The organism is Candidatus Omnitrophota bacterium, from assembly GCA_028716565.1.
Classification (GTDB): domain Bacteria; phylum Omnitrophota; class Gorgyraeia; order Pluralincolimonadales; family Pluralincolimonadaceae; genus Pluralincolimonas.
In genome coordinates, this window is sequence record JAQUPL010000001.1 from 459,356 (window position 1) to 625,636 (window position 166,281).

163 protein-coding genes and 3 tRNA genes (1 of these 166 running past the window's edge) are annotated in these 166,281 nt (G+C 51.4%); 8 read left to right on the forward strand and 158 right to left on the reverse strand.

Going from position 1 to position 166,281, the window contains the following annotated elements; all coding sequences use genetic code 11:
* The 86 genes from PHO67_02370 to PHO67_02795 form a co-directional block, all read right to left on the reverse strand.
* A protein-coding gene (locus PHO67_02370) for a hypothetical protein (protein MDD5545993.1) crosses the window boundary here: on the reverse strand, window positions 1–702 show its 5' portion. 72 nt of this gene lie to the left of the window's left edge; 702 of the gene's 774 nt are visible here — the first part of the coding sequence; the start codon lies at window positions 700–702; its stop codon lies off the left edge, out of view.
* Between the two features lie 2 nt (window positions 703–704).
* Window positions 705–1,622 (reverse strand): methionyl-tRNA formyltransferase, encoded by a 918-nt coding sequence (locus tag PHO67_02375; GenBank protein MDD5545994.1) that lies wholly within the window; start codon window positions 1,620–1,622, stop codon window positions 705–707.
* Window positions 1,623–1,624: 2 nt separating this feature from the next.
* Window positions 1,625–2,290 carry a PIG-L family deacetylase gene (locus PHO67_02380; GenBank protein MDD5545995.1) on the reverse strand — a complete coding sequence of 222 codons (666 nt, stop codon included), beginning with the start codon at window positions 2,288–2,290 and terminating at the stop codon, window positions 1,625–1,627.
* Window positions 2,287–3,075, reverse strand: a complete 789-nt coding sequence (locus tag PHO67_02385) for a GNAT family N-acetyltransferase (protein MDD5545996.1) — start codon at window positions 3,073–3,075, stop codon at window positions 2,287–2,289. Before PHO67_02385 ends, PHO67_02380 begins: the two co-directional genes overlap by 4 nt.
* Entirely contained in the window at window positions 3,047–4,051 is a 1,005-nt protein-coding gene (locus PHO67_02390; GenBank protein MDD5545997.1) for a hypothetical protein, read from the reverse strand. Before PHO67_02390 ends, PHO67_02385 begins: the two co-directional genes overlap by 29 nt.
* Window positions 4,048–5,121, reverse strand: a complete 1,074-nt coding sequence (locus PHO67_02395; GenBank protein ID MDD5545998.1) for an N-acetylneuraminate synthase family protein — start codon at window positions 5,119–5,121, stop codon at window positions 4,048–4,050. The genes PHO67_02390 and PHO67_02395 overlap by 4 nt, the downstream gene beginning before the upstream one ends.
* Complete coding sequence (locus PHO67_02400; GenBank protein MDD5545999.1) at window positions 5,114–6,139, reverse strand: class I SAM-dependent methyltransferase; 1,026 nt, start codon at window positions 6,137–6,139, stop codon at window positions 5,114–5,116. The genes PHO67_02395 and PHO67_02400 overlap by 8 nt, the downstream gene beginning before the upstream one ends.
* Window positions 6,140–6,161: 22 nt before the next feature.
* The gene (locus PHO67_02405) at window positions 6,162–7,274 is read right to left on the reverse strand and encodes an N-acetyl sugar amidotransferase (GenBank protein ID MDD5546000.1); all 1,113 of its coding nucleotides are present in this window, start codon (window positions 7,272–7,274) and stop codon (window positions 6,162–6,164) included.
* 17 nt (window positions 7,275–7,291) lie between these two features.
* Window positions 7,292–8,038: an imidazole glycerol phosphate synthase cyclase subunit gene (locus tag PHO67_02410; GenBank protein ID MDD5546001.1), complete on the reverse strand. Its 747-nt coding sequence runs from the start codon at window positions 8,036–8,038 to the stop codon at window positions 7,292–7,294.
* Window positions 8,031–8,648: an imidazole glycerol phosphate synthase subunit HisH gene (gene hisH, locus PHO67_02415; protein ID MDD5546002.1), complete on the reverse strand. Its 618-nt coding sequence runs from the start codon at window positions 8,646–8,648 to the stop codon at window positions 8,031–8,033. Before hisH ends, PHO67_02410 begins: the two co-directional genes overlap by 8 nt.
* Entirely contained in the window at window positions 8,645–10,333 is a 1,689-nt protein-coding gene (gene asnB / locus PHO67_02420; protein ID MDD5546003.1) for an asparagine synthase (glutamine-hydrolyzing), read from the reverse strand. The genes hisH and asnB (PHO67_02420) overlap by 4 nt, the downstream gene beginning before the upstream one ends.
* 3 nt (window positions 10,334–10,336) lie before the next feature.
* Complete coding sequence (locus PHO67_02425) at window positions 10,337–11,662, reverse strand: UDP binding domain-containing protein (protein MDD5546004.1); 1,326 nt, start codon at window positions 11,660–11,662, stop codon at window positions 10,337–10,339.
* A 1-nt stretch (window position 11,663) separates the two neighbouring features.
* The gene (locus PHO67_02430; protein ID MDD5546005.1) at window positions 11,664–12,803 is read right to left on the reverse strand and encodes a DegT/DnrJ/EryC1/StrS family aminotransferase; all 1,140 of its coding nucleotides are present in this window, start codon (window positions 12,801–12,803) and stop codon (window positions 11,664–11,666) included.
* Window positions 12,796–13,662: an SPASM domain-containing protein gene (locus PHO67_02435; GenBank protein ID MDD5546006.1), complete on the reverse strand. Its 867-nt coding sequence runs from the start codon at window positions 13,660–13,662 to the stop codon at window positions 12,796–12,798. Before PHO67_02435 ends, PHO67_02430 begins: the two co-directional genes overlap by 8 nt.
* Complete coding sequence (locus PHO67_02440) at window positions 13,659–16,259, reverse strand: NTP transferase domain-containing protein (protein ID MDD5546007.1); 2,601 nt, start codon at window positions 16,257–16,259, stop codon at window positions 13,659–13,661. The genes PHO67_02435 and PHO67_02440 overlap by 4 nt, the downstream gene beginning before the upstream one ends.
* Window positions 16,256–17,701 (reverse strand): radical SAM protein, encoded by a 1,446-nt coding sequence (locus PHO67_02445; GenBank protein MDD5546008.1) that lies wholly within the window; start codon window positions 17,699–17,701, stop codon window positions 16,256–16,258. Before PHO67_02445 ends, PHO67_02440 begins: the two co-directional genes overlap by 4 nt.
* Window positions 17,702–17,703: 2 nt before the next feature.
* The gene (locus PHO67_02450) at window positions 17,704–18,708 is read right to left on the reverse strand and encodes a DUF115 domain-containing protein (protein ID MDD5546009.1); all 1,005 of its coding nucleotides are present in this window, start codon (window positions 18,706–18,708) and stop codon (window positions 17,704–17,706) included.
* A complete protein-coding gene (locus PHO67_02455) occupies window positions 18,692–18,877 on the reverse strand; it encodes a hypothetical protein (protein MDD5546010.1) in 186 nt (61 codons plus the stop codon). The genes PHO67_02450 and PHO67_02455 overlap by 17 nt, the downstream gene beginning before the upstream one ends.
* Window positions 18,870–19,604 carry an acylneuraminate cytidylyltransferase family protein gene (locus PHO67_02460; protein ID MDD5546011.1) on the reverse strand — a complete coding sequence of 245 codons (735 nt, stop codon included), beginning with the start codon at window positions 19,602–19,604 and terminating at the stop codon, window positions 18,870–18,872. Before PHO67_02460 ends, PHO67_02455 begins: the two co-directional genes overlap by 8 nt.
* Complete coding sequence (locus tag PHO67_02465) at window positions 19,598–20,968, reverse strand: DegT/DnrJ/EryC1/StrS family aminotransferase (GenBank protein ID MDD5546012.1); 1,371 nt, start codon at window positions 20,966–20,968, stop codon at window positions 19,598–19,600. Before PHO67_02465 ends, PHO67_02460 begins: the two co-directional genes overlap by 7 nt.
* Before the next feature lie 4 nt (window positions 20,969–20,972).
* On the reverse strand, window positions 20,973–21,785 hold the full coding sequence (locus tag PHO67_02470) for a methyltransferase domain-containing protein (GenBank protein MDD5546013.1): 813 nt from the start codon (window positions 21,783–21,785) through the stop codon (window positions 20,973–20,975).
* Between the two features lie 43 nt (window positions 21,786–21,828).
* The gene (locus PHO67_02475) at window positions 21,829–22,821 is read right to left on the reverse strand and encodes a Gfo/Idh/MocA family oxidoreductase (protein MDD5546014.1); all 993 of its coding nucleotides are present in this window, start codon (window positions 22,819–22,821) and stop codon (window positions 21,829–21,831) included.
* Window positions 22,822–22,851: 30 nt separating this feature from the next.
* Entirely contained in the window at window positions 22,852–23,517 is a 666-nt protein-coding gene (locus PHO67_02480) for a PIG-L family deacetylase (GenBank protein ID MDD5546015.1), read from the reverse strand.
* Between the two features lie 13 nt (window positions 23,518–23,530).
* Window positions 23,531–24,685 (reverse strand): UDP-N-acetylglucosamine 2-epimerase, encoded by a 1,155-nt coding sequence (neuC, locus tag PHO67_02485; GenBank protein MDD5546016.1) that lies wholly within the window; start codon window positions 24,683–24,685, stop codon window positions 23,531–23,533.
* A complete protein-coding gene (locus tag PHO67_02490; protein MDD5546017.1) occupies window positions 24,678–25,469 on the reverse strand; it encodes a methyltransferase domain-containing protein in 792 nt (263 codons plus the stop codon). Before PHO67_02490 ends, neuC begins: the two co-directional genes overlap by 8 nt.
* Window positions 25,466–26,470, reverse strand: coding sequence for an N-acetylneuraminate synthase (gene neuB / locus PHO67_02495; protein MDD5546018.1), 1,005 nt, complete (start codon window positions 26,468–26,470; stop codon window positions 25,466–25,468). The genes PHO67_02490 and neuB overlap by 4 nt, the downstream gene beginning before the upstream one ends.
* Window positions 26,463–27,110, reverse strand: a complete 648-nt coding sequence (locus tag PHO67_02500; protein ID MDD5546019.1) for an acetyltransferase — start codon at window positions 27,108–27,110, stop codon at window positions 26,463–26,465. The genes neuB and PHO67_02500 overlap by 8 nt, the downstream gene beginning before the upstream one ends.
* 6 nt (window positions 27,111–27,116) lie before the next feature.
* Window positions 27,117–28,178 carry a nucleotidyltransferase family protein gene (locus tag PHO67_02505; GenBank protein ID MDD5546020.1) on the reverse strand — a complete coding sequence of 354 codons (1,062 nt, stop codon included), beginning with the start codon at window positions 28,176–28,178 and terminating at the stop codon, window positions 27,117–27,119.
* A 1-nt stretch (window position 28,179) separates the two neighbouring features.
* On the reverse strand, window positions 28,180–29,346 hold the full coding sequence (locus tag PHO67_02510; GenBank protein MDD5546021.1) for a LegC family aminotransferase: 1,167 nt from the start codon (window positions 29,344–29,346) through the stop codon (window positions 28,180–28,182).
* Between the two features lie 13 nt (window positions 29,347–29,359).
* On the reverse strand, window positions 29,360–30,340 hold the full coding sequence (locus PHO67_02515) for an NAD-dependent 4,6-dehydratase LegB (protein ID MDD5546022.1): 981 nt from the start codon (window positions 30,338–30,340) through the stop codon (window positions 29,360–29,362).
* A 91-nt stretch (window positions 30,341–30,431) separates the two neighbouring features.
* Window positions 30,432–30,941 carry a UpxY family transcription antiterminator gene (locus tag PHO67_02520; GenBank protein MDD5546023.1) on the reverse strand — a complete coding sequence of 170 codons (510 nt, stop codon included), beginning with the start codon at window positions 30,939–30,941 and terminating at the stop codon, window positions 30,432–30,434.
* Window positions 30,942–30,944: 3 nt separating this feature from the next.
* Window positions 30,945–31,565 (reverse strand): winged helix-turn-helix transcriptional regulator, encoded by a 621-nt coding sequence (locus PHO67_02525; GenBank protein MDD5546024.1) that lies wholly within the window; start codon window positions 31,563–31,565, stop codon window positions 30,945–30,947.
* Between the two features lie 116 nt (window positions 31,566–31,681).
* Window positions 31,682–32,461 carry a methyltransferase domain-containing protein gene (locus tag PHO67_02530; GenBank protein MDD5546025.1) on the reverse strand — a complete coding sequence of 260 codons (780 nt, stop codon included), beginning with the start codon at window positions 32,459–32,461 and terminating at the stop codon, window positions 31,682–31,684.
* A 122-nt stretch (window positions 32,462–32,583) separates the two neighbouring features.
* Window positions 32,584–34,080 carry a radical SAM protein gene (locus PHO67_02535; GenBank protein ID MDD5546026.1) on the reverse strand — a complete coding sequence of 499 codons (1,497 nt, stop codon included), beginning with the start codon at window positions 34,078–34,080 and terminating at the stop codon, window positions 32,584–32,586.
* Window positions 34,077–34,715: a methyltransferase domain-containing protein gene (locus PHO67_02540; GenBank protein ID MDD5546027.1), complete on the reverse strand. Its 639-nt coding sequence runs from the start codon at window positions 34,713–34,715 to the stop codon at window positions 34,077–34,079. Before PHO67_02540 ends, PHO67_02535 begins: the two co-directional genes overlap by 4 nt.
* Before the next feature lie 2 nt (window positions 34,716–34,717).
* Entirely contained in the window at window positions 34,718–35,992 is a 1,275-nt protein-coding gene (locus tag PHO67_02545; GenBank protein MDD5546028.1) for an O-antigen ligase family protein, read from the reverse strand.
* Window positions 35,979–37,841 carry an asparagine synthase (glutamine-hydrolyzing) gene (gene asnB, locus PHO67_02550; protein ID MDD5546029.1) on the reverse strand — a complete coding sequence of 621 codons (1,863 nt, stop codon included), beginning with the start codon at window positions 37,839–37,841 and terminating at the stop codon, window positions 35,979–35,981. Before asnB (PHO67_02550) ends, PHO67_02545 begins: the two co-directional genes overlap by 14 nt.
* A 7-nt stretch (window positions 37,842–37,848) precedes the next feature.
* Window positions 37,849–38,727 (reverse strand): glycosyltransferase family 2 protein, encoded by an 879-nt coding sequence (locus tag PHO67_02555; GenBank protein MDD5546030.1) that lies wholly within the window; start codon window positions 38,725–38,727, stop codon window positions 37,849–37,851.
* Window positions 38,728–38,747: 20 nt separating this feature from the next.
* Entirely contained in the window at window positions 38,748–39,674 is a 927-nt protein-coding gene (locus PHO67_02560; GenBank protein ID MDD5546031.1) for an SDR family oxidoreductase, read from the reverse strand.
* Window positions 39,671–40,792 (reverse strand): DegT/DnrJ/EryC1/StrS family aminotransferase, encoded by a 1,122-nt coding sequence (locus tag PHO67_02565; protein ID MDD5546032.1) that lies wholly within the window; start codon window positions 40,790–40,792, stop codon window positions 39,671–39,673. The genes PHO67_02560 and PHO67_02565 overlap by 4 nt, the downstream gene beginning before the upstream one ends.
* A gap of 1 nt (window position 40,793) precedes the next feature.
* Window positions 40,794–41,738, reverse strand: a complete 945-nt coding sequence (locus PHO67_02570; GenBank protein ID MDD5546033.1) for an SDR family oxidoreductase — start codon at window positions 41,736–41,738, stop codon at window positions 40,794–40,796.
* Between the two features lie 4 nt (window positions 41,739–41,742).
* Window positions 41,743–43,053: a nucleotide sugar dehydrogenase gene (locus PHO67_02575; GenBank protein ID MDD5546034.1), complete on the reverse strand. Its 1,311-nt coding sequence runs from the start codon at window positions 43,051–43,053 to the stop codon at window positions 41,743–41,745.
* An 8-nt stretch (window positions 43,054–43,061) separates the two neighbouring features.
* A complete protein-coding gene (gene rfbD, locus PHO67_02580; GenBank protein MDD5546035.1) occupies window positions 43,062–43,961 on the reverse strand; it encodes a dTDP-4-dehydrorhamnose reductase in 900 nt (299 codons plus the stop codon).
* Window positions 43,958–44,962, reverse strand: coding sequence for a dTDP-glucose 4,6-dehydratase (gene rfbB, locus PHO67_02585; protein MDD5546036.1), 1,005 nt, complete (start codon window positions 44,960–44,962; stop codon window positions 43,958–43,960). The genes rfbD and rfbB overlap by 4 nt, the downstream gene beginning before the upstream one ends.
* A complete protein-coding gene (locus PHO67_02590; GenBank protein ID MDD5546037.1) occupies window positions 44,950–45,696 on the reverse strand; it encodes a sugar phosphate nucleotidyltransferase in 747 nt (248 codons plus the stop codon). The genes rfbB and PHO67_02590 overlap by 13 nt, the downstream gene beginning before the upstream one ends.
* A gap of 5 nt (window positions 45,697–45,701) precedes the next feature.
* Window positions 45,702–46,148, reverse strand: coding sequence for a dTDP-4-dehydrorhamnose 3,5-epimerase family protein (locus PHO67_02595; GenBank protein ID MDD5546038.1), 447 nt, complete (start codon window positions 46,146–46,148; stop codon window positions 45,702–45,704).
* Complete coding sequence (locus PHO67_02600) at window positions 46,148–47,449, reverse strand: UDP-glucose/GDP-mannose dehydrogenase family protein (protein MDD5546039.1); 1,302 nt, start codon at window positions 47,447–47,449, stop codon at window positions 46,148–46,150. The genes PHO67_02595 and PHO67_02600 overlap by 1 nt, the downstream gene beginning before the upstream one ends.
* A gap of 14 nt (window positions 47,450–47,463) precedes the next feature.
* Window positions 47,464–49,722, reverse strand: coding sequence for an OstA-like protein (locus PHO67_02605; GenBank protein ID MDD5546040.1), 2,259 nt, complete (start codon window positions 49,720–49,722; stop codon window positions 47,464–47,466).
* Window positions 49,723–49,734: 12 nt separating this feature from the next.
* On the reverse strand, window positions 49,735–50,715 hold the full coding sequence (locus tag PHO67_02610; protein ID MDD5546041.1) for an ROK family protein: 981 nt from the start codon (window positions 50,713–50,715) through the stop codon (window positions 49,735–49,737).
* A gap of 62 nt (window positions 50,716–50,777) precedes the next feature.
* Window positions 50,778–52,223, reverse strand: coding sequence for a sensor domain-containing diguanylate cyclase (locus PHO67_02615; GenBank protein ID MDD5546042.1), 1,446 nt, complete (start codon window positions 52,221–52,223; stop codon window positions 50,778–50,780).
* Entirely contained in the window at window positions 52,211–53,707 is a 1,497-nt protein-coding gene (locus PHO67_02620) for a sensor domain-containing diguanylate cyclase (GenBank protein MDD5546043.1), read from the reverse strand. The genes PHO67_02615 and PHO67_02620 overlap by 13 nt, the downstream gene beginning before the upstream one ends.
* A 1-nt stretch (window position 53,708) precedes the next feature.
* Window positions 53,709–54,812, reverse strand: coding sequence for a sn-glycerol-3-phosphate ABC transporter ATP-binding protein UgpC (ugpC, locus tag PHO67_02625; GenBank protein MDD5546044.1), 1,104 nt, complete (start codon window positions 54,810–54,812; stop codon window positions 53,709–53,711).
* A 54-nt stretch (window positions 54,813–54,866) separates the two neighbouring features.
* Entirely contained in the window at window positions 54,867–55,703 is an 837-nt protein-coding gene (gene accD, locus PHO67_02630) for an acetyl-CoA carboxylase, carboxyltransferase subunit beta (protein ID MDD5546045.1), read from the reverse strand.
* 3 nt (window positions 55,704–55,706) lie between these two features.
* Window positions 55,707–56,993 (reverse strand): DUF1015 domain-containing protein, encoded by a 1,287-nt coding sequence (locus PHO67_02635; GenBank protein MDD5546046.1) that lies wholly within the window; start codon window positions 56,991–56,993, stop codon window positions 55,707–55,709.
* Window positions 56,994–57,015: 22 nt separating this feature from the next.
* Window positions 57,016–58,176 (reverse strand): molecular chaperone DnaJ, encoded by a 1,161-nt coding sequence (dnaJ, locus tag PHO67_02640; protein MDD5546047.1) that lies wholly within the window; start codon window positions 58,174–58,176, stop codon window positions 57,016–57,018.
* A gap of 128 nt (window positions 58,177–58,304) precedes the next feature.
* The gene (gene dnaK, locus PHO67_02645; GenBank protein MDD5546048.1) at window positions 58,305–60,266 is read right to left on the reverse strand and encodes a molecular chaperone DnaK; all 1,962 of its coding nucleotides are present in this window, start codon (window positions 60,264–60,266) and stop codon (window positions 58,305–58,307) included.
* 1 nt (window position 60,267) lies between these two features.
* A complete protein-coding gene (grpE, locus tag PHO67_02650; protein MDD5546049.1) occupies window positions 60,268–60,798 on the reverse strand; it encodes a nucleotide exchange factor GrpE in 531 nt (176 codons plus the stop codon).
* Between the two features lie 13 nt (window positions 60,799–60,811).
* Window positions 60,812–61,858: a heat-inducible transcriptional repressor HrcA gene (gene hrcA / locus PHO67_02655; protein MDD5546050.1), complete on the reverse strand. Its 1,047-nt coding sequence runs from the start codon at window positions 61,856–61,858 to the stop codon at window positions 60,812–60,814.
* Between the two features lie 40 nt (window positions 61,859–61,898).
* Window positions 61,899–63,161 carry a GTPase HflX gene (hflX, locus tag PHO67_02660; GenBank protein ID MDD5546051.1) on the reverse strand — a complete coding sequence of 421 codons (1,263 nt, stop codon included), beginning with the start codon at window positions 63,159–63,161 and terminating at the stop codon, window positions 61,899–61,901.
* Window positions 63,143–64,060, reverse strand: a complete 918-nt coding sequence (gene miaA, locus PHO67_02665; protein ID MDD5546052.1) for a tRNA (adenosine(37)-N6)-dimethylallyltransferase MiaA — start codon at window positions 64,058–64,060, stop codon at window positions 63,143–63,145. The genes hflX and miaA overlap by 19 nt, the downstream gene beginning before the upstream one ends.
* A 3-nt stretch (window positions 64,061–64,063) precedes the next feature.
* Window positions 64,064–66,202: a MiaB/RimO family radical SAM methylthiotransferase gene (locus PHO67_02670; GenBank protein MDD5546053.1), complete on the reverse strand. Its 2,139-nt coding sequence runs from the start codon at window positions 66,200–66,202 to the stop codon at window positions 64,064–64,066.
* Between the two features lie 32 nt (window positions 66,203–66,234).
* Window positions 66,235–66,987 (reverse strand): class I SAM-dependent methyltransferase, encoded by a 753-nt coding sequence (locus PHO67_02675; protein MDD5546054.1) that lies wholly within the window; start codon window positions 66,985–66,987, stop codon window positions 66,235–66,237.
* A 27-nt stretch (window positions 66,988–67,014) separates the two neighbouring features.
* Window positions 67,015–67,386, reverse strand: coding sequence for an EamA family transporter (locus PHO67_02680; protein MDD5546055.1), 372 nt, complete (start codon window positions 67,384–67,386; stop codon window positions 67,015–67,017).
* Window positions 67,383–67,739, reverse strand: a complete 357-nt coding sequence (locus tag PHO67_02685) for an EamA family transporter (protein MDD5546056.1) — start codon at window positions 67,737–67,739, stop codon at window positions 67,383–67,385. Before PHO67_02685 ends, PHO67_02680 begins: the two co-directional genes overlap by 4 nt.
* The gene (locus PHO67_02690; protein MDD5546057.1) at window positions 67,736–68,899 is read right to left on the reverse strand and encodes a GNAT family N-acetyltransferase; all 1,164 of its coding nucleotides are present in this window, start codon (window positions 68,897–68,899) and stop codon (window positions 67,736–67,738) included. The genes PHO67_02685 and PHO67_02690 overlap by 4 nt, the downstream gene beginning before the upstream one ends.
* Window positions 68,896–69,558, reverse strand: a complete 663-nt coding sequence (locus tag PHO67_02695; GenBank protein MDD5546058.1) for an isoprenylcysteine carboxylmethyltransferase family protein — start codon at window positions 69,556–69,558, stop codon at window positions 68,896–68,898. The genes PHO67_02690 and PHO67_02695 overlap by 4 nt, the downstream gene beginning before the upstream one ends.
* A gap of 30 nt (window positions 69,559–69,588) precedes the next feature.
* Window positions 69,589–70,512, reverse strand: a complete 924-nt coding sequence (locus tag PHO67_02700; protein ID MDD5546059.1) for a hypothetical protein — start codon at window positions 70,510–70,512, stop codon at window positions 69,589–69,591.
* Window positions 70,493–71,911: an aminotransferase class III-fold pyridoxal phosphate-dependent enzyme gene (locus tag PHO67_02705; protein MDD5546060.1), complete on the reverse strand. Its 1,419-nt coding sequence runs from the start codon at window positions 71,909–71,911 to the stop codon at window positions 70,493–70,495. Before PHO67_02705 ends, PHO67_02700 begins: the two co-directional genes overlap by 20 nt.
* Window positions 71,859–72,575 carry an MtnX-like HAD-IB family phosphatase gene (locus tag PHO67_02710; protein MDD5546061.1) on the reverse strand — a complete coding sequence of 239 codons (717 nt, stop codon included), beginning with the start codon at window positions 72,573–72,575 and terminating at the stop codon, window positions 71,859–71,861. The genes PHO67_02705 and PHO67_02710 overlap by 53 nt, the downstream gene beginning before the upstream one ends.
* The gene (locus PHO67_02715; protein ID MDD5546062.1) at window positions 72,575–73,462 is read right to left on the reverse strand and encodes an alpha/beta fold hydrolase; all 888 of its coding nucleotides are present in this window, start codon (window positions 73,460–73,462) and stop codon (window positions 72,575–72,577) included. The genes PHO67_02710 and PHO67_02715 overlap by 1 nt, the downstream gene beginning before the upstream one ends.
* Before the next feature lie 36 nt (window positions 73,463–73,498).
* Window positions 73,499–74,440, reverse strand: coding sequence for an RsmB/NOP family class I SAM-dependent RNA methyltransferase (locus tag PHO67_02720; protein ID MDD5546063.1), 942 nt, complete (start codon window positions 74,438–74,440; stop codon window positions 73,499–73,501).
* On the reverse strand, window positions 74,437–75,186 hold the full coding sequence (gene rlmB, locus PHO67_02725; protein MDD5546064.1) for a 23S rRNA (guanosine(2251)-2'-O)-methyltransferase RlmB: 750 nt from the start codon (window positions 75,184–75,186) through the stop codon (window positions 74,437–74,439). The genes PHO67_02720 and rlmB overlap by 4 nt, the downstream gene beginning before the upstream one ends.
* Complete coding sequence (locus tag PHO67_02730) at window positions 75,173–75,658, reverse strand: phage holin family protein (protein MDD5546065.1); 486 nt, start codon at window positions 75,656–75,658, stop codon at window positions 75,173–75,175. The genes rlmB and PHO67_02730 overlap by 14 nt, the downstream gene beginning before the upstream one ends.
* 9 nt (window positions 75,659–75,667) lie before the next feature.
* On the reverse strand, window positions 75,668–77,020 hold the full coding sequence (locus PHO67_02735) for a PP2C family protein-serine/threonine phosphatase (GenBank protein MDD5546066.1): 1,353 nt from the start codon (window positions 77,018–77,020) through the stop codon (window positions 75,668–75,670).
* A gap of 4 nt (window positions 77,021–77,024) precedes the next feature.
* Window positions 77,025–77,783, reverse strand: coding sequence for a hypothetical protein (locus PHO67_02740; protein MDD5546067.1), 759 nt, complete (start codon window positions 77,781–77,783; stop codon window positions 77,025–77,027).
* The gene (locus tag PHO67_02745; GenBank protein ID MDD5546068.1) at window positions 77,780–78,430 is read right to left on the reverse strand and encodes a hypothetical protein; all 651 of its coding nucleotides are present in this window, start codon (window positions 78,428–78,430) and stop codon (window positions 77,780–77,782) included. The genes PHO67_02740 and PHO67_02745 overlap by 4 nt, the downstream gene beginning before the upstream one ends.
* Complete coding sequence (locus PHO67_02750; GenBank protein MDD5546069.1) at window positions 78,427–79,875, reverse strand: amidophosphoribosyltransferase; 1,449 nt, start codon at window positions 79,873–79,875, stop codon at window positions 78,427–78,429. The genes PHO67_02745 and PHO67_02750 overlap by 4 nt, the downstream gene beginning before the upstream one ends.
* Before the next feature lie 75 nt (window positions 79,876–79,950).
* A complete protein-coding gene (locus PHO67_02755) occupies window positions 79,951–81,465 on the reverse strand; it encodes a DUF1846 domain-containing protein (GenBank protein ID MDD5546070.1) in 1,515 nt (504 codons plus the stop codon).
* Between the two features lie 13 nt (window positions 81,466–81,478).
* Window positions 81,479–82,243, reverse strand: coding sequence for an undecaprenyl-diphosphate phosphatase (locus PHO67_02760; protein MDD5546071.1), 765 nt, complete (start codon window positions 82,241–82,243; stop codon window positions 81,479–81,481).
* A gap of 18 nt (window positions 82,244–82,261) precedes the next feature.
* Window positions 82,262–82,588, reverse strand: coding sequence for a DUF4870 domain-containing protein (locus tag PHO67_02765; protein MDD5546072.1), 327 nt, complete (start codon window positions 82,586–82,588; stop codon window positions 82,262–82,264).
* 20 nt (window positions 82,589–82,608) lie between these two features.
* On the reverse strand, window positions 82,609–83,829 hold the full coding sequence (locus PHO67_02770; GenBank protein ID MDD5546073.1) for an FAD-dependent oxidoreductase: 1,221 nt from the start codon (window positions 83,827–83,829) through the stop codon (window positions 82,609–82,611).
* Between the two features lie 12 nt (window positions 83,830–83,841).
* On the reverse strand, window positions 83,842–84,000 hold the full coding sequence (locus tag PHO67_02775) for a rubredoxin (GenBank protein MDD5546074.1): 159 nt from the start codon (window positions 83,998–84,000) through the stop codon (window positions 83,842–83,844).
* A gap of 3 nt (window positions 84,001–84,003) precedes the next feature.
* Window positions 84,004–85,200, reverse strand: coding sequence for a flavodoxin domain-containing protein (locus tag PHO67_02780; protein ID MDD5546075.1), 1,197 nt, complete (start codon window positions 85,198–85,200; stop codon window positions 84,004–84,006).
* Between the two features lies 1 nt (window position 85,201).
* Window positions 85,202–85,729: a ferritin family protein gene (locus PHO67_02785; protein ID MDD5546076.1), complete on the reverse strand. Its 528-nt coding sequence runs from the start codon at window positions 85,727–85,729 to the stop codon at window positions 85,202–85,204.
* Between the two features lie 52 nt (window positions 85,730–85,781).
* The gene (locus tag PHO67_02790; GenBank protein MDD5546077.1) at window positions 85,782–86,063 is read right to left on the reverse strand and encodes a ferredoxin family protein; all 282 of its coding nucleotides are present in this window, start codon (window positions 86,061–86,063) and stop codon (window positions 85,782–85,784) included.
* A gap of 27 nt (window positions 86,064–86,090) precedes the next feature.
* A complete protein-coding gene (locus PHO67_02795) occupies window positions 86,091–87,386 on the reverse strand; it encodes a glucoamylase family protein (GenBank protein MDD5546078.1) in 1,296 nt (431 codons plus the stop codon).
* 117 nt (window positions 87,387–87,503) lie between these two features.
* On the opposite strand from PHO67_02795, the gene PHO67_02800 reads away from it, so the two are divergent.
* The 3 genes from PHO67_02800 to PHO67_02810 are packed head-to-tail and all read left to right on the forward strand — an operon-like array spanning window position 87,504 to window position 90,340.
* Complete coding sequence (locus PHO67_02800; GenBank protein ID MDD5546079.1) at window positions 87,504–88,160, forward strand: ComF family protein; 657 nt, start codon at window positions 87,504–87,506, stop codon at window positions 88,158–88,160.
* Window positions 88,161–89,252 carry an LPS export ABC transporter permease LptF gene (lptF, locus tag PHO67_02805; protein MDD5546080.1) on the forward strand — a complete coding sequence of 364 codons (1,092 nt, stop codon included), beginning with the start codon at window positions 88,161–88,163 and terminating at the stop codon, window positions 89,250–89,252.
* On the forward strand, window positions 89,249–90,340 hold the full coding sequence (locus tag PHO67_02810) for an LptF/LptG family permease (protein ID MDD5546081.1): 1,092 nt from the start codon (window positions 89,249–89,251) through the stop codon (window positions 90,338–90,340). Before lptF ends, PHO67_02810 begins: the two co-directional genes overlap by 4 nt.
* Here PHO67_02810 and fba read toward each other — a convergent pair.
* The 17 genes from fba to PHO67_02895 all read right to left on the reverse strand — a co-directional run bounded on the left by fba (window position 90,337) and on the right by PHO67_02895 (window position 104,068).
* Window positions 90,337–91,263 carry a class II fructose-1,6-bisphosphate aldolase gene (gene fba, locus PHO67_02815; protein ID MDD5546082.1) on the reverse strand — a complete coding sequence of 309 codons (927 nt, stop codon included), beginning with the start codon at window positions 91,261–91,263 and terminating at the stop codon, window positions 90,337–90,339. The genes PHO67_02810 and fba overlap by 4 nt on opposite strands.
* Before the next feature lie 27 nt (window positions 91,264–91,290).
* Window positions 91,291–92,547, reverse strand: a complete 1,257-nt coding sequence (gene ahcY, locus PHO67_02820) for an adenosylhomocysteinase (protein MDD5546083.1) — start codon at window positions 92,545–92,547, stop codon at window positions 91,291–91,293.
* Entirely contained in the window at window positions 92,544–93,698 is a 1,155-nt protein-coding gene (gene metK, locus PHO67_02825) for a methionine adenosyltransferase (GenBank protein ID MDD5546084.1), read from the reverse strand. Before metK ends, ahcY begins: the two co-directional genes overlap by 4 nt.
* Before the next feature lie 19 nt (window positions 93,699–93,717).
* Entirely contained in the window at window positions 93,718–94,458 is a 741-nt protein-coding gene (locus PHO67_02830; protein MDD5546085.1) for a nucleotidyltransferase family protein, read from the reverse strand.
* Complete coding sequence (locus PHO67_02835) at window positions 94,455–95,528, reverse strand: bifunctional phosphoglucose/phosphomannose isomerase (protein ID MDD5546086.1); 1,074 nt, start codon at window positions 95,526–95,528, stop codon at window positions 94,455–94,457. Before PHO67_02835 ends, PHO67_02830 begins: the two co-directional genes overlap by 4 nt.
* A gap of 11 nt (window positions 95,529–95,539) precedes the next feature.
* On the reverse strand, window positions 95,540–97,276 hold the full coding sequence (gene ptsP, locus PHO67_02840; GenBank protein MDD5546087.1) for a phosphoenolpyruvate--protein phosphotransferase: 1,737 nt from the start codon (window positions 97,274–97,276) through the stop codon (window positions 95,540–95,542).
* Window positions 97,266–97,535 carry an HPr family phosphocarrier protein gene (locus PHO67_02845; GenBank protein ID MDD5546088.1) on the reverse strand — a complete coding sequence of 90 codons (270 nt, stop codon included), beginning with the start codon at window positions 97,533–97,535 and terminating at the stop codon, window positions 97,266–97,268. Before PHO67_02845 ends, ptsP begins: the two co-directional genes overlap by 11 nt.
* Window position 97,536: 1 nt before the next feature.
* Window positions 97,537–99,537 carry a DUF1926 domain-containing protein gene (locus tag PHO67_02850; GenBank protein ID MDD5546089.1) on the reverse strand — a complete coding sequence of 667 codons (2,001 nt, stop codon included), beginning with the start codon at window positions 99,535–99,537 and terminating at the stop codon, window positions 97,537–97,539.
* Window positions 99,537–100,802 (reverse strand): YvcK family protein, encoded by a 1,266-nt coding sequence (locus tag PHO67_02855; protein MDD5546090.1) that lies wholly within the window; start codon window positions 100,800–100,802, stop codon window positions 99,537–99,539. The genes PHO67_02850 and PHO67_02855 overlap by 1 nt, the downstream gene beginning before the upstream one ends.
* A gap of 74 nt (window positions 100,803–100,876) precedes the next feature.
* On the reverse strand, window positions 100,877–101,341 hold the full coding sequence (locus PHO67_02860) for a PTS sugar transporter subunit IIA (protein ID MDD5546091.1): 465 nt from the start codon (window positions 101,339–101,341) through the stop codon (window positions 100,877–100,879).
* A 29-nt stretch (window positions 101,342–101,370) separates the two neighbouring features.
* Window positions 101,371–101,446, reverse strand: a tRNA-Gly gene (locus PHO67_02865).
* 24 nt (window positions 101,447–101,470) lie between these two features.
* Window positions 101,471–101,555, reverse strand: a tRNA-Leu gene (locus PHO67_02870).
* Between the two features lie 19 nt (window positions 101,556–101,574).
* Window positions 101,575–101,650: transfer RNA gene (locus PHO67_02875), tRNA-Lys, on the reverse strand.
* A gap of 126 nt (window positions 101,651–101,776) precedes the next feature.
* On the reverse strand, window positions 101,777–102,541 hold the full coding sequence (locus tag PHO67_02880; GenBank protein MDD5546092.1) for a hypothetical protein: 765 nt from the start codon (window positions 102,539–102,541) through the stop codon (window positions 101,777–101,779).
* A complete protein-coding gene (locus PHO67_02885) occupies window positions 102,498–103,571 on the reverse strand; it encodes a hypothetical protein (protein ID MDD5546093.1) in 1,074 nt (357 codons plus the stop codon). The genes PHO67_02880 and PHO67_02885 overlap by 44 nt, the downstream gene beginning before the upstream one ends.
* A gap of 9 nt (window positions 103,572–103,580) precedes the next feature.
* Window positions 103,581–103,862 (reverse strand): hypothetical protein, encoded by a 282-nt coding sequence (locus PHO67_02890; protein MDD5546094.1) that lies wholly within the window; start codon window positions 103,860–103,862, stop codon window positions 103,581–103,583.
* Entirely contained in the window at window positions 103,859–104,068 is a 210-nt protein-coding gene (locus PHO67_02895; GenBank protein ID MDD5546095.1) for a hypothetical protein, read from the reverse strand. Before PHO67_02895 ends, PHO67_02890 begins: the two co-directional genes overlap by 4 nt.
* A gap of 50 nt (window positions 104,069–104,118) precedes the next feature.
* On the opposite strand from PHO67_02895, the gene PHO67_02900 reads away from it, so the two are divergent.
* Entirely contained in the window at window positions 104,119–104,976 is an 858-nt protein-coding gene (locus PHO67_02900; protein MDD5546096.1) for an exosortase/archaeosortase family protein, read from the forward strand.
* The gene (locus PHO67_02905) at window positions 104,973–105,632 is read left to right on the forward strand and encodes an EpsI family protein (GenBank protein ID MDD5546097.1); all 660 of its coding nucleotides are present in this window, start codon (window positions 104,973–104,975) and stop codon (window positions 105,630–105,632) included. Before PHO67_02900 ends, PHO67_02905 begins: the two co-directional genes overlap by 4 nt.
* Before the next feature lie 50 nt (window positions 105,633–105,682).
* Here the strand turns inward: PHO67_02905 and PHO67_02910 are convergent, their stop codons facing one another.
* Genes PHO67_02910 through PHO67_02925 form a run of 4 tightly spaced genes read right to left on the reverse strand, consistent with a single transcriptional unit; the run spans window position 105,683 to window position 108,353 of the window.
* The gene (locus PHO67_02910) at window positions 105,683–106,321 is read right to left on the reverse strand and encodes a PEP-CTERM sorting domain-containing protein (GenBank protein ID MDD5546098.1); all 639 of its coding nucleotides are present in this window, start codon (window positions 106,319–106,321) and stop codon (window positions 105,683–105,685) included.
* 38 nt (window positions 106,322–106,359) lie between these two features.
* Window positions 106,360–107,067, reverse strand: coding sequence for a PEP-CTERM sorting domain-containing protein (locus PHO67_02915; protein MDD5546099.1), 708 nt, complete (start codon window positions 107,065–107,067; stop codon window positions 106,360–106,362).
* A 12-nt stretch (window positions 107,068–107,079) separates the two neighbouring features.
* On the reverse strand, window positions 107,080–107,805 hold the full coding sequence (locus PHO67_02920) for a PEP-CTERM sorting domain-containing protein (GenBank protein MDD5546100.1): 726 nt from the start codon (window positions 107,803–107,805) through the stop codon (window positions 107,080–107,082).
* Complete coding sequence (locus PHO67_02925; protein ID MDD5546101.1) at window positions 107,802–108,353, reverse strand: hypothetical protein; 552 nt, start codon at window positions 108,351–108,353, stop codon at window positions 107,802–107,804. The genes PHO67_02920 and PHO67_02925 overlap by 4 nt, the downstream gene beginning before the upstream one ends.
* 294 nt (window positions 108,354–108,647) lie before the next feature.
* On the opposite strand from PHO67_02925, the gene PHO67_02930 reads away from it, so the two are divergent.
* A complete protein-coding gene (locus tag PHO67_02930) occupies window positions 108,648–110,582 on the forward strand; it encodes a beta-galactosidase (GenBank protein MDD5546102.1) in 1,935 nt (644 codons plus the stop codon).
* Window positions 110,583–110,591: 9 nt separating this feature from the next.
* Here PHO67_02930 and wecB read toward each other — a convergent pair whose 3' ends face one another.
* From wecB to PHO67_03120, 38 genes are all read right to left on the reverse strand, one after another.
* The gene (gene wecB / locus PHO67_02935) at window positions 110,592–111,770 is read right to left on the reverse strand and encodes a UDP-N-acetylglucosamine 2-epimerase (non-hydrolyzing) (protein MDD5546103.1); all 1,179 of its coding nucleotides are present in this window, start codon (window positions 111,768–111,770) and stop codon (window positions 110,592–110,594) included.
* Window positions 111,767–112,525, reverse strand: a complete 759-nt coding sequence (locus PHO67_02940; GenBank protein ID MDD5546104.1) for a WecB/TagA/CpsF family glycosyltransferase — start codon at window positions 112,523–112,525, stop codon at window positions 111,767–111,769. Before PHO67_02940 ends, wecB begins: the two co-directional genes overlap by 4 nt.
* Window positions 112,482–113,585: a hypothetical protein gene (locus PHO67_02945; GenBank protein ID MDD5546105.1), complete on the reverse strand. Its 1,104-nt coding sequence runs from the start codon at window positions 113,583–113,585 to the stop codon at window positions 112,482–112,484. The genes PHO67_02940 and PHO67_02945 overlap by 44 nt, the downstream gene beginning before the upstream one ends.
* Window positions 113,586–113,601: 16 nt before the next feature.
* The gene (locus tag PHO67_02950; protein ID MDD5546106.1) at window positions 113,602–114,543 is read right to left on the reverse strand and encodes a glycosyltransferase family 2 protein; all 942 of its coding nucleotides are present in this window, start codon (window positions 114,541–114,543) and stop codon (window positions 113,602–113,604) included.
* A complete protein-coding gene (locus tag PHO67_02955; protein MDD5546107.1) occupies window positions 114,528–115,400 on the reverse strand; it encodes a glycosyltransferase in 873 nt (290 codons plus the stop codon). The genes PHO67_02950 and PHO67_02955 overlap by 16 nt, the downstream gene beginning before the upstream one ends.
* Before the next feature lie 4 nt (window positions 115,401–115,404).
* A complete protein-coding gene (locus PHO67_02960; protein MDD5546108.1) occupies window positions 115,405–116,415 on the reverse strand; it encodes a glycosyltransferase family 4 protein in 1,011 nt (336 codons plus the stop codon).
* Window positions 116,416–116,419: 4 nt separating this feature from the next.
* The gene (locus tag PHO67_02965; GenBank protein MDD5546109.1) at window positions 116,420–117,604 is read right to left on the reverse strand and encodes a glycosyltransferase family 4 protein; all 1,185 of its coding nucleotides are present in this window, start codon (window positions 117,602–117,604) and stop codon (window positions 116,420–116,422) included.
* Window positions 117,601–119,064 (reverse strand): O-antigen ligase family protein, encoded by a 1,464-nt coding sequence (locus PHO67_02970; protein ID MDD5546110.1) that lies wholly within the window; start codon window positions 119,062–119,064, stop codon window positions 117,601–117,603. The genes PHO67_02965 and PHO67_02970 overlap by 4 nt, the downstream gene beginning before the upstream one ends.
* 39 nt (window positions 119,065–119,103) lie before the next feature.
* On the reverse strand, window positions 119,104–120,417 hold the full coding sequence (locus PHO67_02975; GenBank protein MDD5546111.1) for an MOP flippase family protein: 1,314 nt from the start codon (window positions 120,415–120,417) through the stop codon (window positions 119,104–119,106).
* On the reverse strand, window positions 120,417–121,970 hold the full coding sequence (locus tag PHO67_02980) for a Wzz/FepE/Etk N-terminal domain-containing protein (GenBank protein MDD5546112.1): 1,554 nt from the start codon (window positions 121,968–121,970) through the stop codon (window positions 120,417–120,419). The genes PHO67_02975 and PHO67_02980 overlap by 1 nt, the downstream gene beginning before the upstream one ends.
* Before the next feature lie 64 nt (window positions 121,971–122,034).
* Window positions 122,035–122,409, reverse strand: a complete 375-nt coding sequence (locus PHO67_02985) for a four helix bundle protein (protein MDD5546113.1) — start codon at window positions 122,407–122,409, stop codon at window positions 122,035–122,037.
* Between the two features lie 152 nt (window positions 122,410–122,561).
* Window positions 122,562–123,134, reverse strand: a complete 573-nt coding sequence (locus PHO67_02990) for a zeta toxin family protein (GenBank protein ID MDD5546114.1) — start codon at window positions 123,132–123,134, stop codon at window positions 122,562–122,564.
* Between the two features lie 125 nt (window positions 123,135–123,259).
* Window positions 123,260–124,579 (reverse strand): sugar transferase, encoded by a 1,320-nt coding sequence (locus tag PHO67_02995; GenBank protein MDD5546115.1) that lies wholly within the window; start codon window positions 124,577–124,579, stop codon window positions 123,260–123,262.
* Entirely contained in the window at window positions 124,579–125,616 is a 1,038-nt protein-coding gene (locus PHO67_03000; GenBank protein MDD5546116.1) for a beta-galactosidase, read from the reverse strand. Before PHO67_03000 ends, PHO67_02995 begins: the two co-directional genes overlap by 1 nt.
* Window positions 125,613–126,422 carry a glycosyltransferase family 2 protein gene (locus PHO67_03005; protein MDD5546117.1) on the reverse strand — a complete coding sequence of 270 codons (810 nt, stop codon included), beginning with the start codon at window positions 126,420–126,422 and terminating at the stop codon, window positions 125,613–125,615. Before PHO67_03005 ends, PHO67_03000 begins: the two co-directional genes overlap by 4 nt.
* Window positions 126,419–127,567 carry a glycosyltransferase family 9 protein gene (locus PHO67_03010; GenBank protein MDD5546118.1) on the reverse strand — a complete coding sequence of 383 codons (1,149 nt, stop codon included), beginning with the start codon at window positions 127,565–127,567 and terminating at the stop codon, window positions 126,419–126,421. Before PHO67_03010 ends, PHO67_03005 begins: the two co-directional genes overlap by 4 nt.
* Entirely contained in the window at window positions 127,554–128,468 is a 915-nt protein-coding gene (locus tag PHO67_03015) for a glycosyltransferase family 2 protein (protein ID MDD5546119.1), read from the reverse strand. The genes PHO67_03010 and PHO67_03015 overlap by 14 nt, the downstream gene beginning before the upstream one ends.
* Entirely contained in the window at window positions 128,461–129,006 is a 546-nt protein-coding gene (locus PHO67_03020; GenBank protein ID MDD5546120.1) for a hypothetical protein, read from the reverse strand. The genes PHO67_03015 and PHO67_03020 overlap by 8 nt, the downstream gene beginning before the upstream one ends.
* The gene (locus tag PHO67_03025; protein ID MDD5546121.1) at window positions 129,003–129,590 is read right to left on the reverse strand and encodes a hypothetical protein; all 588 of its coding nucleotides are present in this window, start codon (window positions 129,588–129,590) and stop codon (window positions 129,003–129,005) included. The genes PHO67_03020 and PHO67_03025 overlap by 4 nt, the downstream gene beginning before the upstream one ends.
* The gene (locus tag PHO67_03030; GenBank protein ID MDD5546122.1) at window positions 129,587–130,327 is read right to left on the reverse strand and encodes a class I SAM-dependent methyltransferase; all 741 of its coding nucleotides are present in this window, start codon (window positions 130,325–130,327) and stop codon (window positions 129,587–129,589) included. Before PHO67_03030 ends, PHO67_03025 begins: the two co-directional genes overlap by 4 nt.
* Entirely contained in the window at window positions 130,324–131,562 is a 1,239-nt protein-coding gene (locus PHO67_03035; GenBank protein MDD5546123.1) for a flippase, read from the reverse strand. Before PHO67_03035 ends, PHO67_03030 begins: the two co-directional genes overlap by 4 nt.
* A complete protein-coding gene (locus tag PHO67_03040) occupies window positions 131,555–133,024 on the reverse strand; it encodes an O-antigen ligase family protein (protein MDD5546124.1) in 1,470 nt (489 codons plus the stop codon). The genes PHO67_03035 and PHO67_03040 overlap by 8 nt, the downstream gene beginning before the upstream one ends.
* Window positions 133,017–134,585 (reverse strand): Wzz/FepE/Etk N-terminal domain-containing protein, encoded by a 1,569-nt coding sequence (locus PHO67_03045; protein ID MDD5546125.1) that lies wholly within the window; start codon window positions 134,583–134,585, stop codon window positions 133,017–133,019. The genes PHO67_03040 and PHO67_03045 overlap by 8 nt, the downstream gene beginning before the upstream one ends.
* Window positions 134,586–134,597: 12 nt before the next feature.
* Window positions 134,598–135,548, reverse strand: coding sequence for a glycosyltransferase family 2 protein (locus PHO67_03050; GenBank protein ID MDD5546126.1), 951 nt, complete (start codon window positions 135,546–135,548; stop codon window positions 134,598–134,600).
* Window positions 135,549–135,556: 8 nt separating this feature from the next.
* Entirely contained in the window at window positions 135,557–136,264 is a 708-nt protein-coding gene (locus tag PHO67_03055) for a polysaccharide export protein (protein ID MDD5546127.1), read from the reverse strand.
* Window positions 136,264–137,670 carry a sugar transferase gene (locus tag PHO67_03060; GenBank protein MDD5546128.1) on the reverse strand — a complete coding sequence of 469 codons (1,407 nt, stop codon included), beginning with the start codon at window positions 137,668–137,670 and terminating at the stop codon, window positions 136,264–136,266. Before PHO67_03060 ends, PHO67_03055 begins: the two co-directional genes overlap by 1 nt.
* Window positions 137,670–138,797: an outer membrane beta-barrel protein gene (locus PHO67_03065; GenBank protein MDD5546129.1), complete on the reverse strand. Its 1,128-nt coding sequence runs from the start codon at window positions 138,795–138,797 to the stop codon at window positions 137,670–137,672. The genes PHO67_03060 and PHO67_03065 overlap by 1 nt, the downstream gene beginning before the upstream one ends.
* An 80-nt stretch (window positions 138,798–138,877) precedes the next feature.
* Complete coding sequence (locus PHO67_03070; protein ID MDD5546130.1) at window positions 138,878–140,092, reverse strand: MFS transporter; 1,215 nt, start codon at window positions 140,090–140,092, stop codon at window positions 138,878–138,880.
* Entirely contained in the window at window positions 140,085–142,052 is a 1,968-nt protein-coding gene (locus PHO67_03075) for an ABC transporter permease (protein ID MDD5546131.1), read from the reverse strand. The genes PHO67_03070 and PHO67_03075 overlap by 8 nt, the downstream gene beginning before the upstream one ends.
* Entirely contained in the window at window positions 142,049–143,026 is a 978-nt protein-coding gene (locus PHO67_03080; GenBank protein ID MDD5546132.1) for an efflux RND transporter periplasmic adaptor subunit, read from the reverse strand. Before PHO67_03080 ends, PHO67_03075 begins: the two co-directional genes overlap by 4 nt.
* Window positions 143,010–144,332, reverse strand: coding sequence for a TolC family protein (locus tag PHO67_03085; protein MDD5546133.1), 1,323 nt, complete (start codon window positions 144,330–144,332; stop codon window positions 143,010–143,012). The genes PHO67_03080 and PHO67_03085 overlap by 17 nt, the downstream gene beginning before the upstream one ends.
* A gap of 4 nt (window positions 144,333–144,336) precedes the next feature.
* Window positions 144,337–144,576, reverse strand: coding sequence for an AbrB/MazE/SpoVT family DNA-binding domain-containing protein (locus tag PHO67_03090; protein MDD5546134.1), 240 nt, complete (start codon window positions 144,574–144,576; stop codon window positions 144,337–144,339).
* 189 nt (window positions 144,577–144,765) lie between these two features.
* Window positions 144,766–145,080 carry a hypothetical protein gene (locus PHO67_03095; protein ID MDD5546135.1) on the reverse strand — a complete coding sequence of 105 codons (315 nt, stop codon included), beginning with the start codon at window positions 145,078–145,080 and terminating at the stop codon, window positions 144,766–144,768.
* Window positions 145,081–145,123: 43 nt separating this feature from the next.
* Window positions 145,124–146,779, reverse strand: coding sequence for a hydroxylamine reductase (gene hcp, locus PHO67_03100; protein MDD5546136.1), 1,656 nt, complete (start codon window positions 146,777–146,779; stop codon window positions 145,124–145,126).
* Window positions 146,769–147,191 carry an Rrf2 family transcriptional regulator gene (locus PHO67_03105; GenBank protein ID MDD5546137.1) on the reverse strand — a complete coding sequence of 141 codons (423 nt, stop codon included), beginning with the start codon at window positions 147,189–147,191 and terminating at the stop codon, window positions 146,769–146,771. Before PHO67_03105 ends, hcp begins: the two co-directional genes overlap by 11 nt.
* Window positions 147,192–147,303: 112 nt before the next feature.
* Entirely contained in the window at window positions 147,304–148,020 is a 717-nt protein-coding gene (locus tag PHO67_03110) for a hypothetical protein (GenBank protein MDD5546138.1), read from the reverse strand.
* A 79-nt stretch (window positions 148,021–148,099) separates the two neighbouring features.
* Window positions 148,100–148,999 (reverse strand): hypothetical protein, encoded by a 900-nt coding sequence (locus PHO67_03115; protein MDD5546139.1) that lies wholly within the window; start codon window positions 148,997–148,999, stop codon window positions 148,100–148,102.
* Window positions 148,999–151,968 carry a DUF726 domain-containing protein gene (locus PHO67_03120; GenBank protein MDD5546140.1) on the reverse strand — a complete coding sequence of 990 codons (2,970 nt, stop codon included), beginning with the start codon at window positions 151,966–151,968 and terminating at the stop codon, window positions 148,999–149,001. Before PHO67_03120 ends, PHO67_03115 begins: the two co-directional genes overlap by 1 nt.
* 224 nt (window positions 151,969–152,192) lie before the next feature.
* Here PHO67_03120 and PHO67_03125 point away from each other — a divergent pair, with 224 nt between their 5' ends.
* Window positions 152,193–152,846, forward strand: coding sequence for a transposase (locus PHO67_03125; protein MDD5546141.1), 654 nt, complete (start codon window positions 152,193–152,195; stop codon window positions 152,844–152,846).
* Window positions 152,847–152,870: 24 nt separating this feature from the next.
* Here PHO67_03125 and PHO67_03130 read toward each other — a convergent pair whose 3' ends face one another.
* The 13 genes from PHO67_03130 to PHO67_03190 all read right to left on the reverse strand — a co-directional run bounded on the left by PHO67_03130 (window position 152,871) and on the right by PHO67_03190 (window position 164,600).
* On the reverse strand, window positions 152,871–153,503 hold the full coding sequence (locus PHO67_03130; GenBank protein MDD5546142.1) for a carbohydrate binding domain-containing protein: 633 nt from the start codon (window positions 153,501–153,503) through the stop codon (window positions 152,871–152,873).
* A 74-nt stretch (window positions 153,504–153,577) separates the two neighbouring features.
* Window positions 153,578–154,612, reverse strand: a complete 1,035-nt coding sequence (gene hydE, locus PHO67_03135) for a [FeFe] hydrogenase H-cluster radical SAM maturase HydE (GenBank protein ID MDD5546143.1) — start codon at window positions 154,610–154,612, stop codon at window positions 153,578–153,580.
* Window positions 154,605–155,987: a [FeFe] hydrogenase H-cluster radical SAM maturase HydG gene (gene hydG, locus PHO67_03140; GenBank protein ID MDD5546144.1), complete on the reverse strand. Its 1,383-nt coding sequence runs from the start codon at window positions 155,985–155,987 to the stop codon at window positions 154,605–154,607. Before hydG ends, hydE begins: the two co-directional genes overlap by 8 nt.
* Window positions 155,984–157,273 carry a [FeFe] hydrogenase H-cluster maturation GTPase HydF gene (hydF, locus tag PHO67_03145; GenBank protein ID MDD5546145.1) on the reverse strand — a complete coding sequence of 430 codons (1,290 nt, stop codon included), beginning with the start codon at window positions 157,271–157,273 and terminating at the stop codon, window positions 155,984–155,986. The genes hydG and hydF overlap by 4 nt, the downstream gene beginning before the upstream one ends.
* Window positions 157,270–157,524, reverse strand: coding sequence for an iron-only hydrogenase system regulator (locus tag PHO67_03150; GenBank protein ID MDD5546146.1), 255 nt, complete (start codon window positions 157,522–157,524; stop codon window positions 157,270–157,272). The genes hydF and PHO67_03150 overlap by 4 nt, the downstream gene beginning before the upstream one ends.
* A 209-nt stretch (window positions 157,525–157,733) precedes the next feature.
* A complete protein-coding gene (locus tag PHO67_03155; GenBank protein ID MDD5546147.1) occupies window positions 157,734–159,485 on the reverse strand; it encodes an NADH-dependent [FeFe] hydrogenase, group A6 in 1,752 nt (583 codons plus the stop codon).
* 2 nt (window positions 159,486–159,487) lie between these two features.
* Entirely contained in the window at window positions 159,488–161,227 is a 1,740-nt protein-coding gene (locus tag PHO67_03160; GenBank protein MDD5546148.1) for an NADH-ubiquinone oxidoreductase-F iron-sulfur binding region domain-containing protein, read from the reverse strand.
* A complete protein-coding gene (locus tag PHO67_03165) occupies window positions 161,220–161,582 on the reverse strand; it encodes a (2Fe-2S) ferredoxin domain-containing protein (GenBank protein ID MDD5546149.1) in 363 nt (120 codons plus the stop codon). The genes PHO67_03160 and PHO67_03165 overlap by 8 nt, the downstream gene beginning before the upstream one ends.
* The gene (locus tag PHO67_03170; GenBank protein ID MDD5546150.1) at window positions 161,579–162,064 is read right to left on the reverse strand and encodes an NAD(P)H-dependent oxidoreductase subunit E; all 486 of its coding nucleotides are present in this window, start codon (window positions 162,062–162,064) and stop codon (window positions 161,579–161,581) included. Before PHO67_03170 ends, PHO67_03165 begins: the two co-directional genes overlap by 4 nt.
* A gap of 120 nt (window positions 162,065–162,184) precedes the next feature.
* On the reverse strand, window positions 162,185–162,670 hold the full coding sequence (locus PHO67_03175) for a hypothetical protein (protein MDD5546151.1): 486 nt from the start codon (window positions 162,668–162,670) through the stop codon (window positions 162,185–162,187).
* A 2-nt stretch (window positions 162,671–162,672) separates the two neighbouring features.
* Window positions 162,673–163,377: a cytochrome c biogenesis protein CcdA gene (locus tag PHO67_03180; GenBank protein MDD5546152.1), complete on the reverse strand. Its 705-nt coding sequence runs from the start codon at window positions 163,375–163,377 to the stop codon at window positions 162,673–162,675.
* A gap of 12 nt (window positions 163,378–163,389) precedes the next feature.
* Window positions 163,390–163,929 carry a hypothetical protein gene (locus PHO67_03185; GenBank protein MDD5546153.1) on the reverse strand — a complete coding sequence of 180 codons (540 nt, stop codon included), beginning with the start codon at window positions 163,927–163,929 and terminating at the stop codon, window positions 163,390–163,392.
* 5 nt (window positions 163,930–163,934) lie between these two features.
* Window positions 163,935–164,600 carry a TIGR00730 family Rossman fold protein gene (locus PHO67_03190; GenBank protein MDD5546154.1) on the reverse strand — a complete coding sequence of 222 codons (666 nt, stop codon included), beginning with the start codon at window positions 164,598–164,600 and terminating at the stop codon, window positions 163,935–163,937.
* Window positions 164,601–164,695: 95 nt separating this feature from the next.
* Between PHO67_03190 and PHO67_03195 the strand changes: the two genes are divergently transcribed.
* Window positions 164,696–166,174: a glucose-6-phosphate isomerase gene (locus PHO67_03195; GenBank protein MDD5546155.1), complete on the forward strand. Its 1,479-nt coding sequence runs from the start codon at window positions 164,696–164,698 to the stop codon at window positions 166,172–166,174.
* Window positions 166,175–166,281 lie beyond the last annotated feature (107 nt).

Below are 166,281 nucleotides of genomic sequence, written 5' to 3' on the forward strand. Positions count from 1 at the left end.
CTTGATGATGTCGCCGGTATCGAATAATTTGTTCACCGGGTAAAGCCGCCCGTATATCCTCCTCATGACCTCAAGGTCCGCCTCGGTATCGAGGGCAAGATGGATATCCGGCCGGTTAAATTTTGCCGGGGCCGGATACCGGTACGACGAAAATAACTCCGGGTGGCTTTTAATGAAATAATTTGTGTGCTCGAAATTATTGCTGTCCGAATTGTAAGGGGCGCGGCACGCCGTCTCATGCGCCCTGGATAACGCGGAAAATCCGGCCACCTGCATATCTATGCCTACGGGATAAGAGTCCTCCAGGCAATTCGATACCAGGTCATACGCATTCTTGAAGAAGAAATCGACGCCTTCATCTATTAACGAAGGAGAGATGCATGAGCAATCGCCGGTGACCAAAACAAGCGCCTTCGCGGCTGCGACCGTCCCCGCTCCCACTACCCTTCCCAGGACATCCGTTTCGCTGCCCCGGTAGCATCCGGCCCCGAACCTTTTCGCGATCGGCAGCAGCCGGTCGTCGCTGTCTTTTTCGGTCGTCGCTACCACCACCCCTTTGACATTTTTACACGCCGAAAGCCTTTCTATGACCGCCCCCAAAGCGGGAAGCCCCGGGTACAGGTCAAGCGCCATCTTTCCGGGAAGGCGCGTAGACCCCATCCTGGCCTCTATCACGGCGTATACCTCTTTCGCGGTTTTCATGGTCAAATAAACCTGTCGCCTTTTGCGAAATCACGGGCCGGCCTTCCGCCCTCAGCTGCCACATCGCTTATCCATATAGCCCTATCCCCGGCAGACACCAAAAACGAGCGTTTATTGCCCTTCTTTCGCACCGACAGTATTTCACCGGCATCTCCGGCCGCCCTCCGGGAGCCGCCGATCTTCGCGCTCCAAACAAAATACTTTACGCCCTTGCTATATGTGAACGCGCCGGGATAAGGACGGGTCAGGGCCCGTATCCAGTTGTAAACATCGATAGCCGGGGCGTTCCAGTTGATGCGCCCGTCTTCCGGCCGCCGCTTCGGCCAAAACTTACGGTTCCCGGAAACATTCTTTATCCTGCGCGCGCGCCCCGCCTCGATCTCAGGCAGGTGCCTGCTGATCAAACGGCACACCGCCGACGCGGCCTTGTCGTATACCGTAGCGCAAGTGTCCTTAATACTTATCGGAAAACTCATTTGGGCAATTATATCCCCGGTGTCCGCCTGAGGGTCGCAGTAGAACATGGTAACACCGGTCTTCTTCTCTCCGTTTATTATCGCCCAGTTCACGGGCGCGCGGCCCCTGTATTTTGGCAGCAATGAAGAATGGAAACCTATCGCGCCTTTGCCGGGGATCTTCAATATCTCCGCGCAGACCAATCTTTGCCAGCCGCATATCACTATCAATTCCGGTCCCATCTTTTTAATGCGCGAGATATTCGCAGGATCGTTGAGGTCCTTTACCCTGTACAGCGGTATGCCGTGTTTCCTGGCGACCGCAGAGAAATCCGAGAACCCCGAGGTCCTGCCGGCATATTTCCGGGAGAGGGTAAATATGGCCGCAACATCGCCGCCGTCTTTTATCACCTGCCTCAGGCATTTCATTCCAATCTCGACGCAACCTATAAAAACTATCCTCATCCCTATTTTCGCACTTCCCTTATAAGCCTGAACGGCTCGGCATATTTAATGCCCGCCGAGATCCCCCAGTAATTCGCGTAAGCCTTTATGGCTTCGGGGCTCCTGGGATGCGGGTACGGCCTGGCTTCGCTTTCGTACCGCGACATCGCCGCCGTCTTCACCCCGATCTCGCCGGCGATATCGAGAAATATATTAGGTATGAACAGGTCCTCTTTTTCCATGGAGTTCCATTCGGTAGTGGAAGCCACATTATACGTGAAAAGCCTTTTTATCTTCTGCCCGGGGATGGGCCTAGCGGCGGTTATCGACGCCTCGTATACTATCCGGTGGTCCTTGTTCAGGTCCGCGGCGTGGTGGGTATACAGGCTGTCCGCATCCAGCCGCGATATATATTTTTCTATGCACCCGATGATATCTGAAAGCGCGATGGTATCGAACTTCTGGTTCGGGAAATCCTCGAAAAAGACTTTCTTGGTTCCGACCTTCTTATTCGCCTCAAGGGCGTTCTTCCTGAGCGCCGCAGCCTGCCGCGGCGAATACCTGCCCTTTGCGCCGTCCGTCAGGATCACGACGTATGAATCGATGCCGCATTTCTTTTGCTTGGCGATCAGGCCTCCGCATCCCAATATCTCGTCATCGGGGTGCGCCGCGATTATCAAGTTTTTCATCGGCTCCACCTGTGTAATATGGTCCTGGTTTTTTCGATCACGGAAAACCCGTTCCTGATGTAAAAATTCATAGCCGCAATATTCCCGATCTGCGTTTCAGTCACCATTTCAAAACGCCTAAAATGCCTGATAACATGCCGTATCAACGCGGTGCCCACGCCTGCGCCCGCGAACTTTGCCGCTACCGCCACATAGGCCAAAAAGACCTTTTTCTTCCGCGCATCCTTATGGCACAGGATTACTCCCGCAGCTTCACCGCCGATTCGCGCGGCGAAGAGAGACCGCGTTGCGGAAGGTTTGAAATTTTTTAAATAACTGATCCAAAGCAGGTCTGCTTTTTCTTTCCGTATATGCCGATCGGTATGGAAACGGTCGCATGTGAATACCGAGCCCAGTCTGGAATACGGCAGGCCCTCATTCGTTTCCAGCTTTTCTATCTTACAACCAAGCGCTCCTCTCTTGGCGTGCGCAGCCATAGACCTCCCGGCGCAGCATTCCCTATCCTGATATTTAAGGGTTACTTCGGTATTAATGTATTTAAAACCGGCAGAATACAAAAAATCTAATACCTTTATTCCGGTCGCCGTGTCGATCTTGGCGGTAATAAATGTATCCTTAAAGGATCTCCTGAACTTTTCGTCAAGCTCGGAGGACGGCGTCAATTCCAGCCTGCCGGCATCCAGCAGAAAAGAAGGCCTTCCGAAAAAACCGGTGTCCCACGACAAAAATTTCAGGCGGATCTTCGCGCCGGCCGCCTTAAGCGTGATGTCTTTCATATATTTCATCCACTGCCTCCCTGATAGAGTCTGTCCTCGGGAAAATGCCCGGGTCCACGGCAACGCTGCGGCGCAGCGCCTCTTTTACCATTACGGGATCGATCGTCCGGAATCCCATATAACGGGCGTATCTTTTCTTATCAAAATATTCGCACCTCGTGACTTGATGTTCATACACCGCCGTCAGTAAAGCCGGCGTACGCGTACAGACCAGTTCATACGCGGTAAGCCCCCCCGCGGAGATAGCAAGGTCGCAATTCATATATTCCTGGAACATGCTCGCAATATTCTGTTTTAATTCATACTTTAGCGCCAGGTCACCGAGCCTGCGCTTCAGCGTTTCCCTGTATCTATAACCCGAGCCCAGGATAATATGCAATTCCAGCGAGGTATCGAGGCCTGCCAGCGCCTCTACCGCCTTTTTTGTGAGGTCAAATTCATCGGCTCCGCCTAGCGTTATCAATACAGTCCTGACCGTCTCTTTATCCTTCCTTTCGCGTATACGATCGAATTGAAAGTCGGCCGGCAGGATCACATACTGCGGCCCAAGGAGGAAACGCGCCCTGCCTGCCGCGCGCCCTCTAAAGGTCTCCTCAGCCGATACATCCCAGTTCACGACCAGGTCGAAATCGTCCGGCACGGCGCCGTCAAAGCACACACACGCCTTTATCGCTTCAGGCGTTATCCCGCGGTAATCAGCCAGCGGCCTTTCAGTGATCTCAAAGAAGGCCGCGTCGATACCGTTCTTCTTTATATACCTGTTTATGTTGTCCACCTCTTCTTCGATGCCGCTGTCCGGGTCGATCACGCTCAGGTTCTTTAACGCGTGTTTTTCTGCCAGCGCTAGGCCCAGGTCATACCCCCTGATGATAAAATGCGCTCTCCAGCCCTCCTTCTCAAAATACCTGGACAGGTGTATCAGGGAGACCAGGTCACCCGTGCCGATACAGGTTTTAGCGTCTGCCCTGAATACTATGTTCTTCATCTCAAAATGTCCGCCCAGGTAAGAGGTTCGCCTGACGGAATATCCCTTTTAGCGGTGACCCTGTGATCCTCGAATAAGCTCATATATTCCGGCGCAAGCCCATGCGCCTTTTTGCCGGGCCTGAGGACGGCGATGTGCGAGGGCTTTATTGCCTTCCCTTTCTTAATGTCCCTGCGCGCAAAAAGGCTCATGAAGGCAAAATCCCTCAGGTAACGTTCATGGGGAAATGTCACCTTGGCCGTCGTGCCGTACAAAAGTTTATCGATAGTGAAATTTTTACGCTTATGCGCGGTTTCTGCCGACCTGACATCCTTTACCATCTTTTCAATCTCATCCGGTTCCAACGCAAAGAAATGGTCAGGACCCGCCATTTTTCTGTCCAGGGTAATGTGTTTTTCTATGATAGAAGCGCCGAGATAGACCGCCTGTACCGCGGCGTCGGAGACCTCTGCGGTGTGGTCGGAGAATCCGACCGCGATGCCCGAAAAAGCCAGCTTCAAGGTCTCTATCACCCCAAGGTTGCAGTCCTTGAGCGGCGTCGGATACTTCAACGAGCAATGTAAGAGCGCTATTTTATCATGATAACGTTTAACGGTAAAAACTGCCTTTTCAACCTCGCCCAGGCTCGCTCCGCCCGTGGAGATGATTACCGGAAGCCCGGTCTGCGCGCACTGTTGGAGCAACGGCAGGTTTGTAATCGAATACGAAGCGATCTTGATCCGTTTCAGTCCCTTCTCAACCATTGTCCTGAGCCCGCGCGCGTCGAAAACAGAGGCGAGGAAATCTATCTTCTTCCCTGCGCAATGGCGCATGAGCCGCGTAATCCACGCTTCGGGCATTTCAAACCGCTTTGCCGCATCGAAGATATCGTAAGAATATGCCCCTTTGGCGTCTTTCCAGTCCAGTTTGCCCGCCGTCTCCGGATAAAGATATTTCGCTTTGAAATGCTGGAACTTCGCGGCATTACAGCCCGCGGCTGCGGCGGCGTCGATCATCTCCAGGCAGTTATCGAGAGAGCCGTTATGGTTGATGCCTATTTCCGCTATTACATAGACCGGCCTGTCAGGCACTCCTTAACCTTCCCACCATATTGATATTCCTTGCCAGGTGGTTCTTGTAGATCAGTTCCGGTGTAAGAAAATCCAGGGCATCGGCATTATCGCCGAAATAGGGGTCCTTGTAGCTAAGGTAATTCTTGATCACCCCGATCTCCGTGATTATCGTTTCGTGCTCCAGGACCTCAAACCCCGCTTTTTCAAAAAGCATGGAAAGGGTCTCCCTGCTAAAGAACTGGATATGAGAATGCCCCGCAAAAACGCCTGCTTTTTCATGCATGATCCGGTTGACAAGCGCATCCATGCAAGGGACTGAAATAAAAATTATGCCTTTTGGTTTTAATATCTTCTTTACCTCCAGCACTGTCTCTAAGGGCTCCCTCAAGTGCTCAAGGGTGTTCAATAAAAAGATGCAATCAAACCTACGCTTGATCTCTTGCTTAAGCGGGAAAAAATCGCCTATATAATCTATTTCTTTTTCCGTTAAAAATTTATGGCAGCGCCGGTTAGGTTCGACGCCAAAAGCGTAGTATCCCCTCTTTTTTGCTTCGCCAAGTAATGTGCCCGGCCCGCAGCCCACATCGCAAATACCTATATCACTTTTTTCCTTACTGTCGAAATAAAACTCGGCGATATCCAGGCTGTACCTTGCCTCCAGGGCCTGCATCTTTATCTGCTCCGCGCTTTCCAAAACAGCCTCCCAGGAATCCTCGGCGCTCCAGAGTTTCTTGTATTCATCATTATTCAGGATCCGGTTTACATATACCAACCCGCAGCTCTTGCACTTTACATGAGGGAACCCATACTTTACAAAAACCGCATCGTGGTCTCCTGACTTGCACAACGGACAGGCTCTCTTCTCGGCGAACTTATCATAAATAAGCCCGGTACCGGGATCGGTCCATTGGTCATCATGGGTCTCCCTGTAAGCGAGGTGGTCATCGCGCTTGGTCAACAGGTTGAACTTGCGAGTGCCATAGACTATACTGGCATCAAACTCATTCCTTCTTTTTACTCGTTCCTCAAAATTCATTTTTCACTCCCGTGTTTGCATGTCAGCGTAAGGGGTATCGCAATTGCCACTTCCCGCCCTCTTTCTTCCAGATCTCGGGATTCCTGTGCTTATCCACTATCTCATGGAAATCTTTTTCTGTAAGATCCAGGTATTCCAGCATATCCTTGAAATAATACGCCGGGAATTCATCGTCGTATTTTTTTGCCAATTCCAGGCCCTGCTCCCTGGTGAGCTGCTTATTCTGGATCATCCTGCTGGCATCCCTCACCGCCCTGCCGAAACCGAACTTTATGAACTGCATGTAATAGTAAAGGTTGTCGGACTTGTCATCGAGGCTGTCGAAATCGGTGTAGGTCCCTTCCGACCTTCCGGTGGGGCATGTCTTGAAGTCGAATTTTTCCTTTATGTACAGGAAGTTCTCGTAACTGCTCCATTTGAAGAAATAACCGAAGTAAAGCGCCTTTACTCCCACCTTCCTGACTTCCTCCAGGCCGGGATAGAGGTAAGGATTGAGGTCCTTCGCCGTGATTTTGTCGTCTACCCAGTTCCTGGGATCGTCGCCTATCTGGTGCTCTATGACCTCGGTAAAGTCCCGCAGTTTCTTCGACTCCTCTTTCAGGACCTTCCCCCCGTATTCGCTCTCCCCGTGTTCGGCGTAAAAGACCAGCGGCACCTTGTAATTCACCGCGGCCTGGACGGGTATCGTATTGACGCCGGCGTCCCATGCTACCTTATGGTTGCCGCGTTCTATAAAGAACCTGCGCGACAGCCGACGGTGTATGCGCTGGTTGGGGCGGAAGAAAAGATGGTCGAAACCAAGTTGGACCATCATCTCGCGGTTGTAGTTTCCCACATCAGTAGGCAGCTGCGGGGAGAATGTCGTCATGAGCGGGTTCATCCCGAACTCATATTTCAACTTGTATGCCACGGCGCTGCTGTCCTTTCCGCCGCTCCACGGTACGATACAGTCCCATGACCCGTTTTCGGACCGATATTGCCCCAGGAGGTCGAGGAATTCCTTTTTTCTGGCCTGCCAATCTATGCCTTCCCATTTATTCTCGGCATTCCTGCACGCGTTGCAAATACCTTCCTTGTCAAAAGATATCCTCGGCCTGGTGGAAGGCATGAGGCACCGTTTACAATAAATGACCATTTTAAATCCTCTCCCGTTTATGTCCTGACATCGATACCCGAGTCCTTCAGGAAATTTTTCGCGCTCTTTATGCTCGTTTCCGTAAAATGGTATATATTCGTGGTGCAGACAGCCGACGCGTGGCCGTCCTTAAAGCCGTCCACAAAATCCTGCCATTTCCCCGCGCCTCCGCATACGAGGACCGGTATCCCTACCTCATCGGCGACCATCCTGTTAAGCCCGTTATCGTATCCTTCCAAAGAACCGTCCTTATCTATGGAAGATATAAATATCTCTCCCGCGCCGAGGCCTTCGGCCCTTTTTGCCCATTCCGCCGGGTCCAGCCCGGATTTCTTCCTGCCAAAATCCGTGAAAACTTCGTATTTACCCCGTTCGTCTTTCTTCGCGTCGATGGAGAGGACGACGCATTGCGAGCCGTACAGCTTTGCAGCCTCGCTGATGAACTCCGGCCGTTCCACCGCCGCAGTATTGATGACCACTTTATCCGCACCCAAACCAAGCAGCGTCTTAAAGTCCTCAATGCACCTTACCCCGCCTCCGGCCGCAAGAGGGACAAAGCATTTTTCGGCGAAGCGGCCCACGACATCATAAAAATTCTTCCTCTCTCCGGTGCCTGGACGGGTCACGTCCAGGACGACGATCTCATCGACCGACCAGGAATCTACGAAATTCAGGGTATAACGGTAATCCGGGCAGAAATCTTTAGTCCGGAAAAGGACCCCGTTATTGAACGTCAGGACGGTTATCAGCCTGTTCTTAAGCATGCCGGGCCCCGGCCAAAAAATTCTCAAGCATCTTTAACCCGTGGAGCTGGCTCTTCTCCGGATGGAATTGTGTCGCGTATATGTTTCCGCGGTTAAGTACGGCGGCGAACCGGTTTCCATATTCGCATTCTCCGATGACATCATCCGGATTGGCGCACCGGATATGATAACTGTGCACATAATAAAAAAGTGCGTCCTGCGGGATCCCGTCGAAAAGCATGTTCGCCTTCCGCTGGATAAGGCCGTTCCACCCGACATGGGGGATCCGGACGCCCGGCGCATCTATCTTTACCACCGACGCATCGATCCATCCGAGGCCTTTATGGTGGCCGAATTCAAAACTCTCTTTTGCCATCAGTTGCGACCCCAGGCATATACCAAGGACGGGTTTATGTTCCCTAAGGACCATCCTGTCAAGCGCATCTGCGAGCCCCAACCGGCGCAGGTTCCCGATGCCGTCCCCGAACGCGCCGACTCCGGGTATTATGATCTTTTCGCACTTTTCCAGCCCGGCGGGATCGGCGGTGATAAGAGGCTCATAATTCAGTTTCCTGACCGCGCCTGCGACCGAACGGAGGTTGCCCAGGCCGTAATCGACGATGGCTATCATCGGGGACCTGCCGGAGGCACGGTCTCGACATTGAAGACCTTGACCCATTCGTTGAAGACATGCTTCCTGTATTCGCTCCTGTCATACTTGCCGTTCTTTCCCCATCCGAACCAGCGGTTCACCGGCGCGCTGAAACCCCTTTTATCGACACGCGCTGCTATTTCGGCCGGGATGAACTTCTTCGCTACCCTCTTCAGTATCCATTTGGTGACACCATCCTTGATCTTATACTTGGACGGCATGCTGAATGCGAACTGGATAAGCCGGTAGTCCAAAAACGGCGCGCGGTTCTCGACATGAAAAGCCATGTTGATCCTGTCGGCGAACTGCAGGAGCTCTTGCATGCTCGTATAGAAATCCGCGAGCCCCATGGCGTGGATATGGTCGTTATTTATCCTCCCGAAGAAATCCCCTATCGTCTCCTCAAGGTACTTCACGACTTCCTGGTTATATTTGTTCTCACAGCGGTTCACGATCCTGGCGTACCTCTCCACCGTGGAACCGTAATAACGGTCTATGAGGTAAGAATACTGTCTGAGGGCCTCCAGCTGCTTTATGCTCTCATCGTGGTTCAAAAGGTGGTAGCGGTGATACCCGGAAAATATCTCATCCGCCCCGTCCCCGGAAAGGACGACCTTTATATCCCTGCTGGCGCGCTCAAGGAGCATCCAGAGGCTGAAGCTGGTCCAGGTGCACGGCGTATCAAGATGGTATACGATCTTTCGGTTCGTTCGGCGGAAATCCTCCTGCGTGGGCCTGACCACCACCAGCCTCTTCTTGATCTTTTTCGCGACAAGCTGGGCATAATGCAATTCGTCATAGTCCTTGGCTATGGGATAATGGCACGTGTAGATGTAATCCGGCTTGGCAATGCAGGCGATCAGCGCGCTGTCCACGCCGCCGCTCACGAATGTCCCGAAACGGTGCACGCAATTCTTCGTCCTCAAAAGTATGGAATCGACAAGAAGGTCTGTCAACCGCGACTCTATCTTCTTAAGGTCATCCGGCATCTCCGTCAGGTTGTCCCATATCTTCCAATATGAGTGTTTCGTCACGTTAAGCGCCCTGTCGATCTTCAGGTAGTCGCCAGGCATCAAGCAGTAGATGTCTTTGAACAGGGTCTTCTCGCCGGTGTTGAACTCGAACGCCTCATACGAAAGGCACTCGCGGTTGTAGATGGGCTTCACCAGTTTAAGCAGCGCTTTGATCTCGCTCGCAAAAGCGAAAAAATCACCGCTGCGTACATAATACAACGGTTTTTCTCCCGCCCTGTCCCGGACGATATACATCTCTTTATCCCGGCCGTCATAGATAGCGAACGCATACATACCGTTATAATCACGGAACGAAGAAGTTTTTTGTTTCAGGTAATGGCAAAGCACAGTCTCCGCATCCGATTGGGTCTTGAACTCATACTCTCCGCGGTATGAACGCCGTATATCTTCGTGGTTATAGATCTCGCCGTTATATACGATGACAGCCGAGCCGTCCGGCGCCTCATAGGGTATATCGTGCCTTTCCTTGTCGATGATGCTCAGCCTCACCATCCCCAGCGCCAGGCCCTTACGGGAATAGATCCCGGACTGGTCCGGGCCGCGGTGGCTGATCTCCTTCAGCATATCATGCACGATCTGCCGCGGGTCATGTTCGGGGTTGTTCGATATGTAGCCGGCTATTCCGCACATAGTCTATTTTGAAAGGTCCAGCGACCCGTCTCCCACCTGGTGGTAACGTATGGGATCCCCAAAACGGAGGTGTTCCCATATCCCGTAATTATCGATGATCAGCTTCACTTTCTTTTTGGCATTCCTCACCTTTTGCGGGGCTATGCATTTGTACTGGTTGTGGTCGGAGGCGACCACCACGACATCCGCGGAGAATACCTTGGACGGGAACGATCTCACCGTGACGCCTTTTATGTACCTGCGTATCTCATCCCCGGTGCAGTACGGGTCGCATATGGAGACCTTCAACCCGTTTTTTATGAGATAGTCCGCCAACGTAACCGATGGGGAAAGGGTCAGGTCTTTCTGGTTGCCTTTATAAGTTATGCCCAGTATCTCCACGCTCTTATAACCGTGCCGGATGATATAGTCCGCATAACTGAGCACTGACGAAATGCCTATATCCTGGAACTCCTTAAGCAGGGTAAGGTTCCCCGGCTTGTCGCTGCCTTCTATGAGATAGTCTGTCGAGAACGTCATCTTTTCCCCGCCGGTGCCGATGTTCAATTCGCAATCGGCGAGCGAGATATTGCCGAAAAGGGCTTTCGACATCTTCTTCATATTCACGAACGGATACCCCATCGCGAGCTGGCGCAGGAAATCTATGGCCATCGCCTGGATGACGTTCATGGAATTTGCGTAGATCTCGGCATCTTTTATGCTGTCGAGCATTATTACGGGCAGGCCGAGATGTTCAAGGAGCCTGCGTATCGCCTCCGAACCCTTCGGGCAGCACCCCGCAACGGGCATCTTGTCCTTTTTACCGATAAATGCCTCCACGCTCCAGTCTGTCCGGAAAAAGACCCCCACATGATAATCCTTTGATACAGTTATCCTCTCCTTACGGAGCTTGTCTATGAAGTTCTTCTGGATGTTCCCGGGGATGAAAGCCGATTCGAATATCACCAGGGGGACCGTACCGCTCTTTTTTATATTGCGGGCGAAGATCACCGCCATCCTGGACGCAATGGTGTCCTTCCCCGTGTTCTTGCGGCTCTCCGGCATCGCGATGATATGCAGGCGGGAATCTTTGAACATCTCCTCCGCGCTCTTCGCCACCTGGATGGACGGATAATCCAGTTTCGGCAGGAACCCGTTAAGCGACCAGGTCGCCTTTTGGTTGTTGTCGGGATACCTGCCCCCCGTGAAGGCCTTAAGCTGCCCGGCATTCAGGTCATAGACCTTGACCTTGAACCCGCTCGTCTGCAGCTTGAATATCGTGGTGTATCCCAGATAGCCAAGGCCCCAGACGGAAACCGTCTTGTTCTTCATGATATTTTCGAATATCATCTTACCCTCCGCTCTTAAGGACATCGTTAATGGTCTCGATCACGTAATCAACGTCCGGATCAGACATTCCGGGATACATAGGTATGGATACTATCTCCTCGTAAGCGCGGTCCGCCGCGGGAAAGTCCGAATGGATGAGATCCTTATAGAAAGGATGCTTATGCAGCGGGATAAAATGCACGCTCGTGCCGATATTGCGCGCCCTGAGCTGCTTAATGAATTCGTCCCTGGGGATGATATCCTTGCCGATGCGCATGGTAAAGAGGTGGTAAATGTGGTAGTGTTCCGGCTTGTCCTCGGAAAAACGGGCGCGCGGATCAAGGCCGGCCCGGTAGAGCGATGCGATGCGCCTCCGCCTCTCGTTCATCCGGTCCAGTTTTTTAAACTGCTCAAGGCCTATGGCGGCATGGATGCTGTCCATGTTATATTTATAGCCGATCTCCTCTATCTCGTAGAACCAATTGCCTTTTTGGGAATAACGGTTGAAGGCTTCCTTGTTGATGCCAAAATAACTTAATTTCCGCATCTTCTCTATCATTTTCTTGTCCCGGGAAACCGCCATGCCCCCTTCGCCGCATGCCAGGTTCTTGGTAGCGTAGAAACTGAAGACGGAGACATCCCCGAAGCTGCCGATCTTCCTGCCTTTATATTGCGTGCCGATGGCGTGCGCGGCATCCTCTATGACCGTCAGGCCATGCTCTTTGGCCGCGGAAAGTATCGCATCCATCTCGCACGGATAGCCCGCAAAATGGACCGGCATGATTGCCTTGGTCCGCGGATTGATAAGGGACTTCATCTTTTCGACGTCGATATTAAGGGATGACTCATAGACATCGCATAATACGGGTGTTGCTCCGGTCCATAAGACCACGTGGCCCGTAGCGGCAAATGTCCATGTCGGGACTATCACCTCATCCCCTTTACCGATACCGCAGGCCAATAAGGCCAGGTAGAGGCCCGCCGTGCAGGAATTCAGGGCTACGGCATTGGCCTGGCCTCCGAGATATCCCGTCACGGCATTTTCAAATTCCGTCACACGCGGCCCGGTAGTCAAATACCCGCTCCGGATGACTTCGGCCACCGCCTCGATCTCTTCGGTCCCCATAAACGGCTTTGCCAGCGGCAAAAATTCATTACGCATTTTGTACGGTCTCCCCTGTTCCCTGGTTGCCGATCTCCGGATACCAGGAATCGCATCCTTTACACACTTCATCGATCAATTCCATCGTTTCGTGCTGCCTCCGCAGGTCCTTATAAGACCGGCAATTCCATATCGCTTTGATGGGCGAGGTATTGGCGTCCCCCAGCGGCGAACTGTTCCAATCGTGGTTGCATCTTCCCACTTTACCGTCAAAAAATATAAGCATCTCATAGAACGGCATCACGCACCCCACACGCCCGCTCCTCTTCACGCCAAGGGAGCCGAACGTGCCGTTACGGGAATGTTCCTCATATATACGTATGCGGTCTACCTTGCCATTCCATATGTTTTTGAAGATCTCCGCGTTCCGGGGCGGCGTCTCCGGTGTTTTTACCATTGAGACCTGGGTTTTAACGCGGCCTTTATTCATTTTTAAGAACTGCAGTATTGCGGCCTCGACCTTGTCGTATTTCGCCGGCGCGCGCGTCTTGTTGTATACTTCCGGGATATCGAGGCTGAATGAGATAAAATTTATCGCCTCGATGACCGCCTTTGACTTCGGCCCGTCTAAGAGCGTCGCGTTGGTCGCCATCTGGACTTCCTTGAATTTACCCTTCACATACCCGCATATCTCGATGAAATCCGGGTGCAACAAGCTCTCCCCGCGCCTGTGGAGCACGAGGATCGTATCCGGATACGCTGATATCTCATCGATCAGCCTTTTAAAGAATGAGAGGTCCATGAAACCGCGGAGGTCGTCCACGTACCTGCGCGGGCAATAGGAGCAGCGCAGGTTGCACGAAGCCGCCAACTCGATCTCTATCCTCCGGGGGAAATCCCCCGCATCATATTTCTTCATGCCATAAGCCCGATCGTTTTGTTCCTTACGGTTTCCAGCACCTCTTTTGAAGTGAAGGCGAGCGGGTCGACCAATTCGCTCACGATAGCGTTAGCCCTTTTCAGGTCGCCGGGTTGGTCGATAGTCAACCTTATCCCATGCAAAAATTCCGGGTTGAGCCCGGCGTCGATGAATTTTGCCGAAAATTCCTGCGGATGCGACGTTATGTATTTTGTCACGTGCTCCAGGTCTTCTTTTTCCCTGGTCCTCATCGCCGCCTTCTCCAGGGCTTCCGCGGTTACCGCCTCCGAATAGAAACCGGACGCGCATGTGCTGCGCTCCAATGAAGCATAATCCAGTTTTTCTGCGATGAGCGCCTTCAGCAGCGTATTGACTAAAGCGGTATCCACGAAAGGGGTATCCGCGCACACGCGGACGACGTATCCGGCGTTCACCGATCCGGCTGCCCGTATGTACCTTTCTAAGACATTGTCCAGGCTGCCCCTGAAGACGGGTATTTTACCGGACCTGCAATGGTCATAGACGGTATCATCGGAGGTATCTTCCGAAGTGGCGACGAGCACATTGTCTACCGCGCAGGTTTTGCAGCGCCTGTATACGTATTCAACCAGGGGCACCCCCCCCAGGAGGGACATTACCTTGCCCGGGAACCGGCTGGAGCTCATCCTGGCCTGGATGATTATCGCGCTCGACCGGCCTTTATCATCCCCTATCCCGTTTTTATCTATATATCTCTTCGCCGCGAAGTCCAGTATTTCCCGCGAATTGCCCGTCTTGAGGCTCATCTCCATCACATCCTGTATAAATCTTCCCAGCCTTTTATCCGCATTGAAGTCGCCGAAATGGTTGAACAGCCGCCGCCATTTAGAGAAATCCCCGATCGAACTGTCGCCTTTGCTCGCCCGGATGATGGCATCTTCCATTCCGTCAAGCGTCTTGAAAATGAACTTCTGGCCGGGATCGCCGTAAAACGGGTGCTTCGTCCACCCGGAACAATCCCAATGCAGCACCCTGTTCCCGTGCGCCCCCGCTACGATGCCCGCGGAATTCAGGCCGAAACAGACCGACAAATCGGTAAGTGCCGCGGCAGTCGCAGGGGATAACCGGTTATCCAGGAAAAAGACCCTGTCCGTTCCCATGAGCGACCGGAATCTGCGCACTATATCTTTACCGCCGGGCAGAGCCGAGAGGCTGTCGATATCGCCGTTCTTGCTCTTCACGACCGCTCCCCATGACGGGTTCTTTTCAAGAAGGCCCAGGAGAAGCAGGTAGAAGCGCGAAAGCGACAAAGGCGTTTGATGGACATTATGCGCGGCGCTTGAGTCGAATACGGCAAATGTGAATTCGAGGTCTTTCAGCCGGCCCGTTATCCCGCCCGGATCGGCTGCATCTCTGCATATCCACATCCCGGAAGGAAGCCAATAATCACATACCCCCTCCTTCACGGGAAGGAAATCGTCGAATATCCTGCCCCATTCAAAAAATACGTTGTACGGGAAAAGGTGCGACGGGGTCATCCGGAACGGATAATTGGACCAGTGGAACCCGAGCATTATGCCCCCTGCCGATCCCATGGCCGCCGCCTGCGCTTCCTGTTTCCAGGACGTGTCCTGGTGTTGGATAAGTATCTTCACCTTAAATTTATTAAAATACGCCGCATAGCACGCATTCCAAAAAGCATATTCAAAATCGAACATTCTCAACCAAAACGGCCGGCCATCCGGCTTTACCAGGTCTTTTATAAGCGCGGCTATCGCAGGGGTGCCTATATCCGACGCTACCGCCCCCAAATGCGCGTCGGCCCACAACTCGCCCCTCTCCTCTATCTCCCCGGTTATTTCATCATTGACAGGGGTATCTCCCCTGTCCAGGTAATAAACGATGCCGAAAAGCGATTTATCCACGTTATTTTTCCAGAATGCTAGATCGATGGCACTTTTTTGGTCGTATTCTATCCAGACCGACGGCCTTATATCGGTAATATTGGACCTGGGAGCGACAGGCATTACTCTTGCCTTCACTGCGCTCTTTACCAGGCTTAATATCGTCCTGGCGCGCTGCGCATACTCAAACATCCCGCCGGATTCCTTGATTGCAAAACCTCTTTCTTCGTAAAGGCGGCGCAGCATTTCGTTCATAGGATGCCGTTCAAATCTTAAGATATGGTCTTTATCCCTCATAAGCGCTGCTTTCGACCTGGCAATGACCGCAAATACTATTTTGCCGCGCAAGGACTCCGATATATAACACTTGATCGCGTTCTTCAACCTTAAAGGCCTGCCGTCGGCATAGGTTTTAACGGCCCTGTCGCCGCACAGGAGCATATCCTCGTTCACCTCATATGCAAGCGTCTCTCCGTCCGGGCTTTCCTTTTCCAGGGACAGGCTGACGGGAAATACGTTAAGGCCGACCCTGAACCGTTCTGCCAAAGCAAGGATAAAGCGGGCCGGGGCGGAGACCGAACGATCTCCGTAATATATTACGCGGCCGGAAAAAGGCCGCGATAAGCCTGCCGCGACCACATCCGGGGCGCCCAATTTTTCCAGCCACAAGGTCTTGGGACCTTTTTTTTGTGCTGTTGCGCTGCCTGCGGTCATCTCGCGGTCCGGCCCCTCGTTTTTAAATACGTCTCTTCATAATCCTCGATGCGTTTCAAGTCGCCCTTGACCATCAACTCCCGCAATCCAAGCAGTTCGACCGTATTGAAATTTTTTGAGATATTGCAGGTGATATCCTTGGCGTCGCCCAGGCTCAGCAGGAAAAGCTGCAGGTCCCCGCCATATTGTTTAAGTATCAGGTCTTTATACGAGTAATACCATTCCGATCCCGGGTACGGCGTCGCAAAAAAAGGATTCGACCGTATCCCTAATTTTTTCCAGGCAAGGACGTCAGCCTTGATGCTTTCAAAGGATTCATCCGGGAAACCTATGATCTGGTTCGGGATGGGCCGTATCCCCGCATCCATAGTCATCGTAACCGCCCTTGAGTTTATCCTGCTGTTTGAACCTTTGCCGGCGGACAAAAGGACCTCGTCCGAAAAAGACTCTAACCCGTAATCAAGGTGGGAGCAGCCGAGGCCCTTAAGTTTCCTGAGGATATTTTCGTTTACCATCGCGGCATGCGCGGTAGCGCCCCAGTGTATGCCGCGGCAGGATTTAAGCCATCTCCGCGAAAACTCATCGAACCAGTCTTTGTTCCTGCACAACGCGACAAAATTTTCATCATAAAATGAGACGAAGTCTATCCCGAACCTTTTTTTGGCCGATCTTACCAGGTCGACGACGTATTCCGGGCTGTGGTGCCTTACCTTACGGCGGCCGGTTATTAAGACATCGCGCCTGCCGTTCGACTCAACGGTAGACAGCTCACCACTCAACCCTAAATGAAAACAGTATTTGCACCTGAACGGGCAGCCGTAACTCGCCATGACACCGATATGGCGTTTGGCAAGCATCGATTCTTCGCTCAAAAGCAGGCTGCTGTTCTGGAAATAGATATCTAAAGGAAAAATATCCCATGCCGGGAACGGCAGGGAATCGACGTCCTCCAAAAGCTCCCTCTCGCGGTTCAATACCAGGTCGCCGTCCGGGCTGCGATAGATTATCCCTTTTACCCGCGACCAATCGTCCTCTCCCGCGTCGACCGACTTCAGTATCTCCATCAGCGTAATATACGCCTCCCCGACGATACCTATGTCCACCTCCGGAAGGAATCCCATGACCTCATGCGGTATCGGGGTGATGAATCCCCCTCCGGCGACGATAAGGGAGTTTTTAGCCGCCTTACGCGCGATAGAAACGGTTTTCTTGATAAAGCCGTAAGTCGTGACCAGTCCCCCGGTGGCAACCACGTCCCACCTATCCGCCCGCAATACCGCGTAGATCTCTTTATCCGACGGCCTCCAGGCATTGGCATCAAAGACCTGGACCTTGTGCCCTTCGCGCATAGCCAATGCCGCCAGCTGGGCCAGCCCGTAAGGAACATGTGCGGGCTTTCCGCTTTCGCGTATTACAGGATTAATGAACAGGACCTTGGCCATTTTCAGGACTTTCTCTTTGCGAACATATTTAAGACCTCGGACAAGCCGGAAAATATTACGCCCTTGCCGAACAGGATGCCGCCTTCGGTGCAATTGTACGTCCTGCAATTCGCCACTTTCGCCATCTCCAGGAAACTTTGCGTATACCAATAATAGGCGGGATCGGTAAAACAGGATTGTTTAAGGTGAGGGTTATGCACCTTTATCAATCCGCGCTCCGGCTCTCCCGGGAATAACTCTTTAAGCACGTCGTAATACTGCGTTTTATCTACGGTAGTGCCGGGAGGATACGAGAGGTCCATGCCCACCACGACCACCTCGGGGCTTGCCAATACGGCGTGCGAAAATACCCACGCCGACGTGCCGCAGTTGCCTCCCGTGACCATACAAGGCGTCTTGGTTATCTTATGTATCTTCCTCGAATAGCTTCCGGGATCGTCAAAATCGTCGTAAAGCGGGTTCCACCAGTAAAGCTGCATTCCGGCTTCAAGGCAGCGCCTGGTGATCTCCGGGCTCACGCTGGTCGAGATGATCACTTTTATCCCGGGTCCGTGGAGGTTTACCAGACGTATCATTTCATCGTTACGCTCGATCTCGTCCTTGTTCAGCGCCGGATCGAGGTCCTGCCTCCTGAAGTAGTCATCATCGGGCCTCTTGGAGAGGTGCGTATCCCCGAACCAGCGGATGATACGGTGCGGATGCGGGTCCACCGTAATGACATAATCCGGGACGATGCCGTTACGCAAACAGTGCCCCAGCGTCCCGTCCACGGCCACGATGTGCCCTTTAAAATTGCTCTCCTTAATGGCCTTCAGCGATCTCCTGCTATGCAGGCTCGGGCCGGCAGAGATGACCAGCGCCGGTTTTGGAGGGACGGGACCGATATCCCTGATGGTCTGTTTTATATACGCGGAGTTTAACTTCGCGTGCTTAAGGCCGATCTCCCCGGTCTTCCTTAAAGTGGCCATGGAGATCAGTTCCAATTCTTTCTTATTTAGCTTTTTCATCCGCGTCCCAGATGAACTTGTTCGATTTCATCACAAATGCTATGCTCCCCCCGAGCTTTTCCGTCGCCTTCTCCTCGAAAATACCGGTATGGCTGCGGGCAGGTTTTTTGCCGCTCTTAGATTTTTTGGTTTTTATCTTATAATTCCCGCTCAAGAACCTGTTATTCATCGATAACGACCTCCTTTTTATCAAGCAAGAACTCGGCGAATATCAGGTCGATAGGCTCATCGATATCGACCGATGAAAGATCTGACATCACATGCGCCCCGGTATTTTTCGAGATAATGACCCCTTCCTCGAAAAGGGCCTGCCTCCTTGTAGCGTAAGCAGCGCCGTTAGGGATAACTAGTTTTGGCAGGGACTGGAAGACGCCTCTTTCCCCTTCCATCTTTCCTCCCAGTAGGAGCTCGGCGCGGCCCCCGTCCTTGACCCCGAACATCCACTCCGGCCTTTCTTTCACCTGTCTCGACGTAAATGCCGACATCATCCCCTCATCCTTGAGCAGCAGGTCGACGCAGGCATCTATGTCGCAAGCGCGGCAAAACGGCGTGGTCGGCTGCATGGTCACCGCAATATCTATTTTTTTAGATTCCTGCGATTCCACGAATTCAACGGCATGCTTTGTGACCCACTCCGAAGGACAATCTTCCGCAAGGTTTTGAGGCCTCACGAAAGGCGCTTCAGCGCCGCATTCCAAGGCTATCTTCTTGATCTCCGGGTGGTCGGTGGAGACGATCACCCTCCTAAGGCAGTTACTTCCCAAGGCGGCCCTGATCATATAGGAGACTAAAGGCTTTCCTCCTAAAAGCGCGATGTTCTTTAGCGGTATCCTCTTCGACCCTCCGCGCGCGTGGATCACCCCGATAATGTTAAGCCCGTTGTCTTTTTTTACCATTTGTACCCCAGGTCTGTTTTTACGGATCTTCCCCTTAATTCCGCTAAATTACCGAAAATCTTCTTGAACGCGGCGACCACATCCCTCATGTCATCCCTCCCGTTAGGGCGGTTGATATGATAGAACCATATGAATTTTTCTTTTATCAGGTCTTCCGCAACGGGACAATCGCCTCTCTTGTATTCCCTTTTGGCCTTGTACAAATGGCATGACCATGGGCAATGGCCCTTACCGAAGGCGATCTTCCTCAGGAAAATAGGATTATCATACATGGTCTTTAAATATCCGGATCCCGCAGGTATCCCCTCGGCTTTCAGGGCCGCCAACACCTTGGCCCTTTCTACGCCGGTCTTTGCCTTGTCATAGATCAGGGGGAAGACATGGGGTATCACCCCCTCCTGAAGCTCTACGGCGCTCAAGCCCGGCAGGCCTTTTAATCCCTTGCTCAAGGAGCGGTAATTACGCAACCTTTCGGAGTTGTTCCTGTCCAATTTTTTAAGCTGGGCTATCCCCACGGCTGCGGTTAATTCCGTCATCCTGAAATTCATCCCGACAATATTGCTCAATGACCCTTCGTCCCAAGAGATATCCGGCACCGATTCGCCGTGGTTGCGTATAAGGCGCGCCTTCCTGGCCAGCCCGGGATCATTTGTTATTACCATCCCTCCCTCGCCGGTCGTGATATTTTTCGTCTCCTGGAAACTGAAAACGCCGAGATCGCCGATAGTCCCGACAAACCTGTTCTTATATTTTGTCCCGGGCGCCTGGGCGCAATCCTCGATGATCGCCAGGCGGTGCTTCCTGGCAATGCGCAAAATGGCGTCCATATCGGCCGGGTTCCCCAATAGGTGCACCGCCAGGATCGCTTTTGTCCTTTTAGTTACCGCCTTCTCGACACACCTGGGATCAAGGCAAAAGTTTTTCGGGTCCACATCTACAAATACCGGTATGGAATTAAACATAAGGATGCTCAAGGCTGTGGCATTGAAAGACAGGCACGTGGTAATGACCTCATCCCCGGGCCCGATCCCGGCGGCCCCTAACGCGGTAGAAAGGCCTGAAGTGGCGGAGTTGACGGAGACGGCATACTTGACCTTGAGTTTCCCGGCGAAATCGGCCTCGAACCTCCTGACCATCTTACCCCCTAGGAAAGAAAAATACTGGCCCCGGTAATTGAGCGCGTCTTTTGACGGCATGACAAGCAGCTTCCCTATGTCCCGGGTCGGGCTGCCCATGAAACGGGAGAGCTCTTTATTCTTCATCACCTCCCTGACATAACGCCATTCGTCCCCGTCGATCACCACGGAATTATGGAATGGCTTCTTGCGCACGGGCTTGCCGCCGGTTAACGCTAAACAAGACATGACCTTATTGACCTGCCTTCCTGGCGATTATGACCAGCCTGTCGGCTTTGCGGATGTCCAGTGACGTAAGCCGCAAAAATAACCAATTATATATCCTGGATACGAACCCGGTTAAGGCGGGTATCAGCCCCAGGCCGTAAGGCAACAGGTCCGCGCTGTTGATCCCCATGACCTTGACGACCCGGAAACCCGTCTTTCCCAGGCAATATCTTAAAGAATCCGCCGTGGGGATCCCCTGTACGTAATCCCCGTAACGCTCAAAACACGAATATTTATTATAGTAGCGCGACTTGCCCTGATGGCATTTAATGGCCAAAAATCCGTCCTTTTCCAGCATACCGTTTATTTTTTCCAGGCTCTCTCTCAGGTCGGTGAAATAGTAGCAGCTTTCCAATACCGAGATCAAAGAATATTTTCTCCGCATCAATTCCCCGGGGATATCGTCCGGGAAACTGCCCGTATATACTTTCAGACCCTGTTCCCGCGCGCATTCGGCCGCCTTTTCCTGCGGCTCCAGCCCGTACGCGTCGAAGCCGAGTCCTTCCAATACATGGCAAAACCCGCCGGTAAAAGTACCTATATCAAGCGCGGCGCCTTTGTCCCTGACTGTCTTCCCGATAAGGACGGCCGCCAGGTCCGGTCTCTGCTTTCTTGGGTCCGCGCAACAGATATCCGCCCCGGTCTCCCCAGCGCGCGAAAGATATTCCCCGCATTCATTCCCGTCTGCGCGCGGATAGGGATATAAGGTGCCGCATTCATCGCATATCCTGATATCCCTTTTCTGCCCGTCGCGCAGTCCCTGGTCCTTTTTATACAACGCGGCGCTCCGGTGATGGCAGAACGGGCAGTCGTAAAGCATGTTAGAACTTTATTGAAACCGGCCTTGACCCGTTACTTGCGGAAGCCAACAGAGCCTGGCTCATGCTGAGGGCAATCAACCCGTCCTCGCCGGAACAGTTGACCGACCGTTTCCTGTGCATCAGGACTTTAGCGATATCGTCAACCGCTTCGATAAAGCGGTCTTTACGGGGCAACGGCCTTGCCGGGGCCGGCGTCAACTCCATATATCCCGAGTACCTGCGGCTCTTCCTGAAGACCGATAGATCCAGTTTTCCGCCGTTCTCCGTGATCTTCACTCTCCCTTTGTCGCCGATTATGTCGACTTCGAAGACGAGGTTTTCCCGTTTGTTCAATACGTTGATCGTGCAGGGGATCTTCCCGTTAAAGATCATCCAACCCGAGACACCGGGATCTTGCTTACCCGGATCGAAAGAGACGCCGGAGACGGTTTCAGGATCCGCGGATATAAGGAAACGGACAATATCAAAAAGGTGCGTCCCGATATTGAATACCTGCGCGGGATATAAACAGTTCACTGCGGTCACTTTCCCGATCCTGCCGCCATCTATGGCCTTTTTGGCGGCCAAATAACCGGATTCCCACCTTCTCGTATGATTTACCGCGAGCAGGATCCCTTTTTTACGGCACAAGTTTACCATTTCCCGGGCTTCCCGTAACGAAGAGGCAACCGGTTTTTCGCAAAATACCGCTTTTACCCCGGAACGCGACAGTTCTTTCAATATAGGATAATGGGTAGCGGTAGGCGTGCATATGGAGACGATCTCCGGCGAGGTTTTCCTCATCAGCTCACTTACGCTGCCGAAGACAGGGACCTTCTTGTGCCGTTCCTTAAAAAGCCTTACGGTCCCGGGATCGATCTCCACCGCGCCCGCAAGCCTTGTATATCCCGATTTTTCATAAGCGGCGACATGGCTCCAAACCCCTTTCCTGAGAGGATCGAGGCTGAACCGGAAACCTATGTTCCCTAAACCGATAACCGCGCTTGTGTACATTGTTTTGCTTTAACGCCCTTTTCTCTGGTCCTACCAGACCTCTTTTAGTATCATGAACGCCTCTGCGTATTTAAACCCGGCAGAAGCTCCCCGGAACAGGGCCAGCGCCTCGATATTCTTCTCGCTCCTCGGGAAAGGGTGTCTCTTCATTTCTCCCTTGTAAATACGCATGATCCCTATTTTTTTCTTCAGGTAACCGGAGATATCCGAAAAACTGTTCGGGACGAAACTCTTCCCCCTTAAAGGCAGGCGGGATTCGGTCTCGGAAAGCACTTCATACATCAGGACCTTTTTCACCGAGGGCGCGCGGAATGATTTCACCGCGCTTTGCACGGCATCAAAAGCTACCTGGTGGTCGGAATGCGCGTCGCAGTGGTACGGCGCATAGACCCAGGACGGGGCAAGGTGCGCGATCGCGCCATGCACCGCTTTTACAAGCTCGGAACGCGCAACCGTGTCAAGTCTGGTGGTCGGGAAATCAAGTTTTATCACCTTCGAAAAACCGTATCTCTTCGCGACAGCGGTGATCTCGCGCTGGCGGGAATTCACCCTGCTCTTGGGATAACCGGCTGCCTCGGAAACATTGGTCAGGATCAGCCAGGATACTTTATCATTTTTAGCCCGGTGCTTTAAGAGCGTCCCGCCGCAGCCTAAAGTTTCGTCATCGGGATGGGGCGATACGACTAAAATGTTCATGGTCTGCCTCTCATTAATAGGTCATCTTTTTTTGCAACAGGCGTTTTCCCTGCGCTGCCTTTTCGAGCTCATCGGCGATCTTTTCGGCGGCCCTGCCGCTGCCGTAAGGATTGCGGCAGTTCCTTACCTTCCTTAAGAAGGCCTTGTCGGAAACGGCCTTGCGCAACGCTTCCAGGATAGCCCTCTTTTTGTAGGGCACATCGATCACGTTCTCCGCCCTGAGCCTCCCCTGCTGGCGGCTGCCGATATTTATACACGCAACTTTAAAGACCGGCGTTTCCATGATGCCGCTGCTGGAATTTCCCGCTACCGCAGAGGCGATCCTTAATATCCCGAAATAATTCTTCCACCCCAGGCTTTTCCTTATCCTGAAGTGCGGCACCCGGGCATACTCCTTTATCGCCTTGATCATCCGGTCGCCGCCCGCGTCGTTGCAAGGATAGGTAATTACCGTCTGGCGGCCGAATTCTTTCAGCGCCTCCAGGCTCTCCTTGATCTGTCCGTAGGCAAGAGCGCTTTCGGTGGTCACGGGATGCTGGGTGAATACTATCACCTGCTTGCCGGGATCGATCTTGAGTTCACGGGCCAGTTCCTGCGGCCCGGCGTATTCGCCCGATAAATAATTGTCGATGGCGGTCGAACCGACATTAAAAACCCTCCACTTTTCCTCCCCCAGGCCCAATACCCTAAGGTATGAATCCTGGTTAGAAACGAAGTGCAGGTGCGAAAGCTTGGTGATGCTGTGCCTTACCGAATCATCGAGATTTCCGCCCTGGGAAAGATCACCGCCGAAAAGATGAGCGATCGGAATGTTAGAGTAAAAAGCCGCTATCGCCATCGCGTATGTCTCGTAGCGGTCCCCGGCCAAGACAAGGATATCCGGACGCATCGCGCCAAGCAGCCGCGCGCCTTTCTTTACCAATTCGGCGAAGACGGGAAGCACGTTATCAGGCGTGCCTGGCTGGGATAGATAAACATTTTTGGCCTTAAGCCTGTCCGGATATTCGATCTCGGAGTGGGTATTTCCGAACCTTTCCGATAAATGGCTGCCCGAGATGATCAGCCTGACATCAAAATTCCGTCTCGATAAGAGTTCTTTGACCAAAGGCCGCAAGAGACCGTATTCGGCGCGGTTTCCTGTAAAAAGCGCGATTTTTTTCTTATGCATGCTTATTCCCGCGGACCACTACCATCTCCTTGGAAATATCCCATGAGCCAAGACGGACCGAATCAATTTTTTCCCTGCTGGGATCGATGCCGGTCTTCTCGCGGGTTTCCTCAAAAAGCAGCGTGGCAGTATAATAACGGATAAATTCGCTTTTATCCGGGAACTTCAATTTGCAGGGAATGATCTCCTTTTCCGCCGCCCCGAAAATATTTTTCACAGCCGGATAGAATTCCTTTTCGAGGCGTGAACTCCTCAAGGCCGCCTTTTCATCCATTGCGTAATCCAAGCCAAAAACCTTCTTATTGAACTCATACAGCTCTTTGGCGTTATTTTCCGTAGGGCCGATGAGAAAAACTTCACCGCCGGGTTTCAAGACTCCCTTGATGTCATTAATGACCGCTTCCGCGTCATCCGCGTAATAGATGGAGAAAGCGGCGATCACACGATCAAAGGTATTTTCAAGGAAAGGAAGCCTGTTGTTCATGTCCCACTGCAGAAGCAGCGGCGTAAAACCGGCGGCCGCTTTCCGGGCCTGTAAAAGCAGTTCTCTTGACTTGTCGACACCGACTATCCCTCCCCCGCCATTAAGTTTTTTTAAATAGGCCGGGAATAAGTTCCCGTTCCCGCAGCCGATGTCAAGGATCAAGCCGCCTTTCGCGCCCGGCAAACGGGTCTCCAGCCAATCCTCGAGGCTAAAGCTGGAGAAACGCTTGTGTGCTTCTATCCTGGCGCTTAAATTTTTCTGGCTTTCGTTATAGCCGAGGCCTTGTGCCGTTTTCGTCATAAGGTCACCAGCTCATCTTTTTTGAAATTCTTATTAGCCGGCCTGCCAAGCAGCTTTTCATAGATCACCGGACTCAAGCCGTTGCCGGGCCTTTTTACCGTTATGTTATGGACGGTAAACCTGTCTCCCTTCGCTATGTCCGCGGCAGCTACGATGCTTTTCCTGGCAATCTTCCTGTTATTTAATTCGGAGGGCGCAGGTCTTTTGACCCCGTCGCCGAGGGCCGTTTCTATATTGCGGACCGCCTTGACCATGGCCCTGAATTCATCCGGTTCAAGGGATGCCTTATGGTCGGGACCGGGCAGGTCCCTGTCCAAAGTAAAATGCTTTTCGATCACAGCCGCGCCTAATGCGGCTGCGGCGATAGACACCTCGATGCCCTGCGTATGGTCTGAATAACCCACCTGCACCCGTAGCCTGTTCTTGAGCGTAAGCATGGCGCGCAAATTTACTTCATCCATGGGAGCGGGATATTCGGTGGTGCAATGCAGTACGGTGATATCCTCAGGCCTTGTCCCGGAACCGGTAAGGATCCCCATGGCAAAACGCACTTCTTTCAGGTCGGACATCCCCGTGGAAAGGATGACCTTTCTTTTAAGCCTCCCGATCTTCCTTAGATACGGCAGGTTGTTTATCTCCCCGGAAGGCACCTTGAATATCTTCAGTCCGAGGCCCGCCAGGAAATCCACGCTCTTCAGGTCGAACGGCGAAGAAAGAAAGATCACCTTCTTCTTCCGGCAACGCCGCAGTAATTCCTTATGGGCGTCGGGGCCAAGCTCCAGCTTTTTTATCATCTCCAGCTGGCTCCCGGTATTGCCCGTGGCTGCCTTCTGGTAAGCGGCCTTAGGCGCGTACGTGGAGACCAGGGATTCCGCGCTGAATGTCTGGAATTTGACTGCGTCTGCGCCTGCATCTGCCGCGGCATCCACCATCCTCATCGCGACCTTTAGCGAACCGTTGTGGTTGACCCCGGCTTCGGCAATAATGAATATTTTATGCATTTTGTTTCATTTCTTTGCAAGGGTTGCCGTAAGCGACCACGCCTTTGCGTATGTCGCCGGTGACGACACTGCCCGCGCCTACTACCGTCATTTCCCCTATCTTTACATTCTGGATCACAATGCTTCCCGTGCCGATATGGGAATGGCTGCCAATGCTTACGCCGCCGCTTAGCAACGCCCCGGGTGAAAGATGCACAAAATCGCCGATCTTGCAGTCATGTTCTACGATAGCACCCGTATTAAGTATGCAGTTGTCGCCTATACGGGAGCCTGCGTTAACGATCACCCCGGGAGCGATAAAATTGCCCTGCCCAAGGACAGAGCGGGAAGATACCAGCGCATACGGGCTGACCAGGTTTGGGAATACGAACCCGGATCTCCTCGCGAGGTTATAGAGTTTAACGCGCAAACGGGTATCACCGACGCTTCCTGCTGAAATAAAACAGTGTTTTACGCCTTTTCCGGAGAATCGCGGCAGGTCGGTATCGGAGCCGCTTACCGGCACCCCGAAGACCTTCTCCCCGATGCGCTGCTTTACGTCAATTATCCCGGCGACTTCATATTCTTTAGCGGACAGCAGCAGGTCCAAGACTACCTTGCAATGCCCTCCGGCGCCTATTAGCAATATTTTTTTCTTCATATCAAGTTAAGCCTCGAACTTCTTCAGCATCTCCTGCAAGGCCTCAAACTGCCCCATATCCAGCCACGATTTTTCAGAGACCGGATAGACCCCTATCTTTTCCTTCTTCTCGATATAGTCCCCGATAAGGTCGGTTATATTGTAAAACCGGTTCTTGGGGATATCACCAAGGACCGAGGCGTCCAAAAGATACATGCCTGTATTTACCAGGAAGTCATATTCGGGTTTTTCCCTGATGTCCCTGAGGGCCCCGCCTATCCCGATATCGCAGACGCCGTAAGGGATCGTAAAATTCTTCATCGAGCTCACGAGGGTGATCTTGTTCTTCTTCTCGTTGTGGAACCTCAGTATATCGGTGTAATCCGCCTCGATGAGTATGTCGCAATTGCTCACGAAAAAAGTCTTCTTTATCCTGTTCTTCAGCAAGTGGAGGCTTCCTGCGGTGCCCAGGGGTTTGCTTTCAAGGATATAGTTAATCTTGTATTTATGCTCGAAATCACTGAAATACGCCTTGATCATGTTCGATTTGTAATTCAGCGAAAGGTAGAAATCGTCGCAGCCGTAATCAAAGAACCTGTCGATGATGATCTCTATGATCGGTTTATCGCCGATAGGCATCAACGGCTTAGGCAGGACTTTGGTGAACGGATGGAGGCGCACCCCTTCTCCTCCCGCCATGACCACTACCGGGAGCTTCAGTGACTTGTGGTTCTTCGGTTTGGCCTCAAAAAGGTCCACCCATGAGATGGAGGCGACGACCCTTCTAGTCCCGTCGACCACCGGCAAGCATTCGACTTGGCGCTGGATCATCAGGTCCTTCGCGCCTTCCCTGGAAAAACCCTCCTTCAGGACCAGGGGACGGCAGTTCATCGCTTTCTCAAGGCTTTCGCCGAGGCCTTTCCCCTTCAGGATCCATCTCCGGATATCGCCGTCGGTGATCGTACCCGCGATCTTCTTCCGGTCATCCACGACGATAAGCGTCTTCTCCCCCATGGCATCCATCTGCTTCAATGCCTGCTTGATGCTGCATTTGGGACTTACCAAGACTTTCTTCAATCTTTCCGTCATATCAGTCACCCCTCCCTAGGCCCCGGATAGCTGAGGTTACCCGCCTTATCTGTCTCAAATCGAGGTTTGTGCTGCACGGCAGGTTTAGTACGCGCCTCCAATACCGCGGCGCCTTTTCGATTTTATATGCCTGGTTCCTGAGATACGGCCTCTGGAGGTGGTTCAGGTACCATACCGGCCTTGTCTGTATGCCCTTCGCCAGCAGGTGCCTCATCGTCTTGTCCCTGTCCGCGCCGAATAGCTCCTTTTCGATGACCAGCGAATAGAACCAGTAATTCGGCGCCGTGCCTTCCGGGACCCCCAACATCCCGGCCCCTTTGACCCCCTTTAGCAGTTTTTTATATACCGCGTAATTGTCCTTCTTCACCCTTATGAAACCTTTCAACCGTTCGAGCTGCGCCAGGCCGACAGCGGCCTGTAAATTGGTCAGGCGGAAATTGTAGCCGACCTCATTATGGAGATGTTTTACAGGGTCATCCTTGGCTTGTTCCGTCAGGTACTTTCCTTTTTTCGCCAACAGCCCGTTATCGGTCACGATCATCCCTCCGCCGCCGGTGGTTATTATCTTGTTCCCGTTAAACGAATATACGCCGATGTCGGAAACTGTCCCCGTGAACCTGCCCTTATAAGCGCCGGAGGTGTAATATGCCCCCAGGCTTTCGGTCGCGTCCTCGATGACCTTAAGGCGGTACTTCCTGGCGATCTTCATTAGTTCTTCCATGTCGCAGGGGTTCCCAAAGATATGGACCGGGATAATCGCCTTGACCACCCTTCCGGTCTTTTTGTTCCTTAACCCTGCTTTAGTGGCCGTGCATTCCTTAGCGCAAAATTCCCGGACTTTTACGCAATCGATATTCAAATAATCGTCGCAGTCCATAAAGACCGGTTCCGCGCCGAGGTATTTGACGACATTGACCGGCGCGATAAATGTAAGCGTCGGCACGATCACCTCATCGTCCCTGCCGGCTCCGCAAAGGGCAAGCGCGATATGAAGGCCCGCTGTGCCGTTTACGCAGGCGACCGCATGTTTGGCTTTTACGTAGCGGCAGACGGCGTCCTCGAAATCCTTTACAAAACCTCCGGAAGAAGATACCCAGTTGGTCTCGACGCACTTCTTGAGGTACTGCAGTTCCCTGCCGCTCAGGTTTGGGACGGAAAGTGGGATCATTTTTTAAGGGTCACTATACGTTATAGATTCCGGATTTATAGATATCTTTATTTTCCTTAAACCACGCTATCGTCTTCAAAAGGCCTTTTTCCAGGCTGTATTTCGGCGACCAGCCCAACAAGCGCCGGGCCTTGGCATTGTCGGCCAACAACCGTTCGACTTCGCTTTTTTCCGGTCTTTTCCTTTCAAGGGCCGAATCGATCGTTACGTCGCGGTGAAGGGACAGCGAGATCAGCCGCGCCAAGTCCCCTATTGAGATTTCCGAGTTGCTGCCGAGATTGATGACCTCGCCTACGGCTCTCCGGCATTCTCCCGCACGGATGAACCCGTCAACCGTGTCTTCCACGTATGTCAAGTCGCGGGTCGGGGCCAGGGCACCGAGCTTTATCTTCTTGCCGCCGTAAAGTATCTGCGTGATGATAGTCGGGATCACCGCGCGCGCCGATTGCCTCGGGCCGTAGGTATTGAACGGCCGGACGACCGCGACCGGAAGGTCGAACGAACGGTAAAATGACAAGGCCAGGAGGTCGGCCGCGGATTTAGTCGCCGCATATGGCGATTGGGGGTTTATTGGGTGGTTTTCCGTGATCGGGACAAACTGCGCCGTCCCGTAGATCTCGCTTGTGGACGTGTGGACTACCTTTTTTACGTCCGAATCCTTCGCGGCCTGTAAAATATTCAAAGACCCCCTGATATTGGTCTCGACGTATGCCTCCGGGGAATGGTATGAATAAGGTATCCCGATCAGGGCGGCAAGATGGAAAACAGTCTCGACATCGCGCATTGCATCCCGGACAATGTCGGCATCCCGTATATCGCCGGAGATTATCTCTATGCGGTTTTTACACCGTGAGGACTCCAGCCACCCCCAGGAATTCCTCGAATTGTAATGGACGAATGCTTTTACTTTATACCCGGAAGCGGATAATTTTTCGGTTAAATGGCTCCCGATAAAACCCCCGGCGCCCGTCACCAAAACTTTTTTCTTGGTCATCTCTTTGCTTTCTGAGGACAGAGCTTCGCCCCTTTGGTTACATCCCTGTAACTTTTTCTCATGTTTTTGTTTTTTAAAAATTGCCCTGCTTTTACAGCCTCTCTACCACGTTGTTGTCGACCTCGGCAGCCAGAGACCTGCCGAGAAGGTCCACCGAGATGATCAGCGTCCCCTTCTTGTCATTGAACTTCTCGAATATTCCGATAGCGCCCCTTAACGGCCCGTCGACCACGACGATCCGCTCGCCGACGTTCAGGTAAGGATGCGGCAACGGGTCGATCCCCGACTCCACTATCTTTCTTACGTTATCGATCTGCTCTACGGGGATGGCCAGGGGGGCCACTTTAGTCCCTAAAATATTGACTACGCCCTCCGTCTTCTTGACCTCAAGCCAATCCGTTGCCGTAGGAGCGCACTCGACAAAAAGATATCCCGGGAAAAGCGGCCTCGCCACTTTTATCTTCCTGTCTTTCCTCCTGCTCCATTTGAGGATAGTCGGATAGAAGGTCTTTATCGATCTCTTGTTCAGGAGGTAACTAACCTTGAACTCGTAGTTCGACCGCGTCCTTACCGCATACCAATTCTGGGCTATAGCTATCATATTTTATAAACCATGTACCGGTATTTTAGCCAACTCCTCGTCTGCGCTTATTCTCTTGAGGATCTCGTCTTTGTAACGCATGGAAGTTATTATTATTGCGTCGGGCTTAAGGTCCCTGATCGTTTCCGCCCCGCCTATCGTGAAATTGAATTTCTTCGTGCCTTGCTTCGCCTTATCGTCGTCGACTATCCCCAAAAGCTCAATATTGGCCTCGTTTGATATCACAAACGCCACTTCCATGACGTCTCCGGCGCCGTAGAAAACCACCCGTTTTACGCCCTGTTTAGATATAAAGTCGAGCTTCTCGCTTAGATTTTTCTTGAGATTTATGTAATAGTGGACCGTGTATTCAAGGAAATGGTAGGTGAGCCTGGTTTTTTCGGAAAAACCTTCGGGGGTGAGAAAATATGATATACGCTTGTGGTTTATGCCTTTGACCTTGATGTAGCCCTTTTTTGCCATTTTTTTTAGGCAGGCATTCGTCACGCCCAGGGCTACGCCTAACCGCTCGGAAAGCTTCCTCTGGGAAGCGGTAGAATCCCTCGAAATCTCCTCAAGCAGCTGGAGATTCCTCATGTCCTCATTGGGCTTCAGGAAATTACTGTTCTTTTCCATATCTGGCATAGGGCAATTGACTTGCGGATAACGTTCTAAGAATGAACGATACTAGTTTACGCTATAACTTATGTGCTGTCAATAGGAAAAAATGGGGGGATTTTCTTGGTGGGAACCGGTACCGGTTATGCCTTGGATGCAACTATGTATGATACCAATTTTGCCAATTCCTGGCTTGGAATATCCTTGTACCTTTTGCAGATCTCGATGCCTTTTAACTCATTTAAAGCTGTCTTATCGGCCTCGGATTCCTCGTGGTCGAGCTTAAATCCCGCCTTTTTGAAGATCTCAACATACTCAAAATGCCTTAAACGGTTTTGGTAATCCAGGCGGTCCAGCGATAAGATGATCTTATGGATATTCTCGCTGAACTTAAGGTAGTTAAGCTTCGGGATGCCACTGTCGTTATGCGCCCAGTGGTCGGAATTGTCGATAATATGGCACATCTTGCCGCTATCCTTCAGTATCCGGTTAAAAACCCTGGCTATGCCCGGGATCGCCTCCTCCGGTATATGCTCCAGGGTCGCCCGCGATATTATAATATCGACGGACTTGTCCGGCAGGCCGGCGTCCTCGATATCGCACGGCGCAATATATTGCATATTAAAACTTTCCAGCATCTTCTCCAAGGTAAGGCCTTTATCTATCGCCAGTTTTCTTTCAATTTCAGGGATAGGGATCTTCAGCCCGGCGGAGATCGTCTCCCTGTAGCCCCGGAGGCCTTCTACGGTCTTTATCATCATCCTTTTGGTGATCAGCCTTTGTATGTCTATTAATATTATCTTCCTGCACCCTGAGAGGTAAAAAATGACGGGGATCGCCGGCATCCAGCCCGGTCCGGTTTCCAGCAAAGTCTTACCCTCTGTATTACAGCCGACGGAACGCAATAATTCGACTTGCCGCATCCCCTGCTCTACCGCTTCCGGGGCAACACGGCCGGGAAATAGATCTCCCTTTAACTTCCGGATTTGCCTTGAAAACGGCAGGAAGCCCGATAAAGTATTCTTCAAAAACCTTAATTGCCATTTCATCTTTTTTTACGGGAGGCGAGCATTTCAAACTGATGGCGGATATAGAAAAACGCGTTCTTGGCAACGAGCGAGATTAGCGCTTGCCCGCCGCGCATGAGGCGCCGGAAATCTTCCGTTGTATCCATGGACCTCAGGTTCGCCAGCCATATGCGGGGGGAACCGTAATATTCCAAAAAAGCGCGCTTGTACCAATATTTCATTCCCTCGATCCCGAAATTCGGGTTTATGTATACGGGGTTATCGAAATCGATGGATAAGAAATCGCTCCATTTGGCATCCTGGCGCAAACCGCCGTCCGCCTTGCAACGTTCATACAGGGCTGTCCCCGGATACGGCACCGGCAGGTAAAACATCGCCATCTCCGCGTTTAACGTCTTGGCATAACGGATAGTGTTGCGGACCATCTCTTCCGTCTCGCCGGGCAGGCAGATAATAAAGCTGGTAACATACTTGAAGCCGGCCTTACGTATCCATTCCACGCCGCGGGTCTGTTTCTCGACGGTAGTGTTCTTTTGGACGATATCGAGCGACGCCTGGTTCCCTGATTCTATGCCCAGGACGATCTTCCTCCCTCCCGCCTTGTACATGGCGTCCAAAAGCTCCGGGTCGACGGTGTCGGCGCGCGTGTTGCATATCCATTTCAGGCCCAGTTTTGCCTTTATCATGAGATCCATTAATTTCATTATATAAGCCCTGTTCATCGTAAATGTGGAATCCTGGAAATATATTCCGCGCGCGCCTTTCTCGTCTTTAAGGACCCTCAATTCCTCAATAACGCGTTCCGGCGTATAGCGCCGCGCTTTCTTACCCGAGATTATAGACGCGCCGCAATAAGTGCAGCAATAAGGACAGCCGCGCTGCGTTATGAACGGGTAACTGGGTAATGTCACATATTGGGACGGATGCGGGACATATCGTTTTAGATCAATGTCGCTGTAAAGCCCCGGGGGCAGGCTATCGAGGTCGTCTATGAAGCCGCGAGGCGGATTAACAGCTATCCTCTTCCCGTCCCTATAAACCAGGCCCTTGATGCCCGAACGGTTGTTATCCCCCCCGGCCAAGGATAGCACCAACTCCTCTAAAGTATTCTCTCCCTCCTGGAGGATTATGAAGTCTATCTCAGGACACTGCTGCATGCTTAATTCCGGCATCGTCGTCACATGGATATTGCCCATGACAAGCTTGCAATCCGGCAGGACCTTCTTTACGAATGCACCTGTCGCGAAAGCATAATCGGCCGTGGGGGTGTATACCGGCAATGCGACTACATCGTACCGGGCGCTGCGGAGGCGGGCGGCAAGGGACGCCTCGTGAAGGTCCTCCAGGATGGTATCGAGGAACTCGACATCGTAGCCGCGATATTTAAGCCGGGTATATATCGAGATCATTCCCATAGGCGGCAGGTAGCCTTTTTGGCTTTTAACGCTGCCCCAGGCGGCTTTTGACGGGTATAACGGCTCCATCAATAAGATCTTAAGTTTTTTTGGGTTCATTTTTTCCATGCTACATAGAGCGCGTTCAAATACCATTGCGTCCAAAAATATTTCTTTTTAATATTTACGAAACCGGCGGCTTTAAGCCTCCCGGTGATCTCTGCGGCGGTAAGGTAATACTCCTCATCGCCGGACATCCCCCTCTCCGAATCCACATCGTGGTGCGTGCCGAAAATTTTATCGTACAGCATTACGACCTTGTGCACCAGGATCTCGGCCAGCGGGTCACCCATCGTGACGATAATATTGCCCCTATCCTTCAGGCAACGGTACGCCTCCCGCAACTCAACATCCCTTAAAGGCCTGGGTATGTGGTTCAGGTTCGCGATAAAAGTGGCCGAATCGAAGCTGCGGTCGTCAAAAGGGAAATGGGAAGTGTCTTTTATGACATTCTCTTCCGAAAGCCCCTCATACCGGTATACATCTATGCCCTTCCCGTTCCCCTTCAAGTATTCCGCGATGAACTTATTGTGCCTGCCGCATCCTACATCAAGGCAATATCCGAGAACCTCTTTCCTTGCGTAAGAGAACCTTTCCGAAGCGAGCGAGGATAACCCCCATTTGTCTTCCTCGAATAGAGTGACCGCGCGCAGCGGAAAAGTCATGAAGTCCACGATCTCCCTGAAAGACGGCATCGTTATACCTTTATTTTAGGCCTGACAATATACGCGTATGCACCGTTCATACCCAAAAGGAACCAAAGGTAGCGCATCGGCAAAATATCAATGCTGAACCCCACCAGCAAGAAAGCTATTATCCCCGCCGCTATTATCCTTGTGTCGCCGGACTTCATGGCCAGCCCCATGTGGGAACCCAATAAAACCAATATGGCCAGCAGGCCCGCTATCCCCGTTTCCGCGGCCCAGCCAAAATACGTGGAGTGAGGGTCTTTAGTCCTCCATAAAGGGTCGTCCGGGTCGAATATAGACTCTCTCGCCTTATCCCAATCGAAGTAATCCGCCAGATTGCGGTTATACCTGCCCGGCCCCACCCCGAAAATCGGGTGGTCTTTCCACATCTTTAACCCGGCCTCCGACTGCAGGTAATATTCCGTGTTTTTCGTGGTCATCTTAAGCGGGTTAAGCTGCACCGGAAAGACCCAGATCACTACCGTCGCTAAAGCCAGCGCGGAATATAAAAGGGTGAAAAGGCTTGCGGAGATCTTTAATAGCGCGTATTTCCTGACAGGCGTTAACATGAACAAACCCGCCGTAGCCAGCAAAAATACTCCCGACGCGGTCCTGCTTTTCGTCAGGGCGGCCGCCAATATGTGCAGGCACAGCAACGCAAGGTATATCCCGGCCTTTTTGCCGTCCTTTATCCTCTTTTTCATAAGCAAAAGTATGACGGCTGTGCCTGTTATCAAATACGCGGCGAGCATGTTCGGGTTGCTGAATGTAGAGGTAATCCTCAAATCAAAATGGACCGCGCCTGGGAAAAATATCAATTCAGACTGCGGATTAAGTGTAGGCACGAGCGAATTAGGCGCGCCTGTGGCGCAGGCAGCGGCATACCCCATCAATCCCAATACGCATACGGACGCGCTTGTCCACGCCCACACACGTAAATAATAGTACCAGTCGATTTCGTCCCTGACCGAAATAACGATCGCGATATACATGACGCACAGGTATGCTATCCCCGAATATTCTATGAAATCTACCAGCCGCGGTTTAGCCAGGAAAAGCGAGACCGCAAATGTCGTTAATAAGAAAACCAGGGAATAGAGGTTTGGGATCCCGCGTTTCAGAGATATTCCCCGTTTGACGGCCTGGTAAACGACCCAGAGGAACAAAAAGATGAACACTATTTCCGTATACTGTATCTTGCGCTGGAAATACGGGAGCGAGGGCATCTTTACGAAAGGCATCAGCGCGATAAAAAGGCTTAACAGGATCTTAGTTATTACCACGGGAGTTCCTCCACATGGAGAAAACTAATAAATTATACAGCTTGTAAGCGTTGTCTTCCTTCCCTGACGCATGACTTGCATATAATGACCTTACGTAATCCGCGTCGAATTTTACCTCCGAGAGGCGGCATAATTTATCCGTTTCGTCGAATAACAGGTCCCTGAAACCGCGCTCCTCTTTTAACCATTTTCTTAGCGGCATATTAAACCCTTCCTTCTTACGGGAAGTGACGCAGGCGGGCAGGTCTTCGGCCAGTATCTTCCGCAACAATTTTTTGCTCTGGTGCCCGAAAACTTTTTCTATGAAAATATGGTCCAGGAGGGGGACCCTTGCCTCTACGGAATTGGCCATGCACATCCTGTCTACCTTCGTCAGCATGTCGCTCGGCAGGTATGTATTCAGGTCGAGATATTTGTATTTACTGACGCCTTTTAGCCTGTCCGACCTTTCGAAATACGGCCGGTAAAAATCATCGAGTTCGGACAGGGTTTTTTCGCTCGCGACTTCCGGCGATGCCAATTGCCGGATATCCCGGTCATCGAATATCCGCCTCCAATAAAGGTGCGAGTAGGACGGTTCCCGGTCCGCGAACTTCACGAACCGCCTCAACTTTTCGTCGATTCCTACTTTCTTGCCCGATACGGGTAACAGGCCGGCTACCCCTGAAGCGGCATTCTTGATAAAACCGGGGAGCATCCTGTAATACGGGGCTATGGCATCCGCGATATAAGTGTCGTAACCGCCGAAGACCTCATCGCCTCCCTCACCTGTCAGGACGACTTTAACGCGCTTATTGGCCATTTTGGCGAGGAAATGGACCCCCACCATCGAAGAATCGGCAAACGGCTCATCGAGCCCGGAGACGATCTCGGGAAATTCTCTGAGGAATCTCCCGCCGTCTATAATATCTACAAAATGCTCGGCGCCGTAGCGCTCGCTTACTATGCGGGAAAACCTGGTCTCATCATGCGAAGGTTCGGAAAACCCTACGGAGAAGGCGGGGATGTTATCCTGGTAACGCGAAAAATGGCGCAATACAATACTGGAATCTATGCCTCCGCTGAGGAAGATGCCAATCGGGACATCGCCTATCAGGTGCGCCTTTACCGATTCATCTATTGCGGAATCAACCTCATCCTCTTTCTGCTGTTTTCCGCCTGGACGCGCCAACGCCGATGACCCGGCATCCCAGTAGCGGCGCTCCTCTATTTTTCCTTCTTTATATACCAGATAATGGGCGGGCTGGAGGCATTTTACGCCTTCATAGATGGTGCGGGGTTGCACTACGTAGTTAAAGCTAAGATACATATAGAGGCTCTGCGGGTCTACCTTCAGGCCCAATCCCCGGCAGGCCTCCAAAGAACGTATTTCTGAGGAAAAATATATCCCGTCATCTACCGGCATATAGACGAGAGGTTTTATGCCGAACCTGTCCCTGGCCAGTACCAGGCATTTTAAGCGGTCGTCCCATATACTTATGGCGAACATGCCCCTGATCTGGCCTAAGAAATCTACTCCCCATTCCTCGTAAGCATGCGCGATTACTTCAACGTCGCTTTTTGTGTAAAATTTATGCCCTTTGCTTCTCAATCTTTCCGCGAGATCGTAAAAATTATATATCTCGGCATTTGCCGTCACCCAAATATCTTTATTTTCGTTATGGATCGGCTGGCTTCCGCCGCTCAGGTCCACTATGCTTAACCTCCTGACGGCCAGCCCCGCCCCGTCCTTCAGGAAATAACCTTCTTCGTCCGGACCCCGGCGGATCATCGGCCCGTTCATGGACATGAGCCTATCCCGGGCGTCAAAATCCAGCTTCTTAACGGCGAACCCGCATATACCGCACATAAAATCCCTATTTATATTTCTCTAAGCGGAGGGAGGCGATCTGGTCGCAAATAATGCCCAAAAGCACGCTTAGGATGCCGGATATGACTATTATTAACGCGCCTATGGATAAGCCCTGTTTTACCGTCACGAATTTGTAAGCGCCGTAACCGGCGCCTATAGTGAACAGGAATATGCCGATGGAAAAAAATATCCTTATCGGGTCGAAAAGCGCTATCAGCCTCAATATTAATACGATAATACGGCTGCCGTCCCTAAACTGCTTTACGTGGCTTACGCCCTGCCGCTTCCTTGCCATGATCCTGCAGAATTCGATAGAGAGCCCGCTCTTTATGAAAACGATCGTCGACGTGACCGAGAACGAAAATTGGTCGGACAACAAACCCAGGTATTTTTCGATGACGCTTTTCCTCGTGACCCTGAAACCGCAGTTGACGTCCTTGATCTCCGTATCGGCGATAAAATTCGTGACCCATTTCAAAACGAATTTCCCGAGGCTCCGGCTTTCCGCCAGTTCGCGCGCGTTCATCCTTTCGCCGATGACCATGTCGTTACCTTCGTTCAATTTTTCGACCATTTTCTTTATATCGCCGGGGTTATGCTGGCCGTCGCCGTCTAAAAAGACCAGGACCTCGTTGCGGGCATTCCTTATGCCGGTCTTCAGCGAAGCCCCGTAACCGAGGTTCTTTTTGTGCCTGATGACCCGCGCGCCCGAATCTCCCGCTATGAGCCCGCTGTTGTCGGTAGAGGCGTCGTCCACGACGATGACCTCGTCGATATCAACCTCTCCTTTTGACGCTGTGATCTCGCTTAAGACCCCTTTCAGGGCCTTCTCTTCGTTGTAGACGGGGATGATCACAGATATTTTGCCCGGATTTTTGTTCATTATGGCAGATCCTTTCGCCGTCAGGAAAACCTGAAGAAATTAACCGTCTCTTTGAGGCCTTTTTCCAGGGAAATCCTGGGAGTCCATTTAAGTTCTTTTCTCGCCTTCCTTATATTGGGCCGGCGCACCTTCGGGTCGTCTACAGGGAGGGGCTTATACGTTATCCTGCTCCTGCTCCCGGTAAGGGATATGATCCTTTTGGCCAGGTCGAGAAGGGTCTCCTCGTTGGGGTTTCCGATGTTTACCGGATCGTTCAGGCCGGAGAGCATCAGCGCGTATAACCCCCTTACGAGGTCGTCTACGTAACAAAAACTCCTTGTCTGTCTGCCTTTTCCGTATACGGTGATCGGCTTATTTTCAAGGGCCTGCGTTATGAAATTCGGTATCGCGCGGCCGTCGTTCCTGCGCATCCGCGGGCCATAGGTATTGAATATGCGGACTATCTTCGTATCGACTTTATGCACCCTGTGGTAGGCCATCGTTATGGCCTCGGCGAAGCGTTTCGCCTCGTCGTAGACGCCCCTCGGACCTATCGGGTTTACGTTGCCCCAATATGATTCCGGCTGCGGATTTACCAGCGGGTCACCGTATACTTCGCTCGTCGAGGCGAGCAGGAATTTCGCCTTTTTGGCTTTCGCGAGGCCCAATGCGTTATGGGTACCGAGGCTTCCGACTTTCAGGGTCTGGATAGGATACATAAGGTAGTCGACAGGGCTCGCGGGAGAGGCGAAATGGAGCACGTAGTCGACCGGTCCGCTGACATTTATTTTTACGGAGACGTTATGGTTTACGAATTTGAAATTTTTGTTGCCGAGGAGATGGGAGATATTCTCCTTTTTGCCGGTTATGAGGTTATCCATGCAGATGACATTATGCCCTTTACCTGTAAGAAAATCACAAAGGTGCGAACCTATGAAACCGGCGCCGCCTGTTATGAGTATCCTCAACTCTTTCCCTCCAGAAAATCTATCACACCCCGCGCGACGAAACGGGCTTCTTCATCTTCCAGTTCCGGGAAGACGGGAAGGGCCAATACCTCTTGACACGCCTCTTCGCTCACCGGGAATTCGCCTTCCTTCCACCCGAGCCGGCCGTAGACAGGCTGCATATGGAGCGGTACCGGGTAATATACCGCTGTAGCGATACCTTTCGCGTTAAGCGACTCCCTCAATCCGTCCCTTCCTTTTACCCTTATGTTATATATATTATATACGTGCTTCCGGCCTTTTTTCTCTGCGGGGACCGTTAATTTTCCTGCCTTGCTTAAATTTTCGAACATTTTATTATAAAGCCGCGCGTTTTTGCGGCGGGATTCGTTCCATTCGTCGAGATGTCGCAATTTTATCCTCAATATCGCCGCCTGGAGCTCATCCAACCTGCTGTTGCGGCCTTCTGTCTCGTGGCGATACCTGTCGGATTGCCCGTGGGCACGCAGCATTTTTACCTTGTCGGCGAGCGTCTTATCATTAGTCGTGACCATCCCTCCGTCGCCGAAACATCCGAGGTTCTTGCTCGGGAAAAAACTGAAACACCCGATATCACCGAAAGTTCCGGCCCTTTTCGATCCGAACCCGGCGCCTATCGCCTGCGCGCAGTCCTCGATGACCCTAATGCCGCGTTTTTTGGCGATGCTCATCACCGCGTCCATATCGCAGGTCTGTCCGAAGAGATGCACCGGGATTATCGCTTTGGTCTCAGCGGTAATGGCCTTTTCTATGAGGCCCGCATCGATGTTGAAAGTGTCCGGTTCTATATCGACGAGGACGGGTTTCGCGCCGTTAAGGCAAATAGCCTCTGTGGTGGCGATAAAGGTAAAGGGGGTCGTGATAACCTCGTCGCCGTCCCCGATACCCAGAGCTTTGATGGCAAGCTCCAGCGCATCGGTGCCGTTTGCGACGCCGACGGCGTATTTTGTCCCGCAATATTCCGCGGCTTCTCCTTCGAATCCGGCCACATTTTCCCCGAGGATATAAATACCTTTCTCGAGGACGGACTTCACGGCCGGGTCTACCTCGCCCTGTAATTTCCTGTACTGCCTGGTTAGATCCACCAATGGGACTTTCATTTCAGATTTTTCCGTTCACCGACCTGAAATACTCCACGGTCTTCCTTAACCCAAGGACAAAATCCACTTTGGGATCGAATTTTAAAAGTTTCTTCATCTTCGCCACGTCCGCCAGGGTGTGTTTGACGTCGCCGGGGCGCGGAGGCATGAACTTGGGCTTTATATCCTTACCGATGATCTCGTTCAGGAACTTGACCAATTCGAGGAGGTTATATGCCTTTCCGCACGCGACATTGAATACTTCGCCGGACGCTCCTTCGCGAATCGCCGCGGTAAGGTTTGCCTCTACGACATTGTCTACATAAGTGAAATCCCGGCTCTGTTTCCCGTCCCCGTCAACCGGAGGCTGCTCGCCTTTAAGTATGCAGACAATGAACTTGGGTATGACAACGGCATATTCGGATTCAAGCGATTGCCGCGGGCCGAAGACGTTGAAATACCGCAAGGCTACGGTCTCGAGGCCGTATGACTTCGCGAATACCCTGCAGTAATGTTCGCCGGCGAGCTTGGTGGCCGCGTAAGGGGATATAGGCTGGGGTATCTGGTCTTCGCTCTGCGGGAGTTTAAGCGCATCACCGTAGACCGAGCTGGAAGACGCAAAGACGACCCTTTTTACCTTGTTCTCCCGGGAAGCGAACAGGACGTTAAGGGTGCCCTTGACGTTAACGTCGTCATATAATTGCGGGTTCTGCAGGGACTTTGGCACGGAACGCAGCGCGGCCTGATGTATGACATAATCGCATCCCTTGAGTGCTTTTTTCAACAGGGCGGTATCGCGTATGTCCCCTTCGACCAATTCTATCTTGCCGGATACCTTCCCGAGGTTCTCCTTTTTTCCCGATGAGAAATCGTCGAGGACTTTGACATCTTCGCGGCGGCGCACCAGCTCATCGACGATATTGGAACCGATGAATCCCGCGCCACCGGTGACTAGATACCTGGCCATGAGGTTAAAGCCTTTCTATTTTATCGCGGTTCGTCTTGATGTTCCTTAACGCGTTGCGAGCATCGAGGATGAACCTGGAATTTTTGACTATGAAGTCATAGTCTACGTTCGAATGGTCGGTGACTATGACCGCGCAGTCCTTGTCCTTAAGCTCCGCAGCGGTCAGTTTTACCGACCTCATCTTGTGCCCGTTGACTTCGGAAGCGGGCACTAACGGGTCGTAATACGAGATGGCGGCTCCGCGCTCCCTGAGCTTCTCTATCACCTCGTATGCCGGGGATTCCCTCGTATCGGTGACATCTTTTTTGTAGGAAAGGCCGAGGATGAGTACCTTTGCGCCCTTGACCGCCTTCCTGAACCTGTTGTTGAGCGAACGCGATACCCTTTCGGCCACGTATTCCGGCATGTCGGCGTTCACCTTTGAGGCGAGGTCGATGAACCTCGGCTCGAATCCCTGTATCCTTGCCTTCCACGCCAGGTATATCGGGTCTATCGGGATGCAGTGCCCGCCCAAACCCGGGCCCGGGTAGAACGGCATATACCCGAACGGCTTTGTCTTCGCGGCCTCGATGATCTCCCATACGTCCACCTTGAGGCTGTCGCACATGAGCGCGAGTTCGTTCACGAGCCCGATGTTGACCGACCTGAAGGTATTCTCGAGGAGCTTGACCATCTCCGCCACTTTCACCGACGAGACGGTAATGACCTTCCCGACTATCTGGGAATACAAAAACTCTATATTCTCCCTGCATATCTTCGTCATGCCGCTTACTACTTTAGGTATATTATGCGTCATATAAGTAGGATTGCCCGGGTCGATCCTCTCCGGCGAGAAACCGAGGCAGAAATCCTTTCCCACTTTAAGGCCGGTCGCCTCCAATATAGGGAGTATCACTTCCTCGGTCGTCCCGGGATAAGTGGTGGATTCGAGGACTATCACCTGCCCTTGTTTCAAATTCTTGGCGATCGCTTCTGCCGCGGAGACGATGAAAGACATATCGGGGTCTTTAGTTTTCCTTAACGGCGTCGGGACGCAGATTATTATGGCGTCGACCTCTTTAAGCCTTGAATAATCGCGAGTTGCCCTGAGCGCCCCCCTCTTCACCAGGGGCTTTATCTCGTCACTCGGGATATCCAATATATAGGAATTTCCCCGGTTGATGGAATCGACCTTCCTCTTGTCGAGGTCGACCCCGAGCGCGCCGAAACCCTTCTTGGCGAACTCCACCGCCAGGGGCAATCCCACATAACCAAGGCCTATAACAGCGATCCTGGCCTTCCTTTGTTTTATCTTTATTTTAAACCTCGCGACCATCGGTTCCCCTATCTCTTTTTACCGGTTTTTATGTATTCTTTTAACGCTTCCCTGTAATGCCTTAATTTATATCCTAACGCCTTGCCCGCCTTTGTATTATCGAGGGCCGATAATTTTGGCCTCGGGGCCGGGCCTCCGGCATCCTTTGCGGTTATGGATACGATCTCGGCTTCCAGCCCGCACAAGGCAGCTATCTCCTTCGCCAATTCGTAACGCGAACAGACCCCTTCGTTGGAAATATTATATATGCCGGACGGGGCTTTGCCCTTCCTGATGCGCTCCGAAAGGTCAAAAACCGCCTTCGCCAGGTCCGCAGTATAAGTGGGGTTCCCGTATTTCTCCCCGACCGCCCTTATCCTTTCGCCCTTTTTGGCCGATCCGACGACAAAATCTACAAAATTCTTTCCGCACGGGCCGAACATCCAGCTCGAACGCACTATGGCGTACCTGCTGATATTTGACCTTACGTAATCATCGGCCGCCAGTTTCGAATCCCCGTAGACGCTTAACGGATTGGGCTTATCCTCTTCCGTGTAGGCCGAACCCTTATCCCCATCGAAGACGTAATCCGTGCTGATCTGGATCAATAACGCCCCGGCCTCTTCCGCCGCGTCAGCTACGTTTTTGGCCCCTTCGGTATTTGTCTTGAAGGCCTCTTCGGGATTGAGTTCGCAGAAATCGACATCCGCCAATGCGGCCGCGTTTATCACAAGGCCGGGCTTGAACTTCCGGATGACCCGGGCTGCGCCGTCCCTGTCCGTAATATCCGCCGCCAGCAGTTGTGAGGCGCGGCACTGTTTCGCTTCGCGTTTGCCGCGCGTTAAACCGGCGACATCGCCCGCGGCCGAAAATTCCCTGCAAAGATCGCAACCTAGCATGCCGGTCGCGCCGGTAATCAGTGTCTTCAAGCTCTACCCTTATACTGCTTCTTGTAATATTTCTTGTAGGCGCCCCTGTGCTTTATCTTCATCCACCAATCGCGGTTCTCTTCATACCATTTTACGGTCTTATCAAGCGCTTCGTTGAAGGTATGGTTGGGTTTCCAACCCATATCCCTTAATTTCGAATCGTCGAGCGAATATCTCCTGTCGTGCCCCAGGCGGTCCCTGACATATTCTATCATAGACCTGTCCCCGCCCATCGCCCTGATGATATCGTGCACCATATCTATGTTCATCATCTCGTATCCGCCGGCGATATTGTATACCTCTCCCGCTGCTCCTTTATTCAATACGAAATATATCCCGTCGCAATTATCCTCGACGTAGAGCCAGTCGCGGACGTTCTTGCCGTCGCCGTAAAGGGGCACCTTCTCCCCCTCAATGAGGTTTGTTATGCTCAGGGCGACGAATTTCTCCGGGTATTGGTAAGGCCCGAAGTTATTCGAACTCCTGGTTATGACCACGGGCAGGCCGAACGTGACGAAATAGGCGCGGCACATATGCTCTGCGGCGGCCTTGCTCGCAGAATAGGGGCTGTTCGGCGCAAGGGAGCTCCCTTCATCGAAAGAACCGTTCTCTATCGAACCGTAGACCTCGTCGGTCGAGATCTGGATGAATTTCGATACGCCGTTCATCCTGGCTTTCTCCAGCAGGACGTTCGTCCCGAGGACATTCGACATTATGAACTCGTCCGCCCCGTGGATCGACCTGTCGACATGGCTCTCGGCCGCGAAGTTCACGACGTAATCGCAGCCCTTGATCGCCTTCTCCACGGCCTTATGGTCGCAGATATCGCCCTTGATGAAGGTATAGTTCTCGTTCTTTTCTATATCTTTAAGGTTCTCGAGATTGCCGGCATAGCTCAGTTTGTCGAGATTGACTATCTCGCAGCTCATATTCTTATAGAGGACGTACCTTATGAAATTAGAGCCGATGAAACCGGCGCCGCCTGTTACTAGTATTCGCATATCTTCTTTACCCCCTTGCACAATTCCTTCTCGACCAGGCTGCCGGCGCGGAACAGCGACTCGAAGGTCCCGCAGTCTGTCCACCACCCGTCGAGGACGTCAAAGGTCATTTTCCCGGACTTTATATACTCGTTATTTACGTCGGTTATCTCGAGCTCGCCCCTCTTCGAGGGTTTAAGCGGCCTTATGATGTCGAAGACTTTCGGGTCATACATATATATGCCGGTAACGGCGAGGTCGGATTTCGGGTTTTTCGGTTTCTCTTCGATGTTTATTATCTTCTTTCCCTTGATCTCGGCCACGCCGAAGCGCCCCGGGTCCTGCACTTTCTTCAAGAGCACCTTCGCCCCGGACGGCTGCCGCCTGAAATCCTGCACATATTTCTTGATGCTCTTCTCGATGAGGTTGTCACCCAGGATAACGATGATCTTATCGCCGTGGGCGAAGTGTTCCGCGAGGCCGAGCGCTTCCGCGATGCCTCCTTCGCCGCGCTGGTACGTATAATTTATGTGTTTGAGGCCGAATTCCGAGCCGTTCCCCAAAAGCCTCAGGAAGTCGCCGGCGTTATTGCCGCCGGTCACTATGAGGATGTCTTCTATCCCCGCGTCGACAAGCGTCCGGATCGGATAATATATCATGGGCTTGCAATATACCGGCAAAAGGTGTTTGTTGGTTATGCGGGTCAACGGGTCGAGCCTCTTACCCAGCCCCCCGGCCAGTATCACTCCTCGCAGGGCCATTATTTCCTCCAATCGTAAGGTATATCGTTATCGTACGCGTCTATCCTGAGTTCGTCCGGCTCCTTCGGGTTATACGCCATCGTCGGTATGTTGACGATCATCGATTCAATATCGGCCACGCACTTGAAACCGTGGTAGACGCCCTTGGGTATCTTGACGAGGAACGGGTCCTCGAGCGACAGGATGAACTCGTTCACCTCGCCCTTGGTCTTCGACCCGTCCCTGGCGTCATAGAGCCCGAGGCGTATCTTGCCCTGCAAGCAAACGAAATGGTCGTCCTGTTTCTTATGGAAATGCCAGGCCTTTACCACCCCCGGGAAGGCGGTCGTGAAATACGCCTGCCCGAACTTTTCGAAGATCTCATCGTCGCAGCGCATGATCTCCATGAGCTTGCCGCGGTCGTCCGGTATTATTTTCAGTTTTTTTATCTTTACGCCGTCTATCATCAGGATGCCCTCCCTACGCAAGTATACCTGAAACCTAGTTCCTTCATCTTTTTGGGATCATATAAGTTCCTGCCGTCGATGACGACCGGATGCTTGAGGAGTTTCTTGACTTTTTTAAGGTCGAGCTCCTTGAATTCGTTCCATTCCGTCACTATCACGACGCAATCGGCGCCCTTTACCGCGTCATAGGGCCCCTTACAGAACTTTATTTTTTCGAGTTCAGGCAGGCGCTTCGCCTTATCCATTGCCTGCGGGTCGTACGCTCTTATTGCGGCACCCTCGCTTATAAGCTTTTCTATTATTCTGACCGAAGGCGCAAACCTCAAGTCGTCGGTATTGGGTTTGAAAGCAAGCCCGAGGATCGCTATCGACTTGCCCTTGATGTTCCATAATGCCCTCTCTATCTTCCCTATGAAGAGCATCTTCTGTTTTTCGTTAACCCTCTTTACCGCTTTAAGCAGATCAAAATCGTATCCGACCTTCTCGGATATATGGATGAAGGCCTCTATGTCCTTCGGGAAACAAAAACCGCCGAAACCTATGCCGGCGTTCAAGAACGCCCTGCCTATCCTTTTATCGAAACCCATGCCCCTGGCGACTTCCTCGACGTCGGCGCCAGACTTCTCGCAGACATTCGCCACGGCGTTGATGAACGATATCTTCGTCGCCAAAAAAGAGTTCGACGCGTGCTTTATCATCTCCGCGCTGTTGATGTTGGTCACGATTATCTCGGCGCCCAACGGCCCGTACAGCTCAAGGAGCATATCCTTCGCCTTCTTGCTCTCGACCCCTATTATTATCCTGTCGGGATGCATGAAATCCTCTATAGCCGACCCTTCCCTTAAAAATTCCGGGTTAGAGGCCACGTCGAACCTGACGCCCTTGCGAGCGTTAGCCTCGAGCACCCGTTTTATCCACTGGCCGGTCTCGACCGGGGTGGTCGACTTCTCTACGACGAGGTGGTACGAGGTCATATAGCGGGCAATACCCTCGGCGACAGCTTCGATATGCGTCAGGTCGGCTTCGCCGTTATCTTTCGGCGGGGTCCCTACCGCGATAAATATGATCCCGCTCTTCCCAACAGCGTCCTTGAGGTTAGTAGAGAACTCGATCCTCTTTTCCTTGCGGTTCCTCTTTAGGAGGTCCTCGAGGCCTGGTTCATAAATCGGCACCATGCCGCGGTTAAGTTTCGATATCTTGTCCTTGTCTATATCGACGCATATGACGTCGTTCCCCAGGTCGGCAAGGCACGCGGCCGTCACCAGACCGACATATCCTGCCCCTATCACGGTTATTCTCATATCCTCACCTGTCGTTAACCCGGAGGCAAAGTGGAGCCGAACCTCGGCGGGTTGTAATTCTGTTGGAATTCGAAGGGCATCTCCGGGAAAGCCTTGAGCCGCAGCGCGAACATGAAAGTATACCCGTGGTCCTCCGATATGTTGCATATAATGTCCCCGACCCAGCAATGCAGGTCGCGGCTGATCCTGTATTCCTGCTCGGCCACTTTGTTGATGAACTTCTTGGCGGCATCGGCCCCTGAGCCGAACCTCTTGAAATCGATCCGCTCGTAAGCGGTGATCTTCCATTTATCGGTAAGGTTGAACATCAACTGCCCTTCCAACTGGCTGTAGACCTCATCCTGCCACCTGTATCCGGCGCCCCAGCTCCATTTCTTCCGGGTCAGGTCCGTGTATACCGTGCCCCTGAGGTCCGGGTTGTCGAGGTTGTATTCCGGGTCCCCGACGATGTTGAAAGTGAACGAATTGAATTTTGAGGTATGCTGGTCATACGAGGTAGTGGAAAGTATCCTCATCCAGTTATACGGCTTGGATTCGAACAAGAAGTCGTAATCCCCGACACGGCCCTTTTTCTTCTCCCCGGCCCTGAAATTGTAATTGGTGCTCACTATCAGCCTCGCGAGATCGACCGTCTGCATCGTCTTCCCGACCATCCTCTTCGTCTGGAGTTTATTCTCAAGGGACGGGGTGATGACATTCCTGAAATCAAGGGCGTCTATCGAATCGAACTGCGCCAGGTTAGCCGGACGGAACGTGGGCCTGTGGGCATAATAGTAACTGACCGTAGGGGAGAAGACATGCCTGATGTTGTTTATCTCCATATTAAACGCGTTCGATTTGACGTCATAAGTTTTATAGAAACGCGTATTGAGGTCGATCCCCGTAAAAAAATTACCGCGGATAAAATTGCTATTATCCCCCTGCATGTCCTTGCTGTAATACGTCTGTTCAGTGCCCGCAAAAGGCCTTATGCCGAGCCAACCCAAAATATTCGACTGGTATGAAAGCTGGTTAGTGGTATCTACCCTGTTTACGCTGGCAACGCCGTTGACCGGCGCGGGTTCCAGCTTATTGATGTTGGCGGCCGCAGCCTGGCCGTCGTAATAAAAATTCGTCTGGCCGATCTTCAGGCTGCGTGTCTGGAACTGCACCTGAGGCAGGTATTCGACCACGGAATCGAAGCGGTTTACGCGCGGCTGCACGAAAAGGCTCGTGGTGTAATACGGGTCTGTCCTTATGAGCGAGGCATAGTTGTTGTTGACCATGTCCTTCTGGAAATCCCTAAGGTAATAATCCTTCATGACGTTGGCGTCGGACAACTTATTGTATTCCACGATGCCGCTTGTAGCCGTGTCCGGCTGCCATTTATGCCTCAGCTGCGCCCTATAGCGGTTGAGGTCCTTATCCTGCTCATCGGCGGCACGCGTGCTCCAGGTCCGCTGGCTGCGCTCGTCAAAATAATTGAACCTCACGACGCCGCTCCCGAAGTCATCGGTATCGTAATTGGTCGAGAAGCCGTAGGCAAAATCCCTTAGTTCCCTGTAATCTATGTTTATCCGGCCTTTCACCTTTTCGTTAAGGTAGTATTTCCAGGAAGTGAGAAGGTAATATCCCCAGTCATTATCATGGCCCGCCATGACCGAGACCGGGGAACGGAAGTCCTTTAACGGTATGCTCAGGTAAGGGAAATAAAATACCGGCACATCCCCCACAAGGACCAGGATATTCTTCGCGGTTACCCTGTCGTTAAGATAGACGTTCAATTGCTTGGTCTGGACCCTGTAATGCGGCTTCTCCCTGTCGCAGGTAGTGATGAAACCCTGTCTGATGTAATAATGGTTCTCGTCCTGTTTCTCGGCTTTTTGTCCGGCGCCGTAATAAGTGGGCTCTATAAAAACGCGGGGGTTGACTATCGTCCCGACCTTCGTCTCGACGTTATATACCATCTGTTCGCCTTTTAGGAAGCTCCCTTCCTGTGTCAGTTTTACGTCTCCCTCGGCCAGGACCTCTTTGGTATCTGTATGAAAAATGGCTTTTTTGCAGGTCAGTTTCGCGTCCTGGTAGGTGATGACGACATTGCCGTTCGCGACCGCAGTCATGTCCGTTTCGGAATATTCTACCGTGTCGCCGTTTATCACGACCGGCTCTTTGGTGTTCTTGTCGACTTTGACAGTGGGAAATTTCGGCGTCGCCACGTCTAAACCGGAAGCCATCCCGGGCAAGATGAAGGTTATTATTACGGCAAAAGCAATTATTGAAAACTTACGGCTCAATTGTCTCTCCGGTTATTTGCGGCGGCCCCGGGTCCCGGGATAGAAGAAAAGCGCCGCGGCGCCGATAATGCCGGCGTCATTTCCGAGTTTCGCCTTGAGGATCTTGACGGCTTTACCGGGAACGGGTAAAGCCCTTTCGTTCACCGTTTTCCTGATGGACTTGAACAAAAACTCTCCTGCGTCAGCGACCCCGCCGCCGATTATTATACTCTCGGGATTCAGGAGATTTACTATGCCTGCCAGCGTAACGCCTATCCTTTCACCTACCGTATCCCAAAAATTTATCGAAAGCCTGTCGCCTTTTAGCGCTGCTTTACTTATGACCTCCGGCGTCAAGGCCGAGAGATTCCCGTTTACCAGTTTTTTTATGATCGTCGGGCTGCCGCGGCGTATCTTCGCTTTAAGCTCATCGACGATATATCTGTTGCCGACGTAGCGCTCCAGGCATCCGTAACTTCCGCAGCCGCACGGCAACCCCTCTTCCTTGAGCGGCATATGTCCTACTTCACCGGCGGAAAAAGAGGAGCCCCGGTAAAGGTCTCCGCCAATTATTATCCCGCCGCCGACGCCTGTCCCCAAAGTGATGCAGACAAGGTTCTCCGCGCCCCTGCCTGCGCCGAACCTGCATTCGCCGAGCGCCATCAGGTTGACGTCGTTATCTACAAGGACGGGAAGGCCAAGCTTAGACTCAAGCATCCTCTTGAGGGGCGTATCCTTCCAGCCCGGGACATTTGTCAGGTAATATACGTGCCCGCGCCTGAAATCCACGAGTCCCGGGACGCCGATGCCCACGCCGAGCACTTTTTTCGGGGAAAGGCGCGCCTTCGCCATCACGGCCCTGACCTCGGCGACAATGGCGGCTACCAGGCCTGCCCTTGTGCCGTATGCGGTTGTGGACAATTTTGCCCTGTGGGAGACCCTTCCCTTAGTGTCTACCAGGGCCAGCTTGGTATAGGTGCCTCCGAGGTCTATTCCGACAGCGAATTTAGTCATTAAGTAAGTAATCTTAACTCAAAAACGGCCATTTTTCAATATAATTCAGCCCAAATCCCGGCCTAAGGCCATAATAAGGCCTTATTCCTGCCCGCTTCTTTCGCCTTGTAAAGGGCCTGGTCAGCCCGGTCTATGAGCGTCGCCACGTCCTCACCGGTCTCCGGGAAAGTCGCCACGCCTATGCTTATCGTCATCGATATCGTCTCGTCATAAGCCCTGAATTTATGCTTTTCCACGGACATCCTTATCCTGTCGGCGACATTGAGCGCAGAATTCTTGTCGGTATCAGGCAGCGCTATCACGAACTCCTCACCGCCGTATCTTCCGATGAGGTCGACCTGCCGCACGTATTCCTTCATTATCCTGGATATCTCCTTGAGGACGATATCCCCTACGAGGTGTCCGTAAGTATCGTTGCACTGCTTGAAATGGTCAAGGTCGATCATGAGGAGCGAAAGCTTGAGGTTGTGCCTCTTGGAGCGCGCCACCTCTTCGTTCAGCCTCTCTATAAAATGCCGCCTCACGTATATCCCGGTCAGGCCGTCGGTTATCGCGAGCTCCTGGACCTTCTCGTACAGGTTTGCCTTCTTGAGCTCCAGCGCAAGCTGTTTTGCGAGAATAGAGAAACTCTCGGCATGTTCCTCATCAATTCCCCGTATCGCGAGGATCCCTAACGGCTCCCCTTCCGAAAGCAACGGCAGCGCGATAAAGGACCTGCCCGCGTCGCCGAGGTAAGGGGCAAAAGGATGGCCCTTATCGATGGGCGCTTTGAGCGATATTATCTCCTTGCCGGCGGAAACCATTTCCGCAAGGAGATGGTCGAACTTGTCGGGCGGCCCGCTGCGGATCTCGCCTGAAGAGAGCTTTCCGGTAGAGGGATTATGTATCTCGTAAGTCACCCGGGCCGTAGATCTCTTGTGGGATTCTTCAAGCAATATGACCCTAGCGGTAACGAATCTGGAGATCTTGCTGATCGCCTCCCTGAATATCCTGAGCATATCTCCCGTATCCAGGGACGCGCTCATCTTCTTGGTAACCTCATAAAGATCGAGGATATCATGGACCTGGTTCTGCAGCGAGGCATTCAGGTCCTTCAGCGACTTAAGCTCCGCGGTGAACTCGTCAAACGATTTTTTCCCGTCGGAAAGCGATGAATTTTTTGAGGCGAAATACCCGGCGTATTTATTATTGAAATAAGAGGGGATGAGCGGGACGGTATTCAAGAACACTATCGAGGCAAAATAGGGCAACTCGAATCCCCTGTTAAATAACATCAAGACTAAAGTGAATGCGGTGACGCAGCCGGTTATCATATATGATACGGCCAACCCGAACTCAAAGGCCGCGGCTATTACCGCTATAAGGGAGAAATTAAGCGTGAAGATATATATGTGCGCCGGCCTGCCGATGCAGTAAAGCGGAGGTATAAGAGCCAGTATGAAGAATACGGGCAGGACCCCTCTTTTGGAAAGGCCCCATCTTTTCGGGGAGATATTCAGGCGAGGCATACCTTGTTGCCTCCGTTCTTTTTGGCCTCATAAAGGGCCGCGTCAGCAGACCTGATGATCTCATCCCTCGATACCGCATCTTCGGGCACCCCGGCGCAGCCGATCGAAACCGTGACATGAGTCTCAACCTGCCTCAGGATGAACTTCTCGCCTTCTATCTTTTTCCGTACCTCCTCGCCGAGCCTCTGCGCCGCGGCCTTGTCCTTTCCGAAGAGAACGATGACGAATTCTTCTCCGCCGTACCTGGCCGCGATATCGCCGGGCTCCAGGGAACCTTTGAGCAGGCCTCCGATCGACTTAAGGACTATATCCCCTGCGATATGGCCGTATTTGTCGTTATAGCCCTTGAACCCGTCTATATCGAACATAAGCAGCGAGAGCGGTTGTTTTATCCGGACCGCTTTTACAATATCCTCCGCCATCCTCTCCTTGAAATATCTCTGGCAGTAGAGCCCGGTCAACCCGTCGCTTATTGCGAGCTCTTCTATGCGGTGGTAGAGTTTCGAGTTTTCCAGCGCGATAGCTGCAAGGTCGGAGATGATAGTGAGCAGCCTCAGGTCATCGGATATGTAAGCCTCGGCCTCCCTGCTTTCGACCCGCAGGATGCCGATGACCTTCTTCTCGGAAATAAGCGGGGCGGCTATCAGGGACTTGAAACCCCTCCTGAACTCGACGGGTATCAGGTCGAGGTTGAACCTGAAATCCTTATCCGCGTCTGATACCATGAGCGGCTGCCTCTGCTTCAAGACCCAGATATCGAAGATATCGCCCTTTTTCGATTTAACGGATACCGCCCCTTCCTTGCCCCTGACAGCTTTAAGGGCCAGCTCGCGGGCTTCCTCATCGACCAAAAAGAGGATGCAGGCATCCGCCTTCTCGACCAGATCGCAAACGTTGTCTATGACTATGTTAACCACCGAATCAAGGGATAATGTCGAACTGAGCTTGCTTGTCAGTTCCTTGAGCGTAGCGTACCTTACGACTTTTTCCTTGAGGGCGTCATTCGCCCCTTTCGTATAGGCATATTCGGCCTCGATCGCGTTCTTCTCCTCCTCAAGGGTATCGATCTGCCTGTCTATGGAAAGGGCACGCGTGACCATGCTGTTCTTAAAGATAGTGACAAAGAGCCCGACGGCGAAAAAAATTAATATCTGCATGTTCATATTCGGAGTGTGGATGTTATTACCGGCGGAGATCCCGGCTGCGGCGGTCGCATTAACGACAGTGGTTATGTTGGTATTGGTGACGAGCGATACGAAAAGCGTGATTACCGAGGAGAGCGCTATGAATATCCAGAGGCCCCATTCGCCGAAAGCGACCCATGCCAGAAGGATGATGACATTAAGGAGTATGATAAGGGAGCTGATCAGCCCGTAGACCCAATATTGGACCGGGAACCGGTGGCAGGCCGAGATTATCAGAGAGGAAACGAGGAGAAAACCTGCTATCGCAAGTATTCCTGAAACCAGCTTTTCCTTTTTCAAACTAGACTATCGCTTTCTCAGTGTCCTTATCGAAGAAATGGATCTTGCCCATGTCGAGGACGAGGTCGATGTCGTGGTTGACCTCGGGCTTGTCGTGTCCTCCGACGCGCGCAATGAAAGCCTGTTGTGGAGTCGCCATGTGGAGATAGACCTCGGAACCCATCGGCTCTACGACGTCCACCCTGGCCGTAACGGTGTTTTCGGGAGGAGCTTCCTGGACGAAGAGTTTATCGTAAATATCTTCCGGCCTTATGCCGAATACGATTTCCTTGCCCTGGTACGGCCCTATCTTGGTTATCATATCGTCGACGACCTTGACCTTGAATGTCCCCTCGTCGAAGTAAAATTTCCCGTCGTCTTTTATGATCTTCCCGTTGAGGAAATTCATCGGCGGGCTTCCTATAAAACCGGCGACGAATTTGTTTACGGGTTTGTCGTATAAGGATATCGGGTCGGCGACCTGGTGGACGATCCCGTCTTTCATGACGACGATGCGGTTGCCCATCGTCATGGCCTCGACCTGGTCGTGGGTGACGTATATCATCGTCGATTGCAGCCTGGTATGCAATTTGTTTATCTCGGTCCTCATCTGCACGCGCATCTTCGCGTCGAGGTTGCTTAAAGGCTCGTCAAACAAAAAGACGAGCGGTTTTCTTACTATCGCCCGTCCTACCGCGACCCTCTGCCGCTCGCCGCCGGAAAGCTCTTTCGGCCTCCTGTTCAGGTACCTGGCTATGCCGAGCATCTGCGCCGCTTCTTTTACGCGCTGGTCGATCTCGGCCTTGGAATATTTGCGCAGGCGCAGGCCGAACGCCATATTATCATAAACGGTCATATGCGGGTACAAGGCGTAGTTCTGGAAGACCATCGCAATGTCGCGGTCTTTGGCCGGGACATCGTTGACCAGCTTATCGCCGATATATATCTCGCCTTCGGATATCTCCTCGAGGCCCGCTATCATCCTTAAAGTGGTGGATTTGCCGCAGCCGGAAGGGCCTACGAATACGACGAATTCCTTGTTCTCGATGCCTAGGGTCACATCAGAGACAGCTTTTGTATTCCCGGAATAGATCTTCGAGACATGCCTGAGACTTACCTGAGCCATTTGAACCTCCTTGAGGTAGATTTAAGTCAATGATACTACGGAAGTTAACTACTGTCAAGTCAAGTAATCTATGACCTGGGCAATGCCGGATTTAAGGTTCTTCCTGTGGATAATCATGTCCAAAAGTCCGTGCTCCAGGAGGAATTCAGAACGCTGGAAGCCGGGCGGCAGTTTCTGCCTGATCGTCTGCTCTATTACGCGCGGGCCGGTAAAGCCTATCAGCGCCTTGGGCTCCGCCATTATTATATCGCCCAGCGACGCGAAGCTCGCCATGACGCCCGCCATCGTGGGGTTGGTCAGGATAGAAATATACGGTACGCCTGCCTCATGAAGCTTCGCTATAGCGGCAGACGTTTTTGCCATCTGCATAAGGGAGAAGAGGCCTTCATACATCCGCGCGCCCCCGCCCGAACCGGAGACGATGACAAGGGGCAACCTCAGGTTTGTGGCCAGTTCGGTCGCCCTGGCTATCTTCTCTCCCACTACCGAACCCATCGAACCCATTATGAAACGTGAATCCGTGACGACAAATATTACCCTTTTGCCCTCTATCATGCCCCTGCCGCTGATGCAGGCCTCGGAAAGGCCGGTATCGGCCGCGTCCTGCTTCAATTTTTCCTCGTACGTCCTCGGCCCTTTGAACTGGAGCGGATCCATAGACCTTAAACCGGCGTCGCGTTCCTCGAAACTGCCGGCGTCCAGGAGCATCACTATCCTCTCCTGTGCGGTAAGGACGAAATGGTAGCTGCACCTGGGACATACCTTCATGTTCTCCTCAAGGGCCTTGTTGTAGATTATCTCGCCGCATTCCTCGCACTTGGTCCAGAGGCCTTCGGGTATATCCTTTTTCTTGGCGACTTTTACTATTGTGTATTTCGATCTTCCGAACATATTTTAGGTTATCTTGTTTATTACCAGACCCGAAGGGGGTTTGGGATAGAAATACGTGGTCTTGTGGGGCATCCTCTCCTGCCGCTTGACTATATTTTTTATCTCATCGAGCGCGGGAGGGCTTAGGAAGAACGCCGCCCTGCCTTTGCCCGGGGCCGCCCATTCCAACGCGGCCCTTGGGTCGCGCGTGAACGATATCCTTCTCTCGGCCTCTTTCCCCCTAATGCCCAACGCCTTATCAAAGACGAGACGGTGCAAAACCACGACGTCCAGGTTCTTCCAATAATCGGAGTTCGCGGATTTGATCAGGCCGCCTGCATCCCTGCGCTTAAGCGACAGGCAGAGATAATCCCTGCCGCCCAGGTAGACGCCTATGGTATGCTTCCTGTCCGCCTTCATCATGGCGAACATCTTCTCTTTGCCGTCCAGGTGTATTATATCAAAAAACTTTTTGATTTTATCGATATTTTTTCGGAACGAGCCTGCAGGGAGCCCCTCGACCATGCGGTGGGTCGGGAGGATCGTAAGCCCTGAGGGGTCTGAGGTCGCAAAATACATCATCACATAATCCAGGGCGGCAGGGCCGGCTGCCTTGCCGTGACTGCGCATGTAGTCCCTGTATTCGAGGGAGACTTCGTAGCGGTGGTGGCCGTCGGCTATAAGCGCGCGCTTGCTCTTCACCGACCTTTGCAGCTTTCTTATCGCCGCCGCCTCGGACATAAGCCAGATCCTGTTCCTCGTCCCCTCGAACCTGACATCGACCGCGGGCCTGTTCTTTTTTATGAAATCCCTCAGGATGTTCATCACCTTTTTATTCTCGTCGATCACTATGGAGAATATCGGGCTGAGGTTTGCGCCGGTCTCCTTCATGAGGTTTAGCCTGTCGAGTTTCGGGCCCCTGAAAGTCCGCTCATGCGGCAGGAATCCCTTCGTGCGGTCTTCTTCCAGCCTCGCCAGGGATATAAAACCAAGGCGGTGCCTTTTCCTGCCGCCATCCGCATATTCCTGGTCGTATATATAGACCGATTCCCTGGGGTCCCTGACGAGGATGCCTTTATCTATCCACTCCTCCAGAAAGTCCCCGGCTCTCGCGTATCTGTTATTTCTATTATTATCCTTCGGAAAGGTCTTGCCCAGGTCGAGCCTGATGAAGTTGTAAGGATGGTTTTTATAATACGACGCCTGTTGTTCCTTGTTTATGACGTCGTATGGCGGAGTAATGGCCTTGGAGAGAATGCCCACGGTTTTAGGATCGTACCTGTAGCCTCTGAAGGGTTTGATTATTGTCATTTTCTGGAGATTATATCACAAATCACCTGAAAAAACTCTTTAATTTTCTTATGAAAGAGGCGGATTTAGGGAAAGTGTTTTCCCCGGATGCGCGGCCGAATTCCTGGAGCATGCGCTTCTGGGAGTCGCTTGTTACGGTCGGAGTCTCGACGATGACGCGGACGTGCTCGTCGCCGCGTACGCCGGTATGGATGTCTTTTATGCCCTTATCCCTCAGCCTGAATATCTTGCCGCTCTGCGTGCCGGCCGGGACTTTCATCCGGACTTTGCCGTCTAGGGTCGGGACCTCGACCTCTGTCCCGAGCGCCGCATCAACCATGGATATCGGGACCTCGCAAAGGATGTCGCTGCCGTGGCGTTCGAAGATCTCGTGGGGCCTGACATAGATGAGGACATAGAGGTCGCCGCGCTGTCCGCCGCGCTGTCCTACTTCTCCTTCGCCGGCGACTCGCAGCCTCATTCCGTTCTCGATGCCGGCCGGGATCTTCACGGTTATCTTCCTGTCGACGACTATCCTGCCGGCGCCCCTGCATTTAGGACAGGGCTTTGTTATGATGGACCCTTCTCCGCCGCACTTATCGCATGCCCGCGAGAAGATCATGAACCCCTGGGACGATTGCACCTGCCCCGCGCCGCCGCATTTCGAACAAGTCGTCCTCGACGAACCGGGAGCCGTGCCCTCGCCCCTGCAGCCAGGGCACACTTCATGCCGCGGTATGACAAAATCTTTCGCCGCGCCGGTTGCGGCCTCGTTAAAACTTATCTCCATGTCGAACTGGAGGTCGGATCCGCGTCGCCTGCCGGCTGCGCGCCCGCGCCTGCCGCCGAAGATCCCCCCGCCGAATATCCCTCCGAGCAGGTCCTCGAGGTCGACGCCTCCCATACCCATGTCTTCAAACACGCTGGAAAAATCCGCGCCGCGGAAGATATCTTCGGAGGTGTAGCGCGAATCTATGCCGGAATGGCCGAACTGGTCGTACTGCGAGCGTTTCTGCGGGTCGGAGAGAACAGCATACGCTTCGGAGAGTTCCTTGAACTTCTCTTCCGCCACATGCTTGTCGGTCGGGTTCCTGTCCGGATGATATTTGAGCGCCAGCCTGCGGTAGGCGGTCTTTATCTCGTCGGCTGAGGCGCTCTTCTGTACGCCCAGTATTTCATAATAATCGCGTTTGTCTGCCATAATATAGATAAACTAGATCCCCTGAAATTTAAGTTTCGTTTGGCCTTATTTATTACTCGCAATAACCGTTACTCTACTGCGTCATAAACCGGCTCTGCGCGATACATTAAATTTCAGGGTAACCTGTGTATTTACTTTTTCCTTTTATCTTTATCCTCGTCCTCGGCGCGGAAATCGGCGTCGATGATGTCGTCCTTCTTGCCGCCCGGGCCGCCTTCTTCAGGGCCTGTCTCAGGGCCGCCTGTCGGGCCGCCCTGCGGCTCTTCCGGTCCGGCCTGCGGGCCTTCTTGGCCCCCGCTGGGGCCGCCTGGCTGTCCCTTCTGCTGGCTCGACTTGTATATTTCTTCCGCCAGTTTATATGATGCCTGCTGTAGGCTCTCCATCAATTTCTTGATGCGGTCGACGTTCTTGTCTTTAATCGCCTGCTTCAGGTCGTTAAGTCCGGTCTCGATGTTCGCCCTGTCCTGCTGGCTTACTTTATCGCCGTAATCCTTCAGTGATTTCTCGGTGGTGTAGACGAGGTTATCGGCCTGGTTGACGACCTCGACCTCTTCCTTCTTCTTTGTATCTTCGGAAGCAAACTTCTCGGCTTCCTTGACCATCCTGTCGATCTCTTCTTTCGAGAGCTTCTTCGGAGCCGTGATCTTTATCGACTGTTCTTTACCGGTGCCGACGTCTTTCGCGTTGACGTGCACGATGCCGTTAGCGTCGATATCGAACGTTACCTCGATCTTCGGCATGCCCCTTGGAGCGGGCGGTATGCCGACCAGGTCGAAACGCCCCAGCTCGACGTTATCATTAGCCATCGGACGCTCGCCCTGCAATACGCGGATCGTGACGGACGGCTGATTATCCTGCGCCGTGGAGAATGTCTGGCTCTGGCGCGTAGGTATGGTCGTGTTCCTTTCGATCAATTTCGTCATTACTGAACCTAAAGTCTCGATGCCCAGTGAAAGCGGCGTGACATCAAGCAGCTGTATGTCTTTTATCTCGCCCTTTAACGCGGCGGCCTGTATCGCGGCGCCCAAAGCGACGCACTCCATCGGGTCGACCCCGCGCTCTATCTTTTTTCCGACATAATCCTCGACAAACTTCTGGATTATCGGCATCCTCGTTGGTCCGCCGACAAGTATGACCCTGGAGATGTCGTTCATCGTAAGTTTAGCGTCTTTTACCGCGTTCTCCATCGGGGCGCGGCACCTGTCTACTATCGGTGAGATCAGGTCCTCGAGCTTCGCGCGGGTTATCGTGTGGGTGAAATGTTTCGGCCCTGACGCGTCGGCCGTGATGAACGGCAGGTTGATGTCGGTCTGCACGGTGCTCGAAAGCTCCACTTTGGCTTTTTCCGCAGCCTCGCGCAATCTCTGTATCGCCATCTTGTCGTTCTTTAAGTCGATGCCTGTCTCGCGTTTGAACGCACCTACGAGATAATCTATCAGTGCGTTATCCATGTCGGTCCCGCCCAACTGCGTGTCGCCGTTGGTGGACAAGACCTCGAAACCGCTCGCCTTCTGCTCCTTGTCATACCACATCTCCATGATGGTGACGTCGAGCGTGCCGCCGCCGAGGTCGAAGACCATTATTTTCATCTCTTTTTCGGCCTTGTCGATGCCGTATGCCAGGCATGCGGCCGTCGGCTCGTTTATTATGCGCAATACTTTCAGGCCCGCGATCTCTCCGGCGTCTTTCGTCGCCTGGCGCTGGTTATCGTTAAAATACGCGGGGCATGTGATCACCGCTTCGCTTACGCTGTCGCCCAGGTACGCCTCGGCATCCTGCTTTATTTTCTGCAGTATGAACGCGGATATCTGCTGCGGCGTATAATCCTTGCCGTAAACGCTGAATTTAAAGTCGGTACCCATCTTGCGCTTTGCGGCCTGTATCGTCCCTTCCGGGTTTATAGCGGCCTGACGGCGCGCCGGCTCGCCTACGAGCCTCTGCCCGTCCTTGGTGAATGCCACATAAGACGGGAATGCTTTTCCGCTCGCCACTCCCGCGCCTTCTGCCGACGGGATTATCGCCGGACGGTCGCCTTCCATCACCGCTGCGGCGGAGTTCGATGTACCTAAGTCTATTCCTATCGCCTTTGCCATTTTATATTTCCTCCTTATTCTCTTCTTGTTTTTGTTCTTCTTTCTCGTTCGAAACCTTGACCGCCGCCGGCCTCAATACCTTGCCGTTCAGTTCATATCCTTTTCTCATCACCTCGAGCACCGTGTTCGCCGGATGGGTAACATCTTCTACATGCTCTATCGCCTCGTGCTTCTCCGGGTCGAAAGGCTGGCCCACGGGGTCTATCGTCTTCAATCCGCTGTCCTTTAATATCTCCTCAAAATCGTGCCTGACCATCTCGATGCCCTGGAGCAGCACCTTCGCGTCATTGGTGTTCTTTGCCGAATCTATCGCGCGCTCGAAATCGTCCATCACCCTCAAGAGTTCCGTGATGAGCCCCTCGTTCGCGAACTTCAGGAAATCGAGTTTCTCCTTATCCTGCCTCTTTCTGCGGTTATCGTAATCCGCCTGCATCCGCAGCATCTTATCGAGGCACTCGTCGGCCTTCGACGCCTTTTCCTTCAGGGCGTTCAGTTCGCTTTCATGGATATGGACTTTCTTATCTTCCGCCAAATGAAGCTCCTTATTATTCGCTTAATCTCGCCAGAAGCCGGCTGAAGGAATTACTGACGTATTCGACCGCGGGGACAGCCCTTGAATAATCCATGCGGGTAGGCCCTATCACGCCGATGCTTCCTATGTTCTGGTTCCCGACCTTGTAATTTGAGATCACGATACTGCAATCCCTGATATCCTCGAAAAGATTTTCCGCGCCTATGTGGATGCTCGCCCTCTCCTCGTTGAGGCCTTGCTCCATTATGCCCAGGATCTCCTCTTCCCCTTCGAGGGCCTTGAGCAACCCCATCACCTTTTCGGCTTCCCTGAATTCGGGCTGCTCGATTATGTGATGCGCGCCTTCAAGCAGGAACCTCTCCTCGCTCTCGTCAAGTATACGGGACATGTTCAGCAGTTCGGACGCTTCCTTGAAGAGATACTGGAACGGGTCGCTCTCGCCGAGGACTTTCCTTAACATATGGCTGCCGATCTCGTTCAATTGCAGGCCGTCCAATTCTTCGTTGAGGAACCTGGACACTTTGGAAAGTTCCGATTCTTCGATGGCTTCATGCACTTCAAATATGGAATGTTTCACCAGCCCCTGGGCGGTAAACAAAAGCGCGTATATCTTTGTCTTTGTGGCCGGGATAAGCTCGATCCTCTTGAATGTCCTCCTCTTGGCGCACGGGAAACTTACCAGTGAGGCCTGGCCGGTAAGCTGCGATATGATCTTGGCGGACCTCTTTATCAGGTCCTCAAGTTCATCCGCCTCCTGGCTCAATACGCCTTCGACGAATTCCTTTTCATTAGAAGTCAATTGCTTCGGCTCCATTATAGAGTCGACATAATACCTGTATCCCCTGTCGGTGGGCATCCTGCCGGCAGAAGTATGCGGATGCGTGATGTATCCGGCCTCCTCGAGTTCGGCCATGATATTTCTTATCGTAGCCGGGCTGAGGCGCTCCCTGAACTTCCTGGAAACGGCTAAAGAACCGACCGGTATAGCGGTGGAAACGTACGAATCCACCACTATCTCCAGAATTTTGTTTCTCCTTGAAATTGCGTCACTTACGACCATATCGAACTCCTAATTAGCACTCTTTTGGGATGAGTGCTAACTAAAGTTTATCACAATAACCTTTTTTGTCAAGTAAATTTTTTAGGCGGGCAGGCATGTCGGCTTCAAGATAGACATAGTCTCCCTTGAATTCCCTCTTTATTATGCTCGCTTCCCTGTAGACCTGGTTCAGCAGCTTGGCTTCGGACTGAGGGATCGCGGCCTTGACATATATAAGCGAGGCGAAAAGGATCATCGATATCCTTTGGACCAATTCCCCGAGGTTCTCTTTGCGGAGGGCCGAGACCGGGATGGCATTCTCGAAATCTTTCCTGAGCCGTTCCACGAGGCTTTTATCCGGGACCTTGTCTACCTTGTTAAGGACTGTCACGACGGGTTTATCATGTATGCCCAGCTCTTCCATGACCTCATAAACCGCCTGGCTCAGTTCGCTGGCTATCGGGCTGGATGCGTCAAGGACATGGATGAGCACATCGGCCTCCACCACCTCCTCGAGCGTCGCCTTGAACGCCTCTATGAGATGGTGCGGCAGGTCATGCAGGAACCCGACCGTATCGACAAATACGACTTTCTGGTTGTTCGGTAATATGAACCTGCGCGCCGTAGGGTCGAGAGTCGAGAAGAGCCTGTCCTGCGCTATGACGTCGGAATCGGTAAGCGCGTTTAGCAATGTCGATTTGCCCGCATTAGTATAGCCGATCAGCGAGACTATCGAGAGGTCGCTCTCGTGCCGTTTGCGCCTCAACCCCTCCCTGCGCGCGTGGATCTTCCCAAGCTCGTCCTTAAGCTTTACGATCCGCTCCCTTATCTTGCGGCGGTCCATCTCTAGTTTCTGTTCTCCGGGACCCCTCGTCCCGATACCGCCGCCGAGGCGAGAAAGCATTATCCCTTTGCCTTTAAGGCGCGGGAGGAGGTATTGCAGTTGGGCCAGTTCTACCTGCACCTTTCCTTCGATAGAATGCGCCCTGTGCGCGAATATGTCGAGGATAAGCTGGGTCCTGTCGATGACCTTTATGTTCATTATATCTTCGAGGTTCTGCTGCTGGGTCGAGGAGAGGTCGTCACCGAATATGACGACGTCCGCGCCTTTATCCTTGCAGATGAGGCCGATCTCCCCGGCCTTTCCCTTGCCTATATACTGGCCGGCCATCGGGGCTTCTTTGAAACACTCGACAAGGTCGACGACTTGGAGGCCCGCGGACCTGACGAGCTCCCTGAGCTCGAAATTGACGTCGTCAAGCTTCCAGGTGTTTTTGTATTTCCTGTCGAAAAATTCGACCGTGACTAAGAGAGCCTTTTCCATATCTCCCGCGCCGTCTCCCCTGTATCAAAATTATCGTCAAGCGTTATCCACTCTATCCTCTTGTCGCGCCTGAACCACGTGAGCTGGCGTTTCGCGAAATGCCGCGTGTCCCTCTTCACTAATCTTTTCGCCTCTTCCAGGCCGTATTCCCCGTCGAGATATCCTAAAACTTCCTTATATCCTAGCGCCTGCGAGGCGGTAAGGCTCAACTTCCCTTCGAGCAGGCTTCTCGTCTCGTTCACCAGGCCTTCGGCGAACATAAGTTCTACGCGTTCGTCTATCTTCCTATATAAGGCCGCGCGTTCCATATCAAGGCCGAAGATCCTCACTTCATATTTATCGCCTAATCCTGCAGTATTTTTCCTTAACTGCGATATCGGGGCCTTTGCCTTCTCGTAGACCTCGAGCGCCCTTATTATCCTGCGCAGGTCGTTCGCGTGTATCTTTCCGGCGCCCTCTTTATCGGCTTCCTGCAGCCGGCGGTACAAAACCTCTATCCCGAATTCCCCGGCCTCCTGCTCCAGCCGCTCTCTCAATTCCCTGTCTGTCTGGGGCGCCTCGAATATGCCGTCTATGAGCACCTTGACGTATAGTCCGCTGCCGCCGACCAATAGCGGCGTCTTGCGCCTTGCTGTTATTTCTTCGATAGCTTTTACGGCTAGGGCGCGGAACCTGGCGACGGAAAATTCCTCCGACGGCTCGACGATATCTATCAGGTGATGGGGTATCGAATTGAGGAGGCATTTCGCGGGCTTTGAGGTGCCGACGTTCATTCCCTTGTAGACCTGCATCGAATCGCAGGATACTATCTCGCATTCGATGAGCTTAGCGAGTTCAAAGGATATTCCGGTCTTGCCTATAGCGGTCGGGCCTACCAGGAATATCAGCCTATCAGCCATATGTTACGGGAGGACCTTTGTCGGGAGCCCTTCGGCGCGAAGTTTTTTCGCGAGTTCTTCCGCTTCTTCCCTCGAGTTCAGTTTTCCGACCCTCACTTTATTGGATTCCTCATCCTGCAATTTTACTATCGAGGCATCGTAACCCTTCTTGACAAGTTCGTCGCAGAGCTTGAGCGCGTTCGCCTTCTTGTTGAACGAGCCGACCTGGACGGTAAAATACAGGGTCTCTTCGCGCAGGGCCTGCGCGGACATCTGCGCCTCAAAGCTGGACGGGAAATCCGACCTCACTTTCTGGTAATGGTTCCTTGCGTCCTTCCATCTGCCTTCTTTCTGTTCGCATTTGGCGATCCTGAAATAGGCAGTGGCCGCTCCCTGCGACCTGGGATACCTGGCGATGTATTTTTCGTATCCGGCCATGGCGCCCTTGTAATCTCCGCCAAGGTAATAACTGTCGGCTATACCCAGCTGCGCGAGCGGGGCCAAGCCGCTCTTAGGGAACATCTCTATCAGCGAATTGAAATTCTTCCTGGCGAGGTCGTACCGGCCCAATTTGTTCAGGCTCGTGCCTATCATGTAGAAGACCTTGTCTTTCTCCTTGGACATCTCAAGGGCCTTTATGCCTTCGCGCACGGTATTCTCGTAGTCGCCGCTCACGAAATATCCTTCTATGGCCGCTGTTGTTTCTGCCTTGGCGGAGTTAGAAAATATCCCCCCTGCCAGGACCATGAATAACATAGCGCCGCCGACCAGCGTATGCCCAAAAACGGAGCTGACCTTTACCGTCTTTAACCTGCCTATCAGTTCGGACGTCCCGACCAGGGCGACTTTTATGTTCTGCCTGTTCTTTCCTGTCACTTTATGTTTTTCCTTTCTGCACACTTTTTCAACGAGGACTTCTGTTTGCCCGCCTATGAACTCATTATCCTTCAGGCCTGATATCTTATCCCGCAGCTTCAGCAGGTCCTGGTTGCGCTCTTCCTTGACTTTTTTCGGCACGTCATCCTCGAGCCCGCCCGCCTTTGCCGGCGGCCGCGGGGAATACTTGAATATGAACGCGGAATTGAACGCTATATCCTCCAAGAGTTTTTTTGTCATAATGAAATCTTCGTCCGATTCCCCGGGATATCCCACTATGACATCGGTGGTTATCGCGCAATCCGGGACATACCTGCGGAGCATCTCGACTTTCTTCAGGTAATCGGCGGCAGTATAGCCCCTGTTCATCGACTTTAAGATTTTATCAGAACCGGACTGCAAAGGCAAATGGAGATGCTCGCATACTTTCGGGAGGTCGCGCATCGCCTTAAATAGGTCCTCTCCTGCATCTTTAGGATGACTCGTGAGAAAGCGAATCCTCTCAATGCCATTGATGTCGTTAATGCGCTCCAATAATCTAATAAAATCAAAATCCGGCGGGTCCTGCCTGCCGAGCACCTCGTCCCCGCTGCTTCGTGCGGCGGGGCCAAGGGCTCCGTCGGCAGCCACCCGCTGAAACTTTGACCTATATGAGTTTACATTTTGACCAAGCAGCGTAACTTCCTTATATCCTTTGTCAGCCAGCGATTTTATTTCCTCAATAATACTTTCCGCCGGCCTTCCCACCTCCCTGCCCCTCACATACGGCACGATGCAGTACGAACAGAAATTATTACAGCCCTCCATAATAGTCACGAGGGCGGATATGCCTTTCGTATGGTACGCGATATTAGCGACATACGGTCGGGCCTCCTTATCGGTCGCGATGATGGCCTCCCTGCGGTTCACGAGAATGCTTTCGACCGTCGCGGGGATATCGTAAATATTAGCCGGCCCGGCTATAAAATCGACTATAGGCAGCGTTTCCATGATCTTCCTGCCCCGCGCCTTTGCCATGCAACCTACTACGCCGATCACCATCCCGGGCCTCTTCTTCTTCAAGGCCTTAAGTTCGCCGATATTGCTTATCGCGCGGTCCTCGGCGTGCTTGCGAACGCTGCAGGTATTAAATATCGCGACATCCGTCTTTTCGGGCGAATCCTCAAGCGCCCAGCCCTTCTCCATGAATATGCCCGCTATCTCTTCCGAATCCCGTAAGTTCATCTGGCAGCCGAACGTCTTTATGTACAACCTGGGCTTGGTTTTCGATGATTCTTCGGATTTCATACGGTTATAATAATTTTCCCCTCCGCCGCTCATTAACGGACCGGCTTCGTCGCTATGACCGTCCCGAACGCCCTCTGGCGCGGGACTCTCTTTATGCTAACCGGGCCAAAACCGGCCTTCCTGCAAAGCCCTGCCCATTGTTCAAGGCCCACGCAGTATTCGCCGTCGTTCAATATGTGCTTCTTTCCGTTATCGTACATCTGGGCAAATGCCTTCACGCCTACGTCTTCCAGGGCCGGGACCCATTCCTGCACCAGGACGTCGACGATCCGCTTCAGCCTCTTAACATCGCTATGGCTGCCGGTCGTATCCATATCGACCTCGCCGACCATCAAGCGGCCGCCCGGCTTAAGGACCTTGAAAATCTTTTTCAGAGCCGGCAGCTTATCCTTAACATGGTGAAGCACGACGGAAGAGACGGCCAGGTCGAAAGCCCCCTCATCGAAACCCAATGACTCCGCGCCCATCTCCTTCAGGCGTACCCTGCCGCCCAATCCCAGTTTATTGATCTTATCCTCGAAAATTGTCATCATCTCTTTTGACAGGTCGATGCCGGTCACGTCGCAATCCGCCTTCTGCAGGAACTTCAGGCTCAATAGCCCTGTCCCGCAGCCGATATCCAGTATCCTGTCCCCGTCCCTGACCGAAGAATTTTTCACCATCAGACCAAGCAGTTCGCGGTGAAAACTGATCTTGCCGAGCGTATTGTCGTATTCGTTGGACCAACGGTTAAACCAGTCCTTTGTAGTTTTATTTGTGCTTTTTATTCCGCGTCTCTTACCCATCTCCTTATTGCCTCCGTTATTATCAGCCTAACTTATGGTGAGGAAAACTATGCCGAGCACGACCAAAAACGTGCCCAGGAGCTTCATCTTGTCTATTTTTTCATTCAGGAATATGTGCGCAGAGAAGAGGATCAGGATATATTGCACGCTTCCGAGCGGATATACCAGGCTCAGGTCGCCCTCGGCAAGCGCCATCAGCCATACGACAATGCTTGCGGCCATAACGGCCAACCCGGCCCATATCGACGGCTTCGCGAAAACATCGCCTAAAAAGCGGATGTGGCCATCGACCTTCTTGAGGTCATGCGCTTCCACCGTATTGGTGGTCTTTTTAAAAAGGAGGTGGCCGACCGCCGCGAGGATCTCCGACAATAATACCAGCAATATTATCTTGATCATGGCTGCAGGCCTTTCTCCGCCGGTTTCTTGCTCTGCGAAACAAAATATACCCCCAGCACTATACAGGCGATGCCGATCCATCTTATCAGGTCCACATGCTCATGCAAAAAGAATATCGCCGCTAACGGCACGAGGATATACGAGGAGCTTCCAACCGGCATCGCTATGCTCAAGTCGACCTTGTATAAGATTACGATCCAGATAAAAAAATTCAGCACATAAATAAGGATCCCGGCCCACACCAATAATGAGGAGTCGTTCAAGCCTTTCTTCATCACCAACTGGGCTATGGTATCTACGACATCGTTCGATATGATCAGCAGGAATATCTTCAGGTTCAGGTGGCTCTTCATGACGGCCTCTTCTCCTTCGCCTTCCTCAGGTCCGGGTCAAAGTTCTCAAATTTCAGGAATTGGCACATCAGGTTGAAGAATGGCCTCAGCATCCTGTTCCGGAACTTAATATAAAGATAAACGTGCCTGAAATCGAAATCGAGCCTTCTCTTCGGCTCATAGCCGGTAGCGCCTATCTCGTATTTCTTTACGCCGTGGCTTATGCACCAATCCAGAGAATCCCGGAACGCTATGAAATAAAGGTAGTATTCGTGCGCGACCGAGTAGTCAAAACCTACATAATAATCGATCATTATTTCTTTCGAGACCAGGCAGAACTGGAACGCGACAAGTTTCCCTTTTATCCTCCACAGGAAAAATTTCACGCGGCCCGGCATGTTCACGGATACGTTCCTGAAGAAATCAATGGTCAGCAGCTCGAATCCCATATCGTGTTTCGCGACCATATCGAGATAAAGCCTGTAGATATCCCGCAATACTCCCTCTTCGAGCTTCTCCGCGATCTCCAGTTCGACCGGGGCGAGGTTACCTGCTTTCCTGAATTTCCTCTTCAGGTCATAGCGGGTAGCCCCGCTTAAGCTCTTCATGTATTCCTCGAAATCCTTGAAACGGACATCGAGCTCGGCAAACGGAAGGCTGTCAAACCTTGAAAATCCGCGTTCCCGGAGCGGATCCAGCTCGTTCGAATAACTCTTATCGAAATCCTTAAACGCCAGTATCGCGGCGCCGTTCTTCGCCGCTATCTCTTCCATGGCCCCGAGGATCGCGTCCATGACCGCATCCGTATCCCCGGTTATTCCCATCCTCCCCAGCCCGATCGGCATTCCACAAATAAGGGTCTTGATACTCAATATACCCGGCATGCGTTTTTTTACGGAATTTATCATACGCTTAAGCGGCCCCACGATGCTGGTATCCAGCGGGTATCTCATTAAAAAACAGGTAGCGGCCCCCACAGGAGCCTCGCCGTCATAGACCATCAGATAATAAAAGGTGAACTGCTCGAGGCCGGATCCGTCCAGGGTCCTGTAAAAATCATAGCTTTCAAGGACATCCGGGAAGACCTTATTCCAATCCCCGGCGGGTATCTCGGATATCTTTCTTACGATATTAGTTTTTAACGGCGGCCCATCGCGGTGTTTTGAAGCCGTCAAATTCATCTCTTCCGCCTGTTAAACCATTTTACGATCTCGCCGGATATGTCCGCCATCACAAGGAGGACGACGACGGCCATCAGCCGTATCTTGCCGGCATCGACCGGTTCCCCCTCCACCATGAATTTTCCTTTCAGGTAGAACGCTATGACAACGATCGCGATCCACAGCACCGGCTTGTATTCCTGGCTGCGGAAAAAACGCTCGGAACTGAAACCCCATTTCTCCCCTTCCCTGTACGGGAAGACCGTCGGGAACAGCGCAGGGACCTTCTTTTTGTATGCGGCGTATTCCTTGAACTTCCTTCCCAGCATCCCTTCTTCCTCTTTTATCGTTCCCGAATATACGATCGCCATGACGGCCAGAAGCGCCGTCCCTATGTAATAAACCCTCAAAAAGATGATAAAACCGACTATAAGAAGCATCGTTCCCAGGTAGAGAGGATGGCGCACGAAGGCGTACGGGCCGGAAGTCGTGAGCTTCTCCGATTTTATCGCGTATCCGTTCGCCCATAACCGGATAAGTTCCCCGGCGGCTATGAACCAGATGCCGTATTTCAGCGACCTGTCGTCGCAATTCGCGAAGACGGCGACAAATACCGCGAACGGGTATAGAACGGCGAAACGTAATTTAAACCACCTCTTGAGCCTTTCCCTGATGTCCATATAGTCCTTTCTCCAAATGAAATGATTATATCACGTATGAAGAAGCAGTTCGAGGATCCTGATATTCGTTTCCTGGTTGACCGAATTTATCTCTGAGGGGCTTTTCCCCTTCGCGCTGTGATCCCGGGGATGGTCCATGCGGCTGATGATCGTCTTGGTCCTGCCCTTGGCCTCCGGGGCCGAATAATCGCCCGTTATATCGACTCCCGCGATATCGCAGTTCTCTTTTATCAGTCTCAATAAGGCCAGCAATCCGGGTAATTCGAGCATCCCCGGCTCCCAGTTGGTCAGCGAATAGGCCGGCTTAAGGCAATCTTTATCGATACTGACGTATACCTTCTTTACCTTCAACCCCTGTAATACCTTCAGGAAGAGGCCGCTTGGATCTTCCCGCTTGAGCTCATGCCAGCAGATCGTGCTTATCGGAAATCCCCTCATCACCTCTATAGAGCTGTTGTCGGGCACGCGCCTGAAGAAGACCCTCGTGGGCCCGTGCTCATAAGGATAGATGCGCAACCTGTCGCCTCCCAACGACCCCAGGTTCGCCGTGCAGATCGACGGGCCGGATATGTCATTCGATGAGACGCCCATCAAGACCACGTTCTCTATCGTCTTTCTCCTGAGGATATCGGTTACCCATGAGCCGCATCCCAGCCGGGGAGGCATAATGTCCCAATCCGGGTGGTGGTCGAATACGATGACGCTCAGGGGTTCTTCAAATTGCCCGATAAGGAGGCTGGAGACATGGTGGAAGTCCCCTGATCCGAGGAAGGTTATGCTGTCTTTTTCGGCGGGTTTGAGCGCGGACCGTATTTTTTGCGCGGCCCGCCTGCCCGCCCAAAGACGGCACTCGGGACCGATCTTTTTCAGGTCTATGACAGAAGGGTTGAAAGTATCGAGGAGTCGTCTTTGCCCTGTTACGCTATCGTCAAAATTAAGAATCCGTACCGGCAATGCCTTTCTTTAGCGCCTCCTCGAATAGGTCAACGGCCAAGTCGATCTCGCTCTCCTTGATATAGAAAGAAGGCGCGATCGTAAAAACGTTCTTGTAATAACCGCCCACATCGAGGATAAGCCCCCTCTTCTTAGAGCCGGTCTTCAGGTTCCCGCTAAGGCCGATGTTCATTATAGCGTCGGTGAGCTGCCTGTCCGGCGTAAATCCGTCCTTATGGCAGATCTCGACCCTTAACGCGAGCCCAAGGCCGGATACGTCGCCTATCTGCGGATATTTTTTCATCAAATTTTTAAGGCGGGATACAAAGTACTCGCCTTTCTTTGGGACGGAAACGGCGAAGTTCTCCTCGTCTATTATCTTGAGCGTTTCCAGGGCAACTGCCGTCCCGAGCGAATTAGAGGAAAAAGTCGAGTGCGTCATCCCGGCGGGGAAGACGGCCGGAGAGATCAGCTCTTCTTTGGCCCATATGCCCGAAAGCGGGTTCAGGCCGTTAGTCAGCGCCTTCCCGAATACCACTATATCCGGCGTCACGTTGAAGTGCTCGAGCGCCCAGAATTTGCCGGTCCTGAAGAAGCCCATCTGGACCTCGTCATCGACCAGCAATATCTTATACCTGTCGAGTATCTCCTTCAGTCCGGAAAAATAATCCGTCGGCGGGATTATGTAGCCGCCGGTCCCCTGGACCGCCTCAATATAGAACGCGGCGAATTCGCACTTATTAGTCTTGTTGTTGACGACCGAATAATATTCGGATTCGAAGAGCCGCTCGAACTGTTTCAGGCAGTAGAGGTCGCAATAATCGCGCTTCTTGTCGTATGGGCACCTGAAACAATAGGGATAGGGTATGAAACAGGCCCTGTCCGAGAAGTGGCCGTATTTCTCCCTGTACCGGTAACTCGAGGTAATGGATGAGGCGGCCAGCGTACGGCCGTGATAGCCTCCCATAAAGGCGAAGACGAGCGATTTGCCGCCGGAAGAGTTCCTGACCACTTTAAGCGAATCCTCTATGGCCGCGGAACCGCCGACGTTGAAATGGACCCTTCCTTTAGTCTCGTAGGTCCGCTCCATCCTCTGCGCCAGTTTAGCCGCCACTAGTATCTTTTCTTCGTGTAAATACTGGCAGGCGAGCTGGGGCAGTTTATCGAGCTGTTTCTTGAGGGCCGCGTTCAGCCGCTTGTTCTTGTAACCGAAGTTGGCGGCCGAATACCACATCTGGAGGTCGAGATACTCGGTCCCCTGCTTGTCATACAGGTAGATGCCCTCGGAACGGTCGAAGATATTCAACCTGTCCGAATAATGGACAGTATCTCCCCATGAACAATACCTGGCCTCTAAGTCCAGGAGTTTATTTTCTCTTGAGCGCGAAGAGCTCTTGCCCAGCTTCTGTTTCGACAACATTACCCGCCTCCTGGAACCAGCTATAAACATCTCTTAAGTTCTTGAACGGTATGAATTCTTTTTTGGTTTTCGTGAAATGCTCCTGAAGGCTCCCTTTTGCGAAAACGATATCGGAATGTTCGGCCGGGCAGATATCGGAAAGGCCGTCCCCGATATATATATTGGTCCTTCCGCGCCCGCGCAATTTAAAGATGTGCGTCTTCTTGCAGTTCGCGCAATGGGAGCAGGATTTGTCGGTATGCGGGAAAGTCGGGATTAGTTTATTTTTCGAGAAACGCAGCCTGTTTGAATACAGTTTTATGCCGCGCACGCCGTTCTTGCTCAGGATGCGCTCTATGAAGAAAGAAAAGCTGTCGCTTAATATCGCCGTCTCTGCGCCCTTGCGTTTCAGGTACCCGAACAACTCCTGGAAATTATCATCGAGCCGGACCTTATCGAGATAACGGGACAGCTTTGGTTTCGTCGCCCTGACCGAGCGCATCTGCCACTTAAGGCATTCCCTTGAGCCGATCTCCCCTTTCTGCCACGCGTTCTCAAAGACCACCCAATCCCTGTTGATCGAGAATTTCTCTATGATATCATCCAGCACGTCGAAAGCGGTCATGGTATTATCGAAATCGAAATAGACGTTGCATTTGGAAAAATCGAGCGGCATCTTTACCATTATTTCGCGTCTCCGTTGTGTATTTTTTCGAAAAACTCCTCCACCCTGGCTGTCACGGTCTTGCGCTCCTGGTCAGCCGTTATGCAATGGTAGGAATCATACAGCATCACTATCTCTTTTGTCTTCGAACCGACCCCGTCATAAATGAACTGGGAATTTTTTACGCTCGATATATCATCGTCTTTGGCCTGTATCAACTGGACCGGTACGGTTATATCCTTAAGCCTTGCGGTTACATGCCTGACGAGCGCTTTAAGCTGGCAGAGCAGAACGACAGGGAAATAGGGATAACCGTATTCCGCTATCTTGCTGGTATCGCTGATCACCGCGGTTGAATAGTAGTTATGCAGGCGTTTCTGCATCTCTTTGTTCTTCACCCCGTACGGCGGGTCCTCCTTATGATAGAAGAAATTCCTCAATGGGGTATGGGTAGCCAGGGGGAAAAAGAAATTATACCACGGCGTGTTCCAGCCGTCATAGAAGAGCGTCGGGGAAAGGCACGATACGCCTTTTATCTTTTCGGGAAATTCATCGGCTAGCACAAGCGCCAGCAAAGCTCCCATAGACAACCCTGAGACCGCTATGAACTCATGGTCATCCTTGACCTTCATATAGGCTTCCTTGACCGACTGGTAGAAATCTTCCCATGTCATATCTTTCAAGACATCGAGCGGCGCGCCATGGTTCTTCAGGCGCGGGCATACGACGGTATATCCCTTCCTGTTCAGGGATATCCCCAGGCTCTTCATCTCATTCGGGGTGCCGGTCAAGCCGTGGATAAGGATAACCGCGCGGCCGTTCTGCCCCTTTAAAAATATCCCATCGCCCAAATCGCGGAACTCGGCCTTACCGGCCCGTCCCTGGTCGAGCGAAAATATCAACGCCATAAAATTAATGCGCCTTTCTATATTTGGACTATTTTACTATTTTTTCCTTAATTTTACCAGAAAAAAACCCTCCATATACTCGTTCGGGAGTATCCTAAGGGCCAGGCCAAGGTCCCTTAAAAACCTCTTTCCTTCCCACGACGTAAGGCCGCGGACCTTGTTCGGCAGCGGTATGTCCACAGGCACGGCATGCAGGCGCTCAAATTTATTCAAGACCCAGTCTACCACCTCTTCGTTCTCCTCCGGAGAGAACGTGCAGGTCGAATAAACCAATTCCCCGCCCGGCTTTAACGCGGAGATCCCGGAATATATCAGGACTTTCTGAGTATGCTCGAGGTCGGCCACCCTCTTCCGGTTCCACGGCTTGAATGTCTTCGGGTCGCGCAAATAGAAGAGCGCCTCCCCGGAGCACGGGGCGTCGACCAGGACCTTGTCGAAATATCCTGGATATTCCTTGCCTATCCCCATCCCGTCCGCAAGAAGGGCCCTGGCGTTATCGGCGCCTTGGATCTTCAGCGTGGCCAAGAGCTTCTGGTACCTTATCTCCAATTTCTCGACGGCGACGAGTTCCGCTTCCCCGCCGCTAAGCGAGGCTATCTGGGTCGTCTTCGCTCCGGGCGCGGCGCACAGGTCGAGTATCTTTTCGCCCCTGCGCGGGTCGAGGAGCAGCGGCGGTATCATGCTCGACACATTCTGCATATATACCCTGCCTTCGGTGTACAGAGAGCTCCTATGGAGGGCTTTCGGCTCCGACCGCAGGATGAAACTCCCTTTCGGCCAATGGAGTTCCCGGTACCTTATGCCTTCCCTGTCCATGTCCTCTTTAAGTTCCGCCAGTCCTGTTTTAAGGTAATTTACCCTGAAGGTCTGTTCTTTTTTGTGGAGGAACGATTCGAATACTTTAGGGAAGGTCCCGGGGTATATTTTTTTGAGCTTCTCTATGAACTCCGCCGGCAGCTCGTAGAACACGGCTTTCACTTCTGTTTCTTCCCCGCCTCTCTCTGCCTGGCTATCTCGTAACAAAATATTGCCGCCGAGATCGCGACATTAAAAGAGAGCGCCGCGCCGGGCATCGGCAGGGTCACCTTGAGTTCGATATGTTTCGAGACGCCGTGGTGTATGCCCTTGCCTTCGGAACCGAGGACGAGGCAAAGCGGGAACGGGAAAGAGGCCTTATTGAGGTCCTCGCCGCCCCCGACCACCGCGCCGGCCGCCCAATATCCCGCCTCCTTGGCGTGTATAAGGGCGTTCGAGAGGTTGTTTATCCTGCAGACCCGGACATAATTCTCCCCGCCCGAAGCGACGTTCAGGACCGTCTCGTTCACGTCGCACGAGTCCCGCTCCGGGATGACTATCGCGAAACTCCCGAAACACGCGGAGGTCCTTATGATGGCGCCGAGGTTCTGCGGGTCAGTGATCCCGTCGAGCATGATGAAAGTCGGCTTGATGCCGTCTTCCCTCTTCAGGAGCCCTTCAAAGGACGAATATTCGAAAGGATCAGCCTCGGCAATTATCCCCTGGAGGCGCTCGCTGTGCTTCATCTTGAATAATTCCTTCTCGGCTACCCGCTTTATCGGGGTGCGGTGGAGCTTCGCCGCCTCGAATATCTCCGCGTCGTCGAAATTTTCGGATATCATCACCATCCTCAGGCTCTTCGGGTTCGCCCTCATGCGTTCGAGGATGGAGTTCCTCCCGTAAAGCAGTACCGGGTTATTTCTTCCCATCTTCTTCCTCCTCGTCTTTATCCTCGACCTTCGCCTCGACGTCAATCACATCGCTGTCATTATGGTTTTGACGATGTGATGGTGGCGGGTCTCCGCTACCATCACGGTAACGATAGACTTTGAATCTCCCCTGCGGGCTTACGAAGAGGCTAAGGAAAAAACTTATCGCGCTGAAACACAGCGCTCCCCAGAAAGCGGCCCAGAAATCAACGATGACGAAACCCTCGACTATCTTCGAGACGAGATAGAAGAAAAAACCGTTCAGGAAAAGCGTGAATATCCCGAGCGAGAGGATGGTCAAAGGCAGTGTGAGAGCGAAGACTATCGGCCTCAGCGTGGCGTTTATGAGGCCGAGGACGAGCGCGGCCATCACCGTGGCCAAACTGCCCTCTGAGTGTATCCCGGGCACGATACTTATGACCAGTATCATCGCCGCTATATTTATAAGCCATCTCAAAAGAAAACCCTTCACCGATGCCTCCTATTTTATCTGTATGGAGAGCAGGAAGATGTCGTCTGCCTGCGCCCCTTCCTGGTATCTCCCGACTTCGGCAAGCAGGTCCTCGTTAAAGGCGGCAACATCGAGCGCGCCTTTACCCCTGACAAATTGCTCGAAGCGCGCATAGCCGAACTCTTCGCCGGCCTTATTCTTCGCCTCGATCAACCCGTCCGTGAAAAGGAATATCCTGTCGCCTCTCTCAAAATTTATCTTTACCTGGTATACGTCGCTAGTCTCCATTCCTATCCCCATCAGGAACGTCTGCGATTCCATGAGGACGATCTTCTTGTCGGCCTTCTGGAATAATATCTGCGGCGGATGGCCGTAATTCGAATATACCAGTTTCTTGTCCGAAAAATCTATCACCCCGCAGAACGCGCTGAGGAATATCCCTATCTTCCCGAAGTCGGATTTTATGAAATTGTCGAGCTTCTTCAGTATCTCGCCGGGCAGCAGGTTATCGCGGACGAGCCCCTCGATCTCGGTATGTATCCTGTTCACGAGCAGGGCGGCCGAGACGCCGTGGCCGGTCATATCCGCTATCATGAAAAGGAGGCGGTTCTTGTCCAGGAAATGGAACTTGGCGTAATCGCCTCCCATGTAAAGCATCGGCCTGTAGTCCACCGCGACGTCAACGAGGCTGGTCTTTATCGATTTGGGCATGAGGCCGCTGTGTATCCTGTTGGCGAGTTCGAGTTCCTCGACCATTATCCTGCTCTTCTCCTCGATCTCTTTCTTGAGGACGAAATCCTTCTGCCTCATTATGCCCTCGTTCCTTTTGACGACCATGCATACAAAGGACGCCACGATAAGCAATGTCACGTTTATGCCGAAGATGTCCGTATGCACGTAATCGACGTAATTAATGCGTATATTGCTCATGCTGTATACGCCCATAAAAATTATCAGCGTATAGGCGCCGAGCATGCCCGTCTCGATCATGTTCCACGGCAAAAGCAGCGCGCTTACGAAGAACGCTATCAGGACGAGGGTTATCCCGAGGTTCGTGATGACGTCGGGGTGCGCCGCGGCGGCCAGGATGGAGATGGAGATTATTATTATGCTGAAAAAGAAACCCCTGATTTTTTGCGCCGTGAGTCTTTTCGCGAACTTCCCGGTCGTGAGCAGGACGAGGGAAAAGAACGCGCCGCCCAGGATCCCGGGCATGTCCCTGGTGCTGAGGAGCCTCCTGAATAAGAACCACGCGACGACAACCTCTATCGTGAATGCGCTCAGCGCTATATAGCAAAAGAGGTTCACGCGTTGGGCGAAGATATTCTTAAGTTCGCCCCTGTATTCTTCCCTGAGCCTATCGGGTATGATCGCGCCGGCCATCTATTCAGTCACCAATAGGGGTCATTTCTACTATCGGAGAATCCAGCGAGCTTTCAAGCCCCTGGAATTTCAGCCATTCGTAAGGCGGTTCGCATGAATACCATTCGTAATTCCTGGTTATGAACATCTTCACGGGATTAAAGAGGCCTATCTCGGGGTCGACGGTTATCTTATACGCTTCGCGCGTCTTGCCGTTAACGGTCACTTCCTCCCTGGCTACCACCCTGAGTGTTACGCGGTAAAGTTCGGTATCGTCGCCGAGGAGATAGGAGGTCTTCTTCTTTTGCCCCGCCTCCAGGAACATCTTTATATAATCATCCATTACCATGCCGTTTATTATATCGCCGTCGTATTTGAGCGTCTTTTTCTTTACTTTGCCGGTAAGCAGGTCCTTTACCTCGCATTCGACCGCTTTTTTGTCAGGGTAAAACCTATGCGCCGATTCGCGGATCGGTTTACCTGACTCGGAGAAGACCTTTTCGTCCATGCTGAGCGGGGTAAGGCGTTCTTTGTTCTTTATATAACGCATCTCGCGCGTGCGGGATGTTATGCCGTCAGAGCCGTGATACCGGCCTTTTATCTCTTCCGTCATAAGATAATTATCCTTCTCTCCCTTCACCGGCGTCACCGTTATGTTGGACTCCCAGAGTTTTTCACCCTTCACATCCACGCACTTATAACGGAAGGTTTCCGCTTTCCTTCCTTCGGCGTACAGCGCCGAGGCGACCGCCAGCATAAATATGACCGCTAAAATTTTTTTCATTCGGTTATCTCCGCCTCAAGTTTTGTAATAAGGTCTTTTATCTCTTTGACCGTACCGGCCGGAAGTAGTTTCGCTATCTCGATGTCATTCTTCAGGCCCTTCAGCGTGGCGACTACCCGTCTCACGGCGGCGGCCTTGCGCCTCTGCCTCGCCTCCTGAGGGTCAAGCTCTTCCCTCTGCCTGATGAGCGCGGTGAGGTCCTTCCTTACGTCGCGGACGTCCTTGCCTTTCTCGAAGACGTTCTTTTTCAGCGCTTCGTACCCGTCCTCGTCGATCTCCTTCTTGTTCTTGGCGAGGCGCAGGAGGTTTACCGCCTCATAACCGGGAAGGCTCGCGGCCTCGGACGGGCCTGCCGACTCTTTCTTCTGCAGGTATTGCGGCTCTTCTTTTTCGAGGAAATAATATGACCTCAAAAGTTTCATCGCGGTCTCTTTCCTCACCCCGATCTCCCTCGAGGCATACGCCTCAAACGTCAGGTATCCCCAGTCCCGGTAAAGTTTGTCTTTCCAGACGGAATAGAGCGACTGGCCCAGCTCTATCCAGGATGTCTTAAAATTAATGACATTCCGCAGGACCGTGTAGCGGATCGAGCCCTCATCCAGCCCCTCCATCTTCCGCTCTATATTCTCTATCGCTTTTGTCTTCACTTGACGGCTACCGCGTCCTCTTTCCGTTCCTTTTTTACGGTTTTTTGTCCGGGGCACTCGCCGGTCCAGCAATAAACGCAAAGCCTCTCCTTCGGCAGGCCGATCGCCTTTACCATATCCGCGAGTAGCTGGTAGCGCAGCGTCGTCACGCCGAGGTCCTTCCTTATCCATTCGACCATGTTCCTGTATTTTTCGGAACCATGGTCGACGTATTCAGATACATTTTCGGCGTCATGGCCTTCCAGCGCCTTTATCGCCTTGCGCGCGGCGAGTTCCTGTATGCTGCGCGTCGAGAGGCAGAACTTGCACGGGAACATGAGCGGCGGGCACGCGGGCCTGACGTGCACTTCCTTCGCGCCGTTATCCCAAAGCTTGTTGACCGTGAAATTCTTGAGCTGTGTCCCCCTGACTATCGAATCCTCGCACAGGACTATCCTGTTTCCGGTTATGATCTCTTTTATCGGGATGAGTTTCATCCTCGCTATGAGGTCGCGCGTCCTCTGTGACGGCGGCGTATAACTTCTGCCGTATCCGGGCGAATATTTCACAAGCGGGCGCCTGTATGGCTTCTTAGATTCCATAGCGTATCCGAGGGCGTGGGCAGAGCCGGAATCCGGCACTCCCGCGACTACATCCACCTCTATGTCTATGTCGCGTTTGGCCAGGTGCCTGCCGCACTTTTCCCTTACTATCTCGGTATTTATGCCTTCATAATCCGACGCGGGAAAACCCGAGTATATCCACAGGAACGAACAGATCTGGTTCGCCTTCCCTCCGGGCTTACTTTGGACCATCCCCTCGTCGTTCAGCAGGACGATCTCGCCGGGCTCGAGGAATTTTACCGTCTGGAATTCAAGGTTGGGGAAAGCGGTCGTCTCCGAGGCCACCGCCCACGCGTCCATCCGTTTTCCTACCGCAAGCGGCGTATATCCGGACCTGTCCCTCGCCGCGTATATTCCGTCCTTGTTCAATATCAGCAGAGAACACGAGCCTTCTATCATCTCAGACATCTTCTCTATGCCGCCGATGATGCTCTCGCCCTGCACGATGAGTTTCGCGATCAGTTCGGTGGTATTGACCGAGCCTTTCGTGAACTCGCTGAAAGATATCCCCTTATCGAGGAGGCCGTTCATGAGCTCCTCGGTATTTTCTATAAGGCCGCACGTCACTATGCAGAGCGGGCCGAACTTCGAGTTAAGGTAGACCGGCTGCTCATCGAACGAGCTTATGACGCCTATCCCCTTGTTGCCCTTCATCCTCTTGCAGTCGTCGAAGAATTTCGACTTGAACTGGCTCTGGCTTACGCTGTGTATCTGCCGCGTGAAATTCTCCCCGAGGACCGCCATCCCTCCGTATTCGGTGCCCATATGCGTATGGTAGTCGGTCCCGTAAAAAAGTATCTCCGCGCAGTCCCCCTTTGACACTACGCCGAACAATCCGCTCATCACCCACCCCCATTTTTTCTCAAAACGGCTTTTTTAACAGCTTTTATTATATCATCATCCTTGAGGTTACATCTCTTAAGACTCAAACAGGCTCTTTGTCGCGAAATTCGGTTCGCTTGTCAGGTTCACTCCCAGCTTGCGGAGCCCCGCCTCATCGCCGGATGTCGGCATGTGCGTGAGATGGACCTCGCAGCCCTTCAGCTCTTTCAGTTTCTCCATCGCTTCCTGCGCGGCCGGGTTGGTGGTCGCGCTTATGCTGAGCGCTATAAGCGCCTCCTCGACATCGAGACTTACCGTTTTTGAGGAGAGTATCTCCTTCTTCAGGTTCTTTATCGAATCGATTATGCTCGGCGAGAGCAGGTGTATCTTATCAGGAATGTCCGCGAGCCTCTTGATGGCGTTGAGGACGAGGCTCGATGTCGCGTGCATCAGCTGCGAGTTCTTTCCCGTGATCACCGTCCCGTCGTCCAATTCAAGGGCTGCGCCGCAGAATATCCCGTCGTTGCCCTTGTTCTTCTTCTGGCCTTCTTCTGCGGCCCGGCGGGCGGGTTCAACGACTTTCCTGTCCTCTATCTTCACCCCGACCTCGCCCATAAGCAGCTCGGCGCGCTGGACCGTATCTTTGTCGACAAATCCCATCGCGTATTCGCACGAATACCTGAAATACCTGCGTATGATCTCCTGCTTCGCGGCCTCTTTAACGGCTTCATCATCCACGATGCCGAATCCGGCGCGGTTGACTCCCATGTCTGTCGGCGACTTGTAGGCCTCGCCCTCTCCCATTATCTTCTGCAATATCCTCTTTATCACCGGGAAGACCTCGACGTCGCGGTTATAATTGATCGACGTCTCGCCGTGGGCCTCGAGGTGGAAAGGGTCTATCATGTTAAAATCCTTCAGGTCGGCGGTCGCCGCCTCATACGCTACATTAACGGGATGCTTGAGAGGTATACTCCATATCGGGAACGTTTCGAATTTCGCGTAGCCGGCATTGACCCCGTGCTTGTGCTCGTGGTAGAGCTGCGAGAGGCAGGTCGCGAGCTTTCCGCTGCCCGGGCCCGGGCCCGTGATTATCACGAGCGGGTTCTTCGTCTTTATGAATTCATTCGCGCCGTAACCTTCGTCGCTGACGATGAGGTCGACGTCGGTCGGATATCCCTTCGTGAAGCGGTGCGTATATACTTTTATGCCGCGCCGTTCGAGCTTGTTCTTGAATATCGTCGCCGCGGGCTGGTTATCGAAACGGGTTATCACGACCGCGTTGACCTCGATGCCCCAGTCCCTGAAGTCGTCTATCAGTTTCATCGCGTCGACATCGTAGGTGATGCCGAAGTCGGCCCTGACCTTCTTCCTTTCGATATCGCCCGCGTAGATGCAGAGCAGTATGTCGGCCCTGTCCTTAAGTTTTTGGAAGAGGCGCATCTTTACGTTCGGGTCGAATCCCGGCAGGACCCTCGACGCATGATAATCGAAAAGGAGTTTGCCGCCGAATTCCAAATAAAGCTTGTTGTTGAACTTCGCGACCCTTTCAAGGATCGCGGCTGTCTGTTCACGAAGATACTTCTCGTTGTCAAAGGCCGGCTTTTTCATTTAAGGAGACCCCCTATCTCCTGGCAAAGATGAACAAGAATATCACAAGGCTGAACACCAACCTGTATATGACGAATGCCGTAAAAGAATGCCTCTTCAGGTAATTTAAAAGAAAACGGATCGACAGGAATCCCGTTGCCGCCGACACTATAAAACCGGCGAAAAGCGACAAGCCGTTCTCGCCTGAGGCGAGGGCGCCGATATCCTTCAGTTTTAACACGGTCGCGCCGAGGATGATGGGCGCCGAAAGCAAAAATGAGAACCTGGCCGCCGCCTCCCTGTCGAACTTTAACCCTATGCCCGTGGCCATGGTCACGCCTGACCGCGATACGCCGGGGACTATGGCAAGCGCCTGCGAGATGCCGATCAAGAGCGAATCAAGAAAGTTCAGCGACTTCAGCGTCCTCGTCTTCCGGCTGTACCTGTCGATAAAGTAAAATATTACCGCGAAGATTCCCATGGCGCACGCTATCAGCGCAGGCGACCTGAAGACCGTCTCGGCTTTTTCCTCGAGCAGCTTGCCTATCACCGCTCCCGGGACGCTGGCGACGGCGATATACCAGAGGAACCGTCCCCTGATTATGCCGAACCAGTCCCTCCAGAAATACGCCAACACCGCAACGAGCGTTCCCGCATGCAGCGCGACGTCAAAGGCGAGGCTGTGCTCCTGCCACCCGAACAGCCACGGGACGACGATCAGGTGCGCGGAACTGCTGACCGGCAAAAATTCTCCCACACCCTGGACGATACCAAGTACGATAGATTGGACTATGCCCATATTTTTAGTATTACCATATCACTTGTTGATTATATTTTCCGCCATATTGCCGATCCCTGGCAGCTTGAACATCTCGCCCGAGTAGGCCTTGATGATGCAGATGATCCAGACCGCCAAGCCTAATATTCCCAGGAACAACGGGCCTATGACGGTGATAACCAGCAATATCGATATGATCGTCAAACCGCCGAAAAAGATCAGCGACTGCATGGCATGGAACTTCACGAACTTGTTATCCTTCTCGACAGCGAAGATTATCAGCCCGGATATCCAGCCAAATACATACGCCAGTGCCGCCGCGAGGTTCGCGTCTATCCCCAGGGAACTTTTGCCGACATCTGCCATTTTACCCCTCCTTGCCCGTTTTAGGCGGGCCTTTTTTGGAACGCCTCCGTTAACGCCGCCTCTCCGCCCAATAAAGCGTCCTTATTGCCCGAAACCGCTATCCCGTCCTTTATTATCCGCGTGAGCCCGGCGACGCCGTCTTTCTCGCCCAATACTATCGCGCCGACGAGCCTCCCGTCCTTGATGACGCATTTCCTGTAGATGCCTTTGCCGGCGTCTTTCCTGAAGACCGTCTCATATCCCTCTCCTTCGGGGTTGACGGTCCCTATCGAGGTAAGGTCGATGCCCATCACCTTAAGCGTCGCCTGGAAAGTCGTTCCCTTGTATTCGAACGGCTTGTCTATGATGTTCGAGGCCACCGCGAGCCCCTGGTCTATCGCCGCCGGGATTATGCCGTAGACTATCCCGTTGAATTCGGCGCAGTCGCCGGCCGCATATATGTTATCGCAGCTTGTCCTCATGAACTTATCTACCAGTATCCCTTTTTCGATGCTGATGCCGCAGTTCTTCGCCAATTCGGTATTCGAGCGGACGCCGGCCGAGACGATGAAGAGGTCCGCCTCGAGCTTTCCTATCTCCTTGGAGAGGAGGCAGGTCTTCGCGCCTTCGGTCACGATGCGGTCGCACGTGACCTGCAATATGACCTCGATGCTGGATTTTTCGATCCTGGATTTCAGTATCCCGCCGCCCTCATCGTCCAGCTGGCGAGGGAGGAGCCTTGAATTATGTTCGACGACCGTTACCTTGAGCCCCCGGTCGGTCAGGGCCTTAGCCGTCTCGAGGCCGAGCAGGCCTCCGCCAATGACCGCTGCCCTTTTCTTCCCGCGGGCGAATGAGCGTATCCTGAGGACATCGGCGATATTCCTGTAAGTGAAAACATTCCGTGACTTGATCCCTTCTATCGGAGGGACAAAAGGCGATGCGCCGGTCGTAAGGAGAACCTTGTCGTAATCGTTCCACCCGTCCTTTTCGGTCTTTAATTTCTTAGAGGGGAGCCCTATATCGAGGACTTTATTTTTTAGGGAGACTTCTATGCCGCGCTTCTTGTACCATTCGTCGTTATACGGGAAGAGCCGGTTCAGGTCCGTCGTCTCCGCGAGGAGCCTGTCCAAAAGAGGGCGGGGATAATAATTGTATTCTTCGTCGGTGAAAATAATTATCTTTGCGCCGGGGGAATTTTCGGAGATGGATCTAGCGGCGGTGATGCCGCATACCCCGTTTCCTACGATGGCTATCTTCATAGTTTGGGACGGTTATACCTTTTCGAACATATCCTTCGGTGCGCCGCACTCGGGGCAAACCCAATTATCGGGAAGTTTATCAAAAGGCGTCCCTGCGGAGATACTTGCGGTAGGATCGCCTATAGCCGGATCGTATATGTACCCGCATACCGTACAACGATATTTGTCCATTGTTTATGCCTTTCCGGTTATCTTCTTCGCCAATTCAACGCCCATTTCATAACATCTCTTCAGTTCATTTTCGTCCGGGACGTATTTGACCGCGATCGACGGCAGGGCCTGCTCTATCCCCGTCTCTTTAAGTGCCTGCTCCAGCGAAGGTACTGCGCCTCCGGCCCAACCGTAGGAACCGAACGCAGCCCCTATCCTGCCCTTCGGCTTCAGGCCGTTCAGGAATTCGAGGAACCCGGCCATGGTGGAGAGCATCCCGTTGTCGTGCGTGGATGAACCGAACACGAAGCATTTGGCGTCGAGCATCTGGTTATTCACCTCGCTCCTGTCGGAGCGCGTGATATCGAAGAGTTTCACCTCGATGCCGCCGTCGGTTAGGCCCTCGGTTATCTTCCTGGCCATCATATCGGTCGAGCCCCACATCGTCTCGAAGATGACGACCGCTTTCGGTTTCGTCTCGTTCTTCGTCCATGAAACATAGGAATTGATTATCTTCATCGGGTCACGCCGCCATATGATCCCGTGGCTCGGCGCTATCATCTTTATGGATATGCCCATCTTGAGGATCTCGTCTATCTTCCTGGCGATCATGCCGCCGAGCGGCCAGAGGATATTCGCGTAATACTTCGCGGCCTCGTCCATCAGCGCGCACTGGTCCGTCTCGTCGTCAAACCTCTCCGAGGTCGCGTAATGCTGGCCGAAGGCGTCGTTCGGCAGGAGCAGCTCCTCCTCGGCGCAGTAGGTGAACATGCTGTCCGGCCAGTGGATCATCGGCGCCTCTATGAAAGTGAGGTTCCTCTTGCCGATATTTAACTTATCCCCTGTCTTGACGGCCTGGAGGCCCCAATCCGTGTAATACATCCTCGCGAGGCCTTCCTTGCTTTTCGCCGTGCCGAACAGTTTGGCCTTGGGGCAAAGTTTCATCAGTTCCGGCAGCCCGCCGGAATGGTCCGGCTCGATATGGTTGACCACGATATAGTCTATCTTTTCGACCGGCACGATCTCGCGTATCCGCCCGATCTGCTCGCCGGCAAAAGAACCGGGAACGCCGTCGATAAGCGTCACCTTCTCATCGATAATAAGATATGAATTGTAGGTCGTGCCCCTTTTTGTCGAATAAGTATTCCCGTGGAAGGTCCTTATGTTCCAATCGACTACGCCTACCCAGTATACGCCTTTTTTTATCTCGACGGGTCTCATTTCAACCGGCCTCCATCACCCTTCCTTCCTGTTTCACGAACCAGCTTGCCGAATCCGAAAGAAGCGAGTACGCCTCTTCGAGCAGCTCATAGTGGTGCTCCTCTTCCTTTTTCAATCTGTCAAAAAAAAGCTTTGCTATGCGTATATTTGTCTCCTTGGATTGTTTGTCATAATAATCATAGCTCTTCGTCTCTTTCTCCATAGATATCGTTATCGCCTCGAGGTTCGAAGGATCCGCTTTTAACTTCTTTTTTTCCGACGCGGAAAGCGGCCTGAAGACAAGAACTAATTTTTTCTTCGCGTCACGGGATATCGTCTTCTCGAAATCGCCCCAGTCCTTCTCCCCTTTCAGGCCCTGCTCTATCACCTTGATGCGTTCGATATGGACGAGTTCCTGGTCGGCGAGCGAGACGAGAAGTTTTTTCGCTACGGGGTTTTTCGCGGTTTTGCTCGACTTAAGGTAAAATTTGCGGCCGTCCTCTTCCATCTTTATCGCGGCCTGCAGTATCTTCAGGTCTTTCTTCGGCATGGTAGTCTCCTTTTGCGGGGTTTTAATACTTTATTGATAAAACAGTCTGGGATTAACCGAGCCTGTAAAGGATGCCGAAACCGCCCTGCGGATAGTTCCAATCGACGTTCATGAACTCATCGCAGATGACGCGGCAGGTGCCGCATTCGAGGCAGCCGTCGACATTGACTTCGGCTATGCCCTTGTCGTTAATCTTCCAGCAGTCCGAAGGGCATCCTATCGAGCACTGCTTCCTGGCGCATTTAAGACAGAGCTCCTTGTCCTTCACCTTTATATGAGGTTCCGGCCCGAGCTTAAACCTGTTCACGAACAGTTTATCTTCAATGCGGGTCATTTTATTCGTCCTTTGGAAAATATTATCTCACAATCGGGGTAAGGCTTCAAGGTTTTTGTTGCCGAGTTTGCAAAGTTCCATCCAGGACTTGATGCAGCCGTTGCGCATGAAATAATCCCAGACCAGGCCTGTCCTGTAGTCCTCGATCATAAGCACCGAGACGCCCTGGTCTATGCCTATATAGTTCCCGCTCCACCAGTTCTTGTCGAGATTAAAGCCTGCCTTGAACCCATACCTGCCGTAGACTTTGTCGCCGTATTTATTATACAATGCCCTAACCGATTTGATCGCCGTATCCGGTATCAACGGTATGGAAGCGACCATGCCGTACGGGTTTATCGTGCCGTCGTGGGTGATATTATCGGCAGGCAGGGCGCCGTATCCCTTATATCCTCCCGGGCCGTCGCCGGCGGTAAGACCCCAGCCGTTCTCCCCGTATCCTTTATATTTCTTGGAATTATCTATGCAGAATTTCCTGTTCGCCAGCGCCGCGTCTATCGAGTTCTGCCAATAACTGAACCCCTCCTCGTTGATATTACGGAAATCTACCCATGCCTGCGCGAACTGATAGGTAAAAAGGCTCCCGAAATATGAATAGATGATCCTGTGCCCTCCGTATTCGCCCCTCGGGCGCCTCCATTTCTTCCACGTCTCAGGCGGGATAGGATACGTGGGCGAACCTATGGCGAGTATATAAGCGATAAGGCCCTCGTTATACCAGTCCCAGTACGCGCTCAGGAAGCCTTTCTTCGGGTCCCATCCCATAGACATCAGCTGCTTCTGGTTCATCATCCACTGCCAGTCGGTGCGGTAATACAGGTAAGTCGCGAGCCGTTCCAATTCCGTCCCCTTGAAATACTGCGCGGCGAGCAAGGCCCCGGCGAGGAAGAGCGCCGTATCTATTGACGAAACCTCGGAATTCCACACCCGCCGGCCGGTCTTCATGTCGACGAAATGGTAATAGAAGCCGCGCTCGCTTTTCAGCGTATTCTTGAAAGTCCTGAGCGTCCTGAAAGCGCGCTTGTAGGCCTCGTCGTATGTTATCCATCCCCTGCTCTGCCCGATGCAGATAGCGGCAAGCCCGAATCCCGTAGCGGCTATGCTTGACGGGGCGCCGGGTTGGGAGTTATCGGCGATGAGCCCGGTCTCGGGATCGGCCTTCTCCCAGAAATAGAGGAACGTGTCATGTTCCACCTTATCCAGGAATTCCTCGTCGGCTTTCGAGAGCGCAGGCCGAGCCTCCCCGGTTGCCCAAGAGGCGGGTATAAATGCCGTTGATGCAAAAACAGCGCACGCAAGTACCGCGGAAACGATCTTATCCATTGCTCCAATTATATCATATCGGCCGGAAATTAACAGCCGCAGTTGACACCCCGCCGGTATTGTGCTATTTTATAGCCAATGTTAAAGACGATTTTGTCATCGACAGGTGATTTCTGTTTGATATTCTTGAACCTGCTTTACCCGCAGGACTGCCTCGTCTGCAGCGGCAGGGCGCGCGAGTTAAAACCCACTCCGCTCTGTGAGCCGTGCAGCGACAGGATAATGGCCTACGTCGGGTCGCCCCACTGGGCTACGGCCGAAAGGGAGTTGGCTTTTGACGCGGCCTACCACGTCGCCTCTTACGAGGATATCGTCAAGAGATGCATCTGCCTCTTCAAATACGAAGGCAAGACCCGCCTTTCGAAAGTCCTCGGCTCGGTCATGGTCGAATACGCCGCCAGGAACCTGAATTTCGGCTCCGTAGATATGATAGTGCCTGTGCCTCTCCATCCCGTCAAATTACGCGAGAGGCAGTTCAACCAGTCAGAGCTGATAGCCGAGCACCTCGCGAAAAAATTCAACAAGAAGATCGAGAAGGACTGGTTGAAGAGGATCAGGTATACCGCCCCTCAGGCCGGCCTTTCCAGGGAACAGCGCCTCAGGAACATCAAGGGCGCCTTCCTCGTAAAAAGGGACGCGGGCTTCGCCGGCAAATCCATCCTCCTCGTCGATGACGTCATGACGACCGGGGCCACCCTCCATGAATGCGCCAAGACCATAAAATCCGCCGGCGCCAAAAAGGTGCTTGCCTATACCCTGGCGTGCGGGAACTAAATGAAGATAATAAGAAGATACATACTAAAAGAGATCATCGGCCCTTTCCTGGCGGCTTTCATAGTATTAAGCTTCTTCTTCGTGGTCTTCAACATAATAAAATTGGCCGACATGATCATAAACAAGGGCGTAAACATTTTTTCGGTCATGCAGCTTTTGCTCTATATGCTGCCGTCGGTCTCCACCTGGACTACGCCTATCTCGATCCTGGTGGCTACCCTCCTCGCCTTCGGAAGGCTCTCGGCCGATAACGAGATAACCGCGATGCGGGCTAGCGGCATAAGCCTCTACCGCCTGGTACTCCCCCTTGTGATACTCGGCCTGGTGATAAGCCTCATTTCTTACGAATTCAACGATTGGGTCATCCCGTCCCTGCGTTACAAGATGAGGAAGCTGACAGCCCAGATAGGCACAAAGAACCCGGCCGCTTACCTGGACGCCGGCACTTTTATCAAGGACTTTAAGGGCTATATCGTCTTCATTTACGGGATCGACAAGAATAAGCTCAGCAATATCAGGATATACCAGCCGCAGGAAGGCAAACCGACGAGGACTATAATCGCCCAGAAAGGCGAGATAGACTATATAGAATCGAAGGATGCTATCCGGCTGAAACTGATAAACGGGACGGTCGACGAGCCGAACCCCCAGGACCCGAACAACTTTTATAAGCTCAATTTTAAGACATATTATATGACCCTCGACCTCAACCGGGCCCGGAACCTGAACGTGGCGAAGAAAAAGGTCGATATGTCGATAGACGAGCTGAACCAGGAGATAAAAAAACTCGGCGCCGATTCCGTGGATACCACGCCCCTGCGCATCGAGATCCAAAAAAAAATATGCTACTCCTTCGCGTCGCTTATCTTTATCCTGATAGGCGTGCCTCTCGGGCTTATGGCCCGGCGCGGCGAGAAACTGATAGGTTTCGCCTTGAGCCTCGGGGTCATCCTGGTCTACTATACCCTGCTCATCTTCGGGGAGGTCCTGGCTAAAAAGGGCGCGGTACCCCCCGGCCTGGGCATTTGGCTGCCGAATATCATATTCGGGGCTATCGGCCCGGCGCTCATCTTCTGGATGGCCGAGCAATGAAAATAATAGACAAGTACATAACCTCGGGATTTATCTGGCCTTTTTTATACTGCCTTATCGCTTTCGTCTTCCTCTATATGGTCTCGGACGTCCTTAGCCGCATCGATACCCTGGTAAAACAGGATATACCCTTTGAAGTGATAAAAAACTATTATTTCTCCTCGTTCCCTCTGGTATTAGTCCAGACGGCGCCGTTCGCGATGCTGCTCGCGACAGTCTTCCTTTTAAGCAACCTTAACCGGCATAACGAGATAATCGCGTTACGGGCAAGCGGCGTAGACACCCTGCGCATAATTTCGCCCCTACTGATTATAGGGCTGGCCATAAGCCTGGGAGTATTCCTCATCAACGACAGGTTCGTCCCGCAGGCGTCCGTCACCATGAAGATGACCGATGACCTCTACTTCAGGAAATACAAGTGGGAGAGGAACCAGCAGATAGAGAACGTCACGATATTCGGGAAGGACGGCAGGCTTTTTTACGCGAGGACATACGATATCAAGAACAAAGTCCTGCATGACATCGTCCTCCTTGAGCACGACAAGAACCAGGTGCTGAAACGCAAGATCTCGGCGCAGCGAATGGAATGGACCGGGGACAAATGGAGGTTCATCGGCTGCAATATCTTCAGGTTCGACAAGGAAGGCAAAAGCCTCGGGAAACCCGCCATCTTCAGGACGCCGAAGATAATACAATTCGGCCAGAAACCCGACGACCTTTTAAAAGAACAGACCCAGCCCGAATTCATGAATTACGGCCAACTGAAGGAATATGTGCGCATCCTGGACCTGGAGAGCAAGTCAACGGCGAGGAAACTGCTCGTGGATATGTACTATAAGCTTTCAGTGCCTTTCACCGGCCTTGTCATCATGCTCATAGGCATACCTTTCGTGCTGAAGAGGACGAGGGCAAAAACGATAGGAAGCGCGGGGATAGCGTTGGCGATATCGATCATTTACTACGTGGTGAACGCGATGTTCCTCGCGCTCGGTAAGGGCGGGCTTATTCCACCCGTGGTAGCCGCCTTCGCCGCGAACGTCGGATTCGCGGCTTTCGGCATATATCTTATCGGGAAATTACGGACCTAGGCCTTCCCTGCGCAGCCCAGGAGTCCTACCTTCCTCTTTACTACCGATTTAATTGCGTCGCGGGCCGGGCCCAGGTATTTCCTCGGGTCGAACTCGGCCGGAGTTTCGGCAAAGACCTTCCTTATCGCCCCTGTCATAGCCAGGCGCAGGTCGGTATCTATATTTATCTTGCAGACGCTCATCTTCGCCGCCCTTGTTATCATCTCCTCAGGAACGCCCCTCGCGCCCGGTATCTGGCCGCCGTAATCGTTGCATATCTTTACGAGGTCGGCGGGCGCTGATGATGCGCCGTGGAGGACAAGAGGATAGTTGGGCAGCAATTTGCCTATCTTCTCGAGCCTGTCGAAATCGAGTTTCGGCTCGCTCTTGAACTTATACGCGCCATGACTGGTCCCGATAGCTACCGCGAGTGAATCGCATCCGGTGCGTTTTACGAACTCGACCGCCTGGTCAGGGTCGGTGTATATCGCGTCTTTCGCGGCGACCGAGACATTATCTTCCACGCCGGCTAATTTTCCGAGTTCTGCCTCGACTGGCACGCCCTTCGCGTGCGCGTAATCGACGACTTGTTTCGTCAGCCTGATATTCTCCTCAAAGGGAAATTTCGACCCGTCGATCATGACCGAAGTAAACCCGCCGTCTACGCACGACTTGCACATCTCGAAATCCTCGCCGTGGTCCAGGTGCAGGACGCAGTCGATGCCGGTGCACTCCATCGCCGCCTGGACAAGATGGATGAGGTACTGGTGACGCGCGTATTTGCGCGCGCCGGCCGAGACCTGCAGGATAACAGGGGCTTTCTCCTCGGCTATCGCCTCGGTGATGCCCTGTATGATCTCCATATTATTGACATTGAAAGCCCCTACCGCGTAGCCTTCTTTATAAGCCTTCGCGAACATCTCTTTTGTCGATACGAATGCCATCTTGAGCTCCTCTCTTTTATTTTATTTTTATGTCCCCACTTCCCAGGAAGACAGGTATTCCTGCTGTTCCCTGGTGAGGGTATCTATCTTTATCTTCATCGACTCGAGTTTCAGCGCAGCGATCTTCTCGTCTATGTCTTTCGGGACCGAGTAGACCTTGTTCTGCAATCTCTTCGAACTCTTCACTACGAATTCCGCGGAGAACGCCTGGTTCGCGAACGACATGTCCATGACCTGCGCCGGATGGCCTTCCGCCGCCGCGAGATTTATGAGCCTGCCCTCGCCGAGGAGGTTTATCCTGCGGCCGTCCCTCATCGTATATTCGTCCACAAAATCCCTTATCCTCCTCTTCTTCCTGCTCATCTTCTCGAGGGCCGGGATATCTATCTCGGCGTTGAAATGGCCGGAGTTGCAGATTATCGAGCCGTCCTTTAACGCCTTGAAATGTTCGCCCCTGATGACGTTCAGGTCGCCGGTAACGGTCACGAAGATATCGCCGATCTTAGCCGCGTCTTTCATCGGCATGACCCTGAACCCGTCCATGACCGCTTCTATCGCCTTGAGCGGGTCGACCTCGGTGACAATGACGTTGGCTCCCAGGCCTTTCGCGCGGGATGCGGCGCCTTTTCCGCACCAGCCGTATCCGGCGACGACAAAATTCGTCCCGGCCACGAGCTCGTTCGTCGCCCTTATGATGCCGTCGATCGTCGACTGTCCCGTCCCGTAACGGTTATCGAACATATGTTTCGTCAACGCATCGTTTACCGCGATGACCGGGAAAAGGAGAAGCCCTTTCTGCTCGAGGCTCTTTAGCCTTATCACGCCTGTCGTCGTCTCCTCTGTCCCCGCGAAAATATTCTTCACGAGGTCCTGCCTCTTCGAATGTATCGTCGAAACGAGGTCGGCGCCGTCATCCATCGTTATATTCGGCCTGTGGTCGAGCGCCGCGTTTATATGCTTATAATATGTCTTGCCGTCCTCGCCTTTGATGGCAAACACCGGTATCCCGTAATCTTTGACCAGCGACGCCGCGACGTCATCCTGGGTGGAAAGTGGGTTTGACGCGCATAAGACGCAATCGGCTCCGCCGGCCTTAAGCGTAAGCATGAGCGCGGCCGATTCGGTCGTCACGTGGAGGCAGCAGGATATCCTGACTCCCTTTAGCGGCCTCTCCTTCGCGAACCTCTTGCGTATGAGCTTCAGGACGGGCATATTCTCGTCGGCCCATTCTATACGCAACTTCCCCTTTTTCGCCAGGCCTATATTTTTAATATGGTATTTCATGCTCTCCTCGCGAGTATGGCGGCCTTATCGGTCTTCTCCCACGAGAAGCCCATGTCCTCGCGACCGAAGTGGCCGTATGCCGCGGTCTTCCTGTAAAAGGGTTTCCTCAGGTCGAGCGTCTCGATTATGCCCTTGGGGGTCAGGTCAAAGTTCTCTTTCACGAGTTTTTCCAGCTTCGAATCGGAGACCTTGCCCGTGCCGAAGGTATCTACATTTATCGAGACCGGCTCCGCCCTGCCGATGACATAAGCGATCTGTAGCTGGCATTTGTCGGCCAGGCCCGCCGCGACGATGTTCTTCGCTACGTATCTCATCATATAGGCTGCCGAACGGTCGACCTTCGTCGGGTCCTTACCGGAGAAAGCGCCGCCGCCGTGCGGTGTGGAGCCGCCGTACGTGTCCACGATTATCTTCCTGCCGGTCATGCCCGTATCCGACTGGGGCCCGCCGACCAAAAAGACGCCGGTCTGGTTGATGAAAAATTCCGTATCTTTCGTAAGATAATCGCCGACGACCGGCTTGATCACCTTCTCGATTATGTCCTTGCGCGCCTTATTGGAAAAGGCATTCTTCTCTACGGCCTCATCGGTATGTTGCGCGGCGATAACCACATTCGTGACTGCCCTCGGCTTGCCGTTCACGTAATCGACCGTGACCTGCGATTTGCCGTCCGGGCCCAGATATTTCAATATCCCCTTCTTCCTGACCTCGGAAAGTTTCAATGATAATTTATGCGCGAGCATTATCGGCAACGGCATCAGTTCCTTCGTCTCGCGGCAGGCGTACCCGAACATCATTCCCTGGTCGCCGGCGCCGCCCCTGTCGACGCCCTGCGAGATATCGGGCGATTGGGAGTGTATCGCGTTCAGGATCGCGCAGGTATGGTAGTCGAACCCGTACTTCTGGTCCGAATAACCTATATCTTTAAGGACGTTGCGGCAGAGGTCGTGCACGTGCACAAAAGTCTTCGTGGTTATCTCCCCGCCGACAATTATAAGGCCCATCGTGACATATGTTTCGCATGCTACCCTTCCCTTAGGGTCGTCCTTAAGGACCGCGTCAAGGACGCCGTCGGATATCTGGTCGCATACTTTATCGGGATGGCCTTCCGTTACCGACTCGGACGTAAAAAGATAATCTCTCTTTTCCATTCTTTTTCCTCTTTCTCCTTTATTTTTCCTGGAAACTTAAATTAGCCTTGCGGTACGATTCCAGGTCGCCTATATCGTACCATACCCCTTTGAAAACGTAACACCTGACTTCCTCTTTTTTGCTCAACCACTGTATGAAATGGCCGGGCGCGTCTTTCTCATTGCCTACTTTAAGGAATTCCTCTATAAGGCCCAATTTTCCCGCCGGGAAATAATAGATGCCCGTACCTATCAAAGACGTCGGCGGGGCCTGGGGCTTCTCCAGGAAATTGACCAAGTCCCCTTTTTCATCGACCTCTATGACACCGTAGATGTTCGCCTTTTCCCTGTCCCCTATATCGTATGCGCCGATAGCGAAATTTCCGGAGGCCTTCTTCGCGTAATCCGCGAAACCCTTCAATTCCCAGTCGAACATGTTATCGCCGGCGAGGACGATCATGTCGTCTTGTATCTTCTGCCTCTTTATCGCGAGCCTGATATCCCCTATCGCGCCGAGCCTGTCGTCGTTCGTCGTGCTGCCATCGTTCTCGAGGATCATCTCTTTACCGGATTTGACCGTCTTCAGCCAATCGCCGAACGCCCCGTGGAACTTCTGGTTCGTCACTATATATATCGCGTCTATCTCTTGTATCCCGTCGAGTTTCCGGACCAGGTGGTCCGCTATCGTCATCCTGCCCACGTTCAAAAGCGGTTTCGGCCTGTCTTTTGTCAGCGGGTACAGCCGTGTGGCATATCCGGCGGCGAGGATAACGGCCTTCATCTGAACTTACTCAATTCCTTTTTAAGATTAGCGATCCTCTCGACCGGCGTCGGGTCGACGCCGTTCAGGATCGCGAGGTAACAGCTCACGAAATCCCCGGTATTTATAAGGTTGAACATCCTCGAGAGGAGGTTCCTGCCTTTCGAACGCAGTTCTATGACCTTCGTTTCCTTCCCTATCATCGTCTTCGTTATCTCTATCCTCTTCGCGACGCGCGGATGCTCGCTCTCGTCCCTCAATATCACGACCGCGAGGTACTTAAGCAACTTCTCCGGGCCTTCCCACCCGACCGTCTCATTATGGTTCAGCTCCGGGAAGACGTGCGTCGAGGCGAGGGTCTTCGCGTTCTCGGCTAACTGGCCCCTCCACCTGACGACGATAGAATCGATATGTTTATTAGCGCCGTAGACAATGACGTATTTGCCGCTTAATTCCGCCGCGATCTTTTTGGCAATATTTTTTGATGAGGGCACGGCGGGGCCGATGGCTTTGTCCCGGAATTCTCGCATATCCTCGACCGCCTCCCTGACGTCCCCGGTCTTGTCGCTTATGAAACCGAATTTATAAAGCACGTCCAGCCAGCTGAAGAACGAATATCCCAGCGCCGATCTCGGAGGGTTGCCGCCCGGTATATAAATGACCGGCACCTTGTCCTCCTTCGCGAGGACCTCTAGTTTGCCGCCTGAGGTTATAGCGATTATCTTCGCGCCCTTCTGCCTCGCTTCCGCGTATGAGGAGAGGGTCTCTTCCGTGTCGCCCGAATAGCTGCAGGCGAAAAAGAGCGTATCCCTGCCCACGAACCTGGGCAGGGTATAATCGCGGCTAACGAATATGGGGATCTTTATCTCGTCGGTAAGGTAAGAGCGCAGGAGGTCGGCCCCTATCGCCGAACCGCCCAGCCCCGAGAATACGATATTTTTGCAGCCGGCGCCGATATACGACTGCGGCACGGAAAAATCCTTCCCTATGGAAAAGGCGTTCTCGCACTGTTCCGGGAATTTCACTATCAAATCGAGCATGCCTGATTTATCTATCTTTTTCACCTGGTCCATATTATCGATATCGTTCAATCTCTTCTCCTTTACTGGAGGCCGGGGACGATTTCCCTGAGTTTCCTGGCGGCGAATTCCTCTATTTCGGTGCCGGTCGAGAAAGCAAGGGCCTCATTCGCTATTTTCTGGGCGGCTTTATATTCTACCGACCTTATTATCTGCTTGATCCTCGGGATATTGACCGGGCTTGTTGAGAACTCATCGAGGCCGAAACCGAGCAAAAGCAGCGCGAAAGCCGGATCTCCGGCCATCTCGCCGCACATCCCTACCCATATATCCGCCTTATGACCTATATCTATGACGCTCTTTATCAGCCTCAGGACGGCCGGATGCGCCGGCTCGTAAAGATACGCGATCTTTTCATTGACCCTGTCGACGGCCAGCGAATATTGTATCAGGTCGTTCGTCCCTATTGAAAAGAAATCCACTTCCTTGGCGAGTATATCCGCGGTCATCGCCGCCGAGGGCACCTCGATCATCGCGCCCACCTCGACGTTCTGGTCGAACGGGACGTTCTCCCTCCTGAGCTCGTCTTTCATCTCGCCAAGCAGCTTGTTCGCCTCGCGCAGTTCTTCGACTCCCGAGATCATGGGATACATTATCTTGAGTTTGCCGTGCGCCGAGGCCCTCAATATCGCCCTGAGCTGCACCTTGAAGATATCCGGCCGGGCGAGGCAGAACCTTATCGCCCTCCACCCCATGAACGGGTTCATCTCTTTGGCTATTTTCAACTGGGACATGAATTTATCGCCGCCGAGGTCGAGGGTCCTTATGATCACGGAATCCGGCGACATCTGTTCCGCGACATTCTTATAGGCCGCGTATTGCTCTTCTTCGGTGGGAAGCTCGGTGTGTTCAAGATAAAAAAATTCGGTCCTGTAAAGCCCGATGCCGTTCGCGCCGTGCGACTTTACCGACGGCATCTCATCCGGTATCTCGATATTGGCTGAAAGGTGCACTTGGCGCCCGTCGCGCGTCACGCAAGGCAGGTCGCGCAGGTGCGTCAGCGAGGCGTCGAATTCGGCGATCTTGGTCTTCGCCTGTTCGTATTTCGCGAGCGTCTCCTGGTCCGGGTCGGTGATCACCAGCCCGTTCGAACCGTCTACGATTATCGTATCGCCGCTCTTTACGCTCTTAGTGACGTTCTTGAGCCCGACGACAGCCGGTATCTCGAGCGCCTTCGCCATGATGGCGGTATGGGATGTCTTGCCGCCTATATCCGTAGCAAAAGCTATGACATTCTTCTTATGGAGGGAAGCCGTGTCCGACGGCGAAAGGTCATAAGCTATCACGATGACTTTCTCGCCTATATCCGCGAGCGTCTCGCGTTTCTTGCCCAACAGGTGGAGCAGGACCCTCTTTCCGATATCGCGGATGTCCGCGACGCGCTCCTTGAGGTATTCGTCCTCGACCTTCTGGAACGCGCTTATATACCTCTTGACGACATCGTCGAATATATACTCGACGCACACGAGGTCTTTCTTTAGCCTGGCTATGACCTCCTCGATAAGCGTGCGGTCCTCGAGCACCAGGAGGTGGGCGTTGAAGATCTCGGCGTGTTTTATTCCCAGTTGTTCGGATATGCGTTCCTGGATGCCCAGTATCTCCTGCCTCGTCTGGATAAGGGCGTCCTCAAAGCGCGCGATCTCGCGGGGCAGGTCCTTCTCCGGGATCTCCCTCTTTATAACGGTATAGGCCTCGCTGTCTAATATAAAGACCTTGCCTATAGCGACACCGGGCGAAGCCGGTATGCCTTTAAGCAGCATCGATTTCTCCTGCCAGGACCTGTTCGAGTTCGAGCATGGCCTTTTCTGCGTCCTCCCCGTCGACCTTCAGGGTGACCTGGGCGCCTTTTCCGGCCGCGAGCATGAGTATGCCCATGATAGACTTGCCGTTGACTTCAAGCTTGCCCTTTTTCACGACGACTTCCGAGTCGTATTTATTCGCAATCTGCACAAATATCGCGGCAGGCCTGGCGTGAAGCCCCGATTTGTTCTTTATGGTTATCTTCTTCTCTGTTATCATCTCATTCCTCTATTTTGATATTTTTTGTGATCTTCACGCCCCATGCCGCCCCCGGCGCGAGCTTGAACTTCCAATGGAACAGGACCGAAAGCTCCTGGTAAGTCCTTTCCAGCCCCTGCTCCGAATCCGATACCGTCTCTACCGGGAAATACCAGAGATCCGCGGCCTTCGAGATCTCAAAATCTATTTTTACTCCGTACCACTGGTCGTTGACGTTTATGTTCGTCAGCCCGTGGGCCTCGCCCGCCTTGTTCAGGTGCGGGTCCTTCAGCGAATAATTGAATTCCACCCCGAACCACGGTTCGAACTCCCTCGTATCGAGGCTCGTTATCTTATATTCGATTTCCATATCCTGGCTGTCCGGCTTGACGCTTATGCGCTTGGCGACCCTTAATTTATACGCGTCGCCGGAGGCGCCGTAATAATTGCCGTCGCGTGTAAGTTCGACCGCGATACCCTTCGGCCTCGCCTCTTTCTTTATGCCATATTTATATTCGCCGCCCAGGAAATCCCCGGCTTCGCCGTATTTGCACTCCGAGAAATCCTTCACGGTCGTGCCTTCCTTAAGGAAGTGGTCCAGCAGCGACACGCGCCTGTAAGAATCGTAGCTTAAGTCGGCGACGAGCTCGGCGTCCTTCTGCCTCGAAATATCGTGTATCGAGTCTATGCCGCCGTCTTTCTTTCCCGTGTCGCGCGCCTTCGCCTTCTCCAGCGCCTTGTCGTGGTACGGTTCCCTGCGCCTTGCCAGCGTGTTCGTCATGTTCAGCGCGAGAGGCTTAAAATCCAGCTCAAAGAGCGTGCCGCCGTTGTGCGGCGAAAGATCGAGCTCCAGCTTTGAATTCGATATCAACACTTCATCATATGAATCGCAGTCGAGATCCGTCTCTACCGACTCGATCCAGTTGGTGTCACTGTGCGCGGCCTTATCGAGTTCCTTCTGCGCCTTTATCAGGTTCGAATAGACTGCCGAGCGCAGGTGGTTCAGGTAGAGCCCGCCGAAAACCCCGTGCCAGTAGGCGCAATTGCACTGGCCCTTATAAAGGTACTCCAGCGCCTTCTTCGACTTGGCTCCGGCCACCAGCCCGCTCACGAACTGCATCTTCTTCTGCATGCTGTTCGCTTCGGGATACTTCACTAAAAAATTCTTGAAATAACCGCCGCTCCACTCCATCATCTCGCGGTAACTCGCGCACGTCAGGTATATCCTGCCGGTCGGACCGTTCTCTTTTATATATTCGGAGAAGGTCGTCGTCTTAAGCCATCCCGACTCTTTCTCAAGCGCGCCGAGGAAATTCTCGAGCCATTTCTCCTCGTAGACCCACTTGTATGTCCCGGGCCAGACGCCGAATTTCTCGCCGTCGTCGGCGAATATCTTCGAGGAGCAGCCCTTCTCTTTCTGCTGCCCCATGTAATCGATCGTTTCCTGCGGCAGCTTGAACGGCATCATATACCTTAATCTTTCCGAGCCGGGGAATATGAATAATTTCTCCCCCTCGTCCTCAGTCACATAATATCCCGAAAGGCCGTCCGGCTTCTGCCCTACATAAGTAAAATGCCAGTCATCTACTATCGCGAACTTTATGCCTGCCTTCGCCAGGGGCTTTATGAGCGTCGGCTCCCATACCCTCTCGGTCAGCCATACGCCGTTCGCCCGGTATCCGGTGAAGCCCCTTATCTTCTCGTTCATAAGCTTTACCTGGCCGAGGATATCGCGCTCGGGTATGAGCGTCAGTATCGGCTCATAATAACCGCCCGAGAGCATCTCGACCTGACCGCGCCCTACCATCTCTTTCAGCATCTTGATGAACTCGGGATGCTTCGCGGCTATCCAGTCGAGCAGGCAGCCGGAATAATGCAGGGCCGCCTTAAGCCGCGGGTGCCGGTAAAGCGATTCCAAAAAAGGCAAATATGACTTCTCGTATGCCTCGGCGAATACCCACTCGAAATTCCCGTCAGGCTGGTGGGAATGTATCGCCAGTAAAAGATCGATCTTCTGCGGCATCAGAAACTTGTCCCCTTTACCTCATATACCAGCTCGAATATCCTTTTCGAGATCTTGTCGGCGTTGTGCCTGACGAAATCGTCGACGGTTATCATGTCGCCTTCGACCACGCCAAGGCCCATCTCGCGTATCTTCTTTATGTCCGCCTCGACGGGATACGCCCCTTCGATCTTGTATTTATCCAAAAAGTGCTGGGGTATCTTCGCCGTATTAACGAATACGTAATCTGCAAGACCGCTGTTGGTATGCCTCAACAGCGCCTCGACATGGTCCGAGGCCGCGAACCCGTCGGTCTCGCCGCGTTGTGTCATCACATTGCAAAGGTAGATCTTTACGCCCTTGGATTTCAGTATGCTCTCGACCACGCCTTCCACCAGGAGATTAGGCAGTATGCTCGTATAAAGACTGCCCGGCCCGATCACGATCGCGTCGGCCTCTCTCAAGGCGATAAGCGCCTCCGGGGTCGCTTTCGCGCCGGCAGGATTGAGATATAACCTTTTTATCCGGCTCACGGCCCCGGTGACCTTCGGGATAGTGCTTTCGCCCGAGGTCTGCGTCCCGTCTTCGCGCTTGGCGGTCAGCGTCACTTTCTCAAGGGTTGACGGCACCACGCTCCCGCGTATCGCGAGGACCTTGCTCGATTCTTTTATCGCTTTCTCGAAATCGCCGGTTATCTTTGAAAGGGCGGTAATAAAAAGGTTCCCGAAACTGTGGCCCTTCAGGCCCTCGCCCTCGGTAAAACGGTATTGGAAAAGGTCCCTCATCAGCACTTCGGCGTCCGAGAGTGCGATCAGGCAGTTGCGTATGTCCCCGGGCGGCAGGACGTCGAATTCATTCCTTATCCTCCCGGAGCTTCCCCCGTCATCGGCAACCGTGACAATCGCCGTGATATTCGACGTCATCTCTTTGAGGCCGTGCAGCAGGACAGCCAGGCCCGTGCCGCCGCCTATCACCGCTATCTTCGGCCCTTTGGAGAGGGCCCTCTGCCTGAACATGATATCCAGCAGGTCCTTCTCGCGGCGCGGCAAAAAGACGGTCACGAAAGACTTGACCATCTTGCGCATGCCGATGATCATCAATATAACTCCGAGCACAAAGAGCAACGTCCCGAAGACGAGGAGGTTCGCCTTGTGGGTATACATATATTTCACGTAGCCGAACCACAGGAACCCGGCCGCGAACATGACCGCGAGTATCCCGACGGAAAAGAGGAATATCCACCTCTTTATCCTCATACCAGGATATAACCACTTGAACCAGCGCATTCTATTACCCTTTTTTTAACGATTTATTATCTAAAAAAATTATGGCGTTTTTTACTGCCGGGCTTTTGGAACGATCAATGGCGTTTCGTGTCTTCGTCTTCGATCAGCCTAAGGATGCTCTTCTCATCTTTGCATTGCCTGAGGGCATCGCGGAAGGGCCTGTCCTTCAGAAGGCGTGATATCCTGGCCAATGCTTTAAGGTGAGGGCCCGCGGAATCTTGCGGCGCTACGAGAAGGAAGAAGATATGCACCGGTTCGCCGTCGAGCGAATCGAAATTGACGCCTTTGGGCGAGAGCGCGAACGCGGCGGTCAATTCCTTCACGCCGTCGTATTTGCCATGGGGGATACCTACGCCCTGGCCTATCCCGGTCGAGCCAAGCGCCTCGCGGCTAAGGAGTATCTTCACCAGCTTCTCCTTCTCCTTAAGCGACCCGGCCTTGGCCAGCAGGTCGACCAGCTCCTTGACGGTTTCTTCCTTGTCCTTCGCCTGAAGATCGGCGGTCACAGCATCCTGGTTGAGAAAATCCATTATCTTCATTACGGCTTCCTCCTATTGACGTTAGAAAATGGAGCGGGTGAACGGGATCGAACCGTCGACAACTACCTTGGCAAGGTAGCGCTCTACCAGCTGAGCTACACCCGCGTTATCTTCAACTTCCCAATGAACTGGTGCGCGGAAGAGGGTTTGAACCTCCACGGGTTTCCCCAATAGCTCCTAAGGCTATCGCGTCTGCCAGTTCCGCCATCCGCGCGGAGACAAAAACGGCACTATGGTGAGCCGCGAAGGACTCGAACCTTCAACCAACAGATTAAGAGTCTGCTGCTCTACCGATTGAGCTAGCGGCCCGAATTTAGAGAACACATTTTAACAGAATTCCCTGCGCAGGTCAACCAAAAACAGGGTGGAATTGTGGTGACAGTATACTTAATTATTTGGTTAATTCGGGAATTAAGTATACTGTCACCGAAATTATTACCATGGGAACTTCAGGCCGGCCTCGACCTTTGATTCCTCGGCAAGGCGCTTGAACCGGAGGAATGCTTCCCCACCCAGGAGTTTCCTTGAGAGGGTCGCGCTCATTCCGACCCTCTGGCCGCGGGTGTCGGTAAACTCGAACTCCAGGGAGGTCCGTTTATTGAGACTATATCTCAACAACCCGAAAAATTTTATGACTTTTTCAATCGGCCTCTTCCTCTGGGATACGCCGATGCCGATACGGTATACGAGCTTTCCCAGGCGCCCGGTGACGCCGGAATCCTCAAACTGCGCCCTGAATAAAAATCCGGATTCGCCGCTCGTATCGAGCATGTATGCGATCTTGTCCCTGCCGGTCAACCGCCACGCGCCGTTAAAAACGAGGATGCGCTCCTTTTTCGTCTTGCGGACCAGGTCTGTCTTTTTATACCTGTATAATATCCGGTTATCGTCGCCTATCTCCCAGGCGCCGTCGAAGACGAGGATATCGCGCCTCCCGTCTTCCTTCGAGACGGCGAACGACAAGCGGTTATCCTCGTCGGCCTGCCATTTGCCTTTTAATTTAAGGATGCTCGCGACATCGACATTCCTCTCCTTCTTCGATGTCACGATGCAGGTAAGCTCATCGGAGGAGATGCCGGCCAGGTCGGCCCTCATGCTGAGGACTTCCCTGCCGTAAGGGTCCGTAGTGTCGGTGACGACCAGTTCCAGGTCGTGGTTACTGTTGAGGCGCCACCGGCTTTTCTGTTTTAATGAGGGCATACCGTGGATCCAGTTTTTCGAGGAACTTCAGGCTGTATGTCCTGAAGAAAACGGCGAACGGCAGGTTAAGCGCCATAAGGCAATATAACAAAAAGAGGCAGACCGGAGTCAATACCACGCCGAAGAATATCCAGTAAGGCAGGATCGCGATGCCCGGGACCGTTTTTTGGATAAACCACAGCACTAAGACCACCAAGGCTACCGGTATCGCTACGATGATGAAGCCGGCAATAAAAGCCAAAATATAGGCTATGCCCGCGGCGATGCCGAGCCCCATTTTAATCAAAATATAGACGATGAGATTCCCGGCATTCCTTTTCACGAGTGCCCAGGCCTTGCCCCACGCGGCGAGGACGCGTATCCTCTCCTTATACATTATCGGGATGACAAGGTCCACCGTTATAAGCGCGACTATTCCGGTTATGATGAAAAGTATAGATCCGATGATAAGGGCCGGCAGCAGCATCATGATGATCTCAAGCACCTGCTTCGGGGTCGGGTCGGAGACGTTGATAAGCCCCGATCTTACCAGGGCCGCGACGACGAGATATGCCAAAAACCCTAATATCGCGAGGAAGGCCGCGGTAAAGACGAGGTTGAAACGGAAAAATGAGTTCCCCGCGTCCGCGTTCGCGCCGAAAGGCGCCTTGATAGAAGCGTCGTTCTTGATGACGTCCTCCAGGAATACGAAGGAGAACCGCGAGCACAGCCACATCAATACCAGCGCCACCGCGATAATGATGACGGCTATGACCGCGACGACCGCTATTATTATACCTGTCTCTTCCGCCGACGGGGCGCAGGACTGGGCGCTGCTGCCCGGCTTGCGCTCGGCGGACTCCTGCTGTTCCTGCTTCTGCTCGTAATGGCTGCCGTTCCCGCCTGAATTAAGATTGCACCCGTGCGACATCGCGCCGGCCATGATCGCGATAAAAGCAAGGACCATCCATTTCTTGAAATTGAAAGGCTTGAAGAGGACCTGTTTTGTCCATTCCGCGGATCCGCCGATTATCGCGCCGAAGTCGACCATTTTTCCCCCTTACCTGGAATAGTGTTTTAAATACCTTTGGAACTCTCTGCCGCTCAGGTACCCGTCATGGTTCGCGTCGAATTTTTTCTGGTTGGTCGTCGTAACTTTGACCGTGACATAGTTACTAAGCTTGTCTTCCCTTATCATCCGGCTCTCTTCTGCCGCGCTTTGCCTTCTCAGCGGACTGGCAGTTTGAGTCGTATCTGTATTGAGGCGCTTGTTCACCTCTGTCTGGGAATACGCCGCCGGGAAAAATAGTAACGCGATAATTATTGCGGTGATCATCCTCATTTCATCGCCTGTTTCTTCGCCTTCCGGACTTTATATCGTTTATAGAATACCAACCCGGTGTGGACGCATGCCAGGACAAATGTCGCGGCGCCCAAGTGCGCGTGTATCTCATAATTTATCCCGGTGACCCCGAGCACCGCGGTCACGGCAAGACAGATAAATGCCGCAATACCGGTATATATTATCCAGTCGTATAACTTAAACATTCGCAACCTCCTTCTTTCCAGTTGGTTATATTCTATGGTATAATAGCATTATGGTCAACATTATAATTTGGGTATTGGTCGCGGGGCTCTATTCGCCGGTCATCTCCCAGCTTTACAGGGCGCGATGGGAAAGCATCGACTACACCCATGCCTATTTCATCCTCCCCGTCTTCTTCGCCTTCCTCTTCTTCAAACGAAAAGAACTGAAAAATTCGGTGACAGCTTCTCTAATTCCCGCTTATGGGCGTAATGAATTAGGTAGCTGTCACCGAATTAAGTATGCTGTCACCGGAATTATCATTTTGGTCGCCGGCCTGCTGATGTTCATATTCGGATGGAAGTGGGATTACCTGATGATAACCTCGGGCTCGATGATACCGGTGCTTTTCGGGCTGGTTTTGTACCTCTACGGCCCGTCTACGGCGAAAATAACGGCATTCCCGATATTATACCTGTTATTGCTCGTCCCGCCGCCGCTCGGCATCCTTGACTCGATAACGATGCCCATGCGCTACGGAATCTCCATCGCGACGGAGCACATCTTAAAGGCCTTCAGCATCCCGATAATCCGCGACGGGCTGATGCTCACCGTCGGCGGCCACGAGGTCTACATGGGCGCGCCGTGCAGCGGTTTCCGCTCGCTCATAACGATGTTCTCTCTCGCCCTCGCCTACGTCTATTTCATAAACGCGCGCCTGCGGAACAAAGTGATCCTCGTCATCTCGGTCGTCCCGCTCGCCCTGCTCGGTAACCTCATCCGCGTGACAGGGATGTGCCTCGTCACCTATAAATTCGGCGAGGAGACCGGGCACAAATTCCACGACACTAGCGGCCTCGTGATATTCGTCGTGCTCATTCTCGGCCTGCTGGGGATAGAGTCGCTTCTCGAAAAGAGAGCCAAGAAATGAATAACAAAAAATCAATTATAGCTATTATCCTTATATGCCTTACGATGCTCGTAAGCTTCGCCCTGCCCAGGCCGAAATACACAAGCCCGGACGTCCTCTCAAAGCTCGAGATACCGGCAAGTTTCGGCGCCTGGCACTCTCGTGACGCATCCTCGCAGATCCAGACAGGCGGCGATGTCTATAATTTCGTGAGCCGCGTCTTCGCCCGCGAATACGCTCGGCCCGCATACATTTCCCTGCTCGATAAGGGCTACGAGGGACTGCTCTTCCTCATCCTGGACGCCGGAAATTTCCACAATCCGAAAGTCTGCTACGGCAGCTCCGGCTACAAGACAACGGACCTCCCGGATATCGAATTCGACGCCAACGGCCATAGATTCAAGGCGTCGGCCGTCTTCTTCGACAGGCCAGGCAAAAGCGTCGTGATCACTTATTGGATAGTCATAGATAAGAAACAGGCGGGCTGGGGCCAGCAGAAGATCATCGAGCTCTGGTCGTCTTTATTAGGAAAGAAAAAGGTAGGATTTATGTGCCGGATCGACATCCCGGCCACGGCAGATACGACAGACAAAGCCGTCAATCTCGCGAAAAGCTTCATCTCCGCTATCGCCCCGCTCCTCCCTCAAGACCAGGCGGAATATCTCTTCGGCAAATAAAAGGGGACGTTTCAAAAAGGGCTACATGAAACGTCCCCGAATTTACTCGCTTATTTCCTGCGCAATCTCCTTACAGCCAGCGTCGCGCCACCGAGAAGGAATAACACCGAACTTACCGGCTCGGGAACGGCGGATACGTGCATATCATCAAACATCGCGCTTCCACTGCCTGTGCCGTCTGCCTTGACTTCCCAGACAAAAGTTCCCTTAACTATTCCGGAACCGTAACTCGAGGGCGTGAGAACGGTCGAGCTGTGCATCCAGTCATCACTGATCAGATCATCCGCCTGAAGATGTTCAGATGACGCTGTGCCGACTATCGTATCCGAAGAATTTTTGAATTCTATCCTCAGCCACGCGTATACGTCTCCGGTCAAGGGATCGCCGCTCGGCTGGAATATCCAACCACCTACATTCAACGGCTGGTTAGGATCGGTGATCGCAAAATCCTGCCACGCGCCGCCGCTTGTGCCTGCTTCTCCCCATGACCATGCATGAATCGAATAACTGCTTCCGTCATGGCCCCAATTGTTAATATTATAAGCATAGTCGTGGCCGTAATTCGTCCAACTCGTCCATCCCGAAATACTGCCTGTCTCAAACCCCGGATTGCTCAATGCATTTGTATCGGCATACGCCGGCGCTGCGGCAAGTGCCAAAAATAGCACCGCCATCACCATTTTTTTCATGCTCTCACCCCACTGTTGTTTTTTCCTCAACCCGAAATCTATTTCCTGCGCAATCTCCTTACAGCGAGAGTCGCGCCGCCCAATATAAATAGAACTGTCGAAACCGGCTCGGGAACCGCGGTCGCGGTCGCGGAAACGTTATCGAACAGTGTGTAATCATAATGGTATCCCTCGTCCATCGCCCCGATGCCGACAAAATACGAACCTGCGCCCGACATCGTCGAGCTGTCATGCGACCACACAGGCGACGAATCCTGGTAAAAAGCCCATTGCGAGTTGTCGAACGTCAAATTGTAATTTTTCCAGTTGAACGACGGCTGGTTTGACCAATCGATCTCGCTGACAAACGTCCCGCTGTCTTCGAAACGGAGCTTACTGGAAGCCGCTTCGTAAGAAACTTTAAAATATTTTGAAGGGTCGACGCTGCTGAAGATCGCCAACTCACTTGACTGCGTCGGGGTCGGATACAGCGTATAGCTTCCGGCGAACACGCTTCCCGAGAAATTCACCTGGCCCTGCGCCGCGAAAGCCGACGAATAAAGATAGGCGTAACCGCTGTTGACAAGGTTATAATTAACATAACCGTCCGGTGAGATCCCGGCATAGTTACCTTCTCCCGAAGTAACGACAGTCCAATTCGTCCCTATCGTATTAGCGCTGAAATCGTCGCTGAATACGGTGACGTCCGCGAACGCTGAGGGATAAATAAACATCCCGATAATAACCGCGAAAATAAGTTTTTTCATAAAGGGAAACACTTATTTAGTTTTTCTGCGCAGGCGTCTTACCGCCAGCGTCGCGCCGCCGAGCAAAAACAACACGGTTGAAACCGGCTCGGGAACGGCAGTTACATCCAGTTTCGCCACCGAAAAATCACTCCAGATTGAAGGAATTCCCTCAGGAACATAGAATACGATCTTGTCGATAAGATAAGGGGTATCATAAACGTAATCGACTATGCCGTTACCTCCATCACCTATATACTCCTGCGCCAGCAATGTCTGGGTAAAAAAGTTTTCTCCCTCATAGAAAAATTTCACCGCGCCCTTCTCCCGCTCGATGGGCCAGCAAAAGATCTTGTCATCATAGAAGAGCGACCTAACCTGAAAGGAATTGAGTTCGGTCGGCGCGTTAAACTTTATAACAAGTCTCTCCGATCCGCCGCACAGGGGGTTGTCGATCTCATCGTCTTCGCCGCCTAATATGCCAAGGCCCCGCGTCCCGCGATGCGTCAATATTCCCGGATTGCTCGGAATGTCACTATCCCAAGCCTTGACTACACCATAACCGCCCAATAAGCTCCAGCTGTTTTCTCCGAGGGAAAGGGAAGCGTCGCTATTCGACCATCCGCTTGTGTCCCCGTCAACACCCTGCAGCGTTTCCCCTACGCTTGGGTCCCAGATAAAGCTTACCTGGTCGGCGCTAGCCAGGCCGGCCACCGTCAAAAACAGGCATATCATTACAACAAAGTAGATTTTCTTCATGCTTTTCCTTTTTTTCCCATCCTGCGTAGTAATAGCATAGAACCACCCGCCACAAACAATATCGAAGCCACCGGTTCGGGTATCGCAACGGGGTCGCCGCCGCCCAAATCATGCCAATTTTGATCGCTGCCTATGAATTCCGGCCAGGTCCACCAATCAGCTTCCGTATAAGTCAGGATCTGCCTCTGGACGACCTGCCCGTTTAAGGATGTCTGATAAAGAAATTGGGTCGCGCGCGCCGGCTCGGCATTATCAAAATTCAGATAAAACCTCAGCCAGTCTGAATCCGGGCCTATGGCATACGCTTCGGTACTTGAAACAGTGAAGTTTTGCCAGTTGGAATCGGTAAAATTGGTGAAGGTAGGGGTCGCAAATGTATCATCCGCCTGCCAGAAGATCTGCATCTGATCGAATGCCCCAACATTATGCCCCTGATATTGTTCCGTGCTCGACTGCTGGAATAACTGGTTCCATGTGCTGGCTGAAGCCGTACCGGCAGCAAGCATCGTTAAAGCCGCGACAAATATTACCACAAAAATCTTCTTCATTTTGCAACCCTACCTCATTCAAATAAGTTAATATTATCCCTTATTAAGAGTATGAAATAACACGGAATTTCGTCAGGAAGGTGTCATTCAAAGCAACGTGGTTATTCTAACAGATACTAAGATTTTGTCAACTGAAATAATTGCGATTTTTATAGCATTATCTTGCGGCCTATAGTCGGGAGAAATCTACCGGTAACAGTTTCACTGGAATTCGGTGGCAGCTTCTCTAATTCCCGCTATTAGTCGTAGTGAATTAGGTAGCTGCCTCCGAATTCAATGTGGTATAATTATGACATGCGTTACTTAATTTTAGCTTTGGTTTTAGCGGGGGTCGTTGGCGTAGCCCACGCCGAAGAAGGCTGGTTCCCTTTCTCTTATGGTAAGGATCTTGATTCCAATTCTCTTCTAAATATGGGCAAGCTCGTTCTCGACCCACCTGCAGGCAAACACGGTTTTGCAAAGGCTGCGGGAAATCATTTTGTCTTTGAAGATGGAACTCCAACGCGCTTTTTCGGTACAAATTTATATTTTGAAGCATGCTTTCCCACACATAAACAAGCAGAAATAATAGCTGAACGCTTGGCTTTCTTCGGTTTTAATGCTGTCCGTCTACATCATATGGATTTCTATTTTGAACCTAAAGGCATTTTTGAAGATATTTGTCCAGCTTTTAAAAACCCTCAAATGAAAAAAACTGGTATCTTAAGTAAGAAGCAGCTTGAAAGACTTGATTATTTAATTTATCAATTGAAAATACGAGGCATCTATGTTGATTTGAATTTGCTTGTCGGAAGACATTTTACTGAAGCTGATGGTGTAAAGGACGCGGATAAACTTGTTTTGGCAGCAAAACCTGCTTCCGTGTTTGACGAGAAGCTTATTGCGCTTCAAAAACAGTACACCAAAGATTTATTAACTCACTATAACCCTTATACAAAACTTCGCTATTATGAAGAACCGGCAATTGCACTTATCGAGATAACCAATGAAAATTCTCTATTAGATTCTTGGTATGACGACAAACTTAATGGCGATATGCCGGGCTTCAAAACAAATCCAATTCCTGTATATTATTCCAAGGAGCTCAACAAATTATGGAATATTTGGCTTCAAGATAAATATAAAACTGTCGAAGCAGTAAAGACCAGTTGGCTGTCTATCTCTTGTTTCAACGATGTATCAAAATTTGATTTTCAAATACCTGTACATAAACTCAGAGCGTTGGTCTCCAAAAAATGTCTTGATGATTTTCGCTCTTTTCTTATTTCGCTTGAAAAACGTTACTTTTCAATCATGCTAAATTTACTAAAGAGCGAAATAAAGATAAAGGTACCAATAACAGGAATAGGCGGGTGTTCAAACGTTGAGGAATTAGAAGCACAAGAACAATGCGATTTTCTCGATAAGCATGCCTATTGGGATCATCCGCGTTTTCCACATAAAACATGGGACCAGAATGATTTCACCATTAAAAATAACTCAATACTCCAAAACGCCTCGTTCGGGATGATGGAAAATATAGATAAATTCAACTTGCGTAAAAAGCCTTTCACCGTTACAGAGTGGAATCACTGTTATCCCAACAAATATGCGTACGAAACACCACCCCTTATGGGTGCATATGCAGTAAAGAATGATTGGTCAGGAATTTTTCAATACGCACTTACCCGAGGTTGGCAATTCGATCCTGTCTACGACGTGATTTCCAGCTATTTTGATACTTTTGCAAACGCACAACAACTCAGCCTTAGCGCGATAGGAAGTTTTATTGTGCAACGTTGTCCGGATATTAACGTTGTAGTAAATAATGATTCTGCTACTTTTGAATCGGATTTTCTTTGCGGGGTTACCGGCTTTATCGGTGGTAAAGAATTCCACATTAGAAATCTCACCGTTAATTCAGATAAAAACGGGTCAATATTTATTTATTCTCCTGATCTAAAAGAGATTGGTTCTGCAAAAACACTAATTTGCTTGGTTGTTGGCGAGATTAAAAACGAGGATAGTCAGTGGGACTCACAAAAAATGTTTAATTGGGGAATTAAAAAGACTGTACTGAGCGCGATTAATGCGAAAATTGGGATTGGATCATTCCGTCCCGGAATAGTGTATGCACTTGACAATCAAGGAAAAAGATCGCGCATAATTCCATCGAGCTATATCTCTGATAAGCTGGTTTTTACGACTAACAAAGCAGATACCCTCTGGTATGAAATCTCGTTAAAATAAGCAGTTGTTCTAATTACCGCTACTCTTCACTTTTGAATTAAATTCATAAAACTTCTTACCTAAGAGACATTTGACAATGCGGTGTGCGGCATAACCATCACCGTAGGGATTTGCGCCTGTCGCCATCAATTCATAGTGCCGTTTGTTATTAAGTAGCTTTTGCGTTTCCTCTACTATCTTAGCCTTATTGGTACCCACTAATCTTGCAACACCAGCCTTAATCGCCTCAGGTCGCTCAGTCACCTCTCTCATTACAAGAACTGGTATATTTAGCGAAGGAGCCTCTTCCTGTATGCCGCCAGAGTCAGTCAGGATAATATGGGATCTTTTCATGAGTTGAACAAATACATCATAACTAAGCGGAGGAACTAAGTGTATTCGTTTGTTTTCACTTAAAGCGTTAAAAACGGGCTTATTAACATTTGGATTCAAATGAACTGGATAAATAAATTCAACGTTAGGATTCAGTTTCGATAATTTTCGTATTGCATTGCAGATATTCTTAAGTGGGCTGCCAAAGCTTTCCCTGCGATGAGCAGTTATTAAGATTATTTTTCTGTCAAAATCCACGGATGCCAGTTGTTTAGCAAATTTCGGATTGTCCGAGGATGAACTACTTGTCTTTTTCCGCGCCATGAATAAAAGCGCATCAATTCCGGTATTTCCCGTAATATAGATTGAATTTTTATCAATATTCTCAAGGAGTAAATTCTTTTTCGCCTGCAAAGTAGGAGCGAAATTATAATCGGCAATCACAGAAATCAAACGCCGGTTTGCTTCTTCGGGAAAAGGGCTATATTTATCATAGGTACGCAAACCGGCCTCAATATGCGCCACAGGGATTTTTTTGTAATACGCTGAAAGAGCACCGATAAAAGCTGATGTCGTATCTCCCTGCACCACAATAAGATCCGGATTAATTTTTGTTAATATTTTCTCAAATCCTTTTAGCGCCTTTCGGGATATTGAAAATAGTGTCTGGTTATTGCTCATGATATTCAAATTATAATCCAGATTGATATCGAATGCCTGCAGAACCTGCTTAAGCATTTCGATATGCTGAGAAACAGAAACGTTGACTAAGTTAACCCCCCGGTATTTTTTAAATTCCCGTATTACGGGCGCCATCTTGATGGCCTCCGGCCGTGTTCCAAAAACAATAATAATATTATATTTTGTTTTAATCATTGCTTTTTCACTCCTCGTAACATTTCTTTAAAGATAAGCCTGAAAAAATAAATATCCTCAACCAGATATCGCTTCCATAGTCGCTTTGGTTCGTTTATGAGTCGCCAAAACCACTCGAGCCCTAATTTCTGCATAAAAACAGGCGCCCGCTTAATTCGCTCGGATAAAACCTCAAAAAGACCACCGATGCAAATGATGTACTTTGCGTTGATCTTGCTGCGATGGCTCGATATCCATTGTTCCTGCCGGGGAGAACCCATACCGATAAACAGGAAGCTTGCATCCGAACTGTTAATTTTATCGATGACCATCTGAGAATCGGTAAAACTGAAAAAACCGTTATGCATACCGGAAACAGAGAGCCTCGGATACTTATTGCTCAGTTTCTCCGACACAAGTTTTAAATTTTCGTCGGTTGAACCAAGCAGGAAGACCTTTTCGGAAGTCTCTGCGGAAAGAGTCAACAATATATGCGTTGCATCAAAACCAGTAACCCTGGACTTTAATGTCTTCCTTAAAATTAAACTGCCTAGCAGGACTATCGAACTATCGCAAAGCGACAGATCGGCCTTGTTCAGGATATTTTTGAATTCTTCATTTTGGGCTGCCCGTATCACAAAATCCACATTAGGCGTAACAATGAAAACCTGTCCTTCCCCGCTTCCCGCGACATCTCGAAGGAAAGCCTCGAGCTCAGGCAAGCTTATATTATCAAAATTTACGCCACAAATTTTCAGTCTGGGGACTGTACGCATATAGTATCCATCCTAAATGATACGAATATTCCCAATTCATCCGGCAAAGATATTTTGGCTGGTCAAAATAGCCGGACAAACAATCGATTTTCATAAACTTAAAGACCAGCGTCCTAACATTAATCAGTTTGGCAAGAAAACGTTTGCGCTGAATCCCTCTGCGAACGTAATTCTTTTCTTCATTAGCCAGTTTTACATTCAACTCGTTTTCTGAGAAAAGCCATTGTAAACCCAAGGAAATCGATGACGAATAATCCTTCTGCGACACTTTGTTTAATTCCATAAGCGCAAACGGAGCCATCGAATCCTGATGAACGGAATACACAGGATATTTCTGTATTACGGTGCCGCGAGGAACATTATAATGCCACCACCATTGCCCCTGCTTACCCTGCAACGAACAGATTTTGTCGGCGCATTGTTCGGAGATCTGTAGACTCTCGCCGTCACGTTTCAACCCATAATAAAGCGCAAAAGCATAGATCGAATAAATCTGATCAGCGAAATTTGCAATGTCATACCGTATGTCGAAGCTAGAAAAGAAGCTGTTACGCGGCCTATGATAAAATAGGCATGTATCGCAATTGAAGCGTTTTTTTAAATGTTGCGATACGGCATCCATAGTCTTACCGGTCTTTTCGGACCTTTTTTGATGCGCATAGAACACAAGAGAAGTCAATAACCATGCAACTTCCATCGTCTCGGCGTTGATAATTACATTCGAGGGTAAAGCACAAATTTTCCCGAATATGATGTCGGAACGCGGGTCATTCTCTTTTGCCAAAAGCCATAAAAGTAAAGCCGATTCACGTAATCCGCTTTTCATGGCAACCTGCTCATAAACTCTGTTTTTTGATTCGGAAAAATCAATATGCACAGATTCCTTATAGTTTGATATACCGAGAAGTGAAATTAGACTGTGTGTCAATAAAAGGTTTGCTTTTTCAGGAGAACGTCCCAGGTCAGTCACAATAAAGCTAAATAGAGAGGTCTGGGGATCGTAATAAGCCTCGAGCCCATTAGCTGCGATACTCAATAAACAAGCTATGTAATCATTCATACGCCGATTCCCTGTTTCATAACTTAAACATTTCCAAATACACTTTTATTCTCTCAAATACATCTTTATTAAATAAAATGCATGGGACAAGAACTAGTACTCTGAATAATATGGAAATCTTAAGTACTACCAATGCTAACATATAATAATGCCTGGGATAATTCTTTTTGAAAAAATACTTTAGACTATTAGTATAATAAATCAAATATTTGTAATTTGTTTTTTCTGTGCTTTTCCCTTCGTAATGCATAACCGAGTAATGGGGATATACGTAATTTTTATATCCTGCCTGTTTTGCTCTGAAGCAAAAATCCGTTTCCTCAAAATAAACAAAATAATTTTCATCGAAATTTCCTATTTTATTAATAATGGCCTTTTGAAAAAGGAAGAACGCTCCTACTATGCTATCAACCTCCTCTGTTGAATTTATGTGCCTTTTATGCCCACTCTGTTTAGGGACAAGATAATATAATGGACGAATTAAATTGTTAACCAACGATATTTTTAGCACTGCGGCAATCCCTGTGTAAAAAGTAAATATTCTTAAAATTGTTGGAAAATTTTGAAATGAAATAGCTCTCTGCCCGTTTTCATATACTAATTGACACCCGACTATCCCGCAATCATTTCGTTCCTCCATAAACATCAGTATTTCTTTGAAATCATTTTTCAAAACAGTATCGGGGTTAAGCAGCAACATAAACCTTCCATTACTTACATTTATGCCTTGGTTACATGCTTTAGCAAACCCAACGTTTGAATTATTTCTTAGCAAAATAACATCTTTATGCTTTGTACTTAGCATATCAACGGTATCATCTGCTGAAGCATTATCAATTACAATAATTTCCCTAGAGCTACAATTTATAGATCTTTTAATGCTGCTTAAACATTGATCGAGAATGCTTGAAACATTCCAGCTGACAATTATTATGGAAACATCTATTTTGTTTTCCATCTTAATCTTTCTAGGATATACCTCTTGTGTTTATTTCTCAGAAAACATGTCATCTCCTCATCGAAATATTTCTGCTCTTTCTTTATCCAAGAATATAAATAGCCAAATATTATGCCTGCTGACCCTAGCAAATAAGGCCTCTCGAATACTTTATTTAAAGCTTTTAAACAAGTATATAGAAAAGTATATCCAAATCTATATTGCATCCTACCTAAAAAAAATTTCCCCTTAGTTATTCCTCTCCTCTGTGTTCCTGTTTGCCTATAATGAATAATAATAAGTTCTTTAAAACACCTAGTATCCCATTCTTTCATTTGGGCTGACAAAATATCAGCTAAATCCCATCCATATATAGGCCTAAGTCCCCCTATACTTTCAAAGCATTCTCTTTTATATACTTTACAGGGACCTACAGGATGGTCATCCTGAACTTTCTCTTGAATAAGCTTTCTTTTATTAAGTAAAAAAGTACACCCGCTTGCTATTCCCAGCTTACTATTTTTTCTAAATTCATTCAATATTTTCTCAAAATAATCAGCATCGAAAGAAATATCGCAATCCATTTTTACTATGAATTCCCAATCTTGAGAAAATAGGCTTTCAACCCCTCTATTAAATGAATTGACTACTCCAGGTCCAGCTAAATAGTAGCCCCTATCAGGAAGATTGATCAATTTAATCCATCTCACTCTTTTTGAATAATCATCAACAATCGCTGCTGTTTTATCTTTTGAGCCATCATTAACAATAACCCACTCAACCGGCTTTATTGTTTGAGAAATAACAGAACATATCGTCCTTTCAATATATTGCTCTTCGTTTCGAACAGCTGATATTATTACGTAAGAATTTTTCATACCATTAGTCTAATAATCCGGTAATTAGCTCCATCCAACTTTCTTTAAAATGATTAAGATCAAACTGTGCGGCATACTTATAGCCTGCTTCACCTAACGACTCTTTGTCATTTATTGCCATATCAACGCTTTTTTCTAACGTTTTTGGATTAGTGCAAATAATTTGTTTGCCATTTTCTAAAAGTTCACGCATACCGCCTTTGCCAGAACCTACAACTGGTGTCTTTAAAAGCATAGCTTCATGAGCCGTACGACACCAACCCTCGTTAAACAATGAATAAATTACTGCGCATTCCGATACTTTCAATAAAACCAAATATTCACGGTATGGCATATTTAACACCAAAAATGGCTCTTTGCCGAATTTCTCTCCTGAGGCAATTAGTTGATGTTCTGGAAACGCTGTTTTCAATTGACTATACGCGATATAAACACCTTTTATTCTAGAGTTATTCCCAATATAAATTATTCTTTTATTTTCTAAATTGTATTTTCTCCTAAATTGCACGCATTCTTCTTCAGAAACACTGGATATATCCTTTACGTCAAAACCATTTTTTATAACGCAAATATTGGTTAATCCTCTTTTCTCCAGATATTCTTTCCAAAATTCAGCTACTACTACAACTTTGGATATATATTTTTTTGCCGAAATAAGAAATAGCCTAAAAAACACCTCTGTGAATATTGGTTGAGATTGACCTATCGAATCGTGGTGGTGAAAAACAGCAATATGCTTGGTTTCCTTTCTCCGCGCTAAAAGTAAACTGACCGTAGGAATAATGCTGCGGATATCAAGCAAGCTTTCTTGCCTATTGTATTCAACCATTCTAATTAGCTGTTGGAATCGGATGCCTTTACTGAAAGGCAAAATATTAGAAACGGGGACACCTATGACCTTAAGGGAATTGGAATTAAGCTGATCAACCAAAAGCTTTTCATAGGTAAACCCGCCCCTTCTTTGATTTTGAAATATTCGAAAAACTCGTATTGTCTTCTCATCGAAAATCATCATAATTTTAGTTGTTTATTCCATAGATTTTAAACGATTTACTGGAAATAACTTCGGGAGAAAATTTGCCTTTGATGGTTTGTTTGGCATTTATTCCAAGCAAAGCTAGCTTTTCCCGGTCCTCGTATAAGATTTTTATATTTTTAGCCAACTCATCGATGTCTTTTGGCTTAAACATTACACCGTTCTCTCCTGAGCAGATAATCTCTCGTATCCCCCCGCATTCAGAAGCTATAACCGCCTTACCTAATGACATCGCTTCCAGAACCACTCTGCCCAATGGTTCATCCTCTATTGGACTATGAACAACGAGATCAGCAGCATTTAATAAACTACCGATATCCTTTATGAATCCCAAAAACTTGATGCGGTTTTCCATATTTAACTTCCTAACTAAATTCTTCAATTCGTTATAATATTTTTCGCTGCCGATAGAAGCATCGCCTGCAATGCAAACGAAGATTTTTTCATTATTAAGTTTGGCTATGGCATTGATTAAAACATCATAACCTTTCCATTCCGTAATTCTTCCGAAAGAAACCACAAGAAAATCTTCCGGTCTAATACCTAACTCGTTCCGAACTATTTGAGGAGTAACTTTCGGCAAATACATATTGGGATCGACAACGTTATAAAGCACCTCTATCTTGTTATATATTCCGCTTCCCTTAAATATATCTCTTACAGAGTAAGAGATGACTATTATTTTGTCAGTAAAGCGACTAAGTACAAACAAAAGCAAGGGAAATAGCTTACGTTTAGCTATACGCAATTCTCTTATATGACATATTATTTTTGCCCTGGTAAATATTTTTATAAACATCGGTAAATATAAATTAAGCTCAAAATTGTTGAGGTGGATAACATCCGGTTTGTACTTGTATACATTTTGCAGAACAGAACAAACCATTCTCGTAATATTCAATATGTTTACAATTAATTTTATGGGATTAATTATTTCAAAACGAGCAAATATTAAAAATGGAGATGTTAACTTACGATAATAATATTGGCGATAACTTATTTTAAATTCCTTTAATAGGTGGGAGACTGGCCCCTCCCCGGGAATTAATATTAACGATTGTTCTTTTATTCTGGGGGGAAGATTAATAATAGTTGTAAGAATACTTCTTTCCGCTCCCCCCACATTAGGAGTAATTACTATATAAAGAATCTTTGGTTCGTTTTTCATTTATGCCATTGGTTAGATGAAACATTTGATTTTTGGTAGCGGTAAATCGCATTATTGACAATCCCCATGAATATGCCTAAAACGGCAAAGCCGCCAAATGACATGAAGCTTCCAGATGTTAAGAACTCCACTATGTATATCAATAAAACAGCAAAAATCGACATAATGACCGCGTATTCATAAGTATCTTTAGGCATACTGCGGATTAAAAACAACAGATCTTTGAAGATGAAAATAAAAATAACTAAAAAACCAATCAGCCCAATCAGTCCAAAGTCAATCATGAGTGAAATTAATCCGCTGTCAGCCGTCCTAAATTGCCCGTTGAAACCCCTCATGTAGCTTAGTTCTTGTGATTCATCATGCAAGAATCCGATTCCCAAAAGGGGGTTATCTTTTATAAGTTGTATTCGGTAATAAGAATCATCAAGCCTGAACCGAAAAGTACCTGTATTGGTAAGTACTTCATCGAACGACGACAGTGTCCTATCTTTTATAAAACCAGGTAAGCCTTTTTCTCCAGGAGATATTATTCCAAAAAGCAGGATAACTAAAATAAAAAACCCTAAACTTAACAATAAATATCTAGCTATTCTAAGTCTGATTTTCTTGTTTCTAGCCATAAAAATCGTAACAAATAAAGCTAATAAGAATCCTATAATTCTGCTTCTTCCTAAAGAGAGTAATGGATGCAGTGCGGTAAATATCATTGCTAATATGAGAAGTATTTTTGCTTTTTGTTTATTAAAAAGGGTGAATATATAATGAAAAAATATGAAGAAAAATGTAAAGTTGATTAGTTCTGTTCCGGATATATAAATACGATATGCGCTTATGCCTAGCATGTTCTGAAAAACACTGCGAGAAAATGGGATCAGATAGATACGGCCTTTGGATAAAAACTGAATTATAAAGGCTATGGATACAAATGTACTAAATATTGCAGCAATATTAACAAAAACACGCATGTTTTTGTTTTTGAATAGAAAAATGCAAGCCGGGTAAAACAACATAATGTATAAGTACCTTCTTCCCATTCGCAGGCTGGATAACAATGTAGTTTCAGGAAAACGCATTTGAGTAATAAATATCTGCAGCAAAGTAGCCAACACAATAATGGCCATAATAATAGTGTATCGTTTTAATATTTTTGGTTTATCTTCTTCTTTTATGGTTAATATAGTGACAAAACAAATGAACATGGCGCCTAAAAAGAATAAATCACTGATTCTAAAAACATAAGCAAAACGAAACCAGTCCTCATTTATAAAAGAAAGACAACTGTGGGTTACTAATAAAGCAACCGCCAAAAATGCAGCAGGTAAAGATATGCCTGTTAAAATAAGGCCCATACCTACAAGAACAATAATTGGAAGCTTGAAATCGATTCCTGCCAACCAACCCATAAATACTCCAAGAAATATAATTGATAAATATTTTATAATATGTTTTATTGACATCCCTTTTCCTTTATTCTTGTACCGCGTATATAAATAGATTTAGGAAAACAGCCTTTTTATAATCAATAACAATAGAATAAGCGTAATACTTAAAGCCATCGGTTTAATTAATTCATAATAGTAGTCTGAAAGTTTCAACTTGATAATCTTCAATGTAATATAATTCGTATATATTGACCATAGTATTGAGAATAAAGTATACAAATAAGCAACTCCATATATCCCCCAATTTAACCCTATAATTACCGATATAATAGTAATAAACGCATTTCCTATCCCTATTTTTAAATGCAACTTAGAATTGCCCGTGGAAAGACGGATATTTCCTGAAATAGAATCGCTGACTGATTGAGTCAAGCCACAAAAGCATAAAATTCTTATTAGTAATATTGCGGGTTGCCATTTATGTCCAAGTATTAGGAAAACAAAGTCCGGAGCTATAGCAAACATACCTAACATGGCTGGAAAACTAACCATAGAAATAATTTTTACTTCTTTAATGTACGCATTACGTAATTTCTCAATATCATTTTGGATCCTAGAAAATGCTGGGAACATAACTTTTCCAATCACCCAAGATATGTTTCGTATTGGATACAACATAATTTTATATGCTAGTGCATAGTATCCTAATGCTTCTGCCCCTAAATACTTACCAATTAAAAGCTGGTCAACATTTCTCGCGAAATAATTTACTACGTTAAATCCTGTTAAGTTAGCGCTAAAATGAAAGATGTCTTTTATATCCTGTATCGCGAAAACAAATTTTGGTCGCCAAGTCGAAACTGTCCATAAAAGTATGGCATTTAGTAGAGTAAAAATTACTGACTGATAAACTAAACTCCACACGCCAAAACCATGGTACGCCAAGTAGATACCTACGATACCTGATATTGCAACCGCTAAAATATCGCGAATAGCAAGTTTTTTAAAATCCATTTCTTTTGAAAGAATTGTCTGCTGTATAATTACAAAAGAAGACAAGAAGAAATTAACCGATATTACTATTAGAATAGGCTGCAGCTCCGGCTTGTTATAAAACCATGCAATAATTGGCGAAACTGCAATAAAAACCAAGGTTAGAAGTACGCCTACGATAATATTAAACCAAAAGGCGGAATAATAATGTCTATCATTAGTATCTTGTTTCTGAATTAGTGCACTGCTGATTCCCATCTCACTGAAAATCATTGCAAAATTGATAAAGACAGTTGCCATCGCCAATAGGCCGAAATCATCGGGAGAAAGAAGGCGGGCAAGAATTATAGTTATAACTAATTGGCTTATCTGCTTTCCTGCCTGTGAAAATCCTGACCAGAATAAACCCTTTATTGTCTTTTCCTTAAGACTCACTACACCCTCTCGTAGATCGCCTTCGGAATTGCGAAAGTGCGGCTGCCGAGGATGGCGCCGAGGAAAACAGGTTTTGCCTTTGAGAGCACCTCGACCGCTTCTTTCGCGACCTGGCGGCGGGTGCGGCCTTCGTTAACCATGAACGCGACGCTGTCTACGTGGGAACTTAACACTATGGCGTCCTTCGACTCCCTCAGGTTAGCGCAGTCAAGGAATACCACGTCATATTTTTCCTTCGCGTGGTCTATCAGCACGCCCATCTTCTGGGATTCCAACAGGGAGCCGGGGTTTATATCCACCTTCCCTGTGGTCAGGACGAAGAGGTTGTCGGTCACCTTGTTGACGGCATCCTCGAAGGAAATATTTCCTTCGAGGACATCCACAAGGCCCCTAGTGTTGGCGATCTTGAAGGCCTGATGGATGGCGGGTTTCCGCAGGTTGGTGTCCATAACAAGGACCTTCGGCCTGCATTTGTTCGAGATGCTCCTGGCAAGGTTGACTATGGCTGTCGTAACGCCTTCCTTCGGATAGGCCGCTACTACCATTACGGACTTTAACTTCCTGTCTTTCAACTCAAAACAGAGCTGGTCTGAGATATGCTCGTAGTCGTGCGGTTTCGGCTTTCTGGGTATGGCCCCGAGGAATGGCATGCTGAGCACGTCCTCAATTTCCTGGGGGGACTTGAACGTCTGGTCCATGTAATCGAAACCGAACGCGAGCATGACGCCGAGGAAGATGCTCATAAAGAAAGCAAGGATGAGTGTGAGGACTTTCGGCAGGCCCGCCGGCTTTAACGGCGGTATCGCCTGCTCGACGATTTTTACGCTTGCCGGGCCGATAGCTTCGATATTCGGCAGGGGCTGGCCGTTCAAGCTCTTTTCCATCTGGGTGATGCTGTCTCTAAGCTGCATGACGGCCAGGTTCTTCTCGCCGTATTTCATCTGCATCTCTGCCAACTGCTGTTCGAGGTCAAAAATGACATACGAGCGGCTGATGATATTCGCGATTGCCGCGGCAATGCCCGGGTCAAAATCCCTGTATGTGATGGTAAAAAGGTTCGTGTCGCGGAGCGGTTCGACCTTTACATTGTCCTCCATATCTTTAAGGGCCAGCCGGAAGAGGATATTTTGCTTCTGCTGTTCCGCTATCTTCAGGTCGGTCGTTTTAGCGGTTATCTCGGCGAACTGTTTATTTAACGCGGCGACCTGCCAATCTATCATGGCTTGGCGCGGCGGGCTGGCAAACTTCTTCTCGAAATCGAGCGGCTTGAGGCCGACGGCTTTTAGCGCGCGCTCCATGACAGGGTTCGATTTGACTATTTCGCTCTGGGTGAGGGCTACCTGTATGTTCTGCATGCTAATAAGAGGGCTGTAGTACGGCGCCTCCGTCCCCTTCTGCGCCGTGACAAGCAACTTTACCGTCGCCTCGTAGGTATTCGTTTTCATCCAGAGCCCGAGCGCCACGACTACCGTCACCGTGACTATCGACGTGAAGACGACCCATTTCTGCCTGAAAAGGACCTTCAAATAGTCCCTAAGCGTAAGTTCGTCCATCTTAGCCTCCTTTAACAAGTTTTAGTTCTTAGTTGTTAGTTCTTAGTAAAAGCAAAAAACTAAGTTATAACCTCATCCTTATTGAACTGATCAAGCCGGAGATCATTTTTCCGACTTCGCTACCGGCATTCTCTACTTTCTCAAGCTGAGCGTCGTTGATCCATTTCTTTAGATGAAAAATCCTTAACAATGTGACAGTTTCAAACAAAGAGCCGCGGGCAATATGCAAAAACTGGAGAAACTCCTTTTTTGAATAGCGCCCTTTGCCTTCCGCTATATTTAAAGCTATGGAAGTTGAAGATGCCTCTAACTGCTCTATAAGCCGATAATGCCTGGGATCGGTGTTAATTTCTTCGGTAAGATCGATTACACTTTTGGCGAAATCAATTGCTTTCTTCCATACTTCCAATTCTTCAAAATTAAACGGCGATTTTCTCATCTGACAGAATGCGGAGAAATGCGCACAACCTTGCCATTCTTCCACACTGCCAGCGACCGGCCTGTTTTTTTGTGGCGCTCCACTACCTGCCGAATCGCTTTTTTCATAGCCGCTTCAGCCTTATCCTGTAAGGACATTCTCTTTTTCATATCTCACCTCAAAAATTTGTGTATGGTGTTAAACAGCTCCTGCTCGATCACTTCTTTATGACCGTTCTTTCTCTTCGCTATTAATACGGGTTTTGCCTTCGAATTATCGAACATCATCCATGAGTCAAACAATGGTTCATACACCTTAAAGAAGTTGTTGATGCCTCGAAAGAATCTCCTTCTAACATCCTCATCCGGAACATTATGTCCACCCTCCCTGACTCTGTCTTTAATGCGCTGAATTGCCAACTCGGGGCTTGGAATACATAAAAAGAAAAGATGGACGGCATACCCTTTCTTTTTCAATTCTGTAAGCGCTCTCGCGTAAGAAGTACCAGATAACGTTGTTTCAAAAGCAAAATCGGCGCCGAGGCCGCTAAACTCATGGATTTGCTGTAATACGAGTCTGCCTGCTTTGATGGCCGCGCTACGAGGCTCAAACGGAGCTAATCCAAGAGCAATAAGATCGGCATTTACAAAGTTAGGGCAATTTGCGTATTCCGGAAGAAATAACCTCGCTAAGGTCGTTTTCCCTGATCCGTTGGGCCCTGCGATTATATAAACATTCTTTTTCATATCATATCGTATGGCATGTTATACAGTATATTATAATGTATTATGTACACAAAATATAATGTGGACATCTTCTTCTTATCCACGCTAAGCTTATTAAACATATTAGGTTATAATTATACCACATTCTACTTGCCCTTGAGGCCGAAAACCGTAAACACGGTTCGAAGCAAAATAGCCGCGTCCAGCAGGAAACTCTGGTTCTCTATGTAAAAAAGGTCGTATTCCATGTTCTCGTGGATGGGCGACTTGCGGTGCTCGCTTATCTGCCATAGGCCGGTCATTCCCGGCTTTACTTTCAGGCGCTCTTTCTGTATCTCGTTGTATTCCTTAACGATGAATTCCATCTCCGGCCTCGGCCCTACAAGGCTCATATCGCCTTTCAGCACGTTTATAAGCTGCGGCATCTCGTCAAGGCCGGTCCTGCGGAGGAACCGCCCCACCTTGGTTATTCGCGGGTCGTTGGATTCTTTAGGCGAGAAGTCATACCTCGAAGACTCCGAGAACATCGTCCGGAACTTCATTATCTTGAAAGGCTTTCCTTCCTGTCCGGCGCGCTCCTGGCTGAATATGATCTTGCCCGGAGAGTTGAGCTTAATCGCCGCGGCTATTAATATCCCCGCGGGCAGGGTTATGATAAGCGCGGTAAAAGATACTATGATATCTATGGAACGCTTGAACTTCGCGTAAAGCGAATGGGGGCTGTACCTGCGCAGGCCGATGACCGGGATGCCCTCGATATCGTCCATCGAGATGAGGTCTATGGGCATATTATAAATATACGGGACGAACCTGAACAGGATATTCTTCCCGGCGCAGTAGTTCATCACGTTTAGGACCTGCTCGTAAGGTAGGTCCTGCTCTGCCATGAAGACGGCGCCTATCCGCTTCTTCTCCACGGTATCGGGCAATGTGCTTATCTCGCCCAGGATGCCTACGGGCCTAAAACCTATTTTCGGCGTATGGAGGAGTTTCGACGCGAGCCTCTTCGCCACTACCCCTGTCCCTATGATAAGCGTATTTGTGACGCCTATCCCCTGCTCGTGCCGGCTTTGTGTCCATTTGCGCAAAAGCAGCCGCTCTGGGGGCATAAGGCACATCATGAACACGAAGAAGAAAAAGAGCGACTTGTGCAGGCCGGCGACACCCGGGAACAGGAAGAATATAAGGAATACGAAAAGGAAACCGAAGAGTATCCCCCTGAATATCGAAATGGTTTCCTTGATATGCAGTATCCCGGTCTTCGCCTTGTAAAGCCCGACGCTCTTGAACACGAATATGAAATACGGCCCCATGAACGCGAATTCCGGGATGCTTACGCCCTTTTGCGCCCCGCCGATCAGGCCGGTCTTCACCGATGCCCAGATCGCGAGCGCGAGGCTCAGGTATATCAGCGCCAGGTCGCAGGCCAGTACCGTATACAGCTGTATTCTCCTGTTACTATCCATCAGTTCTTTCTTATTTTTTCCGTTGTGAACGCTTTTAGCGCGTCGTATGCGGGAAGTTTCTTGTAGTCCGATGTCATGAGCCCGAAGTCGAAGTCCTTCGGCATGCCGATCTCGGTCCCGCAGTCGCGCAGTGTATGCCAGAAGACCACCTCTATGCCCTGGTTGAAGAACATTTCATAGAATTTGGCCAGCATTTCCGCCTTGTCTTTCTCTTCCTTTGCCCGGTCGCCGCTCTTGAAGAAATCCGGCGTCGTCGAGACCTCGGTCACCCATATCGGCATATCCTTGCCTGACCATTTCACGATATTCTGCGTGTTAGTTATCGCCCTCTGGACATCCCAGGTGGACTTCGAATAAGCGTGTATGCTCATTATGTCAAAATAGCCGAAGGCGCCCTCTTTTATCAGGCCCTTCATAAAGGTATCGTCGAGCGGGTAGGCGATGCCGCCCACCAGGACTTTACATCCCGGGTCGCCCCTCTTCAGCCCCGCGTACATCTTCTTCAGCACTTCCGTATATTCTTTCACGTCGGGCTTGCCCCTCCAGAATATGAAGAGGTCCGGCTCGTTCCATGCCTCGTAATATTTTATCTTTCCCTTGTAATGCGCGGCCAGCGCCTCGCAGAACCTTTCGATGTCATTGAAGTCTTTTGCCGGGAAATGGTTCGTGCCTATGTCGAAATTGTTCACTCGCGCCGGCCCGCCGCTCGCGTTCCATTTCGCGGAGATCGGCACGGTGAAGAGGATGTCTATATCGTTGCGGCGCAGGGTATCTACTATCTTGTCCATCTTATCCCACGAATATTTCCCGCGCGACGGCTCGAGCTCGTCCCAGCAATCGGTGTTCATTCGGGTTATGCCGATATTCAGGTCCCTGGCGTACGGTATCTCTTTTTCATAGACTTCTACGGGAGCCCATACCCCGAGAACGCCGCCCATGTAAGTACCGAAATTTTTAGGCGAAAGTGGCGCGCTGCCGGAATTTTGCGGCGTGACTGCAGCCCCCATTATTAAAATTGCCGCCAGGAAATTCATCATACGAAGGTCCTCCATTTTCTTTCGCCGAGATACCTGGCGAAAAACCTCATTGCGCTTGCCGTGTGGTAATATTTCAGGATGTTGAACAGGCCGCCCGCGCTCTCGCGCTTATACGTGTGCGCAGCTTCGGCCTGCGGCACGTATACGACGCGCGAACCGGCCTTCTTTACGCGGTAGCACAGGTCAATGTCCTCGTAATACATGAAATGCCTTTCGTCGAACCCGCCCAGCTTATCGAGGAGCGCCTTGCGCGCGAACATAAAACTGCCGAGGACCCAATCCACGTCCATCGTCTTCGTGTGATCAGCGTCAACCATCAGGTAATCGTGTATCGGCTTCGGCGTCTTCCCGGGAAACAGTCCCCTGGCGAGAAATGTCGCCACCGTCGGGAAACGCCGGCATGAATACTGCAGGGTCCCGTCCGCGTTGACCAGTTTCGGACCGGCGATGCCAACGTCTTTATTTGCGTCCATGAACCCGGCCAGGGCCTCTATCGTGCTCCCGCCTTGGCGGAACTCTGCCTTCCTGAAGCGTATGTCGGGGTTGCAGACCAGGAAATATTTCGAGCGCGCTTTCCCGAGCGCGATATTATTAGCCGCGCCGAACCCTATATTTTTCTCGTTGAATACGAAATGCGCCCATTTATATTCTTCTTCAAGGCCGTGTATCGATTCCGCGGAGGCATTGTCAACGACCCATACTTCAGGGACAGTCCCCTGCGGGGACAGTCCCTTCAGCGAATCCAGGCAGCCGATCAGGTCCGCGCGGCTGTTGTAATTTACGATTGAAACCGTGAGATCCGTCATTTCGAGGACATCTCCGCCGCGACCTCGCGGAATGCCGAGAATACCTCGTCCACCTCTATCTTCTCAAGGCACTCGGGAGTGGCCCTTCCCCTGCATTTCGCCGGAAGTACCTTTATGCTGTTACAGAAGGAGCAGGGCAATCTCTTGAATACGACCCTGAGTTTTTCTTCCGACCTGTGGCGCGGCTTTATGATGTCCGCATCCATCGGGCCCGAGATGATGATGACCGGCACGTCGAGCGCCGCCGCGATATGGACCGGCGCGCTGTCGTTGCCGATGACGCATCGGCACCTCTTCACAAAACTGACCAGACCCTCGAGGGAAAGCTTGCCGGCGCAGTTGACGGCGTTTCCGCCGGAATTGTCGGCGACCTTGCCGCACTTTTTGGCATCAGCATCACTGCCGCATATTGCGGGCAAAAATCCCTCATCTGATATTTTTTTTGCCAGAAGCCCGAACTTTCCCGGCTCCCACTCCTTTGCCGCGAAGTTAGAACACGGGAATATGCCGACGGTCTTTTTGCCCGTGCCCATCGCCTTCAGCAGTCCCTCGGCTTCCTTCACGCCCGTCTCGGTCTCGAACAATTCCGGATGCGCTTCGGTCTTTGCTTCCTTATCGAAATATTTGACTATCTCCATGTTCCTTGACGACAAAGGCATCCCGCTCTTGTACGGCACTATGTCAGTCAACATGTATGCGCCGCCTGCGCGGTCGAAACCGACACGGCGTTTTATCCCGGCCATGAATAAAAAGAAGATATAACGCAGGTCGCCGCGCGGCTCTATCGCGATATCATAATTCTTTGCGCGGACCAGGGCGGCCGTCCGCATGCCCCTGTAAGGTATTATCTCCGCGACGTAAGGGTTCTTATTCAGCAAAGGCGCCGCTTCAGGCCTGACGAGCAGGCCTATCGAGGCGTCCCTGAAGATATTCTTCTTCAGTTCGCGCACGAGAGAGGTCGCCATTACCACATCGCCGATATTATCGACCCTCATGATGAGGGCCTTCTTTACGCTTCCGTGCGGCGGGAATTTTCTCGTGCCGCCCCTGAGCAGGTCCACCGCCAGCGCGAACGGCCTTAATATGATGTCCGCCGCTACCGCGAGAAACCTGTCTTTTTTATTCCGTATCTCATACATAGACATATTTAAGCAGTATCCTCATCGAGCGGATCTTCTTGCGCAATTCCGGTGACCCTTTAAAAAGTCCTTTAACTGACAACACAAAAAAACGCGCCGTCAGCCCGCCGAAAAGGATATCCTTGAATACTTTATACTTCCACGCGGGATTCCTCGTCCTGAAAAAATCCTTCAAACCCTCTATCTGGTATTTCGATACTTCTTCGCCCTGTTTCGACGTGCTCTGTTTCGAGATATGCATTATGATTGCGCCCGGGTAGAAGACCGACCTGTATCCCTTCTCTTTCAGGCGATAACAGAAATCCATGTCTTCGGCGTAGAGGAAATATTTCTCGTCGAGCCCGCCCATCTCTTTATAGATCTTCCTCGGCGAGGCGAAGCAAGCGCCGCAAAGCCAATCGACATCCGAGGCCTTCTTTAGCTTGCGGTTCATGAAAATTCCCGGCAGCCCGAATATGCGGCTCAGGAAGAAATATTGCGCGAACGCCGTCCCAAGGCCCGGGAAACGCCAGCCCTGTTCCCTTTGGAAGCTCCCGTCTTTGTTCAAAAGCACCGGCCCTGCCGCTCCGACGTCTTTCTCCGCGGTTTCCAGGAAATCGCATATTTTATCAAGCCCGCCGTCGAGCACTTTCGTGTCCGGGTTAAGCAGGATCACGTATTTCCCTTCGGCGGCTTCGACGCCGATGTTATTGCCTTTCGCGAAGCCGAAATTTTTGCTGTTCTTTATTACGACCACGGCCTTGAATTCCGCCTCGACAAGAGAGACGCTGTCATCGGAAGACGCGTTGTCGACGACGATCACTTCTAACGAGTGCCTCGTTGTCTCGCTGTAGACGCTCTCCACGCAGTCGCGCAGGAGCGCGCCCGTGTTCCAGTTAACTATTATGACCGAAAGGTCCTTAACCATTATTTTCCTTTATTACCCTCGCGGGGGAGCCGGCAACGACCTTGTTGTCCGGGACATCGTCAAGCACCAGGGACGCCGCGCCGACCGACACGTTATTGCCGACTTTAACAGTGGCGAGTATTTTCGCGCCGATATACATCGTTACGTTATCGCCGACTACCGGGCCTCCGTACCAGCCCTTGTCGTTCTCTTTTGTGCCGCCGCCGAAAACGTTCTGCCCGTATAACAACGCGTTCTTGCCTATCTTGGCGTGTATGATGTTGCCGACGAGGTGGCATATCACCAGCCCGGGGCCTATTTCCGACATCGGGGAGATATCCAGCCCGAAAAACATTATGTTAAGCACGTAAAAGAATTTCGATACCAGCCCGAGGCGCTTGCAGAAGAAATAATGCGAGAGCCGGTAGATGCTTGTCGCCACCGATATATGCGAGAAGAGGCCCGCGAGCAATCCGAAGAACGAAGTGCTCTTGCGCATGTATACGCGCCGACGGCGGTTATCCTCCCATATATACGAGAACAGCTGGAATAACGTCATTTAGCCCTTTCGTACATGTTTGCACCCGGCGTAACCTTGCCCATCACCCTCGCCGGGGTGCCCGCGACTATCGAGCCGGCCGGGATGTCCTTGAATATGGTCGCCCGCGAGAGGATCCAACAGCCATCCCCTATGGTGACCGGCCCCAGTATCAATATGTCCACGCCGAACTGGACGTTATTGCCTATCACGGGAAGTCCGGGGCCCGCCCCGGCATCCGCGCTTGACCCGTCACCTCCTGCTTTAAGAGCGCCGGCGATGACCGCGTTCTCCCCTACGTTACCTGTGATCGCCGTGGCAACGGGATGAAAAAGGATAAAACCCTTCCCTATCTCGGCCCTTGGATTCAGGTCCGTCCCTGTAATCATGATGCCGATGTTCTGCATAAGCCTGCTTATGAGCCGGATGTTGAGACCGTCAAACCAGTGCGCTATCCTGTAGATACAAATCGCGCAAGTCCCCGGAAGCAGCAAAAAGCTCAGCAAAGAGGTGATGCCGGCCTTCTTGTGGTTCAGTTTCAGCCAGAAAGTGTAATCGCCCCACATATTGGCGAATGTTCTGTCGAGAGTCGTCCTTTTTTTCATTTAACCGTAAACTCCAGTATCCTGTAATATGACAACCTGCGCGCCGGCGCGAACAGCGACAACAGCCCGTCCATCGATGAGAACAGGACGCGCGCCCAGTGCGCGTCCCCCAAAAAATATGAAGCGAACAGTACGAAGAAGACCGTCTCCGGAAAATGTACGCGCGCTTTCCCGAGATGCTCCTCCGCCTTGCGTATCCTTTCTTTTGTCAGCGGGTATTCCGACGGCGAGCTCTTCCTCAGTCCGAACACCGGCAATACCCTGCTCCTGAAGAACATTAGGAGCGGGTTATCACCCGAATTTTCGATGAATACCGCCTTACCGCCGCCCTTCAGGACGCGGCGTATCTCCGGCGCCGCTTTTTCTATATCTATATGATGCAGTATGAATGAGCCGAAGACCATATCGAACGATGCGTCCGCGAACCCGAGTTTCCCGCAATCCATAACGCGCGCGTCGATGGTTACGCCGTTTTTAGTTGCCCAGGATTTCGTCTTTTCAATATTGACAGGCGATATATCGATCGCCGTCACTTTCGCGCCCCTCTTCGCGAGCCAGCACGAGTTCCCGCCGGTGCCGCAACCCATGTCGAGGACCCTCTTGCCCGCAGCATCGCCCAACAGCGAAAGCGCGTATACATGCAGGCGGTAGAGTTTCTCGTCCGGGTTGTTGATAAGGCCTTTGTAATAATTTACCGGCCCTCCGGATTTTTTGTCCCAGAATTCCGCTTCGTTCATACAGTCTTGAGCGATCTCCTTAACGTAACGGTAAGGATCACGAAAAATAACGCTTCGGGAATAAGCGTCGTCATCGCCGCGCCGGCCGCGCCGAATCTCGGCAGCAGTACCAGGTTTATCGCTATCGCGAAAACGATCACCGCGGCCAGTATCTTCAGGTACGTCTTCTCCCTGTCCAGCGTATAAAAAATATAATTGTTACCGGTATTAAGGAACAGGAAGACCGGCGTGAACGCCATTAGATATAAAGGCAGTACCGCGCCCTCGAACTTCGCGCCGTAGACGAGCCGTATAAGCTTCGGCGCCAGCGCGAATATTCCCGCGCTGATCGCGAACCCCGCCCAAAAGAGGTATCTGCGTATCTTCGCGACCGCCGCTTTAAGCCGAGCGGCGTCTTTCCCCGAGGCGATATTGGTCAGGTGCGGGAAGACCGCCTGCGTCATGCTCACCGCCAGCACGCCTGAGACGCTGATGAAACGGAAGCCCGCCGCGTAAATGCCCGTCGCCTCATCTCCCTTAAAAATGTTCAGCAGTATCGTGTTCGTCTGGACGTACATCGCGATCAGCAATTGGATGACCGAGATATTCGCGCTCTCTTTGAACAACAACCCGCATTCATCCAAAGACAGCGGTTTTATGGCGCTCTTAGAGGCCACGAAACGCTTCGTGACGGCAAAACCTATGATAAAGAACAACAGGTATACGCCCAACTGCGCCAGCGCGACCGCGCCTATGCTCCTGTATTTGAATATCGCATACATCGACGCGGCGGTCCATACCGTGTAGAGCGATCCGCGCAGGGCTCCCTCGTATTTCATCTTCTGGAAAGCCCTGAAATACGCGAAGAACGAGAACATCAGGGATTCCACCAGGCGCGGCGACATCACAAGATATATAAGGGCCCTTCTTGCCGCCGGGTATCCCGCCGCCCTCAGCGCGGCCTCAATGACAATTATTCCCGTAAAGATAAGCGCCGAGCGCGACGCCAGGATATTATAAAAATAAGCGCCCGCCTTCTCCGGGTCCCTCGCAATGGACCTTATCGCGTAGTCGTTCATCCCGAAGAAGCTGGCGAAATATATTACCGTCGCCACCGAATACGCGAACGAAAAAAGCCCGAGGTCGGCCGCGCCGAGCACGCGCGCGAGCGCGATTATGACCGCCACGCCGCACGCCATGTTAAACGCTTCCGAGGCCGTCAGTATCAGCGCGTTCTTCGCTACGGCCTTATTCATCGGCAAGCGTTATCCTGTCCCTTATAGCATAATTGGCTATCGTGGATAACGCGGCGAAGAAGGCGAACACGGTAAGGCGCGACGGGTAATTCATGTCGGAGACGCAGTGTATCGCGTAAGCGATGAACCCGAACAATAAGCCAACGTTAAGGTTGAACAGGAATCCCTTGGACCTGCGGATATTGCCGATGCTTGTCGCTACTATAACGAAGAACAGCGACAATAGCGAGACGATGCCCAGGAGGCCGGTCTCCGCGTAATATTCGAGGTAAACGGTATGTATCGGGAACTTGAAAGCGCGGGATATGCGATCCGTCGTCTCGTCGTATGATTCCATGACCTCGACATAATTGTTTATTCCCACGCCTACGAGGGGGTGCGCGGTTATTATCTCGGCCGCGACATAGAACTGGCTGACCCTAGCCGCCGCGGCACCCCTGTCCCTGGAGACGACTCTCTTGATTATCTTCGGGGAAAATGCCGCCAAGATGCCCACGGCCAGCAGGACGATCAACAGTGTCTTGAAAAAGAACTTCTGCTCGTAGATGTTCCTTGCCGTGACGATGAAGAACAATAAGAACGACGCTACGACCACCCCGACCCAGCCTCCGCGCGAGAGCGTATAAATCAGCGAGAAGCCGCCCGCGAACATCGCGACGGTCGCCAGCCTGCGCAGGGCAACGTTGCGCCTGACGAACGACATCGCGAACATCAGCGGTATCAGGAACTCAAGGTAGTTGCTGAAGAGGTTAGGATGGCCGAAAAGCCCCGACGGCCTGAATATCTGGTGCTCCTCTTCGTACGATAGGTACGGGGTCTTGAGCTCGCCGAGGTACAGGAGGCCCAGCGTGTCGCGGAAATAGACTTGCATTATGACTATGGCTGTTTGGAGTATCAGCCCGACAGCAAGCGTGGCGACTATGACCTTTATCTCCTTCATCGAGTTTATGTTATTGATGAAGTAAAAATAGACCAGGACGGCCTTTACCATCATCGCTATCTCGATGAACGACCGGTCGAACCTTACGGCGTTGACCAGCGAGAGGATGTCCGCGGCTACCATCGCGAACATCAGGAACATCACCGGCGTCATCCAGATGATCCTGCGGCCCCCCTTCTCGCTGTGGGCCATGCTGTATATCCACAGTCCGTAAAGGACCGCCAGGAACGCGTCGGTCGCGTAGAAAGGCAATACGTCGCCGAGCGACGGTATGGGGCTGTCTATCCTGAATATCGCCTTGTTAATATTGATAGGCAGGAAGAATACCAGCAGGGTCAGGTAATAGAGTTTTTTATCGCGGAAGAACAGCGACCCCACCACGATGAGCAGGCCCGCGCCCATCGTGAGCACGAAACGGAGCGGCAGCAATCCCGATACCGCCGATAACGCCCCTATCGCCGCGCATATGAGTAATGAGAACGCGATGTTCCTGAAACCGGCGTTTTCCTTCTTATCAGACATGCTTGTAGATGAAAGCCGGGATAAAATATCTCTGGTTCGTCAAGACCGCCCCCAGGAAAGTGATCCCCTCTCTCTCAGTCTTGCGCAGTATGTCCTTTATAACCTCGCGCCTTGTCGAGCTCTCCTTCACGACCATGATCCCTAAGTCCGCCTGCTTGCAAACAAGCAGGGTAGCGGCCGAACTCTTCATCGACGGGGTGTCGAAGATGACCAGGTCGTAATGTTTCTTGGCTTCGTCGATCAGGTGGCGTATCTTGTCGGCCTTGAATGCCGCCCTCGAATCCGCCCTTCCCGCCGTTATGACGTCGAGGTTGTTGTTTATAGTGTTCTTGGCCTTCTCGATACCCATATCACCGTCCAGGATATCGCTGAGCCCGGGATTTTCCGGGAGGCCGAAGAGCCTGTTCAATGAAGGCGACTTCGTGTTCGCGTCTATCAGCAGCGTCTTTATATGCGAACGCTTGCTTAAGATCACCGCGATGTCCTTTGCGGTCACGCTCTTGCCTTCCTGCTTCTCAGTGCTTGTCACTGCCACGCAGACCGGATGCCTCTCCTTAACGAGGATCTGGAGCCGTCCGGCAAACAGTTCATACGCGCCGTAATATGAGTCGTCCATGTTCGGGTCGAGGTCGCTGGCCATCCTTGTCTTTAACGCGGGTATGGACGCGAGGACGTGCAGGCCGAGGTATTTCTCCACTTCGAGCGGCGTCTTTACGGAGTGGTCGAGCATTTCCATGGCGAACATGCCGGCAATGCCGAATATGATGAACAGCACGAGCGTCACCAGGTAAGCTATTTTCTTGTTCGGCGTGCTGGGCCATGCAGGCACCGAAGCCTGCTCTATGACCTTGATATTACCGGTGCTCATCGCATCACTGAAACCAACCGTATTCTTGGCGATCTCTTCGCGGATCGCTTTCAGCTGGTTCTCGAGTATCGTTATCTTCGGGTGTTTCTCGCCGTATTTCGTGCGGTACTCGTCCATCTGCTGCATCATGTTGAACAATATGTAGCGTTTCGTGAGCGCGTCGGCTATCTTGGATGCCATCACCGGGTCGTAGTCGATCGCGGCTACGCGGATGACGTCGGTCCTCTCGATGCTGTCTACCCTGATCTGTTTCGCGAGCCGGTTTATCGATAATTCGAGCTTTTCCGATGCCGTAGGCGGCCTCTTGAACCACGACATGACCGGGTTGACAACGTAATCCATAGTGAGCTTTACCGCTTTCCATCCGAGCGGGGAATATTTCAATTCGTCTTTGCGCTTATCGAGTCCGAGGTTAACGGTGACATCCCTGAGCAGGTCCCTGCTTTTTATGACTTCGCTGACCGTGCTCGCGATATCCACCGTCCTGAAAGCGGGTATCGGCGCGTAATACGACGAATCTACCTGCGGGAGGCTCGCGACGAGCAGCCTTACCTCGCTCTTGTATTTCGGCAGGAAAAACGAAAGGAATATCGTGGTAAAGATCAGCGAAAGCACCGCGAATATCGGCAATAGCGACTTTCTTTTGAAGATTATCCTGAGGTTATCACGCGCGCTCATCTCATAACGGTCCATCACGCCCTCCTTTTAAGTTTGATTGCTTCCGTAAAATCCTTTGTGGAAATAATAATTAAACAGGCGCCTGTATATGAATGAACTGACAGCTTTGCTGTTTCGTTCCAGTTTTTTTGCCAGGGATAAAAGTGCATTTATAGTCATATCATTAATGAATATCTTTTGCGCGGCATATCTCGCGTATCTCACCGACAGCTTCGGCCCGCGTTCCGGAAGGAACCTCGCGATGAACGCCGTCTCCTTCAGCAGGTCTTTGTCCCCCGACCCGAGCCAGAGCCGGAACGCCTCTCCGTACCTGCGCACCTTTTCCAAAAACTGCTGCGGCGTCCTGAAATGGTAATGGCGCGAGACCGCTTTTTCGTTATATACGATCTTCAACCCCTTTTTATAGAGGCGGAAGCCGAAATCCGTATCCTCGAACCCTATCGTCCTCGCGAATATCTTCTCGTCGAACCTTTCCGAGAGGAACGCCTTCTTGAGCGAGATATTCATCGACGAGAAATCCGCCCATCCGCAATAATTGCCGTGCTCCAGGTGCCTGAACGCGAGGCCGACATCGTCGAGCCTCATCAGGGGTGTAGTCTTGACATCGGACGGGTATTTCGGGTTCCCTAATACCGCGACCTGCGGGCCCGGGAACCTCTTATGGAAATCCAGGTGCCGGGCAAGGCAATCCTTTTCCGGGACGTTGTCTCCGTCGAGGAACATTATATAAGTGCCCATAGCGGCATCAAGCCCCCTGTTTCGCGCCACGCCTGAGCCTAAACGTTCGTCATTCCTGAAATATTTTACGAGGCCTTTTTTTACGAACGCCCCAACCAGCGCGCGCGTGCCGTCAGTGGAAGCGTCGTCGACTACTATCACCTCGATGTCTCCGGCCGGGATGGCCTGCCGCTCCAAAGCCTCAAGCGCCTTGCCCAATACCTCTCCGCAATTATATGCGGGTATTATGACAGAGAACAACAAGGAGGTTAAAAAACGCCTTCTTCGACCTGTACGATATCGCCCGGTTCAAGCACGATGTCTTTTGACAGGCCGTTCATTATGAGTTTCATGTTCGCTTTTATCGTTTCATATCCTGCGGATCCGGCCTTCGGGCGCAACACTTTCACGCGGCTTGACGAACCGTATTTTGTGAAACCGCCGGCGCTCGAGATCGCCTTGAGCACGGTCATGTTATCCTCCAGGAAATACGTGCCCGGCTTCAGGACCTCGCCGTAGACGTAAAACTTCTTGCTGCGCGATTCCTTGACCGCGACCGAGACGACCGGGTATTTCAGGTAACCGTCGGCGAGGCGCGCCTGTATTTCATCCTGCACTTCGGAAGGCGTCTTGCCTTTCACGTCTACCTTGCCGATATACGGGAAGGTTATCGAGCCGTCCGGAGATACGGTGACTGTCAGCGCCAGCTGCTCGGGCTGTAACACCGCTATGTCGAGGATGTCCTCGTTGCCCACCCTATAGTCCGATGATTTCGGCGCCGGGGCCCCTAACGGGGCAGGCGCAGCCGTTAGCGGAGCAGTCTCCTGCATGCTACTTTCCGGGGCCTGGGGTTTTACGCCCGGCGCGGCGGCCTTCGGCTGCGCAAAGTTAAACTTTTTTGCGGCCTCATCCGCGTCCGCGCGCGGCAGGAATACGCATACCGCCGCCAGTGATATCACTATTGTGAGTCCTTTCATCACTTCGCTCCTTTCGCTAAAAGTACTACGGGTATCGTTTTAATGAATATCGCCATGTCGAGCCAAATAGACCAGTTGTCTATGTATTCCAGGTCGAGTTTTGCCCACTCGTTGAAATCCGTTATGCGGCTGCGGCCGCTCACCTGCCAGATGCAGGTAAGACCGGGCCTCATGCTCAGCCGGCGTCTCTGCCACGGGTCGTATTCATTGACCTCGGACGGAAGCGGCGGACGAGGCCCGACGATGCTCATATCGCCGGTGAGCACATTCCAGAATTGCGGAAGCTCGTCTAAGCTGTATTTTCTCAAAAATTTGCCTATTTTCGTGATCCGCGGGTCGTTCTTTATTTTAAAGACCGGGCCGGTCATTTCATTTTTGTCGCGCAGCTCTTCAAGCTTCGATTCCGCGTCCGCGGCCATCGTGCGGAACTTCAAAAGCTTGAACTTCCTGCCGTTGACGCTGACGCGCTCCTGTTTGAATAATACCGGGCCGGGCGATGTCGCCTTTACGGCGATCGCGACAGCGGCGAATACCGGCGAAAGAAGCAGGAGCGACGCGCCGGAGGCCGTAATATCAAAAAGCCGTTTTAAAAACATCCCCCAGACATCTTTGGGCACGCTCTCGAATGTCTGCATCGGGAAGCCGTGGATATCCGACTGCCGCGCTTTCGCCAGTTTTAATTCAAAATAATCCGTGGCTACGCTGACTGTAATGCCTTCCAGCTCGCAGAGCTGCATGAGCGGCTCTATCTTGATTATCGTCGCGCGCGGGACGACAAAAATGATCTCGTCTATCGGGTTGCCGTGGATTATGTCCGGCACATCCTTAAAAGTCCCTATTACCTTAAATCCATCGATCGTCTCGCCCGTTTTCGTCTCATCTTCGTCGACGAGGCCGATTATCTTGAGGCCCCATTCCGCGTGCGTTTTCGCGAGGTTAAGGAAATTTTGCGCGCGCCTGCCCGTCCCGACTACGAGTATATGCCTGAAATTATACCCGAGGCGGCGGATGAACCTGAATATCAGCACGAGCGCAAGCTTTTCGGCGCTCAAAAATACCCATGTGGCAAGGAACGCTATCAGGATCAGCGCGCGGCTTACGTATTCTATCTTGAGCATGTAGATGACGCTGCTCGTGACGCCGAAGCCGATGAGCGCAGTCTGCATTATATCGAGCAGGATATCCGGGATCGTCTTCGTCCTGAAAGTCCTGTACATCCCGAAATACGAAAGCATCCCGCCCCATACCACAAGGAACAGCGGCAGGAGCCACAGGTAATAATGCAACGGATAAATATCATTTATCCTGTCCCTGAGCGCGTATCCGGCGAAAAAACACGCCGTGATTATGCACAGGTCCGCCAACAGGCTCAACTTCCTGAATACCGTTATGTTTTCTTTAAGCATTAAAACTCAGTCGCCAGGCCGAACGTGACGGTGTTTTTCCGGTATTCGCTGAAATAGGAAGTAGAGTCCTGGTTTGAGAATGAATACAATGCCCTGGCTTTCCATTTATCGTTAATTTCGTATGCCAATCCCGCGCTGGCGCCGACAAGGTCGTCAATCTGCCCTGTGTTGACGTATTCGCCGCGGCCGTAGAACGCAGAGACCGTGCCGGTCAATTTCCGGGTGATCTCATGGTTTATCTGCCCCGAAACCTGCAATTGGTCGAAAATGTCCTCCTGATAGGATATAGTATTGTAGCGCTTTGAGAACATAAGGCTGGCGTTAGTGCGATCGTTGATATCGTCCGTGAGGGCTATTGTGCCAAAGGGCTTCGCGAACTCGTTGCCGCTGTACGCCCTGATAAAATCCACTCCGGTGGACGCGTCCACATAGACCTGTTTCGTGAGGAATTTGCGGAATCCCCCCGTCCATGTGTTTGTCGTCGCGTGCGGCCCATTGTCGAAATCGCGGCGGCTGAAATCGTACGCGGTGAAAATAGTGAAATCGGAACTTAATATGTAGGCGCCTTCTATGCCGGCGGTGTTAAGGAATGATTTCGCGATGTCATTGCGCGAATAAGCGTTGTATTCGTTCGAGTAACGCGTAGAAAGGCCGAAATGCTGGGATACGTCGCGCGCGTAGCCGAAGTTGACGCGGTTCCTGTCTGAGCTGTACCGGCCCCCGACGAAGCCGAACTGGTCCTCGAAACTGCGCGGCTCGTATGTCCTTGTCCATGTGTCGCTTAACGTTATCCTGTCATATTTGGAGAGCTCGGATGCGAACGCCGCAGTCACGTCTCCGGAGTTGTTGTCGAAACCGGAATTATCGGCATAGAACTCGTGATAGTAGTTCCCGGATACCGATGCCGTTGACGTCTTGCCTTCGTAAATGAGCGAGGCGCCTACCGACGGCTTAGTGTAAAAGTCGCCTATCTTGTTGTCTTTGACATAGGTTATGTTGTCGTCATAGGTCTCATAGACGGCGCCGTGGACCTTTACCTCCACCTCATGGAACCGTACGGCATACGTCTCCGGAGAAAAGAGGCACAGGATCCCTATCATCAATACTGTTTTTATGTGTTTGTTCATTTGATTTGCTTGTCGGATCACAGGATAAAACGACGCAAGTAGAAATATCTTTATAAAGGCAGACAAGTCAATATTTTACGTTATCTGTGGGGGTTAGTCAAGCGGTAAAAAACGAAGGTGGCGAAGAGGCAAAGCGCGCCGCCGAGCATCAGGGCGTCCGGAGCGCCCATTTTACTGGCGAGGGCCCCGGCAAGAAGGCTTCCGATGGGCGCCATGCCCATGAAAGCCATGACATAGAAGCTCATGACGCGGCCGCGCTTGTCATCGTCGACGTTGGTCTGGATAAGCGTATTGCTCGAGGCGGTCGTCGCGAGGAATCCGAAGCCGGTCACGACAAGTAAAATTATAGAAACCCATAAAACGCGCGAGAGGGCGAATAAAATCACGCCGGCCGCGAATATCGCGGCGGCAATAGGTATTCCCCTTTCAAGTGTCGGCGGTGTCTTGCGCGACGCGAGGTAAAGCGTCGCGATAAGCGCGCCGACGCCGATGGCGGCCATCAATACGCCGAGCGTAAGCGACCCGCCGTGGTGGATATCCGCGGCGAAGACCGGCATCAGCACGACATACGACATGCCGAGCATGCTTATTATGCTCAGCAGGAATAATATCATCCTGATCGACTTCGAGCCGAACGCGTATTCAACGCCTTCTTTGAGTTCGCGCAGGACGTGCATCTCCTTCCCCTTCTCTTCTTTCGGCGTAAGTTTCATCATCAGCAGGCTCGCGATGACGGCAAGGAAAGTTATCCCGTTAATAAGGAAACATATCCCTTCCCCTGCCAGCGCGACGAGGATGCCCGCGGCCGTCGGGCCGATGAGCCGCGCGCCATTAAATATGGCAGAGTTAAGGGCAATGGCGTTGCCGAGCATCTCTTTCTTCTCGACCATATCTATGAGGAATGACTGGCGCGTCGGGATATCGACGGCGTTCACACAGCCCAGGAACAGGGCCAGGGCGATTATCTCCCAGACTTGTATCTTACCGGTGAGCGTCAGATAAGCGAGGATGAACGCCTGTATCATCGAAAGCGCCTGCGTGGTTATGACGATGCGGTGGCGGTTATACCTGTCCGCGAAGACGCCGGCGAACGGGCTTAAAATAAATGTGGGGATCTGCGAGCAGAACGCCACGATACCGAGGAGCAAGGTAGAACCGGTCATCCGGTAAACAAGCCAGCTCATAGCGACAGACTGCATCCATGTGCCGATGAGCGAAATGCTCTGGCCCATGAAGAACAGGCGGAAATTCCTTAACTTCAGCGTGCGGAAAGTATTATTAAAAAAATTATTCATATCTTAAAGCTTCGATGGGATTCAGCTGGGCGGCCTGGTGCGCGGGCCAGCTGCCGAACACGATGCCGACGAGCAAAGAGAAACCCGTCGCTAAAATTATCGAGAACGCGGAAAGTTTCACCGCCCACCCGGCTATCATCGCTATTAAACTCGATATGCCCGCGCCGAGCGCGATGCCGCAGACGCCGCCGATAAACGCTATCAGCGCGGCCTCGATCAAAAACTGGATCATGATGTCGGTATTGCGCGCGCCTATCGCCTTGCGCAAACCTATCTCGCGCGTGCGCTCGGTCACCGAGACGAGCATTATATTCATGATGCCGATGCCGCCGACGAGCAAAGATATCGCCGCGATCGAGCCCAATAATAACGCCATCGTCCTGGTCGTCGTCTCAAGCATCTGCTTGATCTCCGCCATGTTCCTTATCTGGAATGTGTCCTCGTTATCCTTGCTGAGGCGGTGCTGTTTTATGATGAGCCTGGTTATCGCGTCCTGCGTCTCCTCTATCAGGTCCGGCGATTTTACCTCGACAAATATCGCGTCGATATAATCCTTGCCGAAGACGCGGTACATCGCGGTCGTGACCGGGATGATCACGATGTCGTCCTGGTCGTGCCAGCCGCTGGCGCCTTTCGTCGGGAGGACGCCGACCACCTTGAAATTTATAAGGTTTATTTTTATCGTCTTTCCGACGGGATTCGAGTCGCCGAAAAGTTCGCGCGCGACCGTAAAGCCGATAACCGCGACCTTGTCCCGCAATTTCACTTCCTCTTCGGTGAAGAACCTGCCGACAACCGGGACCGAGTTTCGCATCTCGGCGTAACCCGGGCCGTCGCCTTCTACCGTCGTGCTCCAGTTCTTGTTCCCGTAGACGAGCTGGCCCCTTCCCTGGACGTTGGGATATATCCGGCTTATCTCCTCGCTCATTTTTGATATAGCGGCCACGTCCTGAAAAGTGAACCTGGTCACCGTGCCTGAGCCCATAGAAACGCCGTGTACCCGCGCCGAGCCGGGCATGACGACCAGGAGGTTCGAGCCCAGGGACGACAATTGTTTGGATATAGTCTCCTGCGCGCCTTGTCCCAGCGCGAGCATCGCGATGACCGCCGCGACACCTATCAGTATTCCGAGCACAGACAAAAACGTGCGCATCTTGTGCGACCACATCGCGCTGGCCGCCTGGCGGATGTAATCGAGGAGCTCGGCCTGGCTCGAGAATTTCTGCTCTTTATCGAACGCCTCTTTTATTTTTTCCGCCTCCGGCGAGGGCGCGCATTTTTTCTTGTCTTCGCAATTGGGCTCGTCCGAGATTATCTCGCCGTCACGCATTTTTATGATGCGTTTCGCGTGAACCGCGATCTCGTTCTCGTGCGTTACGATAATGAGAGTTTTGCCTTTTTCGTTCAATTGTTTCAATACCGCTAGTATCTCTTCCTTGCTTTTTGAGTCGAGGTTTCCGGTCGGTTCGTCGGCCAGGATTATCAGCGGGTCATTTACCAGCGAACGCGCTATCGCGACGCGTTGCTGCTGGCCGCCTGAGAGTTCATTCGGCTCGTGCGTCATACGTTCGCCGAGGCCGACTTCCTCCAGCCTCTCGCGCGCGAGTTCTTTCAGGTGGCGCTTGCCCGCGTAGATAAGCGGCAGTTCGGCGTTCTCGAGCGCGGTCATCCTGGGCAAAAGGAAGAACTGCTGGAATACAAAACCTACAAGCCGGTTTCGCGTAGCGGCGAGTTCGTCGTCGGAGAGTTTCGTGACGTCTTTGCCGCTTAGTAGATATGAGCCGGAATCGGGCCTGTCCAAAAGGCCCAACAGGTGCATCAGCGTCGACTTGCCCGAGCCCGACGCTCCCATGATGGCGACAAATTCCCCCGCCTCTATCTTCAGGGATACATTATTGAGCGCGTGCACCTCGGACGCGCCCATGGAATACGACTTTTTTAAATTTTTTATTTCTATCATTTTTTGTTGGAACTCTTGTTCCTTGACGGCATGAACGGGTTTGTCGCGGTGTCGGCGGTGGGAAGGGCGTATTTCTGCGCCTTAACGACTATCTTTTCGCCCGCGGTTATACCCGATAGTATCTCGGTGTTGAGGTCGTCGGAGATCCCGGTCGTGACGGCCTGCCTGACCGGCTCCTTCTCCGGTCCCCGGCTCAACAGGACATAACTTCCCTCTTTATCCTTATGCACCGCCTCGTTCGGCAGCAGCAGGGCGTCTTCTTTCTTCTGTTCCAGGAAATCTATGTTCGCGTTCATTCCCGAACGGAAGAAGGCAGGGACGCTCTCCGGGACCAGGTCTACATTATATATCGTGACATTATTTACCGTCTGGGACTCGTAGTATATATGCCCCACCGTAGTATTGACTTTCGATTCGGGGAACGCGTCGAGGCTCACGGTCGCGGGCTGGCCGAGCTTTATCTTGCCGATATCGGTCTCGTCGACCTGCGCCCTGACTATCAGGCGGTCCGACAGGACCAGCACGGCGTCGGCGGTTGTCAGTGTCTGCCCGGGCTGGACCGTCGCGACGATGATCTCGCCGTCGATAGGCGCCAATAACGGTATGGCTTTATAAGCGTCTTCCCAATATTTCAGTTCGGCTTCCCCTTTGCCTCTCGCCGCGTCCAATACCGCCGCCCTCTCGGTCGAGCTCATCCACGCCAGCGTCTGGCCGGTTTTTACCATATCGCCTTCTCGCACCAATATCTTTTCGACGCGGACGGCCACCGGCGGCTTAAGCCCAAGGCGGTTCTGCGGGAGGACCGTGCCTGTGGTAGATATAAAACTCTGGATCGGGCCTGTTGCGGCCGTTATCTCGCTGGTCGTCTCCTTAACAGTTGAGCCGATCTTCGACCTCACGAAGAAGAACGCCGCGATACCGATAACGATAATTATGACCAGGAACACCTTCCATTTTTTATTCGATGTTTTCAAGAGTTTCTCCTTTCGCCTGTATCCAGTTGGCTTCGTTTGTCAGGGCCTGGGCTTGGGCGTTTAGATATGATTGCTTAGCCGAAACAAGATTGTTCTCGATTATTATCCAGTCGTTGAACGACACAAATCCTATGGAATATTGAGCCTCGGTTATCTTGGCGCGCTCTTCGCTCGCGGTTAAAAATTGGCCTTGGACCTCGACATTTTCCAGGGCGTTCTGCAGGCTCGTCCACGCGTCGGTGAGGCTCTGTATTATACCGTCTCTCGAGTTCCTTTCGTCCGCTTCCGCTTTTGCCAGCAGGGCGTTGGCCTTCGAGACATCCGCGAAGCGCTTTCCGCCCTCGAATATCGGGAATGATACCGCCGCGCCTATGCTCCATTGGTTGCCTCCGGGCGGCCACCGCGTATCACTTTTATTGGCGCTGCCCTGCGCTGTTATCGTCGGAAGAAATTCGCCTTTTGCCGTCTTCACATTATAAATCGCGGCGTTCTTCTGCGCTATAAGCTGCTGGAGCGAGGGGTGGTTCGCGGCGAGCGAGATGAAATCCGGTTTCTCGCGCGCGGGATCTTTAACGATAAAATCGCCTTCCGCTTCCACAGGCACAAGCTGCAGGAGGCCCATCTCTTTTGTCAGCTGGCGCCGCGCGAGGTCAACATTCCTTTTCGCCACGGAGATGTCATACTGGGCCTGCCTGACGTTCGCCCCCTCGGTAAGGAGAGAACCTTTATTTTCCCTGCCGCTCTCATAGCGCAGGGTAACCAGCTCGTAATTCTGGCGGCGGCGCTCGTATATCTCCTGGCTTATCTTTACCGATTCCTGCGCCCTGAGCAGGTTGACAAAAGCCGCCCGGAGGCGCTGCCTGACCTGCGAGGACGTAAAATTATAGCTTTGCTGGGCGGCTTTGATATTTTCCCCGGCCGCGTTCACCTTATTTATCGTCTGGAAACCGTCGAATAGGAGCTGGTTGCCGGTGACGCCGTAATTATAATTATTTACCGCGCCGGTGGAGCCGCCTGATAATCCGCCTGATGAACTGCCGCCTGAGCTTTTCGACTTGGTGGCGTTAAAGTCCGTGCTTATCTGCGGGAATAGGCCGCTCGCGGATATTTTCTTATCGGCCTGGGAACTCTTTATGGACTGCTGGGCCGAGACGAGGCCGGGATTATTCTTTGCGGCTTCCTTGACGCAATCGTCCCACGTCATGGGAGTTACGGAGTCAGGCGCCGCCGCTTCTTCCGCCGTAGCCGGTACGCTCAGCAGGAGCAGGATAAAACAAAAGCCACATATGAAAATATTCTTATTCACAGCGTCAGAATTTGCCCTTTAGTTTGGAAAGTACTTTTGTCGCCTCATTAAGGAAACGGTTAAACTCTTCGGCCCGTATAAACCCGATCATGCCGTCCGGCTTGGCGAAGACGACAAGCTTATCGCCGGACTTTATCTTGAACGTCTTCCTGATGTCCGCGGGGACCACGACTTGCCCTCTCCCGCCTACAGTCACTACACTATGGAACCCGCCGCCGTGGCCGCCCCTGAATTCGGTTTTCATCCTAACCTCCGTAATGTGTTATTGTATGAATTGTATGATTTGTATGATATATCATACATACGGAGATGTCAATATATTTATTTATGTTTATTACTATAATTAGACGCGCCTCCGCCCAAAAGGTTTACACGCAGAACACCCCGCTCTTTTGGAGCAGGGCGTCTGTAATTATGGTGACAGTATACTAAACTATTTCCCTCTGGGCATACTGCCGCCTTGCATTCCGCCGGACACGCCTTTTTCCATGCCCATACCGCCCATTCCTTTACCCATCATCGGGCACATCCCCCGCATATCCTGCATCATCGGGCATTTGCCTGTCGCGATGGTATAAACGCCTTTGGCAAATATCAACGCGGACACGATGATCAAAATGGCGGCAACCAATTTTCCGAAGGTCTTAAGGCCGTTCTCCTTTGCCTTCTCGACCGCGAACAATACGAAGAAACTCGCCGCAAGCAGCATAGATGCGGGAATAAAAACTATGAAACCCATTATCTTCATCGCCTTTCCCTCCTTCTTTTAGTGCCTACATTATACACCATAATTATCCCAGGATCGCCTTCAGGTCTTCGCCGGGCGTGGTGATGGGCTTCACGCCGAAATTATTGACGAGGACTTTGAGCACGTTCGGCGACACGAATGCCGGAAGCGACGGGCCAAGTCTTATGTTCTTCACGCCCAGCGAAAGGAGCGTGATAAAAATGCAGACCGCCTTCTGCTCATACCAGGAAAGAATGATGGATAACGGCAGGTCGTTCACGCCGCAGCCGAACGCGCCGGCAAGCGCCAGCGCTATCTTTATCGCCGAATATGAGTCGTTGCACTGGCCCAGGTCGAGCAGGCGCGGGATGCCGCCGATATCTCCGAATTCGAGCGTGTTGAAGCGGAATTTCCCGCAGGCGAGCGTAAGTATCACGCAATCTTTCGGGACCTTTTCGGCGAACTCGGTGTAATAATTCCTGCCCGGCTTCGCGCCGTCGCATCCGCCTATGAGGAAGAAATGGCGTATCCTTCTCTCTTTTACGGATCCGACTATCCTGTCGGCGACGCCCAGGACCGCGTTGTGCCCGAAGCCGACGACTATCTCCTTCCCGATCTTATCCGCTTTGAGCCAGTCGAGCTCGAGCGCCTTCCTGATGACCGGCGAAAAGTCTTTATCGTCGAACCCGGGGATATGGGTGACGCCCGGCCACGCGACCAGCCCGGTCGTGAATACCTGCGCCTTATAGGAGTCGCGCGGCTTCTGGATGCAGTTTGTCGTGAACAGGAACGCGGCAGGCACGCCGTCGAATTCCTTCTGCTGGTTCTGCCACGCGGTGCCGAAATGCCCGGCGAAGTGTTTGTATTTATGGAAAGCAAGATATCCGTGCGCCGGCAGCATCTCGCCGTGCGTGTAGACATTTATTCCCTTCCCCTCGGTCTGGTCCAACAGCATTTCGAGGTCGAGGAGGTCGTGGCCCGAGACGATTATCGCCGGGCCCTTCTTCAGGCCCAATTTCACCCTCGTCGGGGAAGGGTTGCCGAAATGTTCCGTGTTCGCTTTATCGAGGAGCTCGAGGCATTTGAAATTCACCTTCCCGAACTCCATATTCATCGCGAGGGTCTCTTCGGCCGAGAGGTTGTCTTCGGCGAGTTTCGAGAGCGCCTTGTGGAAATACGCGTCTACCTCCTCGTCTTCAAGGCCGAGGACCGCGGCATGGTCGGCGTAGGCCGCCATGCCTTTAAGGCCTAAAAGCAGGAATTCCTGCAGGCTGCGCGAATCCTCATCCATCGCGGGCCATGAAAGGACACCTACCTGCCTGCCCTGGTCTACCAGGCCTTCTATGCTGTTCGCGGGTTTCCAGTCTGTCGCGTCCGGGAGGCGTGTCGCGAAATCCTTGTCGTATTTCTTCTTATATTCCCGGAGGAAGAGCCCTTTCATCTTTTCCTTGACCTCATACGCGCGCGTCAGGAATTGCTTGAGCCGTTCCGGGTCGAAATCAACGTTCGTTATCGTGGTAAAAAGCCCTTCTTTCAGGAAAAGGTCTGCTTCTTTATCTTTTATGCCGAGCTCGCGCGCCATATTTCCGTAGACCGCGATGCCCTTCATCGCGTATATAAGAAGGTCCTGGAGTGTCGCTGTGACCGGGTCTTTCCCGCAAACGCCCTGCATAGTGCAGCCGGTACCCTGCGCGGTCTGCTCGCATTGCCTACAGAACATCTTTGTTTCCATGGATCATCCCCTCGATTGTTATCGGTTTCAGTTGGATGTTTATGAACTGCTCTATTGTACCTAACCGCCTCCTCAAAAAACAAGATTTTTTATTGGGGCAAGCTTCCTTTTGAAGCACGCATTCGCTTAATTTGATGGGACCCTGGAACACTTTGACGACTTCCAGTAAGGATATCTTCTTCGGTTCACGCGCCAGTTTGAACCCGCCGCCGGCGCCTTTCTGGGAAATAAGGAGCCCTTTAGCGTTCAGGGCCTGCAGTATCTTCCTGAGGAACGGCCGCGGAATCCTGAGGCTCTTTACAAGCTCCGGCACCGACGTCAGCCCCTCTTCTTTCTTCGCTATATAGCACAGCGCCCTCACGGCGTAATCCGTATTCCTGTTTATCAGTCTTATGCTCATGGGCATAATGATACCACAATGGTATCATTTGTCAAGTTAAATTTTGGTGACTGCTTCTCTAATTCCCCCTTTTTCAGATGGAGTGAATTAGGTAGCTGTCACCAAAATTTAATTATTCTTTCTCGAGCTTGCGGCTGAGGTATCCCCCGGTGAGGCCGTCGATCGTGGCGGTGAGTTCTTCTATCCTGAGCTCTCTTTCCGTGTAAGATGGGCTTTCTTTGTCGGTTATCCTGATAAGTTGCTTCTGGAGCTTCTTTCTTTCGAAATAGGCCGTATTGAGGGCCTCCATGATATCATTTCTCAGCTCGACCATAAGCTTTGAGCGGGAATCTATCGAGGTTTGGGCGGTATTATATACGAGATCTCCCAGGTCCCAAGAGGCTGATACATCCCACCCGCGGGCCTCGTCATCGGGGCCGATGAAAAAGTTTGTTCTGCCGTTTGAGGTAGCGGTAGATATAGTTCGGTATATATCTGTATCATAGCCAACCGATATTTCGGGCATGAGAGCTTTTAGCGCCGCCAAGCGGCGCAAATTAACTATTTTATCAGGGCTTACCTCGGCGTATTTAATGGCGGCGCGCTGGAGCTCGAGGATGGAGGGTTCGTTAGGATCGGGGGTTTTGTTCTGGAGGGAAATTGTTTCAGTTGCGATCGGTTTCTTCTCTTCTTGCGCAAACACGGTTCCCTCTTTTGAGGCCGGGACCTCTTCCTTAACAACGGGAGCCGATTTGGACGAAACTTGCTTTACCTTTTCCTTTGCACAACCACTTACCAACGCCACAGTCATACACAATACCAACATCACACTTAGTTTAACAGGACGCATTTATCTGTGTCTCCTTTCTAGTATAATAGACGTAAAACGGAGGGAAAAACTTTCAAGAATATTTCATAGGCCCTTTAACTCAATAACCTCTCTGTTCTTTCTCTAGCCGTTTCCTATATTCCGGTCTGACAGGGCCTGTCCTAACCACTTCCCCCGCTTCAAGATTGCGCGAGCCGTCGGGTTGGAGGTAGTAGCTAAAACCCCAGATAAGTTCAATCTTCCCATATTTCCCATCTGGAGTTCTACAATAGTAATAATAACCTGTTGCTTTAGGACAGACGGATTGGACATACCCCTCTTCAGGAGCCTCTGGCATCCAATCAAATTTAGCTTCTTTTTTATCCGGCTCGCTCTCCCGTAGTGGATATCCAGGGAAGCATACAAACCCTCCCGGCTCTTTCATGGTATAGACTGCCCTGCCTTCACCGTCGTAGGATCTAGTCATCCATACGGTTTCTTCTTCAGACACAGGGAAATACCATAATCTTTTGAAAGACCAGCCGCAGTCCTTGCCATTCGATCCCTTGTCTTCTTTATCCGGAATATGCGCTTCATGAACATATTCAAGCTTGGAAGGAGTTCCTTTTTTTACTAAATGGATAATCATATCTTTTACTATCATCTTATCATTATTATCCTCGTGTAAAATGATCCAATCCCCGTGATAGCCATTCATTGACGCTTTAATATCGCAAGTATTAGCATCCGGAAGTTTCCAGGAAAACGTTCCGCCATAAATTTTCTTTTCCAAGTTCGTGGTGTCGGTTATTATCTGTTCTTCTAAAGATTTTGCGCCGGGTTTCCAAACATCTGGATATGTCCAGCTCTCAAGTTCTACCGTAAGAATAACTTCGTCCGTGATCAGATTCCCATCCTGATCGCATATTTTTCCGGCTATTTCGATCTCACTCAAATGTTGTCCAGCATTACAAATGTTGCAAATCCCAATCAATGCGATAATTAGTATGGTTCTAAACATTAATACCTCCTGCTTTTGTAGCTTTCGATTTCTTTAGGATCCAAAATATCTGTATAATAATTCATGACATCATAATAATACTCTATACCAAAACTCAAATGGTTACGTATACCGAAAGGACGAAGCGTATCTGATTTGCGATAATGACTTATAAAATTCGACAACATCGAGTTCAAATTCTGTCTTCCTAGTGCCTCCGATTCACTTCTTTCATACCTGTAATAAGATATTTGATAGTAGTTGTACATTTGGTTTGAAGACAGAAGCTCGTAATTATCACTAAGCGGGACCGGCAACCCCTGGATGCCAAGCGGAATAGTCCATGCCTCTCCTGCCAAATCATCGTTAAACCAGCTTAAAGTTCTATCGTTTTCATGATACAAATTATAAACATTCCCGGTTACATTATTCCCCGCTGATGATACATACATATCCTTATAATAGTCTATCTCGGGCCTGCCGGCATACGCATTTCCCGGAACTGCTACTTGTATCAGAAATACATTATTGACAATTTGTTTCTTATCCTGATCCGACAATACTTTCAAAGCATATGAAGTAAGATTTCCGCCCAACGAATGCGCCATTAAGTTTATTCTAACATTTTTAAACTCATTTTTGGTATTTTCTATAACATCGGCCAGAACCTGTCCTGTTTGGAATGAATTCACCCATTCGTTATCAAAAGTTAATTTAGGATTTATCAACGAAATGGGGGCGCCGATTTCATCAGAATCCCACGCAAAGCCTACAAAACCTCCCCTATAACCAGTTCTATATAAACGTTTATATACAGTATTACTCCATGTTATGGCGTCGCTTTTTGAAGTCCAGGCGCCATGGATGAACATAAATATTTTGCCCGGATCTTTCATAAACATATTCTTTTTTTCAGCATTAATTGTCCTATATCTAAGCTTGCCATCGCTCCCGTCAGAAGGACCATTTCTAACATCTATAAATCTATACATATCCCTTATGTTTTTTAAGGTTACATATGTTTCATCCAATATCACTTCTGTTTTATCTTTACCTAGTTCGACTATCAGGGATAATTTAAGCGTGCCCTGCTCGATGCCTTCGAAGATGGCACGGAAGTTGCCATCATCATCGAAATATTTTGACTCGAGTTCTTTCTTGTCGCCTGAAGCCAGATTTAATATGATTGGTCTGGTGAATTGGACGATGGAACTATTGAGGTCCTTTAGATATGTAAAGTCTTCATATTCATCCGTATCCTTTACCCTCTCAAATATCTTAATCTTTCCTGACCCTCCCGCCTTCAAGAAGAACTTGACGTTCTTGTCAGGATCTGCCCATTCTTTTATAGTGGGAATACTGATATTTATCGGCATAAAATCCTCAAGGTCTCTTATCCCGTTTATATTCCCGTCATAACCATCGTTCCCGTTGCTGTCTACCGCGCCGGCATCATCCGGATGTATGGATGACTCATCATAATCATCATCATCATTCACCCACAACACGCACCCCGGCGCGGCCTGCTCGACGGCATTGTCATCGCCGCCCAGGAAACCGTCGTTATTGGAGTCAACGAGGATGTCGCCGGTCAAGGTGTCCATCAACTCAAAGCAAAAGAATTTTTGACAGAAATTTAAACCGGAATTGTCGTCCTCGATAAAAGTGCCCTCTACTTTTAATACCTTGTCCGTATCGGGAATGTAATCTTCCAGGATAATATAGTAATCCTGAAAATCGCGGTCGCTACCGCCGAAATAATTATACGATGTCCGCGTCGCCAACCAATTTAAATCTACGGACTCTATCTTGTATTTGGCCCCGATAACAGGCAGAGGATGCGCCGGCATATCGTAGATATTTTCGAGCATTGTGCAATCCTTGAATATAAGCACCATCGGTGTTTTCTTTCTGGGATCAGTCTGCGGAAAAGTATGAAAGCTTAAGTCCGTTTTTAAGGTCAAGCAATACTTTATCCTAACCTTGTTTCCTTCGGAATCCTCCTTATTGAGATATATGTATTCTCGGACATCCATATAACGAAAATAATTTGTTTCGGAAAAGTAATATCTCCAGGCGTTTCCTAGAGGTGAACGCCATCTGATATTCATTTGCGGATTCTCCCAGCCCGAAAACGGCGGGTCTTTAAAAAGATCCACGTTCCACCATTCTTGATCCTCATCCTGTATGTACATATCGGGGAAAGTCGGATTGCGGTACTCAAATCTTGATTTTACAGACAGCTGATAATAATAAAACGTAATCTTCTCTTTTGTAATATGCCCCGCGTCATCGGTCACCTGCGCGGTAAGGATGTTTCTGCCGGCGTGCGTTTCCGGATCGACCTTCATAATGATGTAATCCGGGGAATCGGCTTCAACATTCCTGCGGCGCGCCTCACCCGGGGCTAGGAGTGTTGGTCCGGTAAAAATATTATTTCCAACATCAAGCTTACAAGGTTGCCCGTTTACGGTAATATTAGAGATATGGCCGTAAGGGTCGAGCCTTCCTCCTATCAAAATAGATTTTTCTTCTAAAATCTGGCCGTTATAGGGAGACGAGAAAGTTATTTTTGATTCGCCACCGTCCGGGGGCTGGGGATCATCCGGGGGATTGGGATCATCCGGGGGCTGAGTATTCAATATTATTGAAGCGTGGGCCGGATATAACCAGTTTCCGGCGGCATCTTTTGCCTTGGCATAGATGGTCTTAGTGCCGTCTCCGGAAGGCAGCACGATATTTTTTGACCACCTATAGGGCTCGGGAGCCGACCAGGTGATGTTATCGTTCGAGAATGACATCTCAGTTACTTTGGATTGCGGATCATAGGCGAAGAACCAGATGGTCGCCGGAGTGCTCTTAGCGTAGGAAGCGCCGCCATTTATATAGAGACCGATACACATGGGAGGGGTTGTATCTTCGGCGTACACTGCACCGAATATAACAATAAATAAGGTTAATGTAAGGAAAATTCTTAGGAAAAGTCTCATTTTGCCCCCGAGGGCATTAATTAGTGAAAAAATAAACCCCATTATGAATTTCAACCCGAGGTAAGGTTGTTATCGTAGTTTATCATTTGCAAAATACAAGGTCAAGAAAATTTATTTGTGGAATAAATTTCGGGGGGTTGGTGACAGTATACTTAATTCTCTCTCCCCCCCTCTCTCTCCAAAAATATTTGAAAGAATATTCGCTTTTTTTACGTCTATATAGCATGGGAAGAATAGCGAGAGTCGTGGCGCCCGGTTATCCGCATCACATTGTCCAGCGCGGCAGCAGAAGCCAAAGGGTATTCTTCAGTAACGCTGACAGGAGATTCTATTTGCGCCTTTTGAAAAAATGCGCGGCAAAAACCGGTGTCGAGTTCTGGGCTTATTGTCTAATGGACAATCACGTCCATCTGGTCGCAATCCCGAAGAATGAGGAAAGCCTTGCGCTGTGTTTTGGTGAGACGCACAGGAAATACGCCCTGGCCATAAATACGCGGAATGAATGGAAAGGCCATCTCTGGCAAAGCAGGTTCAACTCCTACCCTCTTGAAGGCAGATACCTTTATGCTACGATGCGTTATGTCGAGCGGAATCCCGTGAGGGCGGGGATCGTCGAAAAAGCTGAAGATTACTTATGGTCGAGCGCGAGAGCGCACGTATTTAAGGCCGGCGATGCCCTTCTCTCTGGCAGCTTCCTGGATTCTGAAATTACAGACTGGGGCTCATTTTTGACTGAAGATGATGAGAATAATAAACAACTCCTGAGAAAGCATGCGAGGACATGCCGGCCGATGGGAAGTGAAGCGTTCTTGATCGAACTTGAGGATAAAACAGGAAGGGCCCTGCGGAAAAGAAAGCCGGGCCCTAAGCTGGAATAATTAAGTATACTGTCACCAAAATTATTACGGCATATCGACTATCTTAAGGTCGTCGATGTATATTATCACGGAATCCTTGCCTATGTTATATTTGGGCCCCACGGCGAATTTTATTTCTTTGAGTTCCGCAGGATTGAAATTGACATCCGTGACCATCTTGGCCGAGGTGTTATCCCAATACTGCCCTTTCTTGGGATACACGTTAAAAGGTATGGCCACCTTCTGCCACTCCTTTGTGGTCTTGACGTAAGCCGGTGTGGCCATCACGCCAACTTCGGTCTTGTTGCCGTCGTTATCATCGGCGTCGATCAATAATACCTCGAAATTCTCTCCGCCTGCGGCGCCCTTGACCCAGAACTCGACCGCGGGTTTATTGAACTTTGTCAGGTCAACCGGGGGGATCAGGGGATTCCGCCCTACGACCGCGCCCGACCATTGCGTGCAATCGAAATCCGCCTTCAGGCACCCTTCGCCCGAGTGAGAGCCCGTCTTCTCGATCTCGAAAGTCGTCCCGCCGCCATAGGCATACATATACTGGCCGCTGGTTTCATCGATGACGTCCGTGAAAAAATCCGCTGATGCGGCGCGCGCCACGCCGGCTGCGCAGACCAGCGCTAAACCGCACAAAAACACCGCGACAAACACCGCCTTCTTCATTTTGCTACCTCCTGTATTTATAGGTAGATTATAACTCCGGCAGGACATTACTTCAATAAGATTAACGTCCCCGATCAGGCGATGGTGCGGCCGATCGAGGCGGCGAGGGACTCCATGCACGGGGCGCAGGAGCCGGCCGATTCGCTGATACATCTTTTGTTGGGATAGATCTCGTATAATTTCTTGTAAGGCGCGGGCGTGAAGTTGGGCATAAGAACATTGGCGCCGGCTTTCAGCCCCTCTACCCTGAAATCTTTGCTTAAACTGCCGAGGGCGGTGGTCGCCGGGAGGTTTGCCCTTTTCGTGACGATGCGGGTGAGCGCCAGTGTTTTAAGGACGAGGTTTACATCGCCGGCGGTATTATCCGCCAGGGGCGTCTTGCCGTGCGGGATAAAAGGCCCGATGCCTATCATATCAAAATCCCATTCCTTGAAAAACAAAATGTCGGCGGCGATGGAGCGCAAAGTCTGGCCGGGTAGGCCGACCATTATGCCCGAGCCGGTCTCGTAACCAAGGCCTTTCAGGTCGCGCAGGCAGCGCAGGCGGTCCTCGAAATCCATCCCGCAATGGAGGGAATCGTAGAGTTTTTTGTCGGAGGTCTCGATCTTGAGGAGATACCTGTCCGCGCCGGCGTCCTTCCATAATTTATAATCTTCGCGCGGCCTCTCCCCTACCGAAAGGGTCACCGCGATATCATATCTTGATTTTATCTCTTTGATGAGAGCGGCGAGCCATTCCGGCTTGAGCGCCGGGTCTTCGCCCGATTGCAGGACGACGGTCTTTATTTTACAGGCCGCTATCTGCGAAACGCTGTTGAGTATTTCCTCTTTTGTCAGGCGGTATCTTTCCAGGGACTTGTTCGAGGCGTTTAGCCCGCAATAATAGCAACTCTTGGCGCAATAGTTGGAGAATTCGACGAGCCCGCGCAGGAGGATCGCGTCGCCGGCGTATTTTTTACGAACGCCGTCGGCGAGATCATAAAGCTCGCGGAGCGGTTTCTCGTCCTCGAGCGAAAGAATTTCGGTGACAGTATACTTATTTCCATAATTAATTATATCCTCCGCATTCGAATTGCCATAGGACAAGCTGTCACCATAATTATTAGACATATTCATCGCGGAGGCCGGAGTCGACGGCGGCGAAGAGTTTCGAGATCTGGCCGCGGGAGTTTTCGTCGAGTTTCGCGGTCTCGCGTTCGATAAGTTTATAGCCTTCCCGCTTTATTTGGGGTGAGGCGAAGTCGTCGAGGTATTCCTTGAATGTGACGAGCGCGTTGACGCTGCACATGCCCTTGATGAGGCCGGGTTTTGCCAAACTCATGAAGCTTTCCCCTGTCCTCTCCCTGCGGTAGCACGCGGCGCAGAAACTCGGGATATAATTCTTCTCGATGAGCATTCCGACGAGCTCTTCGAGGCTGCGCTTGTCGCTCGTAGCGAACTGCCCGTCCCACTTCTCGCTGTCGGAATATCCTCCCGGCGAGGTCTTCGACCCGGCGCTTATCTGCGAAATGCCCAGGCTTATAACCTCATCCCTCATCTGCGCCGTCTCCCTGGTCGTAAGTATCATTCCCGTATACGGGACCGACAGGCGGATGATCGCGACGAGTTTTTTGAAATCGTCGTCAGAGACCTGGTAAGGCGGGTGCAGGGAAAATTCCGAACCGACCGCCGGCTCGATGCGCGGCACAGATATCGTGTGCGGGCCGACGTTGAATTTTTTCTCAAGATGCTCGATGTGCATCATCATCGCCAGCGTCTCGAACCTGTAATCGTAGAGCCCGTAAAGCGGGCCGATGCCGACATCGTCTATGCCGGCCGCGAAAGCGCGGTCGATGGCGTCGAGGCGGTTGTCAGGGTCGCTCTTCGGCCCTTTAAGATGGCATTTCCTGTAAGTTTCGTCATGATAAGTTTCCTGGAATAGCTGGAACGTGCCGATGTTCGCGGCCTTGAGTTTCTTGAAGTCTTCTATCGACAGCGGCGCGCAGTTTATATTCACCCTCTTTATATAGTGCTGGCCTACGCGCGCGGAATACGCGGCCTCGACCGCCTCTGTATAATATTCAATAGCTGACTTGCCGGGGACGCCTGATTCGCCTGCGACAACGAGGATGCGCTTGTGCCCCCTCTTCAGCAGCCACTCGACCTGCTCGCGGATCTCGGCGGCATTGAGGTATTTCCTCTTTAATTCGGGATTGCCGGACTGGAACGCGCAATAGACGCATTTGTTCGCGCAAAAATTCGAGATATAAAGCGGCGCGAACAGGACGACGCGGTTGCCGTAAATGGCATTCTTGACGTAAGCCGCGGCCTCGAATATCTTTTTTACCAGGCGCGGGTCATTGACCGCCAGAAGCGCGGCCGTCTCGTCGAGAGTAAGGCGCTTGAGTGAGCGCGACTTATCCAGTATCGCGTCGATCTTGTCTTCGCCGGCTTTGCCCGCGCTGTTGAGCAGTTCCTGTATCTTGTTTTCGTCTATGTATTTCATCGGCTGGCCCCCTTGACTGATCTTTCCCTTTCATTTATGAATGCCTCCAGGGACGCGGGGAAAGGAGACAAGACCCTTTCCAACACTCCCTGAGAAAGCGATATCGCGAGGCCGTAGTTGGTTATCGGCACGCCCGCCTCTTTCGCCTTCTCTATCCTCGTGAGCATCTCGCGGCGCGTTATCATGCACGACCCGCAATGTATTATCAGTTTATATTCTTTTAGGTTGCCGGGATAATCGCGCCCGGAGCATACCTTGAATAATATCTCGCCGCCTGCGAATTTATTCAGCCAGCGAGGTATCTTGACGCGGCCGATATCGTCCTCTATCGCATGGTGGCTGCACGCTTCGGCGATGAGCACCTTGTCGCCCGGCTTGAGCCGCTCTATTGCCGCGGCGCCCCTTGCCATCTCGACGAGATCGCCCTTATATCTTATGAATATTATTGAGAACGTAGTGCATTTTACGTCCGGAGGGGTCTCTTTCACCATCCTTAAGACCACCTGTGAGTCGCAGACGACGATATCCGGCCGTTTTGAGAGAGTCTTGAGCGAAGCGAGGTATTCGGTCTCCTTCACCACGACCGAGATGCCGTCGTTATCGAGGACGTCGCGGATCGTCTGGACCTGCGGCAGTATGAGCCGGCCTTTCGGCGCTTCCTTGTCTATCGGCATTATCAATACCGCGATGCCGCCTTTCGGCACGAGGTCCCCGGTCAAAAGCGGCGGCTTCAGGAAATCATCGGGGCATATTTCGAGGAGGAATCTCTTGTATTTTTCGACGCTCGCGTCGCGCGTATTCCCGGCGTCCAGTATCGTCTCGTTGTAGCCCAGGGATGAACACGCCATTACGCGCGTCGTCACTGCGGACATCTTCGCGAGGAAGTCGTCCGACGGCTTCTTCAGGTCCGCCTTGTTTATCACTATTATCAGCGGGATCTCCCTCTTGCGCGCCTCTTCGACGGTCTTCTCCTCGTATCCGGTCCAGGCGCCGGCCTCGGTTATAAGCGTTATGATATCTGCCCTGTCGAATATTTTTGCGGTCTTCTTAAGGCGCAGGTCGGAGAGCGTCGATATGTCATCGAGCCCGGCGGTATCGAGGAATACGACAGGCCCCACAGGAAGGAGCTCCATCGATTTCTCGACGACATCCGTGGTTGTGCCGGCGACCGGCGACGTTATGGCCACGTCCTGCCCGGCCACAAAATTAAGGAAACTGGACTTGCCCACGTTTGTCCTGCCGAACAGGCCTATCTGCAAACGTAATGATTTCGGGGTCTTTATCATTTATTTCCTTTACTGAGCGCGGATTTTACCGAAACGCCGGGTATCAGCCCGAGCCTTCCGGTCAGCGCGCCGACATCGTCGGTCGTCGCGTCGACTATGAGCGTTATTATCGAACAATTCCTCTCTTTGTATGGAATGCCCATCCGCCCCTGGATGATATTTCCGAATTCCGACAGGATCTTGTTGACCTCGCCCGCCTGCCTGTTCCTGTCCGTCACTATTATCCCCATAAATCCCAGTCTCTTGTTCATCTTCCCTCCTGAATTTCGGTGACAGTATACTTAATTCCCTATTCCTTAAATAATTAAGTATACTGTCACCATAATTATCTAATAAAAAACCCGGCATGTGAGCCAAGCCGGGCTAAAGATGTTACTTTCAGCCCCTTGGCCTCAGAGTCGCCTCCTCGCCGCAGGTATTTTGGGGACACTTCTCTGATTGGCTCGAGAACCGTCCCTGCCTATCTCTTATAGACAGGCCGTCCTTTATATGTCGTGTGGAGAAGTTTCTCGGATTTCTCGCTCAACGGCTTCTCCAGGAATTCCTTGTAAAGCCTCTTTATATACGGGTTCTGGTGCGAGCAGCGCACCGCTTTTGTCTTATCGTCTTCATATAGCGCCGCGGCCCTGAGCGTCCTGACTTCGTCGGTCACCATGTAGGGCTGTCCGCCGCCGCCGACGCAGCCGCCCGGGCAGGCCATTACTTCTATGAAATGGTAGGGCAATTCCTTGCCGGCCTTCTTCGCTTCCCTTACTTTATTCAGGACGTACTCGACGTTCGCCATGCCGTGCGCGACCGCGACGCGGACTTTCTTGCCGCCGACTTCGATCTCGCCCTCTTTGACCCTCTTCAGGCCCCTGACAACATCGAGGTCGACTTTCTTCAGTTCTTCTCCGGTTATGAAATAATTCGCTGTCCTTAACGCGGCTTCCATGACGCCGCCGGTCGAGCCGAAGATGACGCCGGCGCCCGCGTATTCGCCGAGTATCGTGTCCGATTCTTCATCGGGAAGGTTCATGAAATCTATGCCCGCCTGTTTTATCATCAGCGCGAGCTCCCTTGTCGTCATGACGATATCTATATCCTGGTAACCCGAGGCGGACATCTCGTCGCTCCTGGTTATCTCGTATTTCTTGGCGGTGCAGGGCATTACCGAGACCATGACTATCTTAGAAGGGTCTATGTTGTTCTTTTGGGCATAATATGTTTTGGAGAGCACGCCTAGTATCTCGTGCGGCGACTTACAGGACGAAAAATGCTCTATCATATCCGTGTGGAACTTCTCCATGAAATCCACCCACGACGGGCAGCAGGTCGTGATCAATGGAAGCGGCTTCGTGCCTTTCACGAACCTCTGCTCGAACTCGCTCGCCTCTTCCATAATAGTGACATCGGCCGCGAAGCTCGTATCGAATACGGCCTTGAAACCGAGCCTCCTCAATAACGCGTACAATTTCCCCGTGTAATTCTTTCCCGCGACTCCGAACGCCTCTCCTATGGAGGCCCTGACTGCCGGGGCGATCTGCACTACGCAATATTTATCGGCATTCTCGAGCGCCTTCCAGACCTTCGGCACGTCGAAATATTCGACGATAGCGCCGGTCGGGCAATGCGCCGAGCACTGGCCGCACTTTATGCACGGCGACTCGGCCAACGTTATATCGCCGGCCGGAGAGAACCTTGTCTTTATGCCGCGTTGGAGGAACGAGAGCGCCCATACGTCCTGCATCTCCTGGCAGACATATATGCACCTGCCGCACAAAATGCATTTTTCCGGCTCGAGGACGACGGCCTTGGTCGAGTCATCCATCGGAAGGTCGCGCTTTATTTTCGGGAAATATTCTTCGGAGATGCCGAAGTCCGCGACTATCTTCTGGAGCTCGCAGTTATTGTTGCGGCCGCAGATCAGGCAGTCGTTCGGGTGGTTCGAAAGTATCAGTTCGAGGACGCTGCGCCTTATCGCGACTATCTCGGGATCGTGGGTCGTTATCTCCATACCCTCGTCTAAGGGGGTGCAGCAGGCCCTGAGCATCTTGTTCGAGCCCTTTGCTTTGACGACGCAGATGCCGCATGAAGCGGACGGCGGCAGGTCGGGGTGCTTGCAGAGCGTCGGTATCTTTATCTGGACGCTTCTTGCCGCCTCGAGTATCGTCGTCCCCTCGGGGACCTTTATAAATATATCGTTTATCTTCGCCTGTATGGATTTTGCCATTATTATTCCTTTGATACCGCCTTGAACTTGCAGACCTCGAAACATTTGCCGCAGCGGACGCATTTGTCCATGTTAATGACGTAGCCGTCGTCTTTGTTCCCGGTTATCGCCTTCGCCTCGCAGTTCATCATACAGACCGAGCACCGCTTGCATTTCTCCGGGATTATCTTATAGCTCAAAAGGTTGCGGCATTTCTTCGACGGGCATTTCTTGTTAATAATATGGACTTCATACTCGTCCTGGTAATACCTTAGCGTCGATACGACGGGGTTAGGCGCGGTCTGCCCGAGGCCGCAGAGCGCGGCCTTCTGCATCGCCTGCGAGATCCTCCGTAAATTATCGAGGTCGCTCAGCTCGCCCATCCCCTCTGCGATCTTGCTCAAAGTGTTAAGCATCTGGGCGGTGCCGATCCTGCACGGCGAGCATTTTCCGCACGACTCCTCAAAGCAGAACCTCTGGTAGAACCTCGCGATATCTACCATGCAGTCGTCCTCGTCCATGACTATCATGCCGCCCGAGCCCATTATCGAGCCGAGCTTCTGGAGGTTTTCGTAATCTACCGGCGTATTGAGGAAATCCTTTGGTATGACGCCGCCGGACGGGCCGCCTGTCTGTATCGCCTTGATCGCCTTGTTATTGAATATGCCGCCGCCAACATCAAAGACTATCTCCCGGATAGTGGTGCCCATCGGGACCTCGACGAGCCCGGAATTCTTTATCTTGCCTGTGAGCGCGAAAACTTTTGTGCCTTTCGACGTCGCCGTGCCGACGCGCGCGAAGACATCGCCGCCTTTTAATATGATATAAGGGACGTTGGCGAGGGTCTCGACGTTATTTATTACCGTCGGCTTCTCCCAGAGGCCCTTTACCGAAGGATAAGGAGGGCGCGGATGCGGCGTTCCTCTCCTACCCTCGATAGACGCTATGAGCGCCGTCTCCTCGCCGCAGACGAAAGCGCCCGCGCCGAGCCTTATCTCGAGGCCGAAATTAAAATTGCTTCCCAATATATTTTTGCCCAGCAGCCCGCGCTCGTAACAGCGGTCGATGGCGTTCTGGACCCTGTCGACGGCGAGCGGGTATTCGGCCCTTATGTAAAAATATCCCATTGTGGCCCCGACGGAAAAACCGGCTATCATCATCCCCTCGACGACCGAGTACGGGTCGCCCTCGAGCACGCTCCTGTCCATGTAAGCGCCCGGGTCGCCCTCGTCGCCGTTGCAGATGACGTATTTCTGGTCTGAGACCATCTGTTTCGCGAAATTCCACTTCATCCAGGTCGGGTATCCGGCGCCGCCCCTTCCGCGCAGGCCGCTCTTCTTTATCTCATCTATCGTTTTTTCCGGGGTCTTCAGGTCGAAGAGGACTTTCTTTAGCGCCTGGTAACCGTCCCTGGCAAGATAATCGTCGATATTATCCGGGTCGACAACGCCGCAGTTCCTGAGGACTATCCTTAATTGTTTGGGTTCCTTGCGCGCGGCCAGGCCCTGGACGGCCTTGCCTTCCTTTATGGAATCTACGATGCGGTTGATATCCGCGTCCTTGACGTTATAATAGGTCGTATCCGGCAGGACCTTTATCACGACGCCCTGGTTATAGGCGCCGATATCGGCGACGCGGACAGCCATTACCGAATCCTGCATGCCGCGGTCGCGTAGGCCGTTAAGGAATGCCGCGTAGACATCCTTTGTCCTGTCCGGCTGCAATATGCCGGTATCTTTTATATATACTATATTCCTATCCATTCGGTTTCTTTGCCTGTATATCGTATATGTGGTCGTTTACAAGCCTGTGGCTGTGTATGTGGTCGTCCAGGATCTGTATCGCGACGTCCTTGTTCACCTTGCCGTAGGTGACCTGGGGCATCCCCTCGACGTTCACCTCGACGAGCGGCTCGACCGAACACATCCCGGCGCAACCGCACTTCTTAATCGCTACCTTGATATTCCTCTTCTTTACCTCTTCGGTAAGCGTCTTAAATACCTCTTCCGCGCCGGCTGCGATGCCGCAGCTTGACATCCCTACTTTTATCCAGTCCTTATCTTCTTTTTTCGGCTGCTTCGCCATACTATCAAGCTCTTCTTTTGTTATCTTGCTCATTTGGCTACCTGTTCCTGTTCATATTCGGAGAGTATATCCGCAACGCGGTCCTTCGTGACCTTGCTGTAGACCTTGTTGTCGACCTTCACGACCGGGGCAAGCCCGCAGCAGCCGAGGCACCTTACGACCTCGAGGTGGAAAAGCCCGTCTTTGCTGGTAGACCCTTCCCTGACGCCGAGTATGTCGCGCAGTTCATGGAGGAGGTCTGAGGCGCCCTTGAGGTAGCAGGCGGTGCCCATGCAGACCTGGATCAGGTGCTTTCCGGGCGGATCAAGCTTGAAGAAATGGTAAAACGTGATGACTTCGTATATCCTCGCTAGCGGGACATCGAGGTAATTGGAAAGCTGGAGTGAAGTCGCGCGCGGGACGTATCCGTAAAGGTTCTGGATATCGTGCAGGATCATGATCAGGCTGCCCTTCTTGCCCTCCCATTTCTTGACGATATTCTCGATATCGGCGGATAATTTTTCTTCGCGGTGCATCTTGGTCTTGTTCTCCGAAGTTTGATCAAAGGTTCCCGGCGGGAAACTAGTGCTGGTACTATATCATACCTGCGGAAACCTGTCAACCCCGCACCTTAATAAAGGCGCGGTGTAAAGCCGCTACGGGGCGGCGCGTCCTTTTTCCTTTTTCGCGATGATCTCCAGCATCGTCCGGGCGGACCTTGTGTAAAACTTATGATTCTGGTCGGTGACATTCGGGCTTTTCCCCGCGGCGGCGGCTTTAGAGAAATATTCCTTTGCCGTTTTGATATCTCCCCCTTTTTTATATATCATTCCCGCGTCAAAAAGGGCGACGGCATTGTCCGGATCCAGGCCTATCACCTTCTTGTATTCAACGAGGGCCTCACCGTCTCGGCCCATCAGGCTGTAACAATAAGCCAGCCAGTTCCTCGAGTCGACGTCTTTCGCGTTAAAGGCGAGCGTCTTCTCATAAGTCCTCGCGGCGTCGGGGACTATCCTCGCGCTCATGTAATCACCCGCGCGCCTATAGAGCAGATACGCCAGGGCCGGCCTCAGCGCGATAAACGATACCGCGATGAGCGCCGCGCTTATGATATAATTTCTTTTTTTTCCTATCTCTATCATTGTCATCCCAGAATAAATAAGGATATTGCCAGCAATATGAGTATGTTGCCGCCTATTATTGAGGCGACCTTCTCCACCGCCTCCACTTTGGGGTGGATATACTTGACGATACCGCTGAAGACCCCGACCAGTATTATCGGGAGCGCCTGGCCGAGCGCGTAGGTGAAAAATAACAGGATGCAATAGGCGGGGTTCTGCTTAAGTATGCCGAGGCTCGCGATGACTAAAAGGAACGGGCCGCAGACCGGGCACGTAGGCGCCTCGAACAGGACGAAGACAAGGCCGAAGAGGAAAGCGCCCATCATTCCGCCGTGCCGTATCTGTAAACCGCGCGATACGGCATCCTCAAATAACCTGAACCTGATAAGCCCCGCCATATGCAGGCCTACCGGGAGCACGATGATAGCCGCGAGATAATAAAAGTACCGGCTTAACCTCATCATATGGCCTGCGAGCGTGCCTATAAGGGAGAACATGACGCCCATAAGCGTATAGCTCAGGACGAGGGCGGATACGAAAGAGAGGGTCAGCAGGAACGCTTTCTTCTTGGACGTGGAGACGCCGCCGATAAGGCCGACTATCACCGGTATCCTGACTATGGTGCAAGAGGCGAGGCTGAGGACCGCGGCCGCCCAGAAGACGACGACGAAAGTCCAGGGCGACCCTTCCTTGATTATATTCGTTATTGCGGCGAGATCGAAAGTCATAGGCTAGTATCTCTATAAGGCGAAAGCGTAACCGGCCATGTCCAGGTAACTCATCGGCAGGTTTGCGGGTTCGCTCACGAAGAAGATGGACGCCCTGCCCCTGCCCGGCTCTGACATCTCGCAGTGCGGCGTGTCCTTGAGCATCGTGAAGACGCAGGTCTTGTGGTCGTTATATTTGAGGCGCAGGAGAAGGAAATCCTTTGATGTCAGCCTCCCCTTTTTTGCCTTCCTCTCTATATCCCTGTGTTTGGACAGGGCTATGGCCATCAGCACCGGTTTTAGCTTCAGGCCCGTATTGTTTATCACTATGAATTCCTCGTTGTGGGGATGCGAGTTGAGGGCGATCCCGCAGCCGTTATCCGGCCTGACGCAGATGAGTTTATGAGTGCCGTGCTCGACCGGCGAAGAATAGATGGTATCGACGAGGCCGTTTTTTGCCGTCCTGCGCAATATCTTTGCCGTCGGCTTAAGCGTCCTTACCAACCCCTTCTTCTCGAGGCGCAGGAGTATCTTACCGGTGATGTTTATTGGTTTGAGCCTTATAGTTTTCACGCTGATTATTCTCTCGCCTGATTTTTGTAAAATTTCTTTATCACACCGACAACGTCTTTCGGCTCATCCACGATCGTGAAGAGCTTAAGGTCTTCTTTGGATATTGCCCCGCTCTTGAGGGCCGTAGATTTGAGCCAGTCGATCATCCCTTTCCAGTACTCGCTTCCCATGATGACTACCGGGAATTTCTGGATGCGCTGGGTCTGGATAAGGTTGATGGCCTCGAAGAATTCGTCGAGCGTGCCGTAGCCTCCGGGCATTATCACGAAGGCCTTCGCGTATTTTACGAACATGACTTTCCTGACGAAGAAATAGCGGAAATCGAGGAGGGTGTCCACGTATTTATTGGCTTCTTGTTCGAGAGGTATCTGGATATTCAGGCCTATCGAGTGGCCTTTCGCCCTCTTCGCGCCCTTATTTGCGGCCTCCATGATCGCGGGGCCGCTGCCGGTTATGATGGCGTATCCTTCCTTGGCGAGCAGGTAAGCGGTCTCCTCGGCCATCCTGTAGTATTTACTGCCGGGCTTGAAACGGCTGGAGCCGAATATCGACACGGCCTGGCCGGCCTTGGAAAGTGTCTCGAATCCGTCGACGAACTCGGACATTATCCTGAATATCCGCCAGGTGTCCTCCTGCGTGAAATCATTTACGATGGCGACGTTCTCGCGCATGGCGTGCCTCCTTATTAAGGAAAGGGTGGATTCTGTTGATTTATTGTATCAAAGAGTAGTAAAATAGGCAAACCAAAAACAGAAAGGGCGCTACGATGAAAGAACTGAAATTCGATTTCAATAACATGTTCGGTTTCAATGTCGGAAAAGAGAACGGCGTCGAGGAAACGGAATTAAACGCCCTTTCCTACGCCGTAAAAGAGGCTCATGAACACCTGGCCTCGGTCCTGGCCGACAGCCGCAACAGGGTAAAATTAGGCCTTGAATGGACGCGCCTGCCTTTCCAGGATAAAAAGGAAATAAAAGGGATCCGGGACCTGGGGAACGAGATAGCGAAAAAATATGAGAACGTAATATCCCTGGGTATAGGCGGTTCGTATCTCGGCCTTAAGGCGGCGCAGGACGCCCTCTGCCCTCCTTATTATAACGAATTCGCCGGCGCTAGGAAGAAACGGCCGAGGGTATATTTCGAGGGGAACAACCTCGACCCGGACACCCTGTCCGTGCTGCTGAAAAATTTAAACCCGAAAAAGACATTTGTGGCCGTCATCTCCAAATCGGGCGAGACGACCGAGACAAAGGCCGCCTTTATCGCCGTCGAGAACTGGCTTAAGAAGGGCGCGGGCAAGGATTACGGCAGGCAGATATTCGCGATTACCGACCCGGAATCAGGGAGCCTGCGCAAGATCGTAGACGGGCACCGGGAGAAGGACAAGCTGAGTTTCAGGAATCTCCCGCTGATGAAAGGCGTGGGCGGAAGGTTCTCGGAATTCAACATGGGCCTCCTACATCTCGCGATAATCGGAGTAGACATAGAAGAAGTCCTCGAGGGAGCCGCTGATATGTGCAAAAGGTGCGGTTCGCCCGACCTCTACAGGAACCCCGCATACATGTACGCGGCCCTGCACACGATACTCTACAGGATGAAAGGCAAGGATATAGCCATAATAATGCCTTTCTCCGAGACTTTGAAATCCACGGCCGACTGGTACGTCCAGATGCTCGCCGAGAGCCTGGGGAAGAAATACGCCAGGAAGATAAACAAGGCGCGGGAAGGGCGCGAGGAATGGGTAAACGACACCGGCCGCGTAGTAAACGCCGGGCGCACTCCTATCTCCGCGCGCGGGACGAACGACCTGCATTCCATCCAGCAGAACAACATCGAGGGGATGAATAATAAGGTCGTGACCTTTATCCGGGTCGAAAAATTTAACAATGAGATCAAGGTCCCTTCGGGCCCGGAAAGCGGCATCCTAGCCGGAAGAAAGTTCTCGGAGATGATCACGCTCGCCCAGGAAGCGACTGAGTGGGCTCTCGTGCGGGAATCGAGGCCGAACTGCACGATAATAATGCGCGAGGCCTCGGCCTATAATTGGGGCGCTCTCCTCTTCTTCTTCGAAATGGCAACGGCCTTTGAGGGGGAACTGCTGGGAGTCAACGCCTTCGACCAGCCCGGCGTGGAGGGATATAAGAACTATATGTATTATAAGCTCGGCAAACCCGGCCTCTCTGAAAAGGTCGCCGGCGAAATAAAGAACAACCCTCTCCTCAAAAACCCCAAATTCATCCTATAAGGAATTAAGGTGACAGTATACTTATTTCCCGATAATTAAGTATATCCTCCGCAATCAAATTGCTATAGGACAAGCTGTCACCGAAATTATTCTTTAGGGATGATAAT

Bases quoted from the DNA above. Each gene is read 5' to 3' on its own strand.
- PHO67_02375 (MDD5545994.1), bottom strand. From the start codon at position 1,622: ATGAGGATAGTTTTTATAGGTTGCGTCGAGATTGGAATGAAATGCCTG.
- PHO67_02380 (MDD5545995.1), bottom strand. From the start codon at position 2,290: ATGAAAAACTTGATAATCGCGGCGCACCCCGATGACGAGATATTGGGA.
- PHO67_02385 (MDD5545996.1), bottom strand. From the start codon at position 3,075: ATGAAATATATGAAAGACATCACGCTTAAGGCGGCCGGCGCGAAGATC.
- PHO67_02390 (MDD5545997.1), bottom strand. From the start codon at position 4,051: ATGAAGAACATAGTATTCAGGGCAGACGCTAAAACCTGTATCGGCACG.
- PHO67_02400 (MDD5545999.1), bottom strand. From the start codon at position 6,139: ATGAATTTTGAGGAACGAGTAAAAAGAAGGAATGAGTTTGATGCCAGT.
- PHO67_02405 (MDD5546000.1), bottom strand. From the start codon at position 7,274: ATGGTCATTTATTGTAAACGGTGCCTCATGCCTTCCACCAGGCCGAGG.
- PHO67_02410 (MDD5546001.1), bottom strand. From the start codon at position 8,038: ATGCTTAAGAACAGGCTGATAACCGTCCTGACGTTCAATAACGGGGTC.
- hisH (MDD5546002.1), bottom strand. From the start codon at position 8,648: ATGATAGCCATCGTCGATTACGGCCTGGGCAACCTCCGTTCGGTCGCA.
- asnB (MDD5546003.1), bottom strand. From the start codon at position 10,333: ATGTGCGGAATAGCCGGCTACATATCGAACAACCCCGAACATGACCCG.
- PHO67_02425 (MDD5546004.1), bottom strand. From the start codon at position 11,662: ATGATATTCGAAAATATCATGAAGAACAAGACGGTTTCCGTCTGGGGC.
- PHO67_02430 (MDD5546005.1), bottom strand. From the start codon at position 12,803: ATGCGTAATGAATTTTTGCCGCTGGCAAAGCCGTTTATGGGGACCGAA.
- PHO67_02435 (MDD5546006.1), bottom strand. From the start codon at position 13,662: ATGAAGAAATATGATGCGGGGGATTTCCCCCGGAGGATAGAGATCGAG.
- PHO67_02440 (MDD5546007.1), bottom strand. From the start codon at position 16,259: ATGACCGCAGGCAGCGCAACAGCACAAAAAAAAGGTCCCAAGACCTTG.
- PHO67_02445 (MDD5546008.1), bottom strand. From the start codon at position 17,701: ATGGCCAAGGTCCTGTTCATTAATCCTGTAATACGCGAAAGCGGAAAG.
- PHO67_02450 (MDD5546009.1), bottom strand. From the start codon at position 18,708: ATGAAAAAGCTAAATAAGAAAGAATTGGAACTGATCTCCATGGCCACT.
- PHO67_02455 (MDD5546010.1), bottom strand. From the start codon at position 18,877: ATGAATAACAGGTTCTTGAGCGGGAATTATAAGATAAAAACCAAAAAA.
- PHO67_02460 (MDD5546011.1), bottom strand. From the start codon at position 19,604: ATGGTAAAAAAAGACAACGGGCTTAACATTATCGGGGTGATCCACGCG.
- PHO67_02465 (MDD5546012.1), bottom strand. From the start codon at position 20,968: ATGTCTTGTTTAGCGTTAACCGGCGGCAAGCCCGTGCGCAAGAAGCCA.
- PHO67_02475 (MDD5546014.1), bottom strand. From the start codon at position 22,821: ATGTACACAAGCGCGGTTATCGGTTTAGGGAACATAGGTTTCCGGTTC.
- PHO67_02480 (MDD5546015.1), bottom strand. From the start codon at position 23,517: ATGAACATTTTAGTCGTATCGCCCCATCCCGATGACGAAACTTTAGGC.
- neuC (MDD5546016.1), bottom strand. From the start codon at position 24,685: ATGCATAAGAAAAAAATCGCGCTTTTTACAGGAAACCGCGCCGAATAC.
- PHO67_02490 (MDD5546017.1), bottom strand. From the start codon at position 25,469: ATGACGAAAACGGCACAAGGCCTCGGCTATAACGAAAGCCAGAAAAAT.
- neuB (MDD5546018.1), bottom strand. From the start codon at position 26,470: ATGCATAAAATATTCATTATTGCCGAAGCCGGGGTCAACCACAACGGT.
- PHO67_02500 (MDD5546019.1), bottom strand. From the start codon at position 27,110: ATGAAGAAAAAAATATTGCTAATAGGCGCCGGAGGGCATTGCAAGGTA.
- PHO67_02505 (MDD5546020.1), bottom strand. From the start codon at position 28,178: ATGACGGAAAGATTGAAGAAAGTCTTGGTAAGTCCCAAATGCAGCATC.
- PHO67_02510 (MDD5546021.1), bottom strand. From the start codon at position 29,346: ATGATCCCACTTTCCGTCCCAAACCTGAGCGGCAGGGAACTGCAGTAC.
- PHO67_02515 (MDD5546022.1), bottom strand. From the start codon at position 30,340: ATGACCAAGAAAAAAGTTTTGGTGACGGGCGCCGGGGGTTTTATCGGG.
- PHO67_02520 (MDD5546023.1), bottom strand. From the start codon at position 30,941: ATGATAGCTATAGCCCAGAATTGGTATGCGGTAAGGACGCGGTCGAAC.
- PHO67_02525 (MDD5546024.1), bottom strand. From the start codon at position 31,565: ATGCCAGATATGGAAAAGAACAGTAATTTCCTGAAGCCCAATGAGGAC.
- PHO67_02530 (MDD5546025.1), bottom strand. From the start codon at position 32,461: ATGCGGCAAGTCGAATTATTGCGTTCCGTCGGCTGTAATACAGAGGGT.
- PHO67_02535 (MDD5546026.1), bottom strand. From the start codon at position 34,080: ATGAACCCAAAAAAACTTAAGATCTTATTGATGGAGCCGTTATACCCG.
- PHO67_02540 (MDD5546027.1), bottom strand. From the start codon at position 34,715: ATGCCGTCTTTCAGGGAGATCGTGGACTTCATGACTTTTCCGCTGCGC.
- asnB (MDD5546029.1), bottom strand. From the start codon at position 37,841: ATGTGCGGTATATGCGGGTTCGCCGTTAAGAAGCTGGATTTTGACGCC.
- PHO67_02555 (MDD5546030.1), bottom strand. From the start codon at position 38,727: ATGAACAAAAATCCGGGCAAAATATCTGTGATCATCCCCGTCTACAAC.
- PHO67_02565 (MDD5546032.1), bottom strand. From the start codon at position 40,792: ATGAAAGTCCCATTGGTGGATCTAACCAGGCAGTACAGGAAATTACAG.
- PHO67_02570 (MDD5546033.1), bottom strand. From the start codon at position 41,738: ATGGCCAGGTATCTAGTCACCGGTGGCGCGGGATTCATCGGTTCCAAT.
- PHO67_02575 (MDD5546034.1), bottom strand. From the start codon at position 43,053: ATGGTCGCGAGGTTTAAAATAAAGATAAAACAAAGGAAGGCCAGGATC.
- rfbB (MDD5546036.1), bottom strand. From the start codon at position 44,962: ATGCGAATACTAGTAACAGGCGGCGCCGGTTTCATCGGCTCTAATTTC.
- PHO67_02595 (MDD5546038.1), bottom strand. From the start codon at position 46,148: ATGATAGACGGCGTAAAGATAAAAAAACTGAAAATAATACCGGACGAC.
- PHO67_02600 (MDD5546039.1), bottom strand. From the start codon at position 47,449: ATGAGAATAACCGTGATAGGGGCAGGATATGTCGGTCTGGTGACGGCC.
- PHO67_02610 (MDD5546041.1), bottom strand. From the start codon at position 50,715: ATGACTAAATTCGCTGTCGGAATAGACCTCGGAGGCACCTATACCAAG.
- PHO67_02615 (MDD5546042.1), bottom strand. From the start codon at position 52,223: ATGCCTCGCCTGAATATCTCCCCGAAAAGATGGGGCCTTTCCAAAAGA.
- ugpC (MDD5546044.1), bottom strand. From the start codon at position 54,812: ATGGCTCAGGTAAGTCTCAGGCATGTCTCGAAGATCTATTCCGGGAAT.
- accD (MDD5546045.1), bottom strand. From the start codon at position 55,703: ATGTTCGGAAGATCGAAATACACAATAGTAAAAGTCGCCAAGAAAAAG.
- PHO67_02635 (MDD5546046.1), bottom strand. From the start codon at position 56,993: ATGACAATAATCAAACCCTTCAGAGGCTACAGGTACGATCCTAAAACC.
- dnaK (MDD5546048.1), bottom strand. From the start codon at position 60,266: ATGGCAAAGGCGATAGGAATAGACTTAGGTACATCGAACTCCGCCGCA.
- hrcA (MDD5546050.1), bottom strand. From the start codon at position 61,858: ATGGTCGTAAGTGACGCAATTTCAAGGAGAAACAAAATTCTGGAGATA.
- hflX (MDD5546051.1), bottom strand. From the start codon at position 63,161: ATGGAAAAGGCTCTCTTAGTCACGGTCGAATTTTTCGACAGGAAATAC.
- miaA (MDD5546052.1), bottom strand. From the start codon at position 64,060: ATGGCTGATAGGCTGATATTCCTGGTAGGCCCGACCGCTATAGGCAAG.
- PHO67_02670 (MDD5546053.1), bottom strand. From the start codon at position 66,202: ATGAAATCCGAAGAATCATCGAAAACCAAGCCCAGGTTGTACATAAAG.
- PHO67_02675 (MDD5546054.1), bottom strand. From the start codon at position 66,987: ATGGGTAAGAGACGCGGAATAAAAAGCACAAATAAAACTACAAAGGAC.
- PHO67_02680 (MDD5546055.1), bottom strand. From the start codon at position 67,386: ATGATCAAGATAATATTGCTGGTATTATTGTCGGAGATCCTCGCGGCG.
- PHO67_02685 (MDD5546056.1), bottom strand. From the start codon at position 67,739: ATGAAGAGCCACCTGAACCTGAAGATATTCCTGCTGATCATATCGAAC.
- PHO67_02690 (MDD5546057.1), bottom strand. From the start codon at position 68,899: ATGAATTTGACGGCTTCAAAACACCGCGATGGGCCGCCGTTAAAAACT.
- PHO67_02695 (MDD5546058.1), bottom strand. From the start codon at position 69,558: ATGGACATCAGGGAAAGGCTCAAGAGGTGGTTTAAATTACGTTTCGCC.
- PHO67_02705 (MDD5546060.1), bottom strand. From the start codon at position 71,911: ATGTTGTCGAAACAGAAGCTGGGCAAGAGCTCTTCGCGCTCAAGAGAA.
- PHO67_02710 (MDD5546061.1), bottom strand. From the start codon at position 72,575: ATGGTAAAGATGCCGCTCGATTTTTCCAAATGCAACGTCTATTTCGAT.
- PHO67_02715 (MDD5546062.1), bottom strand. From the start codon at position 73,462: ATGGCGTTGATATTTTCGCTCGACCAGGGACGGGCCGGTAAGGCCGAG.
- rlmB (MDD5546064.1), bottom strand. From the start codon at position 75,186: ATGGGAAGAAATAACCCGGTACTGCTTTACGGGAGGAACTCCATCCTC.
- PHO67_02735 (MDD5546066.1), bottom strand. From the start codon at position 77,020: ATGGCCGGCGCGATCATACCCGATAGGCTCAGGGAAGAATACAGGGGC.
- PHO67_02740 (MDD5546067.1), bottom strand. From the start codon at position 77,783: ATGAAAAAAATTTTAGCGGTCATATTTATGCTGGCGGTCGCCTCGGCG.
- PHO67_02750 (MDD5546069.1), bottom strand. From the start codon at position 79,875: ATGAGCGGATTGTTCGGCGTAGTGTCAAAGGGGGACTGCGCGGAGATA.
- PHO67_02755 (MDD5546070.1), bottom strand. From the start codon at position 81,465: ATGAAAAAGCCGGCCTTTGACAACGAGAAGTATCTTCGTGAACAGACA.
- PHO67_02760 (MDD5546071.1), bottom strand. From the start codon at position 82,243: ATGGGCATAGTCCAATCTATCGTACTTGGTATCGTCCAGGGTGTGGGA.
- PHO67_02765 (MDD5546072.1), bottom strand. From the start codon at position 82,588: ATGGCAGATGTCGGCAAAAGTTCCCTGGGGATAGACGCGAACCTCGCG.
- PHO67_02770 (MDD5546073.1), bottom strand. From the start codon at position 83,829: ATGAAGATAGCCATCGTAGGAAACGGGGTATGCGGCATCACCGCCGCT.
- PHO67_02775 (MDD5546074.1), bottom strand. From the start codon at position 84,000: ATGGACAAATATCGTTGTACGGTATGCGGGTACATATACGATCCGGCT.
- PHO67_02780 (MDD5546075.1), bottom strand. From the start codon at position 85,200: ATGAGACCCGTCGAGATAAAAAAAGGCGTATACTGGGTAGGCGTAGTC.
- PHO67_02785 (MDD5546076.1), bottom strand. From the start codon at position 85,729: ATGCCGAAGAAAGACCTGAAGATACTGCAGGCCGCGATAAAGATGGAA.
- PHO67_02790 (MDD5546077.1), bottom strand. From the start codon at position 86,063: ATGACCCGCATTGAAGATAAACTGTTCGTGAACAGGTTTAAGCTCGGG.
- PHO67_02795 (MDD5546078.1), bottom strand. From the start codon at position 87,386: ATGGATAAGATCGTTTCCGCGGTACTTGCGTGCGCTGTTTTTGCATCA.
- lptF (MDD5546080.1), top strand. From the start codon at position 88,161: ATGAAGATAATAAGAAGATACATACTAAAAGAGATCATCGGCCCTTTC.
- PHO67_02810 (MDD5546081.1), top strand. From the start codon at position 89,249: ATGAAAATAATAGACAAGTACATAACCTCGGGATTTATCTGGCCTTTT.
- fba (MDD5546082.1), bottom strand. From the start codon at position 91,263: ATGGCATTCGTATCGACAAAAGAGATGTTCGCGAAGGCTTATAAAGAA.
- ahcY (MDD5546083.1), bottom strand. From the start codon at position 92,547: ATGAAATACCATATTAAAAATATAGGCCTGGCGAAAAAGGGGAAGTTG.
- metK (MDD5546084.1), bottom strand. From the start codon at position 93,698: ATGGAAAAGAGAGATTATCTTTTTACGTCCGAGTCGGTAACGGAAGGC.
- PHO67_02830 (MDD5546085.1), bottom strand. From the start codon at position 94,458: ATGAAGGCCGTTATCCTCGCCGCCGGATATGCCACACGGCTGTACCCG.
- ptsP (MDD5546087.1), bottom strand. From the start codon at position 97,276: ATGCTGCTTAAAGGCATACCGGCTTCGCCCGGTGTCGCTATAGGCAAG.
- PHO67_02845 (MDD5546088.1), bottom strand. From the start codon at position 97,535: ATGATAACAGAGAAGAAGATAACCATAAAGAACAAATCGGGGCTTCAC.
- PHO67_02850 (MDD5546089.1), bottom strand. From the start codon at position 99,537: ATGCCGCAGAAGATCGATCTTTTACTGGCGATACATTCCCACCAGCCT.
- PHO67_02855 (MDD5546090.1), bottom strand. From the start codon at position 100,802: ATGCGCTGGTTCAAGTGGTTATATCCTGGTATGAGGATAAAGAGGTGG.
- PHO67_02860 (MDD5546091.1), bottom strand. From the start codon at position 101,341: ATGAAGATAATGGATTTTCTCAACCAGGATGCTGTGACCGCCGATCTT.
- PHO67_02880 (MDD5546092.1), bottom strand. From the start codon at position 102,541: ATGCCCTCATTAAAACAGAAAAGCCGGTGGCGCCTCAACAGTAACCAC.
- PHO67_02885 (MDD5546093.1), bottom strand. From the start codon at position 103,571: ATGGTCGACTTCGGCGCGATAATCGGCGGATCCGCGGAATGGACAAAA.
- PHO67_02890 (MDD5546094.1), bottom strand. From the start codon at position 103,862: ATGAGGATGATCACCGCAATAATTATCGCGTTACTATTTTTCCCGGCG.
- PHO67_02895 (MDD5546095.1), bottom strand. From the start codon at position 104,068: ATGTTTAAGTTATACGACTGGATAATATATACCGGTATTGCGGCATTT.
- PHO67_02900 (MDD5546096.1), top strand. From the start codon at position 104,119: ATGGTCAACATTATAATTTGGGTATTGGTCGCGGGGCTCTATTCGCCG.
- PHO67_02905 (MDD5546097.1), top strand. From the start codon at position 104,973: ATGAATAACAAAAAATCAATTATAGCTATTATCCTTATATGCCTTACG.
- PHO67_02910 (MDD5546098.1), bottom strand. From the start codon at position 106,321: ATGAAAAAAATGGTGATGGCGGTGCTATTTTTGGCACTTGCCGCAGCG.
- PHO67_02915 (MDD5546099.1), bottom strand. From the start codon at position 107,067: ATGAAAAAACTTATTTTCGCGGTTATTATCGGGATGTTTATTTATCCC.
- PHO67_02920 (MDD5546100.1), bottom strand. From the start codon at position 107,805: ATGAAGAAAATCTACTTTGTTGTAATGATATGCCTGTTTTTGACGGTG.
- PHO67_02925 (MDD5546101.1), bottom strand. From the start codon at position 108,353: ATGAAGAAGATTTTTGTGGTAATATTTGTCGCGGCTTTAACGATGCTT.
- PHO67_02930 (MDD5546102.1), top strand. From the start codon at position 108,648: ATGCGTTACTTAATTTTAGCTTTGGTTTTAGCGGGGGTCGTTGGCGTA.
- wecB (MDD5546103.1), bottom strand. From the start codon at position 111,770: ATGATTAAAACAAAATATAATATTATTATTGTTTTTGGAACACGGCCG.
- PHO67_02940 (MDD5546104.1), bottom strand. From the start codon at position 112,525: ATGCGTACAGTCCCCAGACTGAAAATTTGTGGCGTAAATTTTGATAAT.
- PHO67_02945 (MDD5546105.1), bottom strand. From the start codon at position 113,585: ATGAATGATTACATAGCTTGTTTATTGAGTATCGCAGCTAATGGGCTC.
- PHO67_02950 (MDD5546106.1), bottom strand. From the start codon at position 114,543: ATGGAAAACAAAATAGATGTTTCCATAATAATTGTCAGCTGGAATGTT.
- PHO67_02955 (MDD5546107.1), bottom strand. From the start codon at position 115,400: ATGAAAAATTCTTACGTAATAATATCAGCTGTTCGAAACGAAGAGCAA.
- PHO67_02960 (MDD5546108.1), bottom strand. From the start codon at position 116,415: ATGATGATTTTCGATGAGAAGACAATACGAGTTTTTCGAATATTTCAA.
- PHO67_02965 (MDD5546109.1), bottom strand. From the start codon at position 117,604: ATGAAAAACGAACCAAAGATTCTTTATATAGTAATTACTCCTAATGTG.
- PHO67_02970 (MDD5546110.1), bottom strand. From the start codon at position 119,064: ATGTCAATAAAACATATTATAAAATATTTATCAATTATATTTCTTGGA.
- PHO67_02980 (MDD5546112.1), bottom strand. From the start codon at position 121,970: ATGGACGAACTTACGCTTAGGGACTATTTGAAGGTCCTTTTCAGGCAG.
- PHO67_02985 (MDD5546113.1), bottom strand. From the start codon at position 122,409: ATGAGAAAATCGCCGTTTAATTTTGAAGAATTGGAAGTATGGAAGAAA.
- PHO67_02990 (MDD5546114.1), bottom strand. From the start codon at position 123,134: ATGAAAAAGAATGTTTATATAATCGCAGGGCCCAACGGATCAGGGAAA.
- PHO67_02995 (MDD5546115.1), bottom strand. From the start codon at position 124,579: ATGGATAGTAACAGGAGAATACAGCTGTATACGGTACTGGCCTGCGAC.
- PHO67_03000 (MDD5546116.1), bottom strand. From the start codon at position 125,616: ATGATGAATTTCCTGGCGGCAATTTTAATAATGGGGGCTGCAGTCACG.
- PHO67_03005 (MDD5546117.1), bottom strand. From the start codon at position 126,422: ATGACGGATCTCACGGTTTCAATCGTAAATTACAACAGCCGCGCGGAC.
- PHO67_03010 (MDD5546118.1), bottom strand. From the start codon at position 127,567: ATGTCTATGTATGAGATACGGAATAAAAAAGACAGGTTTCTCGCGGTA.
- PHO67_03015 (MDD5546119.1), bottom strand. From the start codon at position 128,468: ATGGTTAAGGACCTTTCGGTCATAATAGTTAACTGGAACACGGGCGCG.
- PHO67_03020 (MDD5546120.1), bottom strand. From the start codon at position 129,006: ATGACGTTATTCCAGCTGTTCTCGTATATATGGGAGGATAACCGCCGT.
- PHO67_03025 (MDD5546121.1), bottom strand. From the start codon at position 129,590: ATGAAAAAAAGGACGACTCTCGACAGAACATTCGCCAATATGTGGGGC.
- PHO67_03030 (MDD5546122.1), bottom strand. From the start codon at position 130,327: ATGAACGAAGCGGAATTCTGGGACAAAAAATCCGGAGGGCCGGTAAAT.
- PHO67_03035 (MDD5546123.1), bottom strand. From the start codon at position 131,562: ATGAATAAGGCCGTAGCGAAGAACGCGCTGATACTGACGGCCTCGGAA.
- PHO67_03040 (MDD5546124.1), bottom strand. From the start codon at position 133,024: ATGTCTGATAAGAAGGAAAACGCCGGTTTCAGGAACATCGCGTTCTCA.
- PHO67_03045 (MDD5546125.1), bottom strand. From the start codon at position 134,585: ATGGACCGTTATGAGATGAGCGCGCGTGATAACCTCAGGATAATCTTC.
- PHO67_03055 (MDD5546127.1), bottom strand. From the start codon at position 136,264: ATGAAAGGACTCACAATAGTGATATCACTGGCGGCGGTATGCGTATTC.
- PHO67_03060 (MDD5546128.1), bottom strand. From the start codon at position 137,670: ATGCTTAAAGAAAACATAACGGTATTCAGGAAGTTGAGCCTGTTGGCG.
- PHO67_03065 (MDD5546129.1), bottom strand. From the start codon at position 138,797: ATGAACAAACACATAAAAACAGTATTGATGATAGGGATCCTGTGCCTC.
- PHO67_03070 (MDD5546130.1), bottom strand. From the start codon at position 140,092: ATGAATAATTTTTTTAATAATACTTTCCGCACGCTGAAGTTAAGGAAT.
- PHO67_03075 (MDD5546131.1), bottom strand. From the start codon at position 142,052: ATGATAGAAATAAAAAATTTAAAAAAGTCGTATTCCATGGGCGCGTCC.
- PHO67_03090 (MDD5546134.1), bottom strand. From the start codon at position 144,576: ATGAAAACCGAATTCAGGGGCGGCCACGGCGGCGGGTTCCATAGTGTA.
- PHO67_03095 (MDD5546135.1), bottom strand. From the start codon at position 145,080: ATGAAGATAATGGGTTTCATAGTTTTTATTCCCGCATCTATGCTGCTT.
- hcp (MDD5546136.1), bottom strand. From the start codon at position 146,779: ATGTTCTGTAGGCAATGCGAGCAGACCGCGCAGGGTACCGGCTGCACT.
- PHO67_03105 (MDD5546137.1), bottom strand. From the start codon at position 147,191: ATGAGCATAAGACTGATAAACAGGAATACGGATTACGCCGTGAGGGCG.
- PHO67_03110 (MDD5546138.1), bottom strand. From the start codon at position 148,020: ATGCGTCCTGTTAAACTAAGTGTGATGTTGGTATTGTGTATGACTGTG.
- PHO67_03115 (MDD5546139.1), bottom strand. From the start codon at position 148,999: ATGTTTAGAACCATACTAATTATCGCATTGATTGGGATTTGCAACATT.
- PHO67_03120 (MDD5546140.1), bottom strand. From the start codon at position 151,968: ATGAGACTTTTCCTAAGAATTTTCCTTACATTAACCTTATTTATTGTT.
- PHO67_03125 (MDD5546141.1), top strand. From the start codon at position 152,193: ATGGGAAGAATAGCGAGAGTCGTGGCGCCCGGTTATCCGCATCACATT.
- PHO67_03130 (MDD5546142.1), bottom strand. From the start codon at position 153,503: ATGAAGAAGGCGGTGTTTGTCGCGGTGTTTTTGTGCGGTTTAGCGCTG.
- hydE (MDD5546143.1), bottom strand. From the start codon at position 154,612: ATGTCTAATAATTATGGTGACAGCTTGTCCTATGGCAATTCGAATGCG.
- hydG (MDD5546144.1), bottom strand. From the start codon at position 155,987: ATGAAATACATAGACGAAAACAAGATACAGGAACTGCTCAACAGCGCG.
- hydF (MDD5546145.1), bottom strand. From the start codon at position 157,273: ATGATAAAGACCCCGAAATCATTACGTTTGCAGATAGGCCTGTTCGGC.
- PHO67_03150 (MDD5546146.1), bottom strand. From the start codon at position 157,524: ATGAACAAGAGACTGGGATTTATGGGGATAATAGTGACGGACAGGAAC.
- PHO67_03155 (MDD5546147.1), bottom strand. From the start codon at position 159,485: ATGGCAAAATCCATACAGGCGAAGATAAACGATATATTTATAAAGGTC.
- PHO67_03160 (MDD5546148.1), bottom strand. From the start codon at position 161,227: ATGGATAGGAATATAGTATATATAAAAGATACCGGCATATTGCAGCCG.
- PHO67_03165 (MDD5546149.1), bottom strand. From the start codon at position 161,582: ATGAGCAAGATAACAAAAGAAGAGCTTGATAGTATGGCGAAGCAGCCG.
- PHO67_03170 (MDD5546150.1), bottom strand. From the start codon at position 162,064: ATGCACCGCGAAGAAAAATTATCCGCCGATATCGAGAATATCGTCAAG.
- PHO67_03175 (MDD5546151.1), bottom strand. From the start codon at position 162,670: ATGATAGAGATAGGAAAAAAAAGAAATTATATCATAAGCGCGGCGCTC.
- PHO67_03180 (MDD5546152.1), bottom strand. From the start codon at position 163,377: ATGACTTTCGATCTCGCCGCAATAACGAATATAATCAAGGAAGGGTCG.
- PHO67_03190 (MDD5546154.1), bottom strand. From the start codon at position 164,600: ATGCGCGAGAACGTCGCCATCGTAAATGATTTCACGCAGGAGGACACC.
- PHO67_03195 (MDD5546155.1), top strand. From the start codon at position 164,696: ATGAAAGAACTGAAATTCGATTTCAATAACATGTTCGGTTTCAATGTC.